We start from the raw sequence: 224,442 nt of genomic DNA, 5'->3' as shown, positions 1-224,442 counted from the left end.
CTGAGAGTTCCGATTATAAGGAGAAGTTTGAGGTCCTCAAACCAAACCGATGGCTTGAGGGCCGTCTGACCTGGAAAGTCGGGAGCCGGGCGGGGTGTGCCCGGCTGGGGCCCCGGGGTGTAGATGTGCCCGGACGCCACGGGATTACGCTCGTGGGGTCGGCTTCGGAGTGAAGAGCCGGAGCGCCGAGAGCGAAGAGAGTTCCGCCGTGACCCACCCCTTGCTGGATCTGGCCCCGCTGAGCGCCGCCCGTTTCGCCGCGGTGGAGGACCGTGTGGCACGGCTCCTCGGGACCGCGCAGGACGTCGTGATCATGCAGGGTGAGGCGCTGCTGCCGCTGGAAGGGGCGATCCGGGGGACGGCCGGGCCCGGCACGACCGCGCTGAACGTGATCACCGGCCCGTACGGGCAGACCTTCGGGGACTGGCTGCGCGACTGCGGCGCCCGGGTGATCGATCTGGCGGTGCCGTTCCACACGGCGGTCACCGCGCGGCAGGTCCGGGAGGCGTTCGAGGAGCACCCGGAGATCGACTTCGTGTCCCTGGTCCACGCGGAGGCGGCCACCGGCAACACCAACCCGGTCGCGGAGATCGGCGAGGCGGTGCGGGAGCAAGGGGCGCTGTTCTACCTGGACGCGGTCGCGTCGGTCGGGGCCGAGCCGGTGCTGCCGGACGCCTGGGGCGTGGACCTGTGCGTGATCGGGGCGCAGAAGGCGATGGGCGGTCCGGCCGGGGTGTCTGCGGTGTCGGTGAGCGAGCGGGCGTGGGCGCGGATGGCGGCGAACCCCGGGGCGCCGCGCCGGTCGTACCTGTCGCTCCTGGACTGGAAGGAGCGCTGGATCGACGGCGGCCGCCGGGCGCTGCTGCACGCGCCCGCGCAGCTGGAGATGCTGGCGCTGGAGGCGTGCGTGGAGCGGATCGAGGCGGACGGCCTGGACGTCGTGATGGCGCGGCACCGCGGGGCGGCGCTGGCGACCCGGGCGGGCGCGGTGGCGCTGGGCGGCGGCCTGGAGCCGTATGTGCACGAGGCCCGGGACGCCGCTCCGGTGGCGACGACGCTGCGGACGCCGGCCGGTGTCGAGGCGTCGGAGGTCGTGGCCCGCGCGCTGGCGTCCGACCCGGCGCTGCCGCTGGCGGCTGGGGGCGGGGCGCTGGCCAAGGAGATGATCCGGGTCAACCACTACGGCAAGGACGCCACGGTGGGCGCGGTCCGCGGCAGCCTCGCGGCGCTGGGGGCCGCGCTGGCGGAGAAGGGGCTGACGGTGGATGTCCAGGCGGCTCTGCGCGCTGTCGACGACATCAGTGCAGCTTGAATTCAGGGGTAATTCTCGAATTCTTTATCAGGGGTAGCTCGCCTAGAGCTTCTGCCCGCTCCTCCGGGCCTTAAACGCGGAGATTCCGTGAACCGGGGATGCGTTATTCCGGCCACATCTCACACACGTTACACGGCTGTGACGCGTTCCACATCGCAGTTGTTTTGTCCGGTATTAACCTAGTAAAACGGGCGATTCGCCACGTCCGGGCGGACCTGCTCACGCCCGCGTGATAACACAGGCCGACGAGGCACGTAACCCCATCCAGCCATGCATTTTTCAATTTCCCTCGGTAAATTCAATTTGCATGACCGCCGCACAAGCAGACCTGCAAATCGACCGTCCGGCGACGGCCGACGGCGCCGCGCTGTGGCGCATCGCCCGCGACTCCGAGGCGCTCGACCTGAACTCGTCGTACAGCTATCTGCTGTGGTGCCGGGACTTCGCCGGCACATCCGCCGTCGCGCGTGACGAGCGCGGCGAACCGGTCGGCTTCGTCACCGGATACGTGCGGCCGGAGCGTCCGCACACCCTGCTCGTCTGGCAGGTGGCCGTGGACGGCGCGTACCGCGGACGCGGACTCGCCGCGTCCCTGCTGGACGCGCTCGCCGCACGCGTCCACCGCGAGCACGGCGTCACGAGCGTCGAGACCACCATCACCCCGGGCAACACGGCCTCCGAGCGCCTGTTCGCCTCCTTCGCCGAGCGCCACGGCGCCGCGCTGGAGCGCGAGGTGCTGTTCCCGGCGGGACTGTTCCCGGACGGGCCGCACGACCCCGAAGTGCTGTACCGCATCGGTCCCCTCTCCCTCTGACCTCCCCCCACGCAACGAGGAGCGATTCGTCGTGACCATCACCCAGCCCGACCTCAGCATCTTCGAGACCCTCGAGTCCGAGGTGCGCAGCTACTGCCGCGGCTGGCCCACCGTCTTCGACCGTGCGCGCGGCAGCCGCATGTACGACGAGGACGGCCACGAGTATCTGGACTTCTTCGCCGGTGCCGGGTCACTGAACTACGGGCACAACAACCCCGTCCTGAAACGGGCTCTGATCGACTACCTGGAGCGGGACGGCGTCACGCACGGGCTCGACATGTCCACCAGCGCCAAGCGGGCCTTCCTGCAGACCTTCCAGGACCTGGTGCTGCGGCCCCGCGACCTGCCGTACAAGGTCATGTTCCCGGGCCCGACCGGCACCAACGCCGTCGAGTCCGCGCTGAAGCTGGCCCGCAAGGTCAAGGGCCGCGAGGCCATCGTGTCGTTCACCAACGCCTTCCACGGCATGTCGCTGGGCTCGCTGGCCGTCACCGGCAACGCCTTCAAGCGGGCCGGCGCCGGCGTCCCGCTGGTCCACGGCACGCCCATGCCGTTCGACAACTACTTCGACGGCGCGGTCGAGGACTTCCTGTGGTTCGAGCGGCTCCTGGAGGACCAGGGGTCCGGTCTGAACAAGCCCGCGGCCGTGATCGTGGAGACCGTGCAGGGCGAGGGCGGCATCAACGTGGCCCGGCCCGAGTGGCTGCGCGCGCTCGCCGAGCTGTGCGAGCGCCAGGACATGCTGCTCATCGTCGACGACATCCAGATGGGCTGCGGACGCACCGGCGCCTTCTTCTCGTTCGAGGAGGCGGGCATCACCCCGGACATCGTCACCGTGTCCAAGTCCATCAGCGGCTACGGCCTGCCCATGTCGCTGTGCCTGTTCAAGCCCGAGCTGGACATCTGGGAGCCGGGCGAGCACAACGGCACCTTCCGCGGCAACAACCCCGCCTTCGTCACGGCGACGGCGGCGCTGGAGTCGTACTGGGCCGACGGCTCGGCGATGGAGAAGCAGACCCGCACCCGCGGCGAGCAGGTCGAGCAGGGTTTGATCGCGATCTGCGAGGAGAACCTGCCCGACGTCAAGGAGTACCGCGGCCGTGGCCTGGTGTGGGGCATGGAGTTCCACGACAAGGAGCGCGCCGGCCGGGTCGCCCGCCGGGCCTTCGAGCTCGGGCTGCTCATCGAGACGTCCGGGCCCGAGAGCGAGGTCGTGAAGCTGCTGCCCGCTCTGACCATCTCCCCGGACGAGCTGGACGAGGGACTCAGCGTCCTCGCCCGCGCCGTCCGCGAGACCGCCTGACCGGTATCCGGCAGGGAACACCACCACCGAGGAGGCATCGCAACACCGTGATCGTCCGTTCGTTCAAGGAGATCGAAGGCACCGACCGCCACGTGAAATCGGCGTCCGGCACCTGGGAGAGCAAGCGCATCGTCCTCGCCAAGGAGGGGGTCGGCTTCTCCGTGCACGAGACGATCCTGTACGCGGGCACGACGACCGACATGTGGTACGCCAACCACATCGAGGCCGTGGTCTGCACCAGGGGCGATGCCCAGCTGACCGACCGCGAGACCGGGGAGACATACCACATCACCCCCGGCACCATGTACCTCCTCAACGGCCACGAGCGGCACACGCTCGAGGTCAAGGAGGACTTCCACTGCATCTGCGTGTTCAACCCGCCCGTGACCGGACGGGAGGACCACGACGAGAACGGCGTCTACCCGCTGCTCACCGAGGAGGTGTGAGTCACCGTGACCACGACCACGCACGTCACCGATCTCTACCCGACCCGCGGTGCCACCGAGGTGGCGACCCCGCGGCAGGACCCCGTCGTCTGGGGTTCCCCGGACACGCCCGGCCCGGTCTCGGCGACTGATCTGCAGGCCCTGGACCGCGACGGCTTCCTCGCCGTCGACCAGCTGATCGGCCCGGACGAGGTCGCCGTCTACCAGCGCGAGCTGGAGCGGCTCGTGAACGACCCGGAGATCCGCGCGGACGAGCGCTCCATCGTGGAGCCGAGGTCCAAGGAGATCCGGTCCGTCTTCGAGGTGCACAGGATCAGCGAGGTGTTCGCGAACCTCGTGCGCGACGAGCGGGTCGTCGGCCGGGCCCGGCAGATCCTCGGCTCGGACGTCTACGTCCACCAGTCGCGGATCAACGTCAAGCCCGGCTTCGGTGCCAGCGGCTTCTACTGGCACTCGGACTTCGAGACCTGGCACGCCGAGGACGGCCTGCCGAACATGCGCACCATCTCGGTCTCGATCGCGCTGACGGAGAACCACGACACCAACGGCGGGCTGATGATCATGCCCGGCTCCCACAAGACCTTCCTCGGGTGTGCGGGAGAGACGCCGAAGGACAACTACAAGAAGTCGCTCCAGATGCAGGACGCGGGCACGCCGTCCGACGAGGCGCTGACGGCGATGGCGTCGGAGTACGGCATCAAGCTCTTCACGGGCAAGGCCGGTTCGGCGACCTGGTTCGACTGCAACTGCATGCACGGCTCGGGCGACAACATCACGCCGTTCCCGCGCAGCAACGTGTTCATCGTGTTCAACAGCGTGGAGAACGCCGCCGTGGACCCCTTCGCGGCACCGGTCCGGCGGCCGGAGTTCATCGGCGCGAGGGACTTCACCCCGGTGAGGTGACCTCTCGCGCCCACGGCGACGCGGCCCGACCGTACTTCTCGTACGGGGCGGGCCGCGTCGCCGTGCGCGCGGGGCTCAGCCGGACAGGGCGTCCAGCAGCCGGTCGACGTCGGCGGCGGTGTTGTAGAGGTGGAAGGCCGCCCGCAGGTTGCCCGCGCGGTCGGAGACCTCGATGCCCGCGCGGCTCAACTCGCCCTGCCAGGAGCCGAGTCCGGGCACGGACACGATGGCGGAGCCCGGGGCGGGCACCGGGCTGTGCCCGAGGCGGGCCAGGCCCGCGCGGAAGCGGTCCGCCAGCGCGAGGTCGTGGGCCCGGATGGCGGGCACGCCCAGCCGCTCGACCAGCTCCAGGGAGGCGCGCAGCCCGGCGAAGCCGAACAGGGCCGGGCTGATGTCGAACCGCCGTGCGGACCCGGCGAGTTCCTGCACCGGGCCGTAGCAGCTCTCCCACGGCACCTCCCCGGCGATCCAGCCGGCGAGCAGCGGCGTCAGCCCGCCGAAGTCCTCGGGGGCGACGAAGAACGCGATGCCGTGCGGGCCGAGCACCCACTTGAAGGCGACGGCGGCGGTGAAGTCGTCCTCGGCGGCCTCCAGGGGCAGCCAGCCCACCGACTGGGAGGCGTCGACATAGGTGCGGGCCCCATGGGCCCGGGCCGCGCGGCGCACCGCGGGCAGGTCGGCGAGCCGCCCGTCGGCGGACTGCGCGGAGCTGACCGCGACGAGCGCGGTGTCCGGACGGACGGACTCGGCGAGGCGCTCCAGCGGGACGGAGCGCACCTTGAGGTCGCCGCGCATGTGGAAGGGGTTCACCAGGGAGGCGAAGTCGCCCTCCGCGGTGAGGACTTCGGCGCCCTCGGGCAGGGAGGCGGCGATCAGCGCGCCGTACTCGGCCACGGACCCGCCGAGCGCGACCCGCTCGACGGGGACCCCGGCCAGCCGGGCGAAGGAGGCCCGGACCGCCTCGACGTCCTCGTACAGCGATCCCAGCGCGACGCCGTCGGCCCGCATCCGCGCGGCCCGGTCGAGGGCGGCGACGGTGCGGGCCGGGAGCAGGCCGTTGCTGGCGGTGTTCAGATAGACGTTCTTCGGGGCGAACTCTGCGCGGACGAGGCTCTCGAAGGTCTCCATGACCCAACTCTGAGCCCTCTGAACCGTGCGGGTCCATTGCGATTTTTTACGTCATTCGTCTAAGCAACGCTTATGTATCGCCGCTGACCTGCGGTTTCGTCAGCCCTGCGGGACCGCACAGCCGTCGGGGCCGCACGTGTCCGCGTCACCCGTGTCGAGGAGCGTCAGCGGCGAACGGTCGCCCCACGCCTGGGTCAGCGCCTGCGCGAAGACCTCGGCGGGCTGGGCGCCCGAGACGCCGTAGGCGCGGTCGAGCACGAAGAACGGGACACCGGTGGCGCCGAGCTGGGCGGCCTCGCGCTCGTCGGCTCGGACGTCGTCGGCGTAGGCGGCCGGGTCGGCGAGGACCCGGCGCACCTCGTCGGCGTCGAGTCCGGCCTCGACGGCCAGCTCCACCAGGCGCTCGTCGCCCTCCGCGAAGACGGACCGCTCCTCGGCGAAGTTCGCCCGGTACAGGATCTGGAGGAGCTCGTCCTGGCGGCCGTGCCGCTTGGCGAGGTGCAGCAGGCGGTGCATGTCGAAGGTGCCGCCGTGGTCACGGCCCTCGGTGCGGTAGGGGAGCCCCTCCGCCGCGGCCTGCGCGCCCAGGTTCTCCTCGCCGGCCCGTGCCTGGGCCGCGCTCATGCCGTACTTCTTGGTCAGCATGGTGATCACCGGCTGGATGTCGCCCTTGGCGCGCCCGGGGTCCAGTTCGAAGGAACGGTGGACGACCTCGACCTGGTCGCGGTGCGGGAAGGCGGCGAGCGCCTTCTCGAAGCGGGCCTTGCCCACGTAGCACCACGGACAGGCGATGTCGCTCCAGATCTCGACGCGCATGGTGTGTGGCTCTCTCCGGCTCGTTCGGGTGCGGAGACTCCCTCCGCCGGGTCGATGAACGTTCAAGCAGCCGGTTTCATTCCCCCGTGCGGGTCAGGCGGCGGGGACGGCGAAGCGCAGGTACCGGTGGTGGTCGCCGTCGGCGGGCGGGTTGTCCGGGTCGGGCAGCCAGCCCTGGCGGGCGTAGAAGTCCTGGGCGCGCCGGTTGTCCACGTGCACGTCGAGGACGGCCGTGCGCCGGCGGTCGGCCGTCCACTCCTCGACGCAGGCCCGGTGCAGGGCGGTGCCGACGCCCCGGCGCCAGTGATCGGGGTCGACGTGGAACTGGTACAGCTTGACCAGGTCGGCGGGGGCGCCCTCGGGGGTGCGGAACGAGGCCAGGCCGACGAGGCGGCCCTGCTCGACGACGCACAGCACCCGCCCGTCGGGCCGCTCGACGGCGGTGCGCCAGGACGCGGACCAGTCGGTGCCGTCCTGCGGGAGCCCGTCCGGGTAGTAGGTCGCGCGGGCGCGGGCGTGCAGCGCGACGACGTCGGCCAGCTCGGCGGGCAGGGCGGGGCGGATCACGCGGCCCGCCGGGACTCGGTCATGGATCATGCTTCGGAGGACGTGGCCGCGCGCGCCCCGGTTCCGGGCGCCCGGGGCGCCGGTCAGCTCCCGTCGCGCAGGTCCTTGGGCCAGTCGGGCCGGAAGGCGAGGTGGTCGTAGGTCACCACGCAGCCCTCCCCCAGCGGCGACTGGGTCATGAACCCGACCAGGGCGGCTCCGGTCTCCTTCTCGCCGCCGAGCGTGAAGAGGCGGACGAAGGTCCAGCGTTCGCCGTCGCGGGAGGCGTGGAAGGCGAAGGCACGGCCGGTGCGGCTCACCCGCAGCCACACCGAACTTCCCTCCACCGTGAAGGAGTTGGCGTCGTCGGAGTGGCCGCGGGTGACGACCGTGCAGACGGTCGGGACGTCCGGGGAGTACTCCAGGCACAGCTTGGCCCAGGCCCGCTCGCCCACGTGGACGTAGAGCACCCCGGCGTCGAAGGCGCCGGCGAACCCGACGGTGACCCGGGCGATCAGCTGGAAGTCGCCCTCGGGCGCGCCCAGCAGCCGCGGTGCGTCGGAGGCGGCGTCCAGGGCTTCCCCGGTGGGCGGCACGAAGCGGTCCTGCCGCGGGCCGGCCCATCCGGAGAGGATGCCGTCCTCGTAGGCCCAGTGGCCGTCCGGGCCGTAGGTGCGCAGCGGGAAGGGCAGTTCGGGTATCTCCAGGTCCATGACCGGATTCTTCCAGGCGCGGTGGCGGGCCGCCCGCCCCGGCGCCGTCAGACCTCCAGGGCGCCGTTGAGGCGGCGGGGCAGCCCGAGCGGGTTGTCGTCCCTCAACTCCGGGGGGAGCAGCGCCTCGGGCGCCCCCTGGTACACGACGGGCCGCAGCCAGCGCTCGACGGCCGTGCCGCCGACCGAGGTGGAGGTCGAGGTCGTCGCCGGGTAGGGGCCGCCGTGGTGCTGGGCCGGGGCGACGGCCACACCCGTCGGCCAGCCGTTGACGAGGACGCGTCCGGCCAGCGGCGTCAGCTCGGCCAGGATGCCGGCCCCGCGTCCCTGACCCGCGGCCTCCTCGGCGGACAGGTGGACGGTCGCCGTCAGGTTGCCCGGCAGCCGGGACAGCACCCGGGTGGCCTCGGCGTCGTCGTCGTAGCGGACGACCACCGTCACCGGCCCGAAGCACTCCTCCAGGAGCACGTCGTGGGCGCCCTCCTCGGCCAGCGCGCTCGCGGAGACCGTGAGGAACCCGGCGCTGACGGTGTGCTCGCCGCCCGCGCCCGGCGTCACCGGCGAGTCCACCTCGGGCAGTCCCCTGCGCTCGGCCACGCCGGCGAGGAAGTTGTCACGCATCCGGTGGTCGAGCAGGACGCCCGCCTCGGAGTCGCTGACGGCGTCGGTCAGCGACTTGACCAGGCCGTCGCCGGCCGCGCCGGACGGCACCAGGACGAGGCCCGGCTTCACGCAGAACTGCCCGACGCCCAGCGTCATCGAGCCCGCGAGCCCGGTGCCGATGGCCTCGCCGCGCTCGGCCGCGGCCGCCTCGGTGACGAGCACCGGGTTCAGCGAGCCCAGTTCGCCGTGGAAGGGGATCGGGACCGGGCGGGCGGCCGCCGCGTCGAACAGCGCGCGGCCGCCGCGCACCGACCCGGTGAAGCCGGCCGCGGCGACCAGCGGGTGCCGGATGAGTTCGAGACCGGCCTCGAAGCCGTGTACCAGGCCGACGACGCCGGCCGGGACGCCGTGCTCGGCGGCGGCCGTGCGCAGCACGTGGGCGACCAGCTCGGAGAGCGCGGGGTGGTCGGGGTGGGCCTTGACGACGACCGGGCAGCCCGCGGCGAGGGCGCTCGCGGTGTCGCCGCCCGCGACGGAGAAGGCGAAGGGGAAGTTGGACGCCGAGTAGACGGCGACGACGCCGAGCGGGACCTTGTAGCGGCGCAGGTCCGGGACGGGCGGGGTGGCGGTGTCGTCGGGGTGGTCGATGACGACGCCGAGGAAGGCGCCCTCGTCGACGATGTCCGCGAAGGCCCTCAGCTGGTAGCAGGTGCGGGCGAGTTCGCCGGTGAGCCGGACGGGGCCGAGCGCGGTCTCGGCGTCGGCGGCCTCGACGAGCTGGTCCCCGGCGGCCCGGAGCCGGTCGGCGGCGGTGCGCAGGAAGGCGGCGCGGACGGTGCGGTCGGCGAGGGAGGCGCGCGCCTGGTGGGCGGCGCGGACCGCGGTGTCCACCTCCTCGGCCGTGGCCTCGACCGCGACCTGTTCACGCTGCTTCCCGGTTCGGGGGTCGACACTCCAGACTGGTGCTGCTGCCACCGCGGGTCCCTCCACCTGTATCGCCGCACTTCGGAAACTGCACGGCCATCCACCAGGCTCGTTCGATATACTGAACGTTGTCTCTGATGATGAATGTGCTGCGGAAACCCTATCCGCAGATCCTCGTCGAACAAAGGGGTCAAGGGCGATGACGGCTGGCGAGACGGGCGGGGCGCAGGTCAAGTCCGCGGTACGGACGGTCGAACTGCTGGAGTACTTCGCCGGGCGCCCCGGCATGCACTCCCTCGCGGCGGTCCAGGAGGCCGTCGGCTATCCCAAGTCCAGCCTCTACATGCTGCTGCGCACCCTGGTCGAGCTGGGCTGGGTGGAGACCGACGCGACGGGCACCCGGTACGGCATCGGCGTCCGCGCCCTGCTCGTCGGCACCTCGTACATCGACGGCGACGAGGTGGTCGCGGCGGCCCGGCCCACCCTGGACCGGCTCTCCGACGACACGACGGAGACCATCCACCTGGCCCGCCTCGACGGCACCAACGTGGTGTACCTGGCCACCCGCCAGTCCCAGCACTATCTGCGGCCCTTCACCCGGGTCGGGCGCCGTCTGCCCGCGCACTCGACCTCGCTCGGCAAGGCGCTGCTGAGCACGTACTCCGACGAGCAGGTCCGCAAGATGCTCCCGGAGACGCTGCCCGCGCTGACGGAGAACACCATCACGGACCGGGAGAAGCTCATCGAGGAGCTGCACCAGGTCCGCGAGCAGGGCTTCGCCGTCGACCGCGAGGAGAACACGCTGGGGCTGCGCTGCTTCGGCGTCGCCATCCCCTACCGCACACCGGCCCGGGACGCGATCAGCTGCTCGGTCCCGGTGGCGCGGCTGACGCCCGCGCACGAGCAGATGGTGAAGGACGCGCTGTTCGACGCGCGGGACAGACTGACCCTGGCCACCCGTAGGCTCTGACGTCATGGACGTCGAACTGCGCACGGTGCACCACAGCGACCTGCCGGTCTTCTACCGCCAGCTCAACGATCCGGAGGCCCTGCACATGGCGGCCTTCACCCCCGAGGACCCGGCCGACCGGGCCGCCTTCGACGCCCACTGGCGGCGCGTCCTGGCCTCCTCCGACGTCCCGCGCACGATCCTCGCCGACGGGGACGTGGTGGGCAGCGCCGCCGTGTACGGGGAGCCCGGCGAGCGGGAGGTGACGTACTGGGTCGACCGCGCGTACTGGGGCCGGGGCATCGCGACGGCGGCCTTGCGCCGGCTGCTCGAGGAGGTGCCCGAGCGCCCGCTGTTCGCGCGCGCGGCCGCGGACAACGAGGGCTCGCTGCGGGTGCTGCTCAAGTGCGGCTTCCGGGTGACGGCGAAGGCGCGCGGCTTCGCGCCCGCGCGGGGCGCGGAGATCGACGAGCTCGTCCTGCACCTGGAGGACTGACGCACCCGCCCGCCGGGGTCCGCCGCCCGCTCCATGAACGTCCGATGAGAAAACGGGACGCATGGAACGATCGTGCCCGATCCGTTCGTCTCTGGAAGTGGGATGAACAAGACGATCAGGCGGGCCTCCGTCTTCACGCTGCTCCTGGTGCTCGCCCTGCTGGTCAGGGCGACCTGGGTGCAGTTCTACGACGGCCGTGCCCTCGCGGACGACAAGGACAACCGGCGGAACACGATCGCGCTGTACAGCGCGCCGCTCGGCGACATCATCGTGGGCGGCAAGCCGGTCACCGGCTCGGCCCCGACGACGGGCGGTGACCTGGCGTACAAGCGGACGTACCGGGACGGCGCGCTCTACGCGGCCGTGACCGGCTACAGCTCGCAGGCGTTCGGGGCCACCCAGCTGGAGGGCGTCTACCGCGACCTGCTCGACGGCACCGACAGCCGCCTCAAGGGCGTGCTGGACACGGTGACCAACAAGCGGTCCGACCCGGGCAACGTCGTCACCACGATCGACCCCGCCGTGCAGAAGGCCGCCTACGGCGCGCTCGGCGACAAGAAGGGCGCGGCCGTCGCGATCGACCCGTCCTCGGGCCGGATCCTGGCGGTCGCCTCCACCCCGTCGTACGACCCGTCGAAGATCACCACCGGTGACGCGGACGCCTGGAAGCGGTTGACCGGCGACCCGGACAAGCCCATGACGAACCGCGCGCTGCGCCAGCCGCTGCCGCCCGGCTCGACGTTCAAGCTGGTCGTCGCCGCGGCCGCGCTGGAGGACGGCCTGTACAAGTCGGTGGACGACCCGACGGACAGCCCGGACCCGTACCCGCTGGCGCAGTCGAACAGCAAGCTGACGAACGAGAACCCCTCGGCGCCCTGCGAGGACGCCTCCATCCGCGTCGCCCTGCAGTACTCGTGCAACAACGTCTTCGCGAGCCTCGCCGTCGACCTGGGCCAGGACAAGGTCCGCGCGATGGCCGAGAAGTTCGGCTTCAACGACGACGAGCGGGACGTGGCCGTGCGGGCGTACGAGAGCGTGTACCCGACGGACATGGACGAGGCCCAGACCGCGCTGTCCGGCATCGGGCAGTTCGACGTCACCGCCACGCCGCTGCAGATGGCCATGGTGTCGGCCGCCATCGCCAACGGCGGCACGCTGGTCTCACCGCACATGGTGGCGCAGATCACCGACGGTGGTGGCGACGTCCTGGAGGACTACGACGACCGCGCGGGGAGCGAGGAGATCGTCAGCTCCCGCACCGCCGAACAGCTCCAGTCGGCGATGCGCACGGTCGTCGAGGACGGCACCGGCACCAACGCGCGCATCGCGGGCGCCACCGTCGGCGGCAAGACAGGCACCGCCCAGCACGGCGAGAAGAACAGCAAGACGCCGTACGCCTGGTTCACGTCCTACGCGAAGGCCGACGGCAAGGAGGTCGCCGTGGCGGTGCTGGTGGAGCAGTCGGACGCCGCCCGCTCCGAGGTCAGCGGCAACGGCCTGGCCGCCCCCGTGGCCCGGAAGGTGATGGAGGCGGCCCTGCGCGGCTAGGGGGTGTGCGGCGCCGTCACCGTACGCCGAGGAGCTGCTCGATCGGGTCGATGGCGAAGTACGCCAGGAACAGCGCCGAGGTGCCCCACAGCAGCCAGTGCACCTCCTTGGCCCGGCCGAGCACGATCTTGATCAGGACGTAGGCGACGAACCCCGCGCCGATGCCGTTGGTGATCGAGTACGTGAAGGGCATGACGGCGATGGTCAGGAACGCCGGGATGGCGATCTCGTACTTGTCCCACTCGATGTTCTTGACCTGCGTCATCATCAGGAAGCCCACGGCGACCAGGGCGGGGGCGGCGGCCTGGAGCGGGACGATGGTGAGCAGCGGGGTGAGGAACAGCGCGAGCGCGAAGAGGCCGCCGGTGACCAGGTTGGCGAAGCCCGTGCGGGCCCCCTCCCCCACGCCGGCCGCCGACTCGATGTAGGAGGTGGCGGAGGAGGCCGACGCCGCGCCGCCCGCGGCCGCCGCGGCACCGTCGATGAGCAGCACCCGCCCGAGGTTCGGCACCTTGCCCTGTTCGTCGAGGAGGCCGGCCTCCGCGCTGACGCCGACGACCGTGCCCATGGTGTCGAAGAAGTCCGACAGGATCAGCGTGAAGATCAGCAGGACCACGGTGAGGACGGTGGTCTCCCCGAAGGCGCCGAACAGGCTGAAGTGGCCGAGGAGGCCGAAGTCGGGGGTGTCCACCACCTGGTCGGGCCACGCGGGGGTGGTGAGGCCCCAGCTCTTCACGTCGGCCAGGGAGTCGATGATCATCGCGACGATCGTCATGGTGACGATGCTGATCAGGATGGCGCCCTTCACCTTGCGGGCGAGCAGGGCGATCGTCAGCAGGACGCCGACGCAGAACACCAGGATCGGCCAGCCGCCGAGGGAGCCGGTGCCACCGAGCTGGACCGGCACGGTGGTGTTCGCGGCGTCCGGGATACGGCTGACGAAGCCGGCGTCGACGAAGCCGATGAACGCGATGAACAGGCCGATCCCGACACTGATCGCCTGCTTGAGCGGCTGCGGGATGGCGTGCATGACGGCCTCGCGCAGCCCGGTGACGACGAGCCCGCAGATCAGCAGGCCCTCCAGCACGATCAGCCCCATCGCGTCGTCCCAGGACATGAGCGGTGCGATCTGGAAGGCGACGACGGCGTTGAGGCCGAGACCGGCGGCGAGCGCGAGAGGCAGGTTGCCGCCGACGCCCATGATGACGGTCATGACCGCGGCGACCAGGGCGGTGGCGGTGGTGAGCTGGACGGGGTCGAGCTGGTGGCCGAACTTGTCCTTGGCACTGCCCAGGATGATGGGGTTCAGGACAAGGATGTAGGCCATCGTGAAGAAGGTGGCGAAGCCGCCGCGTATCTCCCGGGGCAGGGTGGACCCGCGCTCGGATATCCGGAAGAAACGGTCGAGGCTGCTCACGCCCGGTTCGGGGGCTCTGGACCGGTCGTCCACCTTCTGCGCTTCTGACATGGCGTCACTCCTCGTCGCCCGAAGGATCACTGTGCGAATGCTGGCTGGATTGTTCCCCCGCCGTGGGGGTTTCAGGTTTTCGCCGTGTTACGGAAGGGCATCGGCGGAAGACCTCCCGCGCGTCCGCGGCCGTCGAGGCAACCGAACTCCGGTTCCCGTCATCTGACTTCATGGAGCGACCCCCACACGCCCCGGGACCTGCCGGCCTGAGCCCCCCTCGGCCGGCAGCGCCGAACGCCCCGCCGGTGACGACCGGCGGGGCGTTCGCTCTTTCATCGGGGCGCCGAGGGGTCGCGGCAGAGCCGGGCGCCCAGGGCGGGCGAGCCGGTGGAAGCCGCGCGGCGCCTCGCCGCCGACCCGGCCGCGGGTCACGGGGAAGCCGTACGGGATGGCGCGGGCGGTCGTGGGGGCGGCCGTTCCCTAAGACGGCGGTGGCCCGCCCGAAGACGTGGTCGACCCCGCCCTCGGCGTGGCAGTGCGCGACGTACTGCCGGGCGGGGGCGTCGAGGGCGCGGGAGCCGGCGTTCAGGGTGTCCTGGTGGCCGAGGAAGCGGCAGCGATGCAAGGCGCGGCGGGCGCCCCGCACCTTGGTGGGTGACCGGGGCGGGCCGCGACCGCTCCCCTACCGGGCCGCGCTCCAGCCGGGGTTCCGCCCGCTCAGGCCCACCGCCCGGTCCAGCAGGGGCGCCTCGTCCGGCACCGGGACGACGGGACCGAAGATGCCGTCCCCACCCTGGCCGTTCTCGTCGGCGGCGGCCCGCAGGAACTCGTAGGAGACCCGCACCGCCGCGGGGTCGGGGTCGTACGGCTGCCCGGTGGCGCGGGCCAGGTCCCAGCCGTGGATCACCAGTTCGTCCACGGCGACCGCGCCCGCGACGGCGCCCGGCATGTCGATGCCTCCCGCCCGGGTCGTCCCGGTCCACGGGCCGGGGGCCCGCCACACCTCGGCGAGCTCGTCGAGGACCTTGGGCAGTTCCTCGCGCCAGCCGGGCCCGATGTCCGGCACGGCGGACTCCGGGCTGGTGTCGGTCGTGGCGCCCAGGTCCTTGCGGCCGGCGTCGCGGAAGGCGACGGACAGGCCGAGCAGGTGGCCCAGCAGATGACGGACGGCGAGGTCCGGGCAGGGCGTCGGTGCCGCGAGCTGGTCGTCCCGGACGGCCAGCGCGAGACGGGCGACGGCGCGCGCCTGCGGTCCGAGGTCGAGAGTGGTGTCCGTCATGAGCCGGCTCCTCACGGATCGATCGTGTGAAGGGTGGACCGGTCTCGGGGCCGGAACTCATCGGTGCCGGCCCCGCGAGGTCGGCGCGCCGTGGGGGCGGCCGCCCGCGCCGGGTCCCCGGCCCGCTTCCCCGTTCCCCGCAGCCAGGCCCACAGCTCGCGCGGGGTCCTGCCGCCCGCGAAGCACCACAGGGCGATCACCGGGTCGCAGATCGCGCAGCCCAGCGAGGAGGTGTGGGCGAACGGGATGATCGGGTTGCCCTTGAGGTGGTGGACGGCGTCCCACGCGGTGTGGAGCAGCCAGGCGACGCCCACGAACGTCCAGGAGTCCAGTCCCCGGTACGCGACCCAGGTGGCCACCGCCGTGAACGCGAACTCCCAGCCGCCCAGCCCGCCGCCGCTCAGGTAGGCGGCTCCCGCGCCGGCCACCATGACGGCGTTGAAGCGGCGCCGGTGCGGCTCCCGGATGAGGGACATCAGGAGGACGTGGACGAGACCGACGCCGATCGGTGCGACGTACTGCATGTGAAGTGCCTTTTCCCATGGACCACGTGGACGGGCCACCACGCTAGGTCGGGGTCCCGGGCCGCCCCAGGGGGAGAACCGTCAGGTTCCGGCGGATTCCCGCCGGGTGGCGGCCCGCCCCGGTGGTCACTTCGGCTCGGCGTCGAACCGGGCCGTCGACCAGCGGTGGCCGAGCACCGCGAGGCCCAGGCACCAGGCCACGGCCAGCCAGCCGTGGTGACCGATGCCGGTGCCGAGGAGCAGCCCCCGCAGGGTCTCGATGGCCGGGGTGAACGGCTGGTACTCGGCGATCGGCCGGAACCAGCCCGGCATCGCGTCGAGGGGGACGAACGCGCTGGACAGCAGCGGCAGCAGGATCAGCGGCAGCGCGTTGTTGCTGGCGGCCTCGGCGTTCGGGCTGATCAGGCCCATGCCGACCGCGATCCAGGTCAGCGCGGTGGCGAAGAGCACGAGCAGCCCGAACGCGGCGACCCACTCCAGGACGGTGGCGTCGGTGGAGCGGAAGCCGATGGCCACGCCCACCGCGCCGACGACGACCACACTGGCCACCGACTGGATCACACTGCCGACGACGTGCCCGACGATCACGGAGCCGCGGTGGATCGCCATGGTGCGGAAGCGGGCGATGATCCCCTCGGTCATGTCGTTGGAGACGGAGACCGCGGTGCCGACCGTGGTGCTGCCGATGGTCATGAGCAGGATGCCGGGCACGATGTACGCGACGTACGCGGAGCGGTCGGCGGTACCGCCGCCGATGCCGGCGCTCATCGTGTCGCCGAAGACGTAGACGAAGAGCAGCAACAGCATGACCGGCGTGAGCAGCAGGTTCAGCGTGAGGGACGGATAGCGCCGGGCGTGCAGCAGGTTGCGGCGCAGCATGGTCGAGGAGTCGCGTACGGCGAGGGAGAGGGTGCTCATCGGGCGTTCTCCTTGGGTTGTCCGGGGATGACGGCGTCGCCGGTCAGGGCGAAGAAGACGTCGTCGAGGTCGGGGGTGTGCACGGTCAGCTCGTCGGCCTCGATGCCGAGGGAGTCGAGCCGGCCGAGGAGCGCGTGCAGTTCGCGCTGGCTGCCGCCGCTCGGGATCTGCAGCGCGAGGGCGTCGTCGTCCCGGTGGACCTCGCGCAGCGCGGCGCAGGCGCCCCGGTAGGCGGCCGGGTCGGTGAAGCGGAGCCTGACGTGGCCGCCGGGGACCAGCCGCTTGAGTTCGTCGGCGGTCCCCTCGGCCGCGACCGTGCCGTCGTTCAGCACGGCGATGCGGTCGGCGAGTTCGTCGGCCTCCTCCAGGTACTGGGTGGTGAGGAAGACGGTGACGCCGTCGGCGACCAGTTCGCGGATGATCTGCCACATGGAGTGCCGCGAGCGCGGGTCGAGACCGGTGGTCGGCTCGTCGAGGAAGATGATCCTCGGGTCGCCGACCAGCGTCATGGCGATGTCCAGGCGCCGCTTCATGCCGCCCGAGTAGGTGGAGGCGGGCTTGCCGGCCGCCTCGGTGAGGTCGAAGCGCTCCAGCAGTTCGGCGGCGGTCCGCCGGCCCTCCCGCTGGGAGAGGTGGTGCAGGTCGGCCATGAGGAGCATGTTCTCCTCGCCGGTGATCAGGCCGTCGACGGCGGAGAACTGCCCGGTGACGCCTATGGCGGCGCGTACGGCCTGGGGGTCGGCGGCGAGGTCGTGGCCGCCGACCCGGATCGGGCCGCTGCCGGGTCCGGGCGGGATGAGGGTGGACAGGATCTTGACGGCGGTGGTCTTCCCGGCGCCGTTGGGTCCGAGCAGGGAGAAGATCGTTCCCTGGGGGACGTTCAGGTCGATGCCGTCGAGGACGGTCGTGTCGCCGTAGGACTTGCGCAGGTCGTGCGCGGTGATGGCCGCGTCGGTCATGGGTGGGTTCCCCCCTGTGTGGTCCGGGTGTGTGGTGTCAGAGGCTGCGGGCGGTGATGTCGCCGTAGCCAGTGGTGGCGTGGATCTGGAGGGCGGCGCCGGCGCCGTCGGTGTTCCTCAGGCTGTTGTGGACGCGGCCGTAGGCGGTGCCGGCGTCGAGCGAGGCGGAGACGTCGCGGGCGGCGCCGACGGTGACGGCGCCGTGCCCGGTGCGCAGGGTGACCTGGCCGCCGACGGCCTCGGCGACGTCGATGTCGCCCTTCTGGGTGCTGATCTCGGCGCCGCCGCGCAGCCGGCCGACCGTGATGTCGCCGGCCTGGACGCTGAGACGGGCGCTGTCGGCCTCGTCGACCTTGACGGTGGCCTGGGCGCCCTCGAAGGCGAGGTCGCCGAGACGTCCGACGCCGCGGAGTTCGGCGAGGGCGGCCTTGGCGTCGACGCGGGAGCCGGCGGGGAGCTGGACGGTCACCTCGACGGAGCCGGGGTCGCGCAGGGTACCGGCGCCGGTCAGCGGGGCGGCGGTGACGTTGAGGACGCCGTCGGCGCAGGTGACGTCGATCCGCTCGGCGGCCTTGACGTCGCGGCCGCGGGCCGCGTCGGCGGGCCGCACCTCGACGGTGACGTCGTCGCGGTCACCGGCGATGAGCTGGAGACGGCCGGCGGGGACGTCGACGACGAGGGCGATCGGGGCGGGGGCGTCGAACGTGTGCATGGTGCTCTCCTCGGATTGTGTCTCGCTGTTTCCAACACTCGAAACGCTACGTTGCATTCACGGACTGGGCAACATACTTGTTGCGTCAGAACTCAGTAATGGCAGGTCAGTTGCGTGATTTCGTTGCAACGACACTGACTGCAATGCAACGGAAAGAGCTCCGTTCGTTGCAATGGAGCGGACCTGAACGCTACGCTGACGCCCTGTACGCACGAAGGAGGAGGACGCGATGCCGGGAGGCAGGCTCACCCAGCAGGAACGTCAGCGGATCGCCCTGGGGCTGGCGGACGGGCTGGCCTACGCGGAGATCGCGAGGAGCCTCGACCGGCCGACGTCGACGATCACCCGTGAGGTCATGCGCAACGGCGGTCCCACCGGGTACCGCGCGGACCTCGCCCACCGCGCGGCGGAGCGCCGGGCGCACCGGCGCAGGTCGGCCTCGTCGCCGGGCCCGGCGTCCGGGCCGCTGCCGTACGGGCGGGACGCGGACGCCGTCGCCGAGTACGAGGAGCGGTTCACCACCGTGATGATGGGGTCGGGCCTGGCCAAGTCGATGTCGCGGGTGATGGTCTGTCTCCTCACCAGCGACACCGGCAGCATGACGGCGGCCGAACTCGCCGGACGCCTGCAGATCAGCCCGGCGACCGTCTCGAAGTCGATCGCCTTTCTGGAGAGCCAGTCCCTGGTGCGCCGGGAGCGCGACGAACGCCGGCGCGAGCGGTACGTCATCGACGACGACCTCTGGTACCAGTCGATGGTCGCCAGTGCCCGCTCCCTGGAGGAGCAGGTGGAGCTGGCCCGTGAGGGGGTGGACGTGCTCGGTCCCGGCACCCCGGCGGCCGTCCGGCTGGAGAACATCGGCCGCTTCCTGCAGTTCGTGGCCGAGAGCCTCGTCCGCGCCGCCGAGCAGGCCCGCGAGGTCCTCCACACGAGATCCGACGCGGCCGCGGGGGACGACGAAGGCTGACCCGGCGCGCGCTCCGAGGCGGTTGCCCGATGCCCGCGCCCCTGCCTCAGCCGCACGGGGGGCGGGCATGAAGCGCACCGTTCCCCGGCCCCTGCCCCGCGGCCTGCGGCGTCGCGACGCCCGCCTCTGCCCGCTCGCCCTGCGGGCGCCCGCCGCCGCCGGGCCCGTCCTCGGCACCCTGGCCGAAACGGTCCGCCGCAGGCCGCCGCTGATCGGCCTGAACCTGCTCCTGGCGGCCCTCCCGCGTCAGAGCGCGGCGAGCCCCTCCCGTACTGCCGACAAGTCGTCGTCCGACGCCAACCCGGCGTGGTAGAGCCGCAGTTCCGTGGCGCCCAGGTCCCGCGCGCGGGCCGCGTCCGCGGCGAGCGTGCCGGGGCTGCCGCCCATCCCGGAGACCACCTGGAGGTTGGCGGCGAGGACCGCCCCGGCGCGGCCCTGTTCCGCGAACGGGGTGAGCGGCCGCGGGCCGCCCACGCAGGGCACGACGACGCCGTCCGCGACGGAGAGGATGTGCGCGGGGTCGACACCGGCGTCGGCGCCGCAGTGGTAGGTGACCGGGTCGGCGTGCAGCAGCACCTGGAACCCGGCGGGGGCGGCCCGCCGGACCGCTTCGACCGCGGCCTCCTGGAGGGTGCGGGCGGTCGCGTCCCGCCACGCGCGCGTGGCCGCCGCGTACTCCTCGCCGAGCAGCTTCTCGACGCCGGCCCAGCCCTCGTCGGCGGCGCTGCCGCGCCACAGCGGTTCGAGGGCGGCGCGCACGGCGGCGGCCAGCGCACCCGCGTCGGCGCCCTGTGCCTCGTAGCCCTGTGCGCAGTCCGGGCAGAAGCAGAGGGACATCAGGTACTGCCCGGCGTCCCCGAGCGCGACCCCGGCGGTCTTGTCGTGGGCGTGCAGATGCCGGAACCCGTACCAGCCGAGCGACTCCAGCTCGGTGCCGCGTGCCCCGGGCCGTACGGCGGCCTCGGCGGCGAGGTCGACGAGGTACGCGCGCGTGGCGGGCTGCGCGATGCACGGGGCCCACGGGTAGCGGTCGCCGTAGGCGTTGACGACCGAGGTGGCCGGATGCTCGGCGCCCAGCCGGGAGTTGTGCGCGAGCACCACCCAGGTGTGCACCTCCAGACCGGCGGCCGCGAGCGCGGCGGCCGCCTCGCCGAAGGCGTCGCCGGGCGCCCAGTCGCCCGCCGGGTACGGGCGCGGCGCACGGCCCTCCCAGCGGGCGCCGGCCGGGTAGAGCACGGCGGCGTGGTCCGCTGTCACGACGCGGTGGCGGGGGTGGCGCGGGGTGAGGGCACGGGTGGAGTGGTAGGCCGAGGCGAGGGTCGCCTGCCGCACGCCGAGCCCGGCGATCCGCCCCGGAGCCTCCGGGTCCCCGTTGACGTCCCAGGGGTAGACGAACGCCGATGCCTTCACCGGGTCCCCTCCGCGTCCGGGTCCAGCAGGAGGTGGCCGCGCTCGATCAGCTGCGCGAGCTGTTTGACGTGGTCCTCGGCGGGTTCGTGCAGCGGGGGCCGCACCTCCCCCACGTCCAGGCCCCGCAGCCGTACACCGGCCTTGACGAGGGCGACGGCGTATCCCGGCCCCTGGGCGCGCAGTTCCACGAACGGACGGTAGAAGCCGTCCAGGAGGCGGCCCACGGTGTCCTCGTCGCCGTCGTGCAGGGCCCGGTAGAAGGCGAGGGCGATCTCGGGGGCGAAGCAGAACACGGCGGAGGAGTAGAGGGTGACGCCGAGCGCGCGATAGGCGAGCTGGGTCTGCTCGGCGGTCGGCAGGCCGTTGAAGTAGAGGAAGTCGCCGGGCGCCTCGGAGCGGACGGCGCTGACGGTCCGCTGCATGAGGTCGAGGTCGCCGAGACCGTCCTTGAGGCCGATGATCCCGTCCGTACGGGCCAGTTCGACGACCGTGTCCGGGGTGAACACGGCGTTGTCGCGCTGGTAGACGACGACGGGGAGCGCGGTCGCGGCGGCGAGCGCGCGATAGTGCCGCAGCAGCCCCTCCTGCCCGGCGGCGACGAGGTACGGCGGCATGGCGAGCAGCCCGTCGGCGCCCGCGTCCTCGGCGAGCCCCGCGTAGCGCGCGGCGAGGGCGGTGCCGTAACCGGTTCCGGCGACGACCGGCACCCGGCCGTCGGTGGCCTCCACGGCGGCCCGGACGCACGCCTGGAACTCCTCGGGGGTGAGCGCGTGGAACTCCCCGGTCCCGCAGCAGGCGAAGACGGCGGCGGCCCCGGCGTCGACGCCGCGCCGGACATGCGTGCGGTAGGTGTCGAGGTCGACCGATCCATCGGGGCCGTAGGCGGTGACGGGGAAGAACAGCGGCCCGCCGGGAAGGCTCAGGCGTACGGCGAGAGGGGCTGACGTCACGGGCTCTCCCTAGAACAGGCGCTCACGTTTCTGATCCACGTCCATATTCTTGAACGACGTCAGCCTAAGGAGCGCCGTCGAGGCCGGTCAAGCGCTCCTCCGGGCGGACCGGCGGCGAATCGGCCCCCTTCGCGGGAGACTTGACGCCACCGGCGACGGCTCCTTAGCGTGTCCACGCATGTGAATACCATCCAAGCATGCGGCCTGTGATCCCTGCCCGATCCCGACCGCGCAGAGCCGAGCCCAGGAGCCCCGAGGATGCCCGCACCCCGCACCGTTCTGCTCACCGGCGCCGCCGGCGGCCTCGGCACCCTGATGCGCGGCCTGCTCCCGGCGTACGGCTACGACCTGCGGCTGCTCGACATGCGCCCCGTCGAGGGCGAACCCGGCGCGATCGTCGCCGACCTCGCCGACCGGGAGGCGCTGCGCGAGGCCGTGCGGGGCGTCGACGCGGTGGTCCACCTCGCCGGCATCTCCCTGGAAGCCCCGTTCGAGAAGATCCTCCGGGCGAACATCCAGGGCACCTACCACCTCTACGAGGCCGCCCGCGAGGAGGGCGTCGGACGGATCGTCTTCGCCTCCTCCAACCACGCCGTCGGCTTCACCCCCCGCCCCCTGGGCGGCGACCCCCTGATCCCCGTCGACACCCCGCGCCGCCCGGACACCTTCTACGGCCTGTCCAAGTGCTTCGGCGAGGACCTGGCCCAGCTCTACTGGGACAAGTACGGCCTGGAGACGGTGTCCGTGCGCATCGGCTCCTGCTTCCCCGAGCCCACCAGCGTGCGCATGCTGTCGGTGTGGATGAGCCCCGCCGACGGCGCGCGCCTCTTCCACGCGGCCCTGACCGCGCCGGACGTCGGGCACACCGTCGTGCACGGCTCCTCCGCCAACACCCGCCTGTGGTGGGACCTCGGCAGCGCCCGCGCCCTCGGCTACGAGCCGCAGGACGACTCCGAGCCGTACGCGCGGAAACTGATCGCCGAGCAGGGCGAGCTCGACCCGGAGAACATCGCGCACGCCCACCTGGGCGGCCACTTCGTCAGCGACCCGCCGATCTGGCCGTACTGACCGGAACGCGTGGCCGGAAAACGGCGGGCGGGCACCGAACGGGCCCGCCCGCCGCCGCTTTCGGGCACCGGCCGCGCCCGATCCCACGCCGCCGCGCACAACCTCGCAGGTCCGAGACGGGCACCCTGCACCGTGAACGGGCCCATACGGGCAGCATCGGGCGCGCAACAGAGCTGGTCAGGCCCGCACACCCGCTGTAGAACTTTCCCCCAAGGACGCCTCCGGGCCCGAACGGGCACCGGCCGGACCCCTCCGGAGGCGAACGAGCCAGACCATCAGCGGCGAAGGGCACGTACCGGCATGAGCACGAGAACGGCCGAGGACCGCCAGCGCGAGATCGTGCTGGCCGCACGGCGCGACGGCTCCGTGGACGTCACGGCGCTCGCCGCCGAGCTGGGCGTGGCCAAGGAGACCGTACGCCGGGACCTGCGGGTCCTGGAGGACCACGGGCTGCTCCGCCGCACCCATGGCGGCGCCTACCCCGTGGAGAGCGCCGGCTTCGAGACGACGCTCGCCTTCCGCGCCACCAGCCATGTGCCCGAGAAGCGCCGGATCGCGGCCGCCGCGGCCGACCAGCTCGGGGACGCCGAGACGGTCTTCGTCGACGAGGGCTTCACCCCGCAGCTCATCGCCGAGGCCCTGCCCACCGACCGGCCGCTCACCGTGGTCACCGCGTCCCTGCCGGTCGCCGGCGCCCTCGCCGGGTCCGAGCACGCCTCCGTGCTCCTGCTCGGCGGGCGGGTCCGGTCCGGCACCCTCGCCACGGTCGACCACTGGACCACCAAGATGCTGGCCGGCTTCGTCATCGACCTGGCGTACATCGGCGCCAACGGCATCTCCCGCGAACACGGCCTCACCACGCCGGACCCGGCGGTCAGCGAGGTCAAGGCACAGGCCATCCGTGCCGCGCGCCGCACCGTGTTCGCGGGCGTGCACACCAAGTTCGGGGCGGTCAGCTTCTGCCGGTTCGCGGACATCGGCGCACTGGAGACGATCGTCACGAGCACCCTGCTCCCGTCCACCGAGGCACACCGCTACGCGCTCATGGGGCCGCAGGTCATCCGCGTCTGACGCGGCCTCCACTCCCCACGGGGCGCCGCCACACCATCGGCCGCCCCTTATCTCCCCATAAGTCCCTTACGTCCAGGAGCGATCCATGCGAACCCAGAGCCGACGACGGCCACCGCGAGCCACGCTCGCCGCGGCCGCCGCAGGGACGCTGCTCGCCCCGCTGCTCTCCGGCTGCTGGACCGGAGCGGGCGGGGCCGGCTCCGGGGGCGACGCCATCAACGTCCTGATGGTCAACAACCCCCAGATGACCGAGCTGCAGAAGCTCGCACCGCGCTTCACCCAGGAGACCGGCATCAAGGTCAACTTCACCGTGCTCCCCGAGAACGACGTCCGCGACAAGATCAGCCAGGATTTCGCCAACCAGGCCGGCCAGTACGACGTCGCCACGCTCTCCAACTACGAGATACCCATCTACGCCCGCAACGGCTGGCTGAAGGAGATGGACTCCTTCGTCGCCGAGGACCCCGGCTACGACGAGCAGGACGTCCTCACACCGATGCGCGAGTCCCTCACCGGTGACGACGGGAAGCTGTACGGCCAGCCCTTCTACGGCGAGTCGTCCTTCCTGATGTACCGCAAGGACGTCTTCGAGAAGGCGGGCCTGACGATGCCCGCGCACCCCACCTGGCAGCAGGTGGCCGAGTTCGCGGCGAAGACGGACGGCGCCGAACCGGGCATGAAGGGCATCTGCCTGCGCGGGCTGCCGGGCTGGGGCGAGGTCATGGCCCCGCTGACGACGGTCGTGAACACCTTCGGCGGCACCTGGTTCGACAAGGACTGGAACGCGCGGCTGGACTCCCCCGAGTGGAAGAAGGCGACGAAGTTCTATGTCGACCTGGTGCGTGAGCACGGCGAGTCCGGCGCGGCCCAGTCCGGCTTCGCCGAGTGCCTGAACAACATGACCCAGGGCAAGGTCGCCATGTGGTACGACGCCACCTCGGCGGCCGGTTCCCTGGAGGCGGCGAAGTCCCCGGTCAAGGGCAAGGTCGGCTACGCCCCGGCGCCCGTGGAGAAGACCGAGTCCTCCGGCTGGCTCTACACCTGGGCGTGGGGCATCCAGGACGCCTCCCGCAACCCCGACAAGGCGTGGAAGTTCGTCTCCTGGGCGTCGGGCAAGCGGTACGAGCAGCTGGTCGGCGACGAGTTCGGCTGGTCCAACGTCCCGGCGGGCAAGCGTGCCTCCACCTACGCGAACCCGGACTACCGCGCGGAGGCGGCCGCCTTCCAGGAGATGACGAAGGAGTCCATCGAGGGCGCCCGTCCGAAGGACCCCGGTGTGCAGCCGCGGCCCGCGCCCGGCATCCAGTTCGTCGGCATCCCCGAGTTCACCGACCTCGGCACCAAGGTCTCCCAGGAGATCAGCGCGGCCATCGCCGGACGCCAGTCCGTCGAGTCGGCCCTGAGGAAGTCCCAGCAGCTCGCCGAGAAGATCTCCGAGGAGTACGAGGGGCGATGACAGCGACCACCACGGCCCCCGTGGCCACGCCATCCGTACGCACCACCCGTCCGCCCTCCGCCCGGCTGCGCAACTGGGCGACCAGGGCCCCGTTGCTGCCCGCGCTGGTCTTCATGATCGTGGTGACCCAGCTGCCGTTCGTGGCGACGCTGGTCATCTCGTTCTTCGACTGGAACTCCCTCTACCCGGACGCCCGGCACTTCGCCGGCCTGGAGAACTACCAGGAGGTCCTCACCGACGCCGACCTGCGCCACTCGGTGTGGACGACCGTGCTGCTCACCGTCGCTGTGGTGCTGGCCAGCCTCGTCCTCGGCCTGGTGCTCGCCCTGCTGCTCGACCGCAGGTTCAAGGGCCGCGGCGTGGTCCGCACCCTGCTGATCGCCCCGTTCCTGGTCGTGCCCGTCGCCGCCGCACTGCTCTGGAAGCATGTGCTCTACAACCCCGAATACGGTCTGTTCAATGGGCTGTTGCACTATGTGGGCGGCCCACAGCCGGACTGGATCTCCACCACTCCGCTGCTTGCGGTGGAGGCCTCGCTGGTCTGGCAGTGGACGCCGTTCATGATGCTGATCCTGCTGGCCGGCCTGCAGAGCCGCGACCACGAGCAGATCGAGGCGGCCCGCGTCGACGGCGCGAGCGACTGGCAGATCTTCCGCCACCTCACGCTGCCGCATCTGCGCCGCTACCTCGAACTCGGCGCCCTGCTCGGCTCGATCTACATCGTCCAGAACTTCGACGCGGTCTTCACGATCACGTCCGGCGGCCTGGGCACCGCCAACCTCCCCTACACCGTCTACCAGAGCTTCTACCAGGCCCATGAGAACGGCCTCGCCTCGGCCGCGGGCGTCCTGGTGGTCATCGGCTCGATCATCATCGCCACCTTCGCGCTGCGCGTGGTGTCGTCCCTGTTCCGCGAGGAGGTGTCACGCGCATGAGCGCCGTGGCCGTACGACTTCGCAGCCGCCGCAAGGGAACGGGCCTCGGCCTGGTGGCCTGGCTGCTCGGGATCGCGTTCTTCCTGCCGATCGCCTGGATGGCGCTGACGTCCTTCCACTCCGAGCAGGACGCGGCGACCAACCCGCCGTCCTTCGCGGCGTCCCTGACCCTGGACGGCTACCGGGAGTTCTTCGGCGCGGGCGGCGGTGCCAGCCCCTGGCCGGCGCTGATCAACTCGGCGGTGGCGTCGCTCGTCTCGACGCTGTTCGTCCTGGCGCTCGCCCTTCCGGCGGCCTACGCGCTGTCGATCCGGCGGGTGCGGAAGTGGACGGACGTCCTGTTCTTCTTCCTGTCGACGAAGATGCTGCCGGCCGTGGCGGGCCTCCTGCCGCTGTACCTGTTCGCGAAGAACACCGGCATGCTCGACAACATCTGGCTGCTGGTCATCCTCTACACCTCCATGAACCTGCCGATCGCGGTGTGGATGATGCAGTCCTTCCTCGCCGAGATCCCCGTCGCGGTGATCGAGGCGGCCCGGGTGGACGGGGCGAAACTGCCGACGATCCTCACCCGGGTGGTGGCCCCCATCGCCCTGCCGGGCATCGCCGCGACCGCCCTGATCTGCTTCATCTTCAGCTGGAACGAACTGCTCTTCGCCCGGGTGCTGACCGGCGTCGTCGCCGAGACCGCGCCCGTCTTCCTGACCGGCTTCATCACCAGCCAGGGCCTGTTCCTGGCCAAGGTGTGCGCCGCGTCGCTCGTCATCTCCCTGCCGGTGCTCGCCGCGGGTTTCGCCGCCCAGGACAAGCTGGTCCAGGGCCTGTCGTTGGGAGCCGTGAAATGAAGGCCGCCGTCATCGAGTCCGTGGGCAAGGCCGTCGTCGCCGAGGTCCCCGACCCGACGCCCGGCCCGCGCGAGGTCGTCGTCGAGGTCGCCGCGTGCGGCCTGTGCGGCACCGACCTGCACATCCTCCAGGGTGAGTTCGCGCCCAAGCTGCCGATCGTGCCCGGTCACGAGTTCGCGGGCGAGGTCGTCGGGGTCGGCTCCCAGGTCACCGAGGTGTCCGTGGGCGACCGGGTCGCCGTCGACCCGTCCCTGTACTGCTACGAGTGCCGCTACTGCCGTACCGGCCACAACAACCTGTGCGAGCGGTGGGCGGCGATCGGCGTCACCACGGCCGGCGGCGCCGCGCAGTTCGCGGTGGCGCCGGTGGCGAACTGCGTCAGGCTGCCCGAGCACGTGCGCACGCAGGACGCGGCCCTCATCGAGCCGCTGTCCTGCGCGGTGCGCGGCTACGACGTGCTCCAGTCCCGCCTCGGCGCCCATGTGCTGATCTACGGCTCCGGGACGATGGGCCTGATGATGCTGGAGCTGGCCAAGCGGACCGGCGCGGCGAGCGTCGACATGGTGGACCTCAACCCGACGCGCCTGGAGACCGCCCGCCGCCTCGGCGTCTCGGCGTCCGCGGCCACCCCCGACGAACTGGACCGCCCGCAGGGCTGGGACCTGGTCGTCGACGCGACCGGCAACGCGGCGGCGATCCAGGACGGCCTCGGGCGGGTCGCCAAGGCGGGGACGTTCCTGCAGTTCGGAGTCGCCGACTACGCGACCCGGGTGGAGATCGACCCGTACCGGATCTACAACCAGGAGATCACCATCACGGGCTCCATGGCGGTCCTGCACAGCTACGAACGCGCGGCGGAACTCTTCGCCAACGGCGTCCTCGACCCGGACGTCTTCATCAGCGACCGCCTCCCGCTGGACCAGTACCCCCAGGCACTGGACCAGTTCGCGTCGGGCGTGGGCCGCAAGATCGTGGTGGTGCCGTAGGGTCCCGCTCCTCGAACGGAAGGGCAGGTGCGGCGGGGGCGGGCTCCCGGGGTGAAAACCCTTGGGCGTCCGGGCCCCCGCGCCCGTACCGTCCCCGGCATGGCCAGACCGAGCGGCTTCGCGTACGAGGCCCGTTCCGACGGAACCGTCCGCATCACCCACCACGCCCGCCGCGCCACCGTCCTGCGGGGCGACCGGGCCGCCCGCTTCCTCGGCGAGGTCACCGCCACCGACCCGCAGCGAGTCATGGCCCGCTGGACCGGCGACTACCGCCGCGGCAACGAACGCACCGCGCGCGCCCACCCCCGCAACCAGGGCTGAAGAGCTCAGCCCGGCCGGCGTTCCGGGACGAGGCCCGTCCAGGGCCGGAGCGGGGGGCCGGGGGCGGCCGCCAGGGGAGACCGGCCCTGGCGAGGGCGGCGGGGGCGAGACGAAGTACCGATTGGCCCTGGGTAAGGGAACGGTAAAACGGCCTCGCTCGTTGACCCGGCATGACAGCTATGACCCCCGGCTCGAACATCCCTCTCCCCACCGCGCGCGTGACGGTGGACGTCGCCGCCCCGGTGCGGCTCGACGTATCGGGCCTGCTGCTCACCGCCGACGGCAAGGTGCGCTCCGACGACGACTTCATCTTCTACAACCAGCCGGCCGGCCCGGGCGTGACCTACCGCTCCGGCGGCGGCACCTCCCCGGACTCGATCACGGTCGACACCTCGGCCGTGCCCCCCGGCATCGAGAAGATCGTCGTCACCGCCAGCCCGGACGCGGCCGGCCAGACCTTCCGGGGCGTCGAGCCCACGGCCACCCTCCGCGGCGCGGACGACCAAGGCGTCCTGGCCACCTTCACTCCCCCGCAGCTCGGCGACGAGACCGCGCTGGTGGTCATGGAGATCTACCTGCGCAACGGGCAGTGGAAGGCGCGCGCGGTCGGCCAGGGCTACGCGAACGGCCTGGCGGGCATCGCCACCGACTTCGGCGTCACCGTGGAGGAACCGGCCCCGGCCGCCCCCGCCGCCCCGCCGCAGCCGGCCGCCACCCAGCCGCCCGTCACCCCTCCGGCCCCGCCCGTGAGCGCGCCGGCCGCTCCCCCGGCCCCTCCGGCACCGCCCGCCCCGCCCGCGCCCGGCAGCGGGAAGATCAACCTCGACAAGGGCCGGGTCAGCCTCCAGAAGAACCAGACCGTCTCCCTGATGAAGGGCGGCCAGCCGCTCCTCACGCAGGTCAAGATGGGCCTCGGCTGGGAGCCGGCGTACCGCGGCAAGGACATCGACCTCGACGCCTCCGTCATCGCCTTCGGCCCCCAGCGCAACCACATCGACAGCTGCTACTTCGGCAAGCTCCAGATCGTGAACGGCGCGATCCGCCACTCCGGGGACAACCTCACGGGTGAGGGCGCCGGGGACGACGAGGTCATCACCGTCGACCTCGGGCGCCTCCCCATGGAGGTCACCGGACTGGTCTTCACGGTCAACTCGTTCTCCGGCCAGAAGTTCACCGAGGTCGCCAAGGCCTACTGCCGGCTGATCGACGCGCTGACCGGCGAGGAGCTGGTCCGTTTCGACCTCACCGACGCCGCGCCGCAGACCGGAGTGATGATGGCGAAGCTCATCCGCCAGTTCTCCGGCGAGTGGGAGATGACGGCGATGGGCGAGTTCGTGAAGTCCCGCACCGTCCGCGGCATGGTGAAGCCCGCCGCCCAGGCGCTGTAGCGGCGGATACGGCGGTGGGGCGCTCCCCTGCGTCCGGGGCGCGCCCCACCGTTGCGAAGGCGTCCCGACGGATCTAGAACAGCGCGCTGTACGCGTTGAGCGCCGGCTGCCCGCCGAGGTGGGCGTACAGAACCGTGGAGTCCGGGCCGATCTCCCCGCGCCGGACCAGGTCGATCATGCCCGCCATCGACTTCCCCTCGTAGACCGGGTCGGTGACCATGCCCTCGGTGCGCGCGGCCAGCCGCATGGCGTCCAGGGTGGCCTCGTCCGGTACGCCGTACGTGCCCGCGTGGTAGCGCTCGTCGAGCTCGACGTCCCCCTCGGTCAGTTCCCGTCCGACGCCGATGAGCCGGCCCGTGCGGTCCGCGATCCGGGCGATCTGCTCACGGGTCCCGGCCGGCTTCGCGGAGGCGTCGATCCCGACGACCCGGCGCGGACGGCCGCCCGCCTCCTCCAGCGCCGCGAACCCGGCGACCATGCCGGCCTGCGGGGAGCCGGTCACCGAGCAGACGACGACCGTGTCGAAGAAGACACCCGACTCCCGCTCCTGCTCGGCGACCTCGTACGCCCACCCGGCGAAGCCCAGCCCGCCCAGTGGATGGTCGGAGGCGCCGGCCGGGATGGCGTACGGCCTGCCACCGGACTCCGCCACCTCCCGCAGTGCCTGCTCCCAGCTCTCCTTGAAGCCGATGCCGAACCCGGCGCGCACAAGGCGTACGTCGGCACCGGCGAGACGGCTGAGGAGGATGTTGCCGACCTTGTCGTAGACGGCGTCGGGCCAGTCGACCCAGCTCTCCTGCACCAGCACGCACTTGAGTCCGGCCCGGGCGGCCACGGCCGCGACCTGCCGGGTGTGGTTGGACTGCACGCCGCCGATCGAGACCAGCGGGTCGCAGCCCTGGGCGAGCGCGTCGGCGACCAGGTACTCGAGCTTGCGGGTCTTGTTGCCGCCGTAGGCGATACCGGAGTTGCAGTCCTCGCGCTTGGCCCACAGCGAGGCGCCGCCGAGGTGGGCGGTCAGCCGCTCCAGCGGGTGCACGGGGGACGGGCCGAAGAGGAGGGGGTACCGCTCGTAGGAGGAGAGGGACGGGGACATGGGGCGCCTCCAGGGGAAGGGGGTCGGTCGTCCTCGGTGTCAGCCGGAGCCGGAACCGGCGGGTGGCTCCCCGCCGGCCAGGTCCGCGAGGGTGCGCCAGATCTCCGCGGTGACGCGGACGGCGGAGTCCACGTCACCGGCTGCGCACGCCTCGATCAACCGGTCGTGCAGCCCGGCCGAGCGGCAGGTGCCGCCCTCCGCGAACCGCCGTCGCTCCAGGCGCCGGATGAGCGGGGTGTAGCGGGCGACGGTCGCCGCGGCCGCGCGGTTGCCGCTCACCCGGACCAGGACGTCGTGCAGGGCGTCGTCGGCCCGCAGGGCGAGGTCCACCTCGCCGTCCGCGACGGCGGCGGCGAACCGCTCGTTCGCGGCGCGCATGGCGTCCACGTCCGCGCCGGTCAGCCGGGGCACGGCGACCCGGGTGACCAGTTCGTGCATCGCGCCGACGACAGCGGCCGCGTCGCGGACGTCGGAGGCCACGAGCGGGGTGACCCGGGTGTAGCTCTGCGGTTTGCTCTCCAGGAGTCCCTCGTCCACGAGCCGGGAGAACGCCTCGCGCACCGGCGCCCGGGACAGCCCGAGCCGCTCGGCGAGGTCGGCGTCGCGCACCACCGCGCCGGGCTCGATCTCCCCGGCCACGATGGCGTCCCGGATCGCCTCGTACGCCCGGTCCCGCAGCAGGGTCCGGCCGACGGGCCGTATGGCCTCCATGAACTGAAATGTTAGATGTCAGTCTTCCGCCCGGACAAGGGTGCGGCCCGCACCCCTTGCGGGAAGTGCGGGCCGGGCCCTGCCCCTCGCGCCCGGCTCAGGCCGCCCAGGGCCAGTCCGCGTCCCGGGCGCTCTCCAGCAGCGGCACCATCCGGAACGCGGCGTCCGACAGTCCGCCGAACGTGTGCCGGTTCCCCGTGCCCGACGGGCCGTGGCCCGCCCGGTGGCCGGCGAGGTTCCAGGTGTAGACCGGCACCTCGGCGGGGATCTGCTCGGTCGGTCCGCCGTGACGGCTGGCGGCGTACTGCTCGTCGGTGACGATCAGCACCCGGTCGTGCCCGCGGTAGTGGGTGCGGACGGCCGCGGTGGTGTCGGTGCCGCCCAGGTCGCCGAAGCGGCCGAGGATCTTCAGCACCGACTCTCCCGTGCGGAAGGGCACCGGCGCGCTGGTGGAGCCGAACTCCACCAGGTCGGCCTTCCGGGCGCGCAGCGCCAGCGCGGTGCCGAAGATCGCCGCCGCGTCGGCCCGGTTCAGCTCGGACCGGTCCGACAGCCGCGACCAGAACATCGAGCCCGAGCGGTCGACGAGGATCAGCGTCCGTCCCGGCAGAGCGGGCACGTTGGCCAGCGAGTGGCCGAGCGCCTGCTCCAGCGGGTACGCCCAGCGCAGCGAGGGCGCGTGCCGGTACGCGGCGAGGTAGCGGAACGGGAACTGCCGCGACCGGGCGACCTCCGCCGGGTCGCTGATCCGGGCGGCGACCCGGGCCGCCACCTCGTCGCTGACACCGGCCTCGTCGAAGTTGCGCAGGTTGCGCACCAGCGCCATCACGCCCATGGACGGGATCACGGCCTCCCAGGCCGCCTTGTCCATGGGGCCCTGGAGCCAGCCCGCCAGGGCCTCCCAGGTCATCCCGGCCGCCGCCAGCCGCTCGGCGCCGCCCTCGGAGGTGAGGACCGCGCGGCGCTCCTCGACCGGCACCGCCATGAGCGCGCGGTGCGCGGTGAGCACGGCGGCCGACTCCGGCGGCACGGCCGTCTCCGGGTGGTGCCGCCGGTCGAGCGCGTACCGGAACAGCTCGCCCTGCCACGGCTTCGCCGGGTCGGGCGCCGCGTGGGTCAGGTTGAGGATGTCGCCGAAGCGGTAGCCCCTGGACGCCGTGTCGTACTTCAGCAGCGACTTCCCGCTGTACAGACGCCGTACGGCGTCGGCGACGCCGCGCTTGACGGGCTTGGGCACGCTCCGGCCGTATGTCGCCGTCCAGTAGGCCAGCAGCTCGCCGGGCTCGTCGGGGCGTCGCAGCACCGAGTCGACGACCCGCCGGTTCGCCGGGCCCCCGGTGGCGCCGGCGTCGAGCCGCGCCTTCACGTACTCGGCGGCGCCCACCAGGGCGGCCGTACGGAGGTTGCCCTCGGTGCGCAGCCAGCCGAGCAGGCCGGCCGTCCACTCCGGGTCGCCGACGGCGAGCTCGCGCACGAGCGCGGCGAACCGGTCGTCGCGCTCCGCGCCGCTCTCGTAGAAGGTGCGCTGCGAGACGAAGTTGCCGACCGCGAGCAGGAACAGCTCGGAGCGCGCGTCACGCTCGTGTCCGCGGCCGCCCTCGTAGGTGCGCAGGACGCGGCCGGTCGACGTCACCCGCGAGGTGGGCCGCGCCTTGGCGGCCCGGGTGTTGAATCGCGCCATGATGGAATTCCCCCTCTTTCTCTGCTGCCTTCGCAAGGGAAGGCGCGGCAGAAGGAGGGTGCCCGAGGACGAATTCGGCTGCGGTCCTTTTCAACTGGCGCGTCTTCCGTTCCGCCACACCGGCCCTGGGCCGATGACGGGATTCGAACCCGCACGGGGGATGCCCCCCACCAGTTCCCCGAAGTATCCGCCGCCTGCGCACCGGGCACCCACCATGAGCTGCGCCTCCCGAGATCAGTGTGGCCGCGGTCGTGCATTCTTTTGGGAGAAGAAGTAACCGCGGCCGGCGCACCGGGAGGTGCGTCGAGTTGTGGTGTCCAGAGATCGAAGTCGGCGGAACCGACAAGGTGCTCTCACCCCTGAGCTACACCGGCGCGTTGTGCCGGCGGCGGGACTCGAACCCGCGACCGCCCCATTATCAGTGGAAGTAGGTCCTGCCTTCGCACCTGGACGTTCATCACTGTAGGGAGTGGCCGCGGGAAGCGGCGAGCGATTTAATTCCGGCCGCCTGGTCTCCGCGAAAGAACGCACGCGGAATGACGGCCCGTCAGCCTCCGTGCTGCGAGCGCGCCTTGAACGCCGCCTTACGGGCTTCCTTCGCCACCTTCTTGTCCGGGTGCAGCCGGCCCATCGCCTCCAGCACGTCCGCCGCGGCCGGGTGCCCGACCCGCCACACCTTGTCGAAGAACCCGCTGTGCTGGGCGGCCAGGCCCTCCACCAGCGCCCGCAGTTCCTCCGAGTTGCCCTCGGCCGCCAGTTGCGCGGCGAGGGTGTCGATGGTCAGCCAGAACACCAGCTCCTGGGTGGGCGCCGGGACGTCGGTGAAGCCGGCCTCGGTCAGCCACACCCGGGCGAGCCCGCCCAGTTCCGCGTCGTCGAGGACCTCCCGCAGCGCGGGCTCCGCCTCGGCGCCCACCAGCGACAGCGCCTGCTGGCAGCGCAGCCGGCGCAGCGGCGCACCCTCGTCCAGGCCCTTGGCGGCGGACAGCAACTCCCGGGCCGCGGGCAGCGGTTCACGGCGGGCCAGCCACTGCTCCGTCTCGGCGCGCGCGGCGGTCTGCGGATAGCCGGCGGTGCCGTCGAGGAGCGCCTCGGCACCCTTGTCGGCGAGGTCCCCGACCGCGGGCGCGTCGAAGCCGGCCTCCAGGAACCGCGCGCGCAGCCCGTACAGCCCGAGCGGCGTGAGCCGGACCATGCCGTAGCGCGAGACGTCGGTGTCGTCGACGCCGGCAACCGGTTCCTCGGCGCTGTCGGCGTCCGTGAGCAGCGCCTCGTCGACCGGCTGGTACGTGACCAGTCCGGCCGGCTCCAGCAGCCGGAACTGGTCGTCCAGGCGCATCATCGCGTCGGACACCTGCTCCAGCACGTCGTTGGTGGGTTCGCTCATGTCGCCGGGGACGATCACGGACGCGGCGAGGGCGGGCAGCGGCACGTAGCCGCCCCGCGGACCGCCCTCGCTCACCGTGAGCAGGTACAGGTTGCCGAGGACCCCGTCGAGGAACTCCGCCTCGGCCTCCGGGTCCCAGTCGAGGGAGGACAGGTCGACCTCTCCCCCGGCCTCCATGGCCGCGACCAGGCCGTCCAGGTCGGGCACGCTCGCGTCGGCGAGCGCCGTCTCCAGTGCGGCGAGCCACACCGCGAGGACGTCCTGCGGGGTGCCGCGGGTCAGCAGGTCCAGGTCGGCGCCGGCGGCGACCGCGCCGGCCTCCTCGTCGACGACGTCGACCAGTCCGGTGTCGACGGCCACCCGCCACGCCTCGCTCGTGTGGGCGGCGGCGTCGTCGCCGGTGAGGCCGAGCACCTCGGCGGCGGCGGGCAGTTGCTCGTCGACGAGTCCGCCGCCCGCGTCGACCCGGGTGTCAGGACCGGCCCAGCGGGCCAGCCGGGCGGCGCGGGAGAGCAACGGCGTGGACAGCGCGTCCCGCGCCAGCTCCGCTTCTTGGTGCAGCCGTACCGGCGGCAGGGAGGAGCTGTCTGACATCGGCTGGTTCTCCTAGGGCTTGCGCGGCCGTACCCGTCACGGCTCAGCCGCTCAGCCTAGACGGATTTCCACCCATGCCGCCCGGTTCATCTCACCGCCGGGCGGCGTACATGGCCGAAACCTTGACAAGTGGCATGACCAGCAACGAGATTACGCGCGTAGAAACTTGGCGGACATCTGTTCACTGGATTTCTACGCGCGTCGCCGCACCACCGACCGCGCCTCCCGCGTTGCCAGCACCACCCTCGTCCCGGCGCCCACGCACGTCCCCGGAGGGATCCCTTGCCGAGCAAGAAGTCCGCGCGCCTCGCCGCGCTCACCGTCGCCGCCGTCTGTTCCGTGACGACGGCCGCCCAGGTAGTCGTCCTGCCCTCGCCCGCGCACGCGGACACCGCCGCCATCCATGACATCCAGGGCTCCACGCGCATATCGCCGTACGCCGGCAAGCAGGTCACCGAGGTGGCCGGAATCGTCACCGGCGTGCGCGGCTACGGCTCCTCCAAGGGTTTCTGGATGCAGGACCCGAATCCGGACGCCGACCCGGCCACCAGTGAGGGCGTCTTCGTCTTCACCAGCTCCACCCCGAAGGTCGCCGTCGGCGACGCGGTCCTGGTCGCGGGCACGGTCACCGAGTTCGTCCCCGGCGGCGCCTCCTCCGGCAACCAGTCGGTCACCGAGATCACCCGTCCCACGGTGACCGTCGTCTCCAGCGGCAACGCGGTCCCGGCCGCCCGGGTCGTCGACGCGACGTCGGTGCCGGCCGACTACAGCCCCGCCGGCGACACCGCCGCGAACGGCTCGGTCAACGGCCTGCCCCTGAAGCCCGCCGAGTACGCCCTGGACTTCTACGAGTCGCTGGAGGGCGAGAACGTCCAGGTCGCCGACACCCGCGTGGTCGGCGCCACCGACCCGTACACCGAGCTGTGGGTGACGGTGAAGCCGAAGGAGAACGCCTCCCACCGCGGCGCCACCGTCTACGGCTCCTACGACGCCCAGAACACCGGCCGGCTGCAGATCCAGTCCCTGGGCGCGAGCGCCGACTTCCCCGTCGCGAACGTCGGCGACGTCCTCAAGGGCACGACGTCCGGCCCACTGGACTACAACCAGTACGGCGGCTACACCCTGGTCGCCAACCAGCTCGGCACCCTCGAGAGCGCGGGCACGGCCAGGGAGACCACGCGCCGGCAGGCGCGCACCGAGCTCGCGGTCGCCACGTACAACGTGGAGAACCTCGACCCGTCCGACTCCACGTTCGCCGCGCACGCCTCCGCGATCGTGAACAACCTGCGCTCGCCCGACATCGTGTCGCTGGAGGAGATCCAGGACGACAACGGCGCGACGAACGACGGGACGGTCTCCGCCGGGCAGACGCTGGCGAAGCTGATCGACGCGATCGTCGCCGCGGGCGGCCCCCGCTACGACTGGCGTTCGATCGACCCGGTGAACGGCGCCGACGGCGGCGAGCCGGGCGGCAACATCCGCCAGGCGTTCCTGTACAACCCGGAGCGGGTCTCCTTCACCGACCGCGCGGGCGGCGACGCGACCACGCCCGTCGGTGTCACGAAGGTGCGCGGCAAGGCGGCCCTGACGGTCTCCCCCGGCCGGATCGACCCGGCGAACGCGGCCTTCGCCAACAGCCGCAAGCCGCTGGTCGGCGAGTTCGTGTTCCGGGGCAAGACCGTCTTCGTGATCGCCAACCACCTCAACTCCAAGGGCGGCGACCAGGGTCTGACCTCGCAGTACCAGCCGCCGGCCCGCAGCTCCGAGGTCCAGCGCCACGCCCAGGCGTCCGCGATCCACGGCTTCGTCGAGGACGTCCTGCACACGCAGGGCAACGCGGACGTGATCGCCCTCGGCGACATCAACGACTTCGAGTTCTCCGGCACCGCGAAGATCCTCGAGGGCGACGGCGAACTGTGGTCGGCGATCAAGTCGCTGCCCAGGAGCGAGCGTTACTCGTACGTCTACCAGGGCAACGCCCAGACGCTGGACCAGATCCTGGTCAGCCCCTCGATCCGGCGCGGCTGCGACTTCGAGTACGACAGCGTGCACATCAACGCCGAGTTCAACGACCAGATCAGCGACCACGACCCGCAGGTGCTGCGGTTCCGTCCGTAACCCTCCGGTGGGCTCAGGGCTGGCTGAACACGCCGTTCAGCCAGCCCTTCCACGTCTGCTCGTCCTGGGCGGCGTCGGCGCCCGGCGCGAAGTCGTGCACGGACATGCCGACGACGTGACCCCAGTGGTTGCGGCCGAAGAGGCGCAGGAGCGCGTCGTCCGTGCGCAGCCCGAGGAAGTAGGGGTCGCGGTAGTCGACGACGGCGTCGATCTCCCGCCCGCCGGGACCGGTGACCCGCACGTGGGCGCCCTCGGCCGTGTCGTCGGCCAGACCCAGCGCACGGGCGACGGTGACGAGGGCGTCCGGCGCCTTGGCTGCCTCGGGCCCGTCGAACGTGGCGAAGGCGGTGACCGGGCGGCCCCGGAAGACCGTGAGGTACTGGCGCAGGGTGTGCAAATAGAAGTCGGTGTGGCGGCTCGCGCCGTCGTACTGGTTGTCCCAGTCGTCGACGAAGATCCCGCTGTGCACGTAGCGCACCCAGGCGCGGCGGCCCTCGTGGCGCGGCTCGACGGTGTAGTCGAGCTGGTTGAGGGTCTGCTCGGAGATGCCTTCGACGTCCTCGACGCGGTTGGTGTAGCGGTGCGGCGGGTCCCAGACGGTCACCTCGGAGCCGAAGGGCCCCCTGCCGCCCTCACGGGGCTCGGGCGCCTCCATCGGCCAGAGCCAGCCGCCGGTGCCGGCGGTCACGGCCTCCCACACCTCCTCGGGCGTGGCGTCGACCTCGAACTCCCGGGCGATCTCGAATTCCTTGGCCATGACGGTCTCCTGGGTCCTACGGGTTCGGTTCCGGGGCGGGCGCGGGCGTCGGCCCGTCCGCCCCGGTGGGCTTGAGCGTGGGATGGACGGCCACCACGATCCGGTGATCGCGGCCGCCCTCGGCGCCGGGCGCGTCGTACTTGCGGATCAGCGCGCTCACCCCGGCGGCCAGCTCCTCGATGAACGCGGCCCGGTCGGCCGCCGAGGCGAAGCGGACCTCGCCGTCCAGCGCGAAGGTGGCCAGCCGCTTGCGGGCCTTGGCGGCGCCGGTGATCAGCGAGCCGACGTCCCGGACCAGCCGGGCGCCGAGCGCCAGCAGCCAGCGGGCGGAGAGCTGGTCGCGGAAGCGGTCCGGGTCGGGCTGCACGGACGCCAGCGCGAGCGGGGAGATCACGTACGACGCGGCGGTCGCGCGCATCAGCCGCTCGGTGACGTTGCCCTTGCGGCGCTCTCCCGCCAGTTCGACCAGGCCGTGCCGCTCCAGCGCCTTGAGGTGGTAGTTCACCTTCTGCCGGGGCAGGCCGACGTTGCCGGCCAGCATGGCGGCCGAGGCGGGCCCGGCCGCCAGCTCGGCGAGCAGCCTGGCCCGGACGGGGTCCAGGGACACGGCTGCCGCCTCGGGGTCCTCGATCACGGTGACGTCCAGCATGCGTCCACGGTCTCACCGAAAACTTTTTTTGTCCAGGAGAATGAATTTTTCGGGGGCCGCTCATTTCAGTGGCCCCCGTCCCCCGGAGCCCTCGGTACGCTCCCCCGTCAGCCTCGGTCGGGAACGAGCCCGACCGCGTGGTCGTACCGGCTGACCGTGGTGCCCTTCAGCCCCGGCCAGGTCTGCACCCGCCTCCACTGCTCCGTCGCCGAGCCGATCCCGTCGCCGGGGGCGGCGAGCGCGTCGAGATGCGCCTGGGCGCTCTCCCATCCCGCGTAGTTGAGGACCCTGGTGCCGTCGGTGGAGAGGTGGAAGTGGGCGCAGATGCCACCGGGATGCGGACGCGGCTCGCTCTCCAGGGCGTCGACCACGGCGTCCACCCAGGCGCGCTGCCGGTCCGGGTCCGGCCCCTCGAACTCGATGTCGACGATCACGACACAGCCGGGCACCCGCGTCTCGTCCGGCCGGGCGAGGCTGCGGTAGCGCCGGAACCGCCCGAGCCCGAGACGCTCGACGCCCGGAACGGCGGTGTCGATCTCGTCCACCCGCTCCTGGCGGTGGGCCTTGGCGAAACCGTCGTAGTCCTGCGGGCTCCGCCACTGCGAGTAGTGCAGGAGGGTGGAGGCGTCGTGCCCGGTGTAGACGTGGTAGCCGAGCAGCCCTCCGGCGGGCCAGGGCCGCCGCTCCCACGTCCGGGCGATCGCCTCGACGGCCTCCCTCTGCCGCAGGGGCGTCCCCACACGCCAGGTGCTGAAGAGGGCGGCGCCGGCGTCGGGGCGGGCGAGGTCGGGGTGGGTGTCGGTGCGGTGGGTCATGACGGCCTCCGGGACGGTGGTGATCGCGGGCGGTCACCCGCAGGACCCACCTTTCGACCTCGAGCGAAGTTGAGGTCAAGCGCACCCGGAAGAGCCGGAGCCGACCGGACCAGCCCTACCACCGCTCAGTATTGCTTACCGATACCTCGTAGATAATTTAAGTGGAGCTACGTGATCGAGCGTGCCGAGACTACCTCCATGACGACTCCCGACACTTCCGCCGCCGCCCCTCCCCTCGGCCGGGCGCTGTGCGCCATGGTCACCCCGTTCACCCAGGACGGCGCGCTCGACCTCGACGGCGCGCAGCGTCTCGCCGACCGGCTGGCGGGCGAGGGCTGTGACGGCCTGGTGCTGTCCGGCACGACCGGGGAGTCCCCGACCACGTCCGACGCGGAGAAGGCGGAGCTGATCCGGGCGGTGCGGCAGGCCGTGGGCGACCGGGCCTCGATCGTCGCGGGCGTCGGGACCGCCGACACCCGCCACACCGTCGAACTGGCCCTGGCCGCCGAGAAGGCGGGCGCCGACGGCCTGCTGGTGGTCGCCCCCTACTACAGCAGGCCCCCGCAGGACGCCGTGGAGGCGCACTTCCGGGAGGTCGCCGACGCGTCGGGACTGCCGGTCGTCCTCTACGACATCCCCGGCCGGACCGGCACCCGCATCGAACCGGAGACGATGCTCCGGCTCGCCGGGCACCCGCGGATCGTGGCGGTGAAGGACTGCTCGTACGACTTCCTGGCCGCCCAGAAGGTCATCGCGCGCACGGACCTGGCGTACTACGCGGGGTGCGACGAGCACATCCTCGCACTGCGGGCCGTGGGCGGCGCCGGCTACGTCAGTACGGTCGCCAATGTGATCCCGCGTCATCTCCGGTCGGTGCTGGACGCGTTCGAGGCGGGCGACACCCCCGTGTCCGCCCGCCTCCAGCAACGCGCCATCCCGCTGATCGAGTCGATGATGAGCGCCGGACTGCCCGGAGCGGTGACCGCCAAGGCGCTGCTCGGCGCGCTCGGTCTCCCCGGCGGCCCGGTCCGCGCACCGCTGCGCCCCGCCGGCCGGGAGGCGGCCGACGGGCTGCTCGCGGCGTACGAGGAGCTCGTGAGCGGGAGCTGAGTCCCTGGGCGCCGGGCGCCCGGGCTCACCGGCGGGCGAAGACCGGTTCCCAGTTCTGCCGCTGGATGTCCTTGTCCGGCTCGCGGACCCCGCTGAGGGGGACGACCTCGTCGCTGCCGAGGGTGACCAGGACCAGCCGGGGCCGGTACGGCTCGTCCAGTCCGGTCACCCGTTCCCAGGCGATGAGCCGCTTGCCGTCGGCCCAGGCGAGCAGTTCGGCGCCGCGCACCTCGGTGATCTCCTCGCCGGTGCGGGGGTCGCGGATCGAGGAGTAGCTCCGGCCGGGGTCGCCGTCGACCTCCTTCGACAGCCCGAGGGCGGCGAGCCGTCCGTCCGGGGAGAGCCGCGCGGGGACGTCGGAGCGCAGGTGCTTCTCCTCGGCCGGGGCGGCGGTCCGGGCGCCGTCGAGGGAGTAGAACTGCTGGAGTCCGTCACGGCCCTCGATGTACTGCGCGTACACGCGGTCGCCGGCCCGGCTGAACGCGAAGTCCTGGCGGGCCTTGATGTCGGCCTCGGGTGGGACGGCGCGCCAGGGGCCCGTGCCGTGCGCCACGTCGAGGACGTAGAAGCCGGAGCGGCTCGACCGCCCGTACGCGGAGTTCCACTGCCACACCGGCCGCCCGTCGGGGCCGTCCGTCTTCTCCCTGGTGCGCAGGTCGGGGTCCTCCCCGTACGTGGTCGCCACGAGCTTGCTCCCGTCGTGGCCGAACGCGACGCCGCCGACGCCGTGCTGGACCGGGATCCAGCGCTCGACCCGGCCCGACGCGAGGTCGAGCAGGCCGATCCGGTGGGCGGGCAGCCCCCGCTCCAGCACGGCGGCCGTCCTCAGACCGGGCGCGACGGCGACGAACGACCAGCGGCTGTCCCTCTTGTACGTGCCGGTCTTCGCGTCGAGCAGCCAGTAGGTGCGCTCGACGGTGCCGCGCTTCTCGGACCGGACGCGCAGTGCGGACGTGTAGTGGGCGGCCAGGACGGTCTCGCCGGCGCCGATCACGTCGCGCGGCGGCGACTGGTCGGGATGGGCCTGGACGCCGTCGGTCCGCAGGCCGGCCGCGGGACGGGCGTCGTCCTCGCCGGTGCCGAGCAGCGGCACGGCGACCGCGATGCCGACGACGGCCGCGGTGGCCGCCGCGACGGAGGCGATGCGCCGGGTGCGGCGGCGCCGGCGGACCGCGAGCACCCGGTCGGCGAAGCCGGCGTCCACGGGCGGCTGTTCACCGGCCTGCTCCCGCAGCGACTGGCGCACGAGTTCCTCGACGTTCACTTAACGCACCTCCATCGGGGAGAAGTCGCGGGACGGCGCCGGCCGGGCGGTGGCCGCGCCGGGGTCGAGGGCGCGCAGCTCGGGGGCGAGGGCGCGCAGGCGGGCCAGCGAGCGGTGGGTGGTGGACCGTACGGTGCCGACCGAACAGCCGAGGACGCGGGCCACGTCGGCCTCGGGCAGGTCCTCGAAGTAGCGCAGCACCAGGACGGTGCGCTGGCGCGGGGTGAGCCGGGCGAGGGCGCCGCGCATGAGCAGCCGCAGTTCGGCGGCGGCCGAGGCGTCCGGCTCGCCGCCGGGCTCGGGGAGCTCGGCGACGCTCACTTCCCGCCGCCGCCACTTCAGCCGCCAGCGGCTGATCTGCTGCCGGTACAGGATCTGCCGTACGTACGCCTCGGGTTCGTCGATCCGCTGCCAGCGGCCGGCGGCCTTGATCAGGGCGTTCTGCAACAGGTCCTCGGCGGCGTGCCGGTCGCCGCCGCTCAGCAGCACGGCGGTCTTGAGCAGCGCGGACGACCTGCTCTCCACGAACCCCCGAAAGCCGGCCTGGGCTTCCGCATCCATCGTCACCTTCTCGTCCGTCGGACGGACCGGACGCCCGCCTCTCTGCTTCGTGTGACGTGTGCGGGGCGCCGCCGCTATGCCACCGCGGGGAAATCGACGGGTGCGGAGGATGCCCCGGGTAGCCGGGGGGCCTGGTGAGCCCCCCGTAGCAGCCCCCGCCTCAGCCCCAGGTGTACCCGTCACCGACGAGCAGGAAGTGCTCCAGCACATCCTCCATCGGATCGTCGACCTGTCCCGTGTTGACCAGCCCGATCCGGGGCCCGTTGTGCGCCCCGGTGCTGGTCTCGTCGGCGTGAGCGCTTCCGGCGGCCACGCAGCATACGACCCCCGCGACCAGCATCCCCGCCCCGAGGCGCGCTACCGCGCCGCCCCGCACCTTCGTCTTCCTCAACCCTCGGCCCTCATCTCATAGGTTCGACGTCTGATCGGACCCTGCGTCCACCCGTTCATCGGCCCGACCGGGCCGATGGTCACGCGAAGTAACCCGTACGTGCACGTCAGAGGGTCGTGCGTCACCTGATGGCATGCGGTGTGCCGTCCGGGGCCGACGCGCGTGCCCGGTACCTGGCCGGGCCGGCGAACACAACGGACAGAAGCGCGACGCATCGACGTGGTCGCGACTCCGGAAGGAGAAACGTTTCCTCAACGGGGGCAAGCACCAGCGCCCTTCCAGACCGTCCCGGGGTCGTGGAAGGGCGCTCGGCGAGTCAGGGCCTCGATCACCAAGGCGGCCGAAAGCTCACGGCCGCCCATGATCAGTTGTGGCTGTGCAGGACCTCGTTCAACCCGCCCCACACCGCGTTGTTCGGCCGGGCCTCCACCGCGCCCGTGACCGAGTTGCGGCGGAAGAGGATGTTGGAGGCGCCGGAGAGTTCGCGGGCCTTGACGATCTGGCCGTCGGGCATCGTCACCCGCGTGCCCGCCGTGACGTACAGGCCGGCCTCGACCACGCACTCGTCGCCCAGCGCGATGCCGACGCCCGCCTCGGCGCCGACCAGGCAGCGCTCGCCGATGGAGATGATGACGTTGCCGCCGCCGGACAGCGTGCCCATCGTGGAGGCGCCGCCGCCGATGTCCGAGCCGTCGCCCACGACGACGCCCGCCGAGATGCGGCCCTCGACCATCGACGTGCCGAGCGTGCCGGCGTTGAAGTTGACGAAGCCCTCGTGCATGACCGTGGTGCCCTCGGCGAGATGCGCACCGAGGCGGACGCGGTCGGCGTCGGCGATGCGGACGCCCTTGGGGGCCACGTAGTCCGTCATCCGCGGGAACTTGTCGATCGAGGTCACCTGGAGGTGCAGGCCCTCGGCGCGGGCGTTCAGGCGGACCTTCTCGACGTCGTCCACGGCGACCGGCCCGAGGGACGTCCAGGCCACGTTGGCGAGGAAGCCGAACTGCCCCTCCAGGCTGAGGCCGTGCGGCTTGACCAGGCGGTGGGAGAGCAGGTGCAGACGCAGGTAGACGTCGTGCGCGTCGACGGGCTTGTCGTCGAGCGACGAGATGACCGTGCGGACCGCGACGACCTCGACCCCGCGCCGGGCGTCGGGACCGATCGCCTTGGCGGCGCCCTCACCGAGCAGTTCCACGGCCCTCTCGGCGGACAGCCGCTCGCTGCCGGAGGGGCCGGGCTCGGCGACGAGCTCGGGCGCGGGGAACCAGGTGTCCAGAACGGTGCCGTCGGCGGCGATCGTGGCAAGGCCGGCGGCCACAGCGCCGGTGGTGCGGGGAGCAGTCGTGTCGGTCATGAGGGAAACCTAACCGGCGCGGGGCCGCCCGGGCCAACCGGCGTCCGGGACGTCTCAGGGTGCGGGCCGAGGAGAGGGGGGCAGGGGCCCGCCCGGGCCGGTGACCCTAGATCGCCCCGGCCCCACCCCTCGCCCCACGACCCGCCCCAGCACCTCCCGCGCGTACCCCTCGTCGTACGGCACCTCCGTGAGCAGCACCTGCAGGCAGATGCCGTCCATCAGCGCCACCAGCGCCCGCGCCGTGACCGGGTCCGTGTGGCGGGTCAGCAGGGCTGCCAGGGCGTCGGCCCACTCGGCGGCGACCGGGCGCAGGGCGGGGCGGCGCAGCGCGGCGAGGTAGAGCTCGTACTCCAGTTCCACGCCGGTGTGGTCGCCCGCCAGCCACTCCCCCATCCACCCGGCGAGTTCGGCGGCCAGGTCGGTGTCCGGGTCCTCCAGGCCGCCGCGCGAGGCGATCACCTTGGCGAAGCCCTCGTTGGCCTGGCGCAGCGCGGCCACGAGCAGGTCGTCGAGGGTCTTGAAGTGGTACGTCGTGGAGCCGAGCGGCACGTCCGCCTCCGCGGCGACCGTGCGGTGGCTCAGTCCCGCGATGCCGTGCGCGCCGACCACCCGGATCGCCGCGTCGATGATCCGCTGTCGTCGTTCGGGGTCGTGGCGCCGGGCCATCAGTGCGCACCGCCCAGGTTGAGCACGACCACGCCGAGGATGATCAGCGCGATGCCGGCGGCCTTGACGGCGGTCATTCCCTCCCCCAGGAACAGGACGCCGATGGTGGCGATGGTGGCGGTGCCGACCCCGGCCCAGATCGCGTAGGCCGTGCCGACGGAGACGGTCCTCAGGGTCTGGGCGAGCAGCGCGAAGGAGACGAGGTAGCCGAGCGCGGTCAGCAGGGAGGGCAGAAGCCTGCTGAAGCCTTCGCTGTACTTCATGGCGGTGGTGGCGGCCACCTCGGCCGCGATGGCTCCGGCCAGCAGCAGGTATCCCATGCGTACGAGCGTACACAGCGATGCGTACGAGGGTACACAGTGATGCGTACGGCCATGACTCACGCATCGCTCGCGCGCGTATGCGGAGAGCCCCCTCAGCAGGTGCGGTGCCGGTAGCCGGACTCCCCCCGCGCCACGACGTCCAGGTCCCGCAGGACCACCGAGACCCGGTCGCCCCAGCCCTCGCAGGCCGCGTCGAAGCCGTCCGTCCGGTACTCGATGTCGAAGACGCGGTCGTCGTAGGCGTCCGCGTACACGTCGCACTCGTCGTACTGCCCGCACTCCTCGGCGACCGCGAAGTCGAAGCCGATGCGGCGGCCCCGCCCGGCCAGTTCGGCGGCGTTCTTCTGGCCGATGGCGAGACCGGCGGCGTGCGCCCGCGCGGTGATCAGCTTGCCGAAGGCCATGTTGTCGGCCGCGGTCAGCAGCCCCTCGGAGCGTTCGTGCGAGTCGAGGTTGTCCGCCTCGACGGCCTGGAAGCCGTCCTTCGCGCAGCCGTCGATCCACTCGCCGACGATCCGGGCGAGGCGTGCGCGCTTGCCCCGTGTGGAGATGTCGAGGACCAGTTCGTCCCAGTCGCGGTCGACGACCGGGGCGCCGTCGGCGCCGCGCAGCACCAGGTCCGGGTGATGCTCCTGCCACCAGTCGCCGGCGTCCGGCTGGGCCTGGAAGGCGTTGACGTAGCAGATGTTGTAGACGCCCTTCGCCGGCTTCGACGTCCGGTCGCGGGAGACCGCGCGCACTCCGGCCGGGGGCCGGTAGGCGCCGCCGATCTGGTAGTCGAAGGCGAGACCCGGTTCGGGTGCCCGCACCGCGCGGGGCGCCGCCTCGCCCTCCTCGCCGCCGGAGCCGGCGCAGCCCGTCAGGGCCGTGCCGAACGCACCGCACAGGGCCGCGGCCGCCGTCAGCCGGCGCAGGGCGCGGGGGACGCGCTGGAACATGGTCGGGGCACTCCTGTCGTCGCCGGGAGATGATCTCCCGCCATGATGCCGTGCGGGGACCGCGGGACCGCCCCGGAAGGGGTCCGCGGTCGCTCCCGCTTACGCGTCAAGTCCCGTTTGTGACAGGTGAGTTGCGTATGCGTGGGGAATGAACACGCACCTGGAATCGGATCACTTCGAACCGTTACTCCGCAGCCCCCGTCTCCACTAGTGTTCCACCGTTCACACACCAGTCCTGCACAGCCGCGGCCGTCGCCGTTGGACGCCGCTGGAGGAACACCCATGCCCGACAACACATCCCGGCCGCCCCAGGACCGGCCGGTCTGGGAGGACGGCTGGGCCCCGGACACCTCCCGGGCGCCGGGGACCCGCCGTCTGTGGCTGGCCGGCGGGCTGGCCGTGGCGACGATCGTCGCCTGTGCGACGGCACTGACCGTGTCCGGGTCGGATCCTGACGACGTGTCGGCCCCGCCGGCGCCCTCACGCGTCGAAGTCGGCGTCCCCGGTCTGCTGTCGTTCTCCACGCCCTCCGAGAGTCCCCCCGCGGGGCAGAGCGGCATGGCCGCGGGGCAGTCGAGGACCCGGGCACCCGGGCGGGGAACCTCCGCCCCGGCGCCCGCGCCGGAGGCGTCCCCGTCGGCCTCGGCCGGGGCCCGCCCGTCGGCCCGCCCCACCGGCCCCTCGCCGGTCCAGGGCGCCTGGCGCTCGGTCCGCGCGGTCAACTACCCCGACCGGCAGTGGCATATGACCGGCGGTTCCGTGCGGCTGGACCCGGTCGGCTCCGGGCAGCGCGCCGACGTCACCTTCCGGTTGGTCGCGGGCCTCGCCGACGTGTCCTGTCACTCCTTCGCCACGGCCGACGGCCGCTATCTGCGCCACCGGGACTTCCTGCTGCGCGAGGACCGCCACGACGGCTCCGCCCTGTTCCGTCAGGACGCCACCTTCTGCCCCCACCCCTCGCCGCACTCCGGTGCCGTCATGCTGGAGTCGGTGAACCATCCGGGCCGTTTCCTGCGGCACCGGGACTTCCGGCTGTGGCTGGACCCCTACCAGCGGGACGGCCTGTTCCTGGCAGACTCGGCGTTCCGGCTGGTCGACGCGCCGGCCGGGTGAGCCCGGACACACCTGTGGCCCCCGGCCGGCGAAGCCGGGGGCCACAGGGTCGCCGAAGCGGGGGCTCAGACGTTGAAGCCCAGCGCGCGCAGCTGCTCGCGCCCGTCGTCCGTGATCTTGTCCGGGCCCCACGGCGGCATCCAGACCCAGTTGATGCGCAGCTCGCTGACGAGGCCGTCCGTGGCGGACTTGGCCTGGTCCTCGATGACGTCCGTCAGCGGGCAGGCCGCCGAGGTCAGGGTCATGTCGAGGGTCGCGATGTTCGCGTCGTCGACGTGGATGCCGTAGATCAGGCCGAGGTTGACGACGTCGATGCCCAACTCGGGGTCGACGACGTCGTACAGCGCCTCGCGGATCTCTTCCTCGGAGGCCGGCTTCATCTCAACGGTCTCGCTCATGCCGTCTTCCTTTCGGCGTCGGCTCCGGCGTCCAGCGCCTGGGCCGTCGCGTCCTTCCACGCCATCCAGCTGAGGAGGGCGCACTTGACCCGGGCCGGGTACTTGGAGACCCCGGCGAACGCGACCGCGTCCTCCAGGACCTCCTCCATGGCGTCGTCGGGCTCGATCTTCCCCTTGGACTGCATCAGCTCCAGGAAGGTCTCCTGGATCGTCCGCGCGTCGGAGAGGTCCTTGCCGACGAGGAGTTCGTTCAGCACGGACGCGCTCGCCTGGCTGATGGAGCAGCCCTGGCCCTCGTACGAGACGTCCTCGATCGTCGTGCCGTCGTACTTCACACGCAGGGTGATCTCGTCGCCGCACGTCGGGTTCACGTGGTGCACCTCGGCGTCGCCATCCCTCAGACCACGCCCGTGCGGGTTCTTGTAGTGGTCCAGGATGACTTCCTGGTACATCGAATCCAGCTTCATGCGATCGCTCGTCCCGTCCCGTCAGCCGAAGAAGTTCCGTACGTGCTCCAGGCCGTCCACCAGAGCGTCGATCTCGGCCGGCGTGGAGTACAGATAGAACGACGCTCGCGTGGTCGCAGGAATTCCGTACCGCAGGCACACGGGACGGGCGCAGTGGTGGCCGACCCGGACCGCGATGCCCTGCTCGTCGAGGACCTGGCCCACGTCGTGCGGGTGGATGTCGCCCAGCGTGAAGGAGATCGCGGCGCCCCGGTCCTCGGCCGTGGTGGGGCCGATGATCCGCAGGTCGGGGACCTCCGTCAGGCGCTTCACCGCGTACTCCGTGAGGGCCTGCTCATGGGCGAGGATCTTGTCCATGCCGATCGAGTTGAGGTAGTCGATCGCCGCGCCCAGACCGATGGCCTGCGAGATCGGCGGGGTGCCCGCCTCGAACTTGTGCGGGGCGGGGGCGTACGTCGACGAGTGCATCGAGACGGTCTCGATCATCTCGCCGCCGCCGAGGAACGGGGGCAGGTCCTCCAGCAGCTCCTGGCGGCCCCACAGGACGCCGATGCCGGTCGGGCCGCACATCTTGTGGCCGGTGAAGGCCACGAAGTCGGCCTGGAGGGACTGTACGTCCAGCGGCATGTGCGGAGCCGCCTGCGAGGCGTCGATGCAGACCAGCGCGCCGACCTCCTGCGCGCGGCGCACTATGGCCTCGACCGGGTTGTGGGTGCCGAGGATGTTCGACACCAGCACGAAGGAGACGATCTTCGTCTTCTCCGTGATCACCTGGTCGATGTCGGACAGGTCGAGACGGCCGTCGTCGGTGAGGCCGAACCACTTCAGCTTCGCGCCCGTGCGCTGCGCGAGCAGCTGCCACGGCACGATGTTGGAGTGGTGCTCCATCTCCGTGATGACGATCTCGGTGTCGGCGTCCACGCGGTAGGGCTCGTCGGCCCAGCCCAGCATGTTCGCCACGAGGTTGAGGGATTCGGAGGCGTTCTTGGTGAAGATCACCTCGTCGCGGGAGGGCGCGTTGATGAACTCCGCGACCTTGTCCCGCGCACCCTCGTACAGTGCCGTGGCCTCCTCGGCGAGGACGTGCACGCCACGGTGGACGTTGGCGTTGTGCTGCTCGTAGTACTCGGAGAGCACGTCGAGGACCTGGCGCGGCGTCTGCGAGGTCGCCGCGTTGTCCAGGTACACGAGCTTCTTGCCGTCGTGCAGGACGCGGTCAAGGATCGGGAAGTCCTTGCGCAGCGCCTCGGTGTCGAGGAGGCCCGGCAGCTGTGTCACGCGGATGCGCCACCCTTCACGTACTTGTCGTAGCCCTCGGCCTCCAGCTGGTCCGCGAGCTCCGCTCCGCCGGACTCGGCGATGCGGCCGTTCGCGAACACGTGCACGTGGTCGGGCTTGATGTAGCGCAGGATGCGCGTGTAGTGGGTGATGAGGAGAGTGCCGACCTCACCGGTCTCACGGACGCGGTTGACGCCCTCGGAGACGACGCGCAGGGCGTCGACGTCCAGGCCGGAGTCGGTCTCGTCGAGGATCGCGATCTTCGGCTTGAGCAGCTCCAGCTGAAGGATCTCGTGGCGCTTCTTCTCACCGCCGGAGAAGCCCTCGTTGACGTTGCGCTCGGCGAAGGCCGGGTCCATGTTGAGGCGCTCCATGGCCTCGCGGACCTCCTTCACCCAGGTGCGCAGCTTGGGGGCCTCGCCGCGGACGGCGGTGGCGGAGGTGCGCAGGAAGTTGGAGACGGAGACGCCGGGGACCTCGACCGGGTACTGCATCGCGAGGAACAGGCCGGCGCGGGCGCGCTCGTCGACGGACATCTCCAGGACGTCCTCGCCGTCGAGGGTGACGGAACCGGACGTGATCGTGTACTTCGGGTGACCCGCGAGGGAGTAGGCGAGGGTCGACTTGCCGGAGCCGTTGGGGCCCATGATGGCGTGCGTCTCGCCCTGCTTCACGGTGAGGTCGACGCCCTTGAGGATCTCCTTCGTGGCGTTGTCGGCCTCGACGGTGACGTGCAGGTCTCGGATTTCAAGCGTTGCCATGGGTGCCTCAGGACTCCTGGGTGAGGGAGACGAGCACGTCGTCCCCTTCGATCTTTACGGGGTATACGGGGACGGGGCGCGTCGCGGGAAGGCCGGACGGCTTGCCGGTGCGGAGGTCGAAGGCGGAGCCGTGCAGCCAGCACTCGATCTGGCAGTCCTCCACCTCGCCCTCGGAGAGCGAGACGTTCGCGTGGGAGCAGATGTCGTTGATCGCGAACACCTCTCCCTCGGTACGGACGACCGAGACCGGCGTGCCGTCGAGTTCCACCCGCTTGGGGGTGCCCTCCTCCAGCTCGCTCAGCCCACAGGCGCGTACGAAGGCCATCAGACCGACGCCTCCAGCTCTTCGTCGATCCTCTCGAGCAGCCGGGCCTGGAGGTCCTCGACGCCGATCTGCTGGACCAGCTCGGCGAAGAAGCCGCGGACCACCAGACGGCGGGCCTCGTCGGCCGGGATGCCGCGGGCCATCAGGTAGAAGAGCTGCTCGTCGTCGAAGCGGCCGGTCGCGGAGGCGTGGCCCGCGCCGACGATCTCACCGGTCTCGATCTCCAGGTTCGGGACGGAGTCGACACGGGCGCCGTCGGTCAGAACCAGGTTCCGGTTCATCTCGTAGGTGTCCGTGCCCTCGGCCTTGGCCTCGATGAGGACGTCGCCGATCCACACGGCGTGGGCGTCCTCGCCCTGCAGCGCGCCCTTGTAGACGACGTTGGACTTGCAGTGCGGGGTGTTGTGCGTGACCAGCAGCCGGTGCTCCTGGTGCTGCCCGGCGTCGGTGAAGTACAGGCCGAACAGCTCGGCCTCACCGCCGGGGCCGGCGTACTCGACGCGCGGGTTCAGCCGGACGACGTCGCCGCCGAAGGTGACGACGACCGACTTGAAGGAGGCGTCGCGGCCCACGAGGGCGTTGTGCTGGGCCACGTGCACGGCCTTGTCGTCCCAGTCCTGGACGGAGACGACGGTCAGCTTGGCGCCGTCGCCCAGGATGTAGTCGACGTTGGCGGCGAGCACGGCGTCACCGGTGTGGTCGATGACGACGACGGCCTCGGCGAAGGCGCCCAGTTCGATGACCTGGTGGCCGTAGCGGACCCCGCCCTCGCCGTGCACGGCGATGCGGATGGGCTCGGTGAGGACCGTCTCCTTGGGGACGGTGACCACGCCGGCCTGCTCGAAGGCGGAGTACGCCTGGGCGGCGACGCGGTCCGCGGGGGTGCCCGCCTTGCCGAGCCGGGCGTCGTCACGGCCGACGGTCTCGACGACCACGCCGTCGGGCGCCGACACGGTGACCTTCACGCCCTCGCCGGCCGCGACGGCGGTGCCGTCGTGCAGGCCGCGCAGGCGCTCCAGCGGGGTGAACCGCCACTCCTCCTCACGGCCGTGCGGGACGGGGAAGTCCGCCACGTCGAAGGACGGGGGCGCGCTCATGCGCGAGACGACGGTCGACTCCGCGGCCACCGCGATCGAGCCGGCGGTGGTCGAGCCCACCGGGATGTTCTGGGCCTCAGCCATGGCTGTCGGTCTGCTCTCTTCCTACGTTTACGATCTTCGGCCCGCCGCTGGGGCGGGCCGCCTGCTGCTGGAGCGGAGGGGCGGGTACTAGCCGACCGCGCCTTCCATCTGCAGCTCGATCAGCCGGTTGAGCTCCAGGGCGTACTCCATCGGCAGCTCCTTGGCGATCGGCTCGACGAAGCCGCGCACGATCATCGCCATCGCCTCGTCCTCGCTCAGACCGCGGCTCATCAGGTAGAAGAGCTGGTCCTCGGAGACCTTGGAGACGGTCGCCTCGTGGCCCATGGAGACGTCGTCCTCGCGGACGTCGACGTACGGGTAGGTGTCCGACCGCGAGATCGTGTCGACGAGCAGGGCGTCACAGAGCACGTTGGACTTCGAGCCCGGGGCGCCCTCGCCGATCTCGATGAGACCGCGGTAGGAGGTACGGCCGCCGCCGCGCGCCACCGACTTGGAGACGATGTTGGAGGACGTGTTCGGGGCCATGTGGACCATCTTGGCGCCGGCGTCCTGGTGCTGGCCCTCGCCCGCGAAGGCGATGGACAGGGTCTCGCCCCTGGCGTGCTCGCCCATCAGGTAGACGGCCGGGTACTTCATCGTCACCTTGGAGCCGATGTTGCCGTCGATCCACTCCATGGTGGCGCCCTCGTAGGCGACGGCGCGCTTGGTGACCAGGTTGTAGACGTTGTTCGACCAGTTCTGGATGGTCGTGTAGCGGCAGCGGGCGTTCTTCTTGACGATGATCTCGACGACCGCGGAGTGCAGCGAGTCGGACTTGTAGATCGGGGCGGTGCAGCCCTCGACGTAGTGCACGTAGGCACCCTCGTCGACGATGATCAGGGTCCGCTCGAACTGGCCCATGTTCTCGGTGTTGATCCGGAAGTAGGCCTGGAGCGGGATCTCGACGTGCACGCCCTTCGGCACGTAGATGAAGGAGCCGCCGGACCACACCGCGGTGTTCAGCGCGGCGAACTTGTTGTCACCGGCCGGGATGACGGTGCCGAAGTACTCCTTGAAGAGCTCCGGGTGCTCCTTCAGCGCGGTGTCGGTGTCGAGGAAGATGACGCCCTGCTCCTCCAGGTCCTCGCGGATCTGGTGGTAGACGACCTCCGACTCGTACTGGGCGGCGACACCGGCGACGAGGCGCTGCTTCTCGGCCTCCGGGATGCCCAGCTTGTCGTACGTGTTCTTGATGTCCTCCGGGAGCTCCTCCCAGGACGCCGCCTGCTTCTCCGTGGAGCGCACGAAGTACTTGATGTTGTCGAAGTCGATGCCCGACAGGTCCGAGCCCCAGTTCGGCATGGGCTTCTTCTCGAAGAGCTTCAGGCCCTTGAGGCGCAGCTTCGTCATCCACTCCGGCTCGGACTTCTTGCCGGAGATGTCGAGGACGACGTCCTCGTTCAGGCCGCGCTTCGCTGCGGCACCGGCCTCGTCGGAGTCGGCCCAGCCGTATTCGTAGTTGCCCAGGCCCTCGAGCTCAGGGTGGGCAGTCTCCGTGGGGAGAGTCATGCGGGGTTCCTCCCGGCCGTGCTTGCAGATGCGTGATCAGTGGTGTGGGAAATCCTGGGGATGAACGTCGTGCAGACGCCGTCGCCGTGCGCGATGGTCGCCAGTCGCTGGACGTGGGTCCCGAGCAGCTCGGCGAAGATCTCCGTCTCCGCCTCGCACAGCTGCGGGAACTGCTCCGCGACGTGGGCGACCGGGCAGTGGTGCTGGCAGAGCTGCTCGCCCTGCTGCGGGTGGGGCGCACTGCGCGCCGCCGCAGCGTACCCGTCGGCGCTGAGGGCCTTGGCCAGGGCCTCGGTGCGCTCGTCGGGTCCGGCCGCCTCGATCGCCTCGCGGTAGGCGCGCGCCTGGGCCGCGATGCGGGCGCGGGCGAAGGCGGCGACCGCCTCGCTTCCGCCCTCGCGCTCGGCGATCCACTTCAGGGCGTCCACCGCGAGCTTGTCGTAGGACTGGTCGAAGGCGTCGCGACCGCAGTCGGTGAGCGCGAAGACCTTGGCGGGCCGCCCGCGCGTGCGCGCGCCGTAGACCCGCTGCTCCCGGGCCTCCACGACGTCGTCGGCGACGAGCGCGTCGAGATGCCTGCGCACGGCGGCCTGCGTGAGGCCCAGCCGGCCGGCCAGGTCGGCGACGGTCGACGGCCCGTGGTCCAGGATGGATCGCGCGACCCGGTTGCGCGTCGAGCGCTCTCCGGTCGCGAACTCCTCCTGAGGGGCCCCCGTGGGGGTCTCCCGAGCCTCGCCGACGTTTTTCACAACGCCATTGTTGCGTAATTCCTCGAAGCCAGGCAACCCACCCCCGTCAGCGACGACGGTGCCCTGCGTCACTTAGGTATACCTAACGTGACCTGCGGGAACGATCTTTGATCGATCAAACCGGTGGCGCCGTACGCCCCCGTCCGGAACACTCGCCGACCATGGCGACACCCCCTCCGACCGGCCCTCTTGTCACGTGCGACACCCTCGCGGCCCAGTTGCGCGCGCTCGGTGTGCGGGAGGGCGACACCCTCCTCGTGCATTCCTCGCTCAGTTCCCTCGGCTGGGTGTGCGGAGGTGCCGTCGCCGTCGTCAAGGGGCTGCTCGAAGCGCTCGGCCCGGACGGCACTCTGGTGGTCCCCACCCAGACCGGCGATCTCTCCGATCCGGCCGTGTGGCAGAACCCGCCGGTGCCCGAGGAGTGGTGGGAGACCATCCGGGCGACCATGCCCGCCTTCGACCCCCGGGTGACCCCCTCACGCGGCATGGGCGCCGTCCCGGAGACCGTCCGGACCTGGCCCGGCGCCCTGCGCAGCGCGCATCCGCAGACGTCCTTCGCCGCCCTCGGAGCCCGCGCGCGGGAGATCACCGACGGGCACGCCCCGGACTGCCGGCTCGGCGAGCGCAGCCCGCTGGCCCGGCTGGAGGCGCTGCACGCGCGCGTGCTGCTGCTCGGCGCCGGCTACGGCACGTGCACCGGTTTCCACCTGGCCGAGTACCGGATCCCCTCCCCGCGGGTGCGCGTGGGACGGCCGGGGCCCCGGGGGTGGGAGGTGGTCACCGAGGTGTCGATCACCTCGGAACGCTTCGACGAGCTCGGGCACGACTTCGAACGGGACCGTCCGGTCCTGCGCGGCAGGGTGGGCGCGGCCGAGGCACGCCTGTTCCCCCTGCGGGACGCCGTGGCCTACGCGGTGCCGTGGCTGGAGACGCACCGGCCCCGCGCCGAGGAGATATGAGGCGGCCGAACGGGGAGATGCGCACCCGGCCGTTCGGGGGACCCGCGGTCTCCCTAGACTCTTGAGCCATGCGAAACGAGCCCGTGGTCCAGGTCCACGCCCTGGTGAAGCGGTACGGCGGCAAAACCGCGGTGGACGGTCTCGACCTGGTGGCCCGGGCGGGCGTCACAGCCGTGCTCGGACCGAACGGCGCGGGCAAGACGACGACGGTGGAGACCTGCGAGGGCTACCGCCGGCCCGACTCCGGCACGGTCCGCGTCCTCGGCCTCGACCCGGTGAGGGAGTCCGGCGCGCTGCGGCCCCGGATCGGGGTGATGCTCCAGTCCGGCGGTGTCTACCCGGGGGCGCGCGCGGACGAGATGCTGCGCCATGTCGCCAAGCTGCACGCCCACCCCCTGGACGTGGACGCGCTCATCGAGCGGCTGGGACTCGGCGGCTGCGGCCGGACCTCGTACCGCCGGCTCTCGGGCGGCCAGCAGCAGCGGCTCGCGCTCGCCATGGCCGTCGTCGGCCGGCCCGAGCTGGTCTTCCTCGACGAGCCGACCGCCGGGCTCGACCCGCAGGCCCGCCGGGCCACCTGGGACCTGGTCCGGGACCTGCGTGACGACGGCGTCTCGGTGATCCTCACCACGCACTACATGGACGAGGCCGAACAACTCGCCGACGACGTCGCCATCATCGACGCGGGCCGGGTCATCGCCCAGGGCTCCCCCGAGGAGCTGTGCCGCGGCGGCGCCGAGAACACCCTGCGCTTCACCGGCCGTCCCGGCCTCGACGTGGGCTCCCTGCTCAAGGCGCTGCCCGCCGACTGCACGGCGGCCGAGCTGACGTCCGGCTCGTACCGGGTCGTCGGCAAGGTCGACCCGCAACTGCTCGCCACGGTGACGTCCTGGTGCGCGCAGCACGGGGTGATGCCGGACCGGATCTCGGTGGAGCGGCACACGCTGGAGGACGTCTTCCTGGAGCTGACCGGCAAGGAGCTGCGCTCATGACCACCACGAGCACCGGGGCGTACGCCCCGAAGCCGGGCGCCGCGCCACTGGGGCGCATGATCGCCGCTCAGGCCGCGCTCGAGACGAAGATGCTGCTGCGCAACGGCGAGCAGTTGCTGCTGACGGTCGTGATCCCGACCCTGCTGCTGGTGCTCTTCAGCTCGGTCGACGTCGTGGACACCGGCTCCGGGAAGGCGGTCGACTTCCTCGCCCCCGGCGTCCTGGCGCTCGCCGTGCTGTCGACGGCGTTCACCGGGCAGGCCATCGCGACGGGCTTCGAGCGCCGGTACGGCGTGCTGAAGCGGCTGGCGGCCTCCCCGCTGCCGCGCTGGGGCCTGATGACGGCCAAGACGCTGTCGGTGCTGGTCACCGAGGTCCTGCAGATCGTCCTGCTGACGCTGATCGCCCTCGCGCTCGGCTGGTCGCCGCACGGCAACCCGGCGGCCGTGCTCGTGCTGCTGGTCCTCGGCACGGCCGCTTTCTCGGGCCTCGGCCTGCTGATGGCGGGCACCCTGAAGGCGGAGGCCACGCTCGCCGCCGCCAATCTGGTCTTCCTGCTGCTGCTCGTCGGCGGCGGGGTCGTCGTGCCGCTGGAGAAGTTCCCGGACGCCGCCCAGGACCTCCTCGGCCTGCTGCCCGTCTCCGCGCTCTCCGACGGGCTGCGGGACGTGCTCCAGCACGGCGCCGGGATGCCCTGGGGCGATGTGGCCATCCTCGCCGTGTGGGCGGTCGTGGGCCTCGCGGCGGCCGGCCGGTTCTTCCGCTGGGAGTAGCGCGCCGGCCCGCGGCGCGCCCCCCTCGTGAAAGCGTGCACAAGCGGCGGCCTACGATGGTGCGCGTGCAGAACCTGACCCGCGCCGACGCCCAGGCCGCCGTGCGCAACCCGCTCGCCTTCATCGCCGCCCGCTGGACCCCGGACCCGCGGACCGTCCGGCGCGCGGCGCTCGCCGCGCTCGTGATGTCCGTGGTCATCGTGGTCACCGGCGGGGCCGTGCGCCTCACCGGTTCCGGGCTCGGCTGCCCGACCTGGCCGAAGTGCACCGGCGACTCGCTCACCAACACCCGCGAGATGGGCCTGCACGGCGCAATCGAGTTCGGCAACCGCATGCTGACGTACGTGCTGTGCGCGGCGGTCGGCTGGGCGATCATCGCCGCCCGCTCCACCGAGCCGTACCGGCGCGGCCTGACCCGGCTGGGCTGGGCGCAGTTCTGGATCGTGATGAGCAACGCCGTGCTCGGCGGCATCGTCGTCCTCGTCGGCCTGAACCCGTACACCGTCGCGGCCCACTTCGCGGCGTCGTCCGCGCTCATCGCGGTCGCCGTGGTGATGTGGCAGCGCGCCCGTGAGGGGGACGCGGCGCCCCGCCCGCTGGTCGGCGGGGCCGTCCAGCAGCTCGTGTGGTTCCTGGTGGCCGCCACGGTGCTGCTGATCCTGGTGGGCACGGTGGTCACCGGCGCCGGGCCGCACGCGGGCGACTCCAGCGAGGTCGAGCGGATGCCGGTCGACTGGGAGACCGTGACGAAGCTGCACGCCGTCCTGGCCTGGATCGTCGTGACGCTGACCTTCGCGCTCTGGTTCGTCCTCAAGGCGGTCGACGCCCCGAAGGGCCCGCTGGACCGCACCCGGGACCTGTTCCTCGTGCTGCTGGCGCAGGGCGTCATCGGCTACGTCCAGTACTTCACGGATCTCCCGGAGCTGCTGGTCGGCCTGCACATGCTGGGCTCGGCCCTGGTGTGGATCGCGGTGCTGCGGGTGCTCCTCGCGCTGCGCGAGCGGCCGGAGGCGTCCATGCCGGATCCGCCCGCTCAGCCGCTCGACGCCACCAGCGCGTCGATCGCCGGCCCCAGGTAGGCACGCGTCAGCCGGGCCCGGCGCGCTGCCCACGCCCCGGACGGCGGCTTCGCCCGGCCGTAGCGGCGGCCGTGGACGTCGGCGACCACCTCGGCGGGCGCTCCCAGCCCGGGCAGCAGCTCCAGCGCCTCCCGTTTGGAGATGAGCCGTCCCTCACGCGCGGTGACGCTCGCCCGCGCGAAGGTGATCAGCCCCAGGTCGACCCAGACGTCCCGCGTCCACAGCCGGGCGTCGGCCACGGCCGGCCGCCAGAAGTCCCGCTGGTCGCGCACGACGAAGGCGGCCAGCTCGCGGTCCGGAACCGGCGGCAGCAGGGCGGCGGGCGCCTCGCCGTGCAGCACGCGCCCGAAGGTGTGCAGCTCCCGCCGGGTCACGGGGGTGACCGGCCGCCGGAACAGCTCCTCGTGCGCCCAGGTGAGATGGCGCCGGGCGGGATCGGCCAGCGTGTCCGGCGTGAGGTAGGAGCAGTGCAGCAGCGGCGCGAGCGGCGCGGTCCGCAGCCGGGCGTGCAGCGTCGCCAGACGCCAGACCGTGCGCGGGGTGAGCGAGCCGTCCAGGACGGCGATCAGGTCCAGATCGCTGCGGCCCTCCTGGTAGTCGCCGCCGGCGAGCGAGCCGTGCGCCCAGACGGCGAGGGGCTCCAGCGGTCCGAGGGCGGTCAGGAAGCGGTCGAGCAGGGCGTCGGTCGGCATCCCGTCAGTCTGGCCGCGGGCGCGCGGGGCGTACACCCCGCTCACTCCAGGCCGTAGACCCGGCGGGCGTTCCCCCACGACACCATCTCCGCCACCCGCTGAGCGTCCGCCGGTGACCACGCGCCCTCGGTGACCCAGGTGCCGAGCACCCGGGCGAGGGACTCGCGGAACAGCTGTGCGCCGACGACGTGCAGCTCGGGCAGGCCCTGGGCGCCGCTGGAGAAGAGGATCTTGCCGAAGGGGGCCAGCTCCAGGATCTCGGCGAGGATCGTGGCCGCGCGGGCGCCGGTGCGCACGAGGGCGGCGCCGGAGTCGGCGTAGACGTGCGGGAAGACACCGGCGAGATGGGCGGCGTGCCGGTGGTAGGGATAGCCGTGCAGCAGGACCAGGTCGGTGCCGAGGCCCGCGGTGGCGCGGACGAAGTCCGTGAGCAGGACCGGGTCGGTGCGGTCGATGCGCAGACCCGGCTGGCCCAGCCCGGCGTGCAGCTGGAGCGGCAGCCCGGACGCCACCGCGATCCACAGCAGGTGCCGCAGCAGCACCGGGTCGGCCAGCTCGCCGCCGACCTCGCGGGCCGAGAGCCAGCGTCCGGCCGCGCCCCGCACCTCCCCCGGCCCCGGTGGCTCGGGCGCGAGCGCCAGGCCGTGCCGTACCCCGGCGACCGAGGTGAAGGCGACGGCGTGCGCGGCCGCGCCGTGCACGGACTCGGCGAGGTTGGCGAGGAAGGACTCGACGGTGCCGGAGGTGTCGGCGACCTGTTCGGCGAGGAGTTCGAGGCGGATGATCTCGTGGGCCTCGGCGGAGGCGGCGGAGGCCATCTCCGGGGGGCCGGTCAGGTCGCCGGGCAGGCCGGTGTCGACCAGGTAGGTGGTGATGCCGCTGCCCCGCAGCAGCCGCCGTCCGGCCTCCCAGACGCCGAGCTCACGGCGCCGGGCCAGATAGCGGGCGGGCGGGCAGTGCGGCTCCAGGCCGAGGAGCGGCGGGCACCAGCGCCGTACGGCGAAGCCGGTCTGGGTGTCGAAGAGCGTGGTGCCGGGCGCCGGTGGTCCCTCGGTGCGGGCGAGCTGGGCCTCGAAGGTGCCGAGGCCCAGTTCCGCTCTCAGTACGCCGTGGCAGTACTGGTCCACGAGGGACGGCGTGTCGATCATACGGGCTCCCCGCGGGTGGACGCTGGCGTGCTCTACACGTCCTAACGGGTGAACCGGTGCCGAGGTGTTGGGGGGAAGCGCGCGGGCTTCTCAGCCGCCGACCTGGATGCCGGCCATCCGCTTCCACTCGTAGGGGCCCGTGGTCACCTTCGCCGCGAACTCGCCGTCGAAGGACTCGTGCCGGGTGATCCCGGCCTTCTCGACGGCCTTCTCGGCGGTTGCGAAAGTGGGGGCCACCAGGTCGCCCCAGCCGCCGTCCTCGCCCACGAGCACGATGCGGGCGCCGCGCTCGCCGAGGTACTCGACATGGGCCTCGGCACCGCCGTGGGACTTGGCGAAGGCGTTGATCCGGTGCGCGAGGCGGGTCACCTTGCGCTCGTCGACCTGCTGCGTGTCGTCTGCCATGGCCAGGATGCTACCGACCGGTAGATCAATGCGCGACGGGCGGGGTGCGTGAGCCGCGCCTCAGCGCGTCAGCGCAGGAAGGGGTCCACGGCGACGGCCACGAAGAGCAGCGAGACATAGGTGATCGACCAGTGGAACAGGCGCATCTCCTTCAGCTTCCCGCCCGTCACCTCGGCCTTCGCGCGGTTCTGCAGCGCGTGGGCCTCCCACAGCCACCAGCCGCCCGCGCCGAGCGCGACCGCGGTGTAGAACCACCCCGTGTAGCCGAGCGGCGTCAGCAGCAGCGAGACCGCCACCATCACCCAGCTGTAGAGGACGATCTGCTTGGCGACGACCTTGTTCGAGGCGATCACGGGGAGCATCGGCACGCCCACGCGCGCGTAGTCCTCCTTCACCTTCATGGACAGCGGCCAGTAATGCGGCGGCGTCCAGAAGAAGATCACCATGAACAGGATCAGCGGGGCCCAGGAGAGGGAGTCCGTGACCGCGGACCAGCCGATGAGCACCGGCATGCAGCCCGCGATGCCGCCCCACACGATGTTCTGCGAGGTGCGGCGCTTGAGCAGCATCGTGTAGACGACGACGTAGAAGAGCAGCGCTCCGAGTGACAGCCAGGCCGACAGCCAGTTGACGGTGAGGCCGAACAGCAGCGTCGACACCACCGCGAGGGTGATGCCGAAGGCCAGGCACTCGCGCGGGCTCACCATCCCGGTGACCAGGGGACGCTGGGAGGTGCGGTCCATCAGCGCGTCGATGTCGCGGTCGATGTACATGTTGAGCGCGTTCGCGCCGCCCGCGCTGAGGTAGCCGCCGACACAGGTGAGCAGCACCAGACCGAGATCGGGCACGCCGCGCTCGGCCAGGAACATCACCGGGACGGTGGTGATGAGCAGCAGCTCGATGATCCGCGGCTTGGTCAGCGCCACGAAAGCCGCGACCCGGGCCCCGATCGGCCGTCGGCTCGGGCTCTGGCTCGTCCCGACAATCCCCGCTGGACGGGATTCAACGGCCGTCACGCACACCCCTGACAGAGACATCCCAGCAAGCCCGACCCGTGTGAAGTCCCGGTAAAGGCTCGCGCGTACCACGCCACTGTAGACGTTGCCCAGACCCGGGCCGTCGCGGGGGTCCGCTCGTGTTGGAGGTGTGGTCCGACGGGCACCCGCGGGCTCGATTGAGCACCCGGATGAGCGGCTGCGTATTCATGTGCCGAGCCCCGGAACGGCGCGGCCGACGGGCACATCCGGAAGAGTCCCGGCAGTCTGGGTTGAGTCGAAAAAACGCACGTACTTCCGGGGGTAGGCTCGACAATGGCCGGCCGACGCCGAGTACGCCGGCAGCCGGTGGGCGCGTGCCCGTGACGCCGGCAACCGACATGTGGAGAGGAGCCCTGACCCAGGGTGAGCACCAAGCCGACCACCACAGACCTCGAGTGGACCGAGCTGGACCAGCGGGCGGTGGACACCGCCCGCGTCCTGGCCGCAGATGCCGTACAGAAGGTCGGTAACGGCCATCCTGGTACGGCGATGAGCCTGGCGCCCGCCGCCTACACCCTCTTCCAGAAGGTGATGCGGCACGACCCGGCGGACGCCGACTGGGTCGGGCGGGACCGCTTCGTGCTGTCCGCCGGCCACTCGTCCCTGACCCTCTACACCCAGCTCTACCTGGCCGGCTTCGGCCTGGAGCTGGACGACCTCCAGGCGTTCCGGACGTGGGGTTCGAAGACCCCCGGCCACCCGGAGTACGGCCACACCACGGGTGTGGAGACGACGACCGGTCCGCTGGGCCAGGGTGTCGGCAACGCCGTCGGCATGGCCATGGCCGCCCGCTACGAGCGGGGTCTGTTCGACCCGGAGGCCCCCGCGGGCACCTCCCCGTTCGACCACTTCATCTACTGCATCGCCGGTGACGGCTGCCTCCAGGAGGGCATCTCCGCCGAGGCGTCCTCGCTGGCCGGTCACCAGAGGCTCGGCAACCTGATCCTGCTGTGGGACGACAACCACATCTCGATCGAGGGCGACACCGAGACGGCCGTCTCCGAGGACACGGCCAAGCGCTACGAGGCGTACGGCTGGCACGTGCAGCGCGTGGCCCCGAAGCCGGACGGCGACCTGGACCCGCACGCGATCTACGACGCGATCCAGGAGGCCAAGAAGGTCACCGACCGCCCGTCCTTCATCGCGATGCGCTCGATCATCGCCTGGCCGGCCCCGCACGCGCAGAACACCGAGGCCGCGCACGGCTCGGCGCTCGGTGACGACGAGGTGGCGGCCACCAAGCGGGTCCTCGGCTTCGACCCGGAGAAGACCTTCGAGGTCTCCGACGAGGTCCTCGCGCACACCCGGGGCGCCCTGGAGCGCGGGCGGGCCGCCCGTGCCGTGTGGGAGAAGTCCTTCCAGCAGTGGCGGGACAACAACCCCGAGCGCGCCGCCGAGTACGACCGCATCGCCAAGGGCGAACTGCCCACCGGCTGGGAGGAGAAGATCCCGGTCTTCGAACCCGGCAAGGCTGTGGCGACGCGAGCCGCGTCCGGCAAGGTCCTCCAGGCGCTCGGCGCGGTCATCCCGGAGCTGTGGGGCGGCTCGGCCGACCTGGCGGGCTCGAACAACACGACGATCGACAAGACGTCGTCGTTCCTGCCGGCCGGCAACCCGCTGCCGGAGGCGAACCCGTACGGCCGCACGATCCACTTCGGCATCCGCGAGCACTCCATGGCCGCGGAGCTGAACGGCATCACCCTGCACGGCAACACCCGCGTCTACGGCGGCACCTTCCTGGTGTTCTCCGACTACATGCGCAACGCCGTGCGGCTGTCGGCCCTCATGCACCTGCCGGTGACGTACGTGTGGACGCACGACTCCATCGGCCTCGGCGAGGACGGCCCGACCCACCAGCCGATCGAGCACCTCGCGTCGCTGCGCGCCATCCCCGGCCTGAACATCGTCCGCCCGGCGGACGCCAACGAGACGGCGATCGCCTGGCGCGAGATCCAGCGTCGCTGGACCAAGGAGTACGGCAAGGGCGCCCCGCACGGTCTGGCGCTGACCCGTCAGGGCGTGCCGACGTACGAGCCCAACGAGGACACCGTGCGCGGTGGCTACGTGATGTTCGAGGCCGAGGGCGGCGAGCCCGAGGTCATCCTGATCGCCACCGGTTCCGAGGTGCATGTGGCGGTCGAGGCGCGCGAGCGGCTCCAGGCCGACGGGGTGCCGACGCGCGTGGTCTCCATGCCGTCGGTGGAGTGGTTCGAGGAGCAGGACCAGGGGTACCGGGACAGCGTCCTGCCGCCGTCCGTGAGGGCGCGTGTCGCGGTCGAGGCCGGAGTGGGCCTGACCTGGCACAAGTACGTCGGGGACGCGGGCCGCATCGTGTCGCTGGAGCACTTCGGCGCCTCCGCCGACGGCAAGGTCCTTTTCCAGGAGTACGGCTTCACCGCCGAGAACGTGGCGGCCGTCGCGCGGGAATCCCTCGCCGCGGCCCGGCGCTGACGCTCACATACGCAACGTAGGAGTTTGATTTTCCATGACAGACGCACTGAAGCGCCTCTCCGAGGAAGGCGTCGCGATCTGGCTGGACGACCTGTCACGCCAGCGCATCACTTCCGGCAACCTGGCCGAGCTGATCGACCAGCAGCACGTCGTCGGCGTCACCACCAACCCGACGATCTTCCAGAAGGCCATCAGCGAGGGCCACGGCTACGACCAGCAGCTCGCCGACCTCGCGGCCCGCAAGGTCACGGTCGAAGAGGCCATCCGCATGATCACCACGGCGGACGTCCGGGACGCCGCCGACATCCTGCGCCCGGTCTTCGACGCCACCGACGGCCAGGACGGCCGGGTCTCCATCGAGGTCGACCCGCGGCTCGCGCACAACAAGCACGCGACCGTCGCGGAGGCCAAGCAGCTGGCCTGGCTGGTCGACCGGCCGAACACGCTCATCAAGATCCCGGCTACCCGGGCGGGCATCCCGGCGATCACCGAGGTCATCGGCCTCGGCATCAGCGTCAACGTCACGCTCATCTTCTCGCTGGAGCGCTACCGCGAGGTCATGGACGCCTACCTCGCCGGCCTGGAGAAGGCGAAGGCCAGGGGCCTGGACCTGTCGCAGATCCGTTCGGTGGCTTCGTTCTTCGTGTCCCGGGTGGACGCCGAGGTCGACAAGCGGCTCGACGCGCTCGGCACCGACGAGGCCAAGGCCCTGCGCGGCAAGGCCGCCATCGCCAACGCCCGGCTCGCCTACCAGGCGTACGAGGAGGTCTTCTCCTCGGACCGCTGGAACGCGCTGGAGAAGGCGGGCGCACGCAAGCAGCGTCCGCTGTGGGCGTCGACCGGTGTGAAGGACAAGGCGTACAAGCCGACCCGCTACGTCGACGAACTGGTGGCGCCGAACACCGTCAACACCATGCCCGAGGCCACCCTGCGCGCGGTGGAGGAGCAGGGCGAGATCACCGGCAACACGATCTCCGGCACGTACGAGCAGGCCCGCGCCGACCTCGACGCGATCGAGCGGCTCGGGATCTCGTACGACGAGGTCGTGCAGCTGCTGGAGGACGAGGGCGTCGAGAAGTTCGAGTCGTCCTGGAACGACCTGCTCAAGTCGACCGAGGCAGAGCTGGAGCGCCTCGCCCCCTCGGAGGGCTGATCCCTTGCCACCCTTCAACGTCACTGAAGCGAACCCGCTTCGTGACGCCGCCGACCGACGGCTCCCGCGTATCGCGGGGCCGTCGGGCCTGGTGATCTTCGGCGTTACGGGCGATTTGTCACGTAAAAAGCTGATGCCCGCTGTGTACGACCTCGCGAACCGGGGACTGCTGCCGCCGGGCTTCTCGCTCGTCGGCTTCGCCCGCCGGGAGTGGGCGAACGAGGACTTCGCCCAGGAGGTCCACGACGCGGTCAAGGCCCATGCCCGCACCCCCTTCCGCGAGGAGGTCTGGCAGCAGCTCATCCAGGGCATGCGCTTCGTGCAGGGCACCTTCGACGACGACGACGCCTTCGAACGGCTGCGCGCCACCATCGAGGAGCTGGACAAGGCCCAGGGCACGGGCGGCAATTTCGCCTTCTACCTGTCGGTGCCGCCGCGCTCCTTCCCGGTGGTCATCCAGCAGCTGAAGAAGCACGGGCTCGCCGACCAGACGGGCGGCTCCTGGCGCCGCGCGGTCATCGAGAAGCCGTTCGGACACGACCTGGCCTCCGCCGAGGAGCTCAACAAGGTCGTGCACGAGGTGTTCGCCCCGGACCAGGTCTTCCGCATCGACCACTACCTGGGCAAGGAGACCGTCCAGAACATCCTGGCGCTGCGCTTCGCCAACACGATGTTCGAGCCCATCTGGAACCGGTCCTTCGTGGACCACGTCCAGATCACCATGGCCGAGGACATCGGCATCGGCGGCCGGGCCGGCTACTACGACGGCATCGGCGCCGCCCGCGACGTCATCCAGAACCACCTGCTGCAGCTGATGGCGCTCACCGCCATGGAGGAGCCCGCCTCCTTCGACGCGGACGCGCTCGCCGCCGAGAAGACCAAGGTGCTCGGCGCCGTCCGGCTGCCGAAGGACCTCGGCCGCGACACGGTGTTCGCGCAGTACGCCGAGGGCTGGCAGGGCGGCGAGAAGGCGGTCGGCTACCTCCAGGAGGAGGGCATCGACCCCAAGTCGAAGACCGACACGTACGCCGCGGTCAAGCTGTCGGTCGACAACCGCCGCTGGGCGGGCGTCCCCTTCTACCTGCGCACCGGCAAGCGGCTCGGCCGGCGCGTCACGGAGATCGCGGTCGTCTTCCAGCGCGCCCCGCACTCCCCCTTCGACACGACGGCCACCGAGGAGCTGGGCCAGAACGCGATCGTCATCCGCGTCCAGCCCGACGAGGGCGTCACGGTCCGCTTCGGCTCCAAGGTGCCCGGCACCTCCATGGAGATCCGGGACGTGTCGATGGACTTCGCGTACGGCGAGTCCTTCACCGAGTCCTCGCCCGAGGCGTACGAGCGGCTGATCCTCGACGTCCTGCTCGGCGACTCGAACCTCTTCCCGCGCACCGAGGAGGTCGAGCTGTCCTGGAAGATCCTCGACCCGATCGAGGAGTACTGGGACCGGCACGGCAGGCCCGCCCAGTACCCGGCGGGCACCTGGGGGCCCGTCGAGGCGGACGAAATGCTCGCACGAGAGGGACGGAGCTGGCGCCGGCCATGAAGATAGATCTCACGGACACCACGGCCAGCAAGATCAACAAAGCACTGGTGAAGGCGCGGCGGGCCATCGGCACGCCGGCCGTCGGCATGGTGCTGACGCTGGTCATCGTCACGGACGAGGAGAACGCCTACGACGCCCTGAAGGCCGCCGGCGACGCCTCGCGCGAGCACCCCTCGCGCACGCTGCTGGTGATCAAGCGTGTCTCGCGCTCGCCCCGGGACCGCACGCAGTCCCGGCTGGACGCCGAGGTGCGGGTGGGCGCCGACGCCGGTACCGGCGAGACGGTGGTGCTTCGCCTCTACGGCGAGGTGTCCGAGCACGCCCAGTCCGTCGTCCTGCCCCTGCTGCTGCCGGACGCCCCGGTGGTGGTCTGGTGGCCGGTGAACGCGCCCATCGACCCGGCGAACGACCCGCTCGGCGCGCTGGCCCAGCGCCGGGTGACCGACACCTACGCCTCGGAGCAGCCGGTGCGGGAGCTGTCGGCGCGCGCGGGGACGTACACGCCGGGCGACACCGACCTGTCCTGGACCCGGATCACCCCGTGGCGCTCGATGCTGGCGGCGGCCCTGGACCAGGTGCTCTGCGAGGTGAAGGCCGTCGAGGTGGAGGGCGAGGAGTTCAACCCGAGCTGCGAGCTGCTGGCGATGTGGCTCGCGGACCGGCTGGACGTCCCCGTGCAGCGGTCCGTGTCGTCGGGCCCCGGCCTGACGGCGGTGCGGCTGGACACCGACTGCGGCCCGATCGTCCTCGACCGGGCCGACGGCTCGCTGGCGACCCTCTCCATCGAGGGGCAGCCGGACCGGGCGGTGGCGCTGAAGCGACGGGAGACGTCCGAGTTGATCGCGGAGGAACTGCGCCGTCTCGACCCGGACGACACCTACGCGTCGGCGCTGCGCTTCGGCGTGGACCGGCTCCAGGCGTCCGCGGTCACCCGGCCCGCCGGGACCGGGAGGGCGGCGGAGGACGGGCCGGCCAAAGGAGAAGCGGCCGCGACTCCTGTCGAAGACGCCGCCAAGGCCCCGGCGAAGGAAGCGGCGGCGGGGGAACCGGTGAAGAAGGCGGCGGCCAAGTGAGCACCCACACCCCGCAGCTCGTCGTCCACCGCGACAAGGAACTGATGGCCCAGGCCGCGGCGGCCCGGCTGATCACGAAGATCGTGGACGCGCAGGCCTCCCGGGGCTCGGCGTCCGTGGTCCTCACCGGCGGCCGCAACGGCAACGGCCTGCTGGCCGCGCTGGCGGCGGCCCCCGCCCGGGACGCCATCGACTGGGGCCGTCTGGACCTGTGGTGGGGCGACGAGCGGTTCCTGCCCGAGGGCGACCCGGAGCGCAACGTCACGCAGGCCCGCGAGGCCCTGCTGGACGCGGTGCCCCTGGATCCGAAGCGGGTGCACCCCATGCCCGCCTCGGACGGCCCGTTCGGCACGGACGTGGACGCGGCCGCCGCCGCCTACGCGGAGGAGCTGGCGCGGGCCGCGGGCCCCGAGGACCACGGCTCCGTGCCCTCGTTCGACGTCTTGATGCTGGGCGTGGGTCCCGACACGCACGTCGCCTCCCTGTTCCCGGAACTGCCCGCGGTAAGGGAGACCGAGCGCACGGTCGTCGGGGTCCACGGCGCCCCCAAGCCCCCGCCGACCCGCATCACCCTCACGCTTCCCGCGATCCGCTCGGCGCGCGAGGTGTGGCTCCTGGCGGCCGGCGAGGACAAGGCGGAGGCCGTGGCGATCGCCCTGTCGGGCGCGGGCGAGATCCAGGCCCCGGCGGCGGGCGCGCAGGGGCGCTCCCGCACCCTGTGGCTCCTGGACGCGGCGGCGGCGTCCCAGCTGCCGCGGTCGCTGTATCCGCCGGCCACTCCCTGACCGGTATGTGAAGCGCAGTTCGGGCCCCCGCCTCGTACGAGGCGGGGGCCCGAACCCGTGGGCCGGACGGGCTACTTGACCGAGCCCGCCATCACCCCCTGCACGAAGTGCCGCTGGAACGCGAAGAACACCACCACCGGCACCACCAGGGACAGGAACGCCCCCGGTGCCAGGACGTCGATGTTGCTGCCGAACTGGCGGATCTGGGACTGCAGTTCCACGGTGAGCGGCTGGGAGGAGCTGTCGGCGAAGAGCAGCGCCACCAGCATGTCGTTCCAGACCCACAGGAACTGGAAGATGGCCAGGGAGGCGATCGCCGGGCGGCCGACCGGCAGGACCAGCCGGGTGAAGATCCGCCACTCGGTGCCGCCGTCCATGCGGGCGGCCTCCAGCATCTCCTTCGGCATCTCCGCGAAGTAGTTCCGCAGCAGGAACACCGCGAACGGCAGTCCGTAGGCGACGTGGAACAGGACGACGCCCGGGATCGTGCCGAACAGGCCGAGCTGCCCGAAGAGTTTGGCGACCGGGAGCAGACCGATCTGCACCGGCACCACCAGCAGGGCCACCACGAGCAGGAAGACCGCGTCGCGGCCCGGGAAGTCCAGCCAGGCGAAGGCGTACCCGGCGAGGGCGGCGAGCACCACCACCAGGACGGTCGTCGGCACCGAGATCAGGACCGTGTTCCAGAAGGCCTGGGTGATACCGGAGTTGGCGAGCAGGGCCGAGTAGTTGTCGAAGGACAGCTGCCCGGGGCTGGTGAAGACCGTCCACCAGCCGCCCTTCGCGGTGTCCTCGGCGGACCGCATCGACGACAGGAACAGCCCGGCCAGCGGGGTCAGCCAGACCAGGCCGACCACCACGAGGAAGGCCTGCACCAGTGAGCTGCCCAGACCGCGCCTGACCGCGTTCATCGCTGACTCCTCTTGAAGCGGCGGACGTTGAAGACCATGGCGGGGATGACCAGCAGCAGGAGCAGGACGCCGAGGGCGCTGCCGAGGCCCTGGTTGTTGCCGCCGCCGAACGACACCAGCCACATCTGCGTCGCGAGCACGGTCGCGTCCTCCTGCACCGGGCCGGGCGCGATGATGTAGACGAGGTCGAAGACCTTCATCACGTTGATGACGAGGGTGATGAAGACGACGGTGAGGACCGGCGCGAGCAGCGGCACGGTGATCCGGCGGAAGATCTGCCACTCGTTGGCGCCGTCCATCCGGGCCGCCTCCAGCGAGTCCCGGGGCAGGGCGGACAGGCCCGCGCCGATCAGGACCATCGCGAACCCGGTCCAGATCCACAGGTACGCCCCGATGATCGCCGGGGTGACGAGCGTGGGTCCGAGCCAGGAGATGCCCTCGTAGGGGGCGGCGAAGTTCGACGCCGGCAGCCGCACCGTGTACGAGCCGTCGTCCAGGCCGTCGAAGCGGAACGAGCCGTCGGACGCCGTGGTCGTGGTGGCGACCGTCTCCCCCGCGCGCACCGCCTCGACCCTCATCTCGGGCAGGCCGCTCTCGCGTCGGTCGACGGTGCCCTGCTTCCCTCCCCCGCCGGGGGTGAAGTCCAGGTAGACGACGCCGGTCAGCTCACCGGCGCCGGCCGTGCGCCGGGCGGCCTCGTACGCCGGTCCCGCGCCGGCGGGCAGATCGGCGGGCAGGACGCCGACCAGGCCCAGCGTGACGCTCTGCCCGGGCGAGACGGTGCCGGCCGTGCGGTAGGCGCCGTCGGACGCCTTCGTCAGGCCCTGCCCGTCGCGGGCGCGGGCCGTGGGGTAGGCCGAGGTGTCCTGGAACATGTCGTGCACGGAGACCGCGGCGGCGTTGAGCACGCCCTTGTCCGGGTCCTCGTCGTAGGCGAGCCGGAAGATGATGCCGGCGGCGAGGAAGGACACGGCCATCGGCATGAACAGCAGCAGCTTGAAGGCGGTCGCCCAGCGGACCTTCTCCACCAGCACGGCCAGGATGAGACCGAGGCCGGTGAGCAGGGCCGGGGCCACCACGACCCAGATCGTGGTGTTGCGGATGGCCTTGAGGGTCGCCGGGTCCCGGAACATCTCGGTGTAGTTGTCGCCGCCCACGAACCGGGTGCCGGAGGCGTCGAAGAAGCTGCGGCCGACGGAGAACAGCACCGGGTAGACGACCAGGGCGCCCAGCAGGAGCAGCGCGGGGAGGACGAAGAGCAGGGCGATGACGCGGGCGCGCCGCCGCGAGCGCCGGGCGCGGGACGCTCCGGGGCTCGCGGCGGGCGGCCTGGGCCCCGCATCGTTGACGAGGGTCGCGGTCATGACGGGTCAGCCCTGGCCCTCGTACGCCTTGGCCGCCGCCGCCTCCAGCTTCGCCGCGGTCCCCTTCGGGTCGGACGGGTCGCGCAGGAAGTCCTGCAGGAGCTTCCACTCGCCGGCGCCCTTGGTGCCGCCGAAGGCCGCCGGGGCCTGGTCGGACATGTCGAAGCGGACCGAGTCACCGGCGGCGACCAGCGACTTGGCGGTCTCGCGGGTGACGTCGTCGCCGTACGAGGCGAGTTCGAGGTTCTTGTTCGGCGACAGGAAGCCGCCCGCCTCGGCCCACACGGCCGCGGCCTCGGGGGTGGCCAGGTACTCCAGCAGGGCCATGCCGGCCTTCTGGCTCTTGCCGTCCTTCAGTACGACGGCCGCGTCGCCGCCGCTGACGACGGGCGGCTTGCCGGCGCCGACCGCCGGGAACGGGAAGAAGTTCGCGTCCTCGCCGATCTTCCGGCCGAACTGGTCCTTGGCGACGCCCGCGACGAAGTCGCCCTCGTAGACCATGCCGGCCTCGGGCTTCGGTCCGAACACCTTCTCCACCGAGCCCGGGAAGTCGGTGTTCAGGGCGCCCTTCTGGCCGCCCGCGATCAGCTGCTTGTCCTTGAACAGCTCGCCGAGGGTGGTCAGGGCCTTCACCACCGAGGCGTCGGTCCACTTGAGCTGGTGCCCGGCGAGCGCGTCGTACTTCTCGGGGCCGGCCTGGGAGAGGTAGACGTTCTCGAACCAGTCGGTCAGCGTCCAGCCGTCCTGACCGGCGACGGAGAAGGCGGCGAGCCCGGAGTCGGAGACGGTCCGCCCGGCCTTGAGCAGGTCGTCGTAGGACGTGGGCGGCTCGACGCCCGCCTGGGCGAGGGCGTCGGGGCTGTACCAGACGGTCGACTTGTGCGCGGCCTTGAAGTAGAGGCCGTACAGGGTGTCGTCGACGCTGCCGTAGTTCTTCCACACGGGCGCGAAGTTGGCGTCCACCGACTTCTGGGCGGTGGCCGACAGCGGCTTGAGCCAGCCCTTCTGCGCGAACTGCTTGAGCACGCCGACCTGCGGCACCATCACGACGTCGGGGGCGTTGCCGCCCTCGATCTTGCTGCCGACGACGGTGGAGACGTTGTCGCCGGTGGAGACGAACGTCGTCTTGGCCCCGGTCTTCTCGGTGAAGGCGTCCAGCACCTTCTGGAAGTTCTTCTGCTCGGTGCCGGTCCAGACACCGGCCACGGTGACCGTCTGTCCGTCGAGTGCCTTGTCGCCACCGCCGGCCGAGACGGGGCCGCCGCCGCAGGCGGTCGCGCCGAGCGCCAGGACGAGGGCGGTACAACCGGTGAGCAGGGTGGTACGGCGTCGCATCATCATCGATGTCCCTTCGGGGAAATGGGAAGAACGGACGGAGCTTCCGCGGGTGCGGGGGTTCAGGAAGCGGGGGACTCGGTCCCGTCGCTCATCCACCAGGCGGCGGTGGAGCCGGGCAGCACCCCGGCCGGGCAGGGGCCGCTCGACAGCAGCGGGGTGCCGGAGACCGGCGCGGAGGTGGGTGCGGTGCCGAAGTTGACGGCGCAGACCAGGCCGTCGCCGCGGGCGAAGGCGAGGACGCCGGGCGGGCCCTCCAGCCAGCGCAGCGTGCCCTCGCCCAACTGGGGCAGTGTGGCGCGCAGTTGCAGACCGTCGCGGTACAGGTGCCAGAAGGATCGGGTGTCGGCCAGCGCCCGGTCGGTGGCGTACTCGGCGAAGTACTCGGGCTGCGGCAGCCAGGGCCTGGCGCTCTCCACGCCGGAGGTGAAGCCGAACGGTGACGCCTGTCCCGACCAGGGCAGCGGCACCCGGCAGCCGTCGCGGATGCGGGCGCGGCTCCCGGTGCGGCGGAAGATGGGGTCGGTGAGGACGTCGTCGGGCAGGTCCACGACCTCGGGCAGGCCGAGTTCCTCGCCCTGGTAGATGTACGCGGCACCGGGCAGCGCCAGCATCAGCAGCGCGGCGGCGCGGGCGCGGGCGGCGCCGAGGCCGCCGGCCTCGGGTGCGGGCTCTCCGTAGCGGGTGACGGTGCGGACCTGGTCGTGGTTGTTGAGCACCCAGGTGACCGTCGAGCCGGTGCCCGCGATGTCCTGCATGGCCTCGGAGATGACCTTGCGGAAGGCGTCGGCGTCCCAGGCGGCGCTGAGCAGGTCGAAGAAGAACGCCTGGTGGAGTTCGTCGGAGCGGACGTAGAGGGCGTGTTCGCGGGCGGTCGGCACGGACACCTCGCCGACGAGGAGCCGTTCGCGGCCGTCCCGTGCCGTGTACTCCTCGCATATGGAGCGCCAGGAACGCCACACCGCGTGCACCTCGGGCTGGTTCCAGGCGAGCGGGTTGACCGAGTCGCGGGTGCGGGCGTCCGCCTCCGGGTCGTCGGAGTCGGGCAGCTCCGGGTGCTTGAAGAGGCCGGCGGCGACGTCGATGCGGAAGCCGTCGACGCCCCGGTCCAGCCAGAAGCGCAGGACCCGGTCGAACTCGGCGCCGACCTCGGGGTTGCGCCAGTTCCAGTCGGGCTGCTCGGGGGTGAACATGTGCAGGTACCACTGGCCGGGCCGCCCGTCGGCCTCGGTCACCCGGCTCCACGCGGGTCCTCCGAACATGGCGTGCCAGTTGTTGGGCGGCTCGCCGCCGTCGGCGCCCCGGCCGTCGGCGAAGTGGAAGCGGGCGCGGGCTGCGCTGCCGGGACCGGCGCTCAGCGCCTCCTGGAACCACCGGTGTTCGCTGGAGCAGTGGTTGGGGACGATGTCGAGCAGCACCTTGACGCCGAGCCGCCGGGCCGCCGTGACCAGCAGGTCGAACTCGGCGAGGTCCCCGAAGAGCGGGTCCACGTCGCAGTAGTCGGCGACGTCGTAGCCGTGGTCGTGCTGCGGCGAGGGGTAGAAGGGGCTCAGCCAGATCCCGTCGACCCCGAGCTTCTTGAGGTACGGCAGCCCCGCCCGGACCCCGGCGAGATCGCCGACACCGTCGCCGGTGCTGTCGAGGAAGCTGCGGACGTAGACCTGGTAGATCACCGCGTCGCGCCACCAGTGGTACTTACTCAGCATGTATGCATGTTAGGTAGCTGTTTCCGAGAGGTGTCAATGAAATGGCGCAAGCTACCGAACAGTTGACCCGGCAAATCCGGGCATACCCATACGGGATTCGAGAGGATGAGATGCCCTCGTTACCTAACAAGTAGGTAGGGGAGAGATGTCGTGCCGGCTCAGCGCGCGACGGCGTCGAGCTCGCGCGCCAGGCGGCGCACCGCGGCCTCGGACGTGTCGTGCCCGGCCATCGCGTCCCGTACGACCGCCTGCACCACGAGGCTCACCTGGCCGTACCGCGGGCTCTTGGGGCGGGGAGCGGCCGTTCGGACGCTCTCGCGCAGCGTCGGCAGATACGGGAACCTGCGCACCAGTTCCGGGTCCTCGTACAGGTCCGCCCGTACGGGCGGCAGGGCGCCGCGGGTGAGCACCTGCCGCTGGACGTGCTCGCTGGTCAGATACGCGAGCAGACGGGCCGCCGAGTCCGGGTGGCGGGCGTGCGTGCTGACGGCGAGGTTGGAGCCGCCCAGCACGCTCGTGCCGGGTCCGTCGGGCCCGGGCAGCGGGACGGCGCCGATCTTCCCGGCGACCGGCGAGCCCTCGGCCGACGCGACGACGTAGGCGTACGGCCAGTTGCGGAGGAACAGCAGCCGCCCGTCCTGGAAGGCCTGCTTGGACTCCTCCTCCTTGTAGGTGAGCGCCTGCCTCGGGATCCAGCCCTCGCGCACCCCGCGGGCGAGGAAGTCGATGCCGTCGCGGGCGGCCTCCGAGTCGACGGTGACGCGTTCGCCCTCGTCGCCGAGGATGGAGCCGCCCGCCGAGTAGACCGCCTCGGCGGCGTTGACGGTGAGTCCCTCGTACGGCAGGAACTGGCCCGCGTACCCGTCGAGTCCGTACTTCGGCGCGATCGTCCTCGCCGCCCGCTCCAGCTCCTCCCAGGTGCGCGGCGGGTCGACGCCCTCCTTTGCGAGGATGTCCTTGCGGTACAGGAGCAGACCGGCGTTGGTGACGTACGGGACCGCGTACAGCCGTCCGTCGTAGGTCGCCGTGCCCACGACCGGCTTGAGGAAGGTGTCCAGCGGGAAGCGGTCGCGCTCCAGGGGTCGGATCCAGCCCTGCGCGGCGAACTCCGAGGTCCAGCTGACGTCGATGTTGAGGATGTCGAAGCGGCTGCGGTCGCCGCCGCGCAGGTCGGTGGTCATCTGCGCGTGGGTCTCGTCGGCCGAGTCGGGCAGTTCGACGAGGGTGACCCGCTCGTCGGGGTGCGTGCGGTTCCAACCGTCCAGGACGGACCCGAGATACCCCGTGAGGTCGCCCGCGGTGGCCAGGGTCATCGGCCCGCGGCCCGCTGCCGGACCGTCGTCGGCACGGGCTCCGGAGGCGACGTACCCGGTCAGGATCACGACGAGGACGAGAAGGCCCCTACCGGCGGCGTGGATCCACCGCATAGGTTCCTCCCTGTACACCTGGCACCGGGCTTCGTCGCCCGGGACAGAGGCCATGTATACCCGTTAGGTATGCGCGATACTAGGGCCTGCGGCACATTGACTCGGGATCGGGAGGAGAGCACGAGTGCGGCTGCCCCTCCTGGCCCTGCTGGCGCGCGGCCCGGCGCACGGATACGAGCTGAAGCAGGACCTTGAGCTACTGCTGGGCTCCGCGTACCCTCAGCCGAACGTCGGCCAGATCTACGTCACCCTCGGCCGTCTCGAGAAGTCGGGACTCATAGAGGGCGAGGACGTCGAGCAGTCGGGCCGGCCCAACAAGAAGGTCTACCACCTCACCGACGCCGGGCGTGAGGCGCTGCGCGCCTGGTTCGAGGAGACCGAGGACGAGCCTCGGGTGCGGGACGAGTTCTTCATGAAACTGGCCCTCGCCCCGCAGACCGGCCTCGCCGACCAGATCGCCCTCATCAACCGACAGCGGCGCCAGTACCTGAACACCATGCGTCACCTGTCGAAGCTGGCCGCCGCCGAGAACCGGGACAACCGCGTCGCGCATCTGCTCATCGAGGGCGCGATGCTGCACCTCCAGGCCGACCTCGACTGGCTGGAACGGTGCCAGGAGGAGCTGGAGGAGCTGGAGTGAGCGACGACCCCACTCCTGTGCTGCGCGCCGAGGGCCTGGTCAAGACGCATCACGGCGAAGGCGCCCCGGCCCATGCCGTGCGGGGTGTCGACCTCCGTGTCCGGCCCGGTGAGTTCGTCGCCGTCACCGGCCCGTCCGGCGCCGGCAAGTCGACCCTGCTGCATCTGCTCGGCGGCCTGCAGCGCCCGGACAGCGGCAGCATCTGGCTGGACGGCGAGTGCGCGGACGGCTGGCGCGAGGCCCGCTGGGCGGTCGAGCGCAGGAAGCGCATCGGCATCGTGTTCCAGTTCTTCAACCTGGTCTCCGACCTGTCCGTCGCCGACAACGTGGAGCTGCCCGCCCTGCTGGCCGGCGTCCCGCCGAAGCGGGCCCGGGCCGAGCGCGCGGAGCTGCTGGCCGAGCTGGGTCTGGAGGGCAAGGAGCGCAGCATGCCGGGCGAGCTGTCCGGCGGGGAGCAGCAGCGCGTCGCGCTCGCCCGGGCCCTGGTCAACCGTCCGCCGCTGCTGCTGGCCGACGAACCGGCGGGCAGCCTGGACAGCAAGGGCACCCGTGAGGTGATGCGGCTGCTGACCCGGTTCCACCAGCGCGGCCAGACCATCGTGCTGGTCACCCACGACGCCCGGCTGGCGAGCGCCGCCGACCGTGTGATCAGCTTCTTCGACGGCCGGATAGCCGACGACGCGGCGCTCGACGGCGGTGCCCCGCCCCGCCGCGCCGGCGCCTCCGGTGTGCTGGAGCTCAGGGACTGACATGCCGGAGCACGACCGCCGCCCCGCGCCCGGGCCGAGGGGCTGAGACCATGCGAGCCACCCTGCGCTGGGCGCACTCCGATCTGCGCACGCACCGCGGCGAGGCACTGTTCCTGGTACTCGCCACGGCCGGGATCGTCGTCTCGCTGCTGCTGGCCACCGCCCTGTTCGGGTACGCCACCAACCCGTGGCAGCGTGTCTTCACCCAGGCGCACGGCGCGCACGTGTGGCTGCACACCGCGCCGTCCGCGGACACCGGGAGGCTGACCGAGCTCGACGGCGTCGAGGCCGTCACCGGCCCCTACCCCACCGCCTCCGCCACCCTGGCCTCCCGGGGCGCCCGTGCCGCCGTCGAACTGCGCGGCACCCCGGAGAAGCCGTCCGTGGGCCGCCCCCTGCTGACGTCCGGCCACTGGCTGGACCCGGCGAACCCCGACGGGGTGGTCCTGGAGAGCCGCCTCGCCCGCGCCCTGCTCGCCGCGCCCGGTGACACCCTCGCCCTGCCCGGCACGGACCGCACGGTGACCGTCCTCGGCGTGGCGGACAGCGCGGAGAAGCGCTACCGGCCCGGTGAGCAGCCCGGACTGGTCTGGGCGCAGCCGTCCGCGGTGCGCGACCCGGGGGGCCAGGTGGTGGCGCTGCGCCTGGACGACCCCGAGGACACCGACTACGCCGTCCAGCGCGCCGTGACCGTGCTGGGCGCCGGCGCGGTCAGCGAGGTCTCCACCTGGAAGCAGGCCCGGGCCGAGGCGCAGGGCGACAACCGGCTGCTCGGGCAGGTCCTGGGGCTGTTCGGCCTTGGCGCCCTGGTCGCCGCGGGACTGGCCGTGCACGGGGCGATCGGCACCCGGATCCGCGGGCATCTGCGGGACATATCGGTGCTGAAGGCGATCGGCTTCACCCCGGGCCAGGTCGTCCGGGTCTTCCTGCTCCAGCACCTCGCGTACGCGCTCCTCGGCGCGCTGGCCGCCGCGGCCGTCGTCCAGGGCCTGGGCAGCCGGATACCGGGGCGGCTCGGGGACGCGGTCGGGGTGTGGCACGGGCTGCCGGGCCACACGGTGGCGCTGCTCGTGGTGCCGGTCGCGGTGGTGCTGTTCATCGGCGCGACCACCGGCCTCGCCGCGTGGCGGGCGGGGCGGGTGCCTCCGGTGCCGGTGCCGCGGCGGGCGTCCGCGCCCGGTGGGCGGCTGTCGGGTGCGGCCCGGAGTGCGCTGGGCTTGCGGCTGCCGCCGGCGCTGGTGCTGGGCTGGCACCGGGCGTTCAGCAGGCGTCTGCGGTCCCCGGCCACCGTCGCCCGGCTGGCGCTGCCGCTGCTGCTGGTCGTGGTGGCGATGAGCGCCTGGAGCACCATCGAGCGCTTCGACGGCCGGCCGGAGCAGGTCGGACTGCCGACCTCGCTCACCGTCCACGCCGACGCCGGGCTGACCGGGCGGGCCGCCCGGACCGTGCTGGAGGGCGACCCTCAGGTGGCGGCCGCCTATCCGGGCGTCGAGGTGGCGGCGCTGGTCCCGGGCCAGACGGCCACGATCGCGCTGCGGGGGCTCGGTACCCGGCAGGACCCCTACCCGTACTCCCTGGCCGAGGGCCGGGCCGCGACGGGCCGCGACGAGGCCGTCGCCGGCCAGGGGCTGCTGGCGCTGCTGGACGCGCGGGTCGGCGACTGGGTCCGGATCACCGTGGGCGACCAGCCGCAGATCCTGCACATCGTGGGCCGCAGCATCGAGCCGGAGAACGCCGGGCGGGTCATCTCCACCTCCCTCGACACCCTCCGCGAGAACGATCCCGGGCTCGGGCCCACGCTCTACGAGCTGCGGCTGCGTCCCGGCGCCGAACCGGGCGCGGTCGCCGACCGGCTGACGGCCGCCGGACGCGGGCACCTGGACGTGCACGCGGTGCCCAACCCGGCTGACGGGCTCTCGCCCCTGCGCGGGGTGATCGTGGGTCTGATCGTCGTCCTGGCCCTCATCGGGCTGATCGAGCTGCTGACGGCGATCGGCGGGACGGTGCGCGAGGGCGAGCGCGACCTGCTGGCCCTGAAGGCCATCGGCCTCTCGCCGCGGCAGATCACCGCGATCACCGTCGTGTCGACCGCGTGCACCGCCCTGGCCGCGGCGGTCGTCGCCACCGGGCTCGGTGTGCCGCTCGCGCGCTGGCTCATCGACACCCAGGGAGCGTCGAGCGGGATCGGCTCCGGCATCGCCGCCGGGCCGCCCGCTCCGCTTCTGCTGCTGCTCGGCGGCGCTGCGGTGACGGGGGCCGCGGCGCTGGCCGCGCTCCCGGCGTCCCGGGCGGCCCGCCGCCGCCTCGCGGACACGCTGAGCGCGGTGGCCTGACGCGGTTTCAGCCGGCAGGGGCCCGGCCGGACCCGGAGCGACTCCCCCGCCGCCGGCGGGAAGCGGGCGACCACACGCCGCCCGCTTCCCTCACCTGCCGTCACGCCCGGCCGCGCAGCTCCCGGTACCGGGCGACGAGGGCCTTCGTCGACGTGTCGAGCCCCGGCACGTCGGCGCCCTCGGTCAGCGCGGGCTCGACCCGCTTGGCGAGGACCTTGCCGAGTTCGACGCCCCACTGGTCGAAGGAGTCGATGTTCCACACGGCGCCCTGCACGAACACCTTGTGCTCGTACAGGGCGACCAACTGGCCGAGCACGGACGGCGTGAGCTCACGGGCGAGGATCGTCGTCGTCGGGCGGTTGCCCTTGAACGTCTTGTGCGGCACCAGTTCCTCGGGCACGCCCTCGGCCCGCACCTCGTCCGGCGTCCTGCCGAACGCCAGCGCCTGCGTCTGCGCGAAGAAGTTCGCCATCAGCAGGTCGTGCTGCGCCTTGAGCCGCTCGCTCATCTCGGCGACGGGCTCGGCGAAACCGATGAAGTCCGCCGGGATCAGCTTGGTGCCCTGGTGGATCAACTGGAAGTAGGCGTGCTGCCCGTTGGTGCCGGGCGTGCCCCACACCACCGGCCCGGTCTGCCACTCGACCTCGCGTCCGTCCCGCCCGACGGACTTGCCGTTGGACTCCATGTCCAGTTGCTGGAGATAGGCGGTGAACTTCGACATGTAGTGGCTGTACGGCAGGACCGCGTGCGTCTGGGCGTCGTGGAAGTCGCCGTACCAGATGCCCAGCAGGCCGAGCAGAAGCGGAACGTTGGACTCGGCGGGCGCGGTCCGGAAGTGCTCGTCGACGGTCCGGAAGCCGTCGAGCATCTCCCGGAAGCGGTCCGGGCCGATCGCGATCATCAGCGAGAGACCGATCGCGGAGTCGAACGAGTAGCGGCCACCGACCCAGTCCCAGAACTCGAACATGTTGGCGGTGTCGATGCCGAAGTCCGCGACCTTCTCGGCGTTGGTCGACAGCGCGACGAAGTGCCGGGCGACCGCTTCCGGCCCGGCCTTCAGCTCGTCGAGCAGCCAATCGCGCGCGGAGGTGGCGTTGGTGATCGTCTCGATCGTGGTGAAGGTCTTGGACGCGACGATGAACAGCGTCTCGGCCGCGTCCAGGTCACGTGTGGCCTCGTGCAGATCGGCCCCGTCCACGTTGGACACGAAGCGCACGGTGAGGTCCCGGTCGGCGAAGGCGCGCAGCACCTCGTACGCCATCGCCGGGCCGAGGTCGGAGCCGCCGATGCCGATGTTGACGACGTTCCTGATCCGCTTGCCGGTGTGGCCGGTCCAGGCCCCGGAGCGGATCCGTTCGGTGAAGTCCGCCATCTTGTCGAGGACGGCGTGCACCGCGGGGACGACGTTCTCCCCGTCGACCTCGATCACCGCGTCGCGCGGGGCGCGCAGGGCGATGTGCAGCACCGCGCGGTCCTCGGTGGTGTTGATCTTCTCGCCGCGGAACATGGCGTCCCGCAGTCCGAACACGTCCGTCGCGGCGGCCAGCTCGTGCAGCAGCCGCAGTGTCTCGTCGGTGACGAGGTGTTTGGAGTAGTCGATGTGCAGGTCGCCGACCTGCAGGGTGTACCCCGTGCCACGGCCCGGGTCGGCGGAGAACAGCTCCCGCAGCCCCACGCCGTCGAGCTCCTCACGGTGCCTGGCCAGCGCGGTCCACTCGGGTGTCTGGTTGAGCCTGGTACGGCCGTCTGCGTTCATGTCCGACTTCAGCCTTCTTTCGTGCCTGTCCCAGCTGTTCCAACCTATGTGATCAGCGCGGGACGTGAGCCGTCGTGACGTCGCCGTCCGGCGCATCCACAGATACGTCCCGCTCCCGCCCCGGTATCAGCGCGAGGACCGCCAGGACGAAGAAGGCGGCGGTGAGCAGTGCGGGTGTGTTCGGGCCCCAGGCGGTGGCGACGGCCCCGCCGAGCAGGGCGCCCAGCGGGGCGCCGGCCACGGCCAGGGTGCGGAAGGCGGAGGCGACCCGGCCCAGCAGGTCGGCGGGTGTCCGCCGCTGCATCAGCGTCGTGGTGCTGACGTTCCACACCATGCCCATGAAGCCGAAGACCGCGAGGGCCGCCGCCAGCGCGGTCTGGCTGCGCACGGCGCCCATGACGACCAGGGCGCCGATCTGCACGAGCCCGGCGAGCAGCACGGCCCGGGTCAGCCCGAACCGGGCGGTGATCGGCCCGTGCCCGAGCCCGCCCGCCAGGCTGCCGGCGGCGTAGGCGGTGGAGGCGACGGCGTAACCGGTGGTGCCCGCGTCGAGCCAGTCGGTGACCAGGACGACGAGGGTCGCGACGAGGGCGCCCATCCCGATGTTGCACAGGGCGGTCGCGGCGCACAGACCGCGCAGCGCCCGGTCCCGCCACAGGGTGCGCAGCCCGTCGGCGATCTCCCGGCGCAGGGTGCTGCCGCCGGGCCGGGCCACCCGGTCCGGCGGCCGGGTGCGCAGGGAGGCGACGAGGGCCGCGGCCACCAGGAACGTCGCCGCGTCGGCCAGGAAGGGGGCGGCGGCGCCGGCCGCGAGCAGCAGCGGCACCGCCGGCGCCCCGAGCAGGCCGCCGGCGATCCGCTGCCCCGTCATCAGCCGGGCGTTCGCCGCGCCGAGCGCGTCCCGGTCGACCAGGACGGGGAGCAGGGCCGTGGCGGCGTTGTCGAACAGGGTCTGGAGCGCGGTCAGGGTGAACGCCAGGGCGATGAGCAGGCCGATCGAGGCGTGTCCGAGCGCCACGGCGACCGCGAAGGCGGCGACCAGGGCGCCTCGTACGGCGTCGACCGTCCACATCGCGCGCCGCTGGTCGACCCGGTCGGCGACGGCGCCGCCGAGCAGTCCGAAGACGATCCACGGCAGATAGCCGCAGGCGGTGACCGCGGCGATCAGCAGGGGCCGGTCGGTCAGCGTCACGGCGAGGAGCGGCAGGGCGGCCGTGCGGAGGGAGTCGCCGAAGCTGGAGAGCACGGCGGCGCCCCACAGCCGTCCGAAGCCGCCGCGCAAGGCGGGCGTCCGCACGCCCGTCTCCCCTGTCCTCGCCACAGGTCCCCCTCCCCGTGCGTCGACGCGTGGGCGTCGACGAGAACCACCGTAGAGGGCACCACTGACAATCAGCCCGGAGCGCGGGTGGGGCGGGGGTGACACGGGTCCGGCCGAGTGCCCTGGGGCACCCGGCCGGTCGTCAATGTCTAGATCTCGCCCCGGAGTTTGGCGAGCGCCTCGGCGAGGATCGCCTCGCCGTCCGCGTCGCTGCGCCGCTCCCGTACGTACGCCAGGTGCGTCTTGTACGGCTCGGTGCGCGGCGGGTCCGGCGGGTTGTCCCGGTCCTGCCCGGCGGGGAAACCACAGCGGGGGCAGTCCCAGGTCTCGGGAACCTGCGCGTCGCTGGCGAAGCTGGGCTGCGTCTCGTGCCCGTTGGAGCACCAGAAGGAGATGCGCAGACGCGGTGCGGACTCGCCGCGCTCGGCCTCGCCCATCGGCCCCGCCCCGACCCGGCTTCCTCGGATCGCGTTGCCACTTGCCACGGTCGTAACTCCCTGCGTGATGGTGCCGCAAAAGCGAGTCGGCGTTTCGCTTCGCTGCGAGCGCCTCAGTCTACGTAAGGCCCAACGCGCGTCCAGTGATTGGAGTTACAAGCCCCCCACACCTAGACGCAAGCCCCATGATAGGCCGCGCTGAGCTGCGCGTACCGAACATGGGGCCTTACGTGGGGACGGTGTGTGCCGGTCAGTTGTTCACCTTGATCAGCAAGCCCAGCACGACAATGCACGCGAACCACAGCAAACCGACCACCACGGTGATCCGGTCCAGGTTGCGCTCGGCGACGGAGGAGCCGCCGACGGACGACTGCATGCCGCCACCGAACATGTCGGAGAGGCCGCCGCCCTTCCCCTTGTGCATCAGCACCAGCAGCATCAGCAACCCGCTGAAGACGATCAGGGCGATCGAGAACCCCAAAACCACGGCTGGACCAACTCTCTCGGACTCGGATGAACGACGGGGGCACGGTAGCCGCGCGGAGCGAGCCACGCGTCCAGGCCTACCATGCCCCCGCAAGGGTACGACGGATCGCCGCTACGGCCTACTCACTGGTCACGGAATCGCACGATCTTGACGAACTCGTCCGCGTCCAGGGAGGCGCCGCCGACCAGGGCGCCGTCGATGTCGGCCTGCGCCATGATCTCGGCGACGTTGCCCGACTTCACGGAGCCGCCGTACTGGATGCGGACCTTGTCGGCCACGTCCTGCGTGTACAGCTCGGCGATCTTGCCGCGGATGGCGGCGCAGACCTCTTGCGCGTCCTCGGCACCGCAGACCTTGCCGGTGCCGATGGCCCAGACGGGCTCGTAGGCGATCACGACGGTCTCGGCCTGCTCGGCGGGGAGGTCCTTGAGACCGCCCACGACCTGGGCGAGCGTGTGGGAGACGTGGTTGCCCGCCTCGCGGACGTCCAGCTCCTCCCCGACGCACAGGATCGGGGTCAGGCCGTGCCTGTAGGCGGCCTTGACCTTGGCGTTGACGAGCTCGTCGGTCTCGGCGTGGTACTGGCGGCGCTCGGAGTGGCCGACCACCACGTACGTGCACTTCAGCTTGGCCAGCATGGACCCGGAGATCTCACCGGTGTAGGCGCCGGAGTCGTGTGCGGAGACGTCCTGGGCGCCGTACTTGATCTTCAGCTTGTCGCCGTCGACCAGGGTCTGGACCGAGCGCAGGCTCGTGAAGGGCGGCAGGACCGCGACCTCGACGGCCTCGTAGTCCTTGTCGGCCAGGGCGAAGGCGAGCTTCTGGACGTGCGCGATGGCCTCGAGGTGGTTGAGGTTCATCTTCCAGTTGCCTGCCATCAGCGGCATGCGCGTGCTCATAAAGAGTCAGTCCTCCAGTGCGGCGAGGCCGGGGAGCGTCTTGCCCTCGAGGTATTCGAGGGAGGCGCCGCCTCCGGTCGAGATGTGGCCGAATGCCGTCTCGTCGAAGCCCAGGGTACGGACGGCCGCGGCGGAGTCGCCGCCGCCCACCACGGTGAAGCCCTTGGAGTCGACGAGGGCCTGGGCGACCGCCTTGGTGCCCTCGGCGTAGTCGGGGTGCTCGAAGACGCCCATGGGACCGTTCCAGAAGACGGTGGCGGCGTCGACGAGCTTCGAGGCGTACAGCTTGCGGGTCTCCGGACCGATGTCCAGGCCCTCCTGGTCGGCGGGGATGGCGTCCGCGGCGACGGTCGTGGGGTGGGTCGGGGCCTTGGTCTTCAGGTCCGGGAACTCGGGCGCGACCAGGACGTCGACCGGCAGCACGATCTCCACGGCGCTCTTCTCGGCGCGCTCCAGGTACTCGGTGACGGTCGGGATCTGGTCCTCCTGGAGGAGGGAGATGCCGACCTCGTACCCCTTGGCCTTGAGGAAGGTGTACGCCATGCCGCCTCCGATGAGCAGCCGGTCGGCCTTGCCGAGCAGCTGGTCGATGACGGCGAGCTTGTCGGAGACCTTGGCGCCGCCGAGGGCGACGACGTACGGCCGCTGGACGTCGTCGGTGAGCTTCTTCAGGACGCGGACCTCGGTCACGATGAGGTAGCCGGCGTAGTGCGGCAGCCGGGCCGGAAGGTCGTACACCGAGGCGTGCTTGCGGTGCACCGCGCCGAAGCCGTCACCGACGTAGACGTCGGCGAGCTCGGCGAGCTGGTCGGCGAAGGCGGCGCGCTCGGCGTCGTCCTTGCTGGTCTCACCCGGGTTGAAGCGCAGGTTCTCCACGACGGCGACCTGGCCGTCGGCGAGGCCCGCGACGACACCCCGGGCGGAGTCGCCCACCGTGTCGGTGGCGAAGGCCACGTCGGCGCCGAGGAGTTCACCGAGGCGCGCGGCGGCCGGGGCGAGGGAGAAGGCGGGGTCCGGGGCACCCTTGGGGCGGCCCAGGTGGGAGGCGACGACCACGCGGGCGCCCGCCTCGGCGAGGGCCCTGACGGTGGGCAGCACGGCCCGGATGCGGCCGTCGTCGGTGATCGTGGTGCCGTCCAGCGGCACGTTCAGGTCGGCGCGGACGAACACCCGCTTGCCGGCGACGCCTTCGGAGAGAAGTTCGTCGATCGTCTTCATGAAGGGGACTCCTGGGAAGAGCTCGTGATCGCTCGGAAGCGCTCGTGATCCAACAGGTCTGTTCTGTACGTGAGTCAGGGCTCGGGCGACGCGTCCCTGCGCCGCCCGAGCCCTGAACCTCACATCGAGGTGCCTGCTCTGGATATCAGAGCTGGTTGCCGACGAAGACCGTCAGGTCGACGAGGCGGTTGGAGTAGCCCCACTCGTTGTCGTACCAGCCGATGACCTTCACGTTCTTGCCCTCCTGGACCATGGTCAGGGAGGAGTCGAAGGTGCAGGACGCCGGGGCGTTGACGATGTCCGAGGAGACGATCGGGTCCTCGGTGTACTCGAGGATGCCCTTGAGTTCACCCTCGGCGGCCTTCTGGAAGACCGCGTTGACCTCTTCCTTGGTGACCTCGCGGCCGAGCTCCAGGACGAGGTCGGTGACCGAGCCGGTCGGGACCGGGACGCGCATCGCGATGCCGTCCAGCTTGCCCTTGAGCTGCGGGAGGACCAGCGCGGTGGCCTTCGCGGCACCCGTGGTGGTCGGGATGATGTTCTCCGCGGCGGCGCGGGCGCGGCGCAGGTCCTTGTGGGGGAAGTCCAGGATGCGCTGGTCGTTCGTGTACGCGTGGACCGTCGTCATGAGGCCCCGGACGATGCCGAAGTTCTCGTCGAGGACCTTCGCCATCGGCGCCACACAGTTGGTGGTGCAGGAGGCGTTGGAGATGATGTGGTGGTTCGCCGGGTCGTACTTGTCCTGGTTGACGCCCATCACGATGGTGATGTCCTCGTCCTTGGCCGGAGCCGAGATGAGGACCTTCTTGGCGCCGCCCGCGATGTGCTTGGCGGCGTCGTCCTTCTTCGTGAAGATGCCGGTCGACTCGATGACGATGTCGACGCCCAGCTCGCCCCACGGGATGTCGGCGGGGCTGCGCTCGGAAAGGACCTTGATGGTGTGACCGCCCACGGTGATGGTGTCGGCGGTGTGGCTGACCTCCTGCTTCAGACGACCCAGGATGGTGTCGTACTTCAGCAGATGAGCGGTGGTCGCGGTGTCACCCAGGTCGTTGACAGCCACGATCTCGATGTCTGCACCCTGCTCCAGCAGCGCGCGGAAGTAGTTGCGACCGATACGACCGAAGCCGTTGATGCCTACGCGGATCGTCACGAACCGATCTCCTCGTTGGTACGCCGGCCATGCGGTGCCGGCGAGCTCTGTTTGGGATGTCCCCGACCGCCTCCGACCCTACCTCCCTGAAGCCGCCGTGGTGACATCCAGATGCCTCATACACGGCATGGCGGCCCGTACCCGTCAGTAGGGTACGGACCGCCCCGCCCGGGAGCCCGGATTAGCCGATCCGGTCACGCTCCGCCGGGCGTGTGCCACTTCGGCGAGTTACCTCTCAAGTGAGGAAAATGCCTTTCTGATGAGCGCCGTTCGATCGGCCGCCGAGGGCAGGTGCTCCAGGCCGAAGCCGAGGAGGACCGTGTCGCGCGTGGTGACCGCGCCGTAGGTCTGGAACAGCGCTCCGGTGCGCGCCCAGTCCTTGAGGACGGCCGGGCTGCCCGGGGGCGGTCCGGTCGTGTTCCAGGCGCCGAGCGACGTCTCGAAGCCCTCCGTCTCGACCGCCGTGCCGCCCACGACGAGCGAGGCCTGGTCGGCGAGGACGCCGCGTCCGCCGAAGCCCGGGTCGGAGACGTAGCTGACGGAGAGCTCGACGGACTTGCCCGCGTAGGCGCTGAGGTCGAACTCGACCTGCTGCCAGCCCTCGGAGGCACCGGTGAGCGCGTTCCAGTCTCCGCTGCTGCCGGACGCGGTGCAGCCCTGCGGCGACTGCGTCAGGTAGTGCGCGAGCCAGGGGTGCTCGTTCATGTAGAAGCCGGCCTCGCACTCCGCGGGGACGGTGGCGCTGGACGCGCCGTTCTTCTCCGGGAGTGTCGTCCAGTCCTCGGCGCCGGTGGTGTGGGCCTCGATCAGGACGTTGTCGTAGCCGGGCTCGACGTCCCACAGCAGCTGGGTGCGCAGCGTGGGCTGCTGGGCCGCGGTCACGCCGGTGAGGTCGACGGTCCTCGTCAACCGCTTCCAGGCGTCGTCGGTGTGCACGGCGGCCGCCATCCAGGAACCGGCGAACGGCCCGTAGGGGCTGGCGGTCCCCGCGAACCGGCCCGCTCCCGCGCTCGCGAACTGCGGGTACGTGGCGGCGGGCAGCTGGTCGGAGGTGACGCTGTAGCTCCCGGCCCGGTCGAGCGGGTTGCCGGGGGCGCCGGCGAGCGCGCCGGAGAACCCGGCGAGCCTGCCGGACCCGGTGAAGCCGGCGGCGCCGGGCAGCGACGTACGGGAGTAGGCGCCCAGGTAGTACTGGCTGAAGTCGTTCGACAGGGTGCCGTCGCCGAGGTCGACGTTGCCGCCGGCCTGCTCACCGGCCTCCAGCAGCCTGCCGCCCTCGTTGAGGTAGGCGCGCAGTTGGAGCTGGGTGGCGTTGCCGGGGACGCCGGCGCCCGTGTAGTGGACGACGGTGTCGAAGTGGCCGAGCACGCCGAGGGCGTCGGGCGCGCCCTGCGCGGCGACGTCCCAGACGACCGCCCGGTGGCCGTTGGCCTTCAGGGCGTCCACGTACTTCTGCGCCTGCAGGGCTCCGGCGCCCTCCTCGGCGACCACGAGCACGTCCGCGCGCGGTCGTTCGGCGATCGTGTAGGTGAAGTGGCTGCTGGAGACCTTCTTGCCGCCGCGGGTCTCGCCGGTGAACCAGACCTCGACCTGGTCGCCCCGGTCGCCGTCGAGGACCTTGGCGCGGTACTCGTCGAAGTAGAGGTTGTCCTCGCCGCCGAAGGTCTCGCCGCCCTTCCAGTGCCGCAGCGCCACGTCGTGCGTACGGCCTCCGTCGACGCGGTACTTCAGCTCCTTGTCGCGCAGCGCCTTGCGGACGACGACGGAGACCTCCTGGTCCGCGCCGCGCGCGTACGACGTGGTGAACGGCGCCGGGGTGAAGTCGGCGGCCTTCAGGCCGAGCGAGGAGGCGGGCCGGTCGGGACGGCCGGCGCTCTCGGCGACGGAGAGCGCGAACGGCACGTTCTTCGCGAACTCGTCCTGGATCAGCTTCTCGTCGTCGGGGAAGTTGAAGACCGACTGGCAGTCCGCCGCGTTCCACTGGTCGTTCGGGTCGATGTTCGACGCGGTCTGGCAGGTCGACATCTCGGGGGTGAACATCGCCAGCCCATTGACGTTCGCGGCGTGCCCGTCCGCCTCGCCGTTGGTCGTGTACAGCTCCGAGGAGACCTGCGGATGGTAGCCGGGGATCGCGGAGTTGTCGGGGGTGCCGGCGAGCGCCTTGTACATCACGTCGTCGGGGGTGTTCGTGGCCACCTGCCAGCCGACGCCGTAGAGCAGGAGTTCGGCGGCGGAGTGGTAGTTGATGCCGTAGGTGAAGCCGACGCGCTTCTGCAGGGCGTCCAGCGCCTTGGTCTCGGGCTCGGAGCCCGGGGACGCGCCGCGGTAGGTCTCACTGGTGGGGTTGGGGGAGGAACCCTCGTCGTCGTAGCCCCACTTGTAGGCGAAGTTGCGGTTCAGGTCGACGCCGTCGCCGGTGCTGATGACGCCGTCGCCGTTGATGTCCCGCAGGTTCTTGCGCCACAGACGGGTGCTGGAGTCCTTGAAGGTGTGGTCGTAGCCGTCGGGATTGACCGAGAGGACGAACCACAGCTCGGTCGAGTCGACGATCTTCCTGACCCGCTTGTCCTTCTTGTAGTTGTCCAGGTAGTGGTGCATCAGCCGCCGGGTCATCTCCGGCGTGATCCACTCGCGGGCGTGCTGGTTGGACATGTACAGGACGGCGGGCTTGGAGCCGTCCTTGGACTTCGCGGCGTTCTTGGTCAGCTTCAGGGCCAGGATGTCCTGGCCGCGTAAGGTCTTGCCGATGGAGACGACCTTGGTGAGGCCCGGGTTCTGCTGCCCGGCCCGGACGATCTCCTCCTTCAGCCCGCCGCTTCCGCCGTACGGGCGGAACACGCCCTCGGCGGCCTTCTCGGTGCGGGCCTCGGCTCGGGCGGTGACCTGGTGCTCGGTGAGGGCGACGCCCTGCTTGCGCAGTTTCCCGGCCTGTTCGTCGGTCAGGTAGACCTCGACGGTGGCCTTGCCCTTGTCGGGTGCCTGCTCACTGAGTTCGTGGCCGTCCTGGCCGGCCGCCAGCAGCAGGGGTATCTGCTGTTTGGTGACCTCGGCCCGGAAGACCTTCACTTCGCTCGGGTCGGTGTGGGGCGAATTCCCCGGTTGTGCCTGGGCGATGGGTGCGATACTCGCTCCCCCGACGAGGAGCGCGCCGACAGCGAGGATCGATCTCGCTCTGGGTCTCATGTACCCCCCTAGCAGTGTTTCGCCACAGCGACGAATGACTGCCAGGCTCATGCCACATCATGTCCTAGTCAAGAGTGCCGCAAAGAGCGACAAATGACGGTGCCGACACCCAAGTGGGCATCGGCACCTATCTTCTGACATCGCGTCAGCTCAGACCGTCATCCCACGAGGTTGTCGGCGAGTTCGTCGCTGAGGTTGGCCTCGGTGCCCGGGATGCCGAGATCCTGGGCCCGCTTGTCGGCCATGGCCAGCAGACGGCGGATACGGCCGGCGACCGCGTCCTTGGTCAGCGGCGGGTCGGCGAGCGCGCCCAGCTCCTCCAGGGACGCCTGCTTGTGCTCCATGCGCAGCCGTCCGGCCGCGGCGAGGTGCTCGGGGACCTCGTCGGCGAGGATCTCCAGGGCGCGCTGCACGCGGGCTCCGGCGGCGACGGCCGCGCGGGCGGAGCGGCGCAGGTTGGCGTCGTCGAAGTTGGCAAGGCGATTGGCCGTGGCCCGCACCTCGCGGCGCATCCGGCGCTCCTCCCAGGCCAGCACCGACTCATGGGCGCCGAGCCGGGTCAGCAGCGCGCCGATCGCGTCGCCGTCCCGGACGACCACGCGGTCCACGCCGCGCACCTCCCGGGCCTTGGCGGCGATGGACAGCCGGCGGGCGGCGCCGACCAGGGCCAGCGCGGCCTCGGGTCCGGGGCAGGTCACCTCGAGGGAGGAGGAACGGCCGGGCTCGGTCAGCGAGCCGTGCGCGAGGAAGGCACCGCGCCACGCGGCCTCGGCGTCGCACGTGGCCCCCGAGACCACTTGCGGGGGCAGCCCGCGGATCGGGCGCCCGCGGCCGTCGACCAGGCCGGTCTGCCGGGCCAGCTGATCACCGCCGGCAACCACCCGAACGACGTAACGCGAGCCGCGCCGCAGTCCGCCGGGCGCCATGACGATCAGCTCGGAGCTGTGCCCGAAGATCTCCAGGATGTCCCGCTTGAGTCTGCGGGCCGCCATCGCCGTGTCGAGCTCCGCTTCGATCACGATGCGTCCGCTGACCAGGTGGAGGCCGCCGGCGAACCGCAGAATGGCGGAGACCTCCGCCTTCCTGCAGCAGGTCCGGGTGACGGGGAGCCGGGAGATCTCATCCTTCACCGCTGCCGTCATCGCCATGGGCCGATCCTTCCATGCATCCGAAAAATACGGTCGTACGCGGCGGCGAGGAGCTCCGGGTCGTGCCGGGGCGTCCCGTCCGTCCGGGCCACCGGGGCCAGCTCGACCGCGGCACCGAGCCGCTTCGCGGCCTCCGTGAGCACTTCGCGGTCGGGCACGGCGGCCTCGTCGGCCAGCACCACGTCCAGGGCGAGTTTAGGGGCGTGTCGTCCCAAAACCTCCAAATGACGCTGCGGGGAGAAGCCTTCGGTTTCTCCCGGCTGCGGGGCGAGGTTCAGGGAGAGTACCCGGCGCGCCTTCGTCTCGGTGAGGGCGTCCAGGAGTTCCGGCACCAGCAGGTGCGGGATGACGGAGGAGAACCAGGAACCCGGGCCGAGCACCACCCAGTCCGCGTCCCGCACCGCGGCGACGGCCTCGGGGACGGCGGGCGGGTCGGGCGGCACCAGGTGCACGGACTGCACCTCGCCCCGGGTGAGGGCGACGGTGGCCTGGCCCCGGACGGTGTCCACCTCGTCGGGCCGCTCCGGGTCGTGCCCTTTGACCAGGGCCTGGAGCTCCAGCGGCACGGCCGACATGGGCAGCACCCGGCCGTGCGCGCCGAGCAGCTTGCCGACCAGGTCGAGGGCCTGGACGTGGTCGCCGAGCTGCTCCCACAGGGCGACGATCAGCAGATTGCCGACGGCGTGGTCGTGCAGGTCGCCCTGGGAGTGGAAGCGGTGCTGGATGACCCGGGACCAGGTCTGGCCCCAGTCGTCGTCGCCGCACAGCGCGGCCAGCGCCTTGCGCAGGTCACCGGGCGGCAGCACGCCCAGCTCGTCGCGCAGGCGCCCGCTGGAGCCGCCGTCGTCGGCCACGGTGACGACGGCGGTGAGGTCACCGGTGATCCGGCGCAGCGCGGCGAGCGACGCCGACAGGCCCATGCCGCCGCCGAGAGCGACGACCTTGGGCTGGGCGCCGCGGCGGCGCGGCCGGCCGCCCCGGGTCTCGGCGGTCCGGCCGGCGCGGCCGGCGCGCCCTTCCGGCACCGCCCGGCGCAGCCTGCTCAGCCGCGGAGTACGTCCGGTCATTCCCGTCCCATGTCCCGGTGCACGACCACCGTCTCCACGCCGTCGGCCGCGAGGCGAGCGGCGAGCTTCTCGGACATGGCCACCGAGCGGTGCTTCCCGCCCGTACAGCCGACGGCGATCGTCACATAGCGCTTGCCCTCACGACGGTAGCCCGCGGCAACGAGCTGGAGCATCTCGGCGTACCGGTCGAGGAACTCCTTGGCGCCGGGCTGGTTGAAGACGTAGGCCGCGACCTCGTCGTTCAGACCGGTGAAGGGGCGCAGCTCCGGGACCCAGTGGGGGTTGGGCAGGAACCGCATGTCCACGACCAGGTCGGCGTCCACGGGCAGGCCGTACTTGAAGCCGAAGGACATGACGGTCGCCCGCAGCTCGGGCTCCTCCTCGCCGGCGAACTGGGCGTCCATCTTCGCCCGCAGCTCGTGCACGTTCAGGCTGGAGGTGTCGATCACCAGGTCGGCGTCGCCGCGCAGCTCGCGCAGCAGCTCCCGCTCGGCGGCGATGCCGTCGACGATCCGGCCGTCGCCCTGCAGGGGGTGCGGGCGGCGCACGGACTCGAAGCGGCGCACCAGGGCGTCGTCCGAGGACTCCAGGAAGACGATCCGCCGGGTCACACCGCGCGCGTCGAGGTCGGAGAGGGATTCGCGGAGGTTGTCGAAGAACCGCCGGCCGCGGACGTCGACGACGACCGCGATCCGCGCCACGTTGCCCTGGGAGCGGGCGCCCAGCTCCACCATGGTGGGGATCAACGCCGGCGGGAGGTTGTCGACGACGAACCAGCCGAGGTCCTCCAGGCACTTCGCGGCCGTGGAACGGCCGGCTCCGGACATACCGGAGATGATCACCAGCTCGGGGATGGCCGCGTCGGGGACCCCGGCCTTCTCGCTGCCCGTATTCACCTGTGCTTCGTCTTTCTGGCGTGCGTCCTGCTGGGCGGGACCGTCTCCGGAATTGCTGTGTGGTTCCCGGGACCGTCGATCTCGGTCGGCCATGGCCCCGGTGTCGTGCTCGTTCATCTCTCCTGCCCCCGTCGTTCGTCCGGGGCGCCCGCGGACACGGACTCCCCCGAGGCCCCTGTCGTGGATTCCGGTGCCTCGTCCTCCATGATCTCTCCCGTCGCGGTGTTCACGGCGGGCGCGGCCGGGGCCGCCTGCGCGAGGGCCACGGCGATGGTCTCGGCCGTCTTGCGGCCTATGCCCGGCACCTCGCAGATCTGGTCGATGGTCGCGGACCGCAGCCTCTTCAGCGAACCGAAGTGCTTGATCAGCGCCTGCCTGCGGGTGTCGCCCAGACCGGGGACGTCGTCCAGCGGACTGGACCGGAAACGCTTGGAACGCTTGGTGCGCTGGTAGGTGATCGCGAACCGGTGGGCCTCGTCGCGGATGCGCTGGAGCAGGTAGAGGCCCTCGCTGGTGCGGGGCAGGACGACCGGGTCGTCCTCGCCGGGGACCCAGACCTCCTCCAGCCGCTTGGCCAGGCCGCACACGGCGATGTCGTCGATGCCGAGCTCGTCCAGCGCCCGCTGGGCCGCCGCGACCTGCGGCTGCCCGCCGTCCACGACGACGAGCTGGGGCGGGTAGGCGAAGCGCTTGGGACGGCCGTCCTCGTCCTTGAGGCTGTCGGACAACGGAGGCGAGGAGACCTCCGTGAGGCGATCCGAATCGTCGTCCGCGCCGTCCCCGGCGGCACCGTCCGGGATGTCGCCGTCGGCCCACTCCCCCATCCGCTCCTTCTCCGCCAGGTAGCGCTTGAAGCGGCGGGTGATCACCTCATGCATGGACCGGACGTCGTCCTGGCCCTCGAAGCCCTTGATCTGGAACCTGCGGTACTCGCTCTTGCGGGCCAGACCGTCCTCGAAGACGACCATGGAGGCCACCACGTCGTCGCCCTGGAGATGCGAGATGTCGTAGCACTCGATCCGCAGCGGGGCGCTGTCCAGCCCCAGGGCGTCGGCGATCTCCTCCAGTGCGCGGGAGCGGGTGGTCAGATCGGAGGCGCGCTTGGTCTTGTGCAGGACGAGGGCCTGCTGGGCGTTGCGCTCGACGGTCTCCATCAGGTCGCGCTTGTCGCCGCGCTGCGGCACGCGCAGCGAGACCTGGGCGCCGCGCCGCCCCGACAACCACTCCTGTACGGGCTCCACCGGGTCGGGCAGGGCCGGGACGAGCACCTCCTTGGGCACCGCGTCCCCGGTCTCCTCGCCGTAGAGCTGCTGGAGGGCGTGCTCCACCAGGGCGCCGGTGGTGATCTCCTCCACCTTGTCGGTGACCCAGCCGCGCTGGCCGCGCACGCGTCCGCCGCGGACGTGGAAGATCTGGACGGCCGCCTCCAGCTCGTCCTCGGCGACGGCGATCAGGTCGGCGTCCGTCGCGTCGGCGAGCACGACGGCGTTCTTCTCCATGGCCTTCCTCAAGGCCCCGATGTCGTCCCGCAGGCGCGCGGCGCGCTCGTACTCCATCGCCTCGGCCGCCTCCCGCATCTGCCGCTCCAGGCGGCGCAGATAGGTGCTGGTGCGGCCGGCCATGAAGTCGCAGAACTCGTCGGCCAGCTCCCGGTGGTCCTCGGTGGAGATCCGGTCCACGCAGGGGGCCGAGCACTTGCCGATGTAGCCGAGGAGGCAGGGCCGGCCGGTGCGGCGGGCGTTCTTGAACACGCCCGCCGAGCAGGTACGCACGGGGAACACCCGCAGGAGCAGGTCGACGGTGTCCCGGATCGCCCACGCGTGCGCGTACGGCCCGAAGTACCTGACGCCCTTCTTCTTGTGGCCGCGCATCACCTGCACGCGCGGATACTCCTCGTTCATCGTCACCGCGAGGTACGGGTAGCTCTTGTCGTCGCGGTACTTGACGTTGAACCGGGGGTCGTACTCCTTGATCCAGGAGTACTCCAGCTGCAGCGCCTCGACCTCGGTGGAGACGACGGTCCACTCCACGGACGCGGCGGTGGTGACCATCGACCGGGTGCGCGGGTGCAGACCCGCCAGGTCCTGGAAGTAGTTCGCCAGGCGCTGGCGCAGGCTCTTCGCCTTTCCGACGTAGATCACCCGGCGGTGCTCGTCCCGGAACCTGTACACCCCGGGCGAGTCCGGGATCTGTCCCGGCTGGGGGCGGTAGCTGGAGGGGTCGGCCATATCCCACACCCTACTGGCGCGCGGTGACACTCCGGCGAGCCTGTGGACAACCGGACACCGTGGTCACCGCGGCCGGCGGCACGTGGCGGCACGCCCCGACGCCGGGTACGGGCCCGGCGCCCTCGCCCCGTCCTCCTCGGTCGTCGGTGGTGTACGGATCCGCGGGGCGGGACACCGGGGGCCTGCTCCGTCGGGGCGAGCGGAGCCGGGGGCCCTCGGGGCGTCCGGAAGCCGATGCGTCGGGACTCGGCCAGGACCGTACCGCCGTTGCGGCCCAAGTGTTGTCGGGGCCTGGCCGACACGCTTCAATGCGGGGGAACTCGGGGCCCTGAGCGACGGCTTACGGATGTGAAGATCCCCGCCCCGCCTCGCCGACGCGTGACCCCGAGCCGCGTGAACGGTCCGACCAACCGTTGTGACACCACAGAAAGGCCCCTGCATGGCGCACGCCCCTCAGCACGCGGACATCGCCGCCGTCCCCACAGCGGAGCTGGACACGGCCCTGCGAGGCGGCCCCTTCCACGTCGCCCTGCGTGCCGCGATCGCGGCACGGGGCCTGCCCCTGCAGCGGGTCCAGCACCATCTGTCCCGGCGCGGGGTGAAGGTCGGCGTGACCAGCCTGAGCTACTGGCAGCAGGGGGCCCGCCGGCCGCAGCGCCCGGAGTCCCTGCGTGCGGTGCGGGCCCTGGAGGAGATACTCCAGCTGCCCGAGGAGTCCCTGATCCGGCTGCTCGCCGAGACCGACGGCCAGGCCGCCCACCAGCGCCCGGCAGCCCGCTCCTACCGGTCCCTGGTGGAGGCGTCCGGCGTCCTGGAGCAGCTGCTGTCCGAGCTGGACAGCCCCCGTGACGGCGGCCTGCACACGCTGGCCCACCACGAGCGGGTGCGGATCGGGGAGCGCCGGGAGCTGGTGGAGTCCGAGTCGCACCACATCGTGCGGGCCCACAAGGACGGCGTGGACCGCTTCGTGGCCGTCCACCACGGCGATCCGGGCGGTCTGCCGGAGCGCATGAGGGTGCACGCCCTGGAGAACTGCCGCACCGGGCGGGTCCGCGGGCACCGGGAGACCGGCGTCCTCGTCGCCGAACTGCTCTTCGGCACCCGGCTGCGGGCGGGCGAGACACACCTCTTCCGGTACGGCGTGGAGGACGGCACGGCCGGCGTCTCCCACGAGTACGCGCGGGGCTTCCCGCTCGCGGGCGGGCAGTACGCCCTGCAGGTCCGCTTCACCGAGAACGCCGTGCCCGTGCACTGTCACCGGTTCTCCCAGCACTCGGCGGCGGCGCCCCGAGGCGGCCGGCAGCGGCTGGTCCCGAGCGCTCAGCACCGTTCCGTCCACCTGGTCGAGCAGCGGGTGCGGACGGGGATCGTGGGCATCGGGTGGACCTGGGAGTGAGCCCGCTGCCCGTTTCCCGGGGTCTGGGGGCCCGAGTGGCGTAAACGCTTGCGCAATCGTTTACGTCCACTTCTCCATGCGCTACGTTCCCGGACGGAAGGAGAGAGGGCGGCTGGAGGGAAAGGAGCCACCATGGCGACCATGGCCGACGTCGCGCGCAGCGCCGGTGTGTCCGTGGCGACCGTCTCCCATGTCCTGAACGGCACCCGGCCCGTGCTGCCCCACACCCGCCAGGCCGTGCTGGATGCGGTGGACGAGCTCGGCTACACGCCCAACACGCTCGCGCGCTCCCTGGTGACCTCGCGCACCCGCTCCATCGGGCTCGCCGTGTCGGCGATCAGCAACCCCTACTTCACGGAGATCCTCCAGGGCGTCGAGGCGGCGGCCGGGGAGCGGGGATACAGCCTGCTCATCGCCGACCCGCACGACGATCCACGTCATGAACGCAAGGTCGTCCAGCTGCTGCACGAACGCCGGGTCGACGGCCTGATCGTCGCCCCGTCGCCCGACCCGCGCGAACTCCTCACCTACCTGGGGCGCCACAAGGTGCCGACCGTCCTGCTCGACCGGGTGGTCGACCTTCCCGCGGACGGTTCGGCGGTGTGCGACCAGATCTGTGCCGAGAGCGCCGCGCCGACGGCCCGGCTCGTCACCCATCTCGCCTCCCTCGGCCACCGCCGGATCGGGATGGTCGCCGGCCTTCCGGGGCTGAGCACCACCGTCGAGCGGCTCGCCGGGTACCGGGACGGCTTGGCGGCCGCCGGGCTCGCCTACGACGAGGGGCTGGTCGTGCACGGCGACTCCGAGTCCCCGGGCGCCGAACTGGCGACCGCCACGCTGCTGGCCCTCCCTTCGCCGCCGACCGCGCTGGTCACCGCCAACAACGCGATGACCATCGGCGCCCTGCGCGCCCTGCGCGGGCACGGCCTGTCGGTGCCCGGCGACATCGCCCTGTGCTGCTTCGACGACTTCCCGTGGGCCGATCTGTTCTCCCCCCGGCTCACCGCGATCGCCCAGCCGAGCTGGGACATCGGTGCCGAGGCAGTCCGGGTGCTCCTGGACCGGCTCGCGGCACCGGACGGGCCCGCCCGGACCCTGCGTCTGCCCTGCACCTTCGTGCACCGCACATCGTGCGGATGTCCCGAACAGCCCCTGACGTCCGTGAAAGGAACCCCCTCGTGATCGTCGTCGCCGGTGAGGCCCTGATCGATCTGGTGCCGCAGGGCGCGGGCGCCCTCGCCCCCTTGAGGCCGGCGCTCGGTGGGGGCCCGTACAACACCGCCGTCGCCCTCGGCCGGCTCGGCTCCCCCACCGCCTTCTGCTCCCGGACGTCCCTCGACGCCTTCGGGGAGGCCCTGCTCGACCGGCTCCGCGAGGCGGGGGTGGACGTGTCGGCCGTGCAGCGCGGCCCGGAGCCGACCACGCTGGCGGTCGCGACCATCGACGCCAAGGGGTCGGCCGCCTACTCCTTCTACGTCGAGGGCACCGCCGACCGGCTCTTCGAGGCGCCCCCGGAGCTGCCGGAGCGGACCCGCGCGGTGTCCTTCGGGACCTGTTCGCTCGTCCTGGAGCCGGGGGCGAGCGCCTACGAGAAACTGATGCGCAGCGCGGCCGGGCAAGGGGTGTTCACCGCCCTCGACCCGAACATCCGGGCAGGGCTGATACCGGACCCGGACGGCTACCGCGCCCGGTTCAAGAGCTGGCTGCCCTCGGTGTCGCTGCTCAAGCTGTCCGAGGAGGACGCGGCGTGGCTGGGTGGGACGCCGCGTGAGTGGCTGGCCGCGGGACCGGCGGCCGTCGTGATCACCCGGGGCGGGGACGGGCTGACCGCCTGTACACGGGACGGGGCGGTGCACTCGGTGCCGGGCGAGGCCGTCGAGGTGGTGGACACGATCGGTGCGGGCGACACCGTGAACGCGGCCCTGCTGCACGGGCTGGCCGCCGAGGACGCTCTGTCCGCCGACGCGCTCGTGGGACTGGGCGCGGAGGGCTGGACGCGGCTGCTGCGGTTCGCGGCGCGGGCTGCCGCGATCACCTGCTCCCGGGCGGGGGCGGAACCGCCGTACGCCGCCGAACTCGCGGACTTCTCGTTTTCGGCCGGTGACGGTGCCGAGGGCTTCTGAGCTGAAGGCGTCCTCGTGCGCCTCTGCCTCGCGTCCTTCTGCGCTGTTGAGGAGTCGAAGAACGGGGCGGTCCCCTGGCTGGGGCCGCTGATGATCCAACGGGCGGCGCCCCGCGGGAAGTTCCCGCGGGGCGCCGCCCGTTCCGGAATCGCTCGGTCCGTCCCCAGTGGGGCGGACCCACTGCTCAGGACGACTTGCGCGCCCGCGTCGTCTTCTTGGCGGCCGTCTTCTTCGCCGCCGTCTTCTTCGCGGCGCCGGTGGCCTTGTCGGCCGTCCTGGCCGTCGCCGTGCTGCGCGTCGCGGAGCCGGCCGCGACGGTCTTCCTGGCCGTCTTGCGCGGGGCCTTCACCGAGGCGGCGTCGCTGATCCGGTCAGCGTCGAGGATCTCGCGCAGGAACTTGCCGGTGTGACTGGCGGGAACCGCGGCGACCTCCTCGGGCGTGCCCTCCGCGACGACGAGGCCGCCTCCGGCACCGCCCTCGGGACCCATGTCGACGAGCCAGTCGGCGGTCTTGATCACGTCGAGGTTGTGCTCGATGACGATGACCGTGTTGCCCTTGTCGACCAGGCCGGAGAGGACCTTCAGCAGCTTGCTGATGTCCTCGAAGTGCAGACCGGTGGTCGGCTCGTCGAGGACGTAGACCGTGCGGCCGGTGGAGCGCTTCTGGAGCTCGCTGGCGAGCTTCACGCGCTGCGCCTCACCGCCGGACAGCGTGGTCGCCGCCTGGCCGAGCCGGACGTAGCCGAGACCGACGTCGTTCAGCGTCTTGAGGTGCCGGTTGATCGCCGGGACGGCCTCGAAGAAGTCCATGGCCTCCTCGATCGGCATGTTCAGGACCTCGGCGATGGACTTGCCCTTGTAGTGGACCTCCAGGGTCTCCCGGTTGTACCGGGCTCCGTGGCAGACCTCGCACGGGACGTAGACGTCCGGGAGGAAGTTCATCTCGATCTTGATGGTGCCGTCGCCCGCGCAGTTCTCGCAGCGGCCGCCCTTGACGTTGAAGGAGAAGCGACCGGGCAGGTAGCCGCGGACCTTCGCCTCGGTGGTCTCGGCGAACAGCTTGCGGATGTGGTCGAAGACACCGGTGTACGTCGCCGGGTTGGACCGGGGCGTACGGCCGATGGGCGACTGGTCGACGTGCACGACCTTGTCGACCAGGTCGTCGCCGTCCACGCGGGTGTGGCGGCCGGGGACGCTGCGGGCGCCGTTCAGCTCGCGCGCCAGGTGCGTGTACAGGATGTCGTTGACCAGGGTCGACTTGCCCGAGCCGGAGACGCCGGTCACCGCGGTGAAGACGCCGAGCGGGAAGGAGACGTCGATGTCCTGGAGGTTGTTCTCCCGGGCGCCGCGGACCGTGAGCTGCCGGGATGGGTCGAGCGGGCGCCGGACGTCGGGCACCGGGATGGCCTTCTTGCCCGCCAGGTACTGGCCGGTCTGCGACTCGTCGTTGGCGAGCAGCTCCTTCAGGGAGCCGCTGTGCACGACCTTGCCGCCGTGCTCGCCGGCGCCGGGGCCGATGTCGACGATCCAGTCCGCGACCTTGATGGTGTCCTCGTCGTGCTCGACGACGATGAGCGTGTTGCCCATGTCGCGCAGGCGGACCAGGGTCTCGATCAGCCGGTGGTTGTCCCGCTGGTGGAGCCCGATGGACGGCTCGTCGAGGACGTACAGGACGCCGACGAGTCCGGAGCCGATCTGGGTGGCGAGCCGGATGCGCTGGGCCTCGCCGCCGGACAGGGTGCCGGCCGCGCGGTTGAGCGAGAGGTAGTCGAGGCCGACGTCGACCAGGAACCGCAGCCGCTCGTTGACCTCCTTCAGCACGCGCTCGGCGATCTTCTTGTCGCGGGCGCTCAGCCTCAGCTCGCCCAGGAAGTCCGCGCAGTCGCTGATGGACATGGCGGCGACCTCGGCGATGGACTTCCCCATGACCGTGACGGCGAGGACGATCGGCTTCAGCCGGGTGCCGTTGCACGCGGGGCACGGCACCTGGCGCATATAGCCCTCGAAGCGCTCACGGCTGGCGTCGCTCTCGGCCTCGCTGTACCGGCGCCTGACGAAGGGGACGGCGCCTTCGAACGGCGTCGTGTAGACGCGCTCACGGCCGTACCGGTTGCGGTACCGCACCTCGATCTGCGTCTTGTGGCCGTACAGGAGGGCCTTCTTGGCGCGCTGCGGCAGGCCGGCGAACGGGATGTCCGTCCGGAAGCCGAGGGCGTCCGCGAGGGCGTGGATCAGACGGCCGAAGTATTCCTTGGTGTGCCCGTGCGACCAGGGGTGGATGGCGCCCTCGTCGAGGGACTTGTCCGGGTCCGGGACGATCAGCTCGGGGTCGACCTCCATGCGCGTGCCGATGCCGGTGCACTCGGGGCAGGCGCCGAAGGGCGAGTTGAAGGAGAAGGAGCGGGGCTCCAGCTCCTCGAAGGAGAGGTCGTCGTACGGGCAGTACAGGTGCTCCGAGTACATGCGCTCGCGCTCGGGGTCGTCCTCGGGGAGGTCGACGAAGTCGAGCACGACCATGCCACCGGACAGGCCGAGAGCGGTCTCGACGGAGTCGGTGAGGCGGCGCTTGGCGGAGTCCTTGACGGTGAGGCGGTCGACGACCACCTCGATGGTGTGCTTCTCCTGCTTCTTCAGCGTGGGCGGACTGGACAGCTGGATCGTCTCGCCGTCCACGCGTGCGCGTGAGTAGCCCTTGGTCTGGAGTTCGGCGAAGAGGTCGACGAACTCGCCCTTGCGCTCACGCACCAGCGGCGACAGGACCTGGAAGCGGCTGCCCTCCGGCAGCTCCAGGACCTTGTCGACGATGGCCTGCGGCGACTGGCGGGAGATGGGGCGGCCGCACTCGGGACAGTGCGGCTTGCCGATGCGCGCGAAGAGCAGCCGCAGGTAGTCGTAGACCTCGGTGATGGTGCCGACCGTGGAGCGCGGGTTGCGCGAGGTCGACTTCTGGTCGATGGAGACGGCCGGGGACAGACCCTCGATGAAGTCGACGTCCGGCTTGTCCATCTGGCCGAGGAACTGCCGGGCGTAGGACGACAGCGACTCGACGTAGCGTCGCTGCCCCTCGGCGAAGATGGTGTCGAAGGCCAGCGAGGACTTGCCCGACCCCGACAGGCCCGTGAAGACGATGAGCGAGTCGCGCGGCAGGTCGAGCGAGACATTCTTCAGGTTGTGCTCGCGCGCGCCACGGACGATGAGACGGTCGGCCACGCCGGTCCGCACCTTTCTTGAGAGAAGTGACAGGGGCGAGGCCCCCGTCATTTCCAGACTAGGGGGAGCCACTGACAACGCCGGTCGGATTCCGTGAGGGACAACAATCCCGGGGCTCCCAGCATGCCCGACGCCGCGATCGAGCCTATAGCACGCGCATTCGATTTCTGGTCGTCGTTCACCACCTTCACCCAAAGGTGTGGTGGAGCTAATGTCAGGCTCATGATTGATCACGCTCGTGACCTGGAGTCTGTACGTGAGGCGACCGAACGGCTGCTCACCGCAGCCGCCGAAGAGGACAACGCCTCTGTGACCGAGCCGTCACGGCTTCCCGGCTGGAGCCGCGGTCACGTCCTCGCCCACCTGGCGCGCAACGCCGACGCCCTGGTGAACGTCCTCGAGGGACGTCCCATGTACATCTCCGCCGCCGCCCGTGACGCCGACATCGAGCGGGACGCGCCCCGCCCGCTGGACGTGCAGCTCGCCGACGTCCGGCAGAGCGCCGACCGCCTCCAGCAGGCGGCGGCCGTGCCCGCGGACTGGTCCCGCACGGTGGAGCTGCGCAACGGCGTGACGGACGCGGCGGCCCGCCTGCCCTTCCGCAGGTGGGTCGAGGTGGAGCTGCACCACGTCGACCTGGGCATCGGCTACGAGCTGGAGGATCTGCCCGCGGAGTTCGTGGAACGGGAGACCGACTTCCTCGCGGAGCGCTTCGCCGGGCACCCCGACGTCGAGCCGGTCCGGCTGACGGACGGCACGCGCGTGTGGCGCACGGGACGGGACGAGGACGCGGCCGAGATCACCGTCAGGGGTACCGGAGCCGAGCTGCTCGGCTGGCTCGCCGGACGCCACGCAGGCTCCGCGCTGACCGTCGAGGGCGGCTCCTTGCCGTCGCTTCCGCCGCTCTAGCCGACCGACAGCCGGCCTCCTCCAGGGTCCGGACGGCCGGCCGTGAGCCCCCGCTATAGGCTGCCGCCATGACGTACAGCGGCAAGGTGACGGTCGGTGGACCCGCCGACGTGCACGAGCTCAAGGACCTGATGATCACCAAGATCGCGGTCGGCCCGATGGACAACAACTCCTATCTGCTGCGCTGCCGGGCCACGGACGAGCAACTGCTGATCGACGCCGCCAACGAGGCGGACACTCTGCTGGGCATGATCGGTGACGACGGCATCGCGTCCGTCGTCACCACCCACCGGCACGGCGACCACTGGCAGGCCCTCGCCGCCGTCGTGGGCGCCACCTGCGCACGCACCTACGCCGGACGCGAGGACGCCGACGGCATCCCGGTCCCCACCGACGTCCTCGTCGACGACGGCGACGTCATCCGGGTGGGGCGCGTGGAGCTCACCGCGCGCCATCTGGTCGGGCACACGCCGGGGTCGATCGCCCTCGTCTACGACGACCCCCACGGGCATCCCCATGTGTTCACCGGCGACTGCCTCTTCCCGGGCGGTGTGGGCAACACCCGTAAGGATCCCGAGGCATTCGCCAGGCTGATCCACGACGTCGAGACCAAGATCTTCGACGTGCTGCCCGACGAGACCTGGGTCTACCCGGGGCACGGGGACGACACCACGCTGGGCGACGAGCGGCCGCACCTGCCGGAGTGGCGCGCCCGCGGCTGGTGACGCCGGGCCCGCGCCGGTACGGGAGAGGTCTCACGGGGCCCAGTGCGCCCGGCGTGCGCGCCCCGTGTGAACGACGCGCGCGCGGTGGAGGCACGCATGCGCTCCCGGCGCACGACGGCGCGCGGTCCACTGGTGTCAGCCCCGCCCAGGATGACGGCTCCTGAGCGGAACGGGCCGCCGGTCTTTCCATCCCCGCCCTCGGCCGGCGGCCCCGGCGAGCCGCCCTGTCAGGTGTCCGCCCGACCCTCCCCCACCAGCGCCGCGACGCGCTCCACCCCGAACGCGTACCCCTGCACACCACACCCCGCGATGACGCCGTCGGCCCGCAGGGAGACGTAGGAGTGATGCCGGAACGACTCCCGCCGGTGGATGTTGGAGATGTGGACCTCCAGCACGGGCAGCCCGTCGCAGGCGTTGAGGGCGTCCAGGATCGCCACCGAGGTGTGCGAGTAGGCGCCCGGGTTGATCACGATCCCGCAGTGGCCGAGCCGTGCCTCGTGGATCCAGTCGACCAGTTCTCCCTCGTGGTTGGACTGCCGGAAGTCGACGGTGCCGCCGTGCGCGGCCGCCGTCCCGGCACACAGGGCCTCCACGTCCGCGAGGGTCTCGGAGCCGTAGATCTCCGGCTGACGCTGCCCGAGCAGGTTCAGGTTGGGGCCGTTCAGGATCATGATGGGGGCGTCGGCGAGGGTGCGGGGCACGGTTCCTCCGGTCCGTTCAGGGTCGTGCGGTGCGGGAACCACCGCTGCTCGGACCCCGGTTTATCACGGTGCGGACGGCACTCCCGGCCCCCTACCCTCTGGGCATGGCCATGATCGCTTACCCGCCCAAGCCCTTCCCCGGTGACCGTGTCGCCGTGATCTCGCCCGGCGCCGGGCTGCCCGGCCTCTTCCCTCAGCCGTTCGAGCTGGGCCTGAAGCGGCTGCGTGAGGACTTCGGCCTCGAAGTGGTCGAGTATCCGGCGACCCGCACGATGGGGTCGACGCCTCAGCAGCGGGCGGACGACATCCACGCCGCCTTCGCCGATCCGGACGTCAAGGCGGTGATCGCGTCCATCGGCGGCGACGACCAGATCACCGTGCTGCCGTACCTGGACCGGGAGTTGATCCGGGCGAACCCGAAACCGTTCTTCGGGATGAGCGACAACACGAATCTGCTGATGTTCCTGCGCAACACCGGCATCGTCGCGTACCACGGGGGCAGTGTGATGGTCGAGCTCGGCCGCCCCGGCGCCATGAACCCGCTGACCGCCGACTCCCTGCGGGCCGCGCTCTTCACCTCCGGCGAGTACACCCTGAGCCCCGCCGAGCGCTGGAACGACGTCAACCGCGACTGGGCCGATCCCGCGACCTTCGAGTCGGAGGCGGAGCTGCGGCCCGCCGACGGTTGGACGTGGGTCCACGCCGACCGCGTCGTCGAGGGCCGCACCTGGGGCGGCTGTCTGGAGATCGTCGGCTGGCTGCTGATGGCCGACCGCGAGATCGCCCACGACCTCTCCGAGTACGACGGCGGTGTCCTGCTGCTGGAGACGAGCGAGGAGATGCCGAGCGGCGAGGAGGTCTTCCGCACCGTGCGGAACATGGGCGAGCGCGGGCTCCTGCAGCGCTTCTCGGCGCTGCTCATGGGGCGCGCGAAAACCTGGTCCTTCGAACGCCCCAACTCCCCGCAGGAGGCCGCCCGGTACGCCGCGGAGCAGCGCGCGGCCGTCGAGCGCGCCATGCGGGCGTACGCCCCCGACACGATGATCGTCTTCGACGTCGAGTTCGGGCACACCGATCCGCAGCTCGTGATCCCGTACGGCGGCATCGTGCGCGTCGACGGTCCCGCCCGGCGCATCACCGTCACGTACTGATCGCCCCCGGCGCGCCCACGCGCCCCCGTAACCGGCGATCACACCGGGTAGTTGGTCGGGCATGCGCGATGCACGCACCGTAACGCCCTCCATGCTGCGGCTGGCGGGCGCCTCGCTCGCCGGGACGGCCATCGAGTTCTACGACTTCTTCGTCTACGGGACCGCGGCCGCCCTCGTGCTGGGGCCCTTGTTCTTCCCCACGTTCTCGCCGGTGGCGGGGACGCTTGCCGCGTTCGCCACCTTCGGCGTGGGCTTCGTGGCGCGGCCGCTGGGGTCGGTGCTGTTCGGGCACATCGGGGACCGGCGCGGACGGCGGCCGGTGCTCGTGGCGTCCCTGCTGCTGACCGGGACCGCCACGGTCGCGGTCGGCTGTGTGCCGACGTACGGGACGATCGGCGTCGCCGCGCCCCTGCTCCTGCTCGTGCTGCGCTTCCTGCAGGGGCTGGGGCTCGGCGGCGAGTGGGGCGGGGCCGTGCTGCTGGCCGTGGAGCACGCTCCGGCCCATCGGCGCGCGCTGTGGTCGAGCTTCCCGCAGGTCGGTCCGGCGCTGGGCTTCCTGCTGGCCAACGGGGTGGTGCTGGGGCTGTCTGCGGGGCTGTCCGAGGAGCAGTTCGCGGCGTGGGGATGGCGCGTGCCGTTCTGGGCCGCCGGGGTGCTCGCCGTGGCGGGGCTGTGGTTGCGGTCGTCGCTCGCGGAGAGCCCGCGGTTCCTGGAGATCGACGACCACGCGCGCGTGCCGCTCGTCGAGGTGGTGCGAGACCACTGGCGACTCCTGCTGCTGACGGCCGGGGCGCTGTCGGTCGGATACGCGATCTTCTACACGGTGACGACCTGGTCGCTCGCCTATGGCACGGAACGGCTCGGGGCGAGCCGCACCGTCATGCTGACGTGCGTGATGGGCGCGGTGGTGATGAAGGGCGCGCTCACCCCGGTGATGGCCCTGCTCGGCGACCGGTACGGGCGCCGGCCCCTGTGCCTGGCCGGGTGCGCCGCGGCCGCCCTGTGGATGCTTCCGATGGTCGCCCTGCTCGCGACGGGCCGGCCTCTGCCGATGTTCCTGGGGTTCACCGGTGCGCTGATCGCGTTCATCACCATGTTCGCGGTGATCGCCGCGTATCTGCCGGAGCTGTACGAGCCCCGGGTGCGCTGCACGGGTGCCGCCGTCGGCTACAACCTCGGCGGGGTCCTGGGCGGCGCGCTCACCCCGATCGTGGCCACCGCGCTCGCGGGGCAGGGCGGCAGGGTGCCCTGGGGCGTGGGGGCGTATCTGACGGGGATCGCGCTGCTCAGCCTGGGCTGTTTCGCCCTGCTCCCCGAAACCCGTCCGGTGGCGGCGGTGACGACGGCGGCGGAGCCCGCCACCGGATGACGGGAGCCGGTGGCAGGCTGCGCGGCCGACGCGGGCTCAGGGATTGATCGCGAGTTCCAGATAGGCCGCGAACAGGACCAGGTGGACGCCGCCCTGGAGCGGTGTCGCCCGCCCCGGGACCACCGTCAGCGAGCTCACCACCACCGTCAGAGCGAGCAGCACCAAATGGGTGGGGCCGAGCCCGAGGACGAGCGGGCCGGAGAGCCAGAGGGAGGCCAGCGCCACCGCCGGGATGGTGAGGCCGATGCTGGCCATCGCAGAGCCCAGGGCCAGATTCAGACTGGTCTGCACACGGTCCCGGCGGGCGGCACGCAGGGCGGCGATCGTCTCGGGGAGCAGCACCAGCAGGGCGATGACCACACCGACGACGGCCTGGTGCAGTCCGGCCGCCTCGACCCCGGACTCGATGGTGGGCGACACGCCCTTGGCGAGGCCGACGACGCCGACCAGGGCCATGCCGAGCAGGCCGAGGCTGGTCAGCGCGGCGCGCTTCGAAGGTGCGTCGGCATGGGCGTCGGAGGTGATCACCTCCCCCTTCCGGCTGACGGGCAGGAAGTAGTCGCGGTGCCGGACCGTCTGGGTCGCCACGAACAGGCCGTAGAGGATCAGCGAGGAGACCGCGGCGAACGACAGTTGCACGGTGGAGAACTCGGGCCCGGGCTTGCTGGTGGTGAACGTGGGCAGCACCAGGCTCAGGGTGGCGAGTGTGGCGACGGTCGCCAGGGCGGCGCCGGTGCCCTCGGGGTTGAAGACCGCCGTGCGGTGCCGCAGGGAGGCGACCAGCAGGCACAGGCCCACGATGCCGTTGCAGGTGATCATCACGGCCGCGAAGACGGTGTCCCGGGCCAGCGTGGAGCTCTTGTCACGACCATCGATCATCAGGGTCACGATGAGGGCGACCTCGATGATCGTGACGGCGACGGCGAGGACGAGGGAGCCGAAGGGTTCACCCACCCGGTGGGCGACCACCTCGGCGTGGTGCACGGCGGCGAGGACGGCGCCGGCCAGGACCAGCGTGACCACCCCGACGACCGCACCCGGCAGATCCCGCCCCCAGGTGAGGACCAGCAGCACGACCGCGAGCACCGGCACGACGGTCGTCCACCGGGTCGCGAGCGGTCTCAGCCGATCGATCATGGAGCGATCGTCGCAAAGGCTCTTCGGGTTCGCATTGTCTGAGGAGTGCTCGGGCGGCCCCGCGGGTCCCTCGCGGAGCGGGGGGCTCGGATGTCTGGTGTCGCGGTGCGAAATCGGTCATCTCCTGTACGTCGCGGTCCAGGTCGGGACCGATCGCCCCGGGGGGCGGTCGGCCATGCGCAGGGAGCGGTGCCCGGCACTGTGCCGGGCACCGCTCCCGGTGTCGGTTCCTCGGTGTCCTGCCGCCGGCCGGCGGTCAGACGTCTATGCGGTCCTTCGGGGTGCCCTCGCCGCCCTGCTCCACGGCCTCGGCCGCCTCCTGCTTGCGGGAGGCCCGGAGGCTGGTGATCGTGGTGACGATCAGGACGGAGCAGATCACGCCGAGCGAGACGGGGATGCTGATCTCGGGGACGTGGACCCCGGACTCGTGCAGCGCGTGCAGCACCAGCTTCACGCCGATGAAGCCGAGGATGATCGACAGGCCGTAGCTCAGGTGGACCAGCTTGCGCAGCAGGCCGCCGATGAGGAAGTACAGCTGCCGGAGGCCCATGAGGGCGAAGGCGTTGGCCGTGAAGACGATGTACGGGTCCTGCGTGAGGCCGAAGATCGCGGGGATGGAGTCCAGGGCGAAGAGCACGTCCGTCGTGCCGATCGCGAGCATCACGACCAGCATCGGGGTCATGACCCGCTTGCCGTTCTCCTGGATCCACAGCTTCGTGCCGTGGTAGCGGTCGGCGACGCCGAACCTGCGCTCGGCGGCCTTGAGCAGCTTGTTCTCCTCGAACTCCTCGTCCTCCTGGCCGGCGCGGGCCTCCTGGATGAGCTTCCAGGCCGTCCAGATGAGGAAGGCGCCGAAGATGTAGAACACCCAGGCGAAGCTGGCGAGGATCGCGGCACCGGCGGCGATGAAGATCGCCCGCAGCACCAGAGCTATGAGGACACCGATCAGCAGGACGCGCTGCTGGTACTGCGACGGCACCGCGAACTTCGCCATGATCAGGACGAAGACGAAGAGGTTGTCGACGCTCAGCGATTTCTCGGTGATGAAGCCGGCGAAGAACTCGCCGCCGGCCTGCCCGCCGCCGAAGAGCAGCAGGCCGACGCCGAAGAGGCCGGCCAGGGCGATCCAGACGGCCGTCCAGATTCCGGCTTCCTTGATCGACACGTCATGCGGCTTGCGGCCGATGAAGAAGTCGACGGCGATCAGGGCGGCGAGGCCCACGATGGTCAGGGCCCACAGGGTCGTTGAAACTTGCACTGCGCCTCCGGCAGTCGTAACGGCAGATGTCAGCGTCATCGCGCGCCGGAGGTCTCTTCCACCCACGATGGGCCGACGCCCCGGGATCTGGCCTGATCCGTATTGACGGGTACGCCGCAGCAGACAGGGAGTACTCCCCTCCGTGGGATCAACAGTAACGAATCACCAAGGAAAGGTAAAGTGCTCGGCAAAATCGATACCGAATGTGCAGGTCAGGAGTCTTTTACCAATGCTTGGCGCGAGCCTCGGCGACCCGGGTGAGCACCTGCTGCAGCACCTGGCTGCCGGGCGGAACGAGCGGCGGCTCATAGGTCCAGGCATGCCCGACCCAGGGGTCGGCCAGGTGGTCGTCCGGCACCGGGGTCAGACGCAGCAGCGCCCGCCACAGGGGGTCGAGCAGTGGCCCGTAGCCCGAGGCGTCCTCACGGTCGGCCACCATCATCAGATGGACGCCGACCGCCGGGCCCTCGTCGGCGAGGTAGCGCAACTGGTTCACGGCCCGGTCGTCGAAACCGTGCGGGAAGTCGTTGACGATCAGCAGTTGCTGGGAGGTGTCGAAGCCGGGCGGGAGGGAATCGGGCGCTCCGCCGCGCAGCGCCATCTGCACCAGGTCGACGCGCTGGGTGAGGCGGGCCAGGACGTCCGCCACCCCGGCCGCGCCCGCCGCGGGCGGGCCCGCGAGCACACCCGTCCGCACCAGCGGGGCGAGTGCCTGGGCACCCGAACCCGCCGGGTCGATCACGTGGACGGTGAACTCGCCCGCCGGGTAGACCGCCAGCAGCCGGGCCGCGTGCGCCACGGCCGTCTCGGTCGCGAGGCGGCGCATGTCGTGGGCGTCGGTGAAGGAGCCGTCGAGCGAGGCGCCGCGTCCGCTGTCGATCCACAGGCCGCGCTCCAGCGGCAGCCGGATCAGCATCGGGATACGCAGGTCGGCGCACTCGGGTAGATGGAGGTCGCCCAGGCGCAGGGCCATGGGGATCTCCATCGGGACGCGGTAGCCGTGCCAGACGGGATTGTCCCAGCGCGCGAACGCGGGCGGCAGCGCGGGCTCGACCACCTCGGACTCGGCGGTGAGCTGGGCGACGTCGCGGTCGAGGGCCGCCCGGGCCTGGTTGACCAGGTCGGTGTGCCGGGTCTGCGCCGCCTCGCGGGCGGCGTCGCCCTGGCCGCCGATCCTGCTGCGCGGGTCCGACAGGGCCTGGTCGAGTTCCTTCTCCATGCGTGACTCGGCGAAGTCGACCGCGCTGCGGTAGGCCGCGGCGGTGCGGGCCAGGTCCTCGAACATGCCCCAGACCTGGTTGTAGAGCCGCTCGTCCATGGACCAGCCGGTGGCGTCACCGGCGACGGGCTGCGGTGGCCTGCCGGGCTCGGCCGGGGGCGCGGTGGGCGGCGGTGGTGGTGGAGCGGAGGTCTGCCGGCGCGGGTGGCTGTAGTCGATGCCGCTCCCGGAGCCGGGCGTGGACGGCTGAGCGCCGTCACCGCCCTGGAACGGAGGCTGCGGCGCGGCCTGGCCCGGTATCCCCGGCGCCTGCGGGCCGTAGGGCGACGTCGGCACCGGACCGGACCCGCTGGAGGTGGAGGCGGGGCCGCCCTGGTCCGGACCGAGGGCCGGTGCGGCCGGCTGCCGGGAGCGGTCGCCGTCCGGGCGGGGCGGGGGTGCCGGCACCGAGCGCGCCAGCCCCTGGGCCACCGCTTCGTGGATGCCGCCGGCGAGTTGGCGGGCCTCGGCCAGACCCTGGTCGGTGAAGAGGTCGGCGAGTCCGCCCGCATAGCCCTGGCCGATGGCCCGGACCTTCCAGGCGCCCTGGCGGCGGTAGAGCTCCAGGGCGATCACGGCCGACTCGGAGTCCAGACCGGCCACGGTGTAGCTGGCGATCCCGGTGCCGTCCAGGCCGGTGACCGTGACGAAGGGGGCGGGGACGGCGCCGAAGCGGGTCGGTCCCCCGGCGCCGGTCGGCAGGGCGAGCAGCACACTGACCCGGTGGACGGCCTCCGGCATGGCGTCCAGGTCCACCGCGAGACGGTGGTCGGCGGCCGCCTGCCGGGAGACCTCCAGGCCGGGCAGGGTGGGGGTGCCGGGATGGGCCACCCACTCCACGCCGTGGATCTTGCCCTGCTCGTCGCCGAGGGTGGCCGCCGCCACCATCGGCGTGCCGGCCGAGACCCTGATCTCCAGACGGGACTGGGAGAGCGGGTGGTTCTGCCCCCGCACCAGCTCGGCCGTCATGCCCTCGTCCCCCTGTGTCGCTTGTCGTGTCGTGTGCTGCTCGCCGGGCGGGCCTACAGGTGCGGAAGGATCGCCGGCATCAGGTCCTGGAAGGTGCGGCCGTTGGCCGGGGTGCCGAGCGCGGTCATCGCCCAGCCGGTCCCCGAGCGGTGCACCTTCGCCATGATCTGCGCCGTGTAGGCGCCGCCGCCCGCGAGCGTGTAGCGGGCGAGCTCCTGGCCGTTGGTCTCGTCGACGAGGCGGCAGAACGCGTTCTGCACCTCCTGGAACGTCTGCCCGGTGAAGGAGTTCACGGTGAAGACGATCTGGTCGATGTGGACCGGGATACGCGCGAGGTCGACGAGGATGGCCTCGTCGTCGCCGCCCTGGCCGACACCGCCGACGAGGTTGTCGCCGGTGTGGCGGACCGAGCCGTCGTCACTCACCAGGTGGCGGAAGAAGACGACGTCGACCGGCTGCTTGTCCGCGAAGAGGACCGCGGAGGCGTCGAGGTCGATCTCCCGCGTGCGCGAACCGAACAGGCCGCGCCGGGGAGCCGCCTGCCAGCCGAGACCCATGCGCACCGCGGTCAGGCTGCCCCCGTCGTTCTTCTGCAGACTGATGGCCTGACCCTTGGTCATGTTGACGGTCACGTGCTGATTCCCCTCTCGAACAGTCCCCTGTTGGCCGCGGGCTCCGCGGATGCGAGAACCCTACGCAGGGGCACTGACAGCGACGTAGCCCGGTCCCCACTTTGTGTCGGTCTTGCAACACTGCGCGTACGCGCGGGCCGGGCTCGGACCAAGGAGATGGGCCGGTCAGGCGATGCCGGCCTCCTTCATCTGACGCAGCTCTTTCTTCATCTCGGACACCTCGTCGCGCAGTCGGGCCGCGATCTCGAACTGGAGGTCCGCGGCGGCGGCGCGCATACGCTCCGTCAGTTCCTCGATCTGCTGGGCGAGTTCGGCCGCGGGCTGGTCGGTCGGGACCGTCTGCTTGGCCTTGGACTTGCCCTTGGCCGGCTTCGCGGCCTGCGCGGCCTTGCCCCCGAGCGACGGCACCGGCGCCTTGGTGCCCCGGCCGTCCTTCTTCGCCCGGTAACCGGTGCCGAGCAGTTGCTCGGTGTCGACGTCCTCGCGGGCGATCTGCGCGACGATGTCGTTGATCTTCTTGCGCAGCGGCTGCGGGTCGATGCCGTTCGCCTTGTTGTACGCGACCTGCTTCTCACGGCGGCGGTTGGTCTCGTCGATGGCCTTCTCCATCGCCGGCGTGATCTTGTCCGCGTACATATGGACCTCGCCGGAGACATTGCGCGCCGCGCGGCCGATGGTCTGGATGAGGGACGTGCCGGAGCGCAGGAAGCCCTCCTTGTCCGCGTCGAGGATCGCCACCAGGGACACCTCGGGCAGGTCGAGACCCTCGCGCAGCAGGTTGATGCCGACGAGGACGTCGAACTCGCCGGCGCGCAGCTCGCGCAGCAGCTCGACGCGGCGCAGGGTGTCGACGTCGCTGTGCAGGTAGCGCACCTGGATGCCGAGCTCCAGGAAGTAGTCCGTGAGGTCCTCGGCCATCTTCTTGGTGAGGGTCGTGACCAGGACGCGCTCGTCCTTCTCGACGCGGCCGCGGATCTCGTGGACCAGGTCGTCGATCTGGCCCTCGGTGGGCTTGACGACGACCTGCGGGTCGACGAGGCCGGTGGGGCGGATGATCTGCTCGACCGGGCCGTCGGAGCGGGAGAGCTCGTAGGTGCCGGGGGTGGCCGACAGGTAGACCGTCTGACCGATGCGCTCCTGGAACTCCTCCCACTTCAGCGGGCGGTTGTCGAGGGCCGAGGGCAGGCGGAAGCCGTGGTCGACGAGGGTGCGCTTGCGGGAGGCGTCGCCCTCGTACATGGCTCCGATCTGCGGCACCGTGACGTGCGACTCGTCGATGACGAGCAGGAAGTCGTCGGGGAAGTAGTCCAGCAGCGTGTTCGGCGGGGAGCCGGGCTCACGGCCGTCGAAGTGCATCGAGTAGTTCTCGACGCCGGAGCAGGTGCCGATCTGGCGGAGCATCTCCAGGTCGTACGTGGTGCGCATGCGCAGCCGCTGGGCCTCCAGCAGCTTGCCCTGCTTCTCCAGGTCGGCGAGGCGCCCGCCGAGCTCCTTCTCGATGTCGTTGACGGCGCGCTCCATGCGCTCCGGGCCCGCGACGTAGTGGGAGGCCGGGAACACGTACAGCTGCTGGTCGTCGCTGATGATCTCGCCGGTGAGCGGGTGCAGCGTGGACAGCGCCTCGATCTCGTCGCCGAACATCTCGATGCGCACGGCGAGCTCCTCGTAGACCGGGAAGATCTCGATGGTGTCGCCGCGGACCCGGAAGGTGCCCCGGGTGAACGCCAGGTCGTTGCGGGTGTACTGGATGTCGACGAAGCGGCGCAGCAGCTCGTCCCGGTCGATCTCCTCGCCGACCCTGAGGGGGACCATGCGGTCCACGTACTCCTGCGGTGTGCCGAGGCCGTAGATGCAGGAGACCGAGGCGACCACGACGACGTCGCGGCGGGTGAGCAGCGAGTTGGTCGCGGAGTGCCGCAGACGCTCGACCTCCTCGTTGATCGAGGAGTCCTTCTCGATGTAGGTGTCCGACTGCGGGACGTACGCCTCGGGCTGGTAGTAGTCGTAGTACGAGACGAAGTACTCGACGGCGTTGTTCGGCAGTAGTTCGCGGAACTCGTTCGCCAGCTGGGCGGCCAGCGTCTTGTTCGGCGCCATGACCAGGGTGGGGCGCTGGAGCTTCTCGATCATCCACGCGGTGGTCGCGGACTTGCCGGTGCCGGTCGCGCCGAGCAGGACGACGTCCTTCTCGCCGGCCTGGATGCGCCGGGCGAGCTCGGCGATGGCCGCGGGCTGGTCGCCGTTGGGCTGGTAGGGGCTGACGACCTCGAAAGGCGCCACCGTGCGTTCAATGCTGGAAACGGGCCGCATGGAATCAACCGTACGACCCTCCGCTGACAACGCGGTCCGGTCAGTGGTTCTGCGGGGCCCTGGCAGGTCGCCGGACGGTCCGGCGGACGGTCTGGGGCGGGCGACGGAGCTGGCGCGGGACGGTGGCGTGGGCGGGCACGCCGGGCTTCTCCTCGGCGGGCGGTTTCTCGGGCTGTCCCAGGACCGTCTTCGGTCCGAAGATCATGATCGCTCCGGCAAGGAGCAGGAAGGCGAGCGGGCCGACCAGCATCGGCGCGAGCAGGGAGGCGGGTGAGTCGCCCGCCGTGGCGGCTCCCGCGCCGTGCAGGTGGACGCTGAGGGCGGCCATGCCGGTGTAGTGCATGCCGCTGGCGGCGAGGCCCATGATCAGGCTGGCGCCGACGCTCCAGAGCACTCCCCTGACCTGGCCGGCGGCCCAGAGGGCGGCGGTGGCGGCGAGCATCGCTATCGCGACGGAGGCGGCGACGGTGAGCGTGTTGTACTCCAGCCTGCCGTCGAGGCGCATGCCCGCCATGCCGAGGTAGTGCATGGAGGCGATGCCCAGGCCGGTGATGGTGCCGCCGGTGAACAGGGCCGTCCCGCGCGCGCCGCGGCTGCCGACGATGAAGATGCCGATGCCCACCATCACGATGGCGACGGCGAGGCTCGCGAACGTCATCGGTTTGTCGTAGTGGATCGGCGTCTCATCGACCGTGAAGCCCATCATCGCGATGAAGTGCATGGTCCAGATGCCGGACCCGATGGCCACCGAGCCGAGGGCGAGCCAGGCGGGGCGCCGGGAGCGCGCGACCAGCATCGCCCTGGTGGTACAGCGCAACCCGAGCGCGCCTCCGAGGCAGGCCATGAGGTAGGCCACCAGCGGTGTGACGATCCCGTAGCTGAAACCGTCGACCGTCCCCTGCATACGCGGCTGCCCTTCCGCCTGTTTACATCTCGGAATGTTCGATCGTGCGTCCCCTCCCGGGACCGCCCGCGCGGGCCAGGGTTGAGGCAGAGAGTAACCCCCACCGCAAGGCTCGAACGATTCTCCTGCAAAGAATCACGGGCTTGCCCCAGTTGTGCGGCACGAGTGAGCGGACGGGGCAACTCCGGGCGCCCTGCGGCCGACCCGTCCTGCTTCGTCGTTGACCCTGTGCTGTCAGAGTTGAACCGACCGTGATCTCCGACACGAGGAGTACGTATGCACGCGCGCGCTGTTGCCGCCACGACGGCCGCACTGCTGGGAACGGCCGCCCTGCTGTTTCCCGCTCCCGCCGCCGGCGCGGGCGTCCGGACCGAGCGGCCGACGGTCATCGCCCACCGAGGGGCCTCCTCCTGTGCGCCCGAGAACACTCTGGCCGCCGTCGACAAGGCCGCCGGCCTCGGCATCGAGTGGGTCGAGAACGACGTGCAGCGCACCAAGGACGGCGAGCTGGTCGTGATCCACGACGACAACCTGAAGCGCACGACGGACGTCGAGGAGGTCTTTCCCGGCCGCTCCCCGTGGAAGGTGAAGGACTTCACCGCGGCGGAGATCGCCCGGCTGGACGCGGGCAGCTGGTTCGGGCCCGAGTTCGCGGGCGCGCGCGTACCGACCCTCCGGCAGTACGTGGACCGCGTGGAGTCGCACCGGCAGAAGCTGCTGCTGGAGATCAAGAACCCCGAGCTGTACCCGGACATCGAGCAACAGATCCTGAAGGTGCTCGGCGACGAGGGCTGGCTCGACGCCTCCCACCTGGCCGGCCGGCTGATCGTGCAGAGCTTCAGCGCCGACAGCGTCCGGGCCGTCCACGAGCTGCAGCCGGCGGTGAGGACTGGCTTCCTCGGCACGCCGTCGGTGGCGGACCTGTCGCGGTACGCGGTCTTCGCCGACCAGATCAACCCGTCGTACACCACGGTCTCCCCCGGCTACGTCTCCTCCGTCCACGAGTTCGACGGACCGCACGGCGGGCCGCTGGAGGTGTTCACCTGGACCGTGAACGACGCGGACACGGCCCGGCAGGTCGCCGGGTACGGGGTCGACGGCATCATCAGCAACAGCCCGGACGTCGTGCGGAACGCGTTCCCGGCGGGCTGAGCGGCACTCCGGGGCACGTTGTCGGTGGCGGCCCGTACGGTGAGCACATGGACAGCCACGGGCAGGACGAGCAGCGGGTGGTGTGGGCCGTGGTCGGCACCGCCATCGGTCCGCTGATGCTGGCCGCCACACGGGACGGCCTGGTCAGCGTCGTGTTCCACGCCACGCCGGAGATACGCGAGAAGGCACTGGAGCGGCTGGCCGCGCGGCTCGGCGCCGATCCGGTCGAGGACCCCGGGTCCGCCCTGCTCGCCGAGCCGATACGTCAGATGGACGAGTACTTCGCGGGGACGCGCAAGGACTTCGAGCTGCCGCTGGACTGGTCGCTGATCTCGGGCTTCAACCGGCAGGTCCTGCGCGAGCTGGCCTCCACGGTGCCGTTCGGGGCGGTCGTCGGGTACGGCGACCTGGCGGGGCGGGTCGGGCAGCCGGGCGCGGCCCAGGCGGTCGGCATGGCGATGGGCGCCAATCCGCTGCCGGTCGTGGTGCCGTGCCACCGGGTCGTGGAGAGCGGCGGCGGCATCGGGGGCTTCGGAGGCGGTCTGGAGACCAAGCGGAAGCTGCTCGCGCTGGAAGGGGTCCTGCCCGAGCCGCTGTTCTGACCGGCCGCGGTGTCCGAGCGGCGTCCGCCAGGGGACCGGCCGGACGCAGTCGGGTTGGGCCCGCGCATCAGAGGGGGAGACTGCGCCCGTGACGACGACATTTTTCACCCGCCCGTACGCGGCCGGTCCGGTGTGTCGCCTTGCGCCGTCCGGCTGGCCGTACGCCGGGCCCGGGCAGGCGTCATGACGAGTGTGGAGCGCCGGACGGCCGTGCCGGCGACGCCCCAGGACCTCGAGGCGCTGCGGCGCCGGACGTCGGCCGTGCTGATCGCGACGCAGATCCTGGGCGGCCTCGGGGTCGCCACCGGCATCGCGCTCGCCGCGGTCCTGGCCAAGGAGGTCAGCGGCACCGAGTCGCTGTCGGGGCTCGCGCCCACAGCGACCGTCGCGGGCACAGCGGTGCTGTCGATGCCGCTCGCCGCGCTGATGACCGCGCGGGGGCGCCGTCCGGGACTCGTCCTGGCCTATCTGATCGGCGCCCTGGGTGCCGGGGTCAGCGTGGTCGCGGCCCGGGCCGGGAGCTTCCCGCTGCTCCTGTGCGGGCTGGCGGCGTTCGGCGCGGCCTCGTCGGCGAACCTTCAGGCCCGCTTCGCGGCCGCCGACCTGGCCGAGCCCGAGCAGCGCGCGCGTGCCATCTCGATGGTCGTGTGGGCGACCACCATCGGCGCTGTGATCGGGCCGAACATCGCGGCCCCCGCCGGCCGCAGCGTCACCGGCCTCGGGATACCCGCGGCGGCGGGTCCGTTCCTGTGGGCGGCGGGGATCTTCCTGCTGTCCGCGGTGGTCGTGGCCGTACTGCTGCGCCCGGACCCGCTGCTGACGGCCCGTGCCCTCGCGCCCGCCGAGGAGCGGACACCCGCGGGGCGCTCCCTGCGCGCGGGGGTGGCCGCCGTGGCCGCCTCGCCGCGGGCCCGGCTGGCGGTCGTGGCGGTCGCGGTGGCGCACACCGCGATGGTGTCGGTGATGTCGATGACCCCGGTCGACCTGGAGCATCACGGCGCCGGCATCGAGCTGATCGGGCTGGTCATCAGCGGGCACATCGCGGGCATGTACGCCTTCGCCCCGCTGATGGGCCGGCTGTCGGACCGGCTGGGCAGGCTGTCCGGGATCGGGCTGGCGGTGGGGCTGCTGGCGTGCGCGGTGTTCCTCGCCGGCACGGCGGGCGGCCGGCACGGGCAGACGGCGGCCGGTCTGTTCGTGCTGGGTCTCGGCTGGTCCGCGGCCCTGGTCTCGGGTTCGGCACTGTTCACGGACTCGGTGCCGCAGGCCGCGCGAGCGGCCGCTCAGGGCCTGTCGGACCTCGTGATGAACGCCTCGGCCGGCGTCGGTGGGGCGGCCGCGGGACTCGTCGTCGCCACGGCCGGCTACGCGTGGCTGAACTTCCTCGCCGCCTGTCTGCTGCTGCCGCTGGCGGCGCTGGCCCTGTTCACCCGGAGCGGACGGGCGGGAGCCGTCGCGGGCGACTGAAGGCGGCACCCGCCGTCGAACAGGGCCTTTTCCATGGCGCCATGGACCGCTGCGGCCGGTGGCCGCGCGACGGCAGTCCACATCGCGAAGGCGGTCAACGCCACCTGGTCGTCCTGGAGGACGCACCGGCCGGCTACGCCGCGTTCGATCGGGGCGCCGGCCGCAAGGGCGTGCTCGACCCGCACGGGGCGCCGGGCGAGTGCGGCCGGTCCCATGCCGGAGCCGTGCGGGAGGGGGCCGCGCGCGTGGCCTCCTCCCACGGTCGCCGGTCAGTCGTAGTGCCGGGCCTCGAACACGTTGCCGTCGGGGTCGCGGAAGTAGAAGCTGCGCGTTGCGTTCCCGCGGGCGCCGAAGGAGTCGCGCGCGACGTCCGACACCGGTGTGCCGCCCTCCTCCAAGCGGGCGCGCAGGGTGTCGAAGTCCTCGCCGGGCAGCGCGAGGCAGACGTGATGGACGGGGTGGCCGGCGCTCTCCGCGGCGCCGGGCAGCATCTTCATCCGCTCGGCCATGGTGAGCGGCATGAGGTCGATGATCGTCTCGTCGTTGAGGCGGACGGAGGGGAACGGCACCGTCCCTTCGGTGAACTCGGTGAGCCGGACGGGCTCCATGCCGACTGTCTTCTCGTAGAAGCCGGCGGCCGCCACCGGGTCACGGACCCACAGGACGACATGGTCGAGACGTGCGGTGTTGTCCTTCATGCGCTCCAGGCTGGTGTCGTCCCCCACAGGCCGCAAGGGTTTGACCGGGCGCGTGTGTCGCCAGGGATGAGGGAGTACCGACAGACAGGAGGCAGTCGCGTGGTTCTGGTGGTGTCGGAGGAAGTACGGGACGCGGTCGACGCGCGTCGCCCGGTGGTGGCGCTGGAATCCACGATCATCGCGCACGGGCTGCCCCGTCCGCGCAACCTCCAGGTGGCGCTGGAACTGGAGGACCTCGTACGGCGGGAGGGCGCGGTCCCCGCGACGATCGCCGTACTGGACGGACGGCCGCACGTCGGCCTCGACAAGCAGCAGTTGGAGCGGATCGCCAACGAGGACGGCATCCGGAAGCTGGGGCACCGGGATCTGCCGCTCGCGGTGGCGGCCGGGGCGAGCGGTGCGACGACGGTGTCGGCGACGGCCCAGCTGGCGGCGCTGGCCGGTGTGCGGGTGTTCGCGACGGGCGGTCTGGGCGGCGTGCACCGGGAGTGGACGGTGACGCAGGACGAGTCGGCCGACCTGGGGCTGCTGGCACGGACCCGTGTCACGGTGGTGTGCGCGGGCGTGAAGTCGATCCTGGACGTCCCGGCCACCCTGCAGCGGCTGGAGACCCTGGGGGTGGCGGTGGCGGGCTACGGCACCGAGCGCTTCCCGGGCTTCTACCTGTCCGACTCGGGACACCCGGTGGACTGGACGCTGCGCTCGCCGCGTGAGGTGGCCGAGGTGATGCGTGCTCAGGACGACCTCGGCGGGCCCGCGTCGGCGCTGATCGTCGCCAACCCGGTGCCGGAGGAGGAACAGCTCGATCCCGGGCTGCACGCGCGTGTGCTGGCCGATGCGCTGCACGCGTGCGAGGAGCGCGGCGTGACCGGCCAGGCCGTCACCCCGTTCCTGCTGGACCATCTGGTACGGCACACCGACGGCGCTTCTCTGAGCGCCAACCTCGCGGCGGTGCGCGGCAACGTACGGCTCGCCGGGCGGATCGCGGCGGCCTGGACCGGGGTGTGAGCGCGGCGGAAACGGCGCGCGACCCGGCGCCCGCGCCGGGCGCACTCCTGGTCGTCGGGGACGTGGTGACGGACGTCGTCGCCCGCCATCACGGGCCGCTCGCCTCCGGCACGGACACGGTGGCGGCCATCCGGACCGTGCCCGGCGGCGCGGGCGCCAACGTGGCCTGCTGGGCGGCGTACCGGGGCTGCGCGGACGTACGGCTGCTCGGCCGGGTCGGGGCGGACTCGGCGGCCTGGCACGAGCGGGAGCTGGCGGCCGGCGGGGTACGGCCGCTGCTCGTCGTCGACCCGCGGGCACCGACCGGGACGGTGATCTGCCTGGTCGACGGCGGTGCCGCCGCCGAGCGGACGTTCCTCACGGACAGCGGCGCGTCCCTGCGGCTGGATCCCGGGGACTGGTCGGAGCAACTGCTCGACGGAGTGGGCCATCTGCATCTGTCGGGGTATCTGCTGTTCTCGGAGCCGAGCCGGGCACTGGTGACGGCGGCTCTGCGGTCGGCACGCGCGCGGGGCGTGCGGGTGAGTCTGGACCCGGCGTCGGCCGGGTTCCTGGTGCGCCTGGGCGTCGACCGCTTCCTGGAGGCGGTGGCGGGAGTGGACGTCCTGCTGCCCAGCCAGGACGAGGCACGCCTGCTCACGGGGGCGGCCGACGCGGCGCGGGCCGCGGCCGAACTGAGCCGCCGGGTGCCGCTGGTGGTCGCCAAGCAGGGTGTGGACGGGGCGCTGGTGGCCCGGGACGGGACCGTGAGCGCCCGTGTTCCGGCCGAACCGGCGGTGGCGCGGGACACGACCGGGGCGGGGGACGCCTTCACGGGCGCCTTCCTGGCCGCATTGCTCAGGGGCGCCGGCCCCGAGGAGGCGGCGCGGGAGGGGTGCCGGGCCGGTGCGCTGGCCGTGGGACGGGTGGGCGGCAGACCCCCTCGGTGACGTGAGGTCCGGCGGCGCGGGTCAGCCGCCGTTGTCCTCCGGCGCCTTGCGTCCCCACGCCGAGATCATCGGGGCGGTGGCCAGATCCATGCCGCCGGCGGCCACGTTCGCGAGGTGGCGGTCGATCTCCTCGTCGGTGGCGATGCCTTCGGCGACCAGCCGGTCGCGGATCTGCCGGACGGTGGCGGACTCCAGCGTGGCGCAGGCGGCCGAGGAGAGCGGGAAGTACGCGTCGGCCTCCACCCGCCGCAGCCCGGCCTCGCGCAGCAGGCGCGGCAGCCGGCGGCCGTAGGAGAGGTCGGCGCCGCGCTCGGCGAGCAGCGTGCGGAAGCCGTGGCGCAACCGGTTCGCGAGCTGCTGCCCGGGGCCGTGGTCCTCGGGGCAGAGCAGGGGCTGCAGGGCCGGGTCGGCGTCCTCGATCAGCAGGCGGCCGCCGGGGCGCAGGGCGCCGATCATCGACTTCAACGCCTTTTCCCGGTCGGGCACATGGACGAGGACGAGCCGGGCGTGCACCAGGTCGAAGTCGCGTCCCGGGGCTTCGTCGGCGGCGACGTCGTGGACGCGCACCTCGACCGGCGGGCGGGCGGCGGGGGTGAGCCGGGAGGTGTCGATGTCGGTGGCGACGACGCGCCCGGTGGGGCCGACCTTCTTGGCCAGCCAGGACACCACCGAGGTGCCTCCGGCGCCCACCTCCCAGCAGCGCCAGCCGGGGCCGGTGCCGAGCCGTTCGAGGTGCCGGAACGTCGTGGGGTCGAAGAGTGCGGCGAAGGCGTCGAAGCGCTCGGCTGCCTCGGCCTGCCGGTTGTCGAGGAGGTATCCGTCGGTTCGCGTCATGGGCCGATCATCCCAGTTGCCGCCCTTGTCCGAAGAGGGCGACGCTCGGCCCCGACGCCCCGAATTTCCTCTTCCCCACCCCGCCTCGATACGGGTGCGCTCGCGTCGTCCACAGGCGGGAACCAACCGGAATGCGCTGCTCCCACAGGCTTACCCGCGTCTCACCCCCACCTGGCAGACTGACGGGCCACGACGCACTCCGCGGCGAGAACACGGCGGGGCGGCCGTCGAGATGACCCGCGCAGGAGATCCGACGCAGGGAGATCCAGATGTCCATGGCAGGGAATCTGCGCAAGGTCACCGGCCTTTCGAAGGTCGGCGGCCTGCGCAAGGTGGCACGGCTGGCTGGTCGGCGCCCCCGCGTCGACCTGAGCCATCCGGCCAGATCCCCGCTGGGCTCCTCGGTGGTGAACTGCGTGACCTACCAGGACGGTGCGCGCGTCCCGGACAGCGGTGACGTGGCCGACGCCCTGCAGCGGGTACGCAGGCGCGGCGGCGGCTTCGTCTGGCTGGGGCTCCACGAGCCCACGGACGAGGAGTTCGCCGGCATCGCGGAGCTGTTCGCCCTGCATCCGCTGGCGGTCGAGGACGCGGTGGAGGCGCATCAGCGGCCGAAGCTGGAGCGGTACGACGACACGCTGTTCGCCGTGTTCAAGACGGTCTGCTACGTCGAGCACGAGGAGCTCACGTCGACCAGCGAGGTGGTGGACACCGGCGAGATCATGGTGTTCACCGGCCATGACTTCGTGATCACCGTGCGGCACGGACGGCACGGCTCGCTCGGTCCGTTGCGCGAGGAGCTGGAGTCGGACGCCGAGCAGCTCGCCAAGGGGCCGGCCGTGGTGCTGCACGCGATCGCGGACCATGTCGTGGACGACTATCTGAGCGTCATCGACTCGGTGCAGGAGGACATCGACGAGGTCGAGACGGACGTCTTCGCGGAGAACGGCGCACGGGCCGACCCGGGCCAGATCTACCAGCTCAAGCGTGAACTCCTCGAACTGAAGCGGGCCGTGGTGCCGCTCAGCCGTCCGCTGGAGGAACTGGCCACCGTGCCGATCCGTGTGGTGCCCCCGGAGATACAGGCGTACTTCCGCGATGTCTCCGACCATCTGCTGCGGGCAAAGGAGCAGCTGTTCGCCTTCGACGAACTGCTGAACTCGATCCTGCAGGCACATCTGGCGCAGGTCACCGTCGCCCAGAACGAGGACATGCGCAAGATCACGGCGTGGGCCGCGATCATCGCCGTGCCGACGATGGTGTGCGGGGTGTACGGGATGAACTTCGAGCACATGCCGGAGCTGCGGTGGACCTTCGGCTACCCGCTCGTGCTGGTCGTCATATCCGTCGCGTGCGTGGTCCTGTACCGCGGCTTCCGGCGCAACGGCTGGCTCTGAGCCGCGGCACGCCCCCGCCCGGCGCGGACGGCCGGGCAGCGGCGTCCGGGAGGTGACCCCGTCGGCCGGCTGTCAGCGCGTCACCGTCTCCCCGCTGCGGGCGTAGACGCCCTCGGCCCAGTGGCCGACGTCGCTCTCGGGCAGGTTCCGGGCCAGGTCTGCCTCGCTGATCATGCCGACGAGGCGCTTGTCCTCGATGACCGGGAGCCGGCGGATCTGGTGGGCCGTCATCTCGCGGAGGACGTCGCTGATGTCGGCGTCCGACGGGATCCAGCGCGGGGTCCCCTGGGCCATCTCGCCGGCCGTGACCTTGCTCGGATCGTGCCCCATGGCCACACAGCCGACGACGATGTCGCGGTCGGTGAGGATGCCGCAGAGCCGTTCGTCGTGGTCGCTGATGGGCAGGGCTCCGACGCCCAGGTCGCGCATCAACTGGGCGGCCCGGTCCAGGGTCTCGTGAGCCGGGATCCACTGGGCACCGCGGTGCATGATGTCTCGGGCAGTGGTCATGGGTTACCTCCCGTCGTCGGACGGCCGGTGCGGCGCGGGACGCACCGTGTCCCGGCGGAGTCAATTCTCTCCAGGCCCGGAGACCCACGCACCCGGAGCGCCCGGCGCCGCTTCCGGGGCGGCGGCGGGGAAGCGCGGTCAGCCGTTCCAGGCGGGGTGACGGGGGTCGTCGGCGCGGACCAGGACGTCGGCCGTGCCCGCCGGGTCCGTCTCGTGGTCGTAGCGCTCGAAGGCCGGCAGGGTCCACTGGTCGGCCTCGGGGGTGCGGCGGCGCAGTGCGCCGGGTGAGAGGAGGACGTGGACGGTCAGGTCGAAGGGGAACCAGTGCCGCAGGAGGAGGGGTCCGTGGAGCAGCAGCACGCCGCCGGGTGGCAGCCGGGTGTAGGCGCTGCGGGTCGCCCGGTCGGTGACCGGGTCCCACAGGTCGGGCAGCACACGGCCGTCGCCGCCGGGTTCGAGGGGGCCGAAGACCTCGCGCCACAGGGCACCGGTGTCGAACCACCCGTCGTAGTAGGCGTCCAGGTCCTGGTGCCCGTACTCCAGGCGGATCGAGGCGGGCCGCAGAAAGCCCTCCACGCCGACGGTGAGGGCGGGGCGGCCGCGGACGCGCAGCGCCTGGGCGACCCGCTCGGCCAGCTCCCCCGGTCGGGCCGCCGGGGCGCCGTCGAGGGCCACCCGCGGCCAGGCGCCGCCGTCGGCCGGCTTGAGGTCGAGAAGCCGTTCGGCCAGCCGGTCGGCGAGCCGCTCCCAGGTGATCGCTTCGAGTCGCACAGGGCCCATGATGCGGCAGCCGGCGACCGCGGGGCCTGGCACCCCGACGCCGTGGGGCGCGTGGTGGGCCGGGACGTTCCTCGGCCGTGCGTGCAGGGGATGAACCGGGCATGGCACCCTCGGCCACCCCCTCGTCAGGCACCGGTCCGCTCGTCGTGCAGCCTCTCAGGAGGCGGCACTGCGCGGTGTGCGGTGCGGGGCCGTTGCGGATGCTCGTACTGGAGGACGGGGCGCCGTGGTGCCTCGACTGTGCCGACCTCGGGCACCTGGTGTTCCTGGCGCGCGGCGACACCGCGTTGACACGCCGGTCGCGGGAGGAGAGCGGGCTGTCGGCGGTGGTCGTCCGGTTCAACCGGCGCAAGGGGCGGTACGAGCGGCAGGGCGTCCTGGTCGAGGAGGCGGGGCTCGCCCGGGCGGAACTGCGTTGCCTGGCGGACGCGGAGGCCCGGCGGCGGCGGAGGGCGCGGGACGCACGGCGGCGCGAGCGGGAGGACGCGCGGTTCGCGGACGCCTTCGCGGCGGAGATACGACGGTTGTTCCCCGGGTGCCCACCGGACCGGGCGCGGGACATCGCCGGGCACGCGTCGGTGCGGGGCAGCGGGCGGGTGGGCCGCAGCGCGGCCGGTCGGGCGCTGTCCGAGGGCGCCGTCTCCTCAGCGGTCGCGGCGTCGGTGCGGCACCTGGACACCCCGTACGACGAGCTGCTGATGTGCGGGCTGCCACGGCACGAGGCGCGCCGGAGGATCGCGGCGACGGTGGAGACGGCCCTGCGGGGGTGGCGGAGGGAGGGGGGAGGCGGGGGTGGGGGCGGGGCCCCCGACACCGAGGGCGCGGGTCCGCCCGACCCCGCCGACACGGGCCCACCGGGCGCCGAAGACGCCGCGCCCGACGGACGTGCCGGCACAGGCGCAGGGCCGGCGCCCGGCACGGCCTACCAGGACACCGCCGCCCACCTCTGACGGGCCGACCGAATCGACGGACGCCGACCCCGACGGACGTGCCGGCACAAGCGCAGGGCCGGCGCCCGGCACGGCCTACCAGGACACCACCGCCCGCCCCTGACGGGCCGACCGAATCGACGGACGCCGAGCCCGACGGACGTGCCGGCACAGGCGCACGGCCGGCGCCCGGCACGCCGTACCGGGACACCACCGCCCACCTCTGACGGGCCGACCGGATCGACGCGACCGGCGGAGAGTCTGTCCCCGGGTGCCGTGGCATCGGTCGGCGGGGACACCGCCGGAGTTCCGCCCTCCGTGGACGCTCACGTATGTGATCGGGTCGCTGGGCCATGGGCACCGTCGTCGCACAGGTGTTTCCTGGTGGTGACCGGAGGGGCCGGGCGGGATCCCGGTGGGACACGGGTGGTGACGTTGGACATGACGGACGGGCCGTACTTCGTACTCGTCGTGAGCGGTGTGGTCGGGACCGGCCTGGTGGCGGGCGTCTTCTGCGCCTTCTCGACGTTCGTGATGCCGGCCCTCGCCGGGCTGCCCCCGGCGCAGGGCGTGGCGGCGATGAGGGCGGTCAACAGGGCCGCGCTGATGCCGGCGTTCCTGCTGCTGTTCCTGGGGTCCGCGGTGCTGTGCGCGGTGATCGCCGTGGTGACCTTCGTGCTGTGGCCGGCCGGGGTGACCGTGGAGCTGCTGCTGGGCAGCGCGCTGTATCTGTTCGGTTCGTTCGGGGTGACGGTGACGGCGAACGTGCCCCGGAACGAGGCGCTGGAGAAGCTGGAGCCGGGCACGCGGGAGGCGAGCGCGTACTGGCCGGTGTACGTGCGGGAGTGGTCGGCGTGGAACCACGTCCGCACGGTGGCCTCGGCCGCCGCGACGGTGTCGTACGCGCTGGCGCTCAGCTGATCCGCCACCCCCGGGTTGCCCCCCCCGGGTTGCCCCCCCGGGCTGCCGCCCCCGGGTTCGGGCCTGCTCACCGGCAGGACCAGGTGGCCGAGGACCCTCGGGAAAGCGCTGTCCGCCACCTGCGCACGTGCCGGGCGGGACGTATCGTGGCCGGAAGGGTGGCGCCCGACGACGCACGGCACGCAGTCGCGGCACGCAGCCGCGGCACGCAGCCGTGGCACGGGACGCGGCCCGCGGACGCGACTCACGCGCGAGGAAGACGGCCATGGCCGATCCCAAGGGTTTCCTGAACACCCCCCGCCAGGACTGGCCCCGCCGGCCGGTCGGGGAACGGGTGCGGGACTGGGACGAGGTCTACGTCCCGGGGGCGCTGCTGCCGATCATCAGCGAGCAGGCCGACCGCTGCATGGACTGCGGCATCCCCTTCTGCCACGAAGCCTGTCCGCTGGGCAACCTCATCCCCGAGTGGAACGACCTGGTCTCGCGGGAGGACTGGCGGGCCGCGGCGGACCGGCTGCACGCGACGAACAACTTCCCCGAGTTCACCGGGCGGCTGTGCCCGGCGCCCTGCGAGGCCGGGTGCGTGCTGGCGATCAACCAGCCCGCGGTCACCATCAAGAACGTCGAGTGCGCGATCGCCGACCGGGCCTGGGAGGAGGGCCTCACGCCGCCGCGCCCCCCGGACCGGCTGTCGGGGCGGACGGTCGCGGTGATCGGGTCGGGGCCCACCGGGCTCGCCGCGGCCCAGCAGCTGACCCGCGCGGGCCACACGGTCGCCGTGTACGAGAGGGACGACCGGATCGGCGGGCTGATGCGGTACGGCATTCCCGCGTTCAAGATGGAGAAGCACCATCTGGAGCGGCGGATCGAGCAGATGCGTGCCGAGGGGACCCGGTTCCGGACGTCGACGGCGGTCGGGCGGGACATCGGGGCGGCCGAGCTGAGGCAGCGCTACGACGCCGTGGTGCTCGCCACGGGGGCCACAGCCTGGCGTGAGCTGCCGGTGCCGGGGCGGGAGTTGCGTGGTGTCGAGCAGGCGATGGCGTATCTGCCGCTGGCGAACCGGGTGTGCGAGGGAGACCTGGAGACGTCCCCGATGTCGGCCGCCGGGAAGCACGTCGTCATCGTGGGCGGTGGTGACACCGGTGCCGACTGTCTCGGGACCGCCGTGCGGGAGGGACCGGCGTCCGTGACCCAGCTGGACATCTATGCCCAGCCGGGCGTGGAGCGGGATGACGACGCCGAGCCGTGGCCGACGTATCCGAAGGTCTACCGGCTGTCGGCCGCGCACGAGGAGGCGCGGGACCTGGGGTCGGCTCCGGCGGCGGACGCCGACGCCCGGCTGTTCGCCGCGTCCACGCTCCGCTTCTCCGGCGACGAGGACGGGCATGTGCGGTGGCTGCACCTGGTCGAGGTGGACGCGCTGCGCCGGCCGGTGCCCGGCACCGAACGGACGCTGCCCGCCGACCTGGTGCTGCTCGCCCTCGGGTTCTCCGGTCCGGACCGGACGGACGGGCTGGTCGACCAGCTCGGGCTGGAGATGGAGCCGCGCGGCACGATCAGCCGGGACGCAGGGTTCGCGACGAACCTGCCCGGCGTGTTCGCCGCCGGCGACGCCGCCCGGGGGCAGTCGCTCATCGTGTGGGCGATCGCCGAGGGCCGGGCGGTGGCGGCGGCCGTCGACCACTATCTGACCGGGAGTTCGCGCCTGCCGGCCCCGATATCGCCGTACGACCGGCCGATGACGGTGTAGGGGTGCGGCCGCTTACCGGCTCGTCCGGCGCCGCTCGTCCGTCCCCGCCACCTTGCCCGTCGCCAGGGCCACCCTGTTCCAGGTGTTGATGGTCATGATCAGGGCCAGGAGCCGCGCCAGTTCACCCTCGTCGAAGTGGGCCGCCGCGCGGGCGTGGACGTCGTCCGGCACGCCGCCGTCCGACACCAGGGTCACCGCATCGGTGAGGGCCAGGGCGGCCTGTTCCCGCTCGGTGAAGAAGTGCCGGGCCTCGCGCCAGACGGCGACCATGTGCAGCCGGTCCTCGCTCTCGCCGGCCTTGCGGGCGTCGTTCGTGTGCATGTGCAGGCAGTAGGCGCAGTGGTTGAGGTGCGAGGCGCGGATCTGGACGAGTTCGACGAGGGCGGGGTCGAGGCCCTCCCGGGCGGCGGCGTCGAGGCCGATGATCGCGCGGAAGACCTTGGGAGCGGCCTTGGCGAAGTCCAGGCGGGTCCGCGCGGCCTCGGCCGCGGCCACCCCCGCGTCGATGTCGGGGGTGGCCCCGCCGGCCGCTCCGCTGGAGCCCCAAGTACCGCTGCTCGTGCTGGTGTTCGTCGTCATGCGCTCCAACCTACGGCGGTCGGTGACCGGCTGTAGGGTGCAATTCCGTGGCGGAATCATGGGTCAATTCGGCCGAGCGGATCGGGGCCGACCTGCATCTGGATCTGGCGGCGCACGCCGGTGCGGGCGGCCGGCGGGCCGCGCTCGCGCGGGCGCTGCGCGAGGCGGTGCGGGCGGGGCGGCTCGCACCGGGCACCCGGCTCCCGCCGTACCGTTCGCTCGCCGCCGATCTCGGGGTCGCCCGCAACACCGTGGCGGACGCGTACGCGGAGCTGGTGGCCGAGGGCTGGCTCACCGCCCGGCAGGGCTCGGGGACCCGGGTGGCCGAGCGGACCCGCCCCGCCCGGCGGGCGGAGCGCCTGCCCCGCGGTGCCCCGGCGCGGGCCCGCGGTCCCCGGCACGACCTGCGCCAGGGCACTCCGGACGCGTCGGCGTTCCCCCGCGCGGCCTGGCTGGCCTCCTACCGGCGGGCCCTGCACCGGGCGCCGAACGAGGTCTTCGGGCCCGGCGACCCCGCCGGGCGGATCGAGCTGCGGGAGGCGCTGAGCGAGTATCTGGCCCGCGCGCGGGGTGTGCGCACCCGGCCGGACCGCATCGTGATCTGCTCCGGCTTCGCCCACGCGCTGCGGCTGCTGTTCGGGCGGGACGGCGGCGCGCCCGGCGGGGTGCTGCGCGGCCCGCTGGCCGTGGAGGCGTACGGGCTGGGGTTCCACCGGGAGCTGCTCGGCGCCGCGGGTGTGCGGACGGTGCCGCTGCCCCTCGACGAGGACGGCGCCCGCGTCGGTCTGCTGGCGCGCGAACGGGCCGTGCTGCTGACCCCGGCGCATCAGTTCCCGACCGGCGGCCCGCTGCACGCGGAGCGCCGGGCCGCCGTGACCGACTGGGCCCGCGCGCGAGGCGCGGTGGTGCTGGAGGACGACTACGACGGGGAGTTCCGCTACGACCGCAAGCCGGTGGGGGCCGTCCAGGGCCTCGACCCCGAGCAGGTGGTCTTCATCGGCTCGGTCAGCAAGAGCCTGTCCCCCGCGGTGCGGCTGGGCTGGATGGTGCTGCCCGAGCGGCTCGTCGGGGACGTGCTCGCGGCCAAGGGGGAGCGTGAGGCGTGGGCGAGCGTCCTCGACCAGCTGAGCCTCGCCGACCTCGTCGCGTCGGGGGCCTACGACCGGCATGTACGGCGGATGCGGCAGCGGTACCGGAGCCGGCGCGACCGCCTCGTGGCCGCCCTCGCCGCGCACGCGCCTCACGTCGAGGTCACCGGTGTCGCCGCCGGACTGCACGCGGTGCTGGGGCTGCCGCCCGGCACCGAGCGGTCCACGGTGAAGGCGGCGGCCTGGCAGGGCGTCGCGCTGGACGGCCTCGCCGCGTTCCGGCACCCGGCGGCGTCCCGGGCGGCCATGCCCGCCCGGGACGGCGTCGTCGTCGGCTACGCCACACCCTCGGAGCACGCCTACGAGGCCGCGCTGGAGGCCCTGTGCGGGGTGCTGCCGCCGGCACCGGACCGCGGCTGACCCGCCGGAGGGCGGCCCGGGACGCCCGTGTCGAGCGCCTTCTTCGAGCTGTTCGAGAAGCGCGCTTCCGACGTCCGGGCGGGCCAGGACGCCGGCACCCCTACGGTTTGCGCCCCACCGCCCCGTATCCGGGGATGGTCCCGTCGTCCTGTCCGGGGACGGGGTCGCCGAGTTCCGGGTGCCAGTGGTGCGGCACCCGCACCCCCGGCTCGACGAGTTCCAGTCCGTCGAAGAACCGGGTGAACTCCTCGCGGGAGCGCAGGGCCAGGGTGACGCCCGCCGCGCGGAGCTTTCCGGCGGCCACCTCCGACTCCTCGGGGGCGAAGTCGGCGGTCGCGTGCGTCATCACCAGGTGGCTGCCCGGGGGAAGTTGGGACAGCAGGCGGCCGACCAGCTCGTGCGCGCCGTCCTCGTCGGGGACGAAGTGCAGCAGCGCGATGAGCGAGAGGGCCACCGGGCGGTCGAGATCCAGCACCTTGCGGGCGCCCTCGACGATGGCGTCCGGGTCGCGTATGTCGGCCTGGAGGTACTGCGTGGCGCCCTCGTCGGTCCCGCGCAGCAGGGCCTCCGCGTGCGCCAGCACGATGGGGTCGTTGTCGCAGTAGACGACGCGCGCGTCGGGCGCGATCCGCTGCGCGACCTGGTGGAGGTTCGGCTCGGTCGGTATGCCCCTGCCGACGTCCAGGAACTGGCGCACCCCCCGCTGCGCGAGCCAGGTCACGGACCGGTGCATGAACGCGCGGTTGACCCGTGCCATGACCGGCACCCGCGGGTCCAGGGCGAGCATCTGCCGGCCCATGGCCTCGTCCACGGGGTAGTTGTCCTTCCCGCCGAGATACCAGTCGTACATCCGCGCGGGATGCGGCTTGCTCGTGTCGATCTCGGCGGGGTGCGCCCCGGTCATCGTGAGCTCCCTGAGATCCGTCGGCAGTACATCATCAACTCAGCACCAATTTAGGGGAATTGCAGGAACACAACAGGTGAGCAACGGGTCGTGCGCGACGTCAGGAGAGCAGGAAGTCCGCCTTTCCCGCCTTGGCGCCCTCGATGAACGCCGTCATCTCGTCCGTCGAGTAGATCAGCGCCGGCCCGTCCGGGTCGGTGGACTGCCGGACGGCGATGCGTCCGTCGGCGAGCTTCATCGCCTCCAGGCAGTTGCCGCCGTTGCCTCCGCTCCAGGGTTTGTGCCAGCCCTCGGTGCCCAAGTCCCGCGCGGGCATGCCGTTGTAGACGGGTATGCGCGGCTTGATGCGATCCATTCACAGCTCCTTGCGGAGATCCCGCAGGATCTCCTTCGTACGTTGTGCCGTAGCGGCCTGTGCCGCCATGCGGTCCATGACCTCGAGGTGGGTCGCCACCTCGTTGCGCGCGTCGAGGTAGACCGCGCCGGTCAGGTACTCGCTGTAGACCATGTCCGGGAGTTCCGGCATGGCGAATCGGAACAGCACGAAGGGCCCGAACGTGCCGGGATGCACCCCGTTGGCGAACGGGGCGATCTGCAGCGTCACGTTGGGCAGCTTCGTGGCGTCGAGCAGTCTGTCGATCTGGTCGCGCATCACCTCCGGGCCGCCGACGTGGCGGCGCAGCACGGTCTCGTCCATGACGGCCCAGATCCGGGGCGCGTCCTCGCGGGTGAGCAGACGCTGGCGCCGCATCCTGAGGGCGACGTGGCGCTCGATGTCGTCGGGGCTGGTCTGGCCGATGGCGCCCGAGCGCAGCACACCGCGCGCGTAGTCCTCGGTCTGGAGCAGCCCGGGGACGAAGTGCGGTTCGTAGGACCGGATGAGTGCCGCCGCCCCCTCCAGGCTGACGTACATGGAGAACCAGCCCGGCAGGATGTCGTGGAACCGCTGCCACCAGCCGGGCTTGTTCGCCTCCTCGGCGAGGTGCACGAAGGCCTCGGCCTCGGCGTCGGAGATGCCGTACGCCTTCAGCAGCAGCTGGAGGTACGGGATCTTGAGGGAGACCTCGGCCATCTCCATACGGCGGACCGTCGCGGGCGCGACCCGCAGGATGCGGGCGGCCTCCTCCCGCTTGAGACCGGCGCTTTCGCGCAGGTCGAGCAGGCGCCGGCCGAGAACGACCTGGCCCACCGTCGGTGCGGACCGCGGCTCGCTCACGTCCACCTCCAGACACGGGTCGGCCCGTGAGGGCCGGCTCATCTACGACTGACCGACTCGGCCCCGCCGACGGGAGCGGGCCCGCCGCACGGGGGCGGGGGTGCTGGTCGCCGACAGGACGACGGCGCCATTCGAAGATCCGTTCGAAGATCCGGAGGGGTCTTCGGTGATCCCAATTGGCGCCGCTCGACTTGCTGTTGCGAGCAGTGTGCCATGGCCTTCCAGAGAGTCATACGGCACTCTGCAATTTTCAGAGTGACACTTGCCAAGTGTTCACGGCGGGGCGATAGTGGCAAGCGTGATTCCGTCCCCGCCCTTAGGAACAGACGCCACTGTGGTCCCCCACGGTCCCGGTGCGGACGGGGCTTCTCCCACCCGACCGGTCTCCGCCGCGGGGAAGGGAGTCGGCCCCCAGCGCAGGGCCGGGGAGCGCCGGTTCCGGTTCGAACTGGCCGCGCACCCGGGTTCGGCCGCCCAGGCCAGACGCCTGACCGCGGCACGGCTGAGCGTGTGGTCGGTGTGCGAGGACACCTGCGAGACGGCGGCCCTGGTCGTGTCGGAGCTGGTCACCAACGCGATCGTGCACACCGCCAGCGAGCACATCGTGTGCGAGCTGCACGACGGCGCCGCCCTCGTCCGCATAGCCGTGCGCGACGAGGGGTGCGCGGCGGGTGAGCCCCACTCGTCGCCCGCGCGTCAGGAGGAGGAGCACGGCAGGGGGCTGCTCCTCATAGACGCGCTCTGCCATGCGTGGGGGGCTCACGAACACGGTTCCGGGCTGGTCGTGTGGGCCGAACTGCCGCGCACCGCGGCCGGCGCCCCGGCGGCCGACGAGGAACCGCGAGGCGACCTCGGCTGGGGATCGCGGCCCAAGCCGGGACCGGCCGGCGGGTCGGACGACGAGGACGACGCCCGGGGACGCCACGACGGGACGGGAACGGGGGCCGCATGGCTGTGATCGGTCTGTCCGGCGGCGGTCAGGCGCTGAGCCTGGACTCGCTGGTCCGCTTCCGCCGCGGCATGCGCACGACGGCCGCGCCCCGGCGCCTTCTCCTCCCGCAGGGCATGACGGCTCCGCTGGGGTGCGACGCGGTCGCGGTTCCCGCCCGCATCGGCCCCCTGGTGCTGCCCCGGCTGCCGCGCGTGGGGTGCGTGTACGCCGACGAGTCGCACTGGTGGTGGATCGTCCCCTCGGACTCGGACTACGCCCTGGAGTGGCCGGAGTCCGTCCGCTACTCGACGGGAGCGCTCGTCCCCGACACGCCGCGGCTGATCCATCTGCCGGACGGCACGGTGCCGTACACGCCGCCGATCCCGCTGTATCTGGCGCTGTGCCGGGTGATCGGCACGACACCGAGCTGGTCCCGCCAGCTCAGCGCGTGAGCCCACCGGGTTCCGAACCGCACCGGGCCGGCCCGCTCCCGGGGCGTACCCCCACCGGGACGCCGCCGCCCGTACGCCCGCGCGCATCCGCCCGTCCGGCCCGCGCCCTGCCGCCGCACGCGTCCGCCCCGCCATAGTGGGCCCTCCGTCGCGACGGGTCCGGGGGAGGGCGTGAGGTGGGGAAGAAGCACGGCGGTGAGGACTCCGGGGTGTCGGAGTCGGAGCGGCTGCTGTTCGGCGGACCGCTGCGTTACGACACGGGATGGAGCCAGCACCACAACGCTTTCCTGGAGCTGAACCTGCGGGCCATGGTGCGGCGGCTGCCGTCACTGCTGGCCACCAGCTTCCGGCTCGCCTGGCAGGCCGACCGGCGGGCCGCCCGCACCGTGCTGGTCGCGGAGATCGCGCGGGGCCTCGCCCAGGCCGTCGCGCTGCTGGCCGTCAACAGCGTGCTGGGGCGGCTCATCGGCGGCGGGGCCATCGACGAGCGGCTGCGGGACGCCGCTCCCGCGCTCGTCGCCATGGCCGCCGTCATGGTCGTCTCGACGCTGCTGCGCGCCGCCTCGACGTACGCCACCGGGCGGCTGGAGCCCAAGGTGGAGCGGGTGGCGACCGAGCTGTACCTGGAGCGGGCGGCGGCCGTGGAGCTGGCCGCGATCGAGGACCACGCCTTCCACAAGCTGCTGGACACCGCGCAGTACGGCGCGTCGTCCGCCCGCCGCATGATCGCGTACAGCACCCGGGTCGTGAACGCGGCGATCTCGCTGATCGCCGCCGCCGGTGTCCTCACCGTGCTGCACCCGGCGCTGCTGCCGCTGCTCGCCACCATGACGCTGCCCAGCGCCTGGAGCGCCCTGACCAACGCCCGGCGCCGCTACGAGTCCTTCCACACCTGGGTGCAGCACGCCCGCGCCGGCCAGCTGATCAGCGGGCTGCTGACCGAGCCGGCCGCCGCGCCGGAGATCCGCGTCCACGGCGTGGCGCCGTTCCTGCTGCGGCACTACCGGGCGATGTCCGAGACGGCCGAGGCGGAGCAGGCCCGGCTGGCCCGGCTGGCGGCGCGCACCGGGCTGATCGCGGCGGTCTGGACGGGGCTCGCGACCGTCGCGACCTACGCGACGCTCGGCGGGCTGCTGCTCGCCGGTGCCATGGCGCTCTCGGTGGCCGGTACGGCGGTCATCGCGATCCGGACCGGCTCCTCCAGCCTGGACAGCCTCGTCCTGGAGGTCAACGCGCTCCACGAGGAGGCCCTCTTCGTCGGTGATCTCCAGCGGCTGTACGCGGAGGCCGCCGAACGGGCGATCCCGGAGGGCGGGGAGCCGCTGCCCGAGGACCCGCGCGAGGTCCGCTTCGAGCACGTCAGCTTCTCCTACCCCGGCGAGTCGTCCCGCCCGGCCCTGGACGACGTCACGCTCACCCTGCCGCTCGGCCGGATCGTCGCGCTCGTCGGCGAGAACGGCTCGGGCAAGACGACGCTGGTCAAACTGCTCGCGGGCCTCTACACCCCGGACCGGGGCCGCATCCTGTGGGACGACGTCGACGCGTCGGCCGCCGACCGGCACCAGCTCGCCGAGCGCATCGCGATGGTGGCGCAGGACTTCAAGCGCTGGCCGTTCACAGCCCGGGTCAACGTGGCCGTCGGCCGTTCGTCCGTGCCGCTGACCGAGGAGCGGCTGGCGTCCGCGCTGGACCAGGCCGGGGCGCAGGACGTGGTGGCGGACCTGCCGCGCGGCCTGGACACCCTGCTGGCGCGCCACTTCAGCGGCGGTCACGAGCTGTCCGGCGGCCAGTGGCAGCGGCTCGGCATCGCCCGGGCCGCCTACCGGCGCGGACGCGTCCTCGTCGTGGACGAGCCGACGGCCGCCCTGGACGCCCGGGCGGAGCTGGAGGTCTTCGAGAAGATCCGCGCGCTGGCCTCGGCCGGCCAGACCGTCGTGCTGATCACGCACCGGCTGGCGTCCGTCCGCCACGCCGATCTGGTGCACGTCCTCGACCAGGGCCGGCTCGTGGAGTCCGGGACCCCGGAGGAGCTGCTGGCCACCGGTGGACTGTACGCGGAGCTGTACTCGCTCCAGGCGGAGCAGTTCACGGCCCGGGTGCCCGCGCCGGAGCCGCGCTGACCGGGCGTTCGCCCCCTCAGGCCGTGGCGTCCGCCGTCGCGTCACCGCGGACGATCACCAGGAAGGCGTCCGTCGCCAGGTCCATCACGACCTCGGCCGGCAGGCCCTCCATGCGCCGCGCGTGCGCGAACTCCTCGGCCGGCCACGATCCGCGCGGCCCGCCCGCGGGAAAGCGTTCGAGCACCGTCCGCCCGTTCACCATCCTGCACCTCCAGTGGCGTCGTACTTGTAGGAGTTAACGCCCGGGGGGTGCGGATCGCCTCGGCCGGTGACGGTACTGAGACATACTTGACACCCGTTCACCGCTGTCCGTGAACGGGTGGGCACGGTGCATCATCCGGGGCGACGGTCCGTGTCAGTCGTCGTACTCGTCGTGATAGCGGACGGGCTCGCCACCCGCGGGCGCCCCGAAGGCGGACGCGCGCCCCTTGGGCTCCTCCCACTCCTCCTGCCGGCCCAGCGCGGTGAGGTCCAGGAACCCGGTGGTCGAGCCGAGCCCGTCGAGGCCGCGCCCGTACGTCGAGTAGGTGTGGAAGACGCGGTCCCGGTCCCGCAGGAAGCAGCTCAGACCGGGCCGCTCCACCACCTCGCCGTCGCGTTCGAGGGTCACCTCGAAGTCGTGGTTGAAGCCGGTGCCGCAGGAGGAGTACCAGGGGACCGCCCAGCCCATCCGCGCCTTGAACGGCAGGATGCGGGTGAGAGGCGCCCGGGAGACGGCGGCGAAGGTCGTGCCGCGCGCGTGCAGGTGCGCGAGCTGGCCGATCTGGTCCAGGAAGGCCGAGCAGCCGCGGCAGCCCGCGTCCCACGCGGGCGCGAACATGAAGTGGTGCACGACGAGCTGATGCCGGCCCTCGAACAGGTCGAGCAGGCTGGCCTTGCCGTCGCCGCCCTCGAACACGTACTCCTCGGTGATCTCGACCATGGGCAGGGCGCGCCGCTCGGCGTTGAGCACGTCCCGCGCGCGGGCCACCGCCTTCTCCTTGACCAGCAGTTCCTCGCGTGCCGCGCGCCACCGCTCACGCGAGACGATCTCCGGAAGCGACATCGGCTCCCCTTCTGTGCAACGGTCCATCCACAGGGGTGACCGGTGCCGGCCGCGGAACTCATCGCCGTGCCGTGGGATTTCTCCGGCGGCACCGCCGACGGCTCCTACGTGTCGTACTCCTGGATGCGCCGGCCGTGGCCGCGGTCCAGGAGCGCGGGCAGCCGCTCCCCCAACTCCCGTACGACGGACGGCACGTCGATCGTCAGGAGCCTGCGGTCGCGCATCAGCACCCGGCCGTCCACGATCGTGGTGCGCACGTCGGACGAGCGGGCGCTGTGCACCAGGGTGGCGGCCAGGTCGTGCACCGGCTGGGTGTGCGGGCCGCTGAGGTCGACCAGCACGATGTCGGCGCGCCGCCCCGGCGCGATGCTGCCGACGGTGTCGCCGAGGCCGACGGCCCGCGCGCTCTGCAGGGTCGCGTGGTGCAGGGCCTGACGGGCGGTCAGCCAGCGCGGGTCGCCGGTCGTGGACTTCTGCACGAGGGCGGTCAGCGCCATCGACTCCCACACGTCGAGGGAGTTGTTGGACGCGGCGCCGTCGGTGGCGAGCCCGACCGGGACGCCGATCTCGCGCAGCGCCCGGACCGGTGTCGTGCCGGGCCAGCCGAACTTGAGGTAGCCGCGCGGCGCGGTGGCGACGGCGACACGGCCGCCGGCGTCGCGGAGCGCGGGCAGGTCCTCGTCGAGGATGCCGGTGCCGTGCGCGACGAGGACGTCGGTGTCGAGGAGGCCGGTGCGCCGGAGCACCTCGACGGGGGTCACGCCGTGCCGTGCCAGGCTGGTGGCGGTCTGGTCGCGGTTCTCGGCGGCGTGCAGATGGACGGGGAGGCCGTGCTCGCGGGCGAGGTCCGCGGTGGCCGCGAGATCGGCGTCGTCCACGGTGTAGGGGGCGTGCGGGGCGAGGGCGGTGGTGATCCGGCCGCCCGCGCCCCCGCGGTGCGCCAGGGCGAACTCCAGCGATCCCTCCCGGCCCCGGGGACCCTGTGAGGAGAAGAACGCCTCGCCGAGATGGGCCCTGATCCCGCACTCCTCGACGACGGCGGCGACGGCGTCCATGGAGAAGTAGTGGTCGGCGAAGCAGGTGACCCCGGCCCGGATCATCTCGGCGCAGGCCAGCCGTGCCCCCAACTCCACGTCGCGTGCGGTGAGGTTGGACTCGACGGGCCACACGACGTCGTTGAACCAGGCGTCGGTCGGCAGGTCCTCGGCGATCCCGCGCAGGGCGGCCATCGGGGCGTGGGTGTGACAGTTGATCAGTCCGGGCAGGGCGATCTGCCCCTGGGCGTCGATGCGTTCGCGGGCGGGCACCCCTCCGGCCTCCGCTCCGCTGACGACCGCCTCGACGACCCCGTCCCGCACGATGACGGAGGCGTCCTCGGCGAAGCCGATCTCCTCCTGTTCGTCGTGCGTGAGCACCGTGCACCGGGTGATGACGAGATCGGCGGGGGGAGGCGTCATGGTGTCACGGTACGGCCCCGCGGTGCCCCGCGGGGCCGTTGTGGCGTCAGCCGGCGAGGGCGGACACCGTGGCGGCCTCCGGGACGCGCAGCCCGGTGCGGTGGCGTTCTCCGGCGAGCGCGTCGAGGAGTTCGGTGAGCCGGGCGGTGTGCCGGGACGTGAGCCGGCCGGCGTCGTCGAGGTGCACGGCGCACGCGGTGGTGGCGTCGACGAGTTGTTCGAGGGTGGTGACGATCTGGTCGGCGCCCCGCGTGTGCCGGGCGAGCGCGGGCAGTTCAGCGGCGGCGAGCGCGACGGCGCCCCGCGCCTCGGCGAGCGTCCGGTAGGCCTCGCGGCGCAGCGTCCAGCGCACGGCCCGCGGTTCCCGCACGTCCCCGTCCGCGCGGGCGCCGGACTCGCCCAGCACATGGGTGAGGTAGGCGGAGACGGCGTCCCCGGCCGCGGTGAGCCGGGCCCGCACTCCCCCGCCGCGCTGCCCGGGCACCGGCAGATGGCCGGCGACGAGCACGATCGCGCACGCCAGCAGGGTCTCGCCGATCCGCCCGACGGACGCCTGCGGTTCGCCGCCCACCATGACCAGGGCGAGCACGAGGACGGTGACGACGGCGGTCTGGGCGGCGAAGTGCCGGGTGGCCACGGGGATCAGGGCCCCGCTGACCGCCACGAGCGCGACGAGCCCGTCGGGCCGCGGCAGTACGGCCGCGAAGCCGGCGAAGACCAGCGCGCCCCCCACCGTCCCGGCCGCCCGGCACAGCACGCGCGAGACGAGCGGCCCGAGATCGGGCTTGACGAGGAAGACGGCGGTGGCCGGCAGCCAGTACCAGTGGGTGTGCTGTCCGTACCAGCGGGTGTGGTGCAGCGCCTGGGCGATGCCCACGCCCGCGCCGAAGCAGAGGGCGACGCGCACCCCGTACTCCCGTCCGCCGGCCCCGACCACGGCCCGGACGCGGTCCCGCACGGTACGGCGGCGGGCGTGCAGGTTCCGGTTCTCCCGGCCCCGGTCGAACGCCTCGGCGGCGTACAGCAGCGCGTCGTCGAGGGCGCGCAGGGCGGGCGCCGACCGGGAGGGCGCGGGCAGCGGCCCGGTGTGGGTGCCGCCGCGCACGGCGGCGGCGAGGCGCCGGGGTCCCTCTCCGGCCCGGGCGGGCACGGCCTCCCCGGCCCAGGCGAGCGCGGTCGCGGCCTCGGCGAGCGGCAGGGCGGCGGCGTACTGGGCGTGCAGCCGCCGCTCGGCGGACGAGGAGGCGTACCGCCGCAACCGGGGCCCGGCCAGGGCGTCCTGGGCGTGGTCGAGGGCGGCGGTCAGGGCGGCCCGGCGCGCGGTGGCCCGCTCGGTGCCGGCGGCGTCCAGCAGGCCGGCGACCGCGTCGTACACCTCGGCGACGGCGGCCCGCTCCCCGTCGAACCGGAAGTCGCCGGCGAGGGCGCGCGGGGTCGGCAGCGCCAGCCGCAGCGCCAGCAGCCAGGCCGCGCCCGCGAGGAAGGCCAGCGCCCGCTCCCCGGCGCTCTCGGGCAGCGGCATCCCGGCGCCGACGGCCGTGGCGACGAGCACCTGGGTACCGGCGGCGGAGGCGACGGGCCCGATCGCGCAGACCCCTCCGGCGACGAGCCCGAGCACGGTGAGCACCAGGGTGAGCGGTACGGCCCCCAGGTGGTCCCCGGCGTACGTCCCGCCGAACACCCCGGCCGTCCCCGCGAGCGCGGGCACCCCGATCCGGTGCATGGACGAACGGCGGCTGCCGGGCCGGTCGTTGATCCCGGCGAGCATGGCGGCGATGGCGGCGGCGACCCCGAGGGTGGCCCGGCCGGCGAGCACCGCCGCGAGCAGGAGCGGCCCGGCGGACAGCGCGCCCCGGACGACCGCGCTCCACGGCACCGGGCCCCGCTGGGCGCGCAGGGCGTGGGTGAGCCAGGGGGGAAGCGGACGGGCCGGGCGCGCGGGGCGGGACACAGGGCTCCTGTCGGGCGAGGGCGGAGGTGCCTTCGGGCGACGGTGGCCGGGCTGTGGACTGTGCGGTCCACCGTACCGCCGGGGCGTGTGGCCGGAGGGACGGCGGTGTTGCGGAAGTGTGACGGTGTGCGGGGCAGGAGGCCGGGGCGGCCCGCGGGTCACAGCGAGGCGAACAGTGTCTCCGCCTCGGTGACGGCACGCAGCAGCACTTCCGGCCCGGGTTCCAGTCCCGCGAGGACGGCGTCCACCGTCCGCAGTCCGGCTCGCTCCAGCAGCCGCTTCTCGTTGGTCACCCACTCCCCGCGCGCCGCCAGCACGGCGTGCCCGGTCTGCACGGCGGCCGTGGCGACGGCGCCCGCCACCTCCGTGAGCCGGCCGGCCGGGGCGTGGTGCGCCTCGGCGTAGCCGAGGGTGGCGCGGGCGGTGGCGTGCCAGCGCTCGCTCGCGGTGCGCCGCAGCGCCTGCGGATAGCGGTCCGGGCGCGGCAGCTCGCCGTGCAGCACCCGGTTGAGGGCCAGCTCGGCGACCACCAGATAGCTGGGGATGCCCGCGAGGTGGAACAGCAGCGGCTCCACCCGGAACCGTCCCCGCTCCGCCTCCGCCAGCTCCCGCTCGACGACGTCGAGGTCGCGGTAGTGCACGTCGACCCGCCGTCCGTCGACGGTCAGCCACGCTCCCCCGTTGAAGACGCCCCCGCCCCAGCCTCCGACCTCCGACACCTCGCCCTCCCAGCCGAGCGCGCGGAGGTCGTCCGGGTCGAAGGGGCCGCGGTAGTAGACGGCCAGGTCCCAGTCGCTGTCCGGGCGGTGGGTGCCCTGCGCCCGGGAGCCGCCGAGCGCGACGGCGCGGACGGTGGGGAGGGCGGCCAGGCGGCCGGCGAGGGTGTCGAGGAAGACGGTGTCGTCGGGAGCGGTGGCCATGCCGGAAGCGTACGGAGCCGGGGGGACCCTCGCCACGGGGATTTCGACGCGGTCGGGACCGGTGGAAATTCGGATGCGCGCGGCCCTGCGGGTGCGCATGATCGGCGAGTTGGGCACCTCACGGTTCACGACGTCTCAGCATCCGAGGAGCAGCCTTCATGATCCGCCGCGTCACCTCTCCCGCCCTCTTCCCACCGCCCGCGTATGCGCACGCCTCCGTCGTGGAGGCGGGCACGCGGATCGCGTTCCTCGCCGGGGCCGTGCCGCTCGACGCGGAGGGCAGGCTGGTCGGCGAGGGCGATCCCGTTCGCCAGGCCGAGCAGGTCGTGGCGAATCTGGAGGAGCAGTTGCGGGCCGTCGGCAGCGACCTGGCCCATGTGCTGTCGACCGACGTGTACGTGGTGAGCGGTGACACCTCCGTGCTCTCCGCCGTGTGGGAGGTCGTCGAGGCGTCCGGGCTGAGCGCGGGACCGCACGCGTCGACGCTGCTCGGGGTGGCCTGCCTCGGCTATTCGGGCCAGCTGGTGGAGATCACGGCCACGGCCGCCGTTCCGGACCCGGAGGGACGGTCCTGAGCGCCGTCTTCCTGCGCCGGGCCACCGCGGCCGACGCGCGGGCCGTCGCCGACGTGTGGCTGCGGTCCTTCACGGCCGCCCTGCCGTCCGTCGTCCGGCCGCACTCCGACGAGGAGGTGCGGGCCTACTTCAGCGAGGTCGTGCTGCCGTCGCAGGAGACGTGGGTCGCCGACAGCGCCGGACGGGTCGTCGGGCTCATGGTCCTCGACGGCGACCAGCTCGCCCAGGTGTATCTGGACCCGGAGTGGCGTGGACGGGGCGTGGGCGACCGGTTCGTCGGCCTCGCCAAGCGGCGCCGCCCGGAGGGGCTGAGCCTGTGGACGTTCCAGGTCGACGAGCCCGCGCATCGGTTCTACGCCCGGCACGGCTTCGTCGCCGCCGAGTCCACCGGCGGCGGCGGCAACGAGGAGCGCGAGCCGGACGTGCGGTACGTCTGGCGCCCCGGTCACGGCTGACAGGGCGTTTCACCCCGTCAGGCCCGCCGCGTCGGCCGCCGTCGCCAGCACGTCCCGCAGCATGGCCGGGGTGAGTCTGCCGGTGAAGGTGTTGCGCTGGCTGACGTGGAAGCAGCCGAAGACGTCCAGCCCGTCGAGCGCGACCCGGGTGCCGTGCGCGAAGGCGGGCCGTGGCCGGGGCACGGTCCAGCCGGCCTCCCGCAGCGCGGGCAGCGTCGCCTGCCAGCCGAAGGCGCCGAGCACGACGAGGGCGCGCACCGTGGGCCGCAGCAGCCCCAGCTCTCGCACGAGCCAGGCCCGGCAGGTCTCCCGCTCACCGGGGGTGGGCCGGTTGGCGGGCGGGGCGCAGTGCACGGGGGCGGTGACGCGGACTCCGTACAGCTCCAGGCCGTCGTCGGCGGCGACCGAGGTGGGCTGAGAGGCCAGGCCCACGTCGTACAGGGCCTGGTACAGCACATCGCCGGAGCGGTCCCCGGTGAACATCCGGCCGGTGCGGTTGCCGCCGTGCGCCGCCGGGGCGAGCCCGACGATCAGCAGCCGGGCGTCGGGCGGGCCGAAGCCGGGCACCGGGCGGCCCCAGTAGGTCTGGTCGGCGAAGGCGGCCCGCTTGGTGCGGGCCACCTCCTCACGCCAGTCGACCAGCCGCGGGCAGGCCCGGCAGCCGGTGATCCGCCGGTCGAGATCAGCGAGCGCGTCCACCCCTCCACCGTACGGCCGCCTGGCGGGAGGACACCGCCGCCGGCCCGGCCCGGGGACTAAGGTCGAGGTATGCCTTCCGAGGACACCGAGGACACCGCAGCCATCGAGGGGACGGCCGGCGCGACGGCCGCACCGGACGCCGCCGGGACGGCCGTCGATCCGAAGACCGCCGCCGCCGTGGCCGCGGCCGAGGCCGCCGTGCCGCAGAACGGCGAGCCCGTGCGGGTCGACAGCTGGATCTGGGCCGTACGGCTGGTCAAGACCCGCTCCGTGGGCGCCGCCGCCTGCAAGGGCGGCCACGTGCGCGTGAACGGCCAGAACGTGAAGCCGTCGCACACGCTGCGCGTCGGTGACGAGGTCCGGCTGCGGCAGGAGCACCGGGAGCGGGTCGTCGTCGTCAAGCGGCTCATCCGCAAGCGGGTCGGCGCTCCGGTCGCGGCCCAGTGCTACGTCGACAACTCGCCGCCCCCGCCGCCGCGCGAGGCCGTCGCCCCGGCCGGCGTCCGGGACCGGGGCGCGGGCCGCCCGACCAAGCGGGACCGCAGGGAACTGGAGCGGCTGCGCGGCCTGATGAGCGGCGGCAGCGGCCTGGGGCAGCCGCGCGGACGGTGACGTCCGGGGCGCTCAGGCGCCCCGGACGGCCAGCCGTCGCAGATCTGTGAGGGAGCCGCGCCGCGCCCAGGCGATCAGGGCCAGCGGCACGATGAGGACGAGCGGCGTCGCGGCGTTCTCCCCGCCCAGCGCGGTGACCGAGACGATGAACGCCCCCACCATGAGCGCGCTGAGGGCGATCGCCGCGACCGACTGGAGCACGGGGATCAACAGCGCCACGGCACCGGCCAGTTCGAGCACACCGATGGTGTACATCCCGGTGCTCCCCCAGCCGAGTCTGTCGAAGGCCTCCGCCGCCGAGGGGTGGGCGATCAGCTTGGGCAGCGCGCTCGCGAGCGCGTAGAAGAGGGCGAGCAGGATCTGCAGGCCGCGCAGGGCGATCCGGGCTCCGCGCCCCCGAGGGGTCGCGGACCGGGCGAGGACGGTACGGGAGCCGGTGGTCTCGGACATGGGTCTCTCCTGGGGTCTGCGGTCCGTGGTGCGGTCAGAAGGTGGACCGGGCGACTCCCGGGAACTCATCGGCCGCCGGCGGACGTCCCTGGGTACCCGGCGCGGAGGGATGCTGGAGGAGAGGTGGTTCCCATGCGTACGGGAAGTGAGCCGACCACCGCGCGCAGTCCGCTGCGGATCCGCTTCTGGCTGTGCGTGTGGGGCGTGGCCTGGGCCGCCTTCGGCACCATCGCCTTCGCGCTCGCCGGACGCCCCGGCTGGGCCGTGGCCTGCGGGGTGCTGTGGCTGGTGATCACGGTCGACATGGCCATGGTCGTCCGGCACATCCGTCAGGGCCCGCACTACCAGCCCGGCAGCGACGTGCCCCCGTACGCGCCGTACGAGGAACCGGGCCGGCCGCCCGCCCGGCCACCCGGGCCGGGTCCGCGGGACCCGCACGGCCCCCCGCCCCCGCGCCACGAGGAGCCCTAGCGAGCGGCCTCAGTCCTCGAACCGGGCCGCCTTGACGTACTCGGGATTCGGGTCGAGCGCCGCCGCCAGGCGGAAGTGGCGGGTGGCCTGGTCGCGGCGGCCCTGCCGCTCGTAGGTGCGGGCGAGCGCGAAGTGCGCGAACGCGTTGTCCGGCTCGCGCTCCAGGACGATGGTGAACTCCAGCTCGGCGGGCCGCAGCTGCGCCGCGGCGAAGAAGGCCCGCGCACGCAGCAGCCGGGCCGCGGTGTTCTCCGGGTGCGCGGCGATGACGCCGTCGAGCAGCTTGACCGCGCCGCGGGGGTCGCGCGCGGCGAGCAGCTGCTCGGCGGCGCGGAAGTCGATGACATGGGTCTCCGGAGTACGTCCGGTGGATCCGCTGGTCTCGGGCACGGCAGAGTCCTTCCCTCGCTGGGAGGGTTCAACGCGCGGACGGCAAGACCCTATTCCGGCCGGCGCCGATCACTCAGGCCGCCGCGTGAGCCCGGCGCACGAGCTCCTCCCACACGTCCTTCACGCGCCGCCGCAGCTCCTCCAGCGGTACGTCGTTGTCGACGACGATGTCCGCGATCGCCCGGCGCTGCTCCCGCGTGGCCTGCGCGGCCATCCGGGCGCGGGCGTCCTCCTCGGTCATGCCGCGCAGCCGCACCAGCCGGTCCAGCTGGGTGGCGGGACCGGCGTCCACGACGATCACGAGGTCGTACAGCGGGGCCAGGCCGTTCTCGGTGAGGAGGGGCACGTCGTGCACGACGACGGCGTCGCCGGCGGCCGCCTCCTCCAGTTCACGCGAGCGCGCCCCGACCAGCGGGTGCACGATCGAGTTCAGCACGGCCAGCCGCTCCGGGTCGGCGAAGACGATGGAGCCCAGCTTCGGCCGGTCCAGGCCGCCGTCCGCCGCGAGGACGTCCTCGCCGAACGCCTCGACGACCGCGGCCAGCCCCGGGGTGCCCGGGGCGACCACCTCGCGGGCGATGCGGTCCGCGTCGATCAGGACGGCCCCGTGCTCCACGAGCAGCCGGGACACCGCGCTCTTGCCGGCACCGATGCCGCCGGTCAGGCCCACCTTCAACATGGGGCCAGCCTAGGGGGTCTCTCGCCGATCATGCAGGACTCCCGCCGTCCGTCAGCCGTCGCCCTCCCGCTCGGCCAGGAAGCGCTCGAACTCGCGGCCGATCTCGTCGGCGGAGGGGATGTCCACCGGTTCGGCGAGCATGTTGCCCCGGGTCTCGGCGCCGGCGACCGCGTCGTACTGGTGCTCGAGGCCCTCGATGAGGTTGGTGAGCTCGTCGTCGCCCTCGCGGATCTGGCGGTCGATCTCGTTCTGGGTCCGGTGGGCATCCGTCCGCAGCGCGTGCGCGACGCCCGGCAGGACCAGTCCGGTGGCCGCGGTGACCGCCTCCAGGACGGTGAGCGCGGCGTCGGGGTACGGCGAGCGGGCGATGTAGTGCGGGACGTGCGCGGCGACCCCGAGCACGTCGTGCCCGGCCTCCATCAGCCGGTACTCGACCAGCGACTCGGCGCTGCCGGGCACCTGCGCCTCGTCGAAGGGGCTGCTGTGGCCGGGGACCAGGTCGGTGCGGTTGCCGTGCGGGGTGAGGCCGACGGGACGGGTGTGCGGGACGCCCATGGGGATGCCGTGGAAGTTCACCGAGAGACGCACGCCGAGCCGCTCGACGATCTCCTTCACGGCGGCCGCGAAACGCTCCCACTCGACGTCCGGCTCGGGTCCGGACAGCAGCAGGAAGGGGGCGCCGGTGGCGTCCTGGACGAGCCGCACCTCGATGGCGGGCACCTCGTACCCGGCCCAGCGGTCGCGCCGGAATGTCAGCAGCGGGCGGCGGGCCCGGTAGTCCACGAGCCGGTCGTGGTCGAAGCGGGCGACGACCTGGTGGGGCAGGGAGTCCAGGAGCCGCTCGACGATCTGGTCGCCGGTCTCCCCGGCGTCGATGTAGCCGTCGAAGTGGTAGAGCATGACAAGGCCGGCCGACTCCTGGGCGAGCGCCATGTCGACGACGGCCAGACCCTTCGGCTCCCACGTGTACAAATCCTGCGGATCAAGCACAGTGACCGCTCCTCCTCGTGTCCGTACGTGACAACGCCCGTACGCGCGGCGGCATTCCCCCGGCGGAGGAGTTCTTGATCGTCCGTGCCCGGCCGGTGACCGGGTACGGCCGAGGGGCCGCACCTCGGAAGGTACGGCCCCTCGGTCAAGCACTGGGTCAGCCGGAGAGCGTCAGCTCTGGCCGCCCGCCAGCTTCTCGCGCAGAGCGGCGAGCGCCTCGTCCGAGGCCAGCGCGCCGCTGTTGTCGGCACCCTCGGAGGAGTACGAACCGCCGCCACCGGACGCGGCCGGAGCGGCGGCCTCGCCACCCTCGGCAGCGGCCTTCTCGTCCGCCTCGCGGGACTTGATGACCTGCGCCTGGTGCTGCTCGAAGCGCTGCTGCGCCTCGGCGTACTGGCGCTCCCACGCCTCGCGCTGGGTCTCGTAGCCCTCGAGCCAGTCGTTGGTCTCGGGGTCGAAGCCCTCGGGGTAGATGTAGTTGCCCTGGTCGTCGTAGGACGCGGCCATGCCGTACAGGGTCGGGTCGAACTCGACCGAGGCCGGGTCGGCGCCGAACGCCTCGTTGGCCTGCTTCAGCGAGAGGCTGATACGACGGCGCTCGAGGTCGATGTCGATGACCTTGACGAAGATCTCGTCGTTGACCTGGACGACCTGCTCCGGGATCTCCACGTGGCGCTCGGCCAGCTCGGAGATGTGGACCAGACCCTCGATGCCCTCGTCCACGCGGACGAACGCACCGAACGGAACCAGCTTCGTGACCTTGCCGGGCACGACCTGGCCGATCTGGTGGGTGCGGGCGAACTGCTGCCACGGGTCTTCCTGGGTCGCCTTCAGCGACAGGGAGACACGCTCGCGGTCCATGTCGACGTCGAGGACCTCGACGGTGACTTCCTGACCGACCTCGACGACCTCGGACGGGTGGTCGATGTGCTTCCAGGACAGCTCGGAGACGTGGACCAGACCGTCGACGCCACCCAGGTCCACGAAGGCACCGAAGTTGACGATCGAGGAGACGACGCCGGAACGGACCTGACCCTTCTGGAGGGTGGTGAGGAACGTCTGGCGGACCTCGGACTGGGTCTGCTCCAGCCAGGCACGGCGGGACAGGACCACGTTGTTGCGGTTCTTGTCCAGCTCGATGATCTTCGCCTCGAGCTCCTTGCCCACGTAGGGCTGGAGGTCGCGGACACGGCGCATCTCGACCAGGGAGGCCGGGAGGAAGCCGCGGAGGCCGATGTCGAGGATGAGACCACCCTTGACGACCTCGATGACGGTACCGGTGACGATGCCGTCCTCTTCCTTGATCTTCTCGATGGTGCCCCAGGCGCGCTCGTACTGGGCGCGCTTCTTCGAGAGGATCAGGCGGCCTTCCTTGTCCTCCTTCTGGAGGACCAGGGCCTCGATCTCGTCGCCGACCTTGACGACCTCGTTCGGGTCGACGTCGTGCTTGATCGAGAGCTCGCGGCTCGGGATGACACCTTCGGTCTTGTAACCGATGTCGAGCAGGACCTCGTCCCGGTCGACCTTCACGATGACGCCGTCGACGATGTCGCCGTCGTTGAAGTACTTGATCGTCTCGTCGATCGCGGCGAGGAAGGCTTCCTCGTTACCGATGTCGTTGACCGCAACCTGCGGGGTGGTGGCGGTGGTCTCGGTGCTGCTCGTCATGTGGGAAAGGGCTCCGGTACGGACATTGAGTCGTAGGTACTGCTACGCCGGGAGCCCGTATCGCTCTGATGAAGCCGGACAGCCAAGGAAGCGCCAAACGGGAAAAGACCCTATGGCGCCTCGACAACCGAGGGGACATACAACAGATGCGAGCGCAGCCTGCTACGTCTGAGGTGCGCAGGCCCGCAGCGCAACTTGTAGCATACGGGGGCAGCCGGGCAGGGTCAATGCGCGAAGCCGCACACCCGGGGCGGATCGCCGCATACCCGGCACGAAACCTGTCTCCACAGGCCACACGCGCCTTGGGAACACCCCTCGCGTGACAGCACCGTGAGGGCCGCGCCGTTCAGGTGTCGGAAGAGTACGACGAGGGAGCCGATCATCCAAGAGCCCGTATCGCCCGACATTCCGTCCGGCGCCTCCTCCGAACCGCAGGAACCGCAGGAACCGCAGGAACCGGAGGCGACCCGGCGCTCGGCCGGCACCGCGGAGAGCTCCCGCGCCAACCGGGGCTGGTGGGACCGCAACGCGGACGAGTACCAGATCGAGCACGGCACCTTCCTCGGGGACGACCGCTTCGTCTGGGGACCCGAGGGCCTGGACGAGGTGGAGGCCGAGCTGCTCGGCGCGCCCGAGGCGCTGAGGGGCAAGGACGTCCTGGAGATCGGGGCGGGCGCGGCGCAGTGCTCGCGCTGGCTGGCCGCGCAGGGCGCCCGCCCGGTGGCCCTGGACATCTCCCACCGCCAGCTCCAGCACGCGCTGCGCATCGGGAGCGCCTTCCCGCTGGTGTGCGCCGACGCCGGGGCGCTGCCCTTCGCCGACGGCTCGTTCGACCTGGCGTGCTCGGCCTACGGGGCGCTGCCGTTCGTCGCCGACCCGGTGCTGGTGCTGCGGGAGCTGCACCGGGTGCTGCGGCCCGGCGGCCGGTTCGTCTTCTCCGTGACCCACCCCATCCGCTGGGCGTTCCCGGACGAGCCCGGCCCGGAGGGGCTGTCGGTCTCCGCCTCCTACTTCGACCGCACCCCGTACGTGGAGCAGGACGAGGAGGGGCGCGCGGTCTACGTGGAGCACCACCGCACGATCGGCGACCGGGTGCGGGACGTGGTGGCGGCCGGGTTCCGGCTGGTGGACCTGGTGGAGCCGGAGTGGCCGGCCTGGAACAGCTCGGAGTGGGGCGGCTGGTCCCCGCTGCGCGGCAGCCTGATCCCGGGCACGGCGGTCTTCGTGTGCGAGCGGGACTGACGCGGCCGCCCGTGGCGGGGCCGGTGGCGGGACGTACGACACTGGGGGCGTGATCCGCTACGACGCCCTGGACGCGCTGCCGGTGCGCGGTGCCCTGCCCGCCCTGACCGACGCCCTGGACGGGCCCGGCACCGCGGTGCTGGTCGCCCCGCCCGGCACCGGCAAGACGACGCTGGTGCCGCTCGCCCTCGCCGGCCTGCTCGGCGAGGGGCCGGAGCGGCGGGTCGTGGTCGCCGAGCCGCGCCGGATCGCCGCGCGGGCCGCCGCCCGGCGGATGGCGTGGCTGCTGGGCGAGCGGCCCGGCGAGAGCGTCGGCCACACCGTGCGCGGGGAGCGGGTCGTCGGCCCCCGTACCCGGGTGGAGGTCGTCACGACCGGGGTGCTGCTGCAGCGGCTCCAGCGCGACCAGGAGCTGGCGGGCGTGGACGTGGTGGTGCTCGACGAGTGCCACGAGCGGCATCTGGACGCGGACACCGCGGCCGCCTTCCTGTGGGACGTGCGCGAGACGCTGCGGCCGGAGCTGCGGCTGGTGGCCGCGTCGGCGACGACGGACGCGGACGGCTGGGCCCGGCTGCTGGGCGGCGCGCCGGTCGTCGTGGCCGAGGGCGCCGCGCACCCGGTGGAGACGGTGTGGGCGCCGCCCGCGCGTCCCGTACGGCCGCCGCACGGGACGCGGGTCGATCCGGTGCTGCTCGCGCACGTGGCCGCGGTGGTGCGGCGGGCGCTGGCCGAGCGGCCGGGCGACGTGCTGTGTTTCCTGCCGGGGGTCGGCGAGATCGCGCGGGTCGCCGGGCAGCTGGGCGATCTCGGGGACGTCGAGGTGCTCCAGGTGCACGGGCGGGCGCCGGCGGCCGTGCAGGACGCGGTGCTGTCGGGCGGCGACCGGCGCAGGGTGGTGCTGGCGACGTCCGTGGCGGAGTCCTCGCTGACGGTTCCGGGGGTGCGGGTCGTCGTCGACTCCGGTCTCGCGCGCGAGCCCCGTGTGGATCACGCGCGCGGGCTGAGCGCGCTGACGACGGTACGGGCCTCGCAGGCGTCCGGACGGCAGCGCGCGGGCCGGGCCGGGCGGGAGGCGCCGGGGACGGTGTACCGCTGCTGGGCCGAGGCGGAGGACGCGCGGCTGCCCCGTTTCCCGGCGCCGGAGATCAAGGTCGCCGACCTGACGGCGTTCGCCCTGCAGGCGGCCTGCTGGGGCGACCCGGACGCGGGTGGGCTGGCCCTGCTCGATCCGCCCCCGGCCGGGGCGATGGCGGCGGCGCGGAGCGTGCTGACGGCCGTCGGTGCGGTCGACGGCGACGGGCGGGCGACCGAGCGGGGCGCCTCCCTGACCCGGCTGGGGCTGCATCCCCGGCTGGGCCGGGCCCTGCTGGACGGCCCCGGCGCGGCCGCCGAGGTGGTGGCGCTGCTCAGCGAGGAGCCACCGCGGGAGTACGGCGACGATCTCGCGGCGGCGCTGCGGACGGCCCGGCGGGGCGGCGACCCCTATGCCGGGCGGTGGCGGACGGAGGTGCGGCGGCTGCGGGCGGGCGCCGGAACCCGCGGCGGCCCGGACGCCCCGGACGACCGCACGGTGGGGCTCGTCGCCGCGCTGGCCTTCCCCGAGCGGGTGGCGAAGGCGGACGGCGGCTCCTATCTGATGGCGTCGGGCACGCGCGCGGAGCTCGCCGAGGGCAGCCCGCTGCGGGGCGCCCCGTGGATCGCGGTGGCGGTCGCGGACCGGCCGGTGGGGCGCGGGCACGCTTGTGTGCGGCTCGCGGCCGTGGTGGACGAGGACACGGCCCGGTCGGCGGCGGCCTCCCTGTATCAGGAGGACGAGGAGGTGCACTGGGCCGGCGGCGACGTGGTGGCCCGCCGGGTCGAGCGGCTGGGCGCGATCGAGCTGGCGGAGCGCCCGCTGCCGGACGCCGGCCCCGCTCTCGTCCGGGCCGCTCTGCTCGACGGGCTGCGGCGGGAGGGGTTCGGGCTGCTGCGCTGGTCCCCGGACGCCGTGGTGCTGCGGCAGCGGCTGGCGTTCCTGCGGCTGCACCGGGGCGACCCGTGGCCCGACGTGTCCGACGAGGCGCTGCACGCGCGCGTGGACGAGTGGCTGGAGCCCGAGCTGGGCCGGGCCCGGCGACGGGCGGACCTCGGGCGGATCGACGCCGGGCAGGCGCTGGCACGGCTGCTGCCGTGGGCGACGGGTGAGGCGGGGCGGCTCGACGAGCTGGCCCCGGAGCGGGTCACCGTGCCCAGCGGCTCCCGGATCCGCGTCGACTACGGCGATCCGGAACGGCCCGTCCTGGCCGTCAAGCTGCAGGAGATGTTCGGGCTGGACACGTCCCCGGCGGTGGCCGGGGTGCCGCTCCTGGTGCATCTGCTCTCCCCCGCCGGGCGCCCGGCGGCCGTCACCGCCGATCTCGCCTCGTTCTGGCGGGACGGCTACCGGGGTGTCCGGGCGGAGCTGCGCGGCCGCTATCCGAAGCATCCGTGGCCGCAGGACCCGGCGTCCGCCGAGCCGACCCGGCACACCACCGCGCGGCTCAGGCGGTGACGGGGTCCGCTTCGGCGTCCCGCGCCGGTTCCGGGCCGCCGGGGCGGCGGCCGCGCGCCTCCAGCCAGAGGGACAGCGCGAGCAGCAGCCCGCCGAGGACCAGCAGGCCCCAGGGCAGGTACGACGTCATCAGCAGGACGAGGGTGCGGTTGCCCTTGACCAGGTCGACGGTGTGCTCGATGTAGTCGTCGCGCATCTTGACGTGCCCGGCGAACGCGGTGACCTTGTCGCGGCCGCCGAGCAGGGTGCCGCCGCGCAGCTCCTCCTTGTGGATCTCCTCGCCGTAGACGGGGGCGCCGGTGAGGGGTTCCACCCAGAACTTGCGGACGGTGGTGTACCAGCGGGTCGTGCCGGTCGCCGCCAGCGATGCGGGGGTGACGCCCTCGACGGGCAGGGACTTGGGGAACGGCACCTTCGTCCAGGGGATGACCTGCTCGAAGCAGTAGACCTCGACGCCCCGGAAGTCCTGGGTGCCCCGGTAGTGGATGGGGGCGGTGACGCGGGCCTGCGCGTCGAAGTACGCGTAGTCCCGCTTCTCGGTGAGGAAGGGCCACTTGAACTCGATGCCGTCGCGGCGCACGGGGTCGCCGTCGACCGATTCGCCGGGGGCGTGGACGGGTTCCTGTGTGTGCGCGTCGAAGATGTAGCGCTCGGGGACCCGGGAGACCATCCGGCCGTCGGGGCCGACGACGTACGAAAGGCCGTCCCACACGACGACGTCGCGGTCGGTGGTCCGCTCGACGCGCTCCGAGGCCGCCACGTCGCCCCTGAGGGTCTGCACGATGGTGATCTTGTCGACTTTCCGGGCCCGCATGGTGCCGTAGTCGAGGAGGGTGGCGTCCTTCGCCTCCAGGACCATGTCCTGGTACTGGTTCGCGGGGACCTTGGCCAGGCGCGGGAAGGCGTACCAGCGCAGCAGCGGGGACAGCGCCGCGCAGAGGACGGCGAGGGCGAGCAGGATCAGGCCGGCCGTGCGGCGCATGGCGGCCTCCCTTCCGGGCGGGCGGTCACGGATGGGCGGGCACGGTGGTCAGCAGCGGCTTCGGGGAGGTGCCGCCGGAGGGCGCGCCGACGGCGGTGAGCGCGAGGACCAGGGCGACGGCGGCGGCGAGTCCGGCCGCGGCGGCGATCAGGGCGCGCATGCGTGCCTCCCGGACACCCGGAACTGATGCATCGTCAGATCCGGCACCGTAGCAACGGGCCAGCGAGATGAGAACACGTCGCGCACATGCTCGCGCACATGCCGAAGGGGCGCCCGGCGGCCGGGCGCCCCTCCCCTGTCTTCCGTACCGGCTAGGCGGACGGCGAGGCGCTCTCCGACGGCTCCTGCGACGGGGTCGGCTCGGGCGACGTCTCGGCGGCGGCGACCTTCAGCTCGACCGTCAGGGTCGCGCCGCCCGCCGTGGCGATCCGCAGCAGGAAGGTGCCGGTGGTGTCGTCGGCGTACAGCTTCGGCAGTTCCAGCAGGCCGTCGGCGTCGGTCTTCAGGCCGGTCAGGGTGCGGACGGGCTTGCCGTCGGCGTCCTTGAAGTAGGGGCCCTTGCCGTTCTCCGCCGGGTCGTCCGCCGCCTTGATCAGGGTGGCGGTGGCCGCGACCTTGTCCGCGACGGCGCCCTTGTAGGTGGCCTTCACCTCGACCCGCTCGGCGAACTCGCCACCGGGCACGCAGGTCAGCGCGGTGTCGCCGGTGCGGGCCAGGGTGTCGGCGGCGCGCTCGGTGACGGTGGCCGTGTAGTCGAGCCCGGGGATCACACGGCCGACGACGGTGGCCCGGACCCTGAACTCGCCGGTGTCCTCGCCCGCCCGGAGCGCCGGCGCCACCGCCTTGCCGAAGCGGTCGGTGAGGACGGCGGCGTACTTCTCGCCGGTGCTGAAGGTGGCGTCGGTGTCCCCGGCGATGGTGAAGCGGACGCGGACCTTGGCGACGGCCTTGCCGGACTCCGTCTCGGCGCGGGCGCTGATCCGCCCGGTGAAGGTGTCGCCCGCCATCGCGGTGAGCTTCGCCGTACCGGCGTCCTCCAGGTGGTCCACCGTGTCGGTGGGGGTGGGCGGCGTGCTGGGCGGCGGGGTCGGCCTGGGGCTGCCGGAACCACCGCCGTCGCCCGGCTCGGAACCCCCGGGCTTCGGCGGCGTCGTGGGCTGCGCCGGGGACGGGGGGCTGGACGGCGTCGAGGGCGAGGCGGGCTGCGAAGGCGACGGCGTCGGGTTGGCGTCCGCCGCGTCGTCGCTGCGGTCGGAAGGGAGGGTGCCCGTGCCGTCCGGGATCTCGTGGGTGCCCTTGCGGTAGTAGTCCAGCCACCTGCGGACGAGCTGGAGGTAGTCCTGGGAGTTGTTGTAGCTCAGGATGGCGCGGTCGAGGTCGCCCGCCGTGGACAGGTCCCAGCCGAAGCGGCACAGGTAGTGACCGGCGGCGAGGGCGGCGTCGTAGACGTTGTTGGGGTCCTTGCGGCCGTCGCCGTTGCCGTCGCGGCCCGCCCACGCCCAGGTGGAGGGGATGAACTGCATGGGGCCGACGGCACGGTCGTAGCGGCTGTCGCCGTCGTAGGCGCCGCCGTCGGTGTCGCTGATGTTCGCGAAGCCGACGCCGTTGAGCTGCGGGCCGAGGATCTTGGACAGGGTGGTGCCGTTCGCGTCGACCCGGCCGCCGCGCGCCTGGCCCGACTCGACCTTGCCGATGGCGGCGAGGAGCTCCCAGGGCAGGTTGCAGCCCGGCTTGGACGCCCGCAGCGCGGCCGCCGCCTTCTTGTAGGCGTCGAGGACCGTGGCCGGTATGCCCGCCTCACCGGCCGCCGGGGTGACCGTGGTGCCCGCCGACGGGGCCGGGTTGGGGCTGTTGAGCGGCGGAAGGTCCGTGTAGTACGGCGAGTTGCCGGTCGCGCTGTCGGCGGCGGGGGCGTCCGGGGACGGCTGGGTGCCGGTGGTCACCTGTCTGCCGGCGCCGTCGGTCGTCACTCCCGGAGCCTGGGACGCGGCCAGCGCCGCGACCACGACCGCGGCGACCGTGGTGTTCACCGCCCCCTTGCGGAGCCTGCCGAATTCCGCCGCCATGTGGTGGACCCCTCCCGTGGACGCCCTGACGTCCGTGTCGGCCTGCCGGACCCGCCGTGCCGGGCCCGTCCCTGTAGTGACGATCGACCCGCCACGACAGTTGCCCTCACGGCGGGGATTGCGTCGCCGTTCATCTGTTCGTTCGCGGGTCCTGGCACTGTGACCCAGGCGACCCTACGACAACTTCCCTTGCACGCACACCCGTTGCCGCCCGATATTTCCCGGTTGGCCACACGCCGTCCTCCGGCCGGGCCGTCCCGCATACTGGCTTCGCCGACGAGGGGGGCCGGACGGGTCCCGTCAAGACCGCATCCGAGGAGCCCTGTTGCCGTTCACGCTCAGCCACGCGGCCGCCGTCCTGCCCGCCCTGCGCACCGGGGGAACCGGCCGGGCCGGACTCGTGCCGGCGGTCCTGGTGGCCGGTTCCTTCGCTCCCGACATGACCTACTACGCGGCGAGTGTCCTGTCCGGGGCCATGGAGTTCGGGGACGTCACGCACTCCGTGCCGGGTGTCCTCACCGTCGACGTCGTCATCGCCTGGGCGCTGGTGGGGGTGTGGCTGCTGCTGCGCGAGCCGCTGGTGGCGCTGCTGCCGGCCCGGCTCCAGTCGCGGCCGGCCGCGCTGCTGCGGTGCGGGGCGCCTCGCGCGCGGGTGACTCCGGCGCTCGCCGGGCGCTGGTACGTCTCCGCCGTCCTGGGCGGGCTCACCCATGTGGTGTGGGACGCGTTCACCCATCTCGACCGCTGGGGGATGCGGTTGTTCCCGGTGCTCGGTGAGGAGGTCGCGGGGTCGCCGCTGTACTGGTACCTGCAGTACGGGGGGTCGGCGGTCGCGGCGGTCGTCATCGCCGTGTTCGTGTCGGTGGCGCTGCGGCGCGCGCGGGTGGCGGGGCCGGGGAGTCCCGTGCCGGGGGTGCCGGTGCTGTCCGTGCGGGACCGGTGGTGGGCCGTGCTGGTCGTCGGCGGGTGCGCGGCGGTGGCGGCGTTCCAGCGGGCGTCCCGCTGGTGGGAGTACTGGGGAGCCACCGCCAAGTACTGGGAGCTGATCCCGACCCTGTGCTTCGGCGCGGGCGCCGGACTCGTCGTGGGGCTCCTGCTGTACGGCGCCGCCGTCAGGCTGTGGCGTCCGGTCCCGGTCCCTGGCAGTGCGGGGACGGGTGGTGCCGAGCGGGAACGGAGCCGGCCGGGGGTGCGGTGACGTCGTCCGTGCCGGTGCCGGTCGCCGTGCCGGCGGCTTCGGGGGTGCCGGTTCCCGTGCTCGCCTCGAAGACCGTCACCCCGTGGTGTGGGCGGCAGCGGGGGATCAGGGTGCGGGCCATGGCCGCGTAGGAGCGGGCGAGTTCGGTCCAGGCGCGGAGCCGTCGGATCAGACGCCGGCGGGCGGCCGTCACGGTGCGCCGTACGGTGCCGATGAGTTCGGCGGGGATGCGGGCGGTGCTCGCATCGGGGGCGAGTGCGGGGGCCTGCGGCGGTGTGGGGGGCGGGGGACGGTCGGCGTGCGCCGGTGCCCTGGCCGTCCGGCGGTTGAGCGTGCGTATACCCATGTCGGCATCCTTACGGGCGGGGAGTGCCGGGGGCGTTTTGGCGGGGGCCACGTGGGTGACCAGTCCCTGCGGGGCTGGGCGGGGGGCGCCTCTTCGTGTGCCGGGGGCGGTGTGTTTCGCGGGTGCGGGCGCGTGGGGGCTGAGCGCGCAGTTCCCCGCGCCCCTCAGGGGGTGGTCCCGCTCGGTAAGTCGCGTGCGGGCCGTGGGGGCTGGGCGCGCAGTTCCCCGCGCCCCTCGGGGGTGGTGCTGCCCCGTGTGTCGCGTGTGGGCGCAGTTCCCCGCGCCCCGGAGGGGGCGGGCCTTCGGCACGCCGGGCCGGTGGGGGGCCGGTCCGGCGTGCTTTCGTGCTGTCTGCCGGAGGCGTCAGTGGGCCGCGGACTCCCAGTCGGGGCCCACGCCCACCGAGACACCCAGGGGGACCCTCAGGTGGACCGCGTTCGACATTTCGCGGCGGACCAGTTCCTCCGCCGCCTCACGCTCGCCCGGGGCGATCTCCAGGACGATTTCGTCGTGGACCTGGAGGAGCATGCGGGAGGCGAGGCCGGACTCGCGCAGGGCCCGGTCCACGTTGAGCATGGCGATCTTGACGATGTCGGCCGCCGTGCCCTGGATCGGCGCGTTCAGGGCCATGCGCTCGGCCGCCTCGCGGCGCTGGCGGTTGTCGCTGTTGAGGTCGGGCAGATAGCGGCGGCGGCCGAAGAGGGTCGCCGTGTACCCGGTGGCCCGTGCCTCGTCGACCGCGCGGCGCAGGTAGTCGCGGACGCCGCCGAACCGCTCGAAGTAGGCGTCCATCAGGGTGCGCGCCTCGGCCGCCTCGATGTTCAGCTGCTGGGAGAGGCCGAAGGCCGACAGCCCGTACGCCAGGCCGTACGACATCGCCTTGATCTTGCGGCGCATCTCCGCGTCCACGGCGGACGGCTCCACCCCGAAGACCTGGGAGGCGGCCGTGGTGTGCAGGTCCTCGCCGGAGGTGAACGCCTCGATCAGGCCCTCGTCCTCGGACAGGTGGGCCATCACGCGCAGCTCGATCTGGCTGTAGTCCGCGGTCATCAGGGACTCGAAGCCCTCGCCGACGACGAAGCCCCGGCGGATCGCGCGGCCCTCGTCGGTACGGACCGGGATGTTCTGCAGGTTGGGGTCCGTGGAGGAGAGGCGGCCGGTGGCGGCGACGGTCTGGTTGAACGTGGTGTGGATCCGGCCGTCCGTGGCGATCGTCTTGATCAGGCCCTCGACCGTGACCCGCAGCTTCGCCTGCTCACGGTGGCGGAGCATGATCACCGGCAGTTCGTTGTCCGTCTGGCCGGCGAGCCAGGCCAGGGCGTCGGCGTCGGTGGTGTAGCCGGTCTTGGTCTTCTTCGTCCTGGGCAGCGCCAGCTCGCCGAAGAGGACCTCCTGGAGCTGCTTGGGCGAGCCCAGGTTGAACTCGTGCCCGGCCGCGGCGTGCGCCTCCTTCACGGCCTGCTGCACGGCGCCCGCGAACAGCTGCTCCATCGCCTCCAGGTGGGCCCGGTCCGCGGCGATGCCGTGCCGCTCCATGCGCGCGAGCAGGGCGGAGGTCGGCAGCTCCATGTCCCGCAGCAGCTCGGCGGCGCCGACCTCCCGCAGCCGGCCCTCGAAGGCCTCGCCCAGGTCGAGGACGGTACGGGCCTGGACCATGAGCGCCTCGGCCTCGGCGCCCTCGTCCGCCCCGAAGGCGAGCTGGCCGTCGGCGGTGGCGGCGGGCGCCAGCTCGCGGTGCAGGTACTCCAGGGACAGCGCGTCCAGGTCGAAGGAGCGGCGGCCCGGCTTGACCAGGTAGGCGGCGAGCGCGGTGTCCATGCGGACGCCCTCGATGCTCCAGCCGTGCTCGGCGAAGACCCGCATGGCGCCCTTGGCGTTGTGGAAGACCTTGGGCCGCTCGGCGTCCGCGAGCCACCCGGCGAACGCCCGCTCGTCGGCCTCGTCGAGCTGCGAGGGGTCGAACCAGGCCGCCGCGCCGCTGTCCGCGGCCAGCGCGACCTCGGCGACCGAGCCGGCGCCGAGGGCCCAGGTGTCGACGGTGGCCACGCCGAGCGCCCCGCCGGCGTGCTCCGCCAGCCAGGGAGCCAGCTCGCCGGTGCCGAGGACGGCGCCGTCCAGGGCGACGCCCTCGGTGGAGATCGGGGTGGTCTCGGCCTCCTCGGCGCCCGGGTCGACGCCGAAGAGCCGCTCGCGCAGCGACGGGTTCCGGATCTCCAGGGTGTCCAGGATCATCGCGACGGCCTTGCGGTCGTACGGCTCGCGCGCGAGGTCGGTGACGGCCTTCGGCAGCTCGACCTGCCGCTCCAGCTCGGTGAGGCGGCGGTTGAGCTTGACGGCCTCCAGGTGCTCGCGGAGGTTCTGCCCGGCCTTGCCCTTGACCTCCTCGACGCGCTCGACCAGCTCCGCGAAGGAACCGAACTGGTTGATCCACTTCGCGGCGGTTTTCTCGCCGACGCCGGGGATGCCCGGCAGGTTGTCGGACGGGTCGCCGCGCAGGGCCGCGAAGTCGGGGTACTGGGCGGGGGTGAGGCCGTACTTCTCGACGACCTTCTCCGGGGTGAACCGGGTCAGCTCGGAGACGCCCTTGGTGGGGTACAGCACGGTGGTGTGCTCGCTGACCAGCTGGAACGAGTCACGGTCGCCGGTGACGATCAGCACCTCGAAACCGGCGGCCTCGGCCTGGGTGGCGAGCGTGGCGATCACGTCGTCGGCCTCGAAGCCCTCGACGGCGAACCGGGAGACGCGCATCGCGTCCAGCAGCTCGCCGATCAGCTCGACCTGGCCCTTGAACTCGTCCGGGGTCTTGGAGCGGTTCGCCTTGTACTCCGTGAACTCCTGGGAGCGCCACGTCTTGCGGGAGACGTCGAACGCCACCGCGAAGTGGGTGGGCGTCTCGTCACGCAGCGTGTTCGCCAGCATCGACGCGAAGCCGTAGATCGCGTTCGTCGGCTGGCCCGTCGCCGTCGTGAAGTTCTCCGCGGGCAGCGCGAAGAAGGCCCGGTAGGCCAGCGAGTGCCCGTCCATGAGCATCAGGCGGGGCCGGTCGCCGCCGGGGGTGCTGTCGGTCTGCTTCGATGCTGTCTCTGCCACGTCCCCGATCCTGCCACGCCGCACTGACAGCCGGGCCCCGCCGGGGTGCCGTCCGAGCGGCCCCGATGGTGTCCGAGGCCCGAACACCCGCTCCCCGCAGGGCCGGTTCCGCGTGCGAGGATCAGAGACGTACCTCACACGTGTACCCGAAGGAGAGCGCGCGATGGCCAGCAAGCCGCCCACGGATGATCCGGTCCAGGACGCGCCCGAGGTCGCCGAGCCGCAGCACGCGGCGGCGGGGCTGCCCGCCGTCGGCCACACCCTGCGGGTCGCCCAGCGCCAGATGGGGATCAGGCGCACCGCGCTGACCCTGCTGCGGGTCAACCAGAAGGACGGCTTCGACTGCCCGGGGTGCGCCTGGCCCGAGCCGGAGCACCGGCACACGGCGGAGTTCTGCGAGAACGGCGCGAAGGCGGTCGCCGAGGAGGCCACCCTGCGCCGGGTCACCCCGGAGTTCTTCGCGGCGCACCCCGTGGCCGACCTGGCGACGCGCAGCGGCTACTGGCTCGGGCAGCAGGGGCGGCTCACCCACCCCGTGTACCTGCCGGAGGGCGGCACCCACTACGAGCCGGTGACCTGGGAGCGGGCCTTCGACATCGTCGCCGAGGAGATCGCCGCGCTCGGTTCGCCCGACGAGGCCGTCTTCTACACGTCGGGCCGCACCAGCAATGAGGCGGCCTTCCTCTACCAGCTCTTCGCCCGCGAGCTCGGCACGAACAACCTGCCGGACTGCTCGAACATGTGCCACGAGTCGTCCGGGTCCGCGCTGTCGGAGACGATCGGCGTCGGCAAGGGCAGCGTCCTGCTGGACGACCTGTACAAGGCCGAGCTGATCATCGTCGCCGGGCAGAACCCGGGGACGAACCATCCGCGGATGCTCTCCGCCCTGGAGAAGGCGAAGGCGAACGGCGCCCGGATCATCACCGTCAACCCGCTGCCCGAGGCCGGTCTGGAGCGGTTCAAGAACCCGCAGACCGCGCAGGGCATGCTCAGGGGCGCGGCGCTCACCGATCTGTTCCTGCAGATCCGCATCGGCGGCGACCAGGCGCTGTTCCGGCTGCTGAACAAGCTGATCCTGGAGACCGAGGGCGCCGTCGACGAGGACTTCGTCCGCGACCACACGCACGGCTTCGAGGAGTTCGCCGAGGCCGCCCGCGCCGCCGACCGGGACGAGACGCTGGCGGCGACAGGCCTCGCGCCTGAGGACGTCGACAGGGCGCTGGAGATGGTGCTGGCCTCGCGGCGCACGGTGGTGTGCTGGGCGATGGGCCTGACGCAGCACAAGCACTCGGTGCCGACGATCCGGGAGGTCGTCAACTTCCTTCTGCTGCGCGGCGACATCGGCCGTCCCGGCTCGGGCGTGTGCCCGGTGCGCGGCCACTCCAATGTGCAGGGCGACCGCACGATGGGCATCTTCGAGCGGCCCGCGCCCGCCTTCCTGGACGCCCTGGAGCGGGAGTTCGGGTTCGCGCCGCCGCGTGCGCACGGCCTGGACGTCGTACGGGCCATCCGGGCGCTGCGCGACGGCGAGGCGAAGGTGTTCTTCGCGATGGGCGGCAACTTCGTGGCGGCCACGCCGGACACGGCCGTCACCGAGGCGGCCGTGCGGCGGGCCCGGCTGACGGTGCACGTGTCGACGAAGCTGAACCGCAGTCACGCGGTGACGGGCGCGCGGGCGCTGATCCTGCCGACGCTGGGCCGTACCGAGCGCGATCTGCAGGGCGGCGGCGAGCAGTTCGTCACCGTCGAGGACTCCATGGGCATGGTGCACGCCTCCCGGGGGCGCCTGGAGCCGGCGAGCGGTCATCTGCTGTCGGAGCCGGCGATCGTGTGCCGGCTGGCCCGCCGGGTGCTGGGCGAGCAGAGCCGTACGCCCTGGGAGGAGTTCGAGAAGGACTACGCGACGATCCGGGACCGCATCGCCCGGGTCGTCCCCGGCTTCGAGGACTTCAACGCGCGCGTGGCGCGTCCCGGCGGCTTCACGCTGCCGCACGCCCCGCGCGACGAGCGGCGCTTCCCTACGGCGACCGGCAAGGCCAACTTCACGGCGGCTCCGGTGGAGTACCCGGAGGTCCCCGAGGGGCGGCTGCTGCTGCAGACACTGCGGTCGCACGACCAGTACAACACCACGATCTACGGCCTGGACGACCGCTACCGGGGCATCCGCAACGGCCGCCGGGTGGTGCTGGTCAACCCGGAGGACGCGCGGCGCCTCGGGGTCGCCGACGGTTCGTACGTCGATCTGGTCGGCGAGTGGAAGGACGGCGTCGAGCGGCGCGCGCCCGGTTTCCGGGTGGTGTCCTACCCGACGGCGCGGGGCTGCGCGGCCGCCTACTACCCGGAGACCAACGTGCTGGTGCCGCTGGACGCCACCGCCGACATCAGCAATACACCGGCCAGCAAGTCCGTGATCGTGCGTCTGGAACAATCGGCGACCGACTGAGCGTTTGCTCAGGCGTTGTCACCCCGGTGACGACCGCCGACAGACCGCTGATCACACACACCGGGTGATCACGACGAACGGAGCCTGGCCCATGGGCGAGCAGCAGCACGTGACATTCCCGCAGGAGGTCATCGACGAGTACGCCGCGCTCGGCGTCGATCTCCAGGCCCTGTTCTCGGCCGGGCACCTCGGCAATCGCATGGGCGTCGAGATCGTGGAGGCGTCCGCCGAGCGGGTCGTCGGGACGATGCCGGTGGAGGGGAACACCCAGCCGTACGGGCTGCTGCACGGCGGCGCGTCCGCGGTGCTCGCCGAGACGCTCGGCTCGGTGGGGTCCATGCTGCACGGCGGCACCTCCAAGATCGCGGTGGGGGTGGACCTCAACTGCACCCACCACCGGGGCGCCCGCTCCGGACTGGTGACCGGTGTCGCCACGCCGCTGCACCGGGGCCGCTCGACGGCGACGTACGAGATCGTGATCAGCGACGAGCAGGGGCGGCGGGTGTGCACCGCGCGGCTGACCTGCATGCTGCGGGACGTGAACCCCAGTGACGCGGAGCGGGTCCGCCCGACTGGCTGACGGCGGGTCAACTCTCGTTTCCCACCCCGCCGTTGATCCCGGCCCTGTGGCGGCATACGGTCGGGGCATGACCAAGGCAGGGGTGCGCCGGAAGGGGGCCGCGCTCGGATTGGCCCTGCTGGCCGCCTGCTCGGCGGGCGGCTGCGGGGGCCCGGGCGCGGACCTCTCGCCGACCGCCGCGCCGGCGAGCCGCGGCTCCCCCTCCCCCACGGCGACTTCACCGGCCCGGCTGTGCACGCGGATCATCACGTACTGGTCGCACCGGGCGCTGAGCGGCGACACCTACGGCGACTACCAGTCGATGGGGCTGTCCGACGGGCAGTACGAGATCCTCCGCACGGTGGTGGACGCCGCCCGCGCCGAACGCGAACGCACCGGTGACGAGGGGGCCGGCCGGCTCATCGACCGCCGCGCGCGCACGGCCTGCGAGAAGCGGTACCGAAACGGCGGACCCACCGGAGGCCCATGGGGCTGAGGCGCGACATCAGAAATTCCACTTTCGTGCCCTCTACACGAATATGGGGAGGCGCGCCGGACGTCTTTCACCCGCGTAACTCTGCGTAATACGGCTGCAATAAACGGCGCCCCCTCTCCCCCGGCGCGACGCTTTGCCACGGAGCCCCGCGAGACCCCCGGCAGCCTTCGACAACGAATGCCGTCATCACCAAAACCCGTGAACACTAGTGAAGAAGCTACGCGCGAACGCTGCGGATTCTCACTATGTGGACAGGGCGAATCGGCCGGAAATCCGCTCTTCCCCCCACGCAGTACCGCTCAGGGATACCGCGTGTCATAACAAGAGCGTCACAGCCTTGGTCAGAGCCTCCTCCATGTTCCCCACCCGCGCTTAGAGTCACGGCCAGTCACCGAGCCATCGGATTCGAAGTCACTTCGTCCCCAGCGCTCGACTCGGCGCGTTCCACGGGGAACCGCCGTGCCAGGGAAAGGACCTGATTCGTGCGTCAACGTTCGATCATCGCCATTACCGCCGCGCTCGCGGCGGGATCGCTGACACTCACGGCTTGTGGGTCGCGTGACGACGACGGCGGCAGCAGCAACGGCGACAAGACCACAGTTGTGATCGGCCTCGACGCCCCGCTGACCGGCGACCTCTCCGCGCTCGGCCTCGGCATGAAGAACTCCGCCGACCTGGCCGCCAAGACGGCCAACAAGAAGGAGTTCGTCAAGGGCGTCGAGTTCAAGATCGAGGCCCTGGACGACCAGGCCCAGCCCCAGGTCGGCCAGCAGAACGCCCAGAAGTTCATCAGCAACAAGGACGTCCTCGGCGTCGTCGGCCCGCTGAACTCCAGCGTCTCGCAGCAGATGCAGAAGCCGTTCAGCGACGCCGGCCTGACCCAGGTCTCCCCGGCCAACACCGGCACCGAGCTGACCCAGGGCGACGGCTGGAAGACCGGCGACTCGGTCCGCCAGTTCAAGACGTTCTTCCGCACCGCCACCACGGACGAGATCCAGGGTGCCTTCGCCGCGGACTACCTGTACAACAAGGCGAAGCTCAAGAAGGTCTACCTGATCGACGACCAGAAGACCTACGGCGCCGGCCTCGCCGCGTCCTTCAAGGCGAACTTCGCCAAGTTCGGCGGCAAGATCGTGGGCACCGACCACATCAACCCCGACGACCGTGACTTCAACGCCGTGGTCGCCAAGATCAAGAAGACCGGCGCCCAGGCCCTGTACTACGGCGGCGAGTACCCGGCCGCCGGCCCGCTGAGCCAGCAGCTCAAGGACAGCGGCCAGAACATCCCGCTCATGGGCGGCGACGGCATCTACTCCGGCGAGTTCCCGAAGCTGAACAAGAAGGCCGAGGGCGACCTCGCGACCTCCGTCGGCCGGCCCGTCGAGCAGCTCCCCTCCGCCAAGACCTTCATCGCGGACTACAAGGCCGCGGGCTACGAGGACGACTACGAGGCCTACGGCGGCCTCACCTACGACGCCACCTGGGCCATCATCGAGGCCGTCAAGCTGGCCGTCGAGGGCAACGACGGCAAGGTCCCGTCCGACGGCCGCAAGACGGTCCTGGACGCCATGGCCAAGGTCAAGTTCGACGGCGTCACCGGCACCATCTCGTTCGACGAGTTCGGTGACACCACGAACCACACCATGACCGCGTACAAGGTCAAGGACAACGCCTGGGCGCCCGAGTTCAGCGGCGAGCCCAAGCTCGGCTGACGAAGGACGAGTCAGAGAACCCATCCTCCTCACACATTGATCCAGGCCGCGCGGGAAGCGCCCACCAGCGCTCCCCGCGCGGCGCCATATCCGAACCACTCCACGGAGGCCCTGCGGTGCACGAACTGCCGCAACAGCTGGCCAATGGACTCATCCTCGGCGCGATGTACGGACTCATCGCGATCGGCTACACGATGGTCTACGGCATCGTCCAGCTCATCAACTTCGCCCACGGCGAGATCTTCATGGTCGGGGGCTTCGGGGCCCTCACCATCTGGATGGTCCTCCCCGACGGCTTCGGCCTCGGGGCGGCGATCCCCCTCATGATCATCGGCGGCATCCTCGTCTCGGTCGCCGTCGGCACCGCGGCGGAACGGTTCGCCTACCGTCCCCTGCGCACCGCACCCCGCCTGGCGCCCCTCATCACCGCGATCGGCCTGTCCATCGTCCTCCAGCAGGCCGTATGGATGTGGTTCCCCGACGCGAAGAAGGACGTCCCCTTCCCCCGCTTCCAGGGCGACCCCGTCGAGATCCTCGGCGCCAACATCCAGCGCGGCGACATCTTCGTCCTCATAGCCGCCCCGCTCTGCATGATCGCCCTCGGCCTGTTCGTCAACAAGACGCGCTCCGGCCGCGGCATGCAGGCCACCGCCCAGGACCCCGACACCGCCAAGCTCATGGGCATCAACACCGACCGCATCATCGTCATGGCCTTCGCCATCGGTGCCGCGTTCGCCGCCGTCGCGGCCGTCGCCTACGGCCTGAAGAACGGCCAGGTCGGCTTCCGCATGGGCTTCCTGATGGGCCTCAAGGCCTTCACCGCCGCCGTCCTCGGCGGCATCGGCAACATCTACGGCGCCATGCTCGGCGGCCTCGTCCTCGGCGTCGCCGAGTCCCTCGCCACCGGCTACATCGGCGAGATCCCCGGCATGGACCTCTTCGGCGGCGGCGCCTGGAAGGACGTGTGGGCGTTCAGCCTCCTCATCCTCGTCCTGCTGTTCAGGCCACAGGGCCTGCTCGGCGAACGCGTCGCGGATCGGGCGTGATACCCATGACCACCGACATCCCCATGGACAAGACCACCGACGACACCACCAAGGTGTCCACCCCCGCAGCCACCCCGATCATCCCGCTGCCGCACGCCGCGGCCCGCGGACTGACGGTCGCCGGCTCCGCACTCGCCCTCATCGGCACCTTCCTCGCCTGGACCTGGACCGACGAGTTCCCGGGCAACCTGACCGTCACCGGCTACCCCGGCGGCCTCCAGGTCCTCACCCTCGTCGGCTCCCTGCTCACCCTCCTGTTCGCCCTCGCCGGCTACGGCATCCGCGGACTGGGCTGGCTCACCCCCGGCGGCAAGAACAGCCCCGTCCTGCTCGCCGCCCTCGGCGTGCTCGGCGTCACCGGCTACGCCATGGGCGCCATCGCGCAGGAACTCGGCGGCCTCGTCAACCTGGAACCCGGCGCCTGGGTCTCCGGCCTCGGCGCCCTCATCGCCGTCATCGGCGCCCTCGGCCTCCCCGTCGACCAGCCCTACGACGCCGGCGACCCCGACCCCCACCTCTGGGGCCGCGTCCGCCACGCACTCACCTCCCCCGAGCCCGGCCGCGCCAAGGAACTCCCCTCCTGGCTCGAGATCCTGATCATCGCCGCAGGCTTCGGCGTCGGCCTGTACGTCTTCGCGTACGGCATCAGCACCGAGTACTCCGAGCTGTTCATCGGCTTCCTCATCCTCGCGGCCTTCGGCTTCACCGCCGTCACCCGCGCCGGACTGCTGAAGCGGCTCTCCGCACTCACCGCCAAGCACCGCAACGTCACCCTCGCGGCGGCGTTCGCCGCGGCGATCTGCTTCCCCTTCACCCAGACCAACGACCAGTTCGCCCTCATCGGCGCGAACATCCTGATCTTCGCCACGGTCGCCCTGGGCCTCAACGTCGTCGTCGGCCTCGCCGGCCTCCTCGACCTCGGCTACGTCGCCTTCCTCGGCGTCGGCGCCTACGCCGCCGCCCTGGTCTCCGGCTCCCCGTCGTCGACCATCGGCGTCACCTTCCCGTTCTGGGCCGCCGTCCTCACCGGCGCCATCGCCTCGCTGATCTTCGGCGTCGTCATCGGCGCACCGACCCTGCGACTGCGCGGCGACTACCTCGCCATCGTGACGCTCGGCTTCGGTGAGATCTTCCGCATCACCATGAACAACCTGAACGGCAACAGCGGACCGGACGTCACCAACGGCTCCAACGGCATCCCGCAGATCCCCGACCTGGAGATCTTCGGCTTCAACCTCGGAGTCCCCCACGACGTCCTCGGCCACGAGCTCACCCGCTCGGCCAACTACTACCTGATGATGCTGCTGTTCACAGCCATCGTCGTGCTGGTCTTCCGCCGCTCCGCGGAATCCCGCATCGGCCGCGCCTGGGTCGCCATCCGCGAGGACGAGACCGCCGCCACCGCCATGGGCATCAACGGCTTCCGCCTGAAGCTGCTCGCCTTCGCCCTCGGCGCCTGCCTCGCCGGCCTCGCCGGCACCGTCCAGGCCCACGTCTCCTACAGCGTCACCCCCGAGCAGTACCAGTTCGCCGGCTCCGTGCCGCCGAACTCGGCCTTCCTGCTCGCCGCCGTCATCCTCGGCGGCATGGGCACCATCAGCGGACCGCTGATCGGCGCCGCGCTGCTCTACCTGATCCCGGCCAAGCTCCAGTTCATGGCCGAGTACCAGCTGCTGCTCTTCGGTATCGCCCTGATGCTCCTGATGCGCTTCCGCCCCGAGGGCCTGGTCGCCGACCGCAGGAAGCAGCTCGAATTCCACGAGACCGGACAGCTCGACGTACCGGAGGACAAGCCATTGCCCGAAGGCGCGACCGGCGTCGCCAAGGCAGGGGCGTGACCGCCATGACCACCACCACGACCGCACCCACCACCACGGTGCTCGACGCCAGCGGCGTCACCATGCGCTTCGGCGGCCTCACCGCCGTCCGCGACGTCGACCTCACCGTCAACACCGGCGAGATCGTCGGCCTCATCGGCCCCAACGGCGCCGGCAAGACGACCTTCTTCAACTGCCTCACCGGCCTCTACGTCCCCACCGAGGGCAAAGTCGCCTACAAAGGCACCGTCCTGCCGCCCAAGCCCCACCTGGTCACCCAGGCCGGCATCGCCCGGACCTTCCAGAACATCCGGCTCTTCGCCAACATGACCGTTCTGGAGAACGTCCTCGTCGGACGGCACACCCGCACCAAGGAAGGCCTCTGGTCCGCCCTGCTGCGCCTGCCCGGCTTCAAGAAGGCCGAAGAGGCCTCCCGCGAACGGGCCATGGAACTCCTGGAGTTCACCGGCCTCGCCGCCAAGGCCGACCACCTCGCCCGCAACCTGCCCTACGGCGAACAGCGCAAGCTGGAGATCGCCCGGGCCCTCGCGAGCGAACCCGGCCTGCTCCTCCTCGACGAACCCACCGCCGGCATGAACCCCCAGGAGACCCGCGCGGCCGAAGAACTCATCTTCGCCATCCGGGACCAGGGCATCGCCGTCCTCGTCATCGAGCACGACATCCGGTTCATCATGAACCTCTGCGACCGGGTCGCCGTGCTCGTCCAGGGCGAGAAGATCGTCGAAGGACCCGCCGAGGTCGTCCAGGCCGACGAGCGCGTCATCGCCGCCTACCTCGGCGAGCCCTTCGAGGGCGCGCCCGGTGCCGCCGAGGCCGCCGAGGTCGAGGCCGCGGAGGGCGACGCGCACAGCACCACGGAAGGGGACGACAAGTGACCGCACTGCTCGAGGTCGAGGACCTCAGAGTCGCCTACGGCAAGATCGAGGCCGTCAAGGGCATCTCGTTCAAGGTCGAAGCAGGCGAGGTCGTCACCCTCATCGGCACCAACGGCGCCGGGAAGACCACCACCCTGCGCACCCTCTCGGGACTCCTCCAGCCCCTGTCCGGCGACATCAAGTTCGACGGCAAGTCGCTGAAGAAGATCCCCGCCCACAAGGTCGTCTCGCTGGGACTCGCCCACTCCCCCGAGGGGCGGCACATCTTCCCCCGCATGACGATCGAGGACAACCTCCGCCTCGGCGCCTTCCTGCGCAACGACAAGGACGGCATCGAGAAGGACATCCAGCGCGCCTACGACCTCTTCCCCATCCTCGGGGAACGCCGCAAGCAGGCCGCGGGCACCCTCTCCGGCGGCGAGCAGCAGATGCTCGCCATGGGGCGGGCGCTGATGTCCCGGCCGAAGCTGCTCATGCTCGACGAGCCCAGCATGGGCCTCTCGCCGATCATGATGCAGAAGATCATGGCGACCATCCAGGAGCTCAAGGCGTCGGGCACCACCATCCTGCTCATCGAGCAGAACGCCCAGGCCGCGCTCTCCCTGGCCGACCACGGCCACGTCATGGAGGTCGGCAAGATCGTCCTCTCCGGCTCCGGGCAGGACCTCCTGCACGACGAGTCGGTCCGCAAGGCGTACCTCGGCGAGGACTGACGCCCCACGGCAGAGGCCCGTGCCCCCCGGTCAGGGGCACGGGCCTCACGCTTGCCCGGGAAGGTCAGCCCTTGGCGGCCTTCTTCTCCTCGGCGTCCTGGATCACGGCCTCGGCGACCTGCTGCATCGACATCCGGCGGTCCATCGACGTCTTCTGGATCCAGCGGAACGCGGCCGGCTCGGTCAGCCCGTACTGCGTCTGCAGGACGGACTTCGCCCGGTCCACGAGCTTGCGGGTCTCCAGGCGCTGGCTGAGGTCCGCGACCTCCTTCTCCAGCTCCTTCAGCTCCGTGAACCGCGAGACGGCCATCTCGATCGCCGGGACGACGTCGCTCTTGCTGAACGGCTTGACCAGGTACGCCATGGCACCGGCGTCGCGGGCGCGCTCCACGAGGTCGCGCTGCGAGAACGCCGTCAGCATCAGCACCGGGGCGATGCTCTCCTCGGCGATCTTCTCGGCCGCCGAGATGCCGTCGAGCTTCGGCATCTTCACGTCGAGGATCACGAGGTCCGGCCGGTGCTCGCGCGCCAGCTCGACGGCCTGCTCACCGTCACCGGCCTCACCGACGACGGTGTACCCCTCCTCCTCGAGCATCTCTTTGAGGTCGAGCCGGATCAGGGCCTCGTCCTCGGCGATGACGACACGGGTCGTCAGCGGAGGCACGTGCGACTTGTCGTCGTCGGGCGCGTCCACGGGCTGGGGCGACTCGGGGGCGGTCACGGGGGCTCCTTGTTGCGGGCCGGGCAGGTGCTGCTGCTTACGCAGCCTACCTAGAGGCGGGGAAGTGCGGTGACCCGGTATGCTTTCGCGCAGCCATACTCGCCGGGTTGGCGCAACTGGTTGACGCGGAGGTCTCAAACACCTCTGTCCGCAAGGACGTGTGGGTTCGAATCCCATACCCGGCACCGTGGAAAAGCGGATGTTCCCGTTCTCGTGAACATCCGCTTTTCGCTGCGTGTCGTCACAATCCGTGACGCAGGGTGCTCGCATGAACGGTCACGGCACAGACGTACGAGACAAAGCCCTCACTCTTCTGCGCGCCGGTGCGAGAAACGCGGACGTGGCTCGTCACCTCGCGATCGCGCCCGGCACGATCAGCTACTGGAAGCACCTGGACCGCGCGCAACGCGGTGAGTGTCCCGGTCGGCGCGATCCGAAGTGCCCTCCGTGCGACGGCCGGGATCTTGACAAGCCCAGCTACAGCTACCTGCTCGGCCTTTATCTAGGCGACGGGCACATCAGCCACTACTCCGCGCATCGCGTCCCGAACCTCATGATCAGCTGCGACGAGTCCTGGCCGGGCCTGATGGACGACTGCGAGAAGGCCATGCGTGCCGTGTTCCCCGACAACGCCGTCTGCCGGGTCCGCAGGACCGGCTGCCGGAATGTGAAGGTCTACTCGAAGCACCTCCCCTGCCTGTTCCCGCAGCACGGCCCCGGCAAGAAGCACGAGCGAACCATCGTCCTCGAACCCTGGCAGCAGGAAATCGTCGACGCTCACCCTTGGGAATTCATCCGCGGCCTCATCCACTCCGACGGATGCCGTATCACCAACTGGACGACGCGCATGGTCGGCGGTGAGCGCAAGCGGTACGAGTATCCGCGCTATCTCCTGGCCAACAGGTCGGACGACATCCGCAGGCTCTTCACCGACACGCTCGACAAGCTCGGCGTGCGGTGGACCACCCTCGCACGCGGCAGCGACCCGTTCACCGTCTCCATCGCCCGCAAGGCGTCAGTCACCCTCATGGACGTCCACGTCGGCCCCAAGTACTGACCTGACCGTCAGTGCGGGGTGTCGTCCTCACCGATGTGGTGGACGCGGACCAGGTTGGTCGAGCCCGACACCCCGGGCGGCGAGCCTGCGGTGATGACGACCGTGTCGCCCTTCTTGCAGCGGCCGTACCGCAACAGCAGTTCGTCCACCTGGTCGACCATCGCGTCCGTGGAGTCCGCGTGCGGCCCGAGGAACGTCTCCACGCCCCAGGTCAGGTTCAGCTGCGACCGGGTGGCCGGCTCGGGGGTGAAGGCGAGGAGGGGGATCGGCGAGCGGTAGCGGGAGAGGCGGCGGGCGGTGTCACCGGACTGGGTGAAGGCGACGAGGAAGCGGGCGCCGAGGAAGTCGCCGATCTCGGCGGCCGCGCGGGCGACCGCGCCGCCCTGGGTGCGGGGCTTGTTGTGTTCGGTCAGCGGGGGCAGCCCCTGGGCGAGGAGGTCCTCCTCGGCCGCTTCGACGATCCTCGCCATGGTGCGGACGGTCTCGACGGGGTATTTGCCGACGCTGGTCTCGCCGGAGAGCATCACGGCGTCGGTGCCGTCGATGACGGCGTTGGCCACGTCGGACGCCTCGGCGCGGGTGGGCCGGGAGTGGTCGATCATGGAGTCGAGCATCTGGGTGGCCACGATGACGGGCTTGGCGTTGCGCCGGGCCAGTTTGATCGCGCGCTTCTGGACGATCGGCACCTGTTCGAGCGGCATCTCCACGCCGAGGTCGCCGCGGGCGACCATGATGCCGTCGAAGGCGGCCACGATGTCGTCGAGGGCGTCGACGGCCTGGGGTTTCTCGATCTTGGCGATGACGGGGAGGCGGCGGCCCTCCTCGTCCATGATGCGGTGGACGTCGTCGATGTCGCGGCCGGAGCGGACGAAGGACAGGGCGATGACGTCGAAGCCGGTGCGCAGGGCCCAGCGCAGGTCGTCCTCGTCCTTGTCGGAGAGGGCGGGGACGGAGACGGCGACGCCGGGGAGGTTGAGGCCCTTGTGGTCGGAGACGATGCCGCCTTCGACGACGGTGGTGCGGACGCGGGGGCCGTCGACGGCGGTGACTTCGAGGCAGACCTTGCCGTCGTCGACGAGGATGCGTTCGCCGGGGGTGACGTCGGCGGCGAGGCCGGCGTAGGTGGTGGCGCACTGGTGGCGGTCGCCTTCGGCGTCCGGGTCGACGGTGAGGGTGAAGGTGTCGCCGCGTTCGAGGAGTACGGGTCCTTCGGTGAAGCGGCCGAGCCGGATCTTCGGGCCTTGAAGGTCGGCGAGGAGGCCGACGCTGTGCCCGGTCTCGTCGGACGCCTTGCGGACCTGCTGGTAGCGCTCCTCGTGTTCGGCGTGGGTGCCGTGGCTGAGGTTGAACCGGGCGACGTCCATTCCGGCCTCGACCAGTTCCCTTATACGGTCGTAGGTGTCGGTGGCGGGGCCCAGGGTGCAGACGATCTTGGCTCGGCGCATGGTTCGACTCTATGACTTACCGGTGGGTAGTGAATTGGCCGCGGGTGACGAGTCAACGACCCTTGTATGAAGGGTTATTGACAAGAGTTGAATTGTGCGGCGGGGTGCTCCGATGAGCAATTCCGGGGCACCCCATCGGGGGATATGGGGAATGCGCGGGGTCTCACAGCCGGGGCGGGGTCATGGTGAACCGGGCGTCGACCTGGGCGATGACGTGCTGTCGCTGGGGTTCGAGGTCGAGGGGTGCGGCGGGGGCGTCCTCGGCGGCTCCGTAGGCCAGGGAGCGGGTGCGGCCGCCGCGGGGTGGTGCGGGGCTGTCGGAGCCGGTGTCGGCGAGTTCGACGAGGGCGGCGAGGCTGGCCCCGAGGGCTTCGGCGTATTCGCGGGCGCGTTGGACGGCCTCGCGGACGGCGTGCTGCCGGGCCTGGCGGTGGGCGGGTGAGCCGGGGCGCAGGGCCCACCAGGGGCCGTCGACGCGGGTGAGGTCCAAGTCGGCCAGTCGGGTGGTGAGTTCGCCGAGGGCGGTGAAGTCGGTGAGGTCGGCGGTGAGGTGGACGCTGCCGTGGTAGGCGTGGACGCGTTCGCCGCGGCCTTTGTCCTTCAGTTCGGGGCTGAGGGAGAGGGCGCCGGTCTCCAGGCGTTCGACGGCGTCGCCGTAGCTCTTGACGAGGTCGAGGACGGTGGCGTTGCGCCGGGTGAGGTCGTCGAGGGCGGTGCGGCGGTCCTTGCCGCGGGAGGTGACGGTGACGCCGATGCGGGCGATCTCGGGGTCGACTTCGAGGTGGGCCTCGCCGCGGACGGCGAGGCGGGGGGCGTCGGGGGTTCCGTAGGGAAGGGCGGGTTGGGGGTCCTCTGAAGGGGTGGCCATACGTCCCACTCTGTCATCGCTTGCTCGGTTACGGGCCCGGCGGGTCATCAATTCGAAACCTGTGAGGGCTGTTGCCGGATGCGGTGCTCAGGTCAGAATCTACGCGCGTTGTTGGCCCTTTCTCCCGGGGAGATGCACTCATGCCGTTGGACCGCCGGAAGTTCCTGAAGAAGTCGGCCGTGACCGGAGCGGGAGTGGCGGTGGCCGGCGCGGTGGGCGCCCCGGCGGCCCAGGCCGCGCAGCCGGCGCAGGCGAAGGGGCCGAAGGAGAAGCGGTACGCGCTGAGCGTGCTGGGCACGACGGACCTGCACGGCAACGTCTTCAACTGGGACTACTTCAAGGACGCGGAGTACTCCGACACCGCGGGCAACGCGAGGGGCCTGTCGCGGGTCTCGACGCTGGTCGACCAGGTCCGCAAGGAGAAGGTGCGCGGCAACACGCTCCTCATCGACGCGGGTGACACGATCCAGGGCACCCCGCTGACGTACTACTACGCGAAGGTGGACCCGATCACCGCGAAGGGCGGCCCGGTCCACCCGATGGCGGCGGCGATGAACGCGATCGGGTACGACGCGGTGGCCCTCGGCAATCACGAGTTCAACTACGGCATCGAGACGCTGCGCAAGTTCGAGTCCCAGTGCGACTTCCCGCTGCTGGGCGCGAACGCGCTGGACGCGAAGACGCTGAAGCCCGCCTTTCCGCCGTACTTCATCAAGAAGTTCCCTGTGCCGGGTGCGCCGCCGGTGAAGGTGGCGGTGCTGGGTCTGACGAACCCGGGCATCGCGATCTGGGACAAGGCGTACGTCGAGGGCAAGCTGGTGTTCCCGGGTCTGGAGGAGCAGGCGGCGAAGTGGGTGCCGAGGCTGCGGTCGATGGGCGCGGACGTGGTCGTGGTGTCGGCGCACTCGGGTGCGTCGGGCACGTCGTCGTACGGTGACCAGCTGCCGTACGTGGAGAACTCGGCGGCGCTGGTGGCGCGGCAGGTGCCGGGGATCGACGCGATCCTCGTGGGGCACGCGCACACGGAGATCGCTGAGCTGCGGGTCACGAACGAGAAGACGGGCCGGACGGTCGTGCTGTCGGAGCCGCTGTGCTACGCGCAGCGGCTGTCGGTGTTCGACTTCGAGCTGGTCTTCGAGCGGGGCTGCTGGAAGGTCGAGTCGGTCAAGGCGTCCCTGCGGGACTCGAGGACGGTTGCGGACGACCCGCGGATCACCCGGCTGCTGAAGGACGACCACGACCTGGTCGTGGAGTACGTCAACCAGGTCGTCGGCTCGGCGACCGAGACGCTGACGACGGTGGACGCCCGGTACAAGGACGCCCCGATCATCGATCTGATCACCAGGGTCCAGGAGGACGTGGTGAGGGCGGCGCTGGCGGGTACGGAGTACGCCGCGTTGCCGGTGATCTCGCAGGCGTCGCCGTTCTCGCGGACGTCGGAGATCCCGGCCGGTGACGTGACGATCCGGGATCTGTCGAGCCTGTACGTGTACGACAACACGCTGGTCGCGAAGTTGATGACGGGCGCGCAGGTCAGGGCGTACCTGGAGTTCTCGGCGGAGTACTTCGTGCAGACGGCGGTGGGTGCGCCGGTGGACGTGGCGAAGCTGACGAACGCGAACAACCGGCCGGACTACAACTACGACTACGTGTCGGGGCTGTCGTACGACATCGACATCGCGCAGCCGGCCGGGAAGCGGATCGGGAACCTGTCGTACCAGGGTGCGCCGCTGGACGACGCGCAGAAGTTCGTGTTCGCGGTGAACAACTACCGGGCCAACGGTGGCGGGGCGTTCCCGCATGTGGCGTCGGCCCAGGAGCTGTGGTCGGAGTCGACGGAGATCCGGACCCGGATCGCGGAGTGGGTGACCGCGAAGGGTGTGCTGGACCCGAAGGACTTCGCGTCGGTGGACTGGAAGCTGACCCGTGAGGGCACTCCGGTGTTCTGACGGCGGCTCTCAGGAGCCCCGGATCCCGTCGGTGAGCGGTGTCAGTGCCTCGGGGCGCCGTGCTCGCGGGATCCGGGGCTCCTGCTGTTCCAGGCCGAAGGTGGTGAAGGCGGTCCGGCTGGGCAGCGGGTAGGTCTCCTTGCCGGTCACGGAGTTGAGGATGGTGGCGCTGCGCCAGGCGGCGAGTCCTAGGTCGGGGGTGCCGACGCCGTGGGTGTGGCGTTCGGCGTTCTGGACGTAGACGTGGCAGCCGGAGCCGGTGACGGACGGGTCCATGACGAGGCGGTAGGCGTCGTCGACGCGGGGGCGTTCCTGGCCGTCGCGGCGCAGGTGGGGGTCGAGGCCGGCGAGGAGGCGGTTCAGGGGGCGTTCGCGGTAGCCGGTGGCGAGGACGACGGCGTCGGTGGTGAGGCGGGTGCGGGCGTTCTGGTCGGGGTGCTCCAGATGGAGTTCGATCTTGGTGGTGGCGAGGCGTCCGGCGGTGCGGACGGCGACGCCGGGGGTGAGGACGGTGTCGGGCCAGCCGCCGTCCAGGGTGCGGCGGTAGAGCTCGTCGTGGATGGCGGCGAGGGTGTCGGCGTCGATTCCTTTGTGGAGCTGCCACTGGGAGGCGACGAGCCGGTCGCGGACGGGTTCGGCGAGGCTCTGGAAGTAGCGGGTGTAGTCGGGGGTGAAGTGCTCCAGGCCGAGCTTGGAGTACTCCATGGGGGCGAAGGACTCGGTGCGGCCGAGCCAGTGGAGCCGTTCGCGTCCGGCGGGCCGCCGGCGGAGCAGGTCGAGGAAGATCTCGGCGCCCGACTGTCCGGAGCCGACGACGGTGATGTGGTCGGCGGCGAGCAGGGTGTCGCGGTGGGTGAGGTAGTCGGCGGCGTGGACGACGGGGGCGCCGGGGGCGTCGACGAGGGGTCTGAGCGCGTCGGGGACGTCGGGTTCGGTGCCGATGCCGACGACGATGTTGCGGGCGTAGGTGCGGCTGAGTTCCTCGGTGCCGCCGTCGGGGTCGCGCCGGATGTGGTCGACCTCGAAGACTTCGCGTTCGGGGTTGAAGCGGACGGCGTCGACGTGGTGGCCGAAGTGCAGTCCGGGGAGGTTCTCGCTGACCCAGCGGCAGTAGGCGTCGTACTCGGCGCGCTGGATGTGGAAGCGCTCGGCGAAGTAGAAGGGGAAGAGCCGGTCGCGGGTGCGCAGGTGGTTGAGGAACGACCAGGGGCTGGCGGGGTCGACGAGGGTGACGAGGTCGGCGAGGAAGGGGACCTGGATGCGGGCGCCGTCGAGGAGGAGTCCGGGGTGCCAGGAGAAGGCGGGGCGCTGTTCGTAGAAGACGGCGTCGACTTCGGCGAGGGGGTGGGCGAGGGCGGCCAGGGAGAGGTTGAAGGGTCCGATGCCGATGCCGACGAGGTCGCGGGGGGCGTCGGGGGCGGGGCGCCGGGGCTGGGACTGCGGGGTCATCCGGGGGTGTTTCCTTCCACCAGTTTCAGGAGGGCGGCCAGATCGTCGGGGCGGGCCCGCGGGTTGAGCAGGGTGGCTTTGAGCCAGAGGCGCCCGTCGGCGTGGGAGCGGCCGAGGACGGCCCGGCCGTCGGTGAGGAGCCGGCGGCGTACGGCGGCGACGGCGGTGTCCGTGGCGTGCGCGGGCCGGAACAGGACCGTGCTGATGGTGGGCCGGTCGTAGAGGTCGAAGCCGGGGTGGTGGGCGACGAGGTCGGCGAGGTCGGCGGCGCGGTCGCAGACCTGGTCGACGAGCCGGCCGAGCCCGTCGCGGCCGAGGGTGGCGAGGGTGGCGGCGATCTTGAGGACGTCGGGCCGGCGGCTGGTCCGCGGGGAGCGGCCGAGCAGGTCGGGCAGGCCGGCGTCGGTGTCGTCGTCGGCGTTGAGGTAGTCGGCGCGGTGGTGCAGCGCGGCCAGGTCGGCGGGGTCGCGGGCGGTGAGGAGTCCGGCGGCGACGGGCTGCCAGCCGAGTTTGTGCAGGTCGAGGGTGACGGTGTGGGCGGCGTCGAGGCCGGTGAGCCGGTGGCGGTGGCGGTCGCTGAACAGCAGGCCCCCGCCGTAGGCGGCGTCGATGTGGAGGCGGGCGCCGTGGGCGGCGCACCGGGCGGCGATCTCGGGGAGCGGGTCGATCAGTCCGGCGTCGGTGGTTCCGGCGGTGGCGGCGACGAGGTGGGGGCCGGGGAGCCGGGTGAGGGCTTCGTCGAGGGCGGCGGGGTCGAGGACGCCGGCGGGTGCGGGGACGGTGACGGGTTCGGGGAGTCCGAGCAGCCAGGCGGCGCGGGGCAGGGAGTGGTGGGCGTTGGCGCCGTGCAGGAGGCGCACGCCGGTGCCCTGGGTCTCGCGGGCGAGGAGGACGGCGAGTTGGTTGGACTCGGTGCCGCCGGTGGTCACGAGGGCGTCGGGGGCCGCGGGCGGGGGGTGGATCTCGTCGGCGAGGGCGCGGGTGACGAGGGCTTCCAGGGCGGAGGCGGCCGGGGCCTGGTCCCAGGAGTCCAGGGAGGGGTTGAGGGCGCTCGCGGCGAGGTCGGCGGCGACGGCCACGGCGAGGGGCGGGCAGTGCAGGTGGGCGGCGCACAGCGGGTCGGCGGGGTCGGCGGAGCCTTCGGCGAGGGTGTGCACGAGGCGCTGGAGGGCGTCGGGGTCGCCGCGCTCGGGCAGGACGTCGGGGAGGGCGGCCCGGACGCGGGCGGTGACGGCCCGGGGGCCGCCGGCGGGCAGGGGGCCGCCGCGGGCGCGGGTGCCCGTGTCGAGCGCGGTGAGCACGGTGTCGAGCAACGGCCGCAGGGCTGGGGGGCCTTCGGGGCCTGAGGCGAGCGGTGAGGGCGTGCTCATCGTGTCCTCCCGGGCGCGCTGGACGAGAAGGACCTCCAGCTTGGACCCGGTTGAGCGACGGCACCCGGAAAGCCCCCTGACCGGAACCCGAAAGGGGGTATTCCCACACGGGGTGTGCGTGTCGTAGGGCGTGTCGCCCGTTCGGCGGAGTAGGGGGCGCCGGCGGAACCAGCACCCCCTGCCGCCGCGTCCTAGTCGCCCTGTGCCTCCCGGACGCGCAGCGCCCGGGCGAGGTCGTCGAGGTGGTCGGCGAGCCGGCGGCGCAGGGCCGGGGCGGGGTCGGCGTCGTCCAGGCAGGTCCGGCCGAGCCGCAGGGTCTCGCTGTCGACGGCGTGCGCGGGGAAGGCGTAGCGGCCGGCGGCGTCGGCGATGGCGGGGCCGCGGCGGGCCGCGACGGCGGGCGCGTCCTGGAAGTACCGCGCCACGTACGGCCGTACCAGGTCGGCCTGTTCGGGCTGCCAGAAGCCCTGGGCGGTGGCGGTGAACAGGTAGTTGGACAGGTCGTCGGAGCCGAACATGGCCTCCCAGGCGCGGGCCTTGGACTCCTCACCGGGCAGGGCGGCCCGGCAGCGTGCGGCGCCCTCCTGGCCGGTGGCGCTGGGGTCGCGCTCCAGTTCGGCGGCGATGGCGTCCTCGTCGACGGCGCCGAGGACGGCGAGCCGGGCGAGGACGCGCCAGCGCAGGTCGGGGTCGAGTTCGGGTCCGCCGGGGACGGTGCCGTCGGCGAGCCAGGCGGCGATGGTCTCGGGGTGGGCGGCGACGTCGATGGAGTGGCGGACGGCGATCAGGCGCAGGCCGGGGTTGTCGCCGTCCTCGGTGCGGCGGATGAGGTCGCGGCACAGTCCGGCGAGCAGGGCCAGTCCGCCGGGCCGCTGTGCGGGGGTGAGGTAGCGGTCGGCGATCTGCCCGGCGGCGAAGGCGAGGACGCCCTGGACGACGGCGAGGTCGCGTTCGTGCGGGAGGTGGGTGCGGGCGGCCTCCAGGTAGGCGAGGGGGGCGAGTTCGCCGTCGCGGACGGCGTCGCGCAGGGCGTTCCAGACGACGGCGCGGGTGAGCGGGTCGGGCAGTCCGGCGAGGCCCTTGCGGACGGTGTCGAAGGACGCGGGGTCGAAGCGGACCTTGGCGTAGGTCAGGTCGCCGTCGTTGAGGAGCAGCAGCGCGGGGCGTTTGCCGACGGGCAGCGGGGCGCTCTGGGGGACGTCGAGGTCGAGGCGCTCGCGCAGGGTGAGGTGGCCGTCGTCGGCGCCGAGGTCCTGGTCGTAGAGGCCGACGGCGATGCGGTGGGGGCGGCTGCCGGTGCGGTCGATGGTGAGGGCGCAGGTGCCGTTCTCGCCGGGGGTGACGGCCGGGGTGAGGGTGTCGACGCCGGTGGTGCGCAGCCAGGCGTCGGCCCAGGCGTGGACGTCGCGTTCGGTGGCGGAGGCGAGGGAGTCGATGAAGTCGGCGAGGGCGGCGTTGGCGAACTTGTGCCGGGCGAAGTGGGTGTTGATACCGGCGAGGAAGTCCTTCTCGCCGAGCCAGGCGACGAGCTGGCGGAGCGCGGAGGCGCCCTTGGCGTAGGAGATGCCGTCGAAGTTGAGCAGGGCGGAGGCGGTGTCGTCGACGTTCTCGGGGGCGACGGGGTGGGTGGTGGGCCGCTGGTCGGCGTCGTAGCCCCAGGCCTTGCGGGCGACGCCGAAGTCGGTCCAGGTGTCGGTGAAGCGGGTGGCTTCGGAGCAGATCTGGTAGCCCATGTACTCGGCGAAGGACTCGTTGAGCCAGATGTCGTCCCACCAGCGCAGGGTGACGAGGTCGCCGAACCACATGTGGGCCATCTCGTGGGCGATGACCATGGCGCGGGTCTGGCGTTCGGTGTCGGTGACGGCGGAGCGGTAGACGAACTCGTCGCGGAAGGTGACGAGGCCGGGGTTCTCCATGGCGCCGGCGTTGAACTCGGGGACGAACGCCTGGTCGTAGGAGTCGAAGGGGTAGGGCTCCTCGAACTTCTCGTGGAAGCGGTCGAAGCACTGCCGGGTGATCTCGAAGAGTTCCTCGGTGTCGGCGTCGAGGTAGGGGGCCAGGGAGCGGCGGCAGTGGATGCCGAAGGGCAGGCCGCGGTGCTCGGTGTGCGCGGAGTGCCAGGGGCCGGCGGCGACGGCGACGAGGTAGGTGGAGATCAGTGGGGTGGTGGCGGCGCGCCAGCGGCCGTCGCCGAGGTGTTCGGTGACGCCGTTGGCGAGGACGGTCCAGCCGTCGGGGGCGGTGACGGTGAGGTCGAAGACGGCCTTGAGGTCGGGCTGGTCGAAGGCGGCGAAGACGCGCTGGACGTCGTCGAGGAACAGCTGGGTGTAGACGTAGGTCTCGCCGTCGCTGGGGTCGGTGAAGCGGTGCATGCCCTCGCCGGTGCGGGAGTAGCGCATGGCGGCGTCGACGCGCAGTTCGTGCTCCCCGGCGGTGAGGCCCTTCAGGGGGAGGCGGTTGCCGTCCAGGGTCTCCGGGTCGAGGGGGCGGCCGTCGAGGGTGACGGAGCGCAGCTGGGCCGGCTTGAGCTCGACGAAGGTGTCCGCGTCGGCGCGCGTGGTGAACGCGATGACGGTGTGCGAGTCGAAGGTGTCGTCCCCGGTGGTCAGATCGAGTGCGATCGTGTAGCGGTGGACGTCGAGGAGCTGGGCACGGGTCTGCGCTTCGTCGCGCGTCAGTACGGACATGAACGACATGCTGCCTGATGCCGCGGGTCAGGCACAGAGGAGGCCCGGTACGGGCGTGATGTCCGGTTCACCGGGGAGGGTGTGGGGCTGAGGGGGCGGAGCCGGTACCGGACCGGGGGGCGGCGCCGCCCCGCGGTCACTCCCCGGGGCCGGACGCGTGCGCGGCGGGCGTGGCGCCGGCGGTCTTGTCGACGGCGATGCTCTCGTGGTGCCGGATGACCTCGGCGATGATGAAGGTGAGGAACTTCTCGGCGAACGCGGGGTCGAGTTTCGCGTTCTCGGCGAGGGTGCGCAGCCGGGCGATCTGGCGGGCCTCGCGGGCCGGGTCGGCGGGCGGCAGCTGGTGGCGGGCCTTGAGGTGGCCGACCTGCTGGGTGCACTTGAAGCGTTCGGCGAGCATGTGGACGACGGCCGCGTCGATGTTGTCGATGCTGTCGCGCAGCCGGGCGAGTTCCTCGCGGACGGCGGGGTCGACGGCGTCGGGTGACGTGTTGCTGGTCATGGGCGCCCAGCCTACGGGGCGGGTGGGTCGTCCGTTCACCCGATCACGGGGGGGATCGGCGGGGTCGGGGAGATCGGCGGGGGCGTCCTGCACGAGCGGCCCGATCTGTCCGGCGTACGGGCGCGGGGGCTCTGCGGCCGGCGGCGCCGGACGACGTCGGGGTGGGGCGGGAGGTGGCGTCGGGCGGGGTGCCCGGGGACGGTGCCCCGGGGCTGTGCCGGGGCACCGTCGTGGTGCGGGGCGCCGGTGACGCCCGGCCGGGGCTGCCGGGGACCCGCGGGTTCGTGTGGGTCGACGGCTTCCGCCTGGGCCGCTCCTGGTCCGCGGGCCCCCGGCGTGCGCCGTACGTGCCCGGGCCGCCCCTGCCAGGAGGGCGTCAACGACGTGTGGCTGCCGGAGCCGGAGGGCGCGTCCCCGGTCGGCGCGGGACGCGGTGTGCTCCCGCGGCCCGTGCGAGCGGGCCCGGCGGCCGTCCTACAGGGCGTCCGCCGCGCGGGCGATGTCCTTGGCGAAGTGGCTGACCTCCGTGTAGACGCCGGGCACGCCCGTGCGGGCGCAGCCGTCGCCCCAGCTGACGATGCCGACCTGGAGCCACTTGCCGGCGTCGTCCCTGCGGAACATGGGGCCGCCGGAGTCGCCCTGGCAGGTGTCGATGCCGCCGCTCTGCCAGCCGGCGCACAGTTCCTCCTTCGACACCAGCCGGTCGCCGTAGTGGCGCGCGCAGGTACGGTCGGCGACGAAGGGGACGGTGGCCTTGCGGAGCTTGGTCGTGCCCGTGCCCTCCCCTTCCCGGGTGTCGCCCCATCCGGCGATCGTGAACATGCCGCGGTTGTAGCGGTCCGTGGTGGCGATCTTCAGCGTCGGCTTGTCGATCGGCCGGGCCAGCTTGATCAGCGCCCAGTCCTTGCCGGTGCCGTTGTAGCCGGTGGCCACCTTGACCTTGGTCGACTTGACCTTGATCGCGGAGGAGGAGTTCAGGTCGTTGACGCCGGCGGTGACGGTGATGCCGGTGTCGGGTCCGGAGCCGTCCATGCAGTGGGCGGCGGTGAGGACGACGTCCTTCTTGTAGAGCGCCCCGCCGCAGCCCATGGAGAGGTGGACCATGAACGGGAACTCGTTCTGCGCGGCGGTCGTTCCACCGACGACGCGGGTGGAGTCGGCGTGCGCGGTGAGGGGCTGCAGCGAGGCGACCGCGAGCGCGGCGGCGCCCACCGCCGCGGCTCGGGTGGCCAGGGATATGCCGGTTCTCTTCGGCGGGCTCTGGGTCAACTTACGTCCTTTCATGGCGTGTTGAGCGGCCCGCAGTATGAAGATCGGCCGGGTGGTGTGGCAAGGACGGATCTCACGCCGGGGGTGTGGAACCTCGCCGGGGAAATCGCCCTCACCTCCCCGTAGAGTGGAATCGGGTTCGAGACGTCCAGGGGGTGCGGCGTGGCGAACGGCGGACCGGTCGAGCACGGCTTTCCGCACCTTGACACGGTGCGGGCGTCGATCACCGCGCTCTACCGGCGTCTGTCGTACGAGACCGTGCGGACCTTCGCGGCCAGCGTGGCGCCCGCCGACGTGGCGTTCGGCGACATCGACGACCTGCATCTGGGGGCGCAGCGGGTGGCCCGCGAGCTGGTGCGGCACTTCCGGCTGCCGGACGCTCGCCTGGTCGTGGGATTCCGGGAGATGAGCCATGCGGCGAACGTCGAACTGACGGCTGGCCCGGAGTACTTCGTGGAGCTGAACGACCGTTTCCGTACGCATCGGCGGGACATCGGGGCGGCCTTGGCGCACGAGGTGACCCATGTGTATCTGCACCGGCTGGACCTGTCGTTCCCCGGCACCCGGGACAACGAGATCCTGACGGACACGGTGACCACCTACCTGGGCGCGGGCTGGCTGCTGCTGGACGCCTACCGGGAGGACTCCGCCTCCTCGCAGAAGCTGGGCTATCTGACGCCGGAGGAGTTCGGGTACGTCCTCGCCAAGCGGTCGCTGGTGTTCGGTGAGGACCCGTCGGTGTGGTTCACCAGTCCGCAGGCGTACACGGCGTACGGCAAGGGCATGGACCGGGCGTGTGAGGACGCGCGGCAGCCTCCGCTGACCGCCGCGGGCTGGGCGGGCCGCCGGCGCTACGCGCACGACCGGCGCCGCGCGCGGGAGCACCGGGAGGGCGGGGAGCGGCCGGGGGTGCCGTACGCGTTCACCCCGCAGGACCGGGAGCCGCTCGGGGTGTCGTTCCCGTGCCCGACGTGTCAGCAGCGGATCCGGGTGCCGGTGCGGGGGCGGGTCCGCGCCCGGTGCGGGCTGTGCCGGACGGTCCTGGAGTGCGACACCTGACAGGGACAGCCCGCGGTCAGGTCCCGTACACGCGGCGCGGCGCTGCCGCCTCCCGCAGCAGCCTCCGTGCCGTCTCCCCCGCCTCCCCGGGGGTCCACCGGGCCCCCTTGTCCGCCGTCGGGCCCGGCGTCCAGCCCTCCATCACGGTGATCCGGCCGCCCTCGGCCTCGAAGACCCGGCCGGTGACCCCGGTGCTCGCCGCCGAGCCCAGCCAGACGACCAGCGGGGAGACGTTCTCCGGGGCCATCGCGTCGAAGCCGGTGCCGGGCGCCGCCATGGCCTCGGCGAAGACGTCCTCGGTCATCCGGGTGCGGGCCGCCGGGGCGATCGCGTTGACCTGGACGCCGTAGCGGGCCAGCTCGGCGGCGGCGACCAGGGTGAGGCCCACGATCCCGGCCTTCGCGGCGCTGTAGGCGCCCTGCCCGAGGGAGCCGAGCAGGCCTGCGCCGCTGCTGGTGTTGACGACGCGGGCGGCCGGGACGCGGCCCGCCTTCGTCTCCGCGCGCCAGTGCGCGGCGGCCTGCCGCAGGGGCAGGAAGTGGCCCTTGAGGTGGACGCGGACGACCGCGTCCCAGTCGTCCTCGGCGAGGTTGACCAGCGTCCGGTCGCGCAGGAAGCCCGCGTTGTTGACGAGGGTGTCGAGCCGGCCGTACGTCCGCAGGGCCGTCGTGACCAGGGACGCCGCTCCGCCGGCGGTGGCCACGTCGCCGGTGTGGGGGACGGCCTCGCCGCCCGCCGCGCGGATCTCGCCGGCCACCTGCCGGGCCGGGCCGCCGTCGGCCGCCGTGCCGTCCGGGCCGACCCCGAGGTCGTTGACGACGAGGCGGGCTCCCTCGGCGGCGAACGCCAGCGCGTGCGCGCGGCCCAGGCCCCGGCCCGCGCCGGTGACGACGACGACCCGTCCCGTGCAGATCCCGCTCATGGCATGCCTCCGTCGGTGTCGGTCACGGCGTCCAGGAACGCGGGCCGCTCGCCGCCGCCGTGCACGAGCAGGCTCGCGCCGCTGATGTAGGCGGCGGCGTCGGAGGCGAGGAAGACGGCGGCCGCCCCGACGTCGGCGGGGTCGGCGAGGCGGCCCAGCGGGACGGTGCGGGCGACGCGGGCGGCACCGGTGTCGCCTCCGTAGTGCGGGCCCGACCGCTCGGTGCGGACCATGCCGACGACCAGGGTGTTGACCCGCACGCGCGGTGCCCACTCGACCGCCATGGACCGGGCGAGGCTGTCCAGCCCGGCCTTGGCGGCCCCGTACGCCGCCGAGCCGGGTGAGGGCCGGGCGCCGCTGACACTGCCGATCATCACGACGGAGCCCCGGGCGCGGGCCAGGTGCTCGTGGGCGGCCAGGGACGCGGTCAGCGGGGCCAGGAGGTTCAGCTCGATCACGCGCGCGTGCCGCTCGGCGCCTGCGTCGGTGAGCCGCCGGTACGGGGTGCCGCCCGCGTTGTTGACGAGGACGTCGAGGCGTGGCAGCGCCCCGAAGAAGTCCTGGACGGCCCCGGTGTCGCGCAGGTCCAGGGGGACGAACTCGGCGCCCGGTGACGGTGCTTCGGGTGGGCGGCGGGCGCAGGTCAGCACCTCGGCGCCGGCCTCGGCGAAGGCCCGCGCGATCCCGGCGCCGACTCCTCGGGTGCCGCCGGTGACGACCACGACCTTCCCGTCCAGCCCCATGCCCCGCTACCCTTCACCTAACAAACGTTTGGTGGAAAGGTAGCTGATGCGGCCATGGGTGTCTCCACCTCGTCCCCCGGAAAAGGGACGGACCACGAGGGAATCGCCGTCGTCACGGTCGCCTTCCCACCGGTGAACGCCCTGCCGGTGGACGGCTGGTCCGCCCTGGCCGACGCGCTGCGGGCCGCCGGCCGCGACCCGGGGGTCCGCTGTGTCGTCCTGACGGCCGAGGGGCGCGGGTTCAACGCCGGGGTCGACCTCAAGGAGCTCCAGCGCGGCGGCCACGACGCGCTGATCGGCGTCAACCACGCGTGCGCGGACGCCTTCGCGGCGGTGTACGAGTGCCCGGTGCCGGTCGTGGCGGCGGTGCACGGGTTCTGCCTGGGCGGCGGCATCGGCCTGGTGGGCAACGCGGACGCGATCGTGGCGAGCGAGGACGCCGTGTTCGGGCTGCCCGAGCTGGACCGGGGCGCGCTGGGCGCGGCCACCCATCTGGCCCGGCTGGTCCCGCGGCATCTGCTGCGCGCCCTGTACTACACCGCGCGCACGGCCACCGCGGCCGAGCTGCGCGCGCACGGCTCGGTGTGGCGGGTCGTGCCGCGCGCCGCACTGCCGTCCGCCGCCCTGGAGCTGGCCCGGGAGATCGCGGCGAAGGACGGGCGGCTGCTGCGCCTGGCCAAGGCCGCGCTCAACGGCATCGACCCGGTCGACGTGCACCGCGGCTACCGCTTCGAGCAGGGCTTCACCTTCGAGGCGGCCCTCAGCGGCGTCGCCGAGCGGGTGCGGGCCGGCTTCGGGGCGCCGGGAACGCGAGGGACGGAGGGGGCGTAGATGCGGGACAAGACGATGACCGCCGACGAGGCCGTCTCCCGGTTGCGGGACGGCATGACGGTCGGGATCGGCGGCTGGGGCTCGCGCCGCAAGCCGATGGCCCTGGTCAGGGCGCTGCTGCGGTCCGAGGTCACGGACCTGACCGTCGTGTCGTACGGCGGCCCGGACGTCGGGATGCTGGCGGCGGCGGGCCGGATCCGCCGCCTGGTCGCCCCGTTCGCGACGCTGGACTCCCTCCCTCTCGAACCGCACTTCCGCGCGGCGCGCGAGCGCGGGGAGCTCGACCTGACGGAGGTCGACGAGGCGATGTTCCTGTGGGGGCTGCACGCGGCGGCGAACCGGCTGCCCTTCCTGCCGGTGCGGGCCGGGCTCGGCTCCGACGTGATGCGGGTCAACCCGGGCCTGCGGACGGTGACCTCGCCGTACGACGACGGGGAGACGTTCGTGGCCATGCCCGCGCTGCCGCTCGACGTGGCCCTCGTGCACGTCAACCGCGCCGACCGGCGGGGCAACGGGCAGTATCTGGGCCCCGACCCGTACTTCGACGACCTGTTCTGCGAGGCGGCGGACACGGCGTACCTCTCCTGTGAACGGCTCGTCGGCACCGCCGAGTTGGCCGAGGGCGGGCCCCCGCAGTCGCTGCTGGTCAAGCGGCACAGGGTCACGGGCGTGATCGAGGCGCCGGGCGGCGCCCACTTCACGTCCTGCGCCCCCGACTACGGCCGGGACGAGGAGTTCCAGCGCACGTACGCGACGACGCCGTGGCCGGAGTTCGCGGCCCGCTACCTCGGCGGCGACGAACGGGCGTACCGGGCGGCGGCGTCCGGGGGGCGGCCGTGACGGAGGTCTCCCGCGCGGAGTACTGCGTGATCGCGTGCGCGGAGGAGTGGCGGGGCGACGGGGAGGTGCTGGCGAGCCCCATGGGCCTGATCCCGTCCATCGGTGCCCGGCTCGCCCGGCTCACCTTCGCGCCGGAGCTGCTGCTGACGGACGGGGAGGCCCTGCTCGTCACGCCGGACGGCACGGTCGAGGGGTGGCTGCCGTACCGGCAGCACCTGACGCTGGTCACCGGCGGCCGCCGGCACGTGATGATGGGCGCGAGCCAGATCGACCGCCACGGCAACCAGAACATCTCGTGCGTCGGCCCCTGGGAGCGGCCGGTGCGCCAGCTGCTGGGGGCGCGCGGCGCGCCGGTCAACACCCTGAACAACCCGACGAGTTACTGGGTGCCCCGGCACTCGCGGCGGGTCTTCGTGGAGCGCGTCGACATGGTGTGCGGGGTGGGCCACGACCACGCGGCCGGCGCCCGGTACCACTGCCTGCGGCGGGTGGTGTCCGACCTCGGCGTCTTCGACTTCGGCGCACCCGGCCGCACGATGCGGCTCGTCTCGGTGCATCCGGGCGTCACCGTGGAGCAGGTCCGGGAGGCCACCTCCTTCGATCTGGCCGTGGCCGGCGACGTGGCGGTGACCCGGTCGCCGACCGCGGCCGAACTGCGGCTGATCCGCGAGGTCGTCGACCCCGGGAACACCCGGGCGGGGGAGGTCGCCGGGTGATGGAGACGGCGCTGACCCGGCTGACCGGGGTGCGGCACCCGGTCGTGCAGACGGGGATGGGCTGGGTGGCGGGCCCGCGCCTGGTGGCGGCAGCGGCGAACGCGGGGGCGCTGGGCGTCCTGGCGTCGGCGACGATGACGGTGGACCGGCTGCGCGAGGCGGTGCGCGAGGTCAGGTCCCGTACGGACGCGCCGTTCGGGGTGAACCTGCGGGCCGACGCCCCGGACGCCGGTGACCGGGCCGACGTCCTGATCGCCGAGGGGGTGCGGGTCGCCTCGTTCGCGCTCGCGCCCTCCCCGGAGCTGATCGCCCGGTTCAAGGAGGCCGGGGTGCTGGTCGTCCCCACCGTGGGCGCCCGGCGGCACGCCGAGAAGGTCGCCGGCTGGGGCGCGGACGCGGTGATCGTGCAGGGCGCGGAGGGCGGCGGGCACACCGGCGCGGTGGCGACGACGGTGCTGCTGCCGCAGGTGGTCGACGCCGTGCGGATACCGGTCGTGGCGGCGGGCGGATTCTTCGACGGGCGCGGCCTGGTGGCGGCGCTCGCCTACGGGGCGGCCGGGGTGGCGATGGGGACGCGGTTCCTGCTCACCTCGGACTCGACGGTGCCGGACGCGGTGAAGGCGCGCTATCTGGCGGCGGCCGTCGGGGACGTGACCGTCACGCGGGCCGTGGACGGGCTGCCGCACCGGATGCTGCGCACGGATCTGGTCGACGCGCTGGAGCGCTCCGGCCGGGTGCGGGCGCTGGCGCGGGCGGTCCGCGCGGCGGCGGACTACCGGGCGCTGTCGGGCACGGGCTGGCGCCGGATGGTCCGGGAGGGCCGCGCGTTGCGCCACGGCAGGGACCTGACGTGGAGCCAGGTCCTGCTGGCCGCGAACACGCCGATGCTGCTGCGGGCGGCCATGGTGGACGGCCGGACGGATCTGGGGGTGATGGCCGCCGGGCAGGTCGCCGGGGTGATCGGCGACCTGCCGTCGTGCGCGGAACTCGTGGCCCGGATCATGCGGGAGGCCGAGGAGGCGCGGGGGCGGGTCGGGGGCTGCTGACGGCGCTCAGAGTCGTTCGAGGATGGTCACATTGGCCTGTCCGCCGCCCTCGCACATGGTCTGCAGCCCGAACCGGCCGCCGGTGCGCTGCAGTTCGTGCAGGAGCGTCGTCATCAGCCGCACGCCGGTCGCGCCGAGCGGATGCCCGAGCGCGAGGGCGCCGCCGTTCACGTTGACCCGGTCGGGGTCGGCGCCGGTCTCCTTCAGCCAGGCGAGGACGACCGGTGCGAACGCCTCGTTGATCTCCACGAGGTCCATGGCGTCGATCGGCAGGCCGGTCTTCTTCAGGGCGTGGGCGGTGGCGGGGATCGGTGCGGTGAGCATCCGCACGGGGTCCTCGCCGCGCACCGAGAGGTGGTGCACCCGGGCCCGGGGCGTGAGCCCGTGCTCGCGCACCGCGCGCTCGGAGGCGAGCAGCATCGCCGCCGCGCCGTCGGAGATCTGCGAGGAGCACGCCGCGGTGATCGTGCCGCCCGCGGCGACGGGCCGCAGCGCGGCCATCTTCTCCAGCGAGGTGTCCCGGCGCGGCCCCTCGTCCACGGCGACCGGCCCGTAGGGCACGATCTCGCGTTCGAAGCGGCCCTCGTCGATGGCCCGCAGCGCCCGCCGGTGCGAGCGCAGCGCGAACTCCTCCTGCTCGCGCCGGCCGATCCGCCACTTCGCGGCGATCATCTCGGCCCCCGTGAACTGGTCGACCGGCTTGGTCCCGTACCGGGCGCGCCAGCCCTCGCTGCCCGCGAAGGGGCCCTCGGTCAGGCCCAGCGGTTCGGCGGCCCGCCGGGTGGCGAAGGCGATGGGGATCATCGACATGTTCTGCACGCCGCCCGCGACCACCAGGTCCTGGGTGCCGGACAGCACGGCCTGCGCGGCGAAGTGGACGGCCTGCTGCGAGGAGCCGCACTGCCGGTCCACGGTGACGCCCGGCACCTCCTCGGGCAGTCCGGCCGCCAGCCAGCAGGTCCGCGCGATGTCGCCGGCCTGCGGCCCCACCGCGTCCAGGCAGCCGAAGACGACGTCCTCGACGGCGGCCGGGTCGACGTCCACCTGTCCGAGCAGCGCGGTGAGGACGTGGGCGCCCAGGTCGGCGGGGTGGACCGCGCCGAGCCCTCCCCCGCGCCGCCCGACGGGCGTGCGGACCGCTTCGACGATGTAGGCCTCGGCCATGGCGGCTCCCTGCCGTCTAGGGGCTATTCACGTACGGCGATCCCGTCCAGCACCATCGACAGGTACTGCCGGGCGATCTCCTCGGGGCTGTGCTGTCCGCCCGGCCGGTACCAGGACGCGGCGACCCACACCGTGTCGCGGACGAACCGGTAGGTCAGGCGGACGTCGAGGTCGGGCCGGAACACCTCGGCCGCGACGCCGCGCTCCAGCGTCGACAGCCACGCCTTCTCGAACCGGCGCTGCGACTCGGCGAGGAACGCGAACCGCTGCTGGGCGGCGAGCTGCCGGTTCTCCTTCTGGTAGATCGCGACGGCGGCCCGGTGCCGGTCGATCTCCCGGAAGGACTCGGTGACCAGCGCCTCCAGCGTCTCGCGGGGGCCCAGCCCGGCCTCCAGGACGGCGTCGTAGCCGGCCCACAGCTCGTCGAGGAAGGTCCGCAGGATCTCCTCGAGCATCGACTCCTTGGAGTCGAAGTGGTAGTAGAGGCTGCCCGCGAGCATGCCGGCGTGGTCGGCGATCGTTCGGACGGTGGTGGCGTTGTAGCCCTGTTCGGCGAAGACCTCGGCCGCGGTGTCGAGGAGTTCACGGCGTCGGGCGGCCGCGGCGGTCACCTGGGGTTCCTTCTTCTTGGTCGGCACCGGTCCATTGTCGTCGGTCGTCCTAGGCGTGCTGGCTGCTGACGGAGACGGTCTCCCCGGTCATGTACGAGGAGTAGTCCGACGCGAGGAAGACGATCACGTTGGCCACCTCCCAGGGTTCGGCGGCCCGCCCGAACGCCTCGCGGGCGGCGAGTTCCTCCAGCAGCGCGGGGGTCGTCACCCGGGCCAGGTGCGGGTGCCGGGCGAGGCTCGGCGCCACCGCGTTGACGCGCACCCCGTACGCGGCGGCCTCGATCGCGGCGCACCGGGTCAGCGCCATCACCCCGGCCTTCGCGGCCGCGTAGTGGGCCTGCCCGGCCTGGGCGCGCCAGCCGGCGACGGAGGCGTTGTTGACGATGACGCCGCCGCTGGCGCGCATCCGGCGCAGGGCGGCCCGGGTGCAGCGGAAGGTGCCGCCGAGGGTGACGTCGAGGACCCGCGTCCACTGCTCGTCGGTCATGTCGACCAGGGGTGCGGTCCCGCCGAGCCCCGCGTTGTTGACGACGATGTCGAGCCGGCCGTGCTCCCGTTCCGCGGTGTCGAACAGGGCGCGTACCTGGGACTCGTCGGTGACGTCGCACACCGTGGCCGTCACGGCGTCCTCGAACTCCCGGGCCAGCCGCGCCCGGTGCTCCTCGAGCCGCCGGATGTGGGGGTCGCTGATCAGCACCCGCGCGCCCTCCTGGAGGAGGCGCCGGGCGGTCGCCCCGCCGATGCCGGCGCCCGCCGCCGCGGTGACGACGGCCGTGCGCCCGCGGAGCAGTCCGTGCCCGGGAACGTACGCCGGTGCCTCGACGGGTGTCATGGCAGCACGCTAACCTACCAAACACTTGTTAGGGAAGACCGTCAGGGAAGGCTCCGCTCGTCCGGAGGGAGGGGGACGGCCGTGGACCTCACGTACTCCACCGCCGACGAGGCGTTCCGCGCCGAGGCCCGGGCCTGGCTGCGGGCGCATGTGCCGGCCCGTCCGCTGGCGTCGCTGGAGACCGCGGAGGGCTTCGCCGCGCATCGCGCCTGGGAGGCCGAACTGGCCGCCGGCCGCTGGTCGGTCGTCGACTGGCCGGCCCGGTACGGCGGCCGGGACGCCCCGCCGGCGCGCTGGCTGCTGTTCGAGGAGGAGTACTACGCGGCGGGCGCACCGGGCCGTGTCGGGCAGAACGGGATCAGCCTGCTCGCCCCGACCCTCTTCGCGCACGGCACCGAGGAGCAGCGCGCGCGGGTGCTGCCACCCATGGGCACCGGGGAGGTGGTGTGGGCGCAGGCGTGGTCGGAGCCGGAGGCGGGCTCGGACCTGGCCGCCCTGCGGTCGAAGGCCGTCCGGGTGGCCGGCGGCTGGCTGCTGTCGGGGCAGAAGACCTGGTCCTCGCGTGCCGCGTTCGCGGACCGGGCGTTCGGGCTGTTCCGCTGCGACCCGGATGCCGAGCGGCCCCATCAGGGGCTCGTCCAGGTGATGTTCGACCTGCGTGCCCCGGGCGTGACGGTCCGTCCGATCACCCGGCTGGACGGCAGGCCGGCCTTCGCGGAGCTGTTCCTGGACGACGTGTTCGTGCCGGACGACGACGTGATCGGGGAGCCCGGCGAGGGCTGGCGGATCGCGATGGCCGCGGCGGGCAACGAACGGGGGCTGATGCTGCGCTCCCCCGGCCGCTTCCTCGCGAGCGCCGACCGGCTGCACCGGCTGTGGCGGGCGCGGGGCGAGCCGGAGAGCGCGCGGGCCCGGGTCGCCGACGCGCTGATCGGGGCCCGCGCCTACCAGTTGTTCACCTGCGCGGCGGTCTCGCGGCTCGCGGACGGCGGGTCGATCGGCCCGGAGTCCAGCCTGAACAAGGTGTTCTGGTCGGAGTACGACATCGCGCTGCACGAGACCGCCCTCGATCTGCTCGGCCCCGAGGGCGAGGCGGCCGACACCGAGTGGGCCGAGCGGTACGTCTTCTCCCTGGCCGGGCCGCTGTACGCGGGCACGAACGAGATCCAGCGGGACATCATCGCCGAGCGCCTGCTCGGCCTGCCGAAGGGGCGCCGCCGATGACGTGTCCGCCCACCCTGCCGAAAGGGGGCCGCCGATGAGGCTCCCGCCCGCGCCGCCGAAGGAGTGCCGTCGATGAGGTTCCTGCTCGACGCCGAGCAGCGCGCCTTCACCGGCTCGCTGGACACGATGCTGACGGCGGCGGACACCCCGGCGGTCGTCCGGGCGTGGAGCCGGGGCGAGCACGCGGCGGGGCGCGCGCTCTGGTCCCGGCTCGCCGAGGCGGGCGTGTGGGCGCTCGCGGTCCCCGAGTCCCGGGGCGGGCTGGGCCCCCGGCCCGTGGAACTCGCCGCCGCCTTCGTGGAACTGGGGCGGCACGCGGTGCCGGGCCCGCTGGCGGAGACGGTCACGGCGGCGGTGCTGCTGGCCGGGCTGCCCGGTTCGGGTCCCGCCGGGCGGCTGGTGCCGGCCCTGCAGACGGGCGAGGCGCTGGCGACCGTGGCGTGGGACGCGCCGTACGCGCTGGACGGGGACGTGGCCGACGTCCGGCTCGCGCTCACCGGCGAGGGGATGTTCCTCTCCCCCGGGCACGGTCCGGTGCGCCGCTCCCTGGACCCGGCCCGCCGTCTGACCCCCCTCGCGCCCGGAGGGGAGCCGCTCGCGGCCGGCCCGCCGCCCGCGCGGGCCCTCCGGTACGCCCGCCTGTGCACCGCCGCGCAGGCCCTCGGCGTCGGGGAGTCCCTGCTCGGCCGGGCGGTCACCCATGTCCGGCGGCGCACCCAGTTCGGGGTCCCCGTCGGCTCGTTCCAGGCGGTCAAGCACCGGCTGGCCGACGCGAGGATCGGGCTGGGGTTCGCCCGGCCGCTGGTGTTCGGGGCGGCGCTCACCCTGGACCCCGCCGACATCGCCGCCGCCAAGGTGGCCGCCGGTGAGGCCGCGTACGCCACCGCCCGCGCCGCGCTCCAGGCGCACGGGGCGATCGGCTACACCGCCGAGTGCGACCTGTCGCTGTGGCTGACCAAGGCACGCGCGCTGCTGGGCGCCTGGGGCGACCCGGACACCTGCCGGACCGAGGTGCTGCGGGGCGCGGGCCTCCGGTGAGCGCGGGCCGCCGTCAGGCCGGAGGCACGATGCCCCGCGCCCGCGCCGCCGCCAGCCACTGCGGGAACTCCCCGACGAGACGGTCGTACAGCTCGCCGTCCGGCATCGCCGACGGGTTCGAACCGGCGTGGAAGAACCCGGCGTTGTCGACGACCCGCTTGTCCGGCACCGGAAGCTCGTCGAGCCGGCGCAGGAAGTCGAACTGCCTGCTCCCCCGGTCGCCGAACCCGACGAACTGCCAGAACAGCGGCAGCCGCGCCGCCTTGCACAGGTACCGCTCGGCGGCGAGCCGGTTGACGGGCCCGCCGTCGGTCTGGAAGACCACCAGGGCCGGCTCCTTGGAACCGCTGTCCAGGTAGTGGTCGATGACCGCGTCCATGGCCAGGTGGTAGCTGGTCCTGCCCATGTGCCCGAGCCCGGACACGATCCGCTCGATCCGGCCCCGGTGGCCGTCCAGCGCGATCTCCGTGACGGCGTCGACCTCGGTGGAGAAGAAGACGACGGGGACCCTGCCGTCGTCGTCCAGGTGCGCCGACAGCCCGAGCACCCGGTCGGCCAGGACCTGCACGCTGCCGTCCTGGTAGAACGGCTTCATCGACCCGGAGTAGTCCACCACCAGGTAGACGGCGGCCCGCGCCCCGTCCAGCCCGTGCTTGCGCAGGGACACCCCGGCGCTGCGGTACGGGCCCGCCAGCGCGGGCGCGGTCTCCTCCACCTTGCTCAGACTGATCGCGGCCATGTCCCCTGCCCCCTCGTACGGCACCCCGGCGGCCCGACCCTACGGCACACCCGTCCCGCTCTCCCCTGCCGTTCTGCACCGGCATTCGATTTCGGCACCGGGGTTCGATATTTTGTTCGCCGCCGTCCCCACCGGCTCACCGTTCATTCGATCTCCAGGGAGCCGGCAGTGGAGCCCGAGCCCACCGACGCAGCCGTCACCACGTGCTACCGCCACCCCGAGGTGGAGTCCCACGTGCGCTGCACGCGCTGCGACCGCCACATCTGCCCTTCCTGTATGCGGGAGGCGGCCGTCGGGTACCAGTGCGTCGAGTGCGTGAAGGAGGGGGCGCGCTCGGTCCGGCAGGCCCGCACGCTCGTCGGCGGACGGATCACGAGCACCCCGCTGGTGACGACGGTCCTCGTCGGCCTGAACGTGATCGCGTATCTCGCCGAGCTGGCCCGCCCGGAGCTGGTCGACCGGTTCGCGATGGTGTCCGCCCGCCTGACCGGGCCGGACGGCGGCTTCTACGTCTACCAGCCCGGGCACCCACCCGACTTCCAGCCGTCCGGCCTGGTCGCCGGGGAGTGGGAGCGGTTGCTCACCAGCGGCTTCCTCCATCTGCCGCCGACCGAGGGCACCTTCGGGCTGCTGCACATCGTGCTGAACATGCTCGCGCTGCTGCAGCTCGGAAGGGTCGTCGAGCCCATGCTGGGGCGGCTGCGATTCGTCGCGCTGTATCTGCTGGCGACGCTGGGGGGCTCCGTCTTCGAGCTGATGCTCACCGACGTGAACACGGAGTCGCTGGGCGCGTCCGGCGCGATCTTCGGGCTGGGCGCCGCCTACTACGTGCTGGCCCGCCGGATCGGCGCGGACATGCGGGCCGTCAACCGGTTCATGGTGTTCCTGCTGCTGTGGCTGCTGCTGTCCGCGGGCCTGACCTCCTGGCAGGGCCACCTCGGCGGGCTGCTGACCGGCGCGGCGGTGACCGCCGCCTTCGCCTACGCCCCGCGCGGACCGCGCCGGGTCGCGATCCAGGCGGCCGCGTGCGCGGGCGTCCTCGTCCTGCTGGCCGTGGCCGCGTTCGCCAAGGTCTCCGAGCTGACCGGTGGAGGGATTCCCCAGTGAAGCGTTCCGGCATCCTGATCTTCGCGGCGGCCCCGCTGGCGCTCACCGCGGCGGCGTACCTCCTCATGCCGGCCGACTCCGCCGGGAGCCCGGACTCCCCGGCCGTCACCACCCAGGCGGCGGCCCGGCAGGAGGCCAAGTCCCGTGCGGAGAAGGAGCGGTCGGCGGACGACGAGCTGATCGCGGACCAGCCGCCCGGCCTCGCCGCCCCGGCCATGAAGACCCTGGCCCAGCAGCTGGTGTCCAGCGCCGAGAACTCCACCCTGAACTGGCGCGACACCTTCGGCTACATCGAGGACATCGGCGACGGCCAGGGCTACACGGCGGGCATCATCGGCTTCTGCACCGGCACCAACGACCTGCGCGTCCTGGTCGAGCGCTACACCGCCGACCACCCGGACAACGGTCTCGCGAAGTACCTCCCCGCCCTGCGCGCCGTCGACGGCACCGACTCGCACGAGGGCCTGGACCCCGGCTTCACCGACGCGTGGAAGGCGGAGGCCCGCAAGCCCGAGTTCCAGCAGGCCCAGCTCGCCGAACGCGACCGCGCCTACTTCGAACCGGCCGTGCGCCTCGCCAAGCTCGACGGCCTGGGCACCCTGGGCCAGTTCATCTACTTCGACGCGATGGTCTTCCACGGCCCCGGCATCGACGACGACGGCTTCTACGTGCTGCGCGAACGCGCCCAGCGCGAGGCGGACACCCCCGCCCAGGGCGGCTCCGAGAAGGCGTACCTGGACATCTTCCTCGACATCCGCCGCGCGGCCATGAAGGACAAGCGCACCGGCATCGACACCAGCCGCATCGACACCGCCCAGCGGCAGTTCCTGTACGACGGCAAGCTCGACCTCGAGCCGCCGCTGACGTGGAAGGTGTACGGGGAGACGTACCACCTGCCGTAGCCGCCGGCCCGGACAGTCCGGGCCGTCCGGGACATGCCGACGGCGCCTGCCCGTTCGTCCGGTCGGGGACGAGGCAGACGCCGTCTCGGGGGGTCCGGGGGAAGCCCCCGGATTTCCCGCCCGTACGCCGTTGTACGGGACGTTCTCGGTTGATCCGCGGGATCAGACCGCCAGGGCGCGGTCCGTCGGACGGATCGGGGCCGGCAGCTCGCTGGCGCCGGTCAGGAACCGGTCGCAGCCGCGTGCGGCCGAGCGGCCCTCGGCGATCGCCCACACGATGAGCGACTGGCCGCGGCCCGCGTCACCGGCGACGAACACACCGGGCACGTTGGTCTGGAAGTCGGCGTCGCGGGCGATGTTGCCGCGCTCGTCGAGCTCCAGGCCGAACTGCTCGACCAGGCCGTTCTCCCGGTCGGTGCCGGTGAAGCCCATCGCGAGGGTGACCAGCTGGGCGGGGATCTTGCGCTCGGTGCCCGGCTTCTGCGTCAGCTTGCCGTCGACGAACTCGACCTCGGTGAGGTGCAGCCACTGGACGTTGCCGTCCTCGTCGCCCTCGAAGTGGGTGGTGGAGACGGAGTAGACCCGCTCGCCGCCCTCCTCGTGCGCGGACGTCACCTTGTAGAGCATCGGGAACGTCGGCCACGGCTGGGCGACCGGGTTCCGCTCGTCGCCCGGGCGGGGCATGATCTCCAGCTGCGTCACCGAGGCCGCGCCCTGGCGGTGGGCGGTGCCCACGCAGTCGGCGCCGGTGTCGCCGCCGCCGATGACGACGACGTGCTTGCCCTCGGCGGAGATCGGGGAGGTGACGTAGTCGCCCTCCTGGACCTTGTTCGCCAGCGGCAGGTACTCCATCGCCTGGTAGACGCCCTTCAGCTCCCGGCCGGGGACCGGCAGGTCGCGGGCGGTGGTGGCGCCGGCGGCGATGACGACGGCGTCGTACCGCTTGCGCAGGTCGGTCGCCTTGAGGTCGCGGCCGATCTCGATGCCGGTGCGGAAGCGGGTGCCCTCCGCGCGCATCTGCTCGATACGGCGGTTGATGTGCCGCTTCTCCATCTTGAACTCGGGGATGCCGTAGCGCAGCAGGCCGCCGATGCGGTCGGCGCGCTCGTACACGGCCACCGTGTGGCCGGCCCGGGTCAGCTGCTGGGCGGCGGCCAGGCCCGCCGGGCCCGAGCCGATGACGGCGACGGTCTTGCCGGACAGGCGCTCGGGGATCTGCGGGGCGACGTCCCCGGTCTCCCACGCCTTGTCGATGATGGAGACCTCGACGTTCTTGATGGTGACCGGCGGCTGGTTGATGCCGAGGACACACGCCGACTCGCAGGGCGCGGGGCAGAGGCGACCGGTGAACTCCGGGAAGTTGTTGGTCGCGTGCAGCCGCTCCTGGGCGGCCGCCCAGTCCTCGCGGTAGGCGTAGTCGTTCCACTCGGGGATGAGGTTCCCGAGCGGACAGCCGTTGTGGCAGAACGGGATGCCGCAGTCCATGCAGCGGCTGGCCTGCTTGCTGATGATCGGCAGCAGGGAGCCGGGGACGTAGACCTCGTTCCAGTCCTTCAGACGCACGTCGACCGGACGGGACCGGGCGACCTCGCGGCCGTGGTTCAGAAAGCCCTTGGGATCAGCCATTGGTCGCCGCCTCCATCATCTTCTCGGTGATCTCGGTCTCGGTGAGACCGGCTCGCTCGGCGGCGTCCTTGGCGGCGAGCACTGCCTTGTACGTGCTTGGGATGATCTTGCTGAAGCGGTCCACCGCGGTGTCCCACTCGGCGAGGAGCTTCTCGGCGACCGTGGACCCGGTCTCCTCCCGGTGGCGGCGCACGACGTCGTGCAGCCACTGCTTGTCGGCCTCGTCGAGCGCCTCGACGGCACCCACGTTGCCGGCGTTGACGTTGTCCCGGTCGAGGTCGATCACGTAGGCGACGCCACCGGACATGCCGGCCGCGAAGTTGCGGCCCGTCTCGCCCAGGACCACCGCGTGACCGCCGGTCATGTACTCGCAGCCGTGGTCGCCCACGCCCTCGGAGACGACCAGCGCGCCGGAGTTGCGGACGCAGAACCGCTCGCCGGTCCGGCCGCGCAGGAACAGCTCGCCGCCGGTCGCGCCGTACGCGATCGTGTTGCCCGCGATCGTCGAGTACTCGGCGAGGTGGTCGGCGGCCCGGTCCGGCCGGACCACGATGCGCCCGCCTGACAGGCCCTTGCCGACGTAGTCGTTGGCGTCGCCCTCCAGGCGCAGCGTGACACCGCGCGGGAGGAAGGCGCCGAAGGACTGGCCCGCGGAACCGGTGAAGGTGATGTCGATGGTGTCGTCGGGCAGGCCCGCGCCACCGAACTTCTTCGTCACCTCGTGGCCCAGCATGGTGCCGACGGTGCGGTTGATGTTGCGGACCTTGACCTGGGCGCGCACCGGCTGGGCGTCGTTCGCGGAGTCGGCGGCGAGGGCGTCGGCGGCGAGCTTGACGAGCTCGTTGTCGAGCGCCTTCTCCAGGCCGTGGTCCTGCTCGACCAGCTGGTGGCGCACGGCGCCGGCCGGCAGGTCGGGCACGTGGAACAGCGGCTCCAGGTCCAGGCCCTGCGCCTTCCAGTGGTCGACCGCGCGGGTCACGTCGAGCGCCTCGGCGTGACCGACGGCCTCCTCGATGGAGCGGAAGCCCAGCTCGGCGAGGAGCTCGCGGACCTCTTCGGCGATGTACCGGAAGAAGTTGACGATGTACTCGGCCTTGCCGGCGAAGCGGTCGCGCAGCACCGGGTTCTGGGTGGCGATGCCGACCGGGCAGGTGTCCAGGTGGCAGACGCGCATCATGACGCAGCCGGAGACGACGAGCGGCGCGGTCGCGAAACCGAACTCCTCGGCGCCGAGCAGCGCGGCGATGACGACGTCACGGCCGGTCTTGAGCTGGCCGTCGGTCTGCACGACGATCCGGTCGCGCAGGCCGTTGAGCAGCAGGGTCTGCTGGGTCTCGGCGAGGCCGAGCTCCCAGGGGCCGCCCGCGTGCTTCAGCGAGGTCAGCGGGGAGGCGCCGGTGCCGCCGTCGTGACCGGAGATGAGGACGACGTCCGCGTGCGCCTTGGACACACCGGCCGCGACCGTGCCGACACCGACCTCGGAGACCAGCTTGACGTGAATGCGCGCCTGGGGGTTGGCGTTCTTCAGGTCGTGGATCAGCTGGGCCAGGTCCTCGATGGAGTAGATGTCGTGGTGCGGCGGCGGCGAGATGAGCCCCACGCCCGGCGTCGAGTGACGCGTCTTCGCGACCCACGGGTAGACCTTGTGGCCGGGCAGCTGGCCGCCCTCGCCGGGCTTGGCGCCCTGCGCCATCTTGATCTGGATGTCGTCGGCGTTGACCAGGTACTCGCTCGTCACACCGAAGCGGCCGGAGGCGACCTGCTTGATGGACGACCGGCGCGCCGGGTCGTACAGACGGTCCGGGTCCTCGCCGCCCTCACCGGTGTTGGACTTGCCGCCCAGCTGGTTCATGGCGATGGCGAGGGTCTCGTGCGCCTCCTTGGAGATGGAGCCGTACGACATGGCGCCGGTGGAGAAGCGCTTGACGATCTCGCTGACCGGCTCGACCTCCTCGATCGGGATCGAGGGGCGGTCCGACGTGAAGCCGAACAGGCCGCGCAGCGTCATCAGGCGCTCGGACTGCTCGTTCACGCGCGCGGTGTACTTCTTGAAGATGTCGTAGCGGCCGGTGCGCGTGGAGTGCTGGAGGCGGAAGACCGTCTCCGGGTCGAACAGGTGCGGCTCGCCCTCGCGGCGCCACTGGTACTCGCCGCCGATGTCCAGGGCGCGGTGCGCCGGGGCGATGCCGCTGGCCGGGTAGGCCTTGGCGTGCCGGGCGGCGACCTCCTTGGCGACGACGTCGATGCCGACGCCGCCGATCTTGCTGGTGGTGCCGTTGAAGTACTTCTCGACGAAGGCCGCCTCGAGGCCGACGGCTTCGAAGACCTGGGCGCCGCGGTAGGAGGCGACGGTGGAGATGCCCATCTTGGACATGACCTTGAGCACGCCCTTGCCGAGGGCGTAGATCAGGTTCCGGATGGCCTGCTCGGCCTCGATGCCGGGCAGGAAGGTGCCGGCGCGGACCAGGTCCTCGACCGACTCCATCGCCAGGTAGGGGTTGACGGCGGCGGCGCCGTAGCCGATCAGCAGGGCGACGTGGTGGACCTCGCGGACGTCGCCGGCCTCGACCAGCAGGCCCACGTGGGTGCGCTGCTTGGTGCGGATGAGGTGGTGGTGGACGGCCGCGGTGAGCAGCAGCGACGGGATCGGCGCGTGCTCGGCGTCGGAGTGGCGGTCCGACAGGACGATCAGCCGGGCGCCGTTCTCGATGGCGGCGTCGGCCTCGGCGCAGATCTCCTCGATCCGCGCGGCGAGGGCGTCTCCGCCGCCGGAGACCCGGTACAGGCCGGACAGGGTCGCGGCCTTGAAGCCGGGCATGTCGCCGTCGGCGTTGATGTGGATGAGCTTGGCCAGCTCGTCGTTGTCGATCACCGGGAAGGGCAGGGTGACCGAGCGACAGGAGGCGGCGGTCGGCTCCAGCAGGTTGCCCTGCGGGCCCAGCGAGGAGCGCAGCGAGGTGACGAGTTCCTCGCGGATGGCGTCCAGCGGCGGGTTCGTGACCTGCGCGAACAGCTGGGTGAAGTAGTCGAAGAGCAGCCGGGGGCGGTCGCTCAGCGCGGCGATCGGCGAGTCGGTGCCCATCGAGCCGATCGGCTCGGCGCCGGCCTTGGCCATCGGCGCGAGGATGATGCGCAGTTCTTCCTCGGTGTAGCCGAAGGTCTGCTGGCGGCGGGTGACCGAGGCGTGGGTGTGCACGATGTGCTCACGCTCGGGCAGGTCCGACAGCTCGATCTCGCCGGCCTCCAGCCACTCCGCGTACGGCTGCTCGGTGGCGAGGGCGGCCTTGACCTCGGCGTCCTCGATGATGCGGTGCTCGGCCGTGTCGACGAGGAACATGCGGCCCGGCTGGAGGCGGCCCTTGCGGACGACCTTGGCGGGGTCGATGTCGAGGACGCCGACCTCGGAGCCGAGGACGACGAGGCCGTCGTCGGTGACCCAGTAGCGGCCGGGGCGCAGGCCGTTGCGGTCGAGGACCGCGCCGACCTGGGTGCCGTCGGTGAAGGTGACACAGGCCGGGCCGTCCCAGGGCTCCATCATCGTGGCGTGGAACTGGTAGAAGGCGCGGCGGGCCGGGTCCATGGAGTCGTGGTTCTCCCACGCCTCCGGGATCATCATCAGCACCGAGTGCGGCAGGGAGCGTCCGCCGAGGTGGAGGAGTTCGAGCACCTCGTCGAAGGACGCCGAGTCGGAGGCGTCGGGCGTGCAGACCGGGAAGATCCGCTCGAGGCCGCGGTCGCCGAACAGCTCGGAGACGAGCTGCGACTCGCGGGCCCGCATCCAGTTGCGGTTGCCCTTGACGGTGTTGATCTCACCGTTGTGGGCGACGAAGCGGTAGGGGTGCGCGAGCGGCCACGACGGGAAGGTGTTCGTGGAGAAGCGCGAGTGGACGAGCGCGATGGCCGAGGCGAAGCGGCGGTCGGACAGGTCCGGGAAGAAGGGCTCGAGCTGGCCGGTGGTCAGCATGCCCTTGTAGACGATGGTGCGGGACGACAGCGAGGGGAAGTAGACCCCGGCCTCGCGCTCGGCGCGCTTGCGCAGGACGAACGCCTTGCGGTCGAGCGCGATACCCGTCGAAGGCACCGCGGAGCCGTCCGCGACGAAGATCTGGCGGAAGGCCGGCATCGTCGAGCGGGCGGTGGCGCCGAGCAGTCCGGGGGCCACCGGGACCTCGCGCCAGCCGAGGACGTCGAGGTCCTCCTCGGCGGCGATCGCCTCGATGCGCGCGACGGTGTCCTCGGTGCCGTCCTCCGGCAGGAAGGCGATGCCGACGGCGTAGGCGCCGGCCTGGGGGAGCTCGAACCCGGCGACCTCGCGCAGGAAGGCGTCCGGCACCTGGGAGAGGATGCCCGCGCCGTCACCCGAGTCGGGCTCGGAGCCGGTGGCGCCGCGGTGCTCGAGATTGCGCAGTACGGTCAGCGCCTGCTCGACCAGCGTGTGGCTCGCCTCTCCGGTGAGGGTGGCCACGAAGCCGACGCCGCAGGCGTCGTGCTCGTCGCGGGGGTCGTACATACCCTGCGCAGCAGGGCGAGCATCCATGAAGGACCAGTTCTGGCCGTTCGCGGAGTGCTGGGACGGCTGGCGCGGCGTACGCATCGGCTCTCCCGTCGTCGTCATTTGGCTGGGGATTCCCCGGAAACCGAGCCGGGGAGCAGGTGCAAGGGACGACGTTGGCCCTCTGCGTGATCGCAAAATTTCGTGCAGGTTACATGATGGAACGACTCTCGGGAACCGGGATACTCCGTTCCACCATGCGGACACCACGGCCTGCGACAGGGGTTCCGCGCACGTGGCTCGAAGTATGAGGGTGACCGGACGAAACAGATCCTTGCCCGCCGGTCCACGGGGAGGCGGAAGGGGCGTTGTCGCCCACCCCGCGCGTGCGCCGCAGGCGTCATTGCCCACAGTGCTTACGGGTCATGCCCAGTGGTCACGCTTCCGAAACCAGCGAGTAACGGAAACTTATGCGGTCCCTCGCATATGTTCCAGCCGCGCTATCCTACGGCCGTTCCGAAGAAACCGCCCAGGGCGTACGTCACACCGGCCGCGGCGCCACCCAGGGCGAGCTGCCGCAGACCGCTGTACCACCAGCTGCGCGCCGTCACCTTGGCCACGACCGCGCCGCACAGGAAGAGCCCGAACAGCGCGAGCAGCACCGCCGGCCACAGCGCGGTGGCGCCGAGCAGGTACGGCAGGACCGGCAGCAGGGCGCCCAGGGCGAAGGCACCGAACGACGACACGGCCGCGACCAGCGGCGAGGGCAGGTCGCCCGGGTCGATGCCGAGCTCCTCCCTGGCGTGGATCTCCAGGGCGACCTCGGGGTCGCGGGAGAGCTGTTCGGCGACGGCCCGGGCGAGGTCCGCGTCCACGCCCCGCGCCTCGTAGAGGGCCGCCAGCTCGGCCTCCTCGTCCTTGGGGTGCTTGCTCAGCTCCCGCCGCTCGACGGCCAGTTCGGCCTCGACGAGCTCGCGCTGCGAGGCGACCGAGGTGTACTCGCCGGCCGCCATGGAGAAGGCGCCGGCGGCGAGCCCCGCGAGGCCGCTGAGCACGATGGTCCGATGGCTGACATCACCGCCGGCGACACCGGTCATGAGGGCGAGGTTGGAGACCAGGCCGTCCATCGCGCCGAAGACCGCGGGGCGCAGCCAGCCGCCGTTCACATCGCGGTGGGTGTGGTTGTCGCGGTGCGCCTCGTGCAGCGCGGCCTCGGTCTCGATGATCGCCATGAGATTCCCCCCGGAGGAAGTCAGGTGGTCCGAAAGCCTCGAAGCCCGGAAGTCAGGCAAGGCTGTCTTTAGACGCGTTCTACTCTTCGACAACGCTAAATCTACGCCTCCGCATTCCCTCCCGCCAGCAAGGAAAGGCTGCGCTAACCTGCGCTTTTCCCCGGAAAGCCGCCATGCGGCCGGGGCCTCGGGGGACAGGTCGACCGGGTGACAGTGGCCCGGGTGAGGCTCAGGTCAACCGCCGACGGTGGGACACATCCGCAAAGGGCTCCGCGCCCTGGGCGGAGCCCCCGGAGGAGAGGCCGCGTATGGCATCGATCGCCTGCACCCCCTCGGTTCCGGCGCCCGGTGACGCCGGAGGCCTCCGCGAGCGGGCCCGCGGCGCCCTGCTGGGCCTGGCGGTGGGCGACGCGCTGGGCGCCCCCGCCGAGAACATGAAGCCCTCGGAGATCCGTGCCCGGTGGGGCCGTATCACCGGGTTCGTGGCCGAGCGCCCGTGCGGCACCGACGACACCGAGTACGCGATCTTCTCCGGGCTGCTGCTCGCCCGGCACGGCTCGGCCCTCACCCCGTCCCATGTCGAGGCGGCCTGGCACGAGTGGATCGCGGACCGGGCCGAGGGGCCGTTCCGGGGCGCCGGGTTCAGCGAGCGGGGCACGCTGGAGAATCTGCGCCGCGGCCTCGCCGCCCCCATCTCCGCACAGCACCGGCACGCCTGGAGCGACGGGCTGGCCATGCGGGCGGCGCCGTTCGGCGTGTTCGCCGCGGGCCGCCCGGCGGAGGCGGCCCGGCTGGTCGCGATCGACGGCTCGGTGAGCCACGACGGCGAGGGCATCTACGGCGGCCAGGCCGTGGCGGCCGGCGTGGCCGCCGCCATGGCGGGGGCGCCGACACCGGTGGTGGTGGCCTCCGCGCTGGCCGTGGTCCCGGACGACTCGTGGACGGCCCGTTCCCTGCGCCGGGCCGCCGCGGTCGCCCACGAAGGCGAGCGCGCGGTGCGCTCCGCGGTCGTCATCGGCGGCTACCCGTGGACGGACCTGGCGCCCGAGGCGGTCGCCCTGGCCTTCGGAGCGTACGCGGCGGCCGACGGCGACTTCGTGCAGGCGGTGCTGACGGCGGTGAACATGGGCCGCGACGCGGACACGACGGCCGCGGTCGCGGGGGCGCTGGCCGGAGCGACCCAGGGCGAGCGGGCGATCCCCCCGGACTGGGCGGCCGTGATCGCCCCGGCGCGCGGCAGCTGCCTGCCGTCGATGGCGGGCCACCACGTGCTGGAGGTGGCGGAACTCCTGGTCCCCGGGGACGACCGCAAATGGATCACCGGAGCCCTCACCCCTACCAAGGAGCCCCTCGGATGACACCCCCGACCCCGTGGTCAGAACCCCCCGACGGGGACACGGCCCCACCCACCGCCGGCCCGGCGCTCCTGCCCCCACCCCCCGAGCCCGAGACCGCCGACGGCGGGCCCGCCGGGACGGGGCCACCGGCACCCGCACCCGGCGACGAGAGCCGCGCGGGTGGCGCGGCCGGGAAACTCCCGGCCGCAGGCGAAGCCGCGGCCACCCCCCGGCCGGCGCACCCCACCCGTGCGAACGGGAGACTCCCCGCCGCGGGCGAAGCCGAGGCCACCCCGAGGCACGGCGCCGCGCACCGCGTGCGGGGCCTCCTCCTCGGCCTCGCCGCCGGCGACGCCGCCGGCTGGCCCGCCGCCCGGCACCGCGCCGCCCGTATGCCGGACTGGACGCGTCGGCTGACCCGCGAGCTGGAGACGTTCGCCGAGCAGAACGCGACCACCACCCTCCCGGTGCCGATCGCCCTCAACCAGCCGCCCGAGCCCCTGTGCCTCGGCCCCTCCGACGACGCGGAATGGGCGGCCTTCACCGCCGAGGCCCTGCTGCGGGCCGGCGACGACACCGCCCTCGGCGACCTCAGCCGCGACCGCCGGGTCCGCGCCGCGATCGACCTCACCTGGAACGCCGTCGCCGGCGAGGTCGCCGCCGCGGCGGACCGCGCCCCCGAGGTCGAGTCGGCGGTCCTCCCGCTGCGGGCGCGCATCTCCGTCCGCGCGGGCCTGGGCAACCTCGCCACCGGCCTGCGCCCGCCCGCCACCGGCCACGACAACCCGCACTTCTTCGACGACGCGGCCTGCGTCCGGGCCTGCGTCCTGGCCGTCGCCCACCCCGGCGACCCCCGGCGCGCCGCCGGCCTCGCCGAGTTCGACGCCCGTTACACCCAGGACGGCGACGGCGTCCTCGGCGCGCGGGCGATGGCGGCGGCCGTCTCCCTGGCCCTCACCGGCGCGCCCACCGCGACCTGCGTGGCGGCGGCGCTCGTCGAGCTGCCCGCCGGGACGGAGATCGGCCGCAACGCCCGCCACGCCGTGGACCTCGCGCACGCCGCCGACGGCGCCTTCGCCCTGGTGCCCCTCCTGGAGCACCAGATCGTCGACCACGTCTACAGCTACGGCGTCGCCGCCGCCGAGACCGTGCCGGTCGCCCTCGCCCTCGCCCTCGCGGCGGGCGGCCGTATCGCCGAGGCGGTCCCGGCCGCCGCCTGTCTGTCCCGGGTGGCGGACTCGGCCCCGGCCCTGACCGGGGCGCTCACCGGCGCCCTGGGCGGCGACGCCTGCCTCCCGGCGGCCTGGCGCGACGCCTGCCGCACCCTGTCCGGCTGTGCGCTCCCCCGGCTCACCGGCACCGACCTGGTGGAACTCGCCGACCGCCTGGAAGCCGCACAACCGGACCGACCAGGAGGATGATTCCGGCATGACGCCCAAATCAGAAGAAAGCAGTGGTCCGCGTCTCGACGAACGGATCACCGGCGCCCTGGTGGGCGCGGCGGTCGGCGACGCCCTCGGCGGCCCGGTGGAGGGCTACTCCCCCGACCAGATCCTGGAGCGCCACGGCGGCCGCGTCCACGGCGTCGTCGGCCCCTGGAACGGCGACGACTGGCGCACGGCCCGTCCCATCGCGCCGTACCACAAGGGTGACGGGCACGTCACCGACGACACCTTGATGACGCACGCGCTGGTCCGCGTCTACGCGGCCGTCCGCGACCACCTCGACGCGTACGCGATCGCCGACCACCTGGTCCCGGACCTGATGACGACCCCGCGCTGGATCCCGGAGCTGGAGGCCGAGGCACTCCCCCTGCACCGGGTCTTCCTCGCCGAGAAGTGGCTGGTCGCCCGTCTCCACTACGGCCACGTGGACCCCCGGGAGGCCGGCGTCGGCAACATCGTGAACTGCGGCGCCGCGATGTACATGGCCCCGGTCGGCCTGGTCAACGCGGCCGACCCCCGGGCCGCGTACGCCGAGGCGCTGGACGTCGCGGGCGCCCACCAGTCGTCGTACGGACGCGAGGCGGCGGGTGTGTTCGCGGCGGCGGTGGCCGCGGCCTGCGCCCCCGGCGCGACCCCGGACTCGGTCGTCGGCGCCTGTCTGTCCCTGGCCCGGGACGGCACCCGCGAGGCCATCGAGAAATGCTGCGAGACCGCCGCGGCCCACAGCGACTTCGAGTCGGCGCTGGTCCCGCTGCGCGAGACCGTCGCCCCCTACGACACGGTCGGCCCCGACTACCGCCGGCCCTCACTCGGCGCCCGCCGCCCCTCCCGGCTGCACGCCGTCGAGGAGCTGCCGATCGCCCTGGCCATGGTGCTGGTCGCCGGCGGCGACCACCGCAGGGCGGTGCTCGGCGCGGTGAACTACGGCCGGGACTGCGACTCGATCGCGACGATGGCGGGCGCCGTGACCGGCGCCCTCGGCTCCCCGGTCCCCGACGAGTGGGCGAAGACGGTCGCGGAGGCCAGCCGGCTCGACCTGTGGGAGCCGGCCCGCGTCCTGGCCGACGTGGCCCGCGAGGTGCACGCCCGTGACGTGGCCCGCCGCCGGGCCCACGAGGCGGCGTTCCGCGTCCTGGAGGGCCGGCCGTGCTCCGGCTGACGTGGGTGCAGCCCGAGGACCTGATCGGCCACGAGCTGAGGCAGGCCGCCCTGGACGGCCGGGAGCCCGCGCGGATCGCGGCCCGCTGGGAGGCGGCGGGCGGCCGTACGGCCCCGGTACGGGCGGGCGCCTCGGCGGAGCCGGCGTCCCGGTATCTGCGGACGCTGGCCGAGGACCTGCTGGACGAACTGGCGGACCTGCCCAGCCGGAGCGCCGACCGGGAGCCCACCGACCTCGCCGCCATCAAGGCGCTCTGCCCGGACTGGCCCGCGCCGGCCGTCCCCGCCCCGACCACGCCGGCCCGCCTGGAGGCCGCCTGGCTGGGCCGGGCCGTCGGCTGTCTGCTCGGCAAGCCGGTCGAGAAGCTCCCGCTCGACGCCATCCGCGCGCTCGCCCGGCCGGCCGGCAACTGGCCCCTGCGCGGCTACTTCACCGCCAGGGGCGTCCCGGCGGACCTGCTCGCCGCCCACCCCTGGAACCGCCGCTCCGCCACGACCTCGCTCGCCGAGAACATCGACGGCATGCCCGAGGACGACGACCTCAACTACCCGCTCCTCAACCTCCTCCTGCTCCAGCGGTACGGCCGGGATTTCACCACCGCGGACGTGGCCCGGCTCTGGCTGGACGAGCTGCCCGCGGGCCGTACGTTCACGGCCGAGCGTGTCGCGCTGCGCAACCTCCTCCTCGGTGTCGAGCCGCCGCACACGGCCCGCCACCGCAACCCCTTCCGCGAGTGGATCGGTGCCCTCATCCGGGCCGACGTCCACGGCTGGACCCACCCCGGCGACCCCGGCGCCGCGGCCGGACAGGCCCACCGGGACGCCACCCTCACGCACACCGCCAACGGCGTCTACGCGGCGATGTTCGCGGCAGCGGTCATCGCCCGGGCGGCCCGCGCGACCGGGCCGGAGGACGTCCACGCCTGTCTGCGCGCCGGACTCGCGGTGATCCCGCCGGAGTCCCGGCTGGCCCGGGCGGTGCGGCACGCGACGGCGCTGGCGCGGACGCACGAGGACTTCGACACGGTCGTCGACCTCCTCCACGCCCGGTACGCGCCGGACCACCACTGGGTCCACTCCGTCCCCAACACGGCCCTGACCGTCGCCGCCCTCACCCACGCGGACGGCGACTTCACGGGCTCCGTCTGCCGTGCCGTGTCCGGCGGCTGGGACACCGACTCCAACGGGGCGACGGCGGGCAGCGTCGCCGGTCTCCTCGCCGGCTCCCCCGCCGCCCTGCCCGACCACTGGACCACGCCTCTGAAGAACCGTCTCGCCACCTCCGTCGGCGGCCTCGACGGCACCGGCTTCGACACCCTCGCCCAGCTCACGCACGACCTCGCCCAGGACCTCACCCCCTTGGAGGCCACACGCCCATGACCGACATCGTCGTGCTCGGCAGCACGAACATGGACCTCGTCACCTACGTAGAGAAGGCCCCGCAGCGCGGCGAGACCGTCACCGGCCGGGAGTTCCGCACGATCCCCGGCGGCAAGGGCGCCAACCAGGCGACCGCCGCGGCCCGCGCGGGCGGCGGCGTGCTGATGATCGGCGCCGTCGGCAACGACACGTACGGCACCCAGCTGCGCTCCGCGCTCGAACACTCCGGGGTGGACACCGACGACCTGCGCACGGTCGAGGGCCCCTCGGGCACCGCGCACATCGTCGTGGACGACGAGGGCGGCAACGCGATCGTCGTCATCCCCGGCGCCAACGGCACCCTCGACCACCTGAGCCCCGGCGACGAGGGCGTCATCGCCGCCGCCGACACCCTGCTGCTCCAACTGGAGATCCCGCTGGCCGCCGTGCTCGCGGGCGCCCGCGCGGCCCGCCGCCACGGCGTCCGCACGGTCCTCACCCCGTCGCCCGCCCAGCCGCTCCCCGACGAGCTCCTCGGCGCGATCGACCTGATCGTCCCCAACGAGCACGAGGCCGCCACCCTCACCGGCCGCACCGACCCCCGCGAGGCGGCCGGCGTCCTGCTGGACCTGGTCCCGGAGGTGGTCGTCACCCTGGGCGCGTCCGGCAGCCTGTACGCAGCCCGGGGCGCCGAGCCGCTGACCGTCCCGGCCCCGAAGGTCACCGCCGTCGACTCCACCGGCGCCGGCGACACCTTCGTCGGCGCCCTCGCGGTGGCAATCGGCGAGGGACGCCCGATGCCCGACGCGCTGGCCTGGGCGTCCTGCGCGGCCTCCCTGTCCGTGCAGCGGGCGGGCGCCACGGTGTCGATGCCGTACCGCCCCGAGATCGACGAACGGTACGCGTCATGACCGCGGCGCCCCCGGCACCCCTGGCCGGGCTGCGCGTGCTCGATCTGGCCACCCTGTTCGCCGGACCCCTCGCCGCCACCATGCTCGGCGACTTCGGCGCGGAGGTGATCAAGGTCGAGCACCCGGAGAAACCCGACCCGTCCCGCGGCCACGGCCCCGCCAAGGACGGGGTGGGACTGTGGTGGAAGGTCCTCGGCCGCAACAAGCGCACGATCACCCTGAACCTGTCCCGGCCCGGCGGCCGTGCCACCCTGCTGCGGCTCGCCGCCACCGCGGACGTCGTCATCGAGAACTTCCGCCCCGGCACCCTGGAGAAGTGGGACCTCGGCTGGCCGGAGCTCTCGACCGCCAACCCGCGCCTGGTCCTGACCCGGGTCACCGGCTTCGGGCAGTTCGGCCCGTACTCCCACCGCCCCGGTTTCGGCACCCTGGCCGAGGCGATGAGCGGCTTCGCCGCGCTCACCGGGGAACCCGACGCACCCCCGACGCTGCCGCCCTTCGGCCTGGCCGACTCGATCGCGGGCCTCGCCACCGCGTACGCCGTGATGACGGCCCTCGCGGCCCGCGAGCGCACCGGCGAGGGGCAGGTCGTCGACATGGCCCTCATCGAGCCGATGCTGCTGGCCCTCGGCCCCCAGCCGACCTGGTACGACCAGCTCGGCTACGTCCAGGAACGCACCGGCAACCGGTCCGCCAACAACGCACCGCGCAACACCTACCGCACGGCCGACGGCACCTGGGTCGCCGTCTCCACGTCCGCCCAGTCGATCGCCGAGCGGGTGATGCGGCTCGTGGGACGCCCCGACCTGATCGACGAGCCGTGGTTCGCGACGGGCGTGGACCGGGCCCGGCACGCCGATGTGCTGGACCGGGCGGTCGGCGACTGGATCGCCCGCCACACCCGCGCCGACGTGCTGGCCGCCTTCGAGAAGGCGGAGGCGGCGGTGGCCCCGGTCCAGGACGTCCGGGACGTGATGACCGACCCGCAGTACGCCGCGCTCGACACGGTCACCACCGTCGACGACCCCGAGCTGGGCGCGCTGCGGATGCAGAACGTCCTCTTCCGGCTCTCCGCCACGCCCGGCACGATCCGCTGGGCGGGCCGCCCGCACGGCGCGGACACCGACGAGGTCCTCACCGGTCTCGGCCTGTCCCCCGCCGATCTCGCGGCCCTGCGGGAGGAGGGCGCCCTGTGACCGGCCCGGCGCAGACCAGCCCGTACCCGCTGACCTGGTTGTACGCCCCCGGGGACCGGCCGCGGGTGGTGGCCGGGGCGCTGGCGTCCGGCGCCGACGTCGTCATCGTCGACCTGGAGGACGCGGTGGCCCCGGACCGCAAGGACTACGCACGGGCGGCCACGGCCGAACTGCTTGACGCGCCCGGGCACCCCGTGCCCGTCCACGTCCGGGTGAACGCGCTGGACACCCCGGCGGGGGCGCAGGACCTCGCGGCGCTGGCCGCCCTGCCCGGTCTGGCCGCCCTGCGGCTGCCGAAGGTGACGTCGGCCGACCAGGTCATCCACCTCGCCGAGACCACGCCGGCCGCGGCCCCGGGCACGACCCGGCTGCACGCCCTGCTGGAGTCGGCCCTCGGCATCGAACGCGCGCACACGATCGCGTCCGCGCATCCGGCCCTGCGCGGCATCTCCCTCGGCGAGGCGGATCTACGGGCCGACCTGGGCGTACGGGGCGACGCCGGGCTCGACTGGTGCCGTTCCCGCGTGGTCGTCGCCGCGCGGGCGGCCGGTCTGCCCCCGCCGGCCCAGTCCATCCACCCGGACATCCGCGATCTGGAGGGTCTGGCGGCGTCCTGCGCGCACGGCCGCGCGCTCGGCTTCCTGGGCCGCGCGGCCATCCATCCCCGCCAGCTGCCCGTGATCGAGCGGGCGTATCTGCCCACGGAGCGGGAGCTGGAGCGGGCGGAGACGATCGTCAAGGCGGCGGCGACCGGCCAGGGGGCGCTGGCCCTGCCGGACGGGCGCTTCGTCGACGCGGCGGTGGTGGCGGACGCGCGGCGCACGCTGTCCCTGGCGCGCCGCGCCTGAGACACACGAAGGGCGCCCGGTCGACCGGGCGCCCTTCGTGGTGCGACGGTGCGGGGTCAGCCCTTGCGGGCCGACTCCGCCTCGTCGCGCGACTCCTTCGTGTCCTCGGCAGCGTCCCCGGTCCCGGTCCCGGCGTCCGCCTCGGACGTCTTCGCGCCGTCGGTGTCGGCGTCCGCGTCCGTGTCCGTCTTCTTCTCACCGGACGCGCCGCCCGAGTCGCCGTCGGCCGCACCGGGCTCGACGACGGCCTCACGGCCGGGCCGCTTCCTCGCCGACACCACGATGTAGATCACGGCGAGCAGGAAGACCAGCAGCGCGGTCCAGTTGTTCAGCCGCAGGCCGAGGATGTGGTGGGCGTCGTCGACCCGCATGTACTCGACCCAGAACCGGCCGGCACAGTACGCGGCGACGTACAGGGCGAACGCCCGGCCGTGGCCCATCCTGAAGCGGCGGTCGGCCCAGATCACCAGCACGGCGACGCCGATGCACCACAGGGACTCGTACAGGAACGTCGGGTGGTAGGTGCCCGGCACCCGTCCGTCGGTGGAGGACGTGATCTCCAGCGCCCACGGCACGTCGGTGCGGCGGCCGTACAGCTCCTGGTTGAACCAGTTGCCCCAGCGGCCGAGCGCCTGCGCGAGGGCGATGCCGGGGGCGACGGCGTCGGCGTACGCGGGCAGCGGGATGCCACGGCGGCGGCAGCCGATCCACGCGCCCACCGCGCCGAGCGCGATCGCGCCCCAGATGCCGAGGCCGCCCTCCCAGATCTTGAAGGCGTCCACCCAGTCACGGCCCTCGCTGAAGTACAGCTCGTAGTCCGTGATCACGTGGTAGAGGCGACCGCCGACCAGGCCGAACGGGACGGCCCAGACCGCGATGTCCGCGACCGTGCCGGCGCGCCCGCCCCGGGCGATCCAGCGCTTGTTGCCGAGCCAGACGGCTACGAAGACACCGATGATGATGCAGAAGGCGTAGCCGCGCAGCGGAATGGGTCCGAGGTGGATCACCCCGCGCGACGGGCTGGGAATGTAGGCAAGTTCCATGGCAAGGTCGACGCTACCCTGCCGGGCGGCACCGATGTCGGGCTGCCCGGCTACGGGTCCATAACAGGCCGTGCCCGTACGGGCGCTCAGCCCTTCGCGTTCGCCTCCACCATCTGCCTGAGCTTGGCCGGCGTCATGGTCTGGTCCTGGTAGATGTTCTTGCCGTTGAGCAGCACCGTGGGCGTGCCGCTGAAGCCGCCCGTCTTGAAGGCGTCGTTGGACTTCTCCACCCAGCTGTTGTGGGTGCCGTCCTCGACGCACTTGCGGAAGGCGGGCGTGTCCAGGCCGTCCACCTTGGCCGCGAGCTTCAGCAGCTTGCTGTTCTCCGCGAAGGCGTCGTCGGCCTCCGGCGGCTGGTTGCGGTACAGCACGTCGTGGTACTGGACGAACTTCCCGGCGTCCTGGGCGCAGGCGGCGGCGTTCGCCGCGTTGCGGGAGCCGGTGCCGCCCATGTTGCCGTCGATGATCGTCGCCAGGTGGTACTCGACCTTGAGCTGGCCGGAGTCGGTCAGCCCGCGGATCGTCGAGCGGTAGGCGTCCTCGAAGGACTTGCAGGCCGGGCAGCGGAAGTCCTCCCAGACCGTCAGCGTCGAGGGGGCGCTCTCCTTGCCGACCGGAATGGCGAGCCCGTCCTTGCCCTGGGCTCCGGAGGGGCCGACGACCGGCCCGGCGTCGCTGCCGCTGTCCTTGCCGGCGTTGGCCGCGACGACCCCGATCACGGCGGCGAGGCCCAGCACGCAGACGACGCTCGCGCCCACGATCAGCGTGCGGCGCCGCCGGTCCGCCGCCTTCTGCTTCTCCCGCTCGACCGCCAGCCGCTCCCGGGCGGTCCGCTTTGCGTCACGATTCTTTTCGCTCACAACCGCAGAAACGAACCGAGGAGGCGCACCGCGCCTCCCCGGTCCCAGGTCCACCCGTTCGGGCGACTCGTACGGAAGGCCCTTCTTCCGACGATGTCCCGCGCCCCGCGCGGACACCGGCTACGCCCGCCGGCGCACGCCCTCCGCCAGTTCACCGGCGAGGGCCCGGACGGCCTCGACACCGGCCGCGTCGTCCGGCGCGTCCAGCATCCGCTTGACGAAGGCCGAGCCGACGATCACGCCGTCCGCGAACCCGGCGACCTCGGCCGCCTGGTCGGCGTCGGAGACGCCCAGGCCGACGCAGACGGGCAGATCGGTGCCGGTGGCCCGGGTGCGCTCGACCAGCTCGTGCGCCTGCGCGCCGACGGACGCGCGGGTGCCGGTGACGCCCATCAGGGAGGCGGCGTACACGAAGCCGCTGCCGGCCGCGGTGATCTCGGCGAGCCGCCCGTCCTTGCTGCTCGGCGCCACGACGAACACGGTCGCCAGACCGTGCTTGTCGGCGTGCTCCCGCCACAGCGCCGACTCCTGGACGGGCAGGTCGGGCAGGATGCAGCCGGCGCCGCCCGCCTCGGCCAGCTCGGCGGTGAACCGCTCGACGCCGTAGCGGTCGATGGGGTTCCAGTACGTCATGACGAGGATCGGCTTCCCGGTGGCCGCGTGGGCCTCGCGGACCGTGCGCATCACGTCGGCGATCCGCACCCCGCCGCGCAGGGCGATGTCGTCGGCGGTCTGGATGACCGGGCCGTCGAGCACGGGGTCGCTGTGCGGCAGGCCGACCTCGACGACGTCGGCGCCGCCCTCCAGGGCGGCCTTGACCGCCGCGATGCCGCCGTCCACGGTCGGGAAGCCGGCCGGCAGATAGGCGATCAGCGCGGACCGGCCCTCGGCCTCGGCGGCCGCGAGGGTGTCCGACAGCAGCTGGATGTTCCCGCTCATCGGGCGTCCCCCTCGATCTCGGCGGTGTCGGCGGCGTCGGCCGGGACCTCGGCGTCGGTGCCCTCGTCGTACAGCCCGAAGTAGCGGGCGGCGGTGTCCATGTCCTTGTCGCCCCGGCCGGACAGGTTGACGATGATCAGCCCGTCCTCGCCGAGCTCCTTGCCGACCTCCAGCGCTCCGGCGAGGGCGTGGGCGCTCTCGATGGCCGGGATGATGCCCTCGGTGCGCGACAGCAGGCGCAGGGCCTGCATGGCGGCGTCGTCGGTGACCGCGCGGTACTCGCCGCGTCCGCTGTCCTTCAGGTAGGAGTGCTCGGGGCCGATGCCCGGGTAGTCCAGGCCGGCCGAGATGGAGTACGGCTCGGTGATCTGGCCCTCGTCGTCCTGGAGGACGTAGGAGCGGGAGCCGTGCAGGATGCCGGGCTCGCCGGCGGTGAGGGTGGCCGCGTGCTCGCCGGTCTCCACGCCGTGTCCGGCCGGCTCGCAGCCGATCAGGCGGACGGAGGCGTCCGGGATGAAGGCGTGGAAGAGGCCGATGGCGTTGGAGCCGCCGCCGACGCAGGCGATGGCCGCGTCGGGCAGGCGTCCGGCGCGCTCCAGGATCTGGCGGCGGGCCTCGACCCCGATGACCCGGTGGAAGTCGCGGACCATGGCGGGGAAGGGGTGCGGACCGGCGACCGTGCCGAACAGGTAGTGGGTGCGGTCGACGTTGGCGACCCAGTCGCGGAACGCCTCGTTGATGGCGTCCTTCAGGGTGCGGCTGCCGGACTTCACGGCGATGACCTCGGCGCCGAGCATGCGCATCCGGGCCACGTTGAGCGCCTGGCGCTGGGTGTCGATCTCACCCATGTAGATCGTGCAGTCGAGGCCGAACAGGGCGCAGGCCGTCGCGGTCGCGACGCCGTGCTGGCCCGCGCCGGTCTCGGCGATGACCCGGGTCTTGCCCATGCGCTTGGTGAGCAGGGCCTGGCCCAGCACGTTGTTGATCTTGTGCGAGCCGGTGTGGTTGAGGTCCTCGCGCTTGAGGAAGACGCGGGCGCCGCCCGCCTCCGCGGCGAACCGCGGGACCTCGGTCAGCGCGCTGGGACGGCCGGTGTAGTGCACCAGCAGATCGTCGAGCTCACGGGCGAACTCGGGGTCGTGCTTGGCCTTGTCGTACTCGACGGCCACCTCGTCCACGGCGGCGACGAGGGCCTCCGGGATGAACTTGCCGCCGAACGCGCCGAAGTAGCCCTCGGGGCTGGGGACCTGACCGTCCGGGTCGGGGATGAAGAAGTCGCTGGGCATGCGGAAACCTCACGGTGAGTGGTGTGTGAACAGCACTGATCGCCGTGGGGGCGGGGACGGTCAGCCGACCTCGACGCCATCGTGGCCGGTCGCGCCCGCGCGGCGGTCGCCGCACGTCGAACGGAGCCCCGCGCCCCTGACGGGGCGCTGCCATCGGCGGCCGTTGACCTGCCCGGGCTCGTCTCCGATGACGTAGCGCACACGACGGCCGTGGACCCGGCGGGCGGGCGCGCGGCAGCCACGGGGGCGGCAGCCGCGCGCGAGGCGGGCGTACCGGTCCGTGGTGGTGGTCGTGGGCGTCATCGGGGCGATCCTATCGGTGCTCAGCCGCGGCCGTGCCGGAGTGCCGGGTGCTCGCCCGCCGCCACCAGGTCGGAGACCGCGGTCTTCGGGTCCTTGCCGGTGACCAGGGACTCGCCGACCAGGACCGCGTCGGCGCCGGCGTTGGCGTACGCGATGAGGTCGTGCGGGCCGCGGACGCCGGACTCGGCGACCTTGACGAGGGTGTCCGGGATCTCGGGCGCGAGACGCTCGAAGGTGCCCCGGTCGACCTCCAGGGTCTTCAGGTTGCGGGCGTTGACACCGATGATCCTGGCGCCGGCGTCGACCGCGCGGTCGACCTCGTCCTCGTCGTGCACCTCGACGAGCGGGGTGAGCCCGATGGACTCGGCGCGCTCGATGAGGGACTCCAGGGCGGACTGGTCGAGGGCCGCGACGATCAGCAGGGCGAGGTCGGCGCCGTACGCGCGGGCCTCCCACAGCTGGTACGAGGTGACGATGAAGTCCTTGCGCAGGACCGGGATGTCCACGCGGGCGCGGACGGCCTCCAGGTCGGCCAGCGAACCGCCGAAGCGGCGCTGCTCGGTGAGGACGGAGATGACGGCCGCGCCGCCCGCCTCGTAGTCCGCGGCGAGCCCGGCCGGGTCGGCGATGGCGGCCAGCGCGCCCTTGGACGGGCTGGAGCGCTTGACCTCGCAGATGACCTTGACGCCGTCGCCGCGGAGCGCCGCGACACCGTCCTTGGCCGCGGGGGCCTTCGCCGCGCGCTCCTTGAGCTCGTCGAGGCTGACGCGCGCCTGCCGCTCCGCGAGGTCGGCACGGACTCCGTCGATGATCTCGTCGAGCACACTCACGCGAGCGGCCCCCTTCCAGACGGTTGGCTGAGAAAGCGGTTCAAAACCGATGGTCACTGCGATGGTATCCGGAGGCGGGCCGAGCCCCCGCATCCGGTTGACGCCGGTCCCAGTACCTGGACGCCCACCGGTTGATCAAGGGTGCAGCAGGCCACCGAACGGCGAGTTCCGGACAACGGTGAAAACCAGGGTCAGGGCGCCCACCGCCCACAGGTGCGCCGGCGCGAGGTCGATCCGCAGCGGGCGGCCCCGAACGGAACGGATCACCCAGACGGTCCACAGCACGGCGAAGAGCGCGTAGCCGGCCACCGCGAGCGCGTTGTCCTGGAGCGCCGCCGCGAGGTCGCCGTGCACGACGGCGTGCGCGCTGCGCAGCCCGCCGCAGCCCGGGCAGAAGATCCCGGTGTACTCCAGGAGGGGGCAGGCGGGGTAGTGGCCCGGTCGACCGGGGTCGACCGCGCCGACGTAGGCGAAGGCCCCGGCGACGGCCGCGAGCACGCCCGCCGGGACGGCCACGCGGCGGGCGAGGGCGGCCGCGCCGGTCGCCGGCGTCCTGCGGCTGTCGGTGTCCACGTCGAGCATTGTGCCCCGGACGGGCGGGAGGGGCGCCCCCGGGCACTCCATCGGTGCCGGGTCGCCCCTCGGTGCGTCACGCGGTGCTCAGCCCTTGGCGCCGGCCGCCTGGCGCTCCTCCGTGGTGAGGTGCGGCTCGTGGACGTCCTTGGGCTGGCCGAGCCCCATGGAGCTCATGAGCCAGCCGACGATGCCGCCGAGGATCACGACGCCCATACCGGCCCAGAAACCCGCCGGCTGGGCCATCACCATGAAGGCGCCCGCCACGCAGAACCCGATGAAGGCGATCGTGACACCGGTCCAGGCGGCCAAAGTGTGACCGTGGCTGTTGCCCGCCATTGCTTGCTCCTCGTTGCTGTGTACGTGTCGTACGTGGGGTGAGCCGGTCGCTCCCCGTCATTGTCCCGCACGCGCGCGCGTGCGGTCATCGGGGGTCGCGGCGGCGGACGTCAGGCTCCGGTGGGGTCCTCGCCCCGGTCGAGAGCCTTCCAGATCTCCTCGGGACGGTCGGGGTCGGCGGGGCGGGCCGTGCGGCGCGGGCGCGGTGCGCCGTTCCGCTCGTAGCGGCCGGACATGCCGGGCCAGATCCGGCCGTAGCGCAGGGCCAGGAGTCCGGCGAGCAGGATCAGGGCGCCGCCGGCCGCGGCGGCGTACGGCCAGGCGGTGTGGGTGAGGGACTCGACGGTGGCGGCGGTGTCGCCGGAGGCCCGGGCGGCCTGCTCGTCCAGCGCGGAGCTGTCCGAGGCGCCCAGCAGGGCGGCGGCGACGGTACCGGCGCCGGAGAGCGCGAGCAGGGCGGCGACCAGGACGCGGCCGGCCCGGCGCACGGCGAAGACGGCGACGAGCGCGGCCAGCCCGACTATCGCCAGGGCCGCGGGGACGCCGGTGACGTCGCTGCCCTTGGCGGTGAGGGGGAAGGAGCCGCCGGCCACCGCGGCGGTGCCCTCCGACCAGCGCTGCCGGGTGGCGAGCAGGGCCACGGCCGCGCCGAGCGCCCCGCTCAGCAGGGCGAGGGCCAGACTCAGACGGCCCGCGCGGGCGGAGCCCGGGGCTTCGGAACGGGGGTGAGGAACAGCAGTCACGTACTCCACTATCACCCGAACCCCGCCCGGCTGGGGACCCGGGGTTCGGGTGACCGGCGCCACGTGGCCGCCCGGGGGCTCAGGACAGCCGGTTCGCGGTGTGGACGGCGCGCAGGACGGCGGCCGCCTTGTTGCGGCACTCGGTGTCCTCGGCGACGGGGTCGGAGTCGGCGACGATGCCCGCGCCGGCCTGGACGTAGGCGGTGCCGTCGCGCAGCAGGGCCGTGCGGATGGCGATGGCGGTGTCGGAGTCGCCGGCGAAGTCGAGGTAGCCGACGCAGCCGCCGTACAGGCCGCGCCGGGACGGTTCGAGTTCGTCGATGATCTGCATCGCGCGGGGCTTGGGCGCGCCGGAGAGGGTGCCGGCCGGGAAGCAGGCCGTCAGCACGTCGAAGGCGGTGCGGCCCGGCGCGACGCGACCGGTGACCGTCGAGACGATGTGCATGACGTGGGAGTAGCGCTCGACGGACATGAAGTCGACGACCTCGACGGAACCGGGCTCGCAGACCCGTCCGAGGTCGTTGCGCCCCAGGTCGACCAGCATCAGGTGCTCGGCGCGCTCCTTTGGGTCCGCGAGCAGTTCGTCGGCGAGGGCCTGGTCCTCCTGCGGGGTCGCCCCCCGCCACCGGGTCCCGGCGATCGGGTGCACCATGGCCCGGCCGTCCTCGACCTTGACGAGGGCTTCCGGCGAGGAGCCGACGACATCGAACCCGTCGAAGCGGAACAGGTACATGTACGGCGACGGGTTGGTCGCCCGGAGCACCCGGTACACGTCCAGGGCGCTCGCGGTGCACGGCGTCTCGAAGCGCTGGGAGGGGACGACCTGGAACGCCTCGCCGGCCCGGATGCGCTCCTTGATGTCCTCGACGGCGGCCTGGAAGTCCTCGCCGCCCCACAGCGCGGTGTACTCGGGCAGCTCCGAGGGCGGCAGGACGGCGGGCGGCTGGGCGACCGGGCGGGTGAGGTCCGCCTGCATGGCGTCCAGCCGGGCGACAGCGTCGGCGTACGCCTCGTCGACGCCGGTGTCGAGGTCGTTGTGGTTGATCGCGTTGGCGATCAGCAGGACCGAGCCCTCCCAGTGGTCCATGACGGCGAGGTCGCTGGTGAGCAGCATGGTCAGCTCGGGCAGCCGCAGGTCGTCGCGTTCGCCGGGGCCGATCTTCTCCAGGCGGCGCACGATGTCGTAGCCGAGGTAGCCGACCATGCCGCCGGTGAACGGCGGCAGGCCCTCCTGGTGAGGGGTGTGCAGGGTCTCGGCGGTGGCGCGCAGGGCGGCGAGCGGGTCGCCGTCCACGGGGACGCCGACCGGCGGGGTGCCGAGCCAGTGGGTCCGGCCGTCGCGCTCGGTGAGCGTGGCCGCGGAGCGCACGCCCACGAAGGAGTACCGGGACCAGGAGCGGCCGTTCTCCGCGGACTCCAGCAGGAAGGTGCCGGGGCGTTCGGCGGCCAGCTTGCGGTAGAGCGCGACGGGGGTGTCGCCGTCGGCGAGGAGCTTGCGGGTGACCGGGACGACCCGTCGGTCGGTGGCCAGCTTGCGGAACGTCTCGAGGTCCATGGCCGCCGACCCTACTGATCCGCGGCGGGCGCGCCGGAACCGGCGTCGCCGACGAGCACGTCCGCGTCGAAGCAGGTCCGGGCGCCGGTGTGGCAGGCGGCGCCGACCTGGTCGACCTGGACGAGGAGCGTGTCGGCGTCGCAGTCCAGGGCGACCGACTTCACCCATTGGACGTGACCGGAGGTGTCGCCCTTGACCCAGTACTCGCGGCGGCTGCGCGACCAGTAGGTGCAGCGGCCGGTGGTCAGCGTGCGATGCAGCGCCTCGTCGTCCATCCAGCCGAGCATCAGCACCTCGCGGGTGTCGTACTGCTGGGCGATGGCGGGCAGGAGTCCGTCCGCGCTGCGCTTGAGGCGTGCGGCGATCTCGGGGTCCAGCCCGCTGGGCGTGCGGGGCGTGCTCGTGGTCATGCCTGCCATTGTGCCGCGCGCGGCCGGCTGTTCCGGGCGGCGTCCACTGGGCGGACCCGGTACGTGGTCGTAGGCTGACAGCATGTCGACCTTCGCACAGCGTGAACGACTCCTCCTCGCCGACCTCCTGGAGGCCGAGGGCCCCGAGGCCCCGACGCTCTGCGAGGGCTGGCGCACCCGTGATCTCGCGGCGCACGTGGTGGTGCGCGAGCGCCGGCCCGACGCGGCCGCCGGCATGCTGATCAAGCAGCTGGGGCCCCGCCTGGACAAGGCGATGGCGGAGTTCTCGGCGAAGCCGTACGAGGAGCTGCTCCAGCTCATCCGGACCGGCCCGCCGCGCTTCTCGCCCTTCCAGCTCAAGCAGATCGACGAGGCGTCGAACACCGTCGAGTTCTACGTCCACACGGAGGACGTGCGCCGGGCGCAGCCGGACTGGACGCCGCGCGAGCTGGACCCGGTCTTCCAGGACGCGCTGTGGTCCCGCCTGGAGCGCGCCGCCCGCCTGATGGGCCGGGGCGCCCCCACGGGCCTGGTGCTGCGCCGCCCCGACGGCCAGACGGTGGTCGCCCACCGCGGCACCCCGGTGGTCACGGTGACCGGCGAACCCTCGGAGCTGCTGCTCTTCGCGTACGGCCGGCAGAGCGCCGCGAGGGTCGAGCTGGACGGCGACAAGGACGCGATCGCCAAGCTGCACGAGACGAAGCAGCTCGGGATCTGAGGGGCCGTCCTGTCGATCGGGCCGGTCAGCGCACCGGGTGCCCGGCGCCTCGCAGCGCGTCCTTGACCTGGCCGATCCTGAGGTCGCCGAAGTGGAACACCGACGCCGCCAGCACCGCGTCGGCGCCCGCCTCGACGGCGGGGGTGAAGTCGGCGAGCTTGCCGGCGCCGCCGGAGGCGATCACCGGGATCGTCACGTGCTTGCGCACGGCCCGGATCATCTCCAGGTCGTAGCCGTCCTTGGTGCCGTCCGCGTCCATCGAGTTCAGCAGTATCTCGCCGGCGCCCAGCTCGGCCGCGCGGTGCGCCCACTCCACGGCGTCGATGCCGGTTCCCTCGCGGCCGCCGTGGGTGGTGACCTCGAAGGTGCCCTCGGGGGTGCGGCGCGCGTCGACGGAGAGGACGAGCACCTGGCGGCCGAAGCGTTCGGCGATCTCCCGGATGAGGTCCGGGCGGGCGATGGCCGCCGTGTTGACGCCGACCTTGTCGGCTCCGGCGCGCAGCAGCCTGTCCACGTCCTCCGCGGTGCGGACGCCGCCGCCGACGGTCAGCGGGATGAACACCTGCTCGGCGGTGCGGCGCACCACGTCGTACGTCGTCTCCCGGTTGCCCGAGGAGGCGGTGATGTCCAGGAACGTCAGCTCGTCGGCGCCCTCGGCGTCGTACACCTTGGCCATCTCGACGGGGTCGCCCGCGTCGCGCAGGTTCTGGAAGTTGACGCCCTTGACGACCCGGCCGTTGTCCACGTCCAGGCAGGGGATGACTCGGACCGCCAGGGTCATTGATCCACGGCTCCTCTGTATGCCTCTAGCTCTACTTCGACCAGGATGCGCGGGTCGACGAACCCCTCCACGACCAGCAGTGTCGTGATGGGGCGCACCGGGTCGAAGATCTCCTTGTGGGCGCGGCCCACCTCGTCCACGTCCCGTTGGTGGCTCAGGTACATCCGGGTGCGGACGACCGACTCCGGACCGAGGCCGAACGCGGCGATCGCCTCCAGCGCGCCCGCGAAGGCCACCTTGGCCTGCTCGTACGGGTCGCCCTCCCCGTACAGCGTCGGTCCCCGGAAGGCGGTGGTGCCGCCCACCAGGACGCGGTCGCCGGCCGCGACGGCGCGTGCGAACCCGAAGGACTCCTCCCAGGGGCTTTCGCTCCGCACGCGCCGCACGGGTTCGGACGTCATGACGCCACTGCCTCCAGGGCCTCTTCCAGCGTGAACGCCTTCGCGTACAGGGCCTTGCCGACGATGGAGCCCTCGACGCCGAGCGGGACGAGCTCGGCGATGGCCCGCAGGTCGTCCAGCGAGGACACGCCGCCGGAGGCGACGACGGGGCGGTCCGTGACCGCGCAGACGTTCTTCAGGAGTTCCAGGTTGGGGCCCTGGAGGGTGCCGTCCTTGGCGATGTCGGTGACGACGTACCGCGCACAGCCCTCCTTGTCGAGGCGCTCCAGCGTCTCGTAGAGGTCGCCGCCGTCGCGGGTCCAGCCGCGGCCGCGCAGGGTGGTGCCGCGCACGTCCAGGCCGACGGCGATCTTGTCGCCGTGCTCGGCGATCACCTTGGCGACCCACTCGGGGCTCTCCAGGGCGGCCGTGCCGAGGTTGACGCGGGTGCAGCCGGTGGCGAGCGCGGCGGCGAGGGAGGCGTCGTCGCGGATGCCGCCGGACAGCTCGACCTTGATGTCCATGGCCTTCGCGACCTCCGCGATCAGCTCGCGGTTGTCGCCGGTGCCGAACGCGGCGTCCAGGTCGACCAGGTGCAGCCACTCGGCGCCGGACCGCTGCCAGGCGAGGGCGGCCTCCAGCGGGGAGCCGTAGGAGGTCTCGGTGCCGGACTCGCCGTGCACGAGGCGGACGGCCTGGCCGTCGCGGACGTCGACGGCGGGGAGGAGTTCGAGCTTGGCCATGTCTCTACAGGCTTCCGATCCAGTTGGTGAGCAGCTGCGCGCCGGCGTCGCCGGACTTCTCGGGGTGGAACTGGGTGGCCCACAGTGCGCCGTTCTCCACGGCGGCCACGAACGGCTCGCCGTGCGTCGACCAGGTGACCTTGGGGGCGGTCATCAGCGGGTTCTCGGTCTGGAAGCTCCAGTCGTGCACGGCGTAGGAGTGCACGAAGTAGAAGCGCGCGTCGGCGTCCAGGCCGGCGAAGAGCTCGCTGCCGCCGGCCGCCTCGACGGTGTTCCAGCCCATGTGGGGCACGATGTCGGCCTGCAGCGGCTCGACCGAGCCCGGCCATTCGCCCAGGCCCTCGGCCTCGACGCCGTGCTCGATGCCGCGCGCGAAGAGGATCTGCATGCCGACGCAGATGCCCATGACGGGGCGTCCGCCGGACAGCCGCCGGTCGATGATCCAGTCGCCGCGGGCGTCGGTGAGGCCCTGCATGCAGGCGGCGAAGGCGCCGACGCCGGGCACGAGCAGCCCGTCGGCGTTCATGGCCTTGTCGAAGTCACGGGTGATCTCGACGTCGGCCCCGGCGCGGGCGAGGGCCCGCTCGGCGGAGCGTACGTTGCCGAAGCCGTAGTCGAAGACCACGACGTTCTTGGTGGTCAATTCCACACCTCCAGCCTCAAGACGCCGGCGACGAGGCACAGCGCGGCACTGACGGAGAGCAGCACGACGAGGCTCTTGGGCATCTGCTGCTTGGCGAAGGAGATGATGCCGCCGACCAGGAAGAGGCCGACGACGATCAGGACGGTGGACAGCCCGTTCATGGGTTACAGCGCGCCCTTCGTCGACGGCAGGATGCCGGCCGCGCGCGGGTCGCGCTCGGAGGCGTAGCGCAGGGCGCGGGCGAGGGCCTTGAACTGGCACTCCACGATGTGGTGGGCGTTGCGTCCGTAGGGCACGTGCACGTGCAGCGCGATCTGGGCCTGCGCGACGAACGACTCCAGGATGTGCCGGGTCATGGTGGTGTCGTACTCGCCGATCATCGGCGCCATGTTCTCGGGCTCGGTGTGCACGAGGTAGGGGCGGCCGGAGAGGTCGACGGTGACCTGGGCGAGGGACTCGTCCAGCGGGACCGTGCAGTTGCCGAAGCGGTAGATGCCCACCTTGTCGCCGAGGGCCTGCTTGAAGGCGGCGCCCAGCGCGAGGGCGGTGTCCTCGATGGTGTGGTGGGAGTCGATGTGCAGGTCGCCCTCGGTCTTGACCGTGAGGTCGAACAGGCCGTGGCGGCCGAGCTGGTCGAGCATGTGGTCGTAGAAGCCGACGCCGGTCGCCACGTCGACCTTGCCGGACCCGTCGAGGTCGATCTCGACGAGGACCGAGGTCTCCTTCGTCACCCGCTCTATGCGTCCTACGCGGCTCATGCGCTCTGCTCCTTCTTCATGTCACGGACCGCGTCGAGGAACGCGTCGTTCTCTTCGGGGGTGCCGGCGGTGACCCGCAGCCAGCCGGGCACGCCGTTGTCCCGGACCAGGACGCCCCGGTCGAGGATCTGCCGCCAGACGGCGTGCGCGTCGGCGAAGCGCCCGAACTGCACGAAGTTGGCGTCCGAGGCGGTGACCTCGTAGCCGATGGCGAGCAGTTCGGTCACCAGCCGGTCGCGCTCGGCCTTCAGCTGCTCGACGTACTTCAGCAGCGTGCCGGTGTGCTCCAGGGCGGCCAGGGCGGTCGCCTGGGTGACGGCCGACAGGTGGTACGGCAGGCGGACGAGCTGGACGGCGTCGACCA

At 72.3% G+C, this 224,442-nt stretch carries 210 protein-coding genes, 1 tRNA gene and 2 pseudogenes (1 of these 213 cut by a window edge); 89 read left to right on the top strand and 124 right to left on the bottom strand.

Annotated features, from left to right (window positions below; translation table 11 throughout):
- Window positions 1–208: 208 nt before the first annotated feature.
- The 5 genes from ABZ899_RS09860 to thpD all read left to right on the top strand — a co-directional run bounded on the left by ABZ899_RS09860 (window position 209) and on the right by thpD (window position 4,778).
- A complete protein-coding gene (locus ABZ899_RS09860; protein WP_361343338.1) occupies window positions 209–1,312 on the top strand; it encodes an aminotransferase class V-fold PLP-dependent enzyme in 1,104 nt (367 codons plus the stop codon).
- A 307-nt stretch (window positions 1,313–1,619) separates the two neighbouring features.
- Window positions 1,620–2,126 carry a diaminobutyrate acetyltransferase gene (gene ectA / locus ABZ899_RS09855; protein WP_361343335.1) on the top strand — a complete coding sequence of 169 codons (507 nt, stop codon included), beginning with the start codon at window positions 1,620–1,622 and terminating at the stop codon, window positions 2,124–2,126.
- A gap of 31 nt (window positions 2,127–2,157) precedes the next feature.
- A complete protein-coding gene (gene ectB, locus ABZ899_RS09850; RefSeq protein ID WP_361343332.1) occupies window positions 2,158–3,429 on the top strand; it encodes a diaminobutyrate--2-oxoglutarate transaminase in 1,272 nt (423 codons plus the stop codon).
- 47 nt (window positions 3,430–3,476) lie between these two features.
- Window positions 3,477–3,875 carry an ectoine synthase gene (locus ABZ899_RS09845; protein ID WP_361343329.1) on the top strand — a complete coding sequence of 133 codons (399 nt, stop codon included), beginning with the start codon at window positions 3,477–3,479 and terminating at the stop codon, window positions 3,873–3,875.
- A gap of 6 nt (window positions 3,876–3,881) precedes the next feature.
- Window positions 3,882–4,778, top strand: coding sequence for an ectoine hydroxylase (thpD, locus tag ABZ899_RS09840; RefSeq protein WP_361343326.1), 897 nt, complete (start codon window positions 3,882–3,884; stop codon window positions 4,776–4,778).
- A 75-nt stretch (window positions 4,779–4,853) separates the two neighbouring features.
- Here thpD and ABZ899_RS09835 read toward each other — a convergent pair whose 3' ends face one another.
- The 5 genes from ABZ899_RS09835 to ABZ899_RS09815 all read right to left on the bottom strand — a co-directional run bounded on the left by ABZ899_RS09835 (window position 4,854) and on the right by ABZ899_RS09815 (window position 9,558).
- On the bottom strand, window positions 4,854–5,906 hold the full coding sequence (locus ABZ899_RS09835) for an aminotransferase class V-fold PLP-dependent enzyme (protein ID WP_361343324.1): 1,053 nt from the start codon (window positions 5,904–5,906) through the stop codon (window positions 4,854–4,856).
- Window positions 5,907–6,005: 99 nt separating this feature from the next.
- Window positions 6,006–6,722, bottom strand: coding sequence for a DsbA family oxidoreductase (locus ABZ899_RS09830; protein ID WP_361343321.1), 717 nt, complete (start codon window positions 6,720–6,722; stop codon window positions 6,006–6,008).
- A gap of 93 nt (window positions 6,723–6,815) precedes the next feature.
- Window positions 6,816–7,319, bottom strand: a complete 504-nt coding sequence (locus ABZ899_RS09825) for a GNAT family N-acetyltransferase (RefSeq protein ID WP_361343318.1) — start codon at window positions 7,317–7,319, stop codon at window positions 6,816–6,818.
- 53 nt (window positions 7,320–7,372) lie between these two features.
- Complete coding sequence (locus ABZ899_RS09820; protein WP_361343316.1) at window positions 7,373–7,981, bottom strand: DUF1349 domain-containing protein; 609 nt, start codon at window positions 7,979–7,981, stop codon at window positions 7,373–7,375.
- 47 nt (window positions 7,982–8,028) lie between these two features.
- Complete coding sequence (locus ABZ899_RS09815; RefSeq protein ID WP_361343314.1) at window positions 8,029–9,558, bottom strand: aldehyde dehydrogenase (NADP(+)); 1,530 nt, start codon at window positions 9,556–9,558, stop codon at window positions 8,029–8,031.
- Window positions 9,559–9,706: 148 nt separating this feature from the next.
- Here ABZ899_RS09815 and ABZ899_RS09810 point away from each other — a divergent pair, with 148 nt between their 5' ends.
- The 3 genes from ABZ899_RS09810 to ABZ899_RS09800 all read left to right on the top strand — a co-directional run bounded on the left by ABZ899_RS09810 (window position 9,707) and on the right by ABZ899_RS09800 (window position 12,500).
- Window positions 9,707–10,477 (top strand): IclR family transcriptional regulator, encoded by a 771-nt coding sequence (locus ABZ899_RS09810; protein WP_361343312.1) that lies wholly within the window; start codon window positions 9,707–9,709, stop codon window positions 10,475–10,477.
- 4 nt (window positions 10,478–10,481) lie between these two features.
- Window positions 10,482–10,952, top strand: coding sequence for a GNAT family N-acetyltransferase (locus ABZ899_RS09805; RefSeq protein ID WP_361343309.1), 471 nt, complete (start codon window positions 10,482–10,484; stop codon window positions 10,950–10,952).
- Between the two features lie 102 nt (window positions 10,953–11,054).
- On the top strand, window positions 11,055–12,500 hold the full coding sequence (locus ABZ899_RS09800; protein ID WP_361343307.1) for a penicillin-binding transpeptidase domain-containing protein: 1,446 nt from the start codon (window positions 11,055–11,057) through the stop codon (window positions 12,498–12,500).
- Between the two features lie 16 nt (window positions 12,501–12,516).
- Here ABZ899_RS09800 and ABZ899_RS09795 read toward each other — a convergent pair whose 3' ends face one another.
- From ABZ899_RS09795 to ABZ899_RS09765, 7 genes and pseudogenes are all read right to left on the bottom strand, one after another.
- The gene (locus ABZ899_RS09795) at window positions 12,517–13,968 is read right to left on the bottom strand and encodes an NCS2 family permease (protein ID WP_361343304.1); all 1,452 of its coding nucleotides are present in this window, start codon (window positions 13,966–13,968) and stop codon (window positions 12,517–12,519) included.
- Window positions 13,969–14,268: 300 nt separating this feature from the next.
- A pseudogene (locus ABZ899_RS09790) lies at window positions 14,269–14,557 on the bottom strand (pectinesterase family protein); the annotation flags it as partial.
- A 33-nt stretch (window positions 14,558–14,590) separates the two neighbouring features.
- Window positions 14,591–15,187 (bottom strand): TIGR03086 family metal-binding protein, encoded by a 597-nt coding sequence (locus ABZ899_RS09785; protein ID WP_361343301.1) that lies wholly within the window; start codon window positions 15,185–15,187, stop codon window positions 14,591–14,593.
- Between the two features lie 11 nt (window positions 15,188–15,198).
- Window positions 15,199–15,711, bottom strand: coding sequence for a DUF6010 family protein (locus tag ABZ899_RS09780; protein WP_361343300.1), 513 nt, complete (start codon window positions 15,709–15,711; stop codon window positions 15,199–15,201).
- Window positions 15,712–15,837: 126 nt separating this feature from the next.
- The gene (locus tag ABZ899_RS09775) at window positions 15,838–16,629 is read right to left on the bottom strand and encodes an ABC transporter permease (RefSeq protein WP_361343297.1); all 792 of its coding nucleotides are present in this window, start codon (window positions 16,627–16,629) and stop codon (window positions 15,838–15,840) included.
- Complete coding sequence (locus ABZ899_RS09770) at window positions 16,626–17,588, bottom strand: ATP-binding cassette domain-containing protein (protein WP_361343294.1); 963 nt, start codon at window positions 17,586–17,588, stop codon at window positions 16,626–16,628. The genes ABZ899_RS09775 and ABZ899_RS09770 overlap by 4 nt, the downstream gene beginning before the upstream one ends.
- Before the next feature lie 37 nt (window positions 17,589–17,625).
- Window positions 17,626–18,300 carry a DUF4097 family beta strand repeat-containing protein gene (locus tag ABZ899_RS09765; protein ID WP_361343291.1) on the bottom strand — a complete coding sequence of 225 codons (675 nt, stop codon included), beginning with the start codon at window positions 18,298–18,300 and terminating at the stop codon, window positions 17,626–17,628.
- Window positions 18,301–18,529: 229 nt separating this feature from the next.
- Between ABZ899_RS09765 and ABZ899_RS09760 the strand changes: the two genes are divergently transcribed.
- Together ABZ899_RS09760 and ABZ899_RS09755 are read left to right on the top strand one after the other, a co-directional pair.
- Window positions 18,530–19,267, top strand: coding sequence for a helix-turn-helix domain-containing protein (locus ABZ899_RS09760; RefSeq protein WP_361343289.1), 738 nt, complete (start codon window positions 18,530–18,532; stop codon window positions 19,265–19,267).
- A 67-nt stretch (window positions 19,268–19,334) separates the two neighbouring features.
- The gene (locus ABZ899_RS09755) at window positions 19,335–19,580 is read left to right on the top strand and encodes a hypothetical protein (RefSeq protein WP_361343286.1); all 246 of its coding nucleotides are present in this window, start codon (window positions 19,335–19,337) and stop codon (window positions 19,578–19,580) included.
- Here the strand turns inward: ABZ899_RS09755 and ABZ899_RS09750 are convergent.
- Together ABZ899_RS09750 and ABZ899_RS09745 are read right to left on the bottom strand one after the other, a co-directional pair.
- Complete coding sequence (locus ABZ899_RS09750) at window positions 19,514–20,677, bottom strand: hypothetical protein (RefSeq protein ID WP_361343283.1); 1,164 nt, start codon at window positions 20,675–20,677, stop codon at window positions 19,514–19,516. The genes ABZ899_RS09755 and ABZ899_RS09750 overlap by 67 nt on opposite strands.
- On the bottom strand, window positions 20,674–21,627 hold the full coding sequence (locus ABZ899_RS09745) for a 5-dehydro-4-deoxyglucarate dehydratase (RefSeq protein ID WP_361343280.1): 954 nt from the start codon (window positions 21,625–21,627) through the stop codon (window positions 20,674–20,676). Before ABZ899_RS09745 ends, ABZ899_RS09750 begins: the two co-directional genes overlap by 4 nt.
- Window positions 21,628–21,885: 258 nt before the next feature.
- On the opposite strand from ABZ899_RS09745, the gene ABZ899_RS09740 reads away from it, so the two are divergent.
- The 8 genes from ABZ899_RS09740 to ABZ899_RS09705 all read left to right on the top strand — a co-directional run bounded on the left by ABZ899_RS09740 (window position 21,886) and on the right by ABZ899_RS09705 (window position 29,697).
- Complete coding sequence (locus ABZ899_RS09740) at window positions 21,886–22,695, top strand: NAD(P)-dependent oxidoreductase (RefSeq protein WP_361343278.1); 810 nt, start codon at window positions 21,886–21,888, stop codon at window positions 22,693–22,695.
- Window positions 22,696–22,995: 300 nt separating this feature from the next.
- Entirely contained in the window at window positions 22,996–23,766 is a 771-nt protein-coding gene (locus ABZ899_RS09735; protein ID WP_361343275.1) for a DeoR/GlpR family DNA-binding transcription regulator, read from the top strand.
- 85 nt (window positions 23,767–23,851) lie between these two features.
- On the top strand, window positions 23,852–25,222 hold the full coding sequence (locus ABZ899_RS09730; protein ID WP_361343272.1) for a sugar ABC transporter substrate-binding protein: 1,371 nt from the start codon (window positions 23,852–23,854) through the stop codon (window positions 25,220–25,222).
- Entirely contained in the window at window positions 25,219–26,157 is a 939-nt protein-coding gene (locus ABZ899_RS09725; RefSeq protein ID WP_361343269.1) for a sugar ABC transporter permease, read from the top strand. The genes ABZ899_RS09730 and ABZ899_RS09725 overlap by 4 nt, the downstream gene beginning before the upstream one ends.
- A complete protein-coding gene (locus ABZ899_RS09720; RefSeq protein ID WP_361343267.1) occupies window positions 26,154–27,002 on the top strand; it encodes a carbohydrate ABC transporter permease in 849 nt (282 codons plus the stop codon). The genes ABZ899_RS09725 and ABZ899_RS09720 overlap by 4 nt, the downstream gene beginning before the upstream one ends.
- Entirely contained in the window at window positions 26,999–27,988 is a 990-nt protein-coding gene (locus ABZ899_RS09715; protein WP_361343264.1) for a zinc-dependent alcohol dehydrogenase family protein, read from the top strand. Before ABZ899_RS09720 ends, ABZ899_RS09715 begins: the two co-directional genes overlap by 4 nt.
- A 99-nt stretch (window positions 27,989–28,087) precedes the next feature.
- Window positions 28,088–28,309: a hypothetical protein gene (locus tag ABZ899_RS09710; RefSeq protein WP_361343262.1), complete on the top strand. Its 222-nt coding sequence runs from the start codon at window positions 28,088–28,090 to the stop codon at window positions 28,307–28,309.
- A 179-nt stretch (window positions 28,310–28,488) separates the two neighbouring features.
- Entirely contained in the window at window positions 28,489–29,697 is a 1,209-nt protein-coding gene (locus ABZ899_RS09705) for a TerD family protein (protein WP_361343581.1), read from the top strand.
- A gap of 73 nt (window positions 29,698–29,770) precedes the next feature.
- On the opposite strand, the gene ABZ899_RS09700 is transcribed toward ABZ899_RS09705, so the two are convergent.
- The 4 genes from ABZ899_RS09700 to ABZ899_RS09685 all read right to left on the bottom strand — a co-directional run bounded on the left by ABZ899_RS09700 (window position 29,771) and on the right by ABZ899_RS09685 (window position 35,166).
- Entirely contained in the window at window positions 29,771–30,793 is a 1,023-nt protein-coding gene (locus ABZ899_RS09700; protein WP_361343259.1) for a 1-aminocyclopropane-1-carboxylate deaminase, read from the bottom strand.
- A gap of 39 nt (window positions 30,794–30,832) precedes the next feature.
- Complete coding sequence (locus tag ABZ899_RS09695; protein WP_361343257.1) at window positions 30,833–31,504, bottom strand: GntR family transcriptional regulator; 672 nt, start codon at window positions 31,502–31,504, stop codon at window positions 30,833–30,835.
- A 97-nt stretch (window positions 31,505–31,601) separates the two neighbouring features.
- Window positions 31,602–33,185 carry a TROVE domain-containing protein gene (locus ABZ899_RS09690; protein ID WP_361343252.1) on the bottom strand — a complete coding sequence of 528 codons (1,584 nt, stop codon included), beginning with the start codon at window positions 33,183–33,185 and terminating at the stop codon, window positions 31,602–31,604.
- A gap of 547 nt (window positions 33,186–33,732) precedes the next feature.
- Window positions 33,733–35,166 carry a hypothetical protein gene (locus ABZ899_RS09685; protein WP_361343249.1) on the bottom strand — a complete coding sequence of 478 codons (1,434 nt, stop codon included), beginning with the start codon at window positions 35,164–35,166 and terminating at the stop codon, window positions 33,733–33,735.
- A 282-nt stretch (window positions 35,167–35,448) separates the two neighbouring features.
- On the opposite strand from ABZ899_RS09685, the gene ABZ899_RS09680 reads away from it, so the two are divergent.
- The gene (locus ABZ899_RS09680; RefSeq protein ID WP_361343246.1) at window positions 35,449–37,284 is read left to right on the top strand and encodes an endonuclease/exonuclease/phosphatase family protein; all 1,836 of its coding nucleotides are present in this window, start codon (window positions 35,449–35,451) and stop codon (window positions 37,282–37,284) included.
- Window positions 37,285–37,297: 13 nt separating this feature from the next.
- Here the strand turns inward: ABZ899_RS09680 and ABZ899_RS09675 are convergent, their stop codons facing one another.
- The 3 genes from ABZ899_RS09675 to ABZ899_RS09665 all read right to left on the bottom strand — a co-directional run bounded on the left by ABZ899_RS09675 (window position 37,298) and on the right by ABZ899_RS09665 (window position 39,505).
- Complete coding sequence (locus ABZ899_RS09675; protein WP_361343243.1) at window positions 37,298–38,041, bottom strand: SRPBCC domain-containing protein; 744 nt, start codon at window positions 38,039–38,041, stop codon at window positions 37,298–37,300.
- Between the two features lie 16 nt (window positions 38,042–38,057).
- A complete protein-coding gene (locus ABZ899_RS09670) occupies window positions 38,058–38,690 on the bottom strand; it encodes a helix-turn-helix domain-containing protein (protein WP_361343240.1) in 633 nt (210 codons plus the stop codon).
- Between the two features lie 107 nt (window positions 38,691–38,797).
- On the bottom strand, window positions 38,798–39,505 hold the full coding sequence (locus tag ABZ899_RS09665) for an antibiotic biosynthesis monooxygenase (protein WP_361343237.1): 708 nt from the start codon (window positions 39,503–39,505) through the stop codon (window positions 38,798–38,800).
- A gap of 198 nt (window positions 39,506–39,703) precedes the next feature.
- On the opposite strand from ABZ899_RS09665, the gene dapA reads away from it, so the two are divergent.
- Window positions 39,704–40,615, top strand: coding sequence for a 4-hydroxy-tetrahydrodipicolinate synthase (dapA, locus tag ABZ899_RS09660; protein ID WP_361343235.1), 912 nt, complete (start codon window positions 39,704–39,706; stop codon window positions 40,613–40,615).
- A gap of 25 nt (window positions 40,616–40,640) precedes the next feature.
- Here dapA and ABZ899_RS09655 read toward each other — a convergent pair whose 3' ends face one another.
- From ABZ899_RS09655 to ABZ899_RS09625, 7 genes are all read right to left on the bottom strand, one after another.
- Window positions 40,641–41,879, bottom strand: coding sequence for a WD40 repeat domain-containing protein (locus tag ABZ899_RS09655; RefSeq protein ID WP_361343232.1), 1,239 nt, complete (start codon window positions 41,877–41,879; stop codon window positions 40,641–40,643).
- On the bottom strand, window positions 41,880–42,440 hold the full coding sequence (locus ABZ899_RS09650) for a SigE family RNA polymerase sigma factor (RefSeq protein WP_361343229.1): 561 nt from the start codon (window positions 42,438–42,440) through the stop codon (window positions 41,880–41,882).
- Window positions 42,441–42,600: 160 nt separating this feature from the next.
- On the bottom strand, window positions 42,601–42,780 hold the full coding sequence (locus ABZ899_RS09645; RefSeq protein ID WP_361343578.1) for a hypothetical protein: 180 nt from the start codon (window positions 42,778–42,780) through the stop codon (window positions 42,601–42,603).
- A 415-nt stretch (window positions 42,781–43,195) separates the two neighbouring features.
- Window positions 43,196–44,185 (bottom strand): 2,3,4,5-tetrahydropyridine-2,6-dicarboxylate N-succinyltransferase, encoded by a 990-nt coding sequence (dapD, locus tag ABZ899_RS09640; protein WP_361343226.1) that lies wholly within the window; start codon window positions 44,183–44,185, stop codon window positions 43,196–43,198.
- 54 nt (window positions 44,186–44,239) lie between these two features.
- Window positions 44,240–44,851 (bottom strand): TetR family transcriptional regulator, encoded by a 612-nt coding sequence (locus ABZ899_RS09635; protein WP_361343223.1) that lies wholly within the window; start codon window positions 44,849–44,851, stop codon window positions 44,240–44,242.
- A complete protein-coding gene (locus ABZ899_RS09630; RefSeq protein ID WP_361343220.1) occupies window positions 44,851–45,171 on the bottom strand; it encodes a multidrug efflux SMR transporter in 321 nt (106 codons plus the stop codon). The genes ABZ899_RS09635 and ABZ899_RS09630 overlap by 1 nt, the downstream gene beginning before the upstream one ends.
- A 95-nt stretch (window positions 45,172–45,266) precedes the next feature.
- On the bottom strand, window positions 45,267–46,112 hold the full coding sequence (locus tag ABZ899_RS09625) for an endo alpha-1,4 polygalactosaminidase (protein WP_361343217.1): 846 nt from the start codon (window positions 46,110–46,112) through the stop codon (window positions 45,267–45,269).
- 282 nt (window positions 46,113–46,394) lie between these two features.
- On the opposite strand from ABZ899_RS09625, the gene ABZ899_RS09620 reads away from it, so the two are divergent.
- Window positions 46,395–47,225 carry an AbfB domain-containing protein gene (locus ABZ899_RS09620; protein ID WP_361343214.1) on the top strand — a complete coding sequence of 277 codons (831 nt, stop codon included), beginning with the start codon at window positions 46,395–46,397 and terminating at the stop codon, window positions 47,223–47,225.
- A gap of 65 nt (window positions 47,226–47,290) precedes the next feature.
- Here the strand turns inward: ABZ899_RS09620 and ABZ899_RS09615 are convergent, their stop codons facing one another.
- From ABZ899_RS09615 to ABZ899_RS09580, 8 genes are all read right to left on the bottom strand, one after another.
- The gene (locus tag ABZ899_RS09615) at window positions 47,291–47,623 is read right to left on the bottom strand and encodes a metal-sulfur cluster assembly factor (RefSeq protein WP_007381214.1); all 333 of its coding nucleotides are present in this window, start codon (window positions 47,621–47,623) and stop codon (window positions 47,291–47,293) included.
- Complete coding sequence (gene sufU, locus ABZ899_RS09610; RefSeq protein ID WP_361343211.1) at window positions 47,620–48,090, bottom strand: Fe-S cluster assembly sulfur transfer protein SufU; 471 nt, start codon at window positions 48,088–48,090, stop codon at window positions 47,620–47,622. Before sufU ends, ABZ899_RS09615 begins: the two co-directional genes overlap by 4 nt.
- 21 nt (window positions 48,091–48,111) lie before the next feature.
- Window positions 48,112–49,368 carry a cysteine desulfurase gene (locus ABZ899_RS09605; RefSeq protein WP_361343208.1) on the bottom strand — a complete coding sequence of 419 codons (1,257 nt, stop codon included), beginning with the start codon at window positions 49,366–49,368 and terminating at the stop codon, window positions 48,112–48,114.
- Window positions 49,365–50,129: a Fe-S cluster assembly ATPase SufC gene (sufC, locus tag ABZ899_RS09600; protein ID WP_361343205.1), complete on the bottom strand. Its 765-nt coding sequence runs from the start codon at window positions 50,127–50,129 to the stop codon at window positions 49,365–49,367. The genes ABZ899_RS09605 and sufC overlap by 4 nt, the downstream gene beginning before the upstream one ends.
- Before the next feature lie 7 nt (window positions 50,130–50,136).
- Window positions 50,137–50,454, bottom strand: coding sequence for a bifunctional 3-phenylpropionate/cinnamic acid dioxygenase ferredoxin subunit (locus ABZ899_RS09595; RefSeq protein WP_361343203.1), 318 nt, complete (start codon window positions 50,452–50,454; stop codon window positions 50,137–50,139).
- Complete coding sequence (sufD, locus tag ABZ899_RS09590) at window positions 50,454–51,635, bottom strand: Fe-S cluster assembly protein SufD (RefSeq protein WP_361343202.1); 1,182 nt, start codon at window positions 51,633–51,635, stop codon at window positions 50,454–50,456. Before sufD ends, ABZ899_RS09595 begins: the two co-directional genes overlap by 1 nt.
- Window positions 51,636–51,722: 87 nt before the next feature.
- Window positions 51,723–53,144, bottom strand: a complete 1,422-nt coding sequence (gene sufB, locus ABZ899_RS09585; protein ID WP_361343200.1) for a Fe-S cluster assembly protein SufB — start codon at window positions 53,142–53,144, stop codon at window positions 51,723–51,725.
- A complete protein-coding gene (locus ABZ899_RS09580) occupies window positions 53,141–53,893 on the bottom strand; it encodes an ArsR family transcriptional regulator (RefSeq protein ID WP_361343198.1) in 753 nt (250 codons plus the stop codon). The genes sufB and ABZ899_RS09580 overlap by 4 nt, the downstream gene beginning before the upstream one ends.
- Before the next feature lie 161 nt (window positions 53,894–54,054).
- On the opposite strand from ABZ899_RS09580, the gene ABZ899_RS09575 reads away from it, so the two are divergent.
- From ABZ899_RS09575 to ABZ899_RS09560, 4 genes are all read left to right on the top strand, one after another.
- Window positions 54,055–54,852 (top strand): AAC(3) family N-acetyltransferase, encoded by a 798-nt coding sequence (locus ABZ899_RS09575; RefSeq protein ID WP_361343195.1) that lies wholly within the window; start codon window positions 54,055–54,057, stop codon window positions 54,850–54,852.
- Window positions 54,853–54,920: 68 nt separating this feature from the next.
- Window positions 54,921–55,844 carry an ABC transporter ATP-binding protein gene (locus tag ABZ899_RS09570; RefSeq protein WP_361343192.1) on the top strand — a complete coding sequence of 308 codons (924 nt, stop codon included), beginning with the start codon at window positions 54,921–54,923 and terminating at the stop codon, window positions 55,842–55,844.
- Window positions 55,841–56,617, top strand: coding sequence for an ABC transporter permease (locus ABZ899_RS09565; RefSeq protein ID WP_361343189.1), 777 nt, complete (start codon window positions 55,841–55,843; stop codon window positions 56,615–56,617). The genes ABZ899_RS09570 and ABZ899_RS09565 overlap by 4 nt, the downstream gene beginning before the upstream one ends.
- Window positions 56,618–56,673: 56 nt before the next feature.
- A complete protein-coding gene (locus ABZ899_RS09560) occupies window positions 56,674–57,696 on the top strand; it encodes a COX15/CtaA family protein (protein ID WP_361343186.1) in 1,023 nt (340 codons plus the stop codon).
- On the opposite strand, the gene ABZ899_RS09555 is transcribed toward ABZ899_RS09560, so the two are convergent.
- The 4 genes from ABZ899_RS09555 to ABZ899_RS09540 form a co-directional block, all read right to left on the bottom strand.
- Entirely contained in the window at window positions 57,651–58,388 is a 738-nt protein-coding gene (locus ABZ899_RS09555; RefSeq protein ID WP_361343184.1) for a nucleotidyltransferase, read from the bottom strand. The genes ABZ899_RS09560 and ABZ899_RS09555 overlap by 46 nt on opposite strands.
- A 41-nt stretch (window positions 58,389–58,429) precedes the next feature.
- A complete protein-coding gene (locus tag ABZ899_RS09550) occupies window positions 58,430–59,536 on the bottom strand; it encodes an amidohydrolase family protein (RefSeq protein ID WP_361343181.1) in 1,107 nt (368 codons plus the stop codon).
- Between the two features lie 90 nt (window positions 59,537–59,626).
- The gene (locus ABZ899_RS09545; protein WP_361343178.1) at window positions 59,627–59,941 is read right to left on the bottom strand and encodes a hypothetical protein; all 315 of its coding nucleotides are present in this window, start codon (window positions 59,939–59,941) and stop codon (window positions 59,627–59,629) included.
- A 68-nt stretch (window positions 59,942–60,009) separates the two neighbouring features.
- The gene (locus ABZ899_RS09540) at window positions 60,010–60,963 is read right to left on the bottom strand and encodes a heme o synthase (protein WP_361343575.1); all 954 of its coding nucleotides are present in this window, start codon (window positions 60,961–60,963) and stop codon (window positions 60,010–60,012) included.
- Between the two features lie 378 nt (window positions 60,964–61,341).
- Here ABZ899_RS09540 and tkt point away from each other — a divergent pair, with 378 nt between their 5' ends.
- From tkt to pgl, 5 genes are read left to right on the top strand one after another with little or no spacing between them, the layout of a single operon-like run.
- Window positions 61,342–63,429 (top strand): transketolase, encoded by a 2,088-nt coding sequence (gene tkt / locus ABZ899_RS09535; protein WP_361343175.1) that lies wholly within the window; start codon window positions 61,342–61,344, stop codon window positions 63,427–63,429.
- A gap of 34 nt (window positions 63,430–63,463) precedes the next feature.
- Entirely contained in the window at window positions 63,464–64,582 is a 1,119-nt protein-coding gene (gene tal, locus ABZ899_RS09530; protein ID WP_361343172.1) for a transaldolase, read from the top strand.
- Between the two features lie 4 nt (window positions 64,583–64,586).
- Window positions 64,587–66,125 carry a glucose-6-phosphate dehydrogenase gene (gene zwf / locus ABZ899_RS09525; RefSeq protein WP_361343169.1) on the top strand — a complete coding sequence of 513 codons (1,539 nt, stop codon included), beginning with the start codon at window positions 64,587–64,589 and terminating at the stop codon, window positions 66,123–66,125.
- The gene (opcA, locus tag ABZ899_RS09520) at window positions 66,122–67,198 is read left to right on the top strand and encodes a glucose-6-phosphate dehydrogenase assembly protein OpcA (protein WP_361343167.1); all 1,077 of its coding nucleotides are present in this window, start codon (window positions 66,122–66,124) and stop codon (window positions 67,196–67,198) included. Before zwf ends, opcA begins: the two co-directional genes overlap by 4 nt.
- On the top strand, window positions 67,195–67,983 hold the full coding sequence (gene pgl / locus ABZ899_RS09515; protein ID WP_361343164.1) for a 6-phosphogluconolactonase: 789 nt from the start codon (window positions 67,195–67,197) through the stop codon (window positions 67,981–67,983). The genes opcA and pgl overlap by 4 nt, the downstream gene beginning before the upstream one ends.
- A gap of 71 nt (window positions 67,984–68,054) precedes the next feature.
- On the opposite strand, the gene ABZ899_RS09510 is transcribed toward pgl, so the two are convergent.
- From ABZ899_RS09510 to ABZ899_RS09490, 5 genes are all read right to left on the bottom strand, one after another.
- On the bottom strand, window positions 68,055–68,894 hold the full coding sequence (locus ABZ899_RS09510; RefSeq protein WP_361343161.1) for a carbohydrate ABC transporter permease: 840 nt from the start codon (window positions 68,892–68,894) through the stop codon (window positions 68,055–68,057).
- Complete coding sequence (locus tag ABZ899_RS09505) at window positions 68,891–70,258, bottom strand: ABC transporter permease subunit (protein WP_361343158.1); 1,368 nt, start codon at window positions 70,256–70,258, stop codon at window positions 68,891–68,893. The genes ABZ899_RS09510 and ABZ899_RS09505 overlap by 4 nt, the downstream gene beginning before the upstream one ends.
- Before the next feature lie 6 nt (window positions 70,259–70,264).
- Window positions 70,265–71,596 carry an ABC transporter substrate-binding protein gene (locus ABZ899_RS09500; RefSeq protein ID WP_361343572.1) on the bottom strand — a complete coding sequence of 444 codons (1,332 nt, stop codon included), beginning with the start codon at window positions 71,594–71,596 and terminating at the stop codon, window positions 70,265–70,267.
- 59 nt (window positions 71,597–71,655) lie between these two features.
- Window positions 71,656–73,299, bottom strand: a complete 1,644-nt coding sequence (locus ABZ899_RS09495; protein WP_361343156.1) for a glycoside hydrolase family 13 protein — start codon at window positions 73,297–73,299, stop codon at window positions 71,656–71,658.
- A gap of 158 nt (window positions 73,300–73,457) precedes the next feature.
- Complete coding sequence (locus ABZ899_RS09490; RefSeq protein WP_361343153.1) at window positions 73,458–74,726, bottom strand: ABC transporter substrate-binding protein; 1,269 nt, start codon at window positions 74,724–74,726, stop codon at window positions 73,458–73,460.
- A gap of 124 nt (window positions 74,727–74,850) precedes the next feature.
- Here ABZ899_RS09490 and ABZ899_RS09485 point away from each other — a divergent pair, with 124 nt between their 5' ends.
- Genes ABZ899_RS09485 through ABZ899_RS09475 form a run of 3 tightly spaced genes read left to right on the top strand, consistent with a single transcriptional unit; the run spans window position 74,851 to window position 78,448 of the window.
- Window positions 74,851–75,366: a PadR family transcriptional regulator gene (locus ABZ899_RS09485; protein WP_361343150.1), complete on the top strand. Its 516-nt coding sequence runs from the start codon at window positions 74,851–74,853 to the stop codon at window positions 75,364–75,366.
- The gene (locus ABZ899_RS09480; protein WP_361343147.1) at window positions 75,363–76,115 is read left to right on the top strand and encodes an ABC transporter ATP-binding protein; all 753 of its coding nucleotides are present in this window, start codon (window positions 75,363–75,365) and stop codon (window positions 76,113–76,115) included. Before ABZ899_RS09485 ends, ABZ899_RS09480 begins: the two co-directional genes overlap by 4 nt.
- A 50-nt stretch (window positions 76,116–76,165) precedes the next feature.
- The gene (locus tag ABZ899_RS09475; RefSeq protein ID WP_361343144.1) at window positions 76,166–78,448 is read left to right on the top strand and encodes an FtsX-like permease family protein; all 2,283 of its coding nucleotides are present in this window, start codon (window positions 76,166–76,168) and stop codon (window positions 78,446–78,448) included.
- A gap of 100 nt (window positions 78,449–78,548) precedes the next feature.
- On the opposite strand, the gene pgi is transcribed toward ABZ899_RS09475, so the two are convergent.
- From pgi to uvrC, 12 genes are all read right to left on the bottom strand, one after another.
- Complete coding sequence (gene pgi, locus ABZ899_RS09470; protein WP_361343141.1) at window positions 78,549–80,204, bottom strand: glucose-6-phosphate isomerase; 1,656 nt, start codon at window positions 80,202–80,204, stop codon at window positions 78,549–78,551.
- A gap of 52 nt (window positions 80,205–80,256) precedes the next feature.
- A complete protein-coding gene (locus ABZ899_RS09465) occupies window positions 80,257–81,501 on the bottom strand; it encodes an MFS transporter (protein WP_361343139.1) in 1,245 nt (414 codons plus the stop codon).
- Between the two features lie 170 nt (window positions 81,502–81,671).
- Window positions 81,672–82,007 (bottom strand): RNA polymerase-binding protein RbpA, encoded by a 336-nt coding sequence (locus ABZ899_RS09460; RefSeq protein ID WP_003976875.1) that lies wholly within the window; start codon window positions 82,005–82,007, stop codon window positions 81,672–81,674.
- A gap of 202 nt (window positions 82,008–82,209) precedes the next feature.
- The gene (gene secG / locus ABZ899_RS09455) at window positions 82,210–82,440 is read right to left on the bottom strand and encodes a preprotein translocase subunit SecG (RefSeq protein ID WP_361343569.1); all 231 of its coding nucleotides are present in this window, start codon (window positions 82,438–82,440) and stop codon (window positions 82,210–82,212) included.
- Between the two features lie 128 nt (window positions 82,441–82,568).
- Window positions 82,569–83,345 carry a triose-phosphate isomerase gene (gene tpiA, locus ABZ899_RS09450; protein ID WP_361343137.1) on the bottom strand — a complete coding sequence of 259 codons (777 nt, stop codon included), beginning with the start codon at window positions 83,343–83,345 and terminating at the stop codon, window positions 82,569–82,571.
- Between the two features lie 6 nt (window positions 83,346–83,351).
- Window positions 83,352–84,563, bottom strand: a complete 1,212-nt coding sequence (locus tag ABZ899_RS09445; RefSeq protein ID WP_361343134.1) for a phosphoglycerate kinase — start codon at window positions 84,561–84,563, stop codon at window positions 83,352–83,354.
- 145 nt (window positions 84,564–84,708) lie between these two features.
- Complete coding sequence (gene gap, locus ABZ899_RS09440) at window positions 84,709–85,716, bottom strand: type I glyceraldehyde-3-phosphate dehydrogenase (RefSeq protein WP_361343131.1); 1,008 nt, start codon at window positions 85,714–85,716, stop codon at window positions 84,709–84,711.
- A 228-nt stretch (window positions 85,717–85,944) separates the two neighbouring features.
- The gene (locus tag ABZ899_RS09435; RefSeq protein WP_361343128.1) at window positions 85,945–88,899 is read right to left on the bottom strand and encodes a M14 family zinc carboxypeptidase; all 2,955 of its coding nucleotides are present in this window, start codon (window positions 88,897–88,899) and stop codon (window positions 85,945–85,947) included.
- Window positions 88,900–89,057: 158 nt separating this feature from the next.
- On the bottom strand, window positions 89,058–90,047 hold the full coding sequence (gene whiA / locus ABZ899_RS09430) for a DNA-binding protein WhiA (RefSeq protein ID WP_361343125.1): 990 nt from the start codon (window positions 90,045–90,047) through the stop codon (window positions 89,058–89,060).
- Window positions 90,038–91,114: a uridine diphosphate-N-acetylglucosamine-binding protein YvcK gene (yvcK, locus tag ABZ899_RS09425; RefSeq protein WP_361343122.1), complete on the bottom strand. Its 1,077-nt coding sequence runs from the start codon at window positions 91,112–91,114 to the stop codon at window positions 90,038–90,040. The genes whiA and yvcK overlap by 10 nt, the downstream gene beginning before the upstream one ends.
- A complete protein-coding gene (rapZ, locus tag ABZ899_RS09420) occupies window positions 91,111–92,127 on the bottom strand; it encodes an RNase adapter RapZ (protein WP_361343119.1) in 1,017 nt (338 codons plus the stop codon). Before rapZ ends, yvcK begins: the two co-directional genes overlap by 4 nt.
- Window positions 92,124–94,238, bottom strand: a complete 2,115-nt coding sequence (gene uvrC / locus ABZ899_RS09415) for an excinuclease ABC subunit UvrC (RefSeq protein ID WP_361343116.1) — start codon at window positions 94,236–94,238, stop codon at window positions 92,124–92,126. Before uvrC ends, rapZ begins: the two co-directional genes overlap by 4 nt.
- Before the next feature lie 439 nt (window positions 94,239–94,677).
- Here uvrC and ABZ899_RS09410 point away from each other — a divergent pair, with 439 nt between their 5' ends.
- From ABZ899_RS09410 to ABZ899_RS09400, 3 genes are all read left to right on the top strand, one after another.
- Entirely contained in the window at window positions 94,678–95,634 is a 957-nt protein-coding gene (locus ABZ899_RS09410) for a hypothetical protein (RefSeq protein ID WP_361343114.1), read from the top strand.
- A 132-nt stretch (window positions 95,635–95,766) separates the two neighbouring features.
- Window positions 95,767–96,816: a LacI family DNA-binding transcriptional regulator gene (locus tag ABZ899_RS09405; protein ID WP_361343111.1), complete on the top strand. Its 1,050-nt coding sequence runs from the start codon at window positions 95,767–95,769 to the stop codon at window positions 96,814–96,816.
- The gene (locus tag ABZ899_RS09400; RefSeq protein ID WP_361343108.1) at window positions 96,813–97,757 is read left to right on the top strand and encodes a carbohydrate kinase; all 945 of its coding nucleotides are present in this window, start codon (window positions 96,813–96,815) and stop codon (window positions 97,755–97,757) included. Before ABZ899_RS09405 ends, ABZ899_RS09400 begins: the two co-directional genes overlap by 4 nt.
- Window positions 97,758–97,941: 184 nt before the next feature.
- Here ABZ899_RS09400 and uvrA read toward each other — a convergent pair whose 3' ends face one another.
- Window positions 97,942–100,968 (bottom strand): excinuclease ABC subunit UvrA, encoded by a 3,027-nt coding sequence (gene uvrA, locus ABZ899_RS09395; RefSeq protein ID WP_361343106.1) that lies wholly within the window; start codon window positions 100,966–100,968, stop codon window positions 97,942–97,944.
- A gap of 222 nt (window positions 100,969–101,190) precedes the next feature.
- On the opposite strand from uvrA, the gene ABZ899_RS09390 reads away from it, so the two are divergent.
- Both ABZ899_RS09390 and ABZ899_RS09385 read left to right on the top strand, forming a co-directional pair.
- Entirely contained in the window at window positions 101,191–101,877 is a 687-nt protein-coding gene (locus tag ABZ899_RS09390; protein WP_361343104.1) for a maleylpyruvate isomerase family mycothiol-dependent enzyme, read from the top strand.
- Between the two features lie 68 nt (window positions 101,878–101,945).
- Window positions 101,946–102,602, top strand: a complete 657-nt coding sequence (locus tag ABZ899_RS09385) for an MBL fold metallo-hydrolase (protein ID WP_361343101.1) — start codon at window positions 101,946–101,948, stop codon at window positions 102,600–102,602.
- 227 nt (window positions 102,603–102,829) lie between these two features.
- Here the strand turns inward: ABZ899_RS09385 and aroQ are convergent, their stop codons facing one another.
- Complete coding sequence (gene aroQ, locus ABZ899_RS09380; RefSeq protein WP_361343098.1) at window positions 102,830–103,303, bottom strand: type II 3-dehydroquinate dehydratase; 474 nt, start codon at window positions 103,301–103,303, stop codon at window positions 102,830–102,832.
- 104 nt (window positions 103,304–103,407) lie between these two features.
- Between aroQ and ABZ899_RS09375 the strand changes: the two genes are divergently transcribed.
- Both ABZ899_RS09375 and ABZ899_RS09370 read left to right on the top strand, forming a co-directional pair.
- Window positions 103,408–104,454, top strand: a complete 1,047-nt coding sequence (locus ABZ899_RS09375; RefSeq protein WP_361343095.1) for a S66 peptidase family protein — start codon at window positions 103,408–103,410, stop codon at window positions 104,452–104,454.
- Between the two features lie 91 nt (window positions 104,455–104,545).
- A complete protein-coding gene (locus ABZ899_RS09370; protein WP_361343566.1) occupies window positions 104,546–105,823 on the top strand; it encodes an MFS transporter in 1,278 nt (425 codons plus the stop codon).
- A gap of 36 nt (window positions 105,824–105,859) precedes the next feature.
- Here ABZ899_RS09370 and ABZ899_RS09365 read toward each other — a convergent pair whose 3' ends face one another.
- From ABZ899_RS09365 to ABZ899_RS09340, 6 genes are all read right to left on the bottom strand, one after another.
- Window positions 105,860–106,960, bottom strand: coding sequence for an ionic transporter y4hA (locus ABZ899_RS09365; RefSeq protein ID WP_361343092.1), 1,101 nt, complete (start codon window positions 106,958–106,960; stop codon window positions 105,860–105,862).
- A gap of 256 nt (window positions 106,961–107,216) precedes the next feature.
- Complete coding sequence (locus ABZ899_RS09360; protein WP_361343089.1) at window positions 107,217–108,218, bottom strand: TerC family protein; 1,002 nt, start codon at window positions 108,216–108,218, stop codon at window positions 107,217–107,219.
- A gap of 223 nt (window positions 108,219–108,441) precedes the next feature.
- Complete coding sequence (locus ABZ899_RS09355) at window positions 108,442–110,445, bottom strand: TerD family protein (RefSeq protein WP_361343086.1); 2,004 nt, start codon at window positions 110,443–110,445, stop codon at window positions 108,442–108,444.
- Window positions 110,446–110,498: 53 nt separating this feature from the next.
- Window positions 110,499–111,077 (bottom strand): TerD family protein, encoded by a 579-nt coding sequence (locus tag ABZ899_RS09350; protein ID WP_361343080.1) that lies wholly within the window; start codon window positions 111,075–111,077, stop codon window positions 110,499–110,501.
- Between the two features lie 165 nt (window positions 111,078–111,242).
- Window positions 111,243–113,387: an excinuclease ABC subunit UvrB gene (gene uvrB, locus ABZ899_RS09345; RefSeq protein WP_361343078.1), complete on the bottom strand. Its 2,145-nt coding sequence runs from the start codon at window positions 113,385–113,387 to the stop codon at window positions 111,243–111,245.
- A 40-nt stretch (window positions 113,388–113,427) separates the two neighbouring features.
- Entirely contained in the window at window positions 113,428–114,291 is an 864-nt protein-coding gene (locus ABZ899_RS09340) for an MHYT domain-containing protein (protein WP_361343075.1), read from the bottom strand.
- A gap of 276 nt (window positions 114,292–114,567) precedes the next feature.
- Here ABZ899_RS09340 and ABZ899_RS09335 point away from each other — a divergent pair, with 276 nt between their 5' ends.
- From ABZ899_RS09335 to ABZ899_RS09325, 3 genes are all read left to right on the top strand, one after another.
- Window positions 114,568–115,443, top strand: a complete 876-nt coding sequence (locus ABZ899_RS09335; protein ID WP_361343072.1) for a glycerophosphodiester phosphodiesterase family protein — start codon at window positions 114,568–114,570, stop codon at window positions 115,441–115,443.
- Window positions 115,444–115,490: 47 nt separating this feature from the next.
- Window positions 115,491–116,045: a methylated-DNA--[protein]-cysteine S-methyltransferase gene (locus ABZ899_RS09330; RefSeq protein ID WP_361343069.1), complete on the top strand. Its 555-nt coding sequence runs from the start codon at window positions 115,491–115,493 to the stop codon at window positions 116,043–116,045.
- Window positions 116,046–116,228: 183 nt separating this feature from the next.
- Entirely contained in the window at window positions 116,229–117,512 is a 1,284-nt protein-coding gene (locus tag ABZ899_RS09325) for an MFS transporter (RefSeq protein ID WP_361343066.1), read from the top strand.
- Window positions 117,513–117,781: 269 nt separating this feature from the next.
- Here the strand turns inward: ABZ899_RS09325 and ABZ899_RS09320 are convergent, their stop codons facing one another.
- Entirely contained in the window at window positions 117,782–118,210 is a 429-nt protein-coding gene (locus ABZ899_RS09320; RefSeq protein WP_361343063.1) for a VOC family protein, read from the bottom strand.
- A gap of 99 nt (window positions 118,211–118,309) precedes the next feature.
- On the opposite strand from ABZ899_RS09320, the gene ABZ899_RS09315 reads away from it, so the two are divergent.
- Window positions 118,310–119,218 carry a pseudouridine-5'-phosphate glycosidase gene (locus ABZ899_RS09315; RefSeq protein ID WP_361343060.1) on the top strand — a complete coding sequence of 303 codons (909 nt, stop codon included), beginning with the start codon at window positions 118,310–118,312 and terminating at the stop codon, window positions 119,216–119,218.
- The gene (locus tag ABZ899_RS09310) at window positions 119,215–120,147 is read left to right on the top strand and encodes a sugar kinase (RefSeq protein WP_361343057.1); all 933 of its coding nucleotides are present in this window, start codon (window positions 119,215–119,217) and stop codon (window positions 120,145–120,147) included. Before ABZ899_RS09315 ends, ABZ899_RS09310 begins: the two co-directional genes overlap by 4 nt.
- A gap of 21 nt (window positions 120,148–120,168) precedes the next feature.
- On the opposite strand, the gene ABZ899_RS09305 is transcribed toward ABZ899_RS09310, so the two are convergent.
- Entirely contained in the window at window positions 120,169–120,981 is an 813-nt protein-coding gene (locus ABZ899_RS09305; RefSeq protein ID WP_361343055.1) for a methyltransferase domain-containing protein, read from the bottom strand.
- Window positions 120,982–121,250: 269 nt separating this feature from the next.
- Here ABZ899_RS09305 and ABZ899_RS09300 point away from each other — a divergent pair, with 269 nt between their 5' ends.
- Window positions 121,251–122,378 carry a magnesium and cobalt transport protein CorA gene (locus ABZ899_RS09300; protein WP_361343052.1) on the top strand — a complete coding sequence of 376 codons (1,128 nt, stop codon included), beginning with the start codon at window positions 121,251–121,253 and terminating at the stop codon, window positions 122,376–122,378.
- A 72-nt stretch (window positions 122,379–122,450) separates the two neighbouring features.
- Here ABZ899_RS09300 and ABZ899_RS09295 read toward each other — a convergent pair whose 3' ends face one another.
- Both ABZ899_RS09295 and ABZ899_RS09290 read right to left on the bottom strand, forming a co-directional pair.
- Window positions 122,451–122,888, bottom strand: coding sequence for a CBS domain-containing protein (locus tag ABZ899_RS09295; protein ID WP_361343049.1), 438 nt, complete (start codon window positions 122,886–122,888; stop codon window positions 122,451–122,453).
- Window positions 122,889–123,026: 138 nt separating this feature from the next.
- Window positions 123,027–123,659 (bottom strand): uridine kinase, encoded by a 633-nt coding sequence (locus ABZ899_RS09290; protein ID WP_361343046.1) that lies wholly within the window; start codon window positions 123,657–123,659, stop codon window positions 123,027–123,029.
- A gap of 110 nt (window positions 123,660–123,769) precedes the next feature.
- Here ABZ899_RS09290 and ABZ899_RS09285 point away from each other — a divergent pair, with 110 nt between their 5' ends.
- The 3 genes from ABZ899_RS09285 (at window position 123,770) to ABZ899_RS09275 (ending at window position 127,271) form a co-directional block, all read left to right on the top strand.
- Window positions 123,770–124,618 (top strand): DUF2293 domain-containing protein, encoded by an 849-nt coding sequence (locus ABZ899_RS09285; RefSeq protein WP_361343044.1) that lies wholly within the window; start codon window positions 123,770–123,772, stop codon window positions 124,616–124,618.
- A gap of 420 nt (window positions 124,619–125,038) precedes the next feature.
- Window positions 125,039–125,518, top strand: coding sequence for an anthrone oxygenase family protein (locus ABZ899_RS09280; protein WP_361343041.1), 480 nt, complete (start codon window positions 125,039–125,041; stop codon window positions 125,516–125,518).
- 265 nt (window positions 125,519–125,783) lie between these two features.
- The gene (locus ABZ899_RS09275) at window positions 125,784–127,271 is read left to right on the top strand and encodes a glutamate synthase subunit beta (RefSeq protein ID WP_361343038.1); all 1,488 of its coding nucleotides are present in this window, start codon (window positions 125,784–125,786) and stop codon (window positions 127,269–127,271) included.
- Between the two features lie 12 nt (window positions 127,272–127,283).
- Here the strand turns inward: ABZ899_RS09275 and ABZ899_RS09270 are convergent, their stop codons facing one another.
- Window positions 127,284–127,850 (bottom strand): carboxymuconolactone decarboxylase family protein, encoded by a 567-nt coding sequence (locus ABZ899_RS09270; RefSeq protein WP_361343035.1) that lies wholly within the window; start codon window positions 127,848–127,850, stop codon window positions 127,284–127,286.
- A 47-nt stretch (window positions 127,851–127,897) separates the two neighbouring features.
- Between ABZ899_RS09270 and ABZ899_RS09265 the strand changes: the two genes are divergently transcribed.
- Window positions 127,898–129,358, top strand: a complete 1,461-nt coding sequence (locus ABZ899_RS09265) for a PLP-dependent aminotransferase family protein (RefSeq protein WP_361343032.1) — start codon at window positions 127,898–127,900, stop codon at window positions 129,356–129,358.
- A 100-nt stretch (window positions 129,359–129,458) separates the two neighbouring features.
- Here ABZ899_RS09265 and ABZ899_RS09260 read toward each other — a convergent pair whose 3' ends face one another.
- The 3 genes from ABZ899_RS09260 to ABZ899_RS09250 form a co-directional block, all read right to left on the bottom strand.
- Window positions 129,459–130,262: an SAM-dependent methyltransferase gene (locus tag ABZ899_RS09260; protein ID WP_361343029.1), complete on the bottom strand. Its 804-nt coding sequence runs from the start codon at window positions 130,260–130,262 to the stop codon at window positions 129,459–129,461.
- A 100-nt stretch (window positions 130,263–130,362) separates the two neighbouring features.
- Window positions 130,363–130,617: a DUF397 domain-containing protein gene (locus ABZ899_RS09255; RefSeq protein WP_361343026.1), complete on the bottom strand. Its 255-nt coding sequence runs from the start codon at window positions 130,615–130,617 to the stop codon at window positions 130,363–130,365.
- On the bottom strand, window positions 130,618–131,478 hold the full coding sequence (locus ABZ899_RS09250) for a helix-turn-helix transcriptional regulator (protein WP_361343022.1): 861 nt from the start codon (window positions 131,476–131,478) through the stop codon (window positions 130,618–130,620).
- A gap of 289 nt (window positions 131,479–131,767) precedes the next feature.
- Here ABZ899_RS09250 and ABZ899_RS09245 point away from each other — a divergent pair, with 289 nt between their 5' ends.
- From ABZ899_RS09245 to ABZ899_RS09235, 3 genes are all read left to right on the top strand, one after another.
- Entirely contained in the window at window positions 131,768–132,436 is a 669-nt protein-coding gene (locus ABZ899_RS09245) for an ATP-binding protein (protein ID WP_361343019.1), read from the top strand.
- Window positions 132,427–132,861 carry a hypothetical protein gene (locus ABZ899_RS09240; RefSeq protein ID WP_361343016.1) on the top strand — a complete coding sequence of 145 codons (435 nt, stop codon included), beginning with the start codon at window positions 132,427–132,429 and terminating at the stop codon, window positions 132,859–132,861. The genes ABZ899_RS09245 and ABZ899_RS09240 overlap by 10 nt, the downstream gene beginning before the upstream one ends.
- A gap of 176 nt (window positions 132,862–133,037) precedes the next feature.
- Window positions 133,038–134,981, top strand: coding sequence for an ABC transporter ATP-binding protein (locus tag ABZ899_RS09235; RefSeq protein WP_361343013.1), 1,944 nt, complete (start codon window positions 133,038–133,040; stop codon window positions 134,979–134,981).
- A 16-nt stretch (window positions 134,982–134,997) separates the two neighbouring features.
- Here the strand turns inward: ABZ899_RS09235 and ABZ899_RS09230 are convergent, their stop codons facing one another.
- The 5 genes from ABZ899_RS09230 to ABZ899_RS09210 form a co-directional block, all read right to left on the bottom strand.
- Window positions 134,998–135,183 carry a hypothetical protein gene (locus ABZ899_RS09230; RefSeq protein WP_062674732.1) on the bottom strand — a complete coding sequence of 62 codons (186 nt, stop codon included), beginning with the start codon at window positions 135,181–135,183 and terminating at the stop codon, window positions 134,998–135,000.
- A gap of 153 nt (window positions 135,184–135,336) precedes the next feature.
- Window positions 135,337–136,026 (bottom strand): DUF899 domain-containing protein, encoded by a 690-nt coding sequence (locus ABZ899_RS09225; protein ID WP_361343010.1) that lies wholly within the window; start codon window positions 136,024–136,026, stop codon window positions 135,337–135,339.
- A 104-nt stretch (window positions 136,027–136,130) separates the two neighbouring features.
- On the bottom strand, window positions 136,131–137,483 hold the full coding sequence (locus tag ABZ899_RS09220; RefSeq protein ID WP_361343007.1) for an amidohydrolase: 1,353 nt from the start codon (window positions 137,481–137,483) through the stop codon (window positions 136,131–136,133).
- A 46-nt stretch (window positions 137,484–137,529) separates the two neighbouring features.
- Entirely contained in the window at window positions 137,530–139,434 is a 1,905-nt protein-coding gene (locus ABZ899_RS09215) for an FUSC family protein (protein WP_361343004.1), read from the bottom strand.
- A 158-nt stretch (window positions 139,435–139,592) separates the two neighbouring features.
- Window positions 139,593–140,354: a nucleotidyltransferase domain-containing protein gene (locus ABZ899_RS09210; protein ID WP_361343001.1), complete on the bottom strand. Its 762-nt coding sequence runs from the start codon at window positions 140,352–140,354 to the stop codon at window positions 139,593–139,595.
- Between the two features lie 158 nt (window positions 140,355–140,512).
- Between ABZ899_RS09210 and ABZ899_RS09205 the strand changes: the two genes are divergently transcribed.
- Window positions 140,513–140,929 carry a RidA family protein gene (locus ABZ899_RS09205; protein WP_361342998.1) on the top strand — a complete coding sequence of 139 codons (417 nt, stop codon included), beginning with the start codon at window positions 140,513–140,515 and terminating at the stop codon, window positions 140,927–140,929.
- Complete coding sequence (locus ABZ899_RS09200; RefSeq protein ID WP_361343563.1) at window positions 140,926–141,384, top strand: GNAT family N-acetyltransferase; 459 nt, start codon at window positions 140,926–140,928, stop codon at window positions 141,382–141,384. Before ABZ899_RS09205 ends, ABZ899_RS09200 begins: the two co-directional genes overlap by 4 nt.
- A 9-nt stretch (window positions 141,385–141,393) precedes the next feature.
- On the opposite strand, the gene ABZ899_RS09195 is transcribed toward ABZ899_RS09200, so the two are convergent.
- On the bottom strand, window positions 141,394–142,083 hold the full coding sequence (locus ABZ899_RS09195; RefSeq protein ID WP_361342995.1) for a uracil-DNA glycosylase: 690 nt from the start codon (window positions 142,081–142,083) through the stop codon (window positions 141,394–141,396).
- 69 nt (window positions 142,084–142,152) lie between these two features.
- Between ABZ899_RS09195 and ABZ899_RS09190 the strand changes: the two genes are divergently transcribed.
- Window positions 142,153–142,695: an RNA-binding S4 domain-containing protein gene (locus tag ABZ899_RS09190; protein ID WP_361342992.1), complete on the top strand. Its 543-nt coding sequence runs from the start codon at window positions 142,153–142,155 to the stop codon at window positions 142,693–142,695.
- A gap of 12 nt (window positions 142,696–142,707) precedes the next feature.
- On the opposite strand, the gene ABZ899_RS09185 is transcribed toward ABZ899_RS09190, so the two are convergent.
- Complete coding sequence (locus tag ABZ899_RS09185; RefSeq protein ID WP_361342989.1) at window positions 142,708–143,145, bottom strand: DoxX family protein; 438 nt, start codon at window positions 143,143–143,145, stop codon at window positions 142,708–142,710.
- A 132-nt stretch (window positions 143,146–143,277) separates the two neighbouring features.
- On the opposite strand from ABZ899_RS09185, the gene ABZ899_RS09180 reads away from it, so the two are divergent.
- Window positions 143,278–143,616, top strand: a complete 339-nt coding sequence (locus ABZ899_RS09180) for a DUF6343 family protein (RefSeq protein ID WP_361342987.1) — start codon at window positions 143,278–143,280, stop codon at window positions 143,614–143,616.
- Window positions 143,617–143,625: 9 nt separating this feature from the next.
- Here ABZ899_RS09180 and ABZ899_RS09175 read toward each other — a convergent pair whose 3' ends face one another.
- The 4 genes from ABZ899_RS09175 to rpsA form a co-directional block, all read right to left on the bottom strand.
- Complete coding sequence (locus tag ABZ899_RS09175; RefSeq protein WP_361342984.1) at window positions 143,626–144,006, bottom strand: tetratricopeptide repeat protein; 381 nt, start codon at window positions 144,004–144,006, stop codon at window positions 143,626–143,628.
- Between the two features lie 73 nt (window positions 144,007–144,079).
- Window positions 144,080–144,685 (bottom strand): dephospho-CoA kinase, encoded by a 606-nt coding sequence (gene coaE, locus ABZ899_RS09170; RefSeq protein ID WP_361342981.1) that lies wholly within the window; start codon window positions 144,683–144,685, stop codon window positions 144,080–144,082.
- A gap of 51 nt (window positions 144,686–144,736) precedes the next feature.
- Entirely contained in the window at window positions 144,737–145,675 is a 939-nt protein-coding gene (locus ABZ899_RS09165) for a PAC2 family protein (protein ID WP_361342978.1), read from the bottom strand.
- Window positions 145,676–145,846: 171 nt separating this feature from the next.
- Complete coding sequence (gene rpsA, locus ABZ899_RS09160) at window positions 145,847–147,343, bottom strand: 30S ribosomal protein S1 (RefSeq protein ID WP_361342975.1); 1,497 nt, start codon at window positions 147,341–147,343, stop codon at window positions 145,847–145,849.
- 330 nt (window positions 147,344–147,673) lie between these two features.
- Between rpsA and ABZ899_RS09155 the strand changes: the two genes are divergently transcribed.
- Together ABZ899_RS09155 and hrpB are read left to right on the top strand one after the other, a co-directional pair.
- The gene (locus ABZ899_RS09155; RefSeq protein ID WP_361342972.1) at window positions 147,674–148,585 is read left to right on the top strand and encodes a class I SAM-dependent methyltransferase; all 912 of its coding nucleotides are present in this window, start codon (window positions 147,674–147,676) and stop codon (window positions 148,583–148,585) included.
- 49 nt (window positions 148,586–148,634) lie between these two features.
- Window positions 148,635–151,115 carry an ATP-dependent helicase HrpB gene (gene hrpB / locus ABZ899_RS09150; protein WP_361342969.1) on the top strand — a complete coding sequence of 827 codons (2,481 nt, stop codon included), beginning with the start codon at window positions 148,635–148,637 and terminating at the stop codon, window positions 151,113–151,115.
- Here the strand turns inward: hrpB and ABZ899_RS09145 are convergent.
- The 3 genes from ABZ899_RS09145 to ABZ899_RS09135 all read right to left on the bottom strand — a co-directional run bounded on the left by ABZ899_RS09145 (window position 151,105) and on the right by ABZ899_RS09135 (window position 154,163).
- Window positions 151,105–152,097 (bottom strand): DUF3068 domain-containing protein, encoded by a 993-nt coding sequence (locus ABZ899_RS09145; protein WP_361342966.1) that lies wholly within the window; start codon window positions 152,095–152,097, stop codon window positions 151,105–151,107. The genes hrpB and ABZ899_RS09145 overlap by 11 nt on opposite strands.
- Before the next feature lie 25 nt (window positions 152,098–152,122).
- The gene (locus ABZ899_RS09140; RefSeq protein ID WP_361342964.1) at window positions 152,123–152,257 is read right to left on the bottom strand and encodes an SPW_0924 family protein; all 135 of its coding nucleotides are present in this window, start codon (window positions 152,255–152,257) and stop codon (window positions 152,123–152,125) included.
- 151 nt (window positions 152,258–152,408) lie between these two features.
- A complete protein-coding gene (locus tag ABZ899_RS09135) occupies window positions 152,409–154,163 on the bottom strand; it encodes a lytic transglycosylase domain-containing protein (protein ID WP_361342962.1) in 1,755 nt (584 codons plus the stop codon).
- Window positions 154,164–154,488: 325 nt separating this feature from the next.
- On the opposite strand from ABZ899_RS09135, the gene ABZ899_RS09130 reads away from it, so the two are divergent.
- Complete coding sequence (locus tag ABZ899_RS09130; RefSeq protein WP_361342959.1) at window positions 154,489–155,361, top strand: DUF4184 family protein; 873 nt, start codon at window positions 154,489–154,491, stop codon at window positions 155,359–155,361.
- Here the strand turns inward: ABZ899_RS09130 and ABZ899_RS09125 are convergent.
- Complete coding sequence (locus ABZ899_RS09125) at window positions 155,276–155,707, bottom strand: hypothetical protein (protein ID WP_361342957.1); 432 nt, start codon at window positions 155,705–155,707, stop codon at window positions 155,276–155,278. The genes ABZ899_RS09130 and ABZ899_RS09125 overlap by 86 nt on opposite strands.
- A 363-nt stretch (window positions 155,708–156,070) precedes the next feature.
- A complete protein-coding gene (polA, locus tag ABZ899_RS09120; RefSeq protein ID WP_361342954.1) occupies window positions 156,071–158,797 on the bottom strand; it encodes a DNA polymerase I in 2,727 nt (908 codons plus the stop codon).
- Window positions 158,798–158,960: 163 nt separating this feature from the next.
- Between polA and ABZ899_RS09115 the strand changes: the two genes are divergently transcribed.
- The 8 genes from ABZ899_RS09115 to ABZ899_RS09080 all read left to right on the top strand — a co-directional run bounded on the left by ABZ899_RS09115 (window position 158,961) and on the right by ABZ899_RS09080 (window position 168,479).
- The gene (locus ABZ899_RS09115; RefSeq protein ID WP_361342951.1) at window positions 158,961–161,240 is read left to right on the top strand and encodes an FdhF/YdeP family oxidoreductase; all 2,280 of its coding nucleotides are present in this window, start codon (window positions 158,961–158,963) and stop codon (window positions 161,238–161,240) included.
- 91 nt (window positions 161,241–161,331) lie between these two features.
- Window positions 161,332–161,820: a hotdog fold thioesterase gene (locus ABZ899_RS09110; RefSeq protein WP_361343560.1), complete on the top strand. Its 489-nt coding sequence runs from the start codon at window positions 161,332–161,334 to the stop codon at window positions 161,818–161,820.
- Between the two features lie 67 nt (window positions 161,821–161,887).
- Window positions 161,888–162,295, top strand: coding sequence for a hypothetical protein (locus ABZ899_RS09105; protein ID WP_361342949.1), 408 nt, complete (start codon window positions 161,888–161,890; stop codon window positions 162,293–162,295).
- Window positions 162,296–162,792: 497 nt separating this feature from the next.
- Complete coding sequence (locus ABZ899_RS09100; protein ID WP_361343558.1) at window positions 162,793–164,007, top strand: branched-chain amino acid ABC transporter substrate-binding protein; 1,215 nt, start codon at window positions 162,793–162,795, stop codon at window positions 164,005–164,007.
- A gap of 116 nt (window positions 164,008–164,123) precedes the next feature.
- Window positions 164,124–165,053 (top strand): branched-chain amino acid ABC transporter permease, encoded by a 930-nt coding sequence (locus ABZ899_RS09095; protein ID WP_210982676.1) that lies wholly within the window; start codon window positions 164,124–164,126, stop codon window positions 165,051–165,053.
- A gap of 23 nt (window positions 165,054–165,076) precedes the next feature.
- Window positions 165,077–166,891 carry a branched-chain amino acid ABC transporter permease gene (locus tag ABZ899_RS09090; RefSeq protein WP_361343556.1) on the top strand — a complete coding sequence of 605 codons (1,815 nt, stop codon included), beginning with the start codon at window positions 165,077–165,079 and terminating at the stop codon, window positions 166,889–166,891.
- Between the two features lie 5 nt (window positions 166,892–166,896).
- The gene (locus tag ABZ899_RS09085) at window positions 166,897–167,766 is read left to right on the top strand and encodes an ABC transporter ATP-binding protein (protein WP_361342946.1); all 870 of its coding nucleotides are present in this window, start codon (window positions 166,897–166,899) and stop codon (window positions 167,764–167,766) included.
- Window positions 167,763–168,479 carry an ABC transporter ATP-binding protein gene (locus ABZ899_RS09080; protein ID WP_151783523.1) on the top strand — a complete coding sequence of 239 codons (717 nt, stop codon included), beginning with the start codon at window positions 167,763–167,765 and terminating at the stop codon, window positions 168,477–168,479. Before ABZ899_RS09085 ends, ABZ899_RS09080 begins: the two co-directional genes overlap by 4 nt.
- Before the next feature lie 64 nt (window positions 168,480–168,543).
- Here the strand turns inward: ABZ899_RS09080 and ABZ899_RS09075 are convergent, their stop codons facing one another.
- Window positions 168,544–169,200, bottom strand: a complete 657-nt coding sequence (locus ABZ899_RS09075; RefSeq protein WP_055621537.1) for a response regulator — start codon at window positions 169,198–169,200, stop codon at window positions 168,544–168,546.
- A 101-nt stretch (window positions 169,201–169,301) separates the two neighbouring features.
- Between ABZ899_RS09075 and ABZ899_RS09070 the strand changes: the two genes are divergently transcribed.
- Both ABZ899_RS09070 and ABZ899_RS09065 read left to right on the top strand, forming a co-directional pair.
- Window positions 169,302–169,385 (top strand) — tRNA-Leu (locus ABZ899_RS09070).
- 83 nt (window positions 169,386–169,468) lie between these two features.
- On the top strand, window positions 169,469–170,257 hold the full coding sequence (locus ABZ899_RS09065; protein ID WP_361342942.1) for a helix-turn-helix domain-containing protein: 789 nt from the start codon (window positions 169,469–169,471) through the stop codon (window positions 170,255–170,257).
- 8 nt (window positions 170,258–170,265) lie between these two features.
- Here the strand turns inward: ABZ899_RS09065 and pyk are convergent, their stop codons facing one another.
- On the bottom strand, window positions 170,266–171,702 hold the full coding sequence (gene pyk, locus ABZ899_RS09060; RefSeq protein ID WP_361342939.1) for a pyruvate kinase: 1,437 nt from the start codon (window positions 171,700–171,702) through the stop codon (window positions 170,266–170,268).
- Between the two features lie 163 nt (window positions 171,703–171,865).
- Window positions 171,866–172,570: an SIMPL domain-containing protein gene (locus ABZ899_RS09055; protein WP_361342936.1), complete on the bottom strand. Its 705-nt coding sequence runs from the start codon at window positions 172,568–172,570 to the stop codon at window positions 171,866–171,868.
- Window positions 172,571–172,710: 140 nt separating this feature from the next.
- Between ABZ899_RS09055 and ABZ899_RS09050 the strand changes: the two genes are divergently transcribed.
- Entirely contained in the window at window positions 172,711–174,519 is a 1,809-nt protein-coding gene (locus ABZ899_RS09050; protein WP_361342933.1) for a 5'-nucleotidase C-terminal domain-containing protein, read from the top strand.
- A gap of 9 nt (window positions 174,520–174,528) precedes the next feature.
- Here the strand turns inward: ABZ899_RS09050 and ABZ899_RS09045 are convergent, their stop codons facing one another.
- The 4 genes from ABZ899_RS09045 to ABZ899_RS09030 all read right to left on the bottom strand — a co-directional run bounded on the left by ABZ899_RS09045 (window position 174,529) and on the right by ABZ899_RS09030 (window position 180,527).
- Window positions 174,529–175,968: a SidA/IucD/PvdA family monooxygenase gene (locus ABZ899_RS09045; protein ID WP_361342930.1), complete on the bottom strand. Its 1,440-nt coding sequence runs from the start codon at window positions 175,966–175,968 to the stop codon at window positions 174,529–174,531.
- Entirely contained in the window at window positions 175,965–177,338 is a 1,374-nt protein-coding gene (locus ABZ899_RS09040; RefSeq protein ID WP_361342927.1) for an aminotransferase class V-fold PLP-dependent enzyme, read from the bottom strand. Before ABZ899_RS09040 ends, ABZ899_RS09045 begins: the two co-directional genes overlap by 4 nt.
- Window positions 177,339–177,529: 191 nt before the next feature.
- Entirely contained in the window at window positions 177,530–180,025 is a 2,496-nt protein-coding gene (gene pepN, locus ABZ899_RS09035) for an aminopeptidase N (protein ID WP_361342924.1), read from the bottom strand.
- 136 nt (window positions 180,026–180,161) lie between these two features.
- Window positions 180,162–180,527 carry a chorismate mutase gene (locus ABZ899_RS09030; RefSeq protein WP_361342921.1) on the bottom strand — a complete coding sequence of 122 codons (366 nt, stop codon included), beginning with the start codon at window positions 180,525–180,527 and terminating at the stop codon, window positions 180,162–180,164.
- 72 nt (window positions 180,528–180,599) lie between these two features.
- On the opposite strand from ABZ899_RS09030, the pseudogene ABZ899_RS09025 reads away from it, so the two are divergent.
- Window positions 180,600–180,938 (top strand): annotated as a pseudogene (locus tag ABZ899_RS09025) (beta-galactosidase); the annotation flags it as partial.
- 63 nt (window positions 180,939–181,001) lie between these two features.
- Here ABZ899_RS09025 and ABZ899_RS09020 read toward each other — a convergent pair.
- Window positions 181,002–181,811: a serine protease gene (locus tag ABZ899_RS09020; RefSeq protein WP_361342919.1), complete on the bottom strand. Its 810-nt coding sequence runs from the start codon at window positions 181,809–181,811 to the stop codon at window positions 181,002–181,004.
- 147 nt (window positions 181,812–181,958) lie between these two features.
- On the opposite strand from ABZ899_RS09020, the gene ABZ899_RS09015 reads away from it, so the two are divergent.
- Window positions 181,959–182,855, top strand: coding sequence for a hypothetical protein (locus ABZ899_RS09015; RefSeq protein ID WP_361342916.1), 897 nt, complete (start codon window positions 181,959–181,961; stop codon window positions 182,853–182,855).
- Between the two features lie 16 nt (window positions 182,856–182,871).
- On the opposite strand, the gene ABZ899_RS09010 is transcribed toward ABZ899_RS09015, so the two are convergent.
- Window positions 182,872–183,777 (bottom strand): SDR family oxidoreductase, encoded by a 906-nt coding sequence (locus tag ABZ899_RS09010; RefSeq protein ID WP_361342913.1) that lies wholly within the window; start codon window positions 183,775–183,777, stop codon window positions 182,872–182,874.
- On the bottom strand, window positions 183,774–184,520 hold the full coding sequence (locus tag ABZ899_RS09005; RefSeq protein ID WP_361342910.1) for an SDR family oxidoreductase: 747 nt from the start codon (window positions 184,518–184,520) through the stop codon (window positions 183,774–183,776). The genes ABZ899_RS09010 and ABZ899_RS09005 overlap by 4 nt, the downstream gene beginning before the upstream one ends.
- A gap of 54 nt (window positions 184,521–184,574) precedes the next feature.
- On the opposite strand from ABZ899_RS09005, the gene ABZ899_RS09000 reads away from it, so the two are divergent.
- The 4 genes from ABZ899_RS09000 to ABZ899_RS08985 are packed head-to-tail and all read left to right on the top strand — an operon-like array spanning window position 184,575 to window position 187,953.
- Window positions 184,575–185,351, top strand: coding sequence for an enoyl-CoA hydratase family protein (locus ABZ899_RS09000; RefSeq protein WP_361342908.1), 777 nt, complete (start codon window positions 184,575–184,577; stop codon window positions 185,349–185,351).
- Window positions 185,352–186,191 carry a CoA-transferase gene (locus ABZ899_RS08995; RefSeq protein WP_361342905.1) on the top strand — a complete coding sequence of 280 codons (840 nt, stop codon included), beginning with the start codon at window positions 185,352–185,354 and terminating at the stop codon, window positions 186,189–186,191.
- Window positions 186,188–186,907, top strand: coding sequence for a CoA-transferase (locus ABZ899_RS08990; RefSeq protein ID WP_361342902.1), 720 nt, complete (start codon window positions 186,188–186,190; stop codon window positions 186,905–186,907). The genes ABZ899_RS08995 and ABZ899_RS08990 overlap by 4 nt, the downstream gene beginning before the upstream one ends.
- A complete protein-coding gene (locus ABZ899_RS08985) occupies window positions 186,907–187,953 on the top strand; it encodes a nitronate monooxygenase (RefSeq protein WP_361342899.1) in 1,047 nt (348 codons plus the stop codon). Before ABZ899_RS08990 ends, ABZ899_RS08985 begins: the two co-directional genes overlap by 1 nt.
- Before the next feature lie 6 nt (window positions 187,954–187,959).
- Here the strand turns inward: ABZ899_RS08985 and ABZ899_RS08980 are convergent, their stop codons facing one another.
- The 3 genes from ABZ899_RS08980 to ABZ899_RS08970 are packed head-to-tail and all read right to left on the bottom strand — an operon-like array spanning window position 187,960 to window position 190,560.
- The gene (locus ABZ899_RS08980; protein ID WP_361342896.1) at window positions 187,960–189,117 is read right to left on the bottom strand and encodes an acetyl-CoA C-acetyltransferase; all 1,158 of its coding nucleotides are present in this window, start codon (window positions 189,115–189,117) and stop codon (window positions 187,960–187,962) included.
- Between the two features lie 23 nt (window positions 189,118–189,140).
- Window positions 189,141–189,755, bottom strand: coding sequence for a TetR/AcrR family transcriptional regulator (locus ABZ899_RS08975; protein ID WP_361342893.1), 615 nt, complete (start codon window positions 189,753–189,755; stop codon window positions 189,141–189,143).
- A 22-nt stretch (window positions 189,756–189,777) separates the two neighbouring features.
- Window positions 189,778–190,560 carry an SDR family oxidoreductase gene (locus tag ABZ899_RS08970; RefSeq protein ID WP_361342891.1) on the bottom strand — a complete coding sequence of 261 codons (783 nt, stop codon included), beginning with the start codon at window positions 190,558–190,560 and terminating at the stop codon, window positions 189,778–189,780.
- A gap of 81 nt (window positions 190,561–190,641) precedes the next feature.
- Here ABZ899_RS08970 and ABZ899_RS08965 point away from each other — a divergent pair, with 81 nt between their 5' ends.
- Both ABZ899_RS08965 and ABZ899_RS08960 read left to right on the top strand, forming a co-directional pair.
- The gene (locus tag ABZ899_RS08965) at window positions 190,642–191,784 is read left to right on the top strand and encodes an acyl-CoA dehydrogenase family protein (protein ID WP_361342888.1); all 1,143 of its coding nucleotides are present in this window, start codon (window positions 190,642–190,644) and stop codon (window positions 191,782–191,784) included.
- A 72-nt stretch (window positions 191,785–191,856) separates the two neighbouring features.
- The gene (locus ABZ899_RS08960) at window positions 191,857–192,822 is read left to right on the top strand and encodes an acyl-CoA dehydrogenase family protein (RefSeq protein WP_361342885.1); all 966 of its coding nucleotides are present in this window, start codon (window positions 191,857–191,859) and stop codon (window positions 192,820–192,822) included.
- Window positions 192,823–192,835: 13 nt separating this feature from the next.
- On the opposite strand, the gene ABZ899_RS08955 is transcribed toward ABZ899_RS08960, so the two are convergent.
- A complete protein-coding gene (locus tag ABZ899_RS08955; RefSeq protein WP_361342882.1) occupies window positions 192,836–193,561 on the bottom strand; it encodes a VWA domain-containing protein in 726 nt (241 codons plus the stop codon).
- 168 nt (window positions 193,562–193,729) lie between these two features.
- Between ABZ899_RS08955 and ABZ899_RS08950 the strand changes: the two genes are divergently transcribed.
- Both ABZ899_RS08950 and ABZ899_RS08945 read left to right on the top strand, forming a co-directional pair.
- Window positions 193,730–194,668, top strand: a complete 939-nt coding sequence (locus ABZ899_RS08950; protein ID WP_361342879.1) for a rhomboid family intramembrane serine protease — start codon at window positions 193,730–193,732, stop codon at window positions 194,666–194,668.
- A complete protein-coding gene (locus tag ABZ899_RS08945; RefSeq protein WP_361342878.1) occupies window positions 194,665–195,570 on the top strand; it encodes a chitosanase in 906 nt (301 codons plus the stop codon). Before ABZ899_RS08950 ends, ABZ899_RS08945 begins: the two co-directional genes overlap by 4 nt.
- A 162-nt stretch (window positions 195,571–195,732) precedes the next feature.
- Here the strand turns inward: ABZ899_RS08945 and ABZ899_RS08940 are convergent, their stop codons facing one another.
- The 3 genes from ABZ899_RS08940 to ABZ899_RS08930 all read right to left on the bottom strand — a co-directional run bounded on the left by ABZ899_RS08940 (window position 195,733) and on the right by ABZ899_RS08930 (window position 202,920).
- Window positions 195,733–197,196, bottom strand: coding sequence for a glutamate synthase subunit beta (locus ABZ899_RS08940; protein WP_361342875.1), 1,464 nt, complete (start codon window positions 197,194–197,196; stop codon window positions 195,733–195,735).
- A complete protein-coding gene (gltB, locus tag ABZ899_RS08935) occupies window positions 197,189–201,790 on the bottom strand; it encodes a glutamate synthase large subunit (protein ID WP_361343553.1) in 4,602 nt (1,533 codons plus the stop codon). Before gltB ends, ABZ899_RS08940 begins: the two co-directional genes overlap by 8 nt.
- A gap of 398 nt (window positions 201,791–202,188) precedes the next feature.
- Entirely contained in the window at window positions 202,189–202,920 is a 732-nt protein-coding gene (locus ABZ899_RS08930; protein WP_361342872.1) for a VIT1/CCC1 transporter family protein, read from the bottom strand.
- Between the two features lie 308 nt (window positions 202,921–203,228).
- Here ABZ899_RS08930 and ABZ899_RS08925 point away from each other — a divergent pair, with 308 nt between their 5' ends.
- The 7 genes from ABZ899_RS08925 to ABZ899_RS08895 are packed head-to-tail and all read left to right on the top strand — an operon-like array spanning window position 203,229 to window position 211,174.
- The gene (locus tag ABZ899_RS08925) at window positions 203,229–204,278 is read left to right on the top strand and encodes an ADP-ribosylglycohydrolase family protein (RefSeq protein WP_361342869.1); all 1,050 of its coding nucleotides are present in this window, start codon (window positions 203,229–203,231) and stop codon (window positions 204,276–204,278) included.
- A complete protein-coding gene (locus ABZ899_RS08920) occupies window positions 204,275–205,678 on the top strand; it encodes an ADP-ribosylglycohydrolase family protein (protein ID WP_361342867.1) in 1,404 nt (467 codons plus the stop codon). The genes ABZ899_RS08925 and ABZ899_RS08920 overlap by 4 nt, the downstream gene beginning before the upstream one ends.
- Window positions 205,679–205,685: 7 nt before the next feature.
- Window positions 205,686–206,861, top strand: a complete 1,176-nt coding sequence (locus ABZ899_RS08915) for an ADP-ribosylglycohydrolase family protein (protein WP_361342864.1) — start codon at window positions 205,686–205,688, stop codon at window positions 206,859–206,861.
- Window positions 206,849–208,240 (top strand): ADP-ribosylglycohydrolase family protein, encoded by a 1,392-nt coding sequence (locus ABZ899_RS08910; protein WP_361342862.1) that lies wholly within the window; start codon window positions 206,849–206,851, stop codon window positions 208,238–208,240. The genes ABZ899_RS08915 and ABZ899_RS08910 overlap by 13 nt, the downstream gene beginning before the upstream one ends.
- Complete coding sequence (gene rbsK, locus ABZ899_RS08905) at window positions 208,237–209,130, top strand: ribokinase (protein WP_361342859.1); 894 nt, start codon at window positions 208,237–208,239, stop codon at window positions 209,128–209,130. Before ABZ899_RS08910 ends, rbsK begins: the two co-directional genes overlap by 4 nt.
- Window positions 209,127–210,326, top strand: a complete 1,200-nt coding sequence (locus ABZ899_RS08900; RefSeq protein ID WP_361342856.1) for a CoA transferase — start codon at window positions 209,127–209,129, stop codon at window positions 210,324–210,326. Before rbsK ends, ABZ899_RS08900 begins: the two co-directional genes overlap by 4 nt.
- Complete coding sequence (locus ABZ899_RS08895; protein ID WP_361342854.1) at window positions 210,323–211,174, top strand: CoA ester lyase; 852 nt, start codon at window positions 210,323–210,325, stop codon at window positions 211,172–211,174. Before ABZ899_RS08900 ends, ABZ899_RS08895 begins: the two co-directional genes overlap by 4 nt.
- A gap of 56 nt (window positions 211,175–211,230) precedes the next feature.
- On the opposite strand, the gene lgt is transcribed toward ABZ899_RS08895, so the two are convergent.
- The 11 genes from lgt to hisI form a co-directional block, all read right to left on the bottom strand.
- Window positions 211,231–212,217 (bottom strand): prolipoprotein diacylglyceryl transferase, encoded by a 987-nt coding sequence (lgt, locus tag ABZ899_RS08890; RefSeq protein WP_361342852.1) that lies wholly within the window; start codon window positions 212,215–212,217, stop codon window positions 211,231–211,233.
- A gap of 86 nt (window positions 212,218–212,303) precedes the next feature.
- Window positions 212,304–213,077, bottom strand: a complete 774-nt coding sequence (locus ABZ899_RS08885) for a thioredoxin domain-containing protein (RefSeq protein WP_361342850.1) — start codon at window positions 213,075–213,077, stop codon at window positions 212,304–212,306.
- A 120-nt stretch (window positions 213,078–213,197) separates the two neighbouring features.
- Window positions 213,198–214,016, bottom strand: coding sequence for a tryptophan synthase subunit alpha (trpA, locus tag ABZ899_RS08880; protein ID WP_361342847.1), 819 nt, complete (start codon window positions 214,014–214,016; stop codon window positions 213,198–213,200).
- A complete protein-coding gene (gene trpB, locus ABZ899_RS08875; RefSeq protein ID WP_361342844.1) occupies window positions 214,013–215,302 on the bottom strand; it encodes a tryptophan synthase subunit beta in 1,290 nt (429 codons plus the stop codon). The genes trpA and trpB overlap by 4 nt, the downstream gene beginning before the upstream one ends.
- A gap of 60 nt (window positions 215,303–215,362) precedes the next feature.
- On the bottom strand, window positions 215,363–215,605 hold the full coding sequence (locus ABZ899_RS08870) for a tryptophan synthase subunit(beta) (RefSeq protein WP_361342841.1): 243 nt from the start codon (window positions 215,603–215,605) through the stop codon (window positions 215,363–215,365).
- Window positions 215,606–215,625: 20 nt separating this feature from the next.
- The gene (gene trpC / locus ABZ899_RS08865; RefSeq protein WP_361342838.1) at window positions 215,626–216,435 is read right to left on the bottom strand and encodes an indole-3-glycerol phosphate synthase TrpC; all 810 of its coding nucleotides are present in this window, start codon (window positions 216,433–216,435) and stop codon (window positions 215,626–215,628) included.
- 135 nt (window positions 216,436–216,570) lie between these two features.
- Window positions 216,571–217,017, bottom strand: a complete 447-nt coding sequence (locus ABZ899_RS08860; RefSeq protein ID WP_361342837.1) for a DUF2752 domain-containing protein — start codon at window positions 217,015–217,017, stop codon at window positions 216,571–216,573.
- Between the two features lie 78 nt (window positions 217,018–217,095).
- Entirely contained in the window at window positions 217,096–217,347 is a 252-nt protein-coding gene (locus ABZ899_RS08855; RefSeq protein ID WP_361342834.1) for an HGxxPAAW family protein, read from the bottom strand.
- Between the two features lie 110 nt (window positions 217,348–217,457).
- Window positions 217,458–218,099 (bottom strand): TIGR02234 family membrane protein, encoded by a 642-nt coding sequence (locus ABZ899_RS08850; RefSeq protein ID WP_361342832.1) that lies wholly within the window; start codon window positions 218,097–218,099, stop codon window positions 217,458–217,460.
- A gap of 70 nt (window positions 218,100–218,169) precedes the next feature.
- Window positions 218,170–219,645, bottom strand: a complete 1,476-nt coding sequence (locus tag ABZ899_RS08845) for an anthranilate synthase component I (protein ID WP_361342830.1) — start codon at window positions 219,643–219,645, stop codon at window positions 218,170–218,172.
- Window positions 219,646–219,656: 11 nt separating this feature from the next.
- Entirely contained in the window at window positions 219,657–220,064 is a 408-nt protein-coding gene (hisI, locus tag ABZ899_RS08840; RefSeq protein WP_361342827.1) for a phosphoribosyl-AMP cyclohydrolase, read from the bottom strand.
- Between the two features lie 73 nt (window positions 220,065–220,137).
- Here hisI and ABZ899_RS08835 point away from each other — a divergent pair, with 73 nt between their 5' ends.
- On the top strand, window positions 220,138–220,773 hold the full coding sequence (locus ABZ899_RS08835; RefSeq protein WP_361342824.1) for a TIGR03085 family metal-binding protein: 636 nt from the start codon (window positions 220,138–220,140) through the stop codon (window positions 220,771–220,773).
- 25 nt (window positions 220,774–220,798) lie between these two features.
- Here the strand turns inward: ABZ899_RS08835 and hisF are convergent, their stop codons facing one another.
- The 7 genes in view from hisF to ABZ899_RS08800 are tightly spaced (at most 4 nt apart) and all read right to left on the bottom strand, a layout consistent with a single transcriptional unit that may run on beyond the window.
- Window positions 220,799–221,554 (bottom strand): imidazole glycerol phosphate synthase subunit HisF, encoded by a 756-nt coding sequence (gene hisF, locus ABZ899_RS08830; RefSeq protein WP_361342822.1) that lies wholly within the window; start codon window positions 221,552–221,554, stop codon window positions 220,799–220,801.
- Complete coding sequence (locus ABZ899_RS08825) at window positions 221,551–221,955, bottom strand: RidA family protein (RefSeq protein WP_361342819.1); 405 nt, start codon at window positions 221,953–221,955, stop codon at window positions 221,551–221,553. The genes hisF and ABZ899_RS08825 overlap by 4 nt, the downstream gene beginning before the upstream one ends.
- Window positions 221,952–222,677: a bifunctional 1-(5-phosphoribosyl)-5-((5-phosphoribosylamino)methylideneamino)imidazole-4-carboxamide isomerase/phosphoribosylanthranilate isomerase PriA gene (gene priA, locus ABZ899_RS08820; RefSeq protein WP_361342816.1), complete on the bottom strand. Its 726-nt coding sequence runs from the start codon at window positions 222,675–222,677 to the stop codon at window positions 221,952–221,954. The genes ABZ899_RS08825 and priA overlap by 4 nt, the downstream gene beginning before the upstream one ends.
- Window positions 222,678–222,681: 4 nt before the next feature.
- Window positions 222,682–223,326, bottom strand: a complete 645-nt coding sequence (hisH, locus tag ABZ899_RS08815; protein ID WP_361342814.1) for an imidazole glycerol phosphate synthase subunit HisH — start codon at window positions 223,324–223,326, stop codon at window positions 222,682–222,684.
- Window positions 223,317–223,481: a hypothetical protein gene (locus ABZ899_RS08810; protein ID WP_361342811.1), complete on the bottom strand. Its 165-nt coding sequence runs from the start codon at window positions 223,479–223,481 to the stop codon at window positions 223,317–223,319. Before ABZ899_RS08810 ends, hisH begins: the two co-directional genes overlap by 10 nt.
- A gap of 3 nt (window positions 223,482–223,484) precedes the next feature.
- The gene (hisB, locus tag ABZ899_RS08805) at window positions 223,485–224,078 is read right to left on the bottom strand and encodes an imidazoleglycerol-phosphate dehydratase HisB (protein ID WP_361342808.1); all 594 of its coding nucleotides are present in this window, start codon (window positions 224,076–224,078) and stop codon (window positions 223,485–223,487) included.
- On the bottom strand, window positions 224,075–224,442 hold the 3' portion of the coding sequence (locus tag ABZ899_RS08800) for a histidinol-phosphate transaminase (RefSeq protein WP_361342806.1). Its footprint extends 739 nt past the window's final position; only the last 368 of its 1,107 coding nucleotides appear in the window; the start codon falls outside the window, past its right edge; its stop codon occupies window positions 224,075–224,077. Before ABZ899_RS08800 ends, hisB begins: the two co-directional genes overlap by 4 nt.

The sequence above is a fragment of the Streptomyces sp. NPDC046859 genome (genome assembly GCF_040645135.1).
Taxonomy (GTDB): Bacteria; Actinomycetota; Actinomycetes; order Streptomycetales; family Streptomycetaceae; genus Streptomyces.
The sequence above is the reverse complement of the archived record's forward strand: the minus strand, read 5'-3'. Positions and strand labels throughout refer to the sequence as shown.

Bases quoted from the DNA above. Each gene is read 5' to 3' on its own strand.
- ABZ899_RS09270 (WP_361343035.1), bottom strand. From the start codon at position 127,850: ATGACGACGAACACCAGCACGAGCAGCGGTACTTGGGGCTCCAGCGGA.
- ABZ899_RS09135 (WP_361342962.1), bottom strand. From the start codon at position 154,163: ATGGCGGCGGAATTCGGCAGGCTCCGCAAGGGGGCGGTGAACACCACG.
- hisI (WP_361342827.1), bottom strand. From the start codon at position 220,064: ATGGCAGGCATGACCACGAGCACGCCCCGCACGCCCAGCGGGCTGGAC.
- ABZ899_RS09705 (WP_361343581.1), top strand. From the start codon at position 28,489: ATGACCCCCGGCTCGAACATCCCTCTCCCCACCGCGCGCGTGACGGTG.
- ABZ899_RS09020 (WP_361342919.1), bottom strand. From the start codon at position 181,811: ATGAAAGGACGTAAGTTGACCCAGAGCCCGCCGAAGAGAACCGGCATA.
- ABZ899_RS09575 (WP_361343195.1), top strand. From the start codon at position 54,055: ATGGCGACACCCCCTCCGACCGGCCCTCTTGTCACGTGCGACACCCTC.
- ABZ899_RS09305 (WP_361343055.1), bottom strand. From the start codon at position 120,981: ATGACGCGAACCGACGGATACCTCCTCGACAACCGGCAGGCCGAGGCA.
- ABZ899_RS09810 (WP_361343312.1), top strand. From the start codon at position 9,707: ATGACGGCTGGCGAGACGGGCGGGGCGCAGGTCAAGTCCGCGGTACGG.
- ABZ899_RS09755 (WP_361343286.1), top strand. From the start codon at position 19,335: ATGAAGCGCACCGTTCCCCGGCCCCTGCCCCGCGGCCTGCGGCGTCGC.
- ABZ899_RS09760 (WP_361343289.1), top strand. From the start codon at position 18,530: ATGCCGGGAGGCAGGCTCACCCAGCAGGAACGTCAGCGGATCGCCCTG.
- ABZ899_RS08970 (WP_361342891.1), bottom strand. From the start codon at position 190,560: ATGACACCCGTCGAGGCACCGGCGTACGTTCCCGGGCACGGACTGCTC.
- ABZ899_RS08985 (WP_361342899.1), top strand. From the start codon at position 186,907: ATGGAGACGGCGCTGACCCGGCTGACCGGGGTGCGGCACCCGGTCGTG.
- ABZ899_RS09570 (WP_361343192.1), top strand. From the start codon at position 54,921: ATGCGAAACGAGCCCGTGGTCCAGGTCCACGCCCTGGTGAAGCGGTAC.
- opcA (WP_361343167.1), top strand. From the start codon at position 66,122: ATGAAGATAGATCTCACGGACACCACGGCCAGCAAGATCAACAAAGCA.
- ABZ899_RS09225 (WP_361343010.1), bottom strand. From the start codon at position 136,026: ATGTCGCTTCCGGAGATCGTCTCGCGTGAGCGGTGGCGCGCGGCACGC.
- ectA (WP_361343335.1), top strand. From the start codon at position 1,620: ATGACCGCCGCACAAGCAGACCTGCAAATCGACCGTCCGGCGACGGCC.
- ABZ899_RS09775 (WP_361343297.1), bottom strand. From the start codon at position 16,629: ATGAGCACCCTCTCCCTCGCCGTACGCGACTCCTCGACCATGCTGCGC.
- ABZ899_RS09805 (WP_361343309.1), top strand. From the start codon at position 10,482: ATGGACGTCGAACTGCGCACGGTGCACCACAGCGACCTGCCGGTCTTC.
- ABZ899_RS09300 (WP_361343052.1), top strand. From the start codon at position 121,251: ATGTCCATGGCAGGGAATCTGCGCAAGGTCACCGGCCTTTCGAAGGTC.
- ABZ899_RS09030 (WP_361342921.1), bottom strand. From the start codon at position 180,527: ATGACCAGCAACACGTCACCCGACGCCGTCGACCCCGCCGTCCGCGAG.
- ABZ899_RS09050 (WP_361342933.1), top strand. From the start codon at position 172,711: ATGCCGTTGGACCGCCGGAAGTTCCTGAAGAAGTCGGCCGTGACCGGA.
- ABZ899_RS09065 (WP_361342942.1), top strand. From the start codon at position 169,469: ATGAACGGTCACGGCACAGACGTACGAGACAAAGCCCTCACTCTTCTG.
- ABZ899_RS08870 (WP_361342841.1), bottom strand. From the start codon at position 215,605: ATGACGCCCACGACCACCACCACGGACCGGTACGCCCGCCTCGCGCGC.
- ABZ899_RS08855 (WP_361342834.1), bottom strand. From the start codon at position 217,347: ATGGCGGGCAACAGCCACGGTCACACTTTGGCCGCCTGGACCGGTGTC.
- ABZ899_RS09550 (WP_361343181.1), bottom strand. From the start codon at position 59,536: ATGATCGACACGCCGTCCCTCGTGGACCAGTACTGCCACGGCGTACTG.
- ABZ899_RS09370 (WP_361343566.1), top strand. From the start codon at position 104,546: ATGCTGCGGCTGGCGGGCGCCTCGCTCGCCGGGACGGCCATCGAGTTC.
- ABZ899_RS09545 (WP_361343178.1), bottom strand. From the start codon at position 59,941: ATGGCAGACGACACGCAGCAGGTCGACGAGCGCAAGGTGACCCGCCTC.
- coaE (WP_361342981.1), bottom strand. From the start codon at position 144,685: ATGTTGAAGGTGGGCCTGACCGGCGGCATCGGTGCCGGCAAGAGCGCG.
- ABZ899_RS09495 (WP_361343156.1), bottom strand. From the start codon at position 73,299: ATGCTGAGTAAGTACCACTGGTGGCGCGACGCGGTGATCTACCAGGTC.
- ABZ899_RS09180 (WP_361342987.1), top strand. From the start codon at position 143,278: ATGCGTACGGGAAGTGAGCCGACCACCGCGCGCAGTCCGCTGCGGATC.
- ABZ899_RS09285 (WP_361343044.1), top strand. From the start codon at position 123,770: ATGGCACCCTCGGCCACCCCCTCGTCAGGCACCGGTCCGCTCGTCGTG.
- ABZ899_RS09510 (WP_361343161.1), bottom strand. From the start codon at position 68,894: ATGAACGCGGTCAGGCGCGGTCTGGGCAGCTCACTGGTGCAGGCCTTC.
- ABZ899_RS09105 (WP_361342949.1), top strand. From the start codon at position 161,888: ATGACCAAGGCAGGGGTGCGCCGGAAGGGGGCCGCGCTCGGATTGGCC.
- ABZ899_RS09690 (WP_361343252.1), bottom strand. From the start codon at position 33,185: ATGGCGCGATTCAACACCCGGGCCGCCAAGGCGCGGCCCACCTCGCGG.
- ABZ899_RS09650 (WP_361343229.1), bottom strand. From the start codon at position 42,440: ATGGATGCGGAAGCCCAGGCCGGCTTTCGGGGGTTCGTGGAGAGCAGG.
- ABZ899_RS08860 (WP_361342837.1), bottom strand. From the start codon at position 217,017: ATGCTCGACGTGGACACCGACAGCCGCAGGACGCCGGCGACCGGCGCG.
- ABZ899_RS09055 (WP_361342936.1), bottom strand. From the start codon at position 172,570: ATGGCCACCCCTTCAGAGGACCCCCAACCCGCCCTTCCCTACGGAACC.
- ABZ899_RS09770 (WP_361343294.1), bottom strand. From the start codon at position 17,588: ATGACCGACGCGGCCATCACCGCGCACGACCTGCGCAAGTCCTACGGC.
- ABZ899_RS09205 (WP_361342998.1), top strand. From the start codon at position 140,513: ATGATCCGCCGCGTCACCTCTCCCGCCCTCTTCCCACCGCCCGCGTAT.
- ABZ899_RS09715 (WP_361343264.1), top strand. From the start codon at position 26,999: ATGAAGGCCGCCGTCATCGAGTCCGTGGGCAAGGCCGTCGTCGCCGAG.
- trpB (WP_361342844.1), bottom strand. From the start codon at position 215,302: ATGCCCAGCGACTTCTTCATCCCCGACCCGGACGGTCAGGTCCCCAGC.
- ABZ899_RS08930 (WP_361342872.1), bottom strand. From the start codon at position 202,920: ATGGCGATCATCGAGACCGAGGCCGCGCTGCACGAGGCGCACCGCGAC.
- ABZ899_RS09010 (WP_361342913.1), bottom strand. From the start codon at position 183,777: ATGAGCGGGATCTGCACGGGACGGGTCGTCGTCGTCACCGGCGCGGGC.
- ABZ899_RS09700 (WP_361343259.1), bottom strand. From the start codon at position 30,793: ATGTCCCCGTCCCTCTCCTCCTACGAGCGGTACCCCCTCCTCTTCGGC.
- ABZ899_RS09340 (WP_361343075.1), bottom strand. From the start codon at position 114,291: ATGCAGGGGACGGTCGACGGTTTCAGCTACGGGATCGTCACACCGCTG.
- ABZ899_RS09780 (WP_361343300.1), bottom strand. From the start codon at position 15,711: ATGCAGTACGTCGCACCGATCGGCGTCGGTCTCGTCCACGTCCTCCTG.
- ABZ899_RS09255 (WP_361343026.1), bottom strand. From the start codon at position 130,617: ATGGATCGCATCAAGCCGCGCATACCCGTCTACAACGGCATGCCCGCG.
- ABZ899_RS09560 (WP_361343186.1), top strand. From the start codon at position 56,674: ATGGTGCGCGTGCAGAACCTGACCCGCGCCGACGCCCAGGCCGCCGTG.
- ABZ899_RS09000 (WP_361342908.1), top strand. From the start codon at position 184,575: ATGGGTGTCTCCACCTCGTCCCCCGGAAAAGGGACGGACCACGAGGGA.
- ABZ899_RS09565 (WP_361343189.1), top strand. From the start codon at position 55,841: ATGACCACCACGAGCACCGGGGCGTACGCCCCGAAGCCGGGCGCCGCG.
- ABZ899_RS09645 (WP_361343578.1), bottom strand. From the start codon at position 42,780: ATGCTGGTCGCGGGGGTCGTATGCTGCGTGGCCGCCGGAAGCGCTCAC.
- ABZ899_RS08955 (WP_361342882.1), bottom strand. From the start codon at position 193,561: ATGGCCGCGATCAGTCTGAGCAAGGTGGAGGAGACCGCGCCCGCGCTG.
- ABZ899_RS09820 (WP_361343316.1), bottom strand. From the start codon at position 7,981: ATGGACCTGGAGATACCCGAACTGCCCTTCCCGCTGCGCACCTACGGC.
- ABZ899_RS09670 (WP_361343240.1), bottom strand. From the start codon at position 38,690: ATGCTGGACGTCACCGTGATCGAGGACCCCGAGGCGGCAGCCGTGTCC.
- ABZ899_RS09295 (WP_361343049.1), bottom strand. From the start codon at position 122,888: ATGACCACTGCCCGAGACATCATGCACCGCGGTGCCCAGTGGATCCCG.
- tal (WP_361343172.1), top strand. From the start codon at position 63,464: ATGACAGACGCACTGAAGCGCCTCTCCGAGGAAGGCGTCGCGATCTGG.
- ABZ899_RS09635 (WP_361343223.1), bottom strand. From the start codon at position 44,851: ATGGCCCGGCGCCACGACCCCGAACGACGACAGCGGATCATCGACGCG.
- ABZ899_RS08900 (WP_361342856.1), top strand. From the start codon at position 209,127: ATGACCGCGGCGCCCCCGGCACCCCTGGCCGGGCTGCGCGTGCTCGAT.
- ABZ899_RS09320 (WP_361343063.1), bottom strand. From the start codon at position 118,210: ATGAAGGACAACACCGCACGTCTCGACCATGTCGTCCTGTGGGTCCGT.
- ABZ899_RS09145 (WP_361342966.1), bottom strand. From the start codon at position 152,097: ATGCGCCGCACGGCCGGCCTGATCCTGCTCGCCCTCGCCGTCCTCTGC.
- ABZ899_RS09730 (WP_361343272.1), top strand. From the start codon at position 23,852: ATGCGAACCCAGAGCCGACGACGGCCACCGCGAGCCACGCTCGCCGCG.
- ABZ899_RS09115 (WP_361342951.1), top strand. From the start codon at position 158,961: ATGGCCAGCAAGCCGCCCACGGATGATCCGGTCCAGGACGCGCCCGAG.
- ABZ899_RS09230 (WP_062674732.1), bottom strand. From the start codon at position 135,183: ATGGTGAACGGGCGGACGGTGCTCGAACGCTTTCCCGCGGGCGGGCCG.
- ABZ899_RS09725 (WP_361343269.1), top strand. From the start codon at position 25,219: ATGACAGCGACCACCACGGCCCCCGTGGCCACGCCATCCGTACGCACC.
- ABZ899_RS09140 (WP_361342964.1), bottom strand. From the start codon at position 152,257: ATGCGCGCCCTGATCGCCGCCGCGGCCGGACTCGCCGCCGCCGTCGCC.
- ABZ899_RS09275 (WP_361343038.1), top strand. From the start codon at position 125,784: ATGGCCGATCCCAAGGGTTTCCTGAACACCCCCCGCCAGGACTGGCCC.
- ABZ899_RS09325 (WP_361343066.1), top strand. From the start codon at position 116,229: ATGACGAGTGTGGAGCGCCGGACGGCCGTGCCGGCGACGCCCCAGGAC.
- ABZ899_RS09785 (WP_361343301.1), bottom strand. From the start codon at position 15,187: ATGACGGACACCACTCTCGACCTCGGACCGCAGGCGCGCGCCGTCGCC.
- dapD (WP_361343226.1), bottom strand. From the start codon at position 44,185: ATGACCGACACGACTGCTCCCCGCACCACCGGCGCTGTGGCCGCCGGC.
- ABZ899_RS09220 (WP_361343007.1), bottom strand. From the start codon at position 137,483: ATGACGCCTCCCCCCGCCGATCTCGTCATCACCCGGTGCACGGTGCTC.
- ABZ899_RS09385 (WP_361343101.1), top strand. From the start codon at position 101,946: ATGACGTACAGCGGCAAGGTGACGGTCGGTGGACCCGCCGACGTGCAC.
- tpiA (WP_361343137.1), bottom strand. From the start codon at position 83,345: ATGAGCACGCGCATGCCGCTGATGGCAGGCAACTGGAAGATGAACCTC.
- ABZ899_RS08825 (WP_361342819.1), bottom strand. From the start codon at position 221,955: ATGACGTCCGAACCCGTGCGGCGCGTGCGGAGCGAAAGCCCCTGGGAG.
- ABZ899_RS09740 (WP_361343278.1), top strand. From the start codon at position 21,886: ATGCCCGCACCCCGCACCGTTCTGCTCACCGGCGCCGCCGGCGGCCTC.
- ABZ899_RS08980 (WP_361342896.1), bottom strand. From the start codon at position 189,117: ATGGCCGAGGCCTACATCGTCGAAGCGGTCCGCACGCCCGTCGGGCGG.
- ABZ899_RS09040 (WP_361342927.1), bottom strand. From the start codon at position 177,338: ATGAGCACGCCCTCACCGCTCGCCTCAGGCCCCGAAGGCCCCCCAGCC.
- ABZ899_RS09825 (WP_361343318.1), bottom strand. From the start codon at position 7,319: ATGATCCATGACCGAGTCCCGGCGGGCCGCGTGATCCGCCCCGCCCTG.
- ABZ899_RS09800 (WP_361343307.1), top strand. From the start codon at position 11,055: ATGAACAAGACGATCAGGCGGGCCTCCGTCTTCACGCTGCTCCTGGTG.
- dapA (WP_361343235.1), top strand. From the start codon at position 39,704: ATGACGACTCCCGACACTTCCGCCGCCGCCCCTCCCCTCGGCCGGGCG.
- ABZ899_RS09625 (WP_361343217.1), bottom strand. From the start codon at position 46,112: ATGTTCCAGCGCGTCCCCCGCGCCCTGCGCCGGCTGACGGCGGCCGCG.
- rapZ (WP_361343119.1), bottom strand. From the start codon at position 92,127: ATGAACGAGCACGACACCGGGGCCATGGCCGACCGAGATCGACGGTCC.
- sufD (WP_361343202.1), bottom strand. From the start codon at position 51,635: ATGGCTGAGGCCCAGAACATCCCGGTGGGCTCGACCACCGCCGGCTCG.
- ABZ899_RS09735 (WP_361343275.1), top strand. From the start codon at position 22,996: ATGAGCACGAGAACGGCCGAGGACCGCCAGCGCGAGATCGTGCTGGCC.
- ABZ899_RS09720 (WP_361343267.1), top strand. From the start codon at position 26,154: ATGAGCGCCGTGGCCGTACGACTTCGCAGCCGCCGCAAGGGAACGGGC.
- ABZ899_RS09765 (WP_361343291.1), bottom strand. From the start codon at position 18,300: ATGCACACGTTCGACGCCCCCGCCCCGATCGCCCTCGTCGTCGACGTC.
- ABZ899_RS08810 (WP_361342811.1), bottom strand. From the start codon at position 223,481: ATGAACGGGCTGTCCACCGTCCTGATCGTCGTCGGCCTCTTCCTGGTC.
- ABZ899_RS09190 (WP_361342992.1), top strand. From the start codon at position 142,153: ATGCCTTCCGAGGACACCGAGGACACCGCAGCCATCGAGGGGACGGCC.
- yvcK (WP_361343122.1), bottom strand. From the start codon at position 91,114: ATGACCGGACGTACTCCGCGGCTGAGCAGGCTGCGCCGGGCGGTGCCG.
- ABZ899_RS09435 (WP_361343128.1), bottom strand. From the start codon at position 88,899: ATGAGACCCAGAGCGAGATCGATCCTCGCTGTCGGCGCGCTCCTCGTC.
- ABZ899_RS08920 (WP_361342867.1), top strand. From the start codon at position 204,275: ATGACACCCCCGACCCCGTGGTCAGAACCCCCCGACGGGGACACGGCC.
- ABZ899_RS08835 (WP_361342824.1), top strand. From the start codon at position 220,138: ATGTCGACCTTCGCACAGCGTGAACGACTCCTCCTCGCCGACCTCCTG.
- ABZ899_RS09665 (WP_361343237.1), bottom strand. From the start codon at position 39,505: ATGACCCACCGCACCGACACCCACCCCGACCTCGCCCGCCCCGACGCC.
- ABZ899_RS09410 (WP_361343114.1), top strand. From the start codon at position 94,678: ATGGCGCACGCCCCTCAGCACGCGGACATCGCCGCCGTCCCCACAGCG.
- ABZ899_RS09445 (WP_361343134.1), bottom strand. From the start codon at position 84,563: ATGAAGACGATCGACGAACTTCTCTCCGAAGGCGTCGCCGGCAAGCGG.
- hisB (WP_361342808.1), bottom strand. From the start codon at position 224,078: ATGAGCCGCGTAGGACGCATAGAGCGGGTGACGAAGGAGACCTCGGTC.
- ABZ899_RS09405 (WP_361343111.1), top strand. From the start codon at position 95,767: ATGGCGACCATGGCCGACGTCGCGCGCAGCGCCGGTGTGTCCGTGGCG.
- priA (WP_361342816.1), bottom strand. From the start codon at position 222,677: ATGGCCAAGCTCGAACTCCTCCCCGCCGTCGACGTCCGCGACGGCCAG.
- ABZ899_RS09390 (WP_361343104.1), top strand. From the start codon at position 101,191: ATGATTGATCACGCTCGTGACCTGGAGTCTGTACGTGAGGCGACCGAA.
- whiA (WP_361343125.1), bottom strand. From the start codon at position 90,047: ATGGCGATGACGGCAGCGGTGAAGGATGAGATCTCCCGGCTCCCCGTC.
- ABZ899_RS08995 (WP_361342905.1), top strand. From the start codon at position 185,352: ATGCGGGACAAGACGATGACCGCCGACGAGGCCGTCTCCCGGTTGCGG.
- ABZ899_RS09475 (WP_361343144.1), top strand. From the start codon at position 76,166: ATGCGAGCCACCCTGCGCTGGGCGCACTCCGATCTGCGCACGCACCGC.
- ABZ899_RS09375 (WP_361343095.1), top strand. From the start codon at position 103,408: ATGGCCATGATCGCTTACCCGCCCAAGCCCTTCCCCGGTGACCGTGTC.
- uvrB (WP_361343078.1), bottom strand. From the start codon at position 113,387: ATGCGGCCCGTTTCCAGCATTGAACGCACGGTGGCGCCTTTCGAGGTC.
- rpsA (WP_361342975.1), bottom strand. From the start codon at position 147,343: ATGACGAGCAGCACCGAGACCACCGCCACCACCCCGCAGGTTGCGGTC.
- ABZ899_RS09505 (WP_361343158.1), bottom strand. From the start codon at position 70,258: ATGACCGCGACCCTCGTCAACGATGCGGGGCCCAGGCCGCCCGCCGCG.
- ABZ899_RS09620 (WP_361343214.1), top strand. From the start codon at position 46,395: ATGCCCGACAACACATCCCGGCCGCCCCAGGACCGGCCGGTCTGGGAG.
- ABZ899_RS09365 (WP_361343092.1), bottom strand. From the start codon at position 106,960: ATGATCGATCGGCTGAGACCGCTCGCGACCCGGTGGACGACCGTCGTG.
- hisF (WP_361342822.1), bottom strand. From the start codon at position 221,554: ATGACCCTGGCGGTCCGAGTCATCCCCTGCCTGGACGTGGACAACGGC.
- ABZ899_RS08915 (WP_361342864.1), top strand. From the start codon at position 205,686: ATGACGCCCAAATCAGAAGAAAGCAGTGGTCCGCGTCTCGACGAACGG.
- ABZ899_RS09260 (WP_361343029.1), bottom strand. From the start codon at position 130,262: ATGACCGGGGCGCACCCCGCCGAGATCGACACGAGCAAGCCGCATCCC.
- ABZ899_RS08940 (WP_361342875.1), bottom strand. From the start codon at position 197,196: ATGGCTGATCCCAAGGGCTTTCTGAACCACGGCCGCGAGGTCGCCCGG.
- ABZ899_RS09490 (WP_361343153.1), bottom strand. From the start codon at position 74,726: ATGCGGTGGATCCACGCCGCCGGTAGGGGCCTTCTCGTCCTCGTCGTG.
- ABZ899_RS09500 (WP_361343572.1), bottom strand. From the start codon at position 71,596: ATGATGCGACGCCGTACCACCCTGCTCACCGGTTGTACCGCCCTCGTC.
- ABZ899_RS08925 (WP_361342869.1), top strand. From the start codon at position 203,229: ATGGCATCGATCGCCTGCACCCCCTCGGTTCCGGCGCCCGGTGACGCC.
- ABZ899_RS09595 (WP_361343203.1), bottom strand. From the start codon at position 50,454: ATGGCCTTCGTACGCGCCTGTGGGCTGAGCGAGCTGGAGGAGGGCACC.
- ABZ899_RS09185 (WP_361342989.1), bottom strand. From the start codon at position 143,145: ATGTCCGAGACCACCGGCTCCCGTACCGTCCTCGCCCGGTCCGCGACC.
- ABZ899_RS09695 (WP_361343257.1), bottom strand. From the start codon at position 31,504: ATGGAGGCCATACGGCCCGTCGGCCGGACCCTGCTGCGGGACCGGGCG.
- ABZ899_RS09005 (WP_361342910.1), bottom strand. From the start codon at position 184,520: ATGGGGCTGGACGGGAAGGTCGTGGTCGTCACCGGCGGCACCCGAGGA.
- lgt (WP_361342852.1), bottom strand. From the start codon at position 212,217: ATGGAACTTGCCTACATTCCCAGCCCGTCGCGCGGGGTGATCCACCTC.
- ABZ899_RS08960 (WP_361342885.1), top strand. From the start codon at position 191,857: ATGAGGTTCCTGCTCGACGCCGAGCAGCGCGCCTTCACCGGCTCGCTG.
- ABZ899_RS09110 (WP_361343560.1), top strand. From the start codon at position 161,332: ATGGGCGAGCAGCAGCACGTGACATTCCCGCAGGAGGTCATCGACGAG.
- ABZ899_RS09330 (WP_361343069.1), top strand. From the start codon at position 115,491: ATGGACAGCCACGGGCAGGACGAGCAGCGGGTGGTGTGGGCCGTGGTC.
- ABZ899_RS09555 (WP_361343184.1), bottom strand. From the start codon at position 58,388: ATGCCGACCGACGCCCTGCTCGACCGCTTCCTGACCGCCCTCGGACCG.
- sufC (WP_361343205.1), bottom strand. From the start codon at position 50,129: ATGGCAACGCTTGAAATCCGAGACCTGCACGTCACCGTCGAGGCCGAC.
- ABZ899_RS08845 (WP_361342830.1), bottom strand. From the start codon at position 219,645: ATGGACCTCGAGACGTTCCGCAAGCTGGCCACCGACCGACGGGTCGTC.
- ABZ899_RS09675 (WP_361343243.1), bottom strand. From the start codon at position 38,041: ATGGCCAAGGAATTCGAGATCGCCCGGGAGTTCGAGGTCGACGCCACG.
- ABZ899_RS09830 (WP_361343321.1), bottom strand. From the start codon at position 6,722: ATGCGCGTCGAGATCTGGAGCGACATCGCCTGTCCGTGGTGCTACGTG.
- gltB (WP_361343553.1), bottom strand. From the start codon at position 201,790: ATGCGTACGCCGCGCCAGCCGTCCCAGCACTCCGCGAACGGCCAGAAC.
- sufU (WP_361343211.1), bottom strand. From the start codon at position 48,090: ATGAAGCTGGATTCGATGTACCAGGAAGTCATCCTGGACCACTACAAG.
- uvrC (WP_361343116.1), bottom strand. From the start codon at position 94,238: ATGGCCGACCCCTCCAGCTACCGCCCCCAGCCGGGACAGATCCCGGAC.
- ABZ899_RS09835 (WP_361343324.1), bottom strand. From the start codon at position 5,906: ATGGAGACCTTCGAGAGCCTCGTCCGCGCAGAGTTCGCCCCGAAGAAC.
- trpA (WP_361342847.1), bottom strand. From the start codon at position 214,016: ATGAGCGGGAACATCCAGCTGCTGTCGGACACCCTCGCGGCCGCCGAG.
- ABZ899_RS09335 (WP_361343072.1), top strand. From the start codon at position 114,568: ATGCACGCGCGCGCTGTTGCCGCCACGACGGCCGCACTGCTGGGAACG.
- ABZ899_RS09795 (WP_361343304.1), bottom strand. From the start codon at position 13,968: ATGTCAGAAGCGCAGAAGGTGGACGACCGGTCCAGAGCCCCCGAACCG.
- pepN (WP_361342924.1), bottom strand. From the start codon at position 180,025: ATGTCCGTACTGACGCGCGACGAAGCGCAGACCCGTGCCCAGCTCCTC.
- pyk (WP_361342939.1), bottom strand. From the start codon at position 171,702: ATGCGCCGAGCCAAGATCGTCTGCACCCTGGGCCCCGCCACCGACACC.
- pgi (WP_361343141.1), bottom strand. From the start codon at position 80,204: ATGAACGCAGACGGCCGTACCAGGCTCAACCAGACACCCGAGTGGACC.
- ABZ899_RS09685 (WP_361343249.1), bottom strand. From the start codon at position 35,166: ATGTCAGACAGCTCCTCCCTGCCGCCGGTACGGCTGCACCAAGAAGCG.
- ABZ899_RS09355 (WP_361343086.1), bottom strand. From the start codon at position 110,445: ATGACGGCCGAGCTGGTGCGGGGGCAGAACCACCCGCTCTCCCAGTCC.
- ABZ899_RS09615 (WP_007381214.1), bottom strand. From the start codon at position 47,623: ATGAGCGAGACCGTTGAGATGAAGCCGGCCTCCGAGGAAGAGATCCGC.
- ABZ899_RS09630 (WP_361343220.1), bottom strand. From the start codon at position 45,171: ATGGGATACCTGCTGCTGGCCGGAGCCATCGCGGCCGAGGTGGCCGCC.
- ABZ899_RS09045 (WP_361342930.1), bottom strand. From the start codon at position 175,968: ATGACCCCGCAGTCCCAGCCCCGGCGCCCCGCCCCCGACGCCCCCCGC.
- ABZ899_RS09085 (WP_361342946.1), top strand. From the start codon at position 166,897: ATGACCACCACCACGACCGCACCCACCACCACGGTGCTCGACGCCAGC.
- sufB (WP_361343200.1), bottom strand. From the start codon at position 53,144: ATGACTCTCCCCACGGAGACTGCCCACCCTGAGCTCGAGGGCCTGGGC.
- ABZ899_RS09210 (WP_361343001.1), bottom strand. From the start codon at position 140,354: ATGGCCACCGCTCCCGACGACACCGTCTTCCTCGACACCCTCGCCGGC.
- ABZ899_RS09090 (WP_361343556.1), top strand. From the start codon at position 165,077: ATGGACAAGACCACCGACGACACCACCAAGGTGTCCACCCCCGCAGCC.
- ABZ899_RS09240 (WP_361343016.1), top strand. From the start codon at position 132,427: ATGGCTGTGATCGGTCTGTCCGGCGGCGGTCAGGCGCTGAGCCTGGAC.
- ABZ899_RS09710 (WP_361343262.1), top strand. From the start codon at position 28,088: ATGGCCAGACCGAGCGGCTTCGCGTACGAGGCCCGTTCCGACGGAACC.
- ABZ899_RS09280 (WP_361343041.1), top strand. From the start codon at position 125,039: ATGACGGACGGGCCGTACTTCGTACTCGTCGTGAGCGGTGTGGTCGGG.
- rbsK (WP_361342859.1), top strand. From the start codon at position 208,237: ATGACCGACATCGTCGTGCTCGGCAGCACGAACATGGACCTCGTCACC.
- ABZ899_RS09125 (WP_361342957.1), bottom strand. From the start codon at position 155,707: ATGGGTATACGCACGCTCAACCGCCGGACGGCCAGGGCACCGGCGCAC.